This window comes from Streptomyces sp. NPDC002088 (assembly GCF_040296605.1).
Classification (GTDB): Bacteria; Actinomycetota; Actinomycetes; order Streptomycetales; family Streptomycetaceae; genus Streptomyces.
The window spans coordinates 1-195401 of record NZ_JBEOXO010000021.1; the positions used below are offsets into that span (position 1 = coordinate 1).

Genomic DNA, 195401 nt, shown 5'->3' on the forward strand with positions numbered 1-195401 from the left:
ATCTTCCCGCCGAAGCCCTCTCTGCGTCTGATCGCGGACATCTTCAAGTACTGCCGGGCCGAGATCCCGAAGTGGAACACGATCTCGATCTCCGGTTACCACATGGCCGAGGCGGGTGCGTCTCCGGCGCAGGAGATCGCGTTCACGCTCGCGGACGGCATCGAGTACGTCCGTACGGCGGTCGCGGCCGGCATGGACGTCGACGACTTCGCACCCCGGCTGTCCTTCTTCTTCGTGGCCCGTACGACGATCCTGGAGGAGGTGGCGAAGTTCCGCGCCGCGCGCCGGATCTGGGCGAGGGTGATGCGGGAGGAGTTCGGCGCGAAGAACCCGAAGTCGCTGATGCTGCGCTTCCACACGCAGACGGCCGGGGTGCAGCTGACCGCGCAGCAACCGGAGGTGAACCTGGTCCGCGTCGCCGTCCAGGGCCTCGCGGCCGTGCTGGGCGGCACGCAGTCCCTGCACACGAACTCCTTCGACGAGGCCATCGCGCTGCCCACGGACAAGAGCGCGCGGCTGGCGCTGCGGACGCAGCAGGTGCTGGCCTACGAGACGGATGTGACCGCGACCGTCGACCCCTTCGCGGGCTCGTACGTCATCGAGAAGATGACCGACGACGTGGAGGCGGCGGCGGTCGAGCTCATGGGCAAGGTCGAGGACCTCGGGGGCGCCGTGTCGGCCATCGAGCACGGCTTCCAGAAGAATGAGATCGAGCGCAGCGCGTACCGCATCGCGCAGGAGACGGACGCGGGCGACCGTGTGGTCGTCGGCGTCAACCGCTTCCAGCTCGACGAGGAGGAGCCGTACGAGCCGCTGCGCGTCGACCCGGCCATCGAGGCCCAGCAGGCCGAACGCCTCGCGAAGCTGCGCGCCGAACGCGACCAGACAGCGGTGGACTCGGCCCTGGCCGACCTGAAGAAGGCCGCCGAGGGCACGGACAACGTTCTGTACCCGATGAAGGACGCCCTGCGGGCCCGGGCGACGGTGGGCGAGGTGTGCAATGCCCTCCGGGAAGTTTGGGGGACTTACGTGCCCAGTGACGCGTTCTGAGCTGGGCGATTCGTCCGAATGGGTGATCAGGGCCGGAGTTCACCCGCCCCCGGTTACGCTCATGGAGAGTGACCCCTGAAAAGGAGGATGCCGTGGCTGTACTGCAACACGAGCTGACGTTGGGCGAAGCCGCCGACCTGCTCTCCCGTGCACTGCCTGGGCACCGCGTGGAGATTCTCCAGGGGAGGCTCACTGTGACACCGCCGCCGGACGGCTCGCATGCGCTGTCGTTGACTTGGTTGGTCGAAGCATTCGCAGGGGCGGGTGCCCGGAAAGCTGGGCTCAGGTATGTCCAGGGCATCGGCCTGTGGCTGCCCACGCTGGCCGACGACTTCTCGATCCCCGACTTCTCCGTCGTCGACGAGGACTTCCGCGACGCCCTCGTCCAGAAGAACTGCTACGCCCCGAACGTCTTCCGCCTTGTAGTGGAAGTGACCTCCTCGAATTGGTCCGACGACCTCGGCCCCAAGGTCGAGTGCTACGCCGAAGCAGGCGTCCCCGTCTACATCGTGGCCGACCGCAAGCACGACGAGGTGCTGCTCTACCAGGACCCGGTCAAGGGAAAGTACGACGCCCCCGAGCGCTACAAGCGGGGCCAGAGCATCCCGGTACCGGAATCCGTCGGCGTCACGCTCGACCTCTCCGTGGACACCCTCCTCGACGGTGACTGATCGCGATACCCGCAGGTGGGGTGTCGTACCCGCATGCGACACTCCCTTTCATGCTCGGCATCATCGATCTCCCCACCTACCTGGCAGGCCTCGTCCTGATCGTCCTGCTCCCCGGACCGAACTCCCTGTACGTCCTCTCCGTTGCCGCTCGCCGCGGGATCCGCGCCGGGTACACCGCCGCGGCCGGGGTCTGGTGCGGGGACACCGTGTTGATGACGCTGTCCGCGGCCGGCGTCGCCTCGCTGCTGCAGGCCAACGCCGTGCTGTTCGGGATCGTGAAGTACGCCGGTGCCGGATACCTGACCTGGCTGGCGGTCGGGATGCTGCGGGCCGCGTGGGGGCTGTGGCGGACGCGGCGGGAGCGGACCGTGGACGAAGCCCCGGGTGCCGCCGCCGCCGGTGTCGAGGAACGGCCGTACCGCCGCGCCTTCGTGGTCAGCCTCTTCAACCCGAAGGCGATCCTCTTCTTCGTCGCCTTCTTCGTGCAGTTCGTCGACCCGGGGTACGCCTACCCGGCGCTCTCCTTCGTCGTGCTCGGTGCCTTCGCCCAGCTGGCCAGCTTCCTCTACCTCAGCGCGCTGATATTCAGCGGCACGAAGCTGGCCGCCGCCTTCCGCCGCCGCAAGCGACTGTCGGCGTGGGCGACCTCCGCGGCGGGCGTGCTGTTCCTCGGCTTCGCGGTGAAGTTGACGCTGGCCAGCGCGTAGACGCTCCGGCGCACCGCCGCGAGCGCGGCACACCTCACCTCGTCCGGATCGCGTACCGCGCCGCGTATTCCGCCAGCCCCTCCCCGGTCTGACCCGCCCAGCCCACGTAGCCGTCGGGGCGGACCAGATAGACGCCGTCCTCCAGGCTCAGCAGCGTCCAGTCGGGGCCCCGCAGCCTGTCGAAGAGGCGGACTCCGTCCACCGTCAGGTCCGGGACTCGGTCGCCCGGGCGGAGGGGGCCCGGGGTTTCGCGGGTTTCCGCGCTGAGGGAGGAATGGCGGTAGTTCAGACCCAGTTGGCGGGTCGCCGCGCCCCGCCTCGCCTCGTCGCGGTGGATGGCCGTGGAGAGGCCGAGTACGTCCGCAGCGACCGGACGCCGTTCCTCCTCGTACGTGTCCAGTAGCCCCTCGGGAGCCTGGCCGCCCAGTACCGCGCCCAGCTTCCAGCCCAGGTTGTAGGCGTCCTGGACGCTGGTGTTCAGGCCCTGGCCGCCGGCGGGGGAATGGATGTGCGCCGCGTCCCCGGCCAGGAAGACCCGTCCCTCGCGGAAGCGGTCCGCCAAGGCGGCGCGCGGGCGGAAGTCGGACGCCCAGCCGACCTCCGTGACCTCCTCGGGGGCGAGGTGGGTGCGGTCGCCGACCAGCTTGCGGATGCCCTCCGGCGACAGATCCGGATCCGTCCCCGCCGGGAAGCGTGCCACCAGCTGGAAGTCCTCCGTCCCTGCCAGCGGGCAGAGGGCCAGGAAGTCCGAGCCCTCGCCGCTCGGCGGGAAGACATGCCACCACGTCCGCTCCAGGCCCGCGATCCGGATGTCCGCCACCAGCATCGGGTTCGGGTCGAGCAGCTCGCCCGTCATCCCGATGCCCAGCGCCCGACGTACCGCCGAGCGGCCCCCGTCGGCGGCCACGGCGTACCGGGCGCGGACCGTCTCGCCGGAGGTGAAGTGCGCCGTCACCCCCGCCGCGTCCTGTTCGATCCGCGCCACCTCGCGGCCGAAGGCCACCGACCCGCCCAGCTGCTCCAGCCGGGCCCGCAGGATCTCCTGGTTGCGCCACTGCGGGACCATCCAGGGGCCGGTGAACCGGGAGCCCTCCTCGCCGTCCTCCGCCGGGTCGAACATCGGGTACTCACCGGTCTGCCTGCCGTCCGTCCAGATCATGCCCACCGGGTACGCGCCCCCGGCGGCGAGGATCTCGTCGAGGACGCCGAGGTCCTCGTAGACCTCCATCGTGCGCGGCTGCAGGCCCTTGCCGCGGGAGCCGGGGGCGAGGGTCTCGCCCCGCTCCACCACCAGCGCGTCCACTCCGCGCCGGGCCAGGTCGATGCCGAGGGCCAGGCCGGTGGGGCCCGCGCCGACGATCAGTACGTCCAGTACGTCTGTGTGCTGCACAACCGCTCTCCTTAACGTTGTTAAGTTCCCTTCTCCGGGAGAGTGGCCTTAACGGCGTTAAACTGTCAAGTGTGAGTACCGGACGACGAGCCCCCCTCGACCGCAAGCGAGTCGCGGACACCGCACTCAGGCTCCTGAACGAGGTGGGCCTCGACGGGCTGACCCTGCGTGCCATCGCCAAGGAGTTGGACGTCAAGGCGCCCGCCCTGTACTGGCACTTCAAGGACAAGCAGGCGCTGCTGGACGAGATGGCGACCGAGATGTACCGGCGGATGGTCGCCGGCACCGCCCTCGATCCCGCCGACACCTGGCAGGAGCGGCTGCGCAAGTCCAACCACGGGCTGCGCGGGGCGCTGCGCGGCTACCGCGACGGCGCGAAGGTCTTCAGCGGCTCACGCTTCACCGGCATCGAGCACGCCGAGCAGATGGAGGACAGCCTGCGTCTGTTCACGGCCGCCGGCTTCACCCTCGCCGAGGCGGTCCGCGCGACCTCGACGACGTACCTGTACACGATCGGCTTCGTCACCGAGGAGCAGGGCGTCGAGCCGCTGCCCGACGAGAGGCGCGAGGGATTCGACGTCGAGGAGCGAGCCCGGCTGATGAGCGCGTTTCCCTTGACGGCGAAGGCGGGCGCGGAGATATTCGCCGACTATGACCGGCATTTCGCGGAGGGGCTGGAGTTGGTGATCGCGGGGATTGAGGCGCGGTACGGGCGGGCATAGGTCGCCTCGGCGGTTATTCGGCCAGGCGTGCGTATGTCAACTCACCACCCCCCAACGCTAATTGCACGTTCACAGATGGTTCATATCGTGCCCCTACTTTCGCCGAATGCCAGACATAGTCAGACGGGTGCAGGGGGCACACGTGCCCCGCCAGCGCGGCGGCGCCGCGCTCGTCTCATATGTATTGCCCGTCTTCAACGAGCAGGACGGGATCCGCCACTTCCACGAGGAACTCGTGACGGCACTGGGTGGACGCCCCGAGTTCACCTATGAGTTGGTGTACGTCAACGACGGATCCGCCGATGGCACGCTGCCCATCCTGGAAGACATCGCGAAGAACGACCGGCGCGTCCGGATCGTCGACTTCGCGCGCAACTTCGGGCACCAGATGGCCATCACGGCCGGTATCGACGAGGCACGCGGCGACGCCGTGATCGTCATGGACACCGACCTCCAGGATCCGCCGAAGGTCAGCCTTCAGCTGATCGACGCCTGGCGGGAGGGCGCGGAGATCGTGCACGCCCGTCGGCGCAGTCGGCAGGACACGCTCTTCAAGCGGACCACCGCGCACGCCTTCTACCGTCTGCTGCGGTCCTCCACCGAGGTGGACATCCCGGTGGACACCGGCGACTTCCGGCTCATGGACCGACGCGCCGCCGACGAGCTGCGGCGCTTCCGAGAGCGGAGCCGGTTCGTGCGCGGCATGGTCGCCTCGATGGGCTTCCGGCAGAGCGAGGTGCACTTCGACCGCGACGAGCGGTTCGCCGGAGAGACCAAGTACCCGCTGCGCAAGATGGCGCGCCTCGCCATCGACGGGCTGACCGGCTTCTCCACCGCACCCCTGCGGATGATCACCAAGCTGGGCTTCGCGGTGCTCGTGCTCTCACTCATCGGCATCTGCTACGCGCTCGCCATGAAGGTGCTGCGGCCGGAGATCACGGTCTCCGGCTGGACGATGCTGATGGTGGTCGTCCTGTTCCTCGGCGGTGTGCAGATGCTGTCGCTCGGCGTGCTGGGCAGCTACATCGGGCGTACCTACAACGAGGTGCAGGGCCGGCCCCTGTACACCGTGCGGGAGGTCATCGCGCACGACGCGGAAGCCGGTGCCGACGGCACCGACGGCACCCGCCATGGCGACTGACACCTTGGAGGGCACGCGGACCCGCACCCGTGACCTCCGGCAGCTGATCGCGTACGCGCTGGTCGGCGGCAGCGGAGTCCTGCTCGACATGGGTGCGTTCCTGCTGCTCTACAACGTGGCCGGGATGAACGAGCAGGTGGCCAACGTGCTCTCCACCAGCCTCGGCATCACCAACAACTTCGTCCTGAACGCCCTGTTCACCTTCGACAAGCGTGATCGTCTGCTGATGCGCTATCTGCGCTTCTACGCCGTCGGTCTGACCGGTATCGCCCTGACGTTCGTGCTGCTCGCGGGGTTCTCCCGAGGGCTCGGCATCGACCCGAACCTTGTGAAGGCCGGCTCGCTGCCGCTGGTGCTGGCCCTCCAGTTCGCGCTCAACAGAAAGTGGAGTTTCGCATGAATCTCGGCGTCATCGGCGCGGGCGCGACCGGCCTCACCGCCGCGTACGACGCGGTCAAGCAGGGCCACGCGGTCACTGTCCTGGAGGGCGCCGACGAACTGGGCGGGCTCGCCGCGTCGATCCCCGTCGGGGGAGTGCCGCTGGAGCGCTACTACCACCACATCTTCCGCAGCGACCGCCAGATGATCGAGCTCATCGAGGAGCTGGGCCTGGGCGGCGACCTGCGCTTCCACAAGACCACCACCGGTGTGTTCCGGGGCGGGCGGATGCACCCCTTCAGCACGCCGCTGGAGATGCTGAGCTCCCCGCTGTACGGCCTGCCCGCCGGGATCCGCTTCGGGCTGTCGTCGGCGTGGCTGAAGGTGGTGCGCGACGGGGAGAAGTTCAACGACCGCACCGCCCTGAGCTGGGTGCGCAAATGGGCCGGGCGGCGGGCCACCGAGGCCGTCTGGGAGCCGCTGCTGCGCGGGAAGTTCGGCGACCGCGCCGACCAGGTGTCCATGGCCTGGCTGTGGGCGCGGGTGCACTGCCGCACCTTCGAACTGGGCTATCTGGACGGCGGGTTCGAGCGCGTGTACGCGACGCTGCGCGACCGGATCGCCGAGCGCGGCGGCAAGGTCGAGTTCGGCAAGCGGATGGAGACGATACGCCAGGACGGCGAGGACGGGCCGGTCACCGTGCGCACCGCCGACGGCGCCTCGTACACCTTCGACCAGCTGATCGTCACCACTCCGCAGCCCGCCTTCGCCAAGGCCGCCGACGTGCCGGCCGACGACGCCGTCTGGCGCAACCAGTACCTGGGCGCGACCTGCTTCGTCCTGGAGCTGGACCGCAGCGCGATCCCGTACTACTGGCTCAACATCAACGAGCCCGACTTCCCGTTCCTCGCGGTCGTCGAGCACACGCAGATGATCGACCGCGCCCAGTACGGCGGCCGTCACATCCTCTACGTGGGCAACTACGTCGAGCGGGACGACTGGCGCTTCACCACCGACCCGGCCGAGCTGCTGGAGCGGTACCTGCCGTATCTCCGGCGGCTGAACCCGGAGTTCGACCGCTCCTGGATCCAGGACTGGCACTTCTCCCGGGCGCCCTTCGCCCAGCCCGTGGTCACGCCCGAGTACAAGGCGCTGATCCCTGGTCACCGGACCCACCTCAGCCGGGTGACGCTCGCGACGATGTCGCAGATCTACCCGCAGGACCGTGGGCAGAGCTACTCGGTGGAGCTGGGCCACAAGGCGGCCCGGATCGCGGGCGCGGTCTGACCGACGCAGAGACGAGTCGGCCCCGGCGGAATTCACCGCCGGGGCCTTCGCATGAGCCGTGAGCCGTGAGCCGTGAGCCGTGAGCCGTCGCACGAGCCGTACGCGTCTCAGCGCAGCGTGCACACCACGAGCTGCCGCCCCTCCGGCTTGGGGCAGTCGTACGTACGGCGGATGTCGGCGGCGATACGCGGGTCGATCACGCCCAGCGACAGCCAGCTGGGCTGGTACACGGCGTACGCGGCCGGGTGGTCCTGCGTGATGCAGCGCACGTTCTCCCGGGTCGACGTGAGCGAGGGGACGTCGGTGAGCTGCTTGGGCACGTTGAAGAAGGTGGGGAAGGGGTACCGGCAGGCAGTCGGGTGGTCGATGTAGTACGCCTGCTGGCCGAAGGTCAGGTACAGGACCGGTACCCCGTCCGGGAGTTCGGCCTTCACCTGCTCGGCGGCGGCCTCCGCCGCCTGCGCCTGCACCTTGAGCTCGGCGTTGGTCGTGACGATGCGCCCGAGGATCACCCGGACCCCGGACGTGGGCCACACGGTCGCGGCCAGGCACACCACGAGCGCGAGGACGGGCAGCGCCACCGGAATGCGCGCGGCGCGCGGACGCGGTGCCCGCACCCGCAGCAGGTCCACCGCGCCGGCGAGAAGGGCCGCGGCCGAGGCGAGCCACGCGAGCACGTCCACGTCGACGTCCGCGCGGACGTGGGCGAGCAGCGGGGTCCCCACCCCGTACAGCACGGCGAGCACGGTGAGACACAGCGGGGGCCTGCCGTGCCGTCCGTACCAGCGGCCGATCGCGAGGCCGGTCAGGGCCGCGGCCACCGCCACCAGGCTCTCGCCGTGGTACGCGAACCAGTTGCCCTGGTAGATCACGACGGCCAGGCCGATGACGAGGAGCAGCAGGGTGCCGAGCACGGCCTCGACGCGCTGCCGGCGCGACGGGAGGGTGGCGGCGAACAGCAGCAGCGCCCCGGGCAGCAGCGCGAGGACCGGCGTGAGCGCGATCCGGTCGCCCAGGTAGTCGGCGGTCCGCTGCGCCAGGTCGGAGACGACGAGCGGATCCTTGCCCCATGCGTGCGCGTTGATGTGCGGCATGTCGCGCAGCCACTGCAGCTCGCGCGAGCCCGACCAGGCGCTGACCGCGAACAGCAGGCCGGTGGCGACGGCGGACGCGGCGGCCAGCAGCAGGGCGCGTACGCGGTCCACGGCGAAGACGACGACGAGCGCCATCGCGGCGGTGCCCGCGGTGGAGTACTTCATCAGAACGGTGAGACCGAGCGGCAGCGCGCCGAGCGCGGCGGCCTGCCAGCGGTTGCCAAGGCCGAGCGCGGCGGCGACGGCGAGCGTCGCGAAGACGATCGCGAACCACTCCGGCTGCAAGTAGTCGATGACGGGCGCGAAGGCCAGCGCGAGGGCGGTCAGGCCCGCGACGAGCAGCGCGTCCCGCTCGGGCATACGGCGGCGCAGGGCCCGGTGCAGCAGAACACCGAGGGCCGCGCACAGGGCGACGCCGATGAGCCGCAGGGTGGCTTCACGCACCGCGTTCGATCCGACGGTGACGGAGTCCAGGGCGGCGATCAACCAGCGGTAGAAGAAAGGCCGGTGGACGAAGACCTCGGAGGGGGACAGGCCGCTTTTCCCCGTCGTGCGCAGGGCGGCGAGCACATAGCGGAGGTCGAGAAAGACGCCGGCGGTGAGCGTCGTGTAGATCAGCAGCCCGGCGGCGGTGATGGCGGTGGTCCACCCCGCGGGAGAGGTGAGGCGCAGTCGGCGGGAGGCCGGTCTTCGCGGACTCGGCCCGCGCTGTGCGGCGGGTGGAGTCGAGGTGGATATATCGGTCACGTGCGCGAACCTAGCACCGTGTTCTGCCGGAATACGGGGCTGTCGAATGAGGCGGGGGGTTGTCACATCGAGTTCACCTGAATGTTGATGACGGGACACGCGAATGTAGATCTTCATTTCTTACGATCGCTTGACTTTCCGCTGAGAATCCAGGTGTGCACACGTGGCCAACCAACCCACCCTGTCCGTCATCGTCCCCTGCTTCAATATCGAGACGTACGTCCCAGAAACCGTGGCCGGCCTGGCCAACAACGCGCGGGACGATTTCGAGTTCATCTTCGTCGAGGACCGGTCGACCAAGGACCAGACCTATGAAGCCCTCCTCGCGCTGACGAAGAGATTCAAACGGAGCAGGGTGATCCGGCACGAAAAGAACGGCGGACTGGCCACCGCGCGCAACACCGGCATCGACGCGTCCGAGGGCCGCTACCTCACTTTCCTGGACGGCGACGACTGGCTGGCCCCCGGCTATCTGGCCGACCTGGTGGACCACATCGAACGCCACGACGTCGACTTCGTGCGCACCGACCACGTCCAGGTCTTCGGCCTCGAACGCCAGATCCACCGGGCCCCCGAAGGCCGCCGGCACACCCCGCTCGACCCCCGTACGTCCATCCTCCCCGTCGACGACACGACGATGGTCGACTACCCGTACGCCTGGGCAGGCATCTACCACCGCCGACTGCTCGACCGCGGTCTGCTGCGCTTCCACGACGGACTGCGCACCGCCGAGGACCGCCCCTGGATCTGGGAACTGCACCGCAGAGCCGAGTCCTACGCCGTCGCCAGCCTGCGCGGAGTCTTCTACCGGCGTGGCATCTCGAGTTCGCTGACCCAGATCGGTGACGTGCGTCAGCTGGACTTCTTCCGCTCCTTCGACCTCGTCCTCGCCGAACTCGACGGCGACCCCGAGGCGGCCGGGCTGCGCAAGAAGGCGCTGCGCAACTACTGCGTCGTCATCGCCCACCAACTCCTCGACCGCGGCCGGTTCGAGCGCCGCGTGCACGCCAAGCTGCGGCAACTCGCGGCCGAGGCACTCGGCCGGATGACGGAGGACGAACTCAACGAGGCACTCGTCGGGATGGGCGAGGAGCGCGTGCACACGCTGCGACGCATACGCGGCGGCATGAAGGGAATCGCGGCATGAGCGGCACGACACAGATCTTCTTCTCGGCCACGCAGTACGCCGCCGCCACCGTCACCGCGGCCATCCGCGCCGGTCTCTTCGGCCCGCGCGCCGCCCACCGCCGCATCCTCGTCGTCAGCAACACCGCCGCCGTGCCCGAGGTCGGCACCCCGCTGGACCGGATGGCCGGATTCGAGAAGCTGCGCCCCGAGTTCGACGAGGTGCGCTCGTGGAACGAGTTCATCTCCCCGCACCACCCGGCCGGCTGGTCGCCCCGCGCCCAGGACGCCCAGCTGTGGGAGAAGGCCGTACGCCTCGCCTGGGACCTCGGCGACGAAACCGTCGAGATCGCCTGCGAGTCCATCCAGGCCAACCCCTCCCGGGCGGTCGCCGAGATCTTCGCGGACAGCCCCATCCACGTGTACGCGGACGGCCTGATGAGCTACGGCCCCACCCGCAACCGCATCCCGCACGGCATGAACAGCCGCATCGCCCGGGTGCTCCACCTCGACCTCATACCCGGACTGCGCCCGATGCTCCTGTCCGAGTACGGCGTCGAGCCCGAGCCGATACCCAACGCGGCCATCGTCGACGTACTCGCCCAGATAGGTGAGGACGGCGCCGGGATCCTCGCCGAGCGGCTGCCCGACGGTGACCGGCCCACGGCCGTGCTGCTCGGCCAGTACCTCTCCGCGATCGACCTCATCACCCAGGACGAGGAAGAGCAGCTGCACATCCGCATGCTGCGCGCCGCCGCCCGGGCCGGCCACGACAGCGTCCTGTTCAAGCCGCACCCCAGCGCGCCCGCCGTCTACAGCAGGTCCCTGGAGGCGGTGGCCGGGGAGCTCGGAGTGCGGCTCGCCGTCCTCAGCGACCCCGTCCTCGCCGAGACCGTCTTCGCGAACCTGAAGCCGGACCTCGTCATCGGCTGCTTCTCCACGGCCCTGATGACGGCCGCCGCCTTCTACGGCATCCCCGTCGCCCGCGTCGGCACGGACCTCCTCCTCGAACGCATCACGCCGTACGAGAACAGCAACCGCATCCCGCTCACCATCATCGACGCGGCCCTGCCCGACGCGGAGCACGAGACCCTCGGCGTCCCGCTCGAGCCGGCCGCGCTGAGCGAGCGCCTCGCGCCCCTGGTGCGCACCGTCGGGTACTGCATGCAGTTCCGCAAGTACCCGGCCCTGCACGACGAGGCGGCCGCCTGGCTCACCGCCCATCTCGCCGAGCACGACCGCTACTTCAAGAAGCGCCGCCTGACCACGCTCCGCCTCCCCGGCGGCAGCCCGGTCCGCGCGGAGGCTCTGCGCCGCAACCCGACGGTGCGCAGGGTCGTACGGCGGATCCGGGCCGCCCAGTCCTGACACGGCAGAAAGGGCCGGACCCCGTCCTCCAGGGACGGGGCCCGGCCCTTTCCGCAGCCCGTCGGGCGGGGGCGGGGAACTCGCCCTTACCCACCCAGCTGCGGCCGCCGTACCGCCAGTGCCCGCTTCAGCCGCGGTCCGAACGGCTTCTCCACGAGCCGGTGGATCAGCCAGGCGATCAGCAGCAGGCTGAGCACGCTGACGACGATCGTCGCGTAGGGGGGCAGGCCGTAGCCCCGGTACAGCACCCGGATGAAGAACCAGCCCAGGTGTTCGTGCACCAGGTAGAAGGGGTACGTCAGCGCCCCCGCGACCGTCAGCCAGCGCCAGTTCGCCCAGCGGGTCCACCCCAGCGCCACCACCGCGACCGTGGCGAAGGCGAGGAAGACGATCACCTGGATGACCTGCGGGTTGCGGTGGAAGTCGCCCTGCGGGCCCGGGTGCCACAGGGCGGTCACCGAGTAGCGCTGGCCCAGCAGGAACGACATGACGACCAAGCCCCACAGCAGCATGTTGCTGCCGAAGCGGTGGATCAGGTACAGCGCCAGTCCGCCGATGAAGAAGGGCGCGTGGTCGCGCATCACCAGCTCGTCGGTCAGCGGGGTGTCGGCGACCCGGGCGAAGACGCCGGCCGTGGTCCACAGGCAGCAGAAGAGCACCACCCGCTGGTAGGTGACGCCCCGCCAGACCACACACAGGGCGAACAGCGCGTAGAAGCGCACCTCGACCCAGAGCGTCCAGTCCACGCCCAGGACCCGGTGCGCGCCCATCGGCTGCTGGAGCATGGTGAGGTTGAGCAGAAGCTCGTCGGACCGCAGCGGTCGCACGACGACGGGCATGATGTACGCCGCCGCCGTGATCAGGACGATCGCCACCCAGTACGCCGGATACAGGCGGGAGACCCGGGAGCGGAAGAAGGCGCCCATCGTGCGGCCCCAGCTGCTCATGCAGATCACGAAGCCGCTGATGACGAAGAAGAACTGCACGCCCAGACTGCCGTAGGTCGCGACCCGGGACAGCGTCGGAAACATGTCCCCGGGCGACTGGTGCCAGGACTCGGCGACCTCGCCGTTCTTCCCGGCGAAGTGGTACATGCAGACCATCAGCGCGGCCAGCAACCGCAGTCCGTCCAGGGCGCGCAGCCGGTCCGCGGCGCGCGGACGGGGTGCGGAGGCGGCAGGCTTCTCGGAGACCTGTACCCGCACGGTGGGCGCCGGGGCCGGGCTCGTCGGTGCCAGGGCCTGGTCAGCCGCGTTCATCCAGGGGCCTTTCTCGGCGGAGTCGTGATCAGTCGTTTGTCAACGACGGGACGTTACGAACCTCCGACGGATGACAGGGGATTCAGCGTTGACACCCAGGCGTCGCACAAATGTCGCTCAGATGAATGAGTTTGCGTCAGGTTGACGCCAGGGTTACGGGAAACGCGCGCCGCCCCCGGCCCTGTGGGGGAACGGGGGTGACGCGCGGGGCTGTGTCGATATGCGGCTCCGCCGCGTGGGCGCGACCAGCCCCCACCGGCCCGCAGGATCGTCACCGCGCTTCCAGCGGAGCGCTCAGCGGCGTGACAGCGCCCTGGCCCGCCGTGCGAGACGGCGCACGGTCGCGTTGCGCGGGATGAAGGAGAGCTGCGCGGGTACGGCGCCCGGCAGCGCCAGCGCGGTCAGGCGGCGGCGCTTGAAGTAGCGCCAGGTGTGCGGGTTCAGATGGCGGGAGAGGTAGTCCTCGGCCGCGCCGCGCAGCCCGGGGTAGATCTTGGGCTGCATGGCGAATCCCACCGCCTTGAGCAGCGCCGCCAGTTGCTCCACCTGCTCCCGCGTCGGCATCGCCCACCCCTCCACCGCCGCCCGGTCGGCGAGGTCGGGCAGCAGCGCCGCGACGATGGTCACCGGCACGCGGTTGCTGTTCTGGTAGGGCGTGAGCCGGGCCAGCACGGTGTCGGTCCCGACGCGGGCGACCGGGATGCCGTAGAGGCCGGCCGCCGTGAGCAGCGCGGTGGAGAAGCAGCCCACGGCGAGCGCGGGCCGCATCCGCTGGAACACCACCTCGGCGAGCACGGGCCGGTCAAGCAGGGTGAGTTCGGCGCCGAGCCGGGCCGCCTCGTCCTCCAGCAGCCGCGACCAGCGCGCGGGCGCGACCGGGTGCGGCTTGAAGACGAGCCGGCGGTGCCCGAGCGCCACGGCGCCGCGCACCATGCTCAGGTGCAGCTCCTCCTCCTCGGCGTCGCTGAGGATGTCGAGCGCGGAGAGGTACTGGCCCAGGAGCAGCGCCGGTTGCTCATCGAACACCGGCAACTCGCTCTCGGCCTCGCTCTCGGCGAGTTCGCCCAGCACCTTCAGGAACGCCTCGCCCGGCACCAGTTCGGGCGTGACGTCGAACTCGGTGAGCAGCAGCGGGGTCAGGCCCGGTACGAGATCGAGGTGCAGCAGCCGCCCGATACGGGTGCCGACCAGCGGATCGATCTTGTCGCGAGTGGGGCCATAGCTTATGAGGCCGTCCGCGTAGACATCGACGGGAGCGCCGGTGAACAGCTGGCACAGTGCCAGCGACGGATTGACCTGCACGGACTCGACGGCCAGGTGGACCTCGTCGTCGCCGAGTCCCCACAGCAGCCGTACGTACCGCTCCCACATGGGGATGTCGTCGCCCCGCGGGCTCCAGCCGCTTGGATGGAACGGCGCGATGGTCTCGTTCCAGGACAGCACCTCGTCGAAGCGCTCACCGATCCGCGCGAAACCCGGCATCGCGTCGACGGCGGGCGTCGTCTCGGGATTGGCCGCGTTGTTGGTGACGAGCAGCAGCCGCCGGTCGGTCGGCTCGAACAGTCCGGCGTCCAGTGCGGCGGCCAGGGTCGCGGCACCGTACAGGGTGGACGCGCAGAAGATCCGGGTGGTGCGGGGCATCAGGCGGCCACCGTCCGGGCGGACACGGGCCTGCGGCGCAGCCGCCGCAGCCGGCTCGCCCGCTGCGAGTCCATCGTGTCCATCACTTCCGCGAGCACGTCCTGCGGCATTCGCTTCAGGGCGGCGGAGCTCAGGGAGCGCAATTTTCGAGCCACGGCGGGTTCGAACCTCTCGATTGATCCGAGATGATGAGCCATGATCGCGCAGTAGGTGCGCACTGCTTTCGGCAGCAGCTTGTCCGCATCGGGGTCAAGCGCCGTTTCCTCGATTACCTGATCGAACGCGCGAATGAAATCCAGTTGCCGGACATCCCCGATCTGCGTGAGCGAGGAAGCCACCCCGCGCCGGTAGAAGACGCCCAGCAGACTCACGGCGGCGAAGGACTCCGCCTCCCGGTGCAGTTTCCAGATCCACGGCCGGTCCTCGGCCGTGCGCAGCCCGTGGGTGAAGTGCAGCAGTCCCTGGTCGACGAGCCGGCGGTGGTAGATGCCCGCCCATGCGTACGCGTAGTCGACCGACGTGGACCGGTCCGCGGGCAGGATCGCCTCGCGTGGCTTCATCACCACGCCCCGCCGGCCGTGCGGGACCCGGTGCACCGCGCGCGCCCGCCCGGTGCACTGCACATGGTCGGTACGCAGGAAGTCGCAGCCCAACTCGTCCATGGCGCCGACCAGCTGGTCGTAGTAGCCGGGGGCGAGCCAGTCGTCGCCGTCCAGGAACGTCAGGTATTCGCCGCGTGCGCGGTCGATCCCGGTGTTGCGCGCGGTCGCCAGGCCTCCGTTCTGCTCGTGTCTGACGAGCACCGCGCCGGGCAACTCGCGCTCCGCGCGCGCGAGAATGTCCGGGGTCCCGTCGCGCGAACAGTCGTCGACGAGAATGAATTCGAAGTCGTCACGAGTGTTCGCCCGCAGGCTTTTGAGAGTGTCCGGCGCGTATTGCTGCACGTTGTAGAACGGCACGATGACGGAGAGCTTGACCACCCGACCGACGTTAGAGGGCCGTCCGTCACCCGTCTTTACCGTTGGTTTGATGTCAGGTGAACTGCGCGTGGCGAACTCGTGAATCAGGTCTTCTCAAGTGCTGCCGGTGCCCTGAAACCCCATTCGGCGATGTGCTGTTAACCCTTTGTTGCTTTGGGGTTGGGTGGAACCTAGGAATGCCTTCCTACGGTCGAAGACGTGCCAGCAAGTGCAACGAAGGCCCTGCGAGTCGCCGTTCTCGCGGATTCCGACACCCGGTGGAAATGGGGTGCGCTCACCGCGAAGCGCACCATTTCCACGGAAAAGAGTGAATCGGACATCCGCCTCGACGGCTACCTTCTGCGGGGCCGAGCCACCCCCACCGCCCGCCAGCTCCAGGAGGTCGGCGTCCACGCCGACTCGCTCCGCGAGGTGACCGCCGTCGAGTTCCTGCGCGCGATGGGCGAGGAGTCGTACGACGTCCTCGTCCTCGCCCTGGTCGGCGGCGGCGTCCAGGCGATGCTGCACGGCCTGCGGCGCGTCTGGGCCGACAGTGCCACGCGGCCCGTCGTCGTCACCGGCTACGTCGGCGTCGTCTACGAGAAGCTCGCCGACGGATTGCTGCTGCGGCACGGCGCCGACCTCGTCCTCGCCAACTCCCGACAGGACGCGGACCGTTTCCGCGCCGTCTACGAGGGGGTCGGCGCCGACGCCTCGGCCGTCACGGAGGTCGCGCTGCCGTTCCTCGGCGGAGACCCGTATGCCGGTGAGCACGACCCGTACACGGTCGTCTTCGCCGCGCAGCCGTCCGTCCCGGCGAGCCGCACGGAACGTACGTACCTGCTGGAGCGCCTGATCCGGCACGCACGCACGCACCCCGAACGCGAGGTGCTGCTGAAACTGCGCTCCAGGCCGGGTGAACACACCACGCACATCGAGGAGTTGCCCTACCAGAAGCTGGCGCAGAAGGCCGACCCGCCGCCCAACTTCCGTCTGGTGTACGGGCACATGGGTGAGGTCCTCGACCGCACCGACCTGCTGGTCACGGTCAGCTCGACGGCCGCCCTGGAGGCCCTGCACCGCCGTATCCCGACCGTCGTCCTGACGGACCTGGGCGTGCGCGAGGTGCTCGGCAACCACCACTTCGTCGGCTCCGGCTGCCTCGCCTCCTGGGAGCAGCTCGACGCCGGACACCGTCCGGTGCCCGACGAGGAGTGGGTGGCCCGGCAGGGCGTCGCGGCCGACGGCTCCTACGCCACCGCCTTCGACGCGGCCCGCGAGCGGATCACCAAGCTCCTCGACCGCCCCGGCGGACTGCCGCCGCTGGCTCCGTACTACACGCCCGAGACCGCGCCCGGATACCTGCCGGGCATCCTCGCCCGCCACCACCTCGCCCCCGACGGCGCCCCGCTGCCCGGCGCGCCGGCCGCCGACAAGGAACCGGGAGCGGTTCGGCAGATCGTGCGCCGGGCGGCGCGCGGCGCCTACCGGCACGGCGTGCAGCGCGTGGCGCCCGTGATCCGGCGGATGGGCGAGCTGTGAGCGCCGCCCGGATACCTGCCCAAGGAGTAGATCCCATGTCCAACCCGGAAGCGGGCCAAGGCGTTTCGGTGCGCCGGGTGCTCGCGGTGATTCCCGCGCGCGGCGGCTCCAAGGGCGTGCCCGCGAAGAACCTCGCCCCCGTCGGCGGTGTCCCGCTCGTGGCCCGCGCCGTGCGCGAGTGCCGGGCCTCCCGGCTGGTGACCGACGTCGTCGTCTCCACCGACGACCAGGCCATCGCCGCCGCCGCCCGCCAGTCCGGCGCCGAGGTCGTGCTGCGCCCCGCCGCCATCGCCGGCGACACCGCCACCTCCGAGGCCGCCGTCCTGCACGCCATGGACGCCCACGAGGCCCTGCACGGCTCCCCGGTCGACGTGGTGCTGCTCGTGCAGTGCACCAGCCCGTTCATCGTCCGCGAGGACATCGACGGGGTCGCGGGCGCGGTCGTCGAGAACGGCGCCGACACGGCGGTGACCGTGGCGCCCTTCCACGGCTTCATCTGGCGGGACGCGGCCGACGATCCGACGGTCGTGGAGGCCGGGAGCGCGGACGAGGTGGGCGGCGGCACGAAGGCCGCCGACCCGGCGGTCACCGAGGGCGGTTACGGCGTCAACCACGACAAGTCCTTCCGCCCGCGCCGCCAGGACCGCCCGCAGGACCTGCTGGAGACCGGCGCCGCCTACGCGATGGACGCGGCCGGCTTCCGCAAGCACCAGCACCGCTTCTTCGGCCGCACGGAACTCGTGCGCACGGACCCGGCGCGGGTGCTGGAGATCGACGACCCGCACGACCTGGCCCGCGCCCGCGCGCTGGCCCCGCTCTTCGACGCGGACCGGCCCGGTTCGCTGCCGACCGCCGACGACATCGACGCGGTCGTACTCGACTTCGACGGCACCCAGACCGATGACCGGGTGCTGATCGACTCCGACGGACGGGAGTTCGTCTCCGTGCACCGCGGGGACGGCCTCGGCATCGCTGCCCTGCGCCGCAGCGGCCTGAAGATGCTGATCCTGTCCACGGAACAGAACCCGGTCGTCGCCGCCCGGGCCCGGAAGCTCAAGCTCCCGGTGCTGCACGGCATCGACCGGAAGGACCTCGCACTGAAGCAGTGGTGCGAGGAGCAGGGCATCGCGCCGGAGCGCGTGCTCTACGTCGGCAACGACGTCAATGACCTCCCGTGCTTCGCCCTCGTCGGCTGGCCCGTGGCGGTCGCGAGCGCCCACGACGTCGTGCGCGGCGCCGCACGCGCGGTCACCACCGTCCCCGGTGGCGACGGCGCGATCCGGGAGATCGCCAGCTGGATCCTCGGCCCCTCTCTCGACACCCTCACCAAGTAAGTAAGGACATCTCTGTCATGAGCACCAACTCCCGTCTGCGCACGTTCGGTTCGAAGACCGCCGGCCCGGGGCAGCCCGTCTACGTCGTCGGTGAGATCGGCATCAACCACAACGGCGAGCTCGAGAACGCCTTCAAGCTGATCGACGCGGCCGCCGAGGCCGGCTGTGACGCCGTGAAGTTCCAGAAGCGCACCCCGGAGATCTGCACCCCGCGCGACCAGTGGGACATCGAGCGCGACACCCCCTGGGGCCGGATGACCTACATCGACTACCGCCACCGCGTGGAGTTCGGTGAGGACGAGTACCGCCAGATCGACGAGTACTCCAAGGAGAAGGGCATCGACTGGTTCGCCTCCCCGTGGGACACCGAGGCCGTCGCCTTCCTGGAGAAGTTCGATGTTCCCGCCCACAAGGTCGCGTCCGCGTCGCTGACCGACGACGAGCTGCTGCGCGCCCTGCGCGCCACCGGCCGCACGGTCATCCTTTCCACCGGTATGTCCACCCCGAAGCAGATCCGCCACGCGGTCGAGGTCCTGGGCAGCGACAACATCCTGCTCTGCCACGCCACCTCGACGTACCCGGCCAAGGCCGAGGAGCTCAACCTCCGCGTCATCAACACCCTCCAGGCGGAGTACCCGAACGTCCCGATCGGCTACTCCGGCCACGAGACCGGCCTGCAGACCACGCTGGCCGCGGTCGCGCTCGGCGCGACCTTCGTCGAGCGCCACATCACCCTCGACCGCGCCATGTGGGGTTCGGACCAGGCCGCTTCCGTGGAGCCGCAGGGCCTCACGCGCCTCGTCCGCGACATCCGCACCATCGAGGCCTCGCTCGGCGACGGCGTGAAGAAGGTCTACGACTCCGAGCTCGGCCCGATGAAGAAGCTGCGCCGCGTCACCGGCGTCGTCGCCGAGGCGGAGATCGCCGCGGCCGCGGGCGAGCCGGTCGCGGTCTGAGTCCGGGTCCGGCTTCGAGTCCGACTTCGCATCCGACTTCGAGTGGCTTACGGGACGGTCGTACGTCGATGAACCCTCGCGCCGGGACCACCGGCACCACCCCCCACACCCTCGCCTTCGTCGAGAGCCCGGTGCAGCTCCTGAACGTGCTCGAATGGGCGCACGCGCACGGACTCGGTGGCCAGGAAACGCCCGGCGCGGGGTTCACCCTCGTCGTCCTCTCCCCGATGGACCCGATGACCCGGGGCCAGCTGCGCCGCATGGCGGAGCTGGCCCGCGAGGAGGGGCACGCGGTCCGCTGGGAGGAGGCGCGGGGCGGTACGACCGCGCCCTTCCGGACGATCGGCGGCCTGTCCCGGCTGTTGCGCCGGGCGGAACGCGTGGTGATGGGAGACCCCTTCTCCCGCTACGTACAACTGCTGCTGACCATCACCCGGGCCCGCGACCTGGTCGTCGTCGACGACGGCACGGCGACGATGGAGTTCGTCGCCCAGCTGGCCCGGGGCGAGCGGCTGGTGCGCTGGCACCGGAAGGGCGGCCGCCTGGGCCCTCGTGACGTCCTGTTCGCTCCCGTGTCGTCGTCGGCCCGGCGGCGGCTGACGCCGGGCGAGAAGCGCCGGGTCGAGATCTTCTCCTCGATGCCGATCGAGGAGGCGCCGGAGGGCGTGACGATCACGCCGAACGGCTTCGCCTGGACCCGCGCCCGCTTCGGCCCGCCCCGGGTCGCCAAGGGCGCGGACCTGGTCGGCACCTCGCTGGTGGAGACCGGCGTGGTGGACGTGGAGCGGTATCTGGAGGCCGTACGGGCTCTGGCCAAGGCGCACGGGGCGACGCGGTACTTCGCCCACCGCCGGGAGAGCACGGACAAACTCCACCGGCTGGCGGGGGAGACGGGACTGGAGATCGTCCGCCCCGAACTCCCGCTCGAGCTGATCGCCCGGCGGGGTCCGATCGGGCGGATGATCCTCAGCTTCCCGTCGACGGTCGTCCACACACTGCCGCTCGCGCTCGCCGGTACGGAGGTACGGGTGGCGGTGTGCGACATCGATCCCGCCTGGCTGACGGAGGACGCCTCGCCCAGGGCGCAGGGGTTCCTGTCGGGGGTCACGGGCACGGCGCGGGACGTCACACGGTTGTCGGCGGTGAGCGCGGTGTAGCCAGGCCCGTGCAGCCAGGCCCGGCTACTGCCCGGCTACCGCTCGGGCTTGCGGGCGAGGACGAAGGCCCGTGGGCGCTTCTCGTCGTCCAGGGGTTCACGCACGAGGCGCGCCTGGAGCCGGAAACCGGCCTCCGTGAGGAGTCCGGCCACGGTCTCCGGGGTGCGCCAGTGGTAGTCGAGCGAGATCTCGTGGCCGAAGCGCTCCGAGAGATGCAGCCCACCCTCGTCGTCGCCCCACTGGAACCCCAGGAGCACGTGGCCGCCGGGTTCCAGCACGCGGTGGAACTCCGCGAAGGCCGCCGGCAGGTGATCATCCGGGATGTGGATGATCGAGTAGAGGGCGAGGACTCCGCCGAGGGTCCCGTCCGGGAGGTCCAGCGACGTCATCGACCCCACGTGGAAACGGAGCGCGGGGTGCGCCTCGCGGGCCAGCGCCACCATCCTGGGGGACAGGTCGACCCCGAAGACCGGGACGCCGAGGGCGTGCAGTCTGGCGGTGACGTAACCGGGCCCGCTGCCGAGATCGGCGACGGGGGCCGCGCCCCGCTCCTGCACGAGCTCGGCGAAGGCGGTGACGAGAGACCGTTCGAGGGGGAGCTCGGCGAGGTGGTCCGCGAAGCGGGCGGTGTAGTCGTGGGCGATGGTGTCGTACGAGGTGCGCGTGGCCTCGATGAAGGGCGCGTCGGGGTTGGTCACGTGGCCGGAGGTTACCGAGGGCACCGCCGGGCCGCCCGCTCTTTTGCCAAGCTCAGGGTTCGTCCTCCGCTCGCCAGGTGAAGGCCGCCAGGCCCGAGGGCGGGTCGGCGCCGGCGGGCCCGGCCGGGGGCGGGCTCATGGCCCTCCTCGCGTTCGCTCTCGTCGGCCCGCGGCGCAGCAGCCACACCGCCGCCACCAGCAGCGAGCCTGTCGCGAGCATCAGGAGCAGCGTGGTCAGGGCCAGCGCGGCCGTGCCCAGGAAGCCGTACTTCGTCAGCATCCAGGGGATCTGGTCCTCGCCGCAGCCGCATGCCTCCAGGGGAGTCGTCATGGGAGCAGGCTGCCCGCTGTGGAGGCGTGGGGTGCCCAGCGTGCTGGGAACGCCGCTCGGAGGTGATGGTTCCGCAACCGGACGGGGTGCTCGCCGCGCTTCTGCGACCGTGCCGTTCCGACAGGCGAACAAGAACGGTATGGGTGTGGCGGGGCGTGGTATGTGTGGAGAGTGGGCGGATGCGACGCTCGACCGAAAAGCGGGCGAGTCTACCCATCCGAGTCGATGCCTATGCGTCTGGCGGCCAGGTTTTCTTCCCCTAACGGGCTGAACTTTTGTTGATCGAGGGTCAGTTGGCCGTCCCCGAGTCCTACCCTTCAGAGGGTGAAGCAATTGATGTCCCGAGAGTCCGAGGCCGATCTCCCCGGGGACGCCGTGCTCCCCGGCGCGCTGCCCGAGGCGCTGCGCGCCGAACTCGTCGCCTTCCGGCGCGACCTGCACATGCATCCCGAGCTCGGCAACCAGGAGTTCCGTACCACGGCGGCGATCAAGGAGCGCCTCGAGAAGGCCGGCCTGAAGCCTCGTGTGCTGGCTGTCGGGACCGGGCTCGTCTGTGACATCGGCGTGGACGGGGAGGAGTGGAACGGCGGGCCCGGCATGCTCGCCCTGCGCGCCGACATCGACGGCCTGCCCATTCCGGACACGAAGACCGAGTGCCCGTACCGGTCCACCGTGCCCGACCGGGCGCACGCCTGTGGGCATGACGTGCATACGACCGTCGTGCTGGGCGCCGGGCTCGTCCTCGCCGACCTGCACGAGAAGGGCCTGCTGCCGCGGCCCGTACGGCTGATCTTCCAGCCCGCCGAGGAAGTGCTCCCGGGCGGCGCCGCCGACGTCATCGAGTGCGGGGCGCTGGACGGCGTGCGGCAGATCATCGCCGTGCACTGCGACCCCAGGGTCGACGCCGGGCGGGTCGGGCTGCGGCCGGGAGCCATCACCTCGGCGTGCGACCGGCTCGAGATCGCCCTGGACGGGCCCGGCGGGCACACCGCGCGGCCCCATCTGACCACCGACCTCGTCACCGCCGCCGCCCGTGTCGCGACCGACGTGCCGGCGATCATCGCCCGGCGGGTCGACGCGCGCAGTGGGCTGGTCGTGACCTGGGGGCGGATCGAGTCCGGGCACGCTCCGAACGTCATTCCGCAGCACGCCGAGCTCTCGGGCACCGTGCGGTGCCTGGACATCGAGGCGTGGCGGCAGGCGCCCGACGTCGTGGTCGCCGCGATCGACGAGGTCGCCAACACCTACCGGGCGAAGTCCGAGATCAACTACGTGCGTGGTGTGCCGCCCGTGGTGAACAACCCGGTGGTCACCGAACTGCTGCGGGATGCCATGACCGTGCGGCGGGGCGCGGAGTCCGTCGAGACCACCGAGCAGAGCCTCGGCGGGGAGGACTTCTCCTGGTACCTCGAGCATGTGCCGGGGGCCCTGGCGCGGCTGGGTGTCCGTACGCCGGGGGAGCGCACGGTGCGCGACCTGCACCAAGGAGATTTCGACGCCGACGAGTCCGCGATCACGGTCGGCGTGGAGCTGTTCACGGCCGCCGCCCTGCTGGATGCCGCAAGCTGAGGCACGGGAGCGAAGGGGTGCCTGATAGGCGCCCCTTCGTCCGCTTGTGTCACTCGGACGTAACCGACGGCGGGGGAATGTAACCCGCCGTCGGCACGAATCGATAACGGCCGCGAGAAACCCCGTTCCTCTCCCCTTCTACGCGCGTTACTGTGCGCCGGAATCGCCACCGAGGCGGCACAAGGGGAAGCGGGCCGGCGACGGTGCCGTGGGGATGAAGGGTGCTTGCTGTGCGTCTGATATCTCGGAGGACCAAGTTCTCCCAAGCAGCGGTGACCGTCGCGGTCGTCGCACTCGCGGCCGCCGGTTGCGGCAAGTCCAGCACCGACTCGACCAGCACCGACTCGACCAGCAGCGGCTCCGAGTCCGGTAAGTACTCGGGCAAGGGCATCGGCCTCGCGTACGACATCGGCGGCAAGGGCGACCAGTCCTTCAACGACGCCGCGTACGCCGGTTTCGAGAAGGCCAAGACGGAGTTCAAGATCGGCGGCCAGGACGTCGAGCCGCAGGCCGACGAGTCCGACGCGGACAAGGTGCAGCGCCTGGAGACCCTCGCCAAGGCCGGCTACAACCCGATCATCGGCGTCGGCTACGCCTACGCGCCGGCCGTCAAGGAGGCCGCCGCGAAGTACCCGAAGATCACCTTCGGCATCATCGACGACGCGACCATCAAGGCCGACAATGTCGCCGACATGGTCTTCCACGAGGAGCAGTCCTCGTACCTGGCGGGCGTGGCCGCGGCCAAGGCCACCAAGAAGAACCACATCGGGTTCATCGGCGGCGTGGACATCCCGCTGATCCACAAGTTCGAGGCCGGGTTCGACCAGGGCGCCAAGTCCGTCAACCCGGACATCAAGATCGAGTCGCAGTACCTCACCCAGACGGCCCAGGAGGGCGGCTTCTCCAGCCCCGACAAGGGCGAGAACGCGGCCAACGGCCAGATCGAGGCCGGCGCCGACGTCGTCTACCAGGCGGCCGGTCTGTCCGGCCAGGGCGTGATCAAGGCTGCCGCCGCGCACAAGGTGTGGGCCATCGGTGTCGACTCCGACCAGTACGCGCAGGCGGCGCTCGCCCAGTACAAGGACTACATCCTCGGCTCGGCCCTGAAGAACGTCGGCGGCGCGGTCTACGACCTGGCCAAGTCCGTCGTCGACGGCAAGCCCCTGAAGGGTGAGGTGCGTGGCGACCTCAAGTCCGGCGGCGTCGGCTTCGCCGACTCCAACCCGAAGTACAAGGCCCTGACCGATGTCGTCTCCGCCGTCGACAAGGCCAAGGCGGACATCATCGCCGGTACGGTCACCGTCAAGACGGAGTAGCGGCGTCCCGGTCAAGACGGAGTAGCGGCGTCCCGGCCCCGTAAACAGGGGCCTGAAGGCCTTCCCGGGCATCCGTGCAGCCCGTGCGCCCCTTGCCTTCCGCAAGGGGCGCACTGCTGTCCGTATTCTGGGTTACATCTGTGGCCACAGCTCGATAACGGACGGGACAGAAGGGGTGTTCCGTCTGGTCTACGCGCGTTACGCTGCCGCGGAACCAGCGCCTGGTTGAGGCGCTTGCACGAAGGAGTCTCGTTCCATGCGCCGGGTGTCCCGTATCGCGGTTGCAGGCGTTGCAACCGCAGCTCTTGCCGTCACTGTTTCCGCCTGCGGAAGCTCGTCCACCTCGTCCTCCTCCTCCAGCAGCGGCAAGAACCTGGGCCTCGCCCTGGCGTACGACGTCGGCGGCAAGGGCGACCAGTCCTTCAACGACGCGGCCACCGCCGGCCTGGACAAGGCCGACAAGGAGTTCGGTTACAAGAGCACGGCCGTCGAGCCGCAGGACGGCGAGTCGGACGCGGACAAGGTGCAGCGCCTGGAGACGCTGGCCAAGCAGGGCTACAACCCGGTGATCGGCGTCGGCTTCGCCTACGCGCCGGCCGTCAAGGAGGTCGCCGCGAAGTACCCGAAGATCACCTTCGGCATCGTCGACGACGAGACCATCAAGGCCGACAACGTCGCCGACCTGGTCTTCCACGAGGAGCAGGCCTCCTACCTCGCCGGTGTCGCCGCCGCCAAGGCCACCAAGACCAACACCGTCGGCTTCGTCGGCGGCGTGGACGTCCCGCTGATCCACAAGTTCGGGGCCGGCTTCAAGCAGGGCGTCGAGGACACCAAGAAGGGCGTCACGGTCAAGGAGCAGTACCTGACCGAGACCGCCGCCGAGGGTGGCTTCTCCAGCCCGGACAAGGGTGAGAGCGCCGCCGAGGGTCAGATCGACGACGGCGCCGACGTGGTCTACGCCGCCGCCGGCCTGTCCGGCCAGGGCGTCATCAAGGCCGCGAACGCGCACAAGGTCTGGGCGATCGGCGTCGACTCCGACCAGTACAACCAGGACGCGCTGAAGACGTACAAGGACTCGATCCTCACCTCGGCCATGAAGAACGTCGAGGGCGCGGTCTACGACCTGGCCAAGTCCGTCAAGGACGGCAAGCCGGAGACCGGCGTGGTCCGCGGCAGCCTGGAGAACGGCGGCGTGAGCCTGTCGAACTCCAACCCGGACTTCGCGAGCAACACCGCGATCCAGGACGCCGTGAAGAAGGCCGAGGAAGGCATCAAGAACGGCACCATCACGGTGAAGACCTCCTGAACTGGCGCTGGTAGGCCTGTCGTAGACATGGCCAAAAGGACGCTGTAATGGCAGCGTTACGGCCGCGGAACGGGGTGCGGAGAGGATGTCTCCCTGCGCCCCGTTCGCGCGGCAGAATGCTCGGAACGGATCGAAAGCTAAACAAGATCGATCAGGTCCGGGCACTATTTAAAGCAGGGGCGCTACGCGCGTAGAGAGGCCCCTTTCCCAAGGAGAGTGCGCCATCGACGCGTCCAGCAGCCCTCCGCTCACCGCTCCGTCGACAGTCGCGGTCGAGCTGGCGGGGATCACCAAGCGATTTCCCGGTGTCGTCGCCAACCACGACATCCACCTGACGGTCCGCAAGGGCACCGTCCACGCCCTCGTCGGCGAGAACGGCGCCGGCAAGTCGACGCTGATGAAGATCCTCTACGGCATGCAGAAGCCGGACGAGGGCACCATCGCGGTCGACGGCGAGCAGGTCGCCTTCGGCAGCCCCGCCGACGCCATCGCCCGTGGCATCGGCATGGTCCACCAGCACTTCATGCTGGCCGACAACCTGACCGTCCTGGAGAACGTGGTGCTGGGCAGCGAGAAGCTGTACGGCATCGGCGGCAACGCCCGTAAGAAGATCAAGGCGATCTCCGACCGGTACGGACTGGGCGTCCGCCCGGACGCCCTGGTCGAGGACCTCGGCGTCGCCGACCGTCAGCGCGTGGAGATCCTCAAGGTCCTCTACCGCGGCGCCACGACCCTCATCCTCGACGAGCCGACCGCCGTGCTCGTGCCGCAGGAGGTCGACGCGCTCTTCGACAACCTGCGTGAGCTGAAGTCCGAGGGCCTGTCCGTCATCTTCATCTCGCACAAGCTGGGCGAGGTGCTGTCGGTCGCCGACGAGATCACGGTCATCCGGCGCGGTACGACAGTGGGGACCGCCGTTCCCTCCGAGACCACCCCCCGCCAGCTCGCCGAGATGATGGTCGGCAGCGAGCTGCCCACCCCGGAGACGGCCGAGTCGACGGTCACGGACAAGCCGGTGATCGAGGTCAGGAACCTCACCGTCTACGCCAGCGGCGGCGCCTCCCTCGGCGAGCTGGGCGAGCCCACGGGCGAGGGGCTCACCGAGTTCGCGGGTGGCGGAGACATAAAGCGCGTCCTCGACGACGTCACCTTCACCATCCACGCCGGCGAGGTCATGGGCATCGCGGGCGTCGAGGGCAACGGCCAGACGGAACTGATCGACGCCCTGATCGGCACCAAGCACGCCGACTCCGGCACCATCGCCTTCCTCGGCCAGGACATCACCCCCTGGCCCACCCGCAAGCGCCGCGAGAGCGGCGTCGGCTACATCCCCGAGGACCGCCACCGCCAGGGCCTGCTCCTGGAGGCCCCCCTCTGGGAGAACCGCATACTCGGCCACGTCACCGAGAAGCCCAATGCGAAGGGCTTCTGGCTGGACCCGAAGGGCGCCCAGGCCGACACGCGCCGCATCGTCGAGGAGTACGACGTCCGCACCCCCGGTATCGACGTCACCGCGGCCTCGCTCTCCGGCGGCAACCAGCAGAAGCTGATCGTCGGCCGCGAGATGAGCCACAACCCCAAGTTCCTGATCGCCGCCCATCCCACCCGCGGCGTGGACGTCGGCGCCCAGGCGCAGATCTGGGACCGCATCCGCGAGGCCCGCCGCGAGGGCCTGGCCGTGCTGCTGATCTCCGCCGACCTGGACGAGCTGATCGGCCTGTCCGACACCCTGCGCGTGATCTACGACGGCAGGCTCGTCGCCGACGCCGATCCGGCGACGATCACCCCGGAGGAGCTCGGCTCGGCCATGACCGGCGCCGCCTCCGGGCACCTGGAGCACGTCGAGGAAGAGACCGCCCCGGAGGACGAGGCCCGATGAAGAAGTTCGACAAGGAGCGCGCGCTCCTCGCGGTGGCCGGCCCGGTCATCGCGCTCGTCGCGGCGATCCTGCTGACCTCGGTCGTGCTGGTCGCCTCCGGCAAGAACCCGTTCGAGCCGTACCGGCTGATGCTGGAGCAGATTCCCTACTCCGACGTCCAGGTACTGATCATCAACCAGGCTTCGCTGTACTACATCGCAGCCCTCGCGGTCGCCCTCGGCTTCCGTATGAACCTCTTCAACATCGGCGTGGACGGCCAGTACCGGCTCGCCGCCATGATGACCGCCGTCGTCGGCGCCCACGTGGCGCTGCCGTCGTTCCTGCAGATTCCGTTCCTGCTGATCGTCGGCGCGCTCACCGGTGCCTTCTGGGCCGGTATCGCGGGTGTCCTGAAGGTGACCCGCGGCGTCAGCGAGGTCGTCGCGACGATCATGCTCAACGCGATCGCCACCAGTCTCATCGGCTACCTCACCACCCAGGACATCTGGGGTGTGCAGGTCGGCAACAACAACACGACCGGCGTGATGAAGGAGTCCGGCTGGGTTCCCGGCATCAACCTGGGCTCGGACGTCGGCGAGATCTACGGCCTGGTCTTCCTCGCGATCGCCCTGGGCATCGCGTACTGGGTCGTCCTCAACCGCACCCGCTTCGGTTTCGACCTTCGCGCCACCGGCGAGTCGGAGACCGCCGCGGCGGCCTCCGGCGTCAACGCCAAGCGCATGGTGCTCACCGCGATGCTGATCTCCGGCGCGGTGGCGGGTCTGTCCGGGCTGCCGCTCCTGCTCGGCGACTCCCACACCTACAGCCTGAGCTTCCCGGCCGGGCTCGGCTTCACGGCCATCGGCATCGCCCTGCTCGGTCGCAACAACCCCGGCGGCATCGCCCTCGCCGCGCTGCTGTGGGCCTTCCTCGACAAGGCCTCTCCGGCTCTCGACTACGCAACCCCCGTGGCGTACGAGAAGGAGATCGCCACGATCATGCAGGGCCTGATCGTCTTCGCGGTCGTCATCTCCTACGAGGCCGTACGGCAGTGGGGTCTGCGCCGCCAGCAGAAGCAGGTCGGCGCGGAGCTCGCCGCGGCCGCCGCTCAGAACACCAAGAAGGAGGTGGCGGCCTGATGTCCACCGCGACCATCGCCAAGAAGCCGCAGGCGACGCCCGGCAAGGGCGGCCGCCGCATGTCGCTCCCCGTACTCCTGCTGGTCATCGCGGGCGTACTGGTCCTGACCTCGATCGTCCGGCTGATCAGCGGCGCGGACGGCATCACCTCCACCGGCCAGATGTCCACCGCCCTGCGCCTGGCCGTGCCGATCGGCCTCGCCGGTCTCGGCGGTCTGTGGGCCGAGCGCGCGGGCGTCGTCAACATCGGCCTCGAGGGCATGATGATCCTCGGCACCTGGTTCGGCGCCTGGGCCGGCTACCAGTGGGGCCCGTGGACCGGTGTCGTCTTCGGCATCATCGGCGGCGCGCTCGGTGCCGTCCTGCACGCCATCGCCACCGTGACCTTCAACGTCAACCACATCGTCTCCGGTGTGGCCATCAACATCCTGGCGCTGGGCACCACCCGCTACCTGTCGAAGTTCACCTTCGAGGACGCCCCGCAGGGCTCCGCCAAGCAGTCCCCGCCGATCGACTCGCTGGGCACCTTCGACATCCCCGGTCTGTCCAGCGCGCTGGACACCCTCAACCAGAAGCACTGGTTCCTGGTCTCGGACCTGGCCGGCCTGGTCGGCGGTCTGATCACCGACCTGTCGCCGCTCACCGTCGTGGCCGTCGCCCTCGTACCGGTCAGTTGGTACGTGCTGTGGCGCACTGCCTTCGGTCTGCGTCTGCGCTCCTGCGGCGAGAACCCGGTGGCGGCCGAGTCCCTCGGCGTCAACGTCTACAAGTACAAGTACATCGCCGTGATCATCTCGGGCGGCTTCGCCGGTCTCGGCGGCGCCTTCCTGTCGATCGTCGCGTCGAACGTGTACCTGGACGGCCAGACCGCCGGCCGCGGCTACATCGGTCTCGCGGCGATGATCTTCGGCAACTGGATGCCGGGCGGCCTCGCCCTCGGCGCGGGCCTGTTCGGCTACACCGACAGCCTCAACCTGCGCGGCGGCACGACCAACGTCCACGCGCTGATCCTGCTGCTGGCGATCCTGCTGGTGTTCGGCGCGGCCTACCTCGCCTGGCAGAAGAAGTACGTCGCCACCGCGATCACAGCCGTCATCTCGGCCCTGATGTTCGTCTGGTACACCAGCACGGGCGAGGTCCCGCGCCAGCTCGTGACGGCGGCTCCGTACATCGTCACCCTGCTGGTGCTCTCCCTGTCCGCCCAGCGTCTTCGGATGCCGAAGGCGGACGGCCTCCCGTACCGCAAGGGGCAAGGCAAGTGACCCCGGCCGTCACCGTCGACTGGGACGCCCTGCGCGTGCTGGCCCGCGAGGCCATGACCCGCGCGTACGCCCCCTACTCGGGCTACCCGGTCGGGGTCGCCGCCCTGGTCGACGACGGCCGCACGGTCTCCGGCTGCAACGTCGAGAACGCCTCGTACGGGCTCGGGCTGTGCGCCGAGTGCGGGCTGGTCTCGGAGCTGCAGCGGACCGGCGGAGGCCGCCTCACGCACTTCACGTGCGTGGACGGCAAGGGCGACATCCTCGTCCCGTGCGGCCGCTGCCGGCAGCTGCTGTACGAGTTCGGCGGACCGGATCTCCTCCTGGAGACCCCGAAGGGGATCCTGCCGCTGGCGGAGATGCTGCCGCAGGCCTTCGGCCCGGATCACCTCACCAAGTGAGTCCCGTGCGGCCCCTCTGACTCGCGCAGAGGGGCCGCGCTCTTCGCAATACCCGGAAGGAAAGCCATGGCCATGGACGCCATCTCCGTCATCCGTACCAAGCGGGACCGCGGTGAGCTCAGCGACGAGCAGATCGACTGGGTCATCGACGCGTACACGCGCGGCGAGGTCGCCGACGAGCAGATGTCGGCCCTCGCGATGGCCATCCTGCTCAACGGCATGAACCGCCGCGAGATCGCCCGCTGGACCGCCGCGATGATCGCCTCGGGCGAGCGCATGGACTTCTCGTCCCTGTCCCGCCCGACCGCCGACAAGCACTCCACGGGCGGCGTCGGCGACAAGATCACCCTGCCGCTGGCCCCGCTGGTGGCGGCGTGCGGTGCCGCCGTACCCCAGCTGTCGGGCCGCGGTCTCGGCCACACCGGCGGCACGCTCGACAAGCTGGAGTCGATCCCCGGCTGGCGGGCCCTGCTCTCCAACGAGGAGATGCTGCACGTCCTCGACACCACCGGCGCGGTGATCTGCGCGGCGGGCGACGGCCTGGCCCCCGCCGACAAGAAGCTGTACGCCCTGCGCGACGTGACCGGCACGGTAGAGGCGATCCCGCTGATCGCCTCCTCGATCATGTCGAAGAAGATCGCCGAGGGCACGGGCTCCCTGGTCCTTGACGTGAAGGTCGGCACGGGCGCCTTCATGAAGACGATCGAGGACGCGCGGGAACTCGCGTCCACGATGGTGGGCCTGGGCACGGACCACGGGGTGAAGACCGTCGCACTCCTGACGGACATGTCGACCCCCCTCGGCCTGACCGCCGGCAACGCGCTGGAGGTCCGCGAGTCGCTGGAGGTCCTGGCGGGCGGCGGCCCGGCGGACGTCGTCGAGCTCACGATCGCCCTGGCCCGCGAAATGCTGGACGCGGCGGGCGTGAAGGACGCCGACCCGGCGAAGGCCCTGGCCGACGGCTCCGCGATGGACGTCTGGCGCCGCATGATCGCGGCCCAGGGCGGCGACCCGGACGCCCCCCTGCCCACGTCGAAGGAACAGCACGTCGTCAAGGCCGCGTCCTCGGGCGTCCTGACCCGCCTCGACGCCTACGACATCGGCATCGCCGCCTGGCGCCTCGGCGCCGGACGCGCCCGCAAGGAGGACCCGGTGCAGGCCGGCGCGGGCGTCGAACTGCACGCCAAGCCGGGCGACACGGTGACCGAGGGCCAGCCCCTGCTGACGCTGCACACCGACACGCCCGACCGCCTCGAGTACGCCCTTCAGGCGATCGAGGGTTCGTACGACGTCGCGGCCGCCGGTACGGAGTTCACGGCGGCGCCGGTCGTGCTGGAACGCATCGCCTGACCTGCGGTTCCTTCATTCGGGTGAACGGGATCGGTGGACCTCCACCGGTCCCGTTCGGCATGCTGGGATCGGTGACGCACCGATTGGAGACCGCCATGAGCGCACTCACCGTCGACCACTCGACGGCCAGCGGCCGTGAGTGGGACGACCTCGTCCGGATCTGGCAGGAGACGGACGCACCCGAGGGCTGCAAGGTGGAGATCATCGAGGGGATCGTCACCGTGGCACCACCGCCGTCCAAGGCCCACAACGACATTGCCGACCTCGTGCAGCGCAGCCTGTACGAGGTGATCCCCAAGGTGTGGGGCATCTACCAGACGCTGGGCACGGTCGTCCCATCCCGCGACGGGCTCTACATTCCCGACATCGCTGTGGCACCGAAAGAGGTGCTCCGTGCAGACGCGGGCAACTACATCCCGGCGGCCGCAGCCGAACTCATCGTAGAGATCACCTCCAAGTCCAATGCGAGCAGTGACCGGATCAAGAAGGCTGCGGGGTATGCGCAGGCGGGGGTGCCGCTGTATCTCCTCATCGACAGTTGGGCTCCCGGAGGACCGACGATCACGCTGTACGGCGAACCACAGGGTGCGGTTTACCGTGTCCTGCGTGCCGGCAAGTTCGGTGCCACGATCTCGTTGCCGGAGCCGTTCGACCTTGAGCTCGACACCAGCGAGTTTCCCGTCGGCTGAAGCCGTTACCCCAGCAACGCCGCCGTCACCACCAACACCGGCACCGACAGCACCGTCGACAGCAGGATCGAGTCCCGGGCCAGGCGCTCGCCCACGCCGTAGCTGGAAGCGTAGGTGAAGAGGTTCTGGGCGGCCGGGAGGGCCGAGGTCACCACCACGTCGAGCAGTTGTGGCCCGTGCAGGCCGAAGACGCCCGACGCCAGGGCCCAGGCCGCCGCCGGCTGGCCCACGGACTTCAGCGCCACCGACAGCAGGACCGGGTGCCGGTCGGCGCCCCGGCCCGGCATCGTGCTGCCGCACAGGGAGATGCCGAAGGCGAGCAGGACCGCCGGCACCGACATGTTGCCGATCAGGGTGAGCGGGTCCAGGACCGGGCCGGGTATGCGCAGGCCGCTCGCCGAGACGGTGACCCCGGCGAGCGAGCCGACCGCGATCGGATTGCGCAGGGGCGTGAGCAGCCGCCGCCACAGGGGGCGCTTCGCGTCCTCGCCCGACAGGCCCAGGATCGTCAGCGCGACGGGGGTGAGGACGATGAGCTGGAACAGCAGCACCGGAGCCACCAGCGAGGCGTCACCCAGCACGTACACGGCGATCGGGATGCCGAGGTTGCCGGAGTTGACGTAACTGGAGCACAGCGCGCCGATCGTCGTCCGGCCCACACCCCAGCGGCGTACCACGCCCACCGCGACGAAGACTCCCGCCGCCGCTGCCGTGCTCATCGCGGTGACCAGCAGCCGGCTGGAGAAGATCACCGACAGGTCGGCCCGCGCGAGGGTGGTGAACAGCAGCGCGGGGGAGGCGACATGGAAGGCCAGTTTGGTGAGGACCTCACGGCCCTGGTCGCCGAGGTATCCGCGCCGCCCGATGGCGTAGCCGACGCCGATGACGATCGCGATGACCGCGAAGCCGCTCAACACGCCCTGCACGGGGCCTCCTCGATGGCCTCCTCGGCGGGGAACGGCTGTGGTGCGGGTGCGGACGCGGGTGGTGTCGGCAGTGCGGGCGGAGACGATCTGTGGTGCATACAGCCAACCCTCCGGGGGCGGCCTCGGCCGGGTCAATGTGATCTTCGCGGCGGTGCGGGACGGGCACGCCGAGCCGCCTCCGATGAGTTACGGTCCGCTGCCCCGTCTACCGCACGTGGACGCCATGACACCCGCCGTGCTCACCCTGGCCGGCCCCGTCACCCGGGACGAGATGACGGGGCTGTGCGACGGTGTGCGGGCGCTGCTGGAGGCAACGGGGGGCGGGGTCGTCGTATGCGATGTGGGCGGGCTGGGGCCGCCGGGGCTCGGGGCGGTCGATCTGCTGGCGCGGCTGGAGCTGGCGGCCCGGCGGGCCGGGGGCCGCATCCGGCTGCGGGACCCCGATCCGGCGCTACGCGCCCTCCTCCACCTGGTCGGTCTCCGTTTCGAGCTGGAGGGGCAGCCCGAACAGCGGGAACCACCGCTTCGTGTCGAGGAAGAAGTGGAACCCGGTGAGCCGGCCGCCTGAGATCTCCAGGACCTGGATCGCCCACGGCGTGAAGCCGCCCGCCTCCGGGTCCGGCTTGTAGTGGGCGAAGCCCGGCAGCCCGTTCACCTCGACCGGCAGCAGGCGTGAACCCGCGCAGGCCGCGCCCAGCGTCGTCATGAAGCCCGTGATGTCGGCGTGGCCGGTCAGCCACAGGTCGAACGGCGGCATCGTCATGATGGCGTCCTCGTGCAGCAGGGCCGTCAGCGCCGTCATGTCATAGCCCTCGAACGCCGCCACATAGCGCTCCAGGAGCTTCTGCTGCTCCTCGTCCAGCGGGTCGGAGACAGCCGCGTCCGCGCCCGAGTCGTCCCGCTCGGAGAGGGTCGCGCGGGCCCGCTGCAGCGCGCTGTTGACCGACGCGACCGACGTGCCGAGCAACTCGGCGACCTCGCTCGCCTTCCAGGCCAGCACCTCGCGCAGGATCAGCACCGCCCGCTGCTTGGGCGGAAGCTGTTGGAGGGCGGCCATGAAGGCGAGCCGCACCGACTCCTTGGCCACCGCCGCCTCCGCCGGGTCCTCCACCGTCGGCAGCACCCGGGCGTCCGGCACGGGCTCCAGCCAGGTGTGGTCCGGGCGGGGGGAGAGGGCGGCCTGGGTGAGCGGGGTCGACTCGGTCAGGTCCATGGGGCGGGCGCGCTTGTTGCCGGCGGTCAGCATGTCCAGGCACACGTTCGTCGCGATGCGGTAGAGCCAGGAGCGGAGGCTGGAACGCCCCTCGAACTTCTCATAGCTGCGCCAGGCGCGGACCATCGTGTCCTGTACCGCGTCCTCGGCCTCGAAGGAGGAGCCGAGCATGCGGTAGCAGTAGCCGGTCAGCTCGACCCGGTGCTTCTCCAGCCTGATGTCGAGGTCGTCAGCCGTCGCCGTACCGTCACTCATGGTCCACCCACCCCTGTGGCCGTTCTGTCACGCGTCTGTGCGCCCAGTACTCCGGAAGCTACCGCACCCCACCGACAACGGCCCCGGGAGTGCGTAAAAGCCCAGGTCAGACCAGTTACATAACGAGCATGGCCATGGCCGGACGCGCCGGTGCGATCCGTCCGGCCCATATGGGGCACGGGGTCGAGGCGGCCCCAGCCGCCTCGACCCCGTGCCCACCGTGCGGGGCGGCTCAAGCCGCCGCCAGTCGCCTCTCCACCCGCGCCGCGCGCGACCCGAACACCGTGATCGTCACGACGCCGAGCACCGCCAGGACGCCGACCCCCACGGTCCCGGCCCAGCCGCCGGAGTGGAAGGCCATGGCCCCGACCGTGCTGCCGACACTGGAACCGATGTAGTACGCGGACTGGTAGAGCGCCGAGGCCTGGGCGCGGCCGGTCGTGGCCGTCTTGCTGACCGCCGAGGACGCCACCGCGTGGCCCGCGAAGAAGCCCGCCGTGATCAGGACCAGGCCCAGCAGGACCAGGGGCAGCGAGTCGGCCAGGGACAGCAGCAGGCCCGTCGCCGTCGTGCCGCCGGCCAGGTACAGGGCCCCGCGCCGGCCCAGGCGGCCGACCAGCCGGCCCGCCGTCGACGCGGACACCGTACCGACCAGGTAGACCAGGAAGATCGAGCCGACGATGCCCTGCGGGAGCGAGAAGGGCGCCTCCGTCAGGCGGTAGCCGATGACCGTGTACACACCGCCGAACACCGTCATGAACAGCGCGCCGATCGCGTACAGACGGCACAGCAGCGGGTTGGCGAGGTGCTCGCGGACCGTGCGGGCCAGGACCCGCGGCCGCAGCGAACCCGCCGTGAAGTGCCTCGGGGCCGGCAGCAGCAGCCGGAAGGCCACCGCGCACCCCACCGCGATCACGCCGACCGCGCCGACGGCCACCCGCCAGCCCCACTCCTGCGCGATCCAGCCGGTGATGACCCGGCCACTCATCCCGCCGACGCTGTTGCCCGCGACGAACAGACCGATCGCCGTGATCAGGGCCTTGGGGCGGACCTCCTCCGCCAGGTACGCCGTCGCCGACGCCGGCAGCCCGGCCAGCGCCGCGCCTTGGAGCCCGCGCAGCACCACCAGCCACCCCAGCGACGGGGCGAAGGGGACCACCATCCCGACCGTCACCGCGACCGCCAGCGACCCCGTCATCACCGTACGGCGGCCGAACCGTTCCGAGAGCGCGCTCATCGGCAGCACGAACAGCGCGAGTCCGCCGGTCGCCGCCGCCACCGTCCAGCTCGCCTCGCTCGCCGCCACCCCGAACTCACCGGAGATCAACGGCAGCAGGGCCTGGGTGGAGTAGAGGAGCGCGAAGGTGGCGACACCCGCGAGGAAGAGCGCGAAACTCATCCGGCGGTAGCCGGGGCCACCGGGGGCCATACGGGAGTCGGGAGCGGAATCCGGAGCGGAATCCGGAGCGGAGACGGACGGGACGGCGCCCACGACGGTGGACGCCCCGGTACTGGCGGGAGACATGCTTCGACGCTATGCACCCCTCCTTCATCCGTCCAATGCATGGAATCGCCATAATCGTTCCCATGGCGCATCAGCAGAGGTCACAGGCTCGACTGTCACCGACCGGTGACACAAAAGACATGGACGACATCGTCGCGCTGCTCGCCCCGCGCCTGGCCTACTTCGCCGGCGTGGCCCGCACCGAGCACGTCACGCGCGCCGCCCAGGAGATGCAGGTCCCGCAGTCCACCCTGTCCCGGGCCATGGTCCGGCTGGAACAGGATCTGGGCGTCGACCTGTTCGCCCGCCGCGGCCGTACGGTATCCCTCACCCCCGCCGGACGCACCTTCCTCGCCTCCGTCGAACGTGCCCTCGCCGAGGTCGAGCGCGCCGCCGACGAGGTCCGTGCCGACGCCGACCCCACCACCGGCAAGGTCGCCTTCGGCTTCCTGCACACCATGGGCGCGGAGACCGTCCCGGGACTGCTGCACGCCTTCCGCGCCGACCACCCCCGCGTCCGCTTCAGCCTCGTCCAGAACTACGGCGAGGCGATGCTCGAACGGCTACGCGCCGGCGAACTGGACCTCTGCCTGACCTCCCCCGTCCCGGACGCCCCCGACCTCGTCGCCCGTCGCCTCGACGAACAGAAGCTGCGTCTCGTCGTCCCTGCCGACCACGCCCTGGCGTCCCGCCGCCGCATCCGCCTCGCCGAAGCCGCCGACGAAACCTTCGTCACCCTCGAACCCGGCTACGGCCTCCGCCGCATCACTGACGACCTCTGCCAGGAGGCCGGCTTCAAGCCGCGCGTCGCCTTCGAGGGCGAGGAGGCGGAAACCCTGCGGGGCCTGGTCGCGGCGGGCCTGGGGGTCGCCCTGCTGCCGCCACCGGCAGTGGCCCGCCCGGGAGTGGTGGAACTGACGGTGACGGCTCCGCGCGCGGCGAGAGAGATCGGCGTGGCGTGGCTGGACGGCCACCCGGACACACCCCCCGTGGCAGCCTTCAAGAAGTTCCTGCTCTCGAAACGAGGCAACCTCCTGCCCACCTGAGGGGCGTGAGGCCGTGTCACCGTGCGGCTCCGCCGCGTGGGCACGACCAGCCACACGCAACCCGCACCCGAAAGCCGGACCGCTATCTCCTGCTCCTGAGCGACTTACCGAACCCCGCAGCCAACGGCATCCGCAACCCCAAAGGAGGCGGAGCCGCCAGCGCGTCCGCCACCGGCCGCGCAAACGCCCGCCCGAACAGCGCCCCCATCACGAAGTCCTCGGCCAACGCATGCACTTCGTCCCGGTACTGATGCAACGAGTGACCATCCGCGTGCACTTCGAACCGGCACACATCCCGGTTCGCCTTCTTCGCCCGCGCCGCCAGCCGGAAGGACAGTTCGGGATAGGTGCGTTCGTCGTTCGTGCCGTGCACGATCAGCACCCGGCGCCCGACGAGCTGCTTCACCGGTTCGGGTGTCGCGGCCGCGTCCTCCTCGGGCAGCCAAGGCGCGATCGCCAGCACGGAGTTGACGGCCTCGTGGCCGCCCGCGCGGAGTGCGGCCCGGCCGCCCATGTCGACTCCGGCGAGGCAGACGGAGACGTCCCCGTAGCGTCGTACGGCCTCGTCGGCGGCCCAGGACGCGTCGCGCGCCAGGTGTGCCTCGCTGCCGTTCCAGCCGCGCCAGCGGTAGTGGACGACATGCGTGGCCAGGCCCTCCTCCCGGCCCGCGCGCGCGAGGCGGCGCCCCAACGCCCGTACGGAGGCGGCCGCGAGCATGGGTGCGGGTCTGCGGGAGGAGGTCTCCTCACCGCCGGGGAGCAGCAGCACCACCCCGCTCACCGACGTCGGCTCCGGACCGAGCGCCCGACCCAGCCGGGCTGTGCGAACCGGTGTCGCTTGCTGTGCCATGACAGAACAGTGTCAGAAGTCATGGTGTACACCACCCGTCTGTGGGGTCACCGTTACGTATCGGCGGCTGTGTACATCCGGCGATCTACGCGCGTAGGAGTTAGAGTGCGGAAATGACGAGCCAGACTGACCGGACCGGCACCACCCCGAGCTCTGACCAGATCCGCCGGGCGCCCAAGGTTGTGCTGCACGACCATCTCGACGGCGGCCTCCGCCCGGGGACCATCGTCGACCTCGCCCGGGCCACGGGCTATTCCCAACTCCCCGAGACCGACCCCGACAAGCTCGGCATCTGGTTCCGGGAGGCCGCCGACTCCGGTTCGCTGGAGCGGTACTTGGAGACGTTCTCCCACACTGTGGGCGTGATGCAGACCCGCGAGGCGCTCGTCAGGGTGGCCGCGGAGTGCGCCGAGGACCTCGCCGAGGACGGCGTCGTCTACGCCGAGGTGCGCTTCGCCCCCGAGCAGCACCTCGAGGGCGGGCTGAGCCTCGAAGAGGTCGTCGAGGCCGTCAACGAGGGCTTCCGGGAGGGGGAGCGGATCGCCCGGGGCAACGGTCACCGCATCCGCGTCGGCGCCCTGCTCACCGCCATGCGGCACGCGGCCCGCGCCCTGGAGATCGCCGAACTCGCCAACCGCTACCGCGACCTGGGCGTCGTCGGCTTCGACATCGCGGGTGCCGAGGCCGGTTACCCGCCCACCCGGCACCTCGACGCGTTCGAGTACCTCAAGCGCGAGAACAACCACTTCACCATCCATGCCGGCGAGGCCTTCGGCCTGCCGTCCATCTGGCAGGCCCTCCAGTGGTGCGGCGCCGACCGGCTGGGCCACGGCGTGCGCATCATCGACGACATCGAGGTCAAGGACGACGGGAGCGTCCGGCTCGGACGGCTCGCCTCCTATGTGCGGGACAAGCGCATCCCGCTCGAAATGTGCCCCAGCTCCAACCTCCAGACCGGGGCGGCGGCCTCGTACGCCGAGCACCCGATCGGGCTGCTGCGAAGGCTGCACTTCCGCACGACGGTGAACACGGACAACCGGCTGATGTCCCACACCAGCATGAGCCGGGAATTCGAGCACCTTGTCGAGGCGTTCGGTTATACGCTCGACGACATGCAGTGGTTCTCCGTCAATGCGATGAAATCAGCGTTCATTCCTTTCGATGAACGACTGGCGATGATCAATGACGTCGTCAAGCCCGGATATGCAGAGTTGAAGTCCGAATGGCTGTTCCAGCAGACCGCTTCCACCAGCGGCTCTGTGGCTACGGAGGGCTGATCTGGCGCTGTCGGGGTACGCGAAATGCGGACGGGCATTCACAATCCGTCCGCATTTCCGTGTTTGCGGCGGGCGGCGTGGCATGTTTACGGTCGTGGACCGCTCATATCCCCGTCATCCCATTTCGAGGACGCATTTACGATGAAGCAGTCTGCTGCCAAGACCCTCGGCGTCGCCGCCCTCGGTGCCGCCTTCGCCGCTGTCGGCGCGGGCGCCGCGAACGCCGCTCCGGCCGTTCCGGACGCCTCTCAGGCCCTGGACACCGTTACCAAGACGCTGCCGGCGGAGAGCACTGCCAAGGCGCTGCCGGGTGCCGGTGAGGCGCTGACGCAGGCGAAGCCGGCGCTCGACGCGGGCCTGGCCGCCGCCCCGGCCGCCACGGAGACGCTTGCCGGCGGCCCGGCCGACCAGGCCTCCACGCTGCTCGGCGGTCTGCCGCTGAAGGGGAAGCCCACTCAGGGCATCGGTGTGAACGGGATCCCGCTGGGCTGAGCAAGGCGCACACGCCGTTGGGGCGCACCCGGAAGCACCGGGTGCGCCCCAACGGCGTTCGCACGAAAGCCCCTCACCGGCGGCTGCTGCCTACCAGGCCACCTTCTGGGCCTTGTCCTCCGACGGCAGCAGGAACCACAGCGCGAGATAGAGCAGGAACTGCGGGCCCGGCAGCAGGCAGGAGGCCAGGAAGACCACACGCATCGTCGTCGCGGAGGTGCCGAAGCGCCGTGCCAGCGCTGCGCACACTCCGCCGATCATGCGGCCTTCGGTGGGGCGGGCAAGGGCGGTCATGTCGGCTCCTTCGTGAGCGTCGGTCCGAGGCCTCCCCGTGTGGCTGCCTCATCTGCCTACAACGCTACGGAGACGAAGCGGACCAAGCGTCGCTCTATGGTGCGATCCCGACCCTGGGAATCGTCGGGGTCCGACCCTGAGCCGCCTCCTGCCTGCGGACGGCCGCCCGGCGCCGGTGCTCCGTCCTGCGGCGGAGCCAGGAGCGTGCCGCGGGCACGACCGCGACATGCGCGAGGGCCACCCCCACGGTGTTCAGGAACAGTGAGTCGACGTCCACGACCTGCCCCGGCACGCCGGTCTGCAACAGCTCGATGCCCAGCGACAGCAGGGCCCCGGCGGTGACCGTACGCAGCAGGGACGCCGGCGGGGAGACGGCGAGGCGGCCGTGCGCCAGCGGCAGCAGCACGCCCAGCGGCGCGAGCAGCGCGAGCCCCTCACCGACAGGCCGGGCCGCCTCCGGCCAGCCCAGCGCCAGGTCGGCGCGGAGGCCGGCGAACGGCCGCAGGTTGGCGGGCATCACCCAGGGAACGTCCAGGGGCCGCAGCGTGAACCAGGCGACGAACGCGAGGTGCGCGACGAGGAGGACACCCCCTGCCACACGGATGCGGAACGCGGCGCTGCCGCCGCCCGAGCCTTGACGCTGCACGCCCCCCTAGACGCGCCCCTCGGCACGAACGGTTCCGGGATACCGCCCAGCACCCGGATGAGGCATCCGCCACACCCGTGGCTCAGCCGCCCGTGACCTCCGACGACGGCGGCTCCTGGCTCCCGGGCCGGGAACGGACCTCGTCCGTGCACTCGTAGCGGCGCAGCGGCTCGCCGCCGGTGGCCGGCCCGCCGAGGATCACCGAGCCGTCGCCCTCGGCCGCCGCCGAGTCGGAGAACGTACAGACGAGCTGTGCGAGGGCGTACGAGGTGAGGTCGCGAGGCGCGGTGCTCAGCCGCAGCGTGTCGTCCGGGTCCTTAGGGGCGGGGCCGCGCACCGACATGCCGCCGCGCACGTCCGTGGTGTACCCGGCCGCCTTCTCGGCGGACGACGGCGTCTCGGCGAGCTGGTCGAGCAGCCCCTGCGCCACCAGCACCCGGCGCTGCGAGTCGGCCGTACCGTCCGGAACGCGCACGGACCGGTCGACGGCCACCAGCGACGAGCCGCACAGCAGGAACACCTGCACCGGGACGCCGGGCGAGGTCTGCGTCGACGTGTCCGGCTCGGACAGCGTGCAGCGCACCCGCGAGGGCGCGGGACCGAAGTCGGTCGGCACCTCGGTGGACCGGATCCCGCACCCGGCGAGCAGCACGGCGAGCCCGGACAGCGCGAGCAGCCGGCCTACGGGGCGGGCGGTCGTGCGTACGGTCATGAGGCGTCCCCCTTCGAGCCCGAGCCGTCCTCCTCGGGCTCCTCGGCCTTCTCGGCCTCCGGCACCGGCTCGGACGTGTCCCGCGGCAGCCGCAGCGTGAACACCGCGCCGCCCTCGGGGGAGTTGGCGGCGGTGATCCCGCCGCCGTGGATGTGCGCGTTCTCCAGGGCGATGGACAGCCCGAGCCCGCTGCCCTCGGAGCGCGGCCGGGAGGCGCTGGCCTTGTAGAACCGGTCGAAGACGTGCGGCAGGACGTCCTCGGGGATGCCGGGCCCATGGTCGCGCACGCTGATCACGAGCTCGCCGCCGTTCCCGTCCGCGCCCCCGTCCTCGTTCCCGTCCGCGCCCTCGTCCCCGCTCCCGCCGGCCACCCGCACCGACACCCGCACCGGCGAACCGCCGTGCTTGAGCGCGTTGCCGATGAGGTTGGCCAGGATCACGTCCAGGCGGCGCGGGTCGATCCGGGCGTGGATGCCGCGCTCGGCGTCCAGCTCCACCGCGTCCAGCCAGGCACGGGCGTCGATGCAGGCGGTGATCTGGTCGGCGATGTCGACGTAGTCGACGACGAGCCGGGCGGTGCCCGCGTCGAAGCGGGTGACCTCCATCAGGTTCTCGACGAGATCGTTGAGCCGCCGCGTCTCGCTGACGACGAGCCGCACCGCCGGCTCGATCATCGGATCCATGCTCCCGGTCTCCGCCTCCAGCTCCTCCTCCAGCACCTCCGTCACGGCGGTGATGGCGGTCAGCGGCGTACGCAGCTCATGGCTCATGTCCGCCACGAACCGCCGCGACGCGTCGTCCCGCGCGGCCATGTCGGCGACCCGTTTCTCCAGGGCCTCGGCGGCCCGGTTGAACGTCCGTGAGAGATCGGCGAGTTCATCCGTCCCCGACACCCGCAGCCGCGTGTCCAGCTTGCCCTCGCCGAGCCGGCGCGCGGCGACTCCGAGCCGGTGCACGGGCTTCAGTACGGTCGTGGCGGCGGCCTGCGCGAGCAGCGCGGCGCCGATCAGCGCGAGACCGGTGGCGATGCCCAGCGACCAGGCCAGCGAGTTGAGGTCCTTGGCCTCCGGTTCCAGCGACTTCAGCATGTAGCCGGTCGGACCACCGCCGATCACCTTCGTCCCGGCGACCAGATACGGCGTGCCGTCGTCGACGACCCGCTGCCAGTACAGGTGGTACGGAGACTTGTTGCCTGCCGTGACGTCCTGCTCCTTGTTCACGGCGGTGCGCAGCGAGGCGGGCACCTCCTGGAGCGAGAAGCCGTTCAGGCCGCCGGAGTTGCCGTAGACGGCCTTGCCGCTCGCGTCCTCGCCGACGAGCAGCACGCTGAAGCGCTGGCTGCTGTTGGCCATCTGGCCCGCGATGTGCTGCAGTTCGTCCTGCGTCGGGTGTTCCGGCAGCGTACCCGCGCGGTTCTGCATCTCCTGCTGGAAGTCGCGCAGCACCGCGTCCTGGGTGCGGGTCAGCACCGCCTCGCGGTTGAGCCAGTAGGCGATTCCGGACGCGGACACGGCGGCGGTCAGCGCCACCAGCCCGAAGACCACGACTAGCCGTAGCCGCAGACTGGTGAAGCGCAGCCGCGACCAGGCTCCCTTGCGAGCCGCGACCCAGCCGCGGACCCCCCCTTGCGCACTCGTCATTACTGAGGCGCGTCCAGGCGGTATCCGACACCACGCACGGTACGGATCAGCGTCGGGGACGACGGCACGTCCTCGACCTTGGCGCGCAGCCGCTGCACACAGGCGTCCACGAGCCGCGAGTCACCGAGGTAGTCGTGCTCCCACACCAGCCGCAGCAGCTGCTGCCGCGACAGCGCCTGCCCCGGCCGCCGGCTCAGCTCGAGCAGCAGTCGCAGCTCGGTCGGGGTCAGCTGGAGGTCCTCGCCGTTCTTCGTCACGGTCATCGCCGCGCGGTCGATGACGAGGGACCCGTAGGTCGCCGCGTCGTTCGCCTCGCGCTCGCCGCGTCGCAGCACGGCCCGGATCCGGGCGTCGAGCACCCGCCCCTGGACCGGCTTGACGACGTAGTCGTCGGCACCGGACTCCAGCCCGACCACCACGTCGATGTCATCGCTGCGCGCGGTCAGCAGAATGATCGGCAACTGGTCCGTGCGCCGGATGCGCCGGCACACCTCGAACCCGTCGATGCCGGGCAGCATCACGTCCAGCACGATCAGGTCCGGCCGCTGCTCGCGCAACAGCTTCAGACCGTCCTCACCGCTGGCAGCGGTCGCCACACGGTGTCCCTGGCGCGTCAGTGAGAGCTCCAGGGCCGTACGGATGGCGTCGTCGTCCTCGATCAGCAACAGGGAAGGCACGGGGCTCATTCTGGCCCATGGTGGGGTGGGGTTTCGACACCTGGAGCGCTCGCACACATCTCCCGCAAGTGATCAAGGGCGCGCGTGCGCCCGCGGAGCCCTACCGCGCGCCTCTGTGGCAGCGCTGTGTCGTACACACGAGGGACCCCTGTGACAGGTCTGTGACAGTCGGCGGACACGGCCATGAAGTGGCCCGGGCAAGCTTTTCGGCACAGGCAAGAAAGCAAGACGCGACAAGCCGAACACCGGAAGTCCACGACGGGGGGCGCGAGATGAACAAGCTGCACAGCACCAGCACCAGCGCAGTGATCACGCGTCTGCACGACGTCACCCGGGGTTCCGAGAAGTCCGGCGCCGTGAGCGGGCGGGGGTGCGCTCGCGGCGCCGGGCGTCAGCACACCGGGTTCATGACGGTGGTCGACGCACACACGGGGGAAGCGGCTCACGGGGGAGCCGCGTACAGGGAGGACACGGGGGAGCGTCGTTCGCTGTCGGAGGCGGAGTTCACCGCCTACGTCCAGGAGCGCCGCGCCTCCCTGTACGCAACCGCGTACCACCTCACCGGCGACCGCTTCGAGGCCGAGGACCTGCTGCAGAGCGCGCTGTTCTCGACGTATCGGGCGTGGGACCGGATCAGTGACAAGGCCGCGGTCGGCGGATACCTCCGCCGCACCATGACCAATCTGCACATCAGCGCGTGGCGCCGCCGCAAGCTGAACGAGTACCCGACCGAGGAACTGCCGGAGACGGCCGGTGACACGGACGCGATGCGCGGCACCGAGCTGCGCGCGGTCCTGTGGCAGGCGCTGGCCCGGCTGCCCGAGCTTCAGCGGACGATGCTGGTCCTGCGTTACTACGAGGGCCGGACCGACCCGGAGATCGCGGAGATCCTCGACATCAGTGTCGGCACGGTGAAGTCCAGCATCTGGCGGTCGCTCCGCCGGCTGCGCGAGGACGAGGTCCTCAGCTTCGGCCGTGACGAGGAGGACGCCTTCGGGGAGCTTGTCGCCTGAGGGTTATGGGGGAGAAGTACCGGGGGGCCCGTACCGGGGGGTGCGGGGAGCGGTACCGGGGGGATCCGGGGGGGATCAGCGGGGAAATCACGGGGGAGCTCTGCCGCGCGGGTAACGGGGGACGCGGGGGAGCGACAAGGGAAGCGGGACTGGAGGGCCGGGGGGTCCGTCCAGTCCCGCTTTTGTTCTGTCCTACGGTGCTGAGGTCGCCGGTTTCGCCTGCACGTTCCGGCCCACGGCTGCGGCGGCCATCCTGCTCAGGGCCTCGTCCCGGTCGCAGGCGTACGCACCCAGGGCGGTCTGGCGGGCGATGATCGAGCGTTCCGCGCGCATCAGGCGCCAGCCGCGACGCAGCAGGAACGGCACCGACTTGCGGCCCTCCTTGAGGTCGCGCAGGAAGCGGCGGCGGAACGTGGTGAGCGGCCCGCGGGTCAGGCACAGGGCGTCCGCCAGGACGCCCAGTTCCCGGCAGCGCTCCACGATCTCGGCCGCGAAGATGCCCTCGGCGATGAACAGCGGGGTCCGGCCGATGCTCAGCGTCTCCGCGCCGGTGCGGGCGCTCAGCGAGATGTCGTACACCGGCACGCTCGTCGAGCCGGTGGCGCACAGCCGGGTGATGGCCTCGATCGCGACGTCCGCGTCCCACGATCCGGGGTGGTCCCAGTCGATGTCGGAACTCCCCGCCACCAGAGGCAGTGTCGGGTCGTCGCCCTCCTTGTAGAAGTCGTCGAGGCGCAGCACGGGCAGCCCGGAGCGGGCGGCGACAAGGGACTTGCCCGAGCCCGAGGGGCCGCAGAGCAGGACGACGCGGGCGGGTGACGGGGGATGAGGGCTCACGGAACACCAGTTTGAGGCATGGTGCGCCCTGCTGCCGACCCCGCGGGTCGGCTTTGAAGCACGCGTCACACCTCAACTACCCTTCGTGTTGTTCGCATTACCTTGCGCAGCGAGAAGGTGGCACCAGCGATGGCACTGCACGACTTCCCCCACTCCCCGACCGGCCGGCGCGTCCTGGTCGCCCTCGCGACCGCGGGGGTGGCCCTCGGGGCGGGCGCGGCAACGGCCGCCGCGGCCGCCGACCCGGTGGCCGACGGGGCAGGCGCGAAGCCCACGTCGGCCGGCCGGCTCGACCCCCAGGCGGGCCTGCAGGGTGTCCGCGGCTCGGTGCGGTACGTCACCGGCCCGGTTCAGGAGCTCAAGCCCAACCCCCTTGCGGACACCGGCGTCGACCCTCTCGACAACGGCGTCGGCACCCAGGTCGCCGACTTCCAGCCGGTGACCTCGCAGGCGGTCACCCGGCCGGTGGCGCAGGCGAAGTCGGTCCGCAGCGTTCCGGTGGCGGGTCAGGCGATGGGGCTGCTGCTCGGCGGCTGACCACGGCAGGCAGAGCCGCAGACAGAGAGCCGCAGGCAGAGAGCCGCGCCTCCCCCGGACGGAGGGGAGGCGCGGCTCTCCGGTCTCTGGCGGCGGGCAGGTCAGTAGGAGGACCCGGACGCGCCCAGCGAACCCGTCGGGTGCCAGACCGTCTTCGTCTCCAGGAAGGCCGTCATGCGGTCGGTGCCGGGGGTCGCCGAGTAATCCACAGGCTGTGGACGGAGTGCCCGCTTCAGGTTGTCCGCCGCCGCGATCTCCAGCTCCTTCGCCAGTACGTCGTCGGCGCCCGCGAGGTCGATCGCGTTGACGTCCTGGTGTGCCGCGAGGGACGGCGCGATCTCCGCCGTACGGCCCGAGAGGACGTTGACGACACCGCCGGGGAGGTCGGAGGTGGCCAGTACCTCGCCCAGCGACAGCGCCGGGAGCGGGGACTTCTCGGACGCGATCACGACCGCCGTGTTGCCGGTCGCGATGACCGGGGCGACGACGGACACCAGGCCCAGGAAGGACGACTCCTGCGGGGCCAGGACGGCGACCACGCCGGTCGGCTCCGGGGAGGAGAGGTTGAAGTACGGGCCCGCGACCGGGTTCCCGCCGCCGACCACCTGGGCGATCTTGTCGGTCCAGCCCGCGTACCAGACCCAGCGGTCGATCGTCGCCTCCACCTGGTCGGCGGCCTTCGACTTCGACAGGCCCTCGGCGTCGGCGACCTCGTGGACGAACTGTCCCTTGCGGCCCTCCAGCATCTCCGCGACGCGGTAGAGGATCTGGCCGCGGTTGTACGCGGTCGCGCCCGACCAGGCGCCGAACGCCTTGCGGGCCGCGACCACCGCGTCACGGGCGTCCTTGCGTGAGGACTGGGGTGCGTTGGCCAGCCACTTGCCCTTTGAGTCCGTCACCTCGTACACCCGGCCGCTCTCGGAACGCGGGAACTTCCCGCCCACGTACAGCTTGTAGGTCTTGAAGACACTGAGCCGATCAGACATCGAGGTACGCCTCCAGGCCGTGGCGACCGCCCTCGCGGCCGAAGCCCGACTCCTTGTAGCCGCCGAAGGGCGAGGTCGGGTCGAACTTGTTGAACGTGTTGGACCAGACGACACCGGCGCGCAGCTTGTTCGCGACGGCCAGGATCCGGGAGCCCTTCTCCGTCCAGATGCCGGCGGAGAGGCCGTACTGCGTGTTGTTGGCCTTGGCGACAGCCTCGTCGGGCGTACGGAAGGTGAGGACCGACAGCACCGGGCCGAAGATCTCGTCGCGGGCGATGGTGTGCGCCTGGGTGACGTTCGTGAAGAGCGTCGGGGCGAACCAGTAGCCGGAGGAGGGGAGTTCGCAGGCGGGGGACCAGCGCTCGGCGCCCTCCGCCTCGCCCTGCTCGACGAGCGAGGTGATGCGCGAGAGCTGCTCGGCGGAGTTGATCGCGCCGATGTCCGTGTTCTTGTCCAGCGGGTCGCCCAGGCGCAGGGTCGACAGGCGGCGCTTGAGCGAGTCCAGCAGCTCGTCGTGGATCGACTCCTGGACCAGGAGACGGGAGCCCGCGCAGCAGACCTGGCCCTGGTTGAAGAAGATGCCGCTGACGATGCCCTCGACGGCCTGGTCGATCGGGGCGTCGTCGAAGACGATGTTGGCGCCCTTGCCGCCCAGTTCGAGGGTGAGCTTCTTGCGGGAGCCGGCGACCGTGCGGGCGATCTCCTTGCCGACGGCCGTGGAGCCGGTGAAGGCGACCTTGTCGACGTCCGGATGGGCGACGAGCGCGGCGCCCGTGTCGCCGTAGCCCGGAAGGATGTTGACGACGCCCTTGGGCAGGCCGGCCTGGCGGCAGATGTCCGCGAAGAAGAGCGCGGACAGCGGGGTCGTCTCGGCGGGCTTGAGCACCACCGTGTTGCCGGTGGCGAGGGCGGGCGCGATCTTCCACGCCAGCATCAGCAGCGGGAAGTTCCAGGGGATGACCTGGCCCGCGACACCCAGCGGGCGCGGAGCGGCGCCGAAGCCGGCGTGGTCGAGCTTGTCCGCCCAGCCCGCGTAGTAGAAGAAGTGCGCGGCGACCAGCGGGAGGTCGGCGTCGCGGGTCTCCTTGATGGGCTTGCCGTTGTCCAGGGTTTCCAGGACGGCCAGTTCGCGGCTGCGCTCCTGGATGAGGCGGGCGATGCGGAACAGGTACTTGGCGCGCTCGGTACCGGGCAGCGCCGACCACTTCTCGAAGGCCTTGCGGGCGGCCCGCACGGCGCGGTCGACGTCCTCGGTGCCGGCCTGGGCGACCTCGGAGAGGACCTCTTCGGTGGAGGGGGAGACGGTCTTGAAGACCTTGCCGTCGGCGGCCTCGGTGAACTCGCCGTCGATGAAGAGCCCGTAGGAGGGGGCGATGTCGACGACGGAGCGGGACTCGGGCGCCGGTGCGTACTCAAATGCGGAAGCCATGATGGATCAGTCCACCGTCACGTAGTCGGGGCCGGAGTAGCGGCCGGTGGCCAGCTTCTGGCGCTGCATCAGCAGGTCGTTCAGAAGCGAGGAGGCGCCGAAGCGGAACCAGTGGTTGTCCAGCCAGTCCTCGCCGACGGTCTCGTTGACCAGGACGAGGAACTTGATCGCGTCCTTGCTGGTGCGGATGCCGCCGGCCGGCTTCACGCCGACCTGGACGCCGGTCTGGGCGCGGAAGTCGCGCACGGCCTCCAGCATCAGCAGGGTGTTCGCGGGGGTCGCGTTCACGGCGACCTTGCCGGTCGAGGTCTTGATGAAGTCGGCCCCGGCCAGCATGCCGAGCCAGCTGGCGCGGCGGATGTTGTCGTACGTCGACAGCTCGCCGGTCTCGAAGATGACCTTGAGGCGGGCGTTCGTCCCGCAGGCCTCCTTCACGGCGGTGATCTCGTCGTACACCTTGAGGTACTTGCCCGCGAGGAACGCCCCGCGGTCGATGACCATGTCGATCTCGTCGGCGCCCGCGGCGACGGCGTCGCGCACGTCGGCCAGCTTCACGTCGAGGGCGGCGCGGCCCGCCGGGAAGGCGGTGGCGACCGAGGCGACCTTGACGGACGAGCCGGCGACGGCCTCCTTCGCGACGGTCACCATGTCGGGGTAGACGCAGACGGCGGCCGTGGCGGGGGTCGTCCGGTCCGTCGGATCCGGGTGGACCGCCTTGGCGCCGAGCGCCCGGACCTTGCCCGAGGTGTCCGCGCCTTCCAGCGTCGTCAGGTCGACCATCGAGATGGCGAGGTCGATGGCGTACGCCTTCGCGGTGGTCTTGATGGATCGAGTGCCGAGCGAGGCGGCGCGCGCCTCCAGGCCGACCGCGTCGACGCCGGGCAGCCCGTGGAGGAAGCGGCGCAGCGAGCTGTCGGACGCGGTGGCGTCAGCGAGAGCGTGTGCTGTGGGTGCAGTGATGGGCATGGTCACCAGACGAGCATATCTACGCGCGTAGCAGCTGTACACCCCCGGATGCTCGTCTCGAGCGGAGGCACCGCGGACGAGCGCCGTCGCGGGCGTCGGGCAGAATCGGGACCATGACGACCCCCGAGCATCAGTCACCAGCGCCGCAGCCCTCGGTACCCGGGTCCAGGGACCGCATCTACCGGTCGGCCCAGGGCCTGGTCGGCGGGGTCCTGCTGCTCGCCCTCGGCGGCTGGCTCGGCATCGACGCCCTCTTCAGCGGGCACGGCAGCACTCCGTGGCTGGCGCTCGCCGCGATGATCCTCTTCGTGCCGCTGGTGGTCGCCTTCACGCTGCGGCCTGCCGTCTTCGCCAACAACGACCGGCTGCGCGTCCGCAACCCCTTCCGGGTCGTCGTGGTGCCCTGGGGCGAGGTCGCCTCGCTGCGCTCCGCGTACTCCAACGAGGTGGTCACCAAGTCCGGGACCAAGTACCAGCTGTGGGCGGTGCCCGTGTCGCTGCGGGCGCGGAAGCGGGCGGTGCGGCAGCAGACGCGGGCGGAGTCCGGCGGACGCCGGGGCGGGCTGTTCGGCGGTGGCGGTGTGGCGGGCGGTCTGGGCGGTATGGACCTCACGGGCGGCGCGGGGAGCGGGCCGGCGGCTGACGTGGGTCCGGTGCGCGCCGAGACCGACAAGATCATGGACGAGCTGCGCGAGATGCTGAAGGCGCGGGAGAAGGCCACGGCCTCGCAGGGGGAAGTGACCGTGCGCTGGGCGTACGAGGTCATGGGGCCGATGGTGGTCGGAGCGGTGCTGCTGGCGGTTCTGCTCGCGGTCAAGTGAGCGCGGGTCATCCGCGAGGCATCCGGGAGTGAGCCCCGACTGAGGCGGGGCCGCCCGGGTCGGTGAACTCACAGGTTCCTCGGCCATGATCTGCTCCCCGCCTCGGCCGCGACCGCCATTCCCCCACCCGGAGACGGAACCGAGGGCCGCTGCACAACCACCCTCGTGGTCCGAGTGTCTGGGAAGCGATGAGTACGAACGTCCGGCGGTCGCTGCCCGCCACCGCGATACCCGACGGCTGTCTCCCCTGGAACGGGGAACAGGCACGCCGGTGGATACAGGTATTGCCGCCGAGGTGGGTGCCGGTGCGATGGGTCGGCTTGCCGGTCCTCAAGGTGGTGCTGCTGACGGGCGCGCTGGCCGCCCTGGGCCTGACCGAGGCCGGACTGCCGGAGTACCTCGCGGCGCTCGCCGCGCTCCACCTCGTCTGGTTGCCGCTGCGGCCCGAGATCGTACGGGTGTCGGCGCCGGCCTTGGCCCTCGTGGCCGTCGTCCAGCGTCCCGCGCCGGTGCTTGCCGTGGTCGCCGGTGCGCTCCTGCTGGCAGGGGGCTCCTGGACGATCGCCGCACTGCGGCTGCGGGCGCGGGCGGCGCAGCGGGAGGCGGCGCTGGCCGCGGCCGGCGGCGTGACCGCCCCGCTGCCGGACGCGGATCGGCCCCTCGGGCGCGGCCGGCTCCTCTCCGGGCTCGGGATCGCCCTGATCCTGGCGGGCGCCCCGCTGATCGCGACCGCCGGGATGTGGAACGTGTCGGAGCAACGACAGGCGGCGGCTGTCGCCGGCTTCTTCGTGGCCGGGCTGGGCGCCACCACGCTGCTCTCCGGGGTGCTGGGCCGGCGGCGGGCCACCGCACTGCGCGCCGCGCCGGCGCCCGTCCTGCGCGTCCTGATGCGCGAGGACGAGCACGCCGACGCGGAGGTCTTCGCGGCGGACGACGTGGCGGGTCTGCGACCGCTGTTCACCGTCGCCACGACCGAGCTGGACGACGACACGGATGACGACGAGGACGAGGCGGACGACAGGGCGAAGCTGGAGGAGGTTCTCGACCGGCTCGACGACGACCAGCCCGGGCCACTGCGTGAGGCCGTCCTGTACGGGGCGCCGTACGAGGGCGCCGAGGTCGTACTCGTCAGCGCCGCGGTGAAGCCGGGCGACCCGCCGGTGGCGGAACGGTCGTCCGGGCCCGTACGACCGCTGTCGGAGGGCGGCGTACGGCGCCGGCTCAAGCGGGAGAAGCGAACAGCCGCCCGGGCCGCGGCGGACGACGAACAGCACCTCGGCCTGGTGGCGGCCGCGCGCTTGACGAAGACGGTGCCGGTACGGCGCTGGCGTGCGGGCGCGGTGGACTGGCTGGCCGCTTTTCTGATGGTGCAGTGGGGCGTCTGGGGCTGCTGGGGGACGTTCACCGACGCGGACACCAGCCTGTGGCACTGGCAGCAGATCGCCACCGCCATCCTGGGCCTGTTCGGCGCGGCCCGCGTCCCCGTGAAGCTGTGCTGGCGCATCACCGCCGACCGCACCGGGCTCTGGCTGAACGGCCTGCGCGGGACCACCCACATCCCGTGGGACGACGTTCGCTCGGTCCGCCGGGAGTCCTTCGAGCTGAAGTTGCGCCGGCGCGGGGGCGAGTCCTGGGCGGTCTCCGCGCCCCGCTGGGCCCGGTTCCAGCGCATGCGCGGCCTGACCCACCCGTACGACGCCCTGGCCGCCGAAGTCACCGCCATGCACGCCGACCCCGCCCTGCGCCCCACCGGCGACAGCGAGGAACGCGAGCGGGGGCGCCCCCTGTGGCCGCTGGCCGTGCTGTTCGCCCTGCTGTGGATGACGGCGGTAGTGGGCAGCGAGTTGTGGTTCTAGGCCAGTTCCAGGCTGGGCGAGCGGGAGCGCCCCGGCGCGTAGGGATCAGATGCCGGCCGCCGCCGACAGGTCCCGCTTGATGTCCGCCAGCAGGGCGTCGGCCCGGGCGCGGGCCGCCGGGAGGTCGGCGTGAGTGCCGACGGGGACGACGACCTCCAGGTAGCACTTCAGTTTGGGCTCGGTGCCGCTGGGGCGGACGACGACGCGGGCGCCGTCGAGCGTGTAGCGCAGGCCGTCGGTGGGCGGGAGCGTGTCGGTGCCCCGGGTGAGGTCCTCGGCGCGGGTGATGGGCAGGCCGGCCAGTTCGGTCGGCGGCTGCTCGCGGAGCCGTCGCATGGCGTCGGCGATCACCGAGAGGTCCTCCACGCGGGCCGAGAGCTGGTCCGTGGCGTGCAGGCCGTGTTCCACGGCGAGGTCGTCGAGGAGGTCGAGAAGCGTGCGGCCCTCCTCCTTGAGCTCGGCGGCCAGTTCGGTGATGAGGAGGGCGGCGGTGATGCCGTCCTTGTCGCGTACGCCGTCGGGGTCGACGCAGTAGCCGAGGGCCTCCTCGTAGCCGTAGCGCAGGCCCTCCACCCGGGCGATCCACTTGAAGCCGGTGAGGGTCTCCTCGTACGGCAGACCGGCCTTCTCGGCGATCCGGCCGAGGAGCGAGGAGGAGACGATGGACTCGGCGAAGGTGCCGGTGGCTCCGCGCTGGACGAGGTGCGCCGCGAGGAGCGAGCCGACCTCGTCGCCGCGGAGCATGCGCCAGGCCCCGTTCTCCTTGACGGCCACGGCGCAGCGGTCGGCGTCGGGGTCGTTGGCGATGACCAGGTCGGGGTCGGTCTCGCGGGCCTTGGCGAAGGCCAGGTCCATGGCGCCGGGCTCTTCCGGGTTGGGGAAGGCGATGGTCGGGAAGTCCGGGTCGGGCTCGGCCTGCTCGGCGACGAGGACGGGCTCGGGGAAGCCGGCCCGGGCGAAGGCGGCGAGGAGGACGTCCTTGCCGACGCCGTGCATCGCCGTGTAGACGGTGCGGGCGGTGCGGGGGGAAGTGGGGGACAGGACGGCGTCCGTGCGGGCCAGGTAGGCGTTCAGGACGCTGTCGTCGAGGGATTCCCAGCCGGCCTCCGGGCGCGGGACGTCGTTCAGGGAGGCGATCGCGTCGATCTCGGCGGCGATCTCCGCGTCGGCGGGCGGAACGATCTGCGAACCGTCGCCGAGGTAGACCTTGTAGCCGTTGTCGCGGGGCGGGTTGTGGCTGGCGGTGACCTCGACTCCGGCGACCGCGCCGAGGTGCCTTATGGCGTAGGCGAGGACGGGGGTGGGGAGCGGGCGGGGGAGTACGGCGGCGCGGAGTCCCGCGCCCGTCATCACGGCCGCCGTGTCGCGGGCGAAGTCGGCGGACTTGTGGCGGGCGTCGTAGCCGATGACGACGAGGCCGTCGGTGCTGCCGTTCTTCTTCAGGTACGCGGCGAGGCCGGCCGCTGCACGGATGACGACCGAGCGGTTCATACGCATGGGGCCGGCGCCGAGTTCGCCGCGCAGGCCCGCCGTGCCGAACTGGAGGGTGCCGCTGAAGCGTGCGGCGAGCTCGGCGTGGTCCCCCGCGTCGATGAGCTCGGCGAGTTCCGCGCGGGTGTCCGCGTCGGGGTCCTCGGCCAGCCATGACGTGGCCCGTGCGATGAGATCGTCGTGCACGTTCGGTCCAACCTCTCGTCTTCTTCGTGCGAGTGCGTGCGGGTGCATGGGCGGTCGCGGCCCTGGGGGCCCTGCCCCCGGACCCCCGGCCCATGCCCGCCCACCACCCGACTCGACTCGGTTGGGTGAGAGGCGGAGGCCGAGGGGTACGTCGGGTTCCCTACAGGCGGCCCAGGACCTGGGCCAGCAGGGAGCCCATCCGGGCGGCGCTGTCGCGGCCGGCCTGGAGGACCTCCTCGTGGTTGAGAGGCTCGCCCGTCATGCCCGCCGCGAGGTTGGTCACGAGCGAGATGCCGAGCACCTCGGCGCCCGCCTCACGCGCCGCGATCGCCTCCAGGACCGTCGACATGCCGACGAGGTCCGCGCCGATGACGCGGGCCATGCGGATCTCGGCCGGAGTCTCGTAGTGCGGGCCGGGGAACTGCGCGTAGACGCCCTCCTCCAGGCTGGCGTCGATCTCCTTGCACAGGGCGCGCAGGCGCGGGGAGTAGAGGTCCGTGAGGTCCACGAAGTTCGCGCCGACGATCGGCGACGTCGCCGTGAGGTTGATGTGGTCGCTGATCAGGACCGGCTGCCCGGGACGCATGCCCTCGCGCAGACCTCCGCAGCCGTTGGTCAGGACCACGGTCTTGCAGCCCGCGGCCACCGCGGTGCGGACGCCGTGCGCGACGGAGGCGACGCCGCGGCCCTCGTAGTAGTGCGTGCGGCCCAGGAAGACGAGTGCGCGCTTCTCGCCGATCTTGTACGAGCGGATCTTGCCGCCGTGCCCCTCGACCGCCGGCGGCGGGAATCCGGGCAGCTCGGTGACCTGGAACTCGGCGTCGGGAGCCCCCAGGGCGTCGACGGCCGGTGCCCAGCCGGAGCCCATCACGAGGGCGACGTCGTGGGTCTCGGCGCCCGTGAGCTCGCGCAGGCGCGAGGCGGCCGCGTCGGCGGCGGCGTGGGGGTCGCCCTGGATGTCGTCCGGAAGAAGAGATGCGTTCACGCGATGAGGGTAGCCGGTTCAGGCCTACGCGCGTAGATGACGGAGCTCACCGGATGGCGATCGTTGTCTTGTCGTTTCCAACGAACAGCCCCGTGGGGGCGTTTTGGGCGAGGGTTCGGGAGAACGGTTCCGGAGCGAGGCTCGGCAGGGCTCAGCAGGGCCGCTTCCGCAGCTCCATCACATAGTCGTGCGGCGCCCCCGCCGACTCCGCCGCGTCCGCCACCTCACCCAGGTAGCGGGCGGAGGGCAGTCCGCCCTCGTAGCCGTTCAGTACGTACGCCCACGCCGACTCCTGCCCGTCCAGCGTGTGCACGCGCACCCGCACCCGGCGGTAGATGCCGAGGCCCACGCCCTCCCAGCGGTCCAGCGACTCCTCGTCCATGGGGGCGATGTCGTACAGCGCGACGAAGACCTGCGCGCCGGGGGACTCGACGACCGTGGCCAGCGCGCCCTCCCAGCCCAGCTGCTCGCCGCCGAACGTCAGTCGCCAGTTGTTCAGCCAGCCCGTCGCGCGCAGCGGCGAGTGCGGGGCGCGGCGGGACATCAGCCGCGCGTCGAGGTTGCCGGCGTACGCGGTGTAGAGCGACATGGGTCGAGAGTACGGCAGCCGCCACGCGCGTCACTCCCGTCCCGGCCGTACCCCTCGGTACCCCGCGCCCGGGCCCCCGGGCAGTAGCACCTCGAACCGTGCGGGAGAATGGAGTACGTGACTCGGATCGTGATCATCGGTGGCGGACCCGGCGGCTACGAAGCGGCGCTGGTGGCAGCGCAGCTCGGCGCGGAGGTGACCGTCGTCGACTGCGACGGTCTGGGCGGAGCGTCGGTGCTGACCGACTGCGTGCCGTCGAAGACTCTTATCGCTACGGCCGAGGTGATGACCACCTTCGACTCGTCGTACGAAGAGCTGGGGATCATCGTCGCCGACGACACCCCCCACATCGAGCAGTCCGCCCGGGTGGTCGGCGTGGACCTCGGCAAGGTCAACCGGCGTGTGAAGCGGCTCGCGCTCGCGCAGTCGCACGACATCACGGCCTCCGTGACGCGTGCCGGTGCGCGGGTCATGCGCGGGCGCGGCCGGCTGGAGGGCATGCAGGCTCTCGACGGCTCGCGCAAGGTCGTCGTCGCGGCCGCCGACGGCACCGAGGAGACCCTTGTCGCCGACGCCGTCCTCATCGCGACCGGCGGTCACCCGCGCGAGCTGCCGGACGCCCAGCCCGACGGCGAGCGCATCCTCAACTGGACCCAGGTCTACGACCTCACCGAGCTCCCCGAGGAGCTCATCGTGGTGGGTTCGGGTGTCACCGGTGCCGAGTTCGCCGGTGCCTACCAGGCGCTCGGCTCGAAGGTGACCCTCGTGTCGTCCCGCGACCGCGTGCTGCCCGGCGAGGACCCGGACGCCGCCGCCGTCCTCGAGGACGTCTTCCGCCGCCGCGGCATGAACGTCATGGCCCGCTCCCGCGCCTCCGCCGCCAAGCGCGTCGGCGACCGCGTCGAGGTCACGCTCGCCGACGGCCGGGTCATCACCGGCTCGCACTGCCTCATGGCCGTCGGCGCCATCCCCAACAGTGAGGGCATGGGTCTGGAGGAGGCCGGGGTCAAGCTCCGCGACTCCGGGCACATCTGGACCGACAAGGTCTCCAGGACCACCGCCCCCGGCGTGTACGCGGCCGGTGACGTGACGGGCGTCTTCGCCCTCGCCTCCGTCGCCGCCATGCAGGGACGTATCGCCATGTACCACTTCCTCGGCGACGCGGTGGCCCCGCTCAACCTCAAGACGGTCTCCTCGAACGTCTTCACCGACCCCGAGATCGCCACCGTCGGCTACAGCCAGGCCGACGTCGACGCCGGCAAGATCGAAGCCCGGGTCGTGAAGCTTCCGCTGCTGCGCAACCCGCGGGCCAAGATGCAGGGCATCCGGGACGGCTTCGTCAAGATCTTCTGCCGTCCGGGCACGGGCATCGTCGTCGGCGGTGTGGTCGTGGCGCCGCGCGCCTCGGAACTGATCCACCCCATCTCGATCGCCGTCGACAACAATCTGACGGTCGAACAGATCGCGAACGCGTTCACCGTGTACCCCTCCCTTTCGGGGTCGATCGCCGAGGTGGCACGGCAGCTGCACACCCGGAAGTCGGGCGACGAGGGCTGACGGCCGAAAGCGACTCCCCGCTGGTCACGGGGAGTTGTCGAGCATTCGTACGGCATAGTCGGCGCGACTAGGCCCTATACCACTCCGTGCCCTGCCATGCGAACAACTTCTGTTATTCGGCGCAAACTGCTGAAAGCAGACGGTCGTTGGGGTTACTGTCAGTTTCGTGTTCGCTGCAGAACGTCGCCAATTGATCCTCGAAATGGTGCGAGCGAACGGGGCCGTGTCGCTCCGTGAGCTCGCCCGCGTCGTCCAGACCTCCGAAGTGACCGTACGGCGGGACGTGCGCGCACTGGAGGCAGAAGGACTCCTCGACCGCCGGCACGGCGGTGCGGTACTGCCGGGCGGATTCACGCGGGAGTCCGGCTTTCCGCAGAAGTCTCATCTCGCGACCGCCGAGAAAACGGCCATCGCCGACCTCGCCGCCAACTTCGTGGAAGAGGGCGAGGCCATCGTGGTCGGGGCGGGAACCACCACACAGGAGCTGGCGCGCCGGCTCGCCCGGGTCCCCGGGCTGACCGTCGTCACCAACTCCCTCCTCGTCGCCCAGGCGTTGGCCCACGCCAACCGGGTGGAGGTCGTGATGACCGGCGGCACCCTGCGCGGTTCCAACTACGCCCTGGTCGGGAGTGGTGCCGAGCAGTCCCTGCAGGGGCTGCGGGTCTCGCGGGCCTTCCTCTCCGGCAGTGGTCTGACCGCCGAGCGCGGGCTGTCCACGTCCAACATGCTGTCGGCGTCCGTCGACCGGGCGCTCGTCCAGGCCGCAGCGGAGGTCGTCGTCCTCGCCGACCACACCAAGCTGGGTACGGACACCATGTTCCAGACCGTCCCCACCGACCTGATCACCCGCCTGATCACCGACGAACCCCCCGGCCACGACGACCGTGCCGCCACCGAGCTCCAGGCCCTCGCAGACCAGGGGGTGCAGATCGCCGTGGCCGGGGCGTCGGGAAGCCCGGGGGGTGATGCGGTCCCGGCGCGCCAGCAGCGCCGGGACGTGCCCCTCCCCGCCCCCCGCCGCGGCCAGGTCCCGGGTGCGGGCCCCGGCCTGAGGACCGCCGCGGTCCTGGGCGACCAGACACCGGCCACGGAACGGGCCCGCGTGGCGGACCTGCGACGCCGCTGAGACCTGCGGCGCCGGAGGGGGGCGCGGCGCTCCGCCTCTGCGGCCTCCGCCTCCGCGTGTGCGGCCATCGGCTCCGCCCTGCGGCCCTCCGTCCCCGCCCTGCCGTCCCCTGTCTCCGCTCTGTGGACCTTCATCCCCGCCCTGCCGTCCTCCATCTCCGCTCTGCGGTCCTCCGTGTCTGCTCTGCCGTCCCCCGTCTCTGTCCTGTGGACCTTCATCCCCGCCCTGCCGTCCCCCGCCCCCGCCCCCGCCCCCGCCCTGCGGATCTCCGTGCCTGCCCTGCCGTCACCGCCCCCGCAGCCTCCCCTGTGCCGCCGCCCCCACTGCTCCCACCTGCGCTTCTCTCGTGTCTCACCCTCCCGGTGAGCTCGCGCAAGAAGGCTTCCCGGGGCGCTCGGACGCCGTACCGTCGTCTCAGGGCTTCGGGCGGGAGCGGCGCCGGGAGAGTGTGATGGAGATCAGCGGGGCTGACGCGCGGCGCGTGCTGGAGCTGAGCCGTGAACTGGAGGACGCCACCAGTACGGAGGAGATGTGGGGGCGGGCCCTGTCCGCGGTGATGGAACTGGTGCCCGCCGACTCCGGACAGCGCTACTCCTTCTCCCTCGAGCCGCCGACCGCGTCCCTCTTCGCGGTCCCGTACGAAACCTTCCACCCGGACCCGAACGCCATCCACGAGCACCCCGAGGACCATCCGCTCACCGACGCCCTGCTGCTGACGACCGAGCCGCAGGCCTGGCGGGTGAGCGACGTCGCCAGTGACCGCCAGTGGTACGGCACCCACTGCTACAACCTCGACTTCCGCCCCTTCGGCATGCGCCGCCAGATCATCGCCAACGCCGCCGCCCGGCCAGGCCTCGCCGACGGCTACGCCCTCAACCGCAGCGGCAGCGACTTCTCCGAACGGGAACGCGATCTGCTGAGCTTCGCCCAGCTCCAGTTCGCCGGCCTGGAACGGCAACTGACCGCCCGGCAGCGCCTGCTCGCGCTCTCCGCCGCCGCCCTCGAACTCGCCGGCAGTCAGGGCTGCGGCCTCGCCCTGATCGACGAATCCGGCCGCCCCCAGCCCCTGAACGCCGTCGCCGCCGACCTCCTGTCCGCCGTGCACGACGACCCCCGGCTCACCGGAGGCACCTCCTTCACCACCCGCGACGTCGAGGTGCACCACATCCCCCCGGCCGCACCCGGACGCCCCGCCCTGCTCGTCCTGCGCGACCTCGCCCGCGGCCGCGCCGTGGCCCGGCTGTTCGGCGTCACCGAGCAGGAGCACCGCACCCTCCGCCACCTCCACAGCGGCCGTACGGCGACGGAGACGGCCCACCGGATGGGGCTCTCGCCGACCACCGTGCGGGGCTACATCGCCTCCCTGCACCGCAAACTGGAGGTCGGCCACACCGCCGCGCTGCTGCGCCGGGGACGCGACCTCGGGCTGCTCACGGACTGACCCGACACGACATGTCGCGACCCGTCAGAATTGACGGATGGTCATCGGCCACACCCCGCCGCTTCACTGACGGAAGGCGCCCCCGCACGGGGGCAGGCCGCAAGGGGGACTCCCATGACCACCACGCCGCCACGCGCACAGTCAGCAGCCACCACGGACCCCGGCCCGGCACCGGGCGTCGGCCGTATCGTCCTGGGGCTCACCGCGGTCCTCGGCCCGCTGCTGCTGGCCATCGCCACCGGCATCGTCCCGTACGGCACCGGCGACTCCGACGAGGACATCGTCAAGGACATCGCCGCCCACCGCACCCTCACCGAAGTCAGCGCCTGGGGCTGGATGCTCGGCGGGCTCGCCCTGGTGGTCGGCATCCTCGTGGTCGGCCTGCTCGCGATGCGGTACTCCCCGAAACTCGGCCTGTGGGGCCTGCTGCTGTTCGGCACCGGGCTGCTGGCGATCTCCTTCACCCCGTCGATGGACGTGGTGGCCCTCGGCGGCCTGGACAAGGGCGTGAGCCAGGACGCCCTGGTGAAGATCACGGACGGCACGTACGCGCTGCCGGTCGTGGGTGTCCCGACCCTGTACTTCGTCGCGGCGCACGTCGTCGGCGCGATCCTGCTCGGCACCGCCCTGCTGCGCGGCCGGGTGATCCCCGCCTGGGCCGCCTGGTCGCTGATCCTGGCCATGCCGATCAACGTGGCCGGATACGCGGGCAGCCTGATGCCCGTCACCGTCCTGTCGTTCCTGCTGCTGGCGACCGGCTTCGGCGCCGCCGGCCTCGTCGTCGTACGGCACGGCACCGGCTGGACACGCACCCCCTGAACCACCGGCACGGGGGACGGGGGAAACGAAACGCCCCGCGGACCGACTGCTCCGGTCCGCGGGGCGTTTCGACGTACGAGGGCGTCAGTCCTTGATCTCGCAGATCGCGGCGCCGGACGTGACGGACGCGCCGACGTCGGCGGTCAGGCCCTTGATGGTGCCGGAGCGGTGCGCGTTGAGCGGCTGCTCCATCTTCATCGCCTCGAGTACGACGACCAGGTCGCCCTCCTTGACCTCCTGGCCCTCCTCGACGGCGACCTTGACGATCGTGCCCTGCATCGGGGAGGCGAGGGTGTCGCCGGAGGCGACGGGGCCGGACTTCTTGGCCGCGCGGCGCTTGGGCTTGGCGCCCGCCGCGAGCCCGGTGCGGGCCAGGGTCATGCCGAGTGAGGACGGGAGGGAGACCTCGAGACGCTTGCCGCCGACCTCGACGACGATCGTCTCGCGGTCCCCGTCCTCCTCGGCCTCGCCGTCGGCGAGGGCCGCGAAGGGCTTGATCTCGTTGACGAACTCGGTCTCGATCCAGCGGGTGTGGACCGTGAAGGGGTCGTCGGAGCCGGTCAGCTCGGGGGCGAACGCCGGGTCCTTGACCACCGCGCGGTGGAACGGGATAGCCGTGGCCATGCCCTCGACCTGGAACTCCTCCAGAGCGCGGGACGCACGCTGGAGCGCCTGCTCGCGGGTGGCGCCGGTCACGATCAGCTTCGCCAGCAGGGAGTCCCAGGCCGGGCCGATGACGCTGCCGGACTCCACGCCCGCGTCCAGGCGGACGCCCGGGCCGGAAGGCGCGTCGAAGACGGTGACCGTGCCGGGGGCCGGGAGGAAGTTGCGGCCGGGGTCCTCGCCGTTGATGCGGAACTCGAAGGAGTGGCCGCGCAGGACGGGGTCGCCGTAGCCGAGTTCCTCGCCGTCGGCGATGCGGAACATCTCGCGCACGAGGTCGATGCCGGCGACCTCCTCGGTGACCGGGTGCTCGACCTGGAGGCGGGTGTTGACCTCGAGGAAGGAGATCGTGCCGTCGAGGCCGACGAGGAACTCGACGGTGCCCGCGCCGACGTAGCCGGCCTCCTTGAGGATGGCCTTGGAGGCGGTGTACAGCTGGTCGACCTGCTCGTCGGACAGGAACGGCGCGGGCGCCTCCTCGACCAGCTTCTGGTGGCGGCGCTGGAGCGAGCAGTCACGGGTCGACACGACGACCACGTTGCCGTGGCTGTCGGCGAGGCACTGCGTCTCCACGTGCCGCGGCTTGTCGAGGTAGCGCTCGACGAAGCACTCGCCGCGGCCGAAGGCGGCGACGGCCTCGCGGACCGCGGACTCGTACAGCTCGGGCACCTCTTCGAGGGTCCGGGCGACCTTCAGGCCACGCCCGCCACCGCCGAAGGCGGCCTTGATGGCGATGGGCAGCCCGTGCTCCTTGGCGAAGGCGACGACCTCGTCGGCGCCGGAGACCGGGTCGGGCGTGCCGGCCACCAGCGGCGCACCGGCGCGCTGGGCGATGTGCCGGGCGGCGACCTTGTCACCGAGGTCACGGATGGCCTGCGGCGGCGGACCGATCCAGATCAGGTCGGCGTCGAGGACGGCCTGGGCGAACTCGGCGTTCTCCGAGAGGAAGCCGTACCCGGGGTGGATGGCGTCCGCGCCCGACTCGCGCGCCGCGTTCAACACCTTGTCGATGTCGAGGTAGCTGGTCGCCGGCGTGTCACCGCCCAGGGCGAACGCCTCATCCGCGGCGCGGACATGCAGAGCGTCCCGGTCCGGGTCGGCGTACACGGCCACGCTCGCGATACCGGCATCCCGGCAGGCCCGGGCAACGCGGACAGCGATTTCGCCACGGTTGGCGATGAGCACCTTGCGCACGATTGAGGCTCCCTCCTTGAAACAAGCCGAGTTTAGGGACTGCCGACACGGCACTTCGACCCATCCCCAATGGTGAGCTTGCCCACACGGAGCGTGATGCGAGGCTCGCTCGACCCATGAAATCCCTTGTCGCACCTCGGTACGCAGGACTCCTCCCGGAAACCCTAGCCCTCCGGTGTGGTCAAGGTCTCTGTGAGAGCGTGCTGCGGCCCACTCCGTTTCTTTGTGGAGTCCCTACGAATGGCCCAATGATTCTTTGCCCTCGCCCGAACCCTTGTCCCGGGGTTTACCCGTTAGTAGCGTTCGCTCCCGAACGTACTAGGGGTAACAGCAGTCCTGCTCGGACGGCGGTCGAAAGTGGGTGGGCCGGTGGTGCGAAGACCGGTGGCGTGGGTGTTGGCGGTCGTGCTGTTCGTGGAGGCCCTGGGCATCGCGGCGGTCAACTGGTTCATGGGGGTCGTCGTGGACCGGCAGAACATGTCCCTGGCGGGCCTGGACCCCGACGTGATGTCGATGTCCTCGAAGATCGGCGGGATCGTCTTCGGGCTGTATTTCGCACTGTGTGGCCTGGTCGCGCTGCTCGTCGCCCTGCGGAACCGGGCGCCCGCCGGCTTCGGGCGGGTCCTGCTGATCAGCGCGGCCGTGGTGCACGGCCTGCTGGGCGCGTTCGCGTGGGGGCTGCTCGGCGTGACCCCCTTCGTGTTCATGCTGGTCGTGCTCGCGCTGATCGTGCTGCTGCTGATGACGTACGACCGTCAGGAGGGACCCGCGGCCGAGGAGCCCGGGAAGCCCGAGGAACCCCAGGACGGCTCCCCGCTCACCCCGCCGCCCGCGCCCAGCGCGACCTGATCAGCCTTCCCGGGACGTCCACAACTCCGTGATGCCGATGCCCAGTTCGGCCAGCAGCCGCCGCACGAGGGGCAGGCTGATGCCGATCACGTTGCCGTGGTCGCCGTCGATGCCCTCGATGAACGGCGCCGAGCGGCCGTCGAGGGTGAACGCCCCGGCGACGTGGAGGGGCTCGCCCGAGGCGACGTACGCGGCGATCTCGTCGTCGGTGGGGTCGCCGAAGCGGACGACGGTGGACGCGACGCCGGCCACGTACCGCTTGGCCGTCGTGTCCCAGACGCAGTGGCCCGTCTGAAGGGTTCCGGCCCGGCCGCGCATCGCCTTCCAGCGGGCGGTGGCCTCCTCGGCGTCGGCGGGCTTGCCGAGCGCCTGGCCGTCCAGTTCGAGCACTGAGTCGCAGCCGATCACCAGCGCGCCCTGGACGTCCGGCCTGGCCGCCACGACGGAGGCTTTCGCCTCGGCGAGGGCGAGCGCCAGCTCGGCGGGGGTGGGCGCGGTGACGGCGTCCTCGTCGACGCCGCTCACGAGTACCTCGGGGTCGAGTCCGGCCTGCCGCAGCAGTCCGAGCCGGGCGGGGGACTGGGAGGCGAGGACGAGTCGGCGGCGCGGCTGATCAGTCATGCGACCAGCGTATCGGCGGGGCCGCCCGCACGGCCGACCTGTTCACCTCGGTCCGGTTCAACTCAGCCCGATCACGATCATCGCGAGCACCATGGCCAGCGCCATGAGCACGCCGAGCCGCCGCAACATGACCTGCGTCTCGCGCAGTTCCTCCGGCGGCTCGTTCTCGGGGTCGGACCACAGCATGTGTCCCAGCCTGCGGCGATTCGGCACGGAGCGCCTGAGTACGCGTACTCAAACTTGCCCGCGACCTGTCCGTACGGCTGCCCGTACGGCGGCGGCCACCACCGGGGGTCCGGTGGTGGCCGCCGCCGTTGTGGCTGCTCCGTGGGCTAGCCGGGCCAGTACGTGCGGGCCCACGCCGACGGGCCCGGCCGGGGGACCGGGTGGCCGGCGATGCGGGCCGGGTCGGACCAGGAGTCCCGCGGGCCGGGCGCGCCGGGCGGCGTGGCTGCCGCCGCCGCGGCGCGCGCCCGGACCACCGCCAGTGCGGCGGCCAGCTCCTCCGGGGTCGGATTGCCCCGTACGACCTTGATCGTCACAACCGCTCCAGGGTCTAGAGGGGGATGTTGCCGTGCTTCTTCGGAGGCAGGGATTCCCGCTTGGTGCGCAGTTGACGCAGGCCGCGCACGATGTGCCGGCGGGTGTCCGACGGCATGATCACCGAGTCGATGTAGCCGCGCTCGGCCGCGATGTAGGGGTTGAGGAGGGTGTCCTCGTACTCCTGGATCAGCCGGGCCCGGGTCGCCTCCAGGTCACCGGTGGCCTCCGCGTCGGCGATCGTGCGGCGGTGCAGGATGTTGACCGCGCCCTGCGCGCCCATGACGGCGATCTGGGCGGTCGGCCAGGCGAGGTTGATGTCGGCGCCCAGGTGCTTGGAGCCCATGACGTCGTAGGCGCCGCCGAAGGCCTTGCGGGTGATCACCGTGATGAGCGGGACGGTGGCCTCGGCGTAGGCGTAGATCAGCTTGGCGCCGCGGCGGATGATGCCGTCGTGCTCCTGGTCGACGCCGGGCAGGAAGCCGGGCACGTCCACGAAGGTGAGGACCGGGATGTTGAAGGCGTCGCAGGTCCGCACGAAGCGGGCGGCCTTCTCGGACGCCTTGATGTCCAGGCAGCCGGCGAACTGCATCGGCTGGTTGGCGACGATGCCCACCGGGTGGCCCTCGACCCGGCCGTAGCCGGTGACGATGTTCGGCGCGAACAGCGGCTGCGTCTCGAAGAACTCGCCGTCGTCCAGAACGTGTTCGAGCACCGTGTGCATGTCGTACGGCTGGTTCGCGCTGTCCGGGACGAGCGTGTCCAGTTCGAGGTCCTCCGCGGTGACGGACAGGTCCGCCTCCTCCGGGAAGACCGGGGGCTCGGAGAGGTTGTTGGACGGCAGGTACGACAGCAGCTGCTTGATGTACTCGACGGCGTCCTTCTCGTCCCCGGCCATGTGGTGCGCCACGCCCGACACGGAGTTGTGGGTGCGGGCACCGCCCAGCTCCTCGAAGCCGACGTCCTCGCCGGTGACGGTCTTGATGACGTCCGGGCCGGTGATGAACATGTGCGAGGTCTGGTCGACCATGACCGTGAAGTCGGTGATGGCGGGCGAGTAGACGGCGCCGCCGGCACACGGGCCCACGACCAGGCTGATCTGCGGGATCACGCCCGACGCGTGCGTGTTGCGGCGGAAGATCTCGCCGTACGCGCCCAGCGAGGCGACGCCCTCCTGGATCCGGGCGCCACCGGAGTCGTTGATGCCGATGACCGGACAGCCGGTCTTCAGGGCGAAGTCCATGACCTTGACGATCTTCTGCCCGTAGACCTCGCCCAGGGCGCCGCCGAAGACGGTGAAGTCCTGGGAGAAGACGGCCACGGGGCGCCCGTCGACGGTGCCGTAGCCGGTGACGACGCCATCGCCGTACGGGCGTTTCTTCTCCAGGCCGAAGTCCGTCGAGCGGTGGCGCGTGAACTCGTCGAACTCGACGAAGGAGCCCTCGTCGAGCAGCAGCTCGATCCGCTCACGGGCCGTCAGTTTGCCCTTGGCGTGCTGCTTTTCGACGGCACGTTCCGAACCGGCGTGCGTCGCTTCCTGGATACGGCGCTGGAGATCCGCCAGCTTGCCCGCGGTGGTGTGGATGTCGATCTCTTCCGGCTCGGACATCGGGATGCGGCTCCCTGCCTGCTCAAAAGGGGGGACGGTTACTCATCCGTAGCGTAGTGGCGTGCCTACCAATCGGCAGTGCGGCGTTTACCACACCTAGGGTGGCTTGCATGACGCCGCGAGATGCCTCAGACGGAAATGACAGCCGCTGGTCCGATCTGGACCGTCCGCCCCTCAATGCGGCCGCGTTGCGCCGCGCGCTGGTGCGCGAGGGAGGCCTGTGGACAGAGGTGGAGGTGGTGCAGCAGACCGGTTCCACGAACTCCGATCTGGTGGCCCGGGCCGTCGGGGACAAGGCGGCCGAGGGTGCGGTCCTTGTCGCGGAGGAGCAGAGCGCCGGGCGCGGCCGCCTGGACCGCCAGTGGACGGCGCCGGCCCGTTCCGGCCTGTTCTTCTCCGTGCTGCTGCGGCCCAGCGACGTGCCGGTGGCCCGCTGGGGCTGGCTGCCGCTGCTCACCGGAGTGGCCGTGGCTACGGGGCTGGCCCGCGCGGCCGGCGTGGACACGGCCCTGAAGTGGCCCAACGACCTGCTGGTCACGATCGGGGGCGAGGAGCGCAAGGCGGGCGGGATCCTCGCGGAACGCGCCGGGGACGACGGGGTCGTCGTCGGGGTCGGCATCAACGTCACCCTCCGAGCGGAGGAGCTGCCCGTGCCGCAGGCGGGTTCGCTGGCCCTGGCCGGGGCAGTGACCACCGACCGGGATCCGCTGCTGCGGGCCGTGCTGCGGTCCCTGGAGGACTGGTACGGGCGCTGGCGGGCCGCCGGGGGCGATCCGGCGGCCAGCGGCCTCCAGGAGGCGTACGCGGCGGGCTGCGCGACGCTCGGCCGGACCGTACGGGCCGAGCTGCCGGGCGACCGCTCGATTGTCGGCGAGGCGGTGGCGGTCGACGGGGACGGACGGCTGGTGCTGGCCACGGGCGAAGGGGTACAGGAGCCGGTGGGCGCGGGCGACATCGTCCACCTCCGGCCGGCTTAGGGCGCGTGGGGCTCCGCCCCGGGCTTCTTCGGTGGGCTCGGGGCGCGGGGGGCTTCGCCTGGGCTTCTTCGGTGGGCTCGGGGCGCGGGGGGCTTCGCCCGGGGCTTCTTCGGTGGGCTCAGGAGGCTGGGGGCTCTGCTCCGGGCTTCTCCGGTCGGGTCTGGGGGCCGGGGGCTTCGCCCCGGACTCCTCCGGTCGGCCTAAGCAGCCTTGACGAAGACGGGTGCGGTATCGCGCCCCGTAAGGGGCGCGGGGCTGTGTCGATATGCGGCTCCGCCGCGTGGGCGCGACCAGCCTCCACCGGCCCGCGGGTTCGTCATCGCGCTTCCAGCGGAGCGCTCAGCCGCCGGGGGCTTCGCGCCGGGCTCCGGTCTTCGCCCGTCCGCCGCCCGACTCGCTCGGCCGGGAGGCCCAGCTCGTAGGGCTGTCGGTGACTGACGGAGTGAGCTGGCGCACACCTGCCGTAGAGTAAAGGCCGGTCGATACCTGACCGTGACAGATCGGAAGGGCAGCAGGCGTGACCGTCGACGACACGGGCTCCGGCACGGGCGCGCACGGCCGGGTGGACCCTCCCCCACTCTCGACTTCGCACGAGCGGGGGGACACCCACGCCGCGGACGCCGACGCCGAATCCGGCGAGGACCCGCTCGCCCTGCGCCTGGAGCAGCTCATCCTCGGCGCCGAGCGGCGCTACACCCCCTTTCAGGCGGCCCGCAGCGCCGGCGTCTCCGTGGAGCTGGCCACGCGCTTCTGGCGGGCCATGGGGTTCGCCGACATCGGCCAGGCCAAGGCGCTCACCGAGGCGGACGTACTCGCGCTGCGGCGGCTGTCCGGTCTCGTCGAGGCGGGGCTGTTGAGCGAGGCGATGGCGGTGCAGGTGGCGCGCTCCACCGGGCAGACCACCGCCCGGTTGGCGGAGTGGCAGATCGACTCCTTCCTGGAGGGCCTGACCGAGCCGCCCGAGCCGGGGATGACCCGCACCGAGGTGACGTACCCCATCGTCGAGCTGCTGCTGCCCGAGCTGGAGGAGTTCCTCGTCTACGTCTGGCGGCGGCAGCTCGCCGCGTCGGCCGGGCGGGTCGTGCAGGCCACCGACGACGAGGAGATGGTCGACCGGCGGCTCGCCGTCGGCTTCGCCGATCTCGTCGGGTTCACGCGGCTGACCCGCCGTATGGAGGAGGAGGAGCTCGGCGAACTCGTCGAGGCCTTCGAGACGACCGCCGCCGACCTGGTGGCCGCACGTGGTGGCCGGCTCATCAAGACGCTCGGCGACGAGGTGCTGTTCGCCGCCGACGACGCGGGTGTCGCCGCCGAGATCGCGCTGCGGCTCATCGAGACCATGGCCAACGACGAGACGATGCCCGAGCTGCGTGTCGGCATGGCCTTCGGCACGGTGACGACCCGGATGGGCGACGTCTTCGGTACGACGGTCAACCTGGCCTCGCGGCTGACGTCGATAGCTCCGCGCGACGCCGTCCTCGTCGACGGCGCCTTCGCCCAGGAGCTGATCCGCACCGGTGAGGCGCCGGTCTCCGAGGCGGAGGCGGCGGAGGCCGCGGCCGCCGCCGAGAAGGAGGGCGAGGAGCCGCCCACGTACCACTGCGCGCTGCGGCCGATGTGGCAGCGGCCGGTGCGCGGACTCGGCGTGGTCGAGCCGTGGCTGCTCACGCGCCGGGACGACGGCCGGCAGTAGACGACCAGCGGTGGCGGCCCGGGCCCGGGTCAGTGGGCGGCCGTGGTCAGCGGGTCCACACACAGGCCGATGATCGGGACACACAGGCCCGGACCGCCCGGCTGCTCCGGCTGCGGGGCCGGGGAGGCCGTGGTCGATGACGGCGCGGGGGCCGGAAGCGTCGGCTGCGGGGCGGCGCTCGTGGCGGGAGAACGGGGTGCGGTCGTGGGCGTCGGTGCGGTCGGGGTGCCGGCGGCGGGAGCCGCGGCCGAGGGCACGGCGGTCGCCGACGCCGACGAGGCGGGGGTGAAGCTGACACCGGGGGGCGGGGTCGTGCTCACCGCGCCCAGGACGGAGGTCGACGAAGGACTCACCCCGGGAACGGCCGCGACGGTGGCGGCCGCGCCGGTCGACCGGTCCCCGCCGGCGTCCGGGCCGGGGTCCGCCTCCGCCGTGCCGACTCCGCCGACACCGGAATCGGGCGCCATCCGTACGAGGCTCAGCACACCGGCGGCCAGCGCGAGCCCGCCGGCCGCGAGCAGTACCTTGCGGGGGCGGGGCCTGCGGTGACGGCCGCGTCCGCGGGGGGCCGGGGTGTACGGCTCCGCGGCTTCCGCGCCCGGGGCTTCCCTGTCCGTGATCTTCTCGACCGCTGTGTCCGTCATGGTGATCCCCTCCCCGATGCGCTCGTGCCCCCGATGCGCCGTGGCGGAGCGCACGTTATGCGCTCCCGTGGGCGGTGGGGTCGTAGTTGGGCGGGATGTCACTCGAACGGGGAATCGGTAGGTGACACGGGAACCGGTCTCGTGGGCGCTCGCCCTTTCCCGCGCGGGGCCCGGCTGCGATGATCGGGGCGATGTCGGCTGTTAACCCGCGTTAACCGGAGGGTGTTATGAGCGAGGAGCGGTTCGGGGAGTTCGTGCTGGTGAAGCGGCACGGTGACGGGCACGTCGCCGAGCTCGCCCTCGACCGGCCCAAGGCCATGAACGCCGTCTCGACCGAGATGGCCCGGTCGATCGCCGGGGCGTGCGCCGCGCTGGGCGCCGACCGGGATGTACGGGTGGTCGTGCTGACCTCGACGCACGAGCGGGCGTTCTGCGTCGGCGCCGACCTGAAGGAGCGCAACTCCTTCAGCGACGCCGAGCTGGTGCGGCAGCGGCCGGTGGCGCGGGGTGCGTACACCGGGGTGCTGGAGCTGCCGGTGCCGACGGTCGCGTCGGTGCACGGGTTCGCGCTCGGCGGGGGCTTCGAGCTCGCGCTGTCCTGCGATGTGATCGTGGCCGACCGTACGGCGGTGGTGGGGCTGCCGGAGGTGTCCGTGGGCGTGATTCCGGGCGGTGGAGGTACGCAGCTGCTGCCCCGCCGGATCGGGGCCGCGCGGGCGGCCGAGCTGATCTTCACGGCGCGGCGGGTCGAGGCCGTCGAGGCGCGGGAGCTGGGCCTGGTGGACGTGCTGGTGGAGGAGGGGCGGGACCGGGAGGAGGCGCTGGCCCTGGCGTCCCGGATCGCGGCCAACTCGCCGGTGGGGCTGCGGGCGGCGAAGCGGGCGCTGCGGCTCGGGCACGGGCTGGATCTGCGGGCGGGGCTGGAGGTCGAGGACGCGGCGTGGCGGTCGGTGGCGTTCTCGGGGGACCGGGCGGAGGGCGTGGCGGCGTTCAACGAGAAGCGGAAGCCGGAGTGGCCGGGGGAGTGAGCCGGAGGAGCGGGACGGGGGAGCGGGACGGCTGATCATCCATGCTGGGTCGGGGTCGGGGTCGGGGTCGGGGTCGGGGTCGGGGCTGGGGCTGGGTCCGGGGTCGGGTCCGGGGCGTGGCAGGGGCTCGTTTCCGCGTTTCGGCCGTCCGCGTTTCGGTCTCCGTGTTCCGGCGGCCCACCTGTTCTCGACCGTCCACCTGTTCGCCGTATCAATGTCCCGATTGGCATCAAACCTCCCTAACCTGGAGTGATGGGTGAGGACAGGCGGCTCGCGGCCGTAGTGGCGTTGGCGCAGGGCATGGCGGCGGCCCACGACCCGCGTGAGTCATGGCGGGCGGCGGCCCTCGGGGCGTGCCGGGCGCTGTCCGGGAACTTCGCCGCGCTGTCGACGTGGGAGCGGGAGCTCGGCCGGCTGCGGGTTCTCGTGAACGTGGGGGACCGGGCGCCGGACGAGGAGGAGTTCCCCGAGGGGGAGGCCTATCCGGTGCACCAGTTCCCGGAGATCACCGAGTTCCTGCACGAGCGCTGGGCCGCGGGCGGTGAGCCCGACGCCTGGGTCGAGACGGCCTTCGGCCCCGCCTCCGGTGGTTTCGGTTACTGCCATCAGCGGGTCGCTGCCTTGCGTCGGCGGGGGCGTGGGTGTTGTGTCGTTGCGCCCATCGTGCTGCACGGGCGTGCCTGGGGTGAGCTCTATGTCGCCCGCTCCGCCGACGATCCCGTCTTCGACCGCGCTGACGCCGACTTCGCCACCGTCCTGGCCTCCGTCGTCGCCGCCGGGATCGCCCAGATCGAGCAGCTGGAGGAGGCCCGCAGGCTCGCGTTCACCGACGCGCTCACCGGGCTCGCCAACCGCCGTGCCGTCGACGCACACCTCGACGAGGCGATCGAACGGCACCGGCGGGACGGTGCGCCGGTCAGCCTCGTCGTCTGCGACATCAACGGCCTCAAGCGCGTCAACGACACCCGCGGGCACGCCGTCGGCGACCGGCTCCTCGAACGGTTCGGGTCCGTCCTGTCACTGTGCGGAGCGATGCTGCCCGGCGCCCTCGCCGCCCGGCTCGGCGGGGACGAGTTCTGTCTCCTCGCCGTCGGCCCGCCCGCCGACGACGTGGTGAAGATCGCCGGCGAGCTGTGCCGCCGCGCGGCCGAGCTGGAGCTCGGCGACGGGGTCGCCTGCGGGGTCGCGTCCACCGAGAACGCCATCGGGCCCGTCCACTCGGCCCGTCGGCTGTTCCGGCTGGCCGACGCGGCCCAGTACCAGGCCAAGGCCGTCCGGGCGGCCAAGCCGGTCGTCGCCGGGCGGGAGGGCCCCGACGATCCCGTCGTACGACTGGCGGACGAGCCCTCGCGGGAGACGACCCCGGAGCGCCGCCGCTTCCGTGGGCGCCGCTGACGCCCCGGGCGTGTGACCGAATCGGTAAGGGGTGAACCGGCCATCCACTGGTGACATCCTGGAATTCAGTGCGTACGCTCCTGAATATGGATATGCACACTGTGGTGGTGGGGACGTCCGGGGTCACCGCGTCCGACGTTCTCGCCGTGGCGCGCGACGGCGCCCGGATCGAGCTCTCCGGCGAGGCGGTGGCGGCCCTCGCCGCGGCCCGCGAGATCGTGGACGCGCTGGCGGCCAAGCCTGAGCCCGTCTACGGCGTCTCCACCGGCTTCGGCGCGCTGGCGACCCGGCACATCAGCCCGGAACTGCGCGCCCAGCTCCAGCGCAACATCGTCCGCTCGCACGCCGCGGGTCTGGGACCCCGGGTGGAGCGGGAGGTCGTACGGGCCCTGATGTTCCTGCGGCTGAAGACCGTCTGCTCCGGGCACACCGGTGTGCGGCCCGAGGTCGCGCAGACCATGGCGGACGTGCTGAACGCCGGCATCACCCCGGTCGTGCACGAGTACGGCTCCCTCGGCTGCTCCGGCGACCTGGCACCGCTGTCCCACTGCGCCCTGACGCTCATGGGTGAGGGCGACGCCGAGGGGCGGGACGGGGTCGTCCGTCCCGCCGCCGAGCTTCTCGCGGAGCATGGCATCGCGCCCGTCGAGCTGCGCGAGAAGGAGGGCCTCGCCCTCCTCAACGGCACCGACGGCATGCTCGGCATGCTGATCATGGCCCTCGCCGACCTCGACACCCTCTACAAGTCCGCCGACGTCACCGCGGCGCTGTCGATGGAAGCCCTCCTCGGCACCGACAAGGTCCTCGCCCCCGAGCTGCACGCCATCCGCCCGCACCCGGGTCAGGGAGCCGCCGCCGCCAACATGCTGGCCGTGCTGAAGGGTTCGGGCCTGACCGGGCACCACCAGGACGACGCCCCGCGCGTCCAGGACGCCTACTCGGTGCGCTGTGCCCCGCAGGTCGCGGGCGCCGGCCGGGACACCATGGCGCACGCCCGGCTGGTCGCCGAGCGCGAGCTGGCGTCGGCCGTGGACAACCCGGTGGTCCTGCCCGACGGCCGGGTCGAGTCCAACGGCAACTTCCACGGCGCCCCGGTGGCCTACGTCCTCGACTTCCTCGCCATCGCCGCCGCCGACCTGGCCTCCATCGCCGAGCGCCGCACCGACCGGCTGCTGGACAAGAACCGCAGCCACGGTCTGCCGCCGTTCCTGGCGGACGACGCCGGCGTCGACTCCGGGCTCATGATCGCCCAGTACACGCAGGCCGCGCTGGTGAGCGAGCTGAAGCGGCTCGCGGTGCCCGCCTCGGCGGACTCGATCCCGTCCTCCGCCATGCAGGAGGACCACGTCTCCATGGGCTGGTCGGCGGCCCGCAAGCTGCGCACGGCCGTGGACAACCTCGCGCGCGTGCTCGCCGTGGAGCTGTACGCGGCCACCCGCGCCATCGAGCTGCGCGAGGGCCTCGCCCCGGCGCCGGCCTCGCAGGCGGCCATCGACGCCGTACGGGCGGCGGGTGTGCAGGGTCCCGGTCCGGACCGGTTCCTCGCGCCCGACCTCGCCGCCGCGGACGCGTTCGTGCGCGCGGGCCGGCTGGTGGAGGCCGTGGAGACGGTCACCGGGCCCTTGCAGTAGGACAGTTCGGGGCCCCGCCGTCGTACGGCGGGGCCCCGAAGGTCACTTGAGCTTGGCCGCCTGGGCGTCGACCACGACGGACGAGACGGTGTACGGCTTGCCGGACGTCAGCTTGCCGAGGTTGAGCGTGTAGTACGTGGCGATGGTGTTGCCGTGCCGCACCACTTCGGTGTGCACGTCGCCCGTTCCGCCCTCCTCCATCGCGCCGGACGCGGCGAACGCCACCGACTCGTCGCCGGTGCCGGAAGCCTTCTCCGGAGCGATCTTGGCGAGCTTCTGGTCCTCGCCCTGCGCCGAGATGGTGAACCCGCCGGCGCAGCTCGCGACCGCGTCGGAAACGGACTTGAAGGTCTTCTCGGCGCCGTCACCTTCGTAGGAGGAGAGGCTCACGAGGGTCGTGTCGGCGTCGAAGGCGCTGGCGAGGTCGTCCTCGGTCATGTCCTCCAGGGACGTGGAGTTGCCCGTGGGCAACTTCTCCTCGGTGGCGGTGATGCTCACGCTCGCGTCGGTGTCACCCGGCGCGAGGCCGCCCATGGTGTAGGCGAGCGGCTGGCACTCGGCCTTGTCGACCTTCACCGCGCTCTTGGAGGTCGGGTACGACTCGTCGGTCGCCTCGACCTTGTATCCCTTGACGTCGCCCTGGGCGATGAGCAGCTTCTTCAACTCGGCCGTGGTGAGCGCCTTCGCGGCCTGGGCGGTGGGCGACGAGGAGGAGGAACCCGATCCCTTGGAGTCGTCCGACCCCTCGTCAGAACAGCCCGTGATGAGGGCGAGCGACAACACGCTCACGGCAGCCGTGGCGCCGATACGCGCCCCCGATGATCTCTTCATGAGCGGACTATGAAGGTTGAGTCAAAGAAACGTCAAGCTGCTTAAAAGCCCAGGCGTTCGCGGCGTACCGAATACACCACAAAACCCGCTCCCAGGGCGAGGAAGAGGCTTCCGCCCACCACGTAAGGGGTGGTGTCGAAGCTTCCGGTGTCGGCGAGTTGGGTCTCGCTCCCCAGCTCGGTCGTGGCCGCGGACGCGGCCCGCGCCTGCGTGGTGGCCTGGGCGGGCGCGGTCACCGAGGGCTGCGTTCTCGCCGGGCTGTCCTGGGACGCGTTCGCGGACGGGACGAACCAGAGGGCACCCAGGAGGGTCCCCGCGGCGGTGGCGGTCAGCAACGGACGGCGAACGGATGGCACGGAATATCGATCCCCTTGTGGCGCTGGTGAATTGGCCGTGTAGGGCGATGCTAATGAAAGTCGCGGGTCGCGGGAAAGCTACGGGAGGACGGAGCCGTACGCTCCGGGCATGAGCAATGAAGAGACATCACGTTTTGTACGGCTTCGCGTGGAACTTGTTGTGGAAGTGGACGACGCGGACGCCGTGACGGAGGCGGCGCTGCGGCGGATCGCGGATGACGTCGAACTGCCGGGCGACGAGCGGGCGCACGCCGAGAGCGCTGTGACGGAAGACACCGCGGAGGCCCTCGCGTATCTCGTGGACCCGTTCGACCTGGTCAGCGGGGTGCCCGGAGTGGAGCTCCAGCAGGCCTCCTGGTCGAGCGAGCAGATCGACTACGACCCGGATTCGCCTGATTGGGATCTCGACGAGGATGATGTGGTCGAGGACGACGATGACGACCGCGTGTCCGGCATCGGCTGAGCGGCTTGGGGAATTCATGACCCCGGGCGGCAACCGCCGCCCGGGGTTTCGTCGTCTCAAGGGGCGCACTGGTCCCTCAAGGGGCGCACTGACCGACACCCGCACCACGGGCCCCGGCGGGCGACCGCCTGGCGGACGTGGTGCGACCCACACATGAGAACTATGTGAAATGGGACGAACCGGTCGTAGCGTTGGGTGTTCTAACGGGGTTCTCGGGGATTTGGATAATCGGCAACGATGGAGAAGCGTGTGATGACGGACAGTAAGCGGCGCAGGCTGATGACCGCGTCCGCACTGCTCGGCGGTGTGCTTGTGCTCACGGCGTGTTCCGGCGACGCGGACGCGTCCGGGGGTGGCGACACCTCGCAGGCCAAGGTCGACGAGGCGGCGGCCCAGAAGACGTCAGTGGCACAGATCACGATCACACCAAAGGACGGCTCGTCCAACGCCTCCATCAACAACTCGGCGGCCGTCACCGTGAGCAAGGGCACGCTCACGGATGTGTCGATGACGACCGCCGACGGCACCGCCGTCGCCGGCCAGCTCTCCGCGGACAAGACGAGCTGGAAGCCCAGCGCCCAGCTGGAGCGCTCCACCACCTACAAGGTGGCGGCCAGCGCGAAGGACTCCGACGGCCGCGCGGCCCACGAGAACGCCTCGTTCACCACGGTCTCCCCGGCCAACAGCTTCATAGGGAACTTCACGCCGGAGAACGGTTCCACCGTCGGCGTGGGCATGCCGGTGTCGATCAACTTCAACAAGGCGATCGAGAACAAGGCCGCCGTCCAGAAGGGCATCACGGTCACCTCCAGCAGCGGTCAGGAGGTCGTCGGTCACTGGTTCAACGCCAACCGCATCGACTTCCGCCCCGAGGACTACTGGAAGGAGAACTCCACCATCACGCTGAAGCTCGCGCTCGACGGTGTCGAGGGCGCCTCCGGTGTCTACGGTGTGCAGCAGAAGACGGTTACCTTCCACATCGGCCGCAACCAGGTCACCTACGTCGACGCGAAGACCAAGCAGATGAAGGTCACGCAGGACGGCCAGACGGTCAAGACCATCCCGATCTCGGCCGGCTCGCCCGAGAACAAGACGTACGAGGGCCAGATGGTGATCTCCGAGAAGTTCAAGGAGACCCGGATGAACGGCGCGACGGTCGGCTTCACCGACGACGACGGCAAGGGCGAGTACGACATCAAGGACGTACCGCACGCCATGCGCCTGACCAACTCCGGCACCTTCGTGCACGGCAACTACTGGGGCGCGAAGTCCATCTTCGGCAGCGTGAACACCAGCCACGGCTGCGTGGGCCTGTCCGACACCAAGGGCGCCAACGACGCGAGCACCCCGGCGGCCTGGTTCTACAACAGCTCCATCATCGGTGACGTCGTGGTCGTCCAGAACACCGGCGACAAGACCGTCTCCCCGGACAACGGCCTCAACGGCTGGAACATGGACTGGGCGCAGTGGAAGGCGGGTTCGGCCGCCTGACGCGTCCGACACCGCCCGCTCACAGCTCTCCGATGCCGCCCCACAGGGCGGCATCGGTGTTTTCACAGCTCTTCTGGGGCCGGGCAAAGGATTTTTGGGGTCTGGACACAGCCTTCTCATCGTTCTCTTATTTCGGCCTTATCCAGTCATCACGCGCCGTACCTAGCTTGCGGCCATGTTCTTCACCTACCTGAGGCGCGAACTGCGCCGCCGCAGAAAAGCGGCCCTCGTCGTCGCCTCCGGACTCGCGCTGGGCATCGCGCTGGTCATCGTGGTCAACTCCGTGTCCTCCGGCATGGGGAAGGCCCAGGACAAGGTCCTCCAGTCGCTCTACGGGCTGGGCACCGACATGACGGTCACCAAGGCCGCCGCGCCCGCCACCAGTACCTCGGAGCGTCCGCGCTTCCAGTTCGACGCGCAGGACAACGACTCCGACGAGGAGCAGAGCACCGACCGCGTCATGGTCCAGGGCTTCCAGACCCTGGCCACCTCGACCGTGACCAAGGTCGGCAAGCAGAGCGGCGTCTCGGACGCGGTCGGCGGGCTGAGCCTCCAGGTCATCAAGGTCAGCGGCCAGTTCACCCGCGGCCAGTTCCAGCAGAACGACAGTGGCGGCAACCAGCAGGGCGGCCCCGGCGGCGGCGAGGGCAACGGCCAGCCGCAGGGCGAGGTCCAGGGCGGCGGCGCCAACTTCGACGTCAACAACTACTCCGTCTACGGCACCGACGTCACCAAGCCGGCGCTCGGCCCGCTGACCTCCTCCAAGATCAGCAGCGGTCGTACGTTCAAGACCTCGGAGTCCAACGCCAAGGTCGCCGTCCTCGACTCGGCGTACGCCAAGGAGAAGAAGCTCAAGGTCGGCTCCACCGTCACCATCAAGAGCGTCAAGTTCAAGGCGATCGGCGTCGCCACGGCCGACAGCGGTGACTCCGCGGCCAACGTCTACATCCCGCTGACGCAGGCTCAGACGATCAGCGACTCGAAGAACAAGGTCACCACGATCTACGTCAAGGCGACCGACTCGCAGAAGATCGACAGCGTCAAGTCGACGATCCAGAAGAACGTCTCCGGTACGACCGTCACGACCTCCGCGGACCTCGCGGACACCGTCTCCGGCTCCCTGTCCACCGCCTCCAGCCTCGCCACCAACGTCGGCAAGTGGCTGTCCATCGCGGTGCTCGTGGCCGCGTTCCTGGTCGCCGGTCTGCTGACCTCCTCGGCCGTCTCCCGCCGCGTGCGCGAGTTCGGCACGCTCAAGGCGCTGGGCTGGAAGTCCGGCCGCGTCACCCGGCAGGTCATCGGCGAGGCCATGGTCAACGGCCTGCTCGGCGGCGCCCTCGGTATCGCGCTCGGCCTGGCGGGCGCGTATGTCGTCACCGCGATCAGCCCGACGCTCGAGGCCCAGACGGGCGGCGGCGGAGGCGGCGGCAACGCGGGCGGCCCCGGCGGCGCTGGTGGTTTCGGCGGCGGTGGCCGGCAGGCCGCGGCCAAGACCCTCGACGTCGCGCTCACCGCACCCGTCAGCGTCACCACCGTCGTCCTCGCGGTCGGCCTGGCCGTCGCCGGCGGCCTGGTCGCCGGCGCCTTCGGCGGCTGGCGCGCCTCCCGCCTGCGCCCGGCGGACGCCCTGCGCCGCGTCGAGTAGCCGACACCCCGCACGGTTCCCGCGGCCCTGGGGCCCGCCCTCTGTGAGGCGGGCCCCAATCCCCATCCTTCACCCAGGAGTTGCCCACCATGTACGAACTCAAAAGCGTCACCAAGCGCTACACGCGGGGCAAGGACACCGTCCACGCGCTCGACGGCATCGACCTGACCATCGCCGACGGCGACCGGCTCGTCATCCAGGGCCCCACCGGCGGCGGCAAGTCCACGCTGCTGCAGATGCTCGGCGGACTCGACCGGCCGACCTCCGGCGAGGTCGTCCTCGACGGCACGGATCTGGCCAAGCTGTCCGAGGCCAAGCTCACCAAGGTGCGCAGCGAAAACATCGGCTTCGTCTTCCAGTCGTTCAACCTCATCCCGACGCTGACCGCGCAGGAGAACGTCGAGACCGCCCTCGTACCGCTCGGCGTGAAGGTGAAGGACCGGCGTGAACGGGCCGCCGAGGCACTGAAGTCGGTCGGACTCGGCGAGCGGCTGGGGCACCTGCCCAGCGAGATGTCCGGCGGTCAGCAGCAGCGCGTCGCCATCGCCCGCGCGCTGGTGAAGCAGCCGAAGGTGCTGCTCGCCGACGAGCCCACCGGCAACCTCGACGAGAGCATGCGCGACGAGATCATGGAGGTGCTCGAGCGCATGTGGAAGGAGCACGGGCTGACCTTCATCATGGTCACCCACGACTCCGCGATCGCGAAGAAGGCGCCGCGCCTGGCGACCATCCGCAAGGGCAAGATCACAATCAAGGAGAACGCGAACTCGTAGCGGAGGCCGCCGAATTCGCACAGGAGACCGCGCCTCACAACAGGCCGAATCTGTGAGGTACCTGTCTATTGAGGTGCCTGATCGCCCCCCGGCATACTGCGTATTCCGGGGGGTGTGCGCGTATGCGTACGGGAATGCCCCCTGGCCGGGGGAGAGGGGAAATCACCCGGCACTCCAGTACCAGGGGGAGTTTTGCGCAGACAAGTGAAAAAGGCGTGCGCGGCAACCGTCGCCACGGCGGCCGCAGTTGCTCTCGCCGCGGGTATGACCAGCCCGGCGTCGGCGAAGCCCGAGCAGCGCGCGAGCACCGCGACCCAGCTTTCGGCCAGGCACCACATCACCCTGATCACCGGCGACCGGGTCGCCGTCGACACCCAGGGCCGGGTCGTCGGCCTGGAGCGGGCGAAGGGCCGCCAGAACATACCCGTACAGATCCGCAAGGCCGACGGGCACACGCTCGTCATCCCGGCCGACGCGGTCCGTCTGGTCGCCACCGGCAAGCTGGACCAGCGGCTGTTCGACATCTCCGAGCTGAACAAGTCCGCGACCCGCAAGTCCCAGCAGCACGGCCTGAAGGTCATCGTCGGCTACACCGGCGCCGCCACCGCGGCCAAGGCCGACGTCCGCGACGCGGGCACGCTCCGCCGGACCCTCAAGTCCCTGAACGCGGACGCGCTACAGACCCCGCAGGCGGACACGCCCGAACTGTGGGACGCCGTCACCAACGGCGACAAGACCGCCTCCGGCGTCGCGCACGTCTGGCTCGACGGCGTCCGCAAGGCCAGCCTCGACAAGTCCGTACCGCAGATCGGCGCCCCCAAGGCGTGGGCGGCCGGCTACAACGGCAAGGGCGTCAAGATCGCCGTACTCGACACCGGGGTCGACGCGACCCATCCCGACCTCAAGGACCAGGTGATCGAGGCCAAGAACTTCTCCACGGCCGCCGACGCCACCGACAAGGTCGGCCACGGCACGCACGTCGCGTCCATCGCCGCGGGCACCGGCGCCAAGTCGGGCGGCAAGTACAAGGGCGTCGCACCCGGCGCCAAGATCCTCAGCGGCAAGGTCCTGGACGACACCGGCTCCGGTGACGACTCCGGCATCCTCGCCGGCATGGAGTGGGCGGCCGAGCAGGGCGCCGACGTCGTCAACCTCAGCCTCGGCGGCCAGGACACACCCGAGCTCGACCCGTTGGAGGCGGAGGTCAACAAGCTCTCCGCCGAGAAGGGCATCCTCTTCGCGATCGCCGCGGGCAACGAGGGGCCGGAGTCGGTCGGTTCGCCGGGCAGCGCGGACGCGGCGATCACCGTCGGCGCGGTCGACGACAAGGACGTCCTCGCTCCCTGGTCCAGCACCGGCCCGCGGGCCGGTGACGGCGCCGTCAAGCCGGACGTGACCGCGCCCGGCGTGGACATCACGGCCGCCGCGGCCAAGGGCAGCGCCATCGACCAGGAGGTCGGTGAGAAGCCCCCGGGCTACCTGACCATCTCCGGTACGTCGATGGCGACGCCGCATGTCGCGGGCGCGGCGGCGATCCTGAAGCAGGAGCACCCGGACTGGGGCTACGCCGAGCTGAAGGGCGCGCTGACCGGCTCCGCGAAGGGCGGCAAGTACACGCCGTTCCAGCAGGGTTCGGGCCGTATCCAGGTCGACAAGGCCATCAAGCAGACCGTCGTCGCCGACCCGGTGTCGGTGGGCTTCGGGGTGCAGCAGTGGCCGCACACCGACGACAAGCCGGTCACCAAGCAGTTGACCTACCGCAACCTCGGCACGACCGACATCACCCTGAAGCTGTCGGCGACCGCCACCAACCCCAAGGGCCAGGCGGCTCCGGCCGGCTTCTTCAAGCTCGGCGCCACCACGGTCAAGGTCCCGGCCGGCGGCAAGACCTCCGTCGACGTCACCGTCAACACCAAGCTCGGCGGCACCGTCGACGGCGCGTACTCCGCGTACGTGACGGCGACGGGCGGCGGCCAGACGGTCCGTACGGCCGCGGCGGTGCAGCGTGAGGTGCAGTCGTACAACGTCACCGTCAAGCACATCGGCGAGGACGGCCGGCCGACCAACAGCTACAACACGGTCCTGCTGGGCTACTCGGGCCTCGGCAAGGACCGCGGCTACCAGGTCCCGGTCGTCGACTCCGGTACGACGACCCTGCGCCTGCCCAAGGGCACGTACCTGCTGGACGCCTGGATCGCCAAGGACTTCGTGAAGCTGGAGGGCGGCCTCGACTGGCTGGTCCAGCCGAAGCTGAGCGTCACCAAGAACACCACGGTGACGATCGACGCCCGTACCGCCAAGCCGGCCGACATCACGGTCCCGGACGCAACTGCCACACCGGTGTCCGCGGCGATCGACTACATGTACGAGCCCGCGGGCGTCGCTATCGGCGTGGGCCTGACCTCCTTCGCCGACCTGCGCATGGCACACCTGGGCCCGGCCGTCTCCAGCGGCCTCGTCCAGACCTGGAGCGGCCAGTGGACCAAGGGGGCGGGCACCGAGTACGACGTGGCCACCAGCGCCAAGGCCACCAAGATCCAGGGCGCCAAAGTCCACCACTTCAAGGCGGCCGAGCTCGCCACGGTGAAGAACGACCTCGGTGCGTCCGCCCCCGGCAAGACCGGCGGCCTCACCACCTGGGGCTTCCTCCCCGATGACCTCGTCATCAACTTCCCCGTCGAGCAGCAGCTGCCGGGCATCCGCACGCTGTACCTGTCGACGGTGGACAAGATCCAGTGGTCGTTCGACTTCGAGCAGTACGCCGGCAAGGACGCCGAAGGCTTCCCGGTCGCGGACGCCTACTACACCCTCGGCGACCCGCAGACGTTCAAGGCGGGCCAGAAGTACACGAAGACCTTCAACACGGCGGTCTTCGGCCCGCATCTGAACCCGTACTACGGCCTCTTCCGCGACGGCAACAGCATCTACGGCTACCTGCCGCTGTTCGCCGACTCGAGCAAGCACGCGGGTTCGTCGGACTTCACCTCGGCGACCACGACCCTGTACCGCAACGGCACCAAGGTCGGCTCCAACAAGGACCCGCTGTTCGGCGAGGAGGCGTTCACGGTCCCGTCCGGCGATGCCGCGTACCGGCTGACCACCTCGGTCAGGCGCAGCACCGAGGTCGCCGACGCCTCCACCCGGATCGACGCGAGCTGGACCTTCCGCTCCAAGAAGACCACCTCCGACCTGCCGGTCACCCTCCCGGCCGCCACGGTCCGCTTCGACGCGAAGACGGGCCTGGACAGCAGGGTGACAGCGGGCAAGACGGTCACCTACCCGGTCACCGTCGAGGGCGCGGCCAAGGGCGGCAACCTCAAGTCGCTGACCGTGTGGGTGGCGTACGACGGCAAGACCTGGAAGAAGGTCCAGGTCAAGAACGGCACGATCACCGTGAAGAACCCAGCGGCGGGCAAGGGCATCGCCCTGCGCGCCAAGGTCGTCGACAAGAAGGGGAACACGTCCACGGTGACGATCTACAACGCGTACTACGGCAAGTAGCCCTCCAGCTCGCACCAGACGGCCGTGAGGGCGTCGAGGAGGGCGAGGCCGCGGCCGGATTCGTCCGCTGCGGCTGTCTGAAGCAGCACGGGGAGCGCGCGCGGGTCGGGGTCGGCGACCTCGACCCGCGTGTTGTGCGGCCGCGGTCCGTGAGACGGACGTCGAAGTCGTGGCGGCGGAGATGGTGGCGTAGCTGACGATCAGCGTCTCCCGGAAGCGAACAGATCAGCTACTTAGTGCAACGCGTATGATACCGAGAGTAGTTGGCGGAGGGGTTGAGGAGGGGGGCGAGAAGGGATGCCGATGGAGCAGCAGGAAGTCCTGGACAAGTTGCGCGGGTTGTGCGCCAGGGTGATGTCCGTGCCGGAGGAGTCGGTGGTGCCGCAGGCGCGTCTTGTGGGGGATCTGGGGGCCGACAGCCTGGACTTCACCGAGCTGGAGGCGATCGTCCGGGATGTTTTCGGGATTGACCCCGAGCCCTCCCGGATCCAGGGGGCGGTCACGGTCGGGGACGTGGCCGAACTCATCGTGGCGCTCCGGGCGGGCACCCCCGCCGGAGAAGCCCTCGCATGAGCAAGGACCGACGGGTCGCAGTCACCGGCCTGGGGGTGCGGAGCGCCGCCGGGACCACGCCGGAGGCTCTGTGGAAGGCGCTGCTGGAGCCACGGCCCGCGGCGGCAGCCATCCGCTCCTTCGACGCGAGCGCACTACCGGTCGACGTGGCCTGCGAGATCCCTGGCTTCGACCCGGCGGGCTACCTGACACCGAAACAGGTCGCCCGCACCGACCGGTCGGTGCAGTTCGCGCTCTGCGCCGCCACGGACGCCGTCCGGGACGCGGGTGGCCTGGCTGCCGTGCCGGAGCGCCGAGCGGTGGTCACCGGCACCGCGTACGGCGGCGTCCTCACGCAGGAGGAGGGGATCGGGCGGCCCCGCGCACTGTACGTGCCGAAAATGATGTCCAACGCGGGGGCCTTCTGGATCACGACGGAGCACGGCATCGGCGGCCCCAGCCTGACGATCTCCACCGCGTGTGCCTCGGGTGGGCACGCGGTGGGCGAGGGCATGCAGCTGATCCGGGCCGGGAGCGCCGATGTGGTGGTGGCCGGAGGGCACGAAGCCTCGCTGACGCCCACGAACCTGCTGGCCTTCTGCCGGGCGGGCACCCTGGCTACCGGGTTCGCCGATCCGGCTGGGGCCTCGCGGCCGTTCGACGCGGGGCGGCGGGGGTTCGTCCTGGCCGAGGGGGCCGCCTTCGTGGTGCTGGAGCGGCTGGAAGCGGCCCGGGCCCGAGGGGCACGGATCTACGCGGAGCTGACCGGCTACGGGCGCAACTCCGACGCTTACCATCTCACCTCGCCCCATCCCGAGGGGGCAGGGGCGCGGGCCTGTATGGAGCTGGCGCTGGCTGATGCGAGCGTGGCGGCGCAAGAAGTGGTGCATGTGAACGCGCATGGCACGGGGACGGAGCTGAACGACCTGGCCGAGGCGCGGGCGATCACCGCTGTCTTCGGTGCGGGCGCGGTCCCGGTGACCGCGCCCAAGGCGGTTACCGGGCATGCGATCGGCGCGGCCGGGGCGCTGGAGGCGGTGATCGCCGCACTGTCCGTCGCCGAGGGGCTGGCGCCGCCGACCGCGAACCTTGCGCAGCTCGACCCCCGATGTGAGTTGGACCTGGTCAGCGGGGCTCCGCGCAAGCTCCCCGCGGGGCCGGTGATCAGCAACAGCTTCGCCTTCGGCGGGCACAACGCATGCCTCGTGCTGGCCCCGGTGCAGCGCTGAAAAGGCGCTGAGAAAGGTACAAGGGGACCGAGAAGGGTTCAGGGGTCGGCCAGAGCGGCGCGGAACTCCCGGTCGAGCGCCGTTCGCACGGGCACGAAGCCCAGCTCGGCCCGGGCCTGGTCACTGGTGCAGGTCCAGGACGCCTGGACCAGCTCGCGGGCCTTGTCCCGGTTGAGCAGCGCCTGTCCGCCGCGCGAGCGCGCGGCGGCCTCGGCGACCGCCGCGGCGGCCATGACGGCGGCCCGGGGAAGCGACAGCAGCAGTGGCGGTTTCCGATCGAGCGCGCGGGCGGCCGACCGGCAGATCTCCTGCCAGCTCCGGGGCGTGCCGTCGCACACCTGGTACACCCCCGCGCCGGGCTCCTCCGGTCCAAGGCGCCGTCCTGCGGTGAGGGCGGTGAGCAGGGCCGCGCACAGGTCGTCCACGTGGACCAGGCAGTAGTGCGCGCCGCTGGGCGCCGGTCGTACGCCGACGCCTGCCCGGACCATCCCCGCCAGAGTGGGGAACAGGCCCGGGTCCCCGGGGCCGTAGACCACAGGGGGGCGCACGATGGTCGCGGGAACACGGTCGGCATGGCCACGTACGACGGCCTCGGCGGCGAGTTTGCTGCGGCCGTAGTGCGACACGGGGGCGGGGGCGTCCGTCTCGGTGCGGGGCCGGCCGGGGGTCGAGGGGCCGGCGGCGGCGATCGAGGAGCAGAACACCACTGTCGGCGGCGTGTCGAGGGCGGCGGCGGTCCGCAGCACAGCGCGGGTGCCCCCGGCGTTGACCCGGTGGTAGTCCCGGGCATCGGCGGCCCTGGTGACGGCGGCCAGGTGCATCACCGCGTCCGCCGCTCCCAGGGCGCAGCTCAGGGTGCGGCTCTCCTGGAGCTCGGTGACGGTGCAGCTCACGCCCAGGGAACGCAGCCGCTGGAGGGCGGGCGGTGAGGAGACGGCCCGGACCAGGGCGGTCACGGTGTGCCCCTGCCCGATCAGGTGCCGGGCCAGACGCTGCCCGACGAACCCGGTCGCCCCGGTGAGGAGGATGTGCATGTCTACCGCCTCACAGAGGGCGCTCGTAGAGGCGGTGGGTGACGCCGCGGACCCCGCCCATGGCGGCGATCCCCCGGTTGGCGGAGGTGTTGTTCTCCAGCGTCCAGGAGGCGTCGACGGTGCGCATGCCGAGCGCGCGGGCCTCCTCCAGTCCGGCCACCCGCAGCAGCACGTCGACACCCTGGTTCCGGTACTCCTCCAGGACCCCGATGAGCAGGGCCCGTCCGCCGGTCGTCCGGCGCAGGGCGCGGGCCATCCGCACGGCGCCGAGGGGCAGCCCGTACCGCCACAGCCGCCCGCCCGCGGCGCGCAGCGCGGGGGCGGCGTCCCGCAGGATCATGCCGAAGCCGACAGGCCGCCCGTCGATCTCGACGATCTTGGTGACACTGTGGCGCAGCAGCGGTGTGAAATCCCGCGCCGCGTACAGGAATTCGCGCTCGGTCATGGGGGCGAACCCCCAGTTGTCCGACCAGGCGTCGTTGTACATCTGCTGCAGGACAGCGGCCTCGCTGTCCAGGCGGTCGAGGTCGAGGGAGCGCAGCGTGTGGTCGTGGCGCTCGGCGATGCGGTCACGCAGCCGGGTGAGCCGGGCGGGGATCGGGGCGGTCAGGTCGATCGTCCAGCTCCACAGGTCCTTGGCCCCCTTCAGCCCGTATGCCTCGAACAACCCTGGGTAGTAGGGCGGGTTGTATGGCATCTGCATGACCGGCGGGGTGTCGAATCCGTCGACCAGCAGCCCGCATTCGTGGTTGGTGGACAGGTTCAGCGGCCCCAGCAGGGTGTCGCGCCCGCGCGAGCGCAGCCACTCGGACGCTGTGTCGAACAGGGCGGCGGCGGTTTCGCTGTCGTCCACGCACTCGAACAGCCCGAAGACGCCTTGGGTGAGGCGGGGATCGTCCACGGCCGCGATCCGGCCGACCGTCTCGCGGCCCCGGCGGGCCAGGAACAGCTGCACGTCGGCGATGTCGTGGAAGGGGTGGCGGCGGCGCGGGTCGAGGAAGGCGCGGTGCTCGCTCTCCAGCGGCGGGGTCCAGTGCGGGACGGCCGCGTAGAGACCGTACGGCAGCCGGATGAAGGCGGTGAGGTCGGCACGGCCGACGACGGGGGAGACGGTGAGCGGCACGGTACCGCCAGGGAACGGGCGGGTTCCCGGGCGATGCGGGTTTGACAGGGACAGGGACACGGGGTGGCCTTTCGGGAGACGGTCAGCGGATCGGTACGGTCGCGACCGGGGCCTGGCGCTGGGGGGCGATTCCGGCGCTGGGCCTCGGGCCCGGCTCGGGCCCCGTGTCGGGTCCGGCGGTCGGACGGGCGATGCGCACCGGTGTCCAGGAGGCAGGCGGGGTCCGGGGGATGACGCCGGCGGCACGGCCCGCGGTGGCGAACGCCTCCAGTGCCCGGTCCAGTTGGGCGTCGGTGTGTGCCGGGGTGAAGGAGGCCCGGATGATCTCCTCCCCGGCCGGCCTGCCGGGAGCGACGATCGGATTGGCGTACACGCCGCCGTCCAGGAGCCGCTGCCACAGCAACAGGCAGGTCTCCCGGTCTCCGACGGTCACCGGGATGATCGGGCTGACCGAGTGACCGGTGTCGAAGCCCAGTGCCCGCAGGCCGTTGTGCATCCGTTCCGCCACATCCAGCGCGTGGGCCCGGCGGGCCGGCTCTGCCTGGACGATCTCCAGAGCCGCCAGCGCCGCTGCTGCGGCGGGCGGGGCCATGGCCGCGGTGAACACACTCGCCCGGGCGGTGTACTTGACGAAGTCGATCACCTGGGCCGGACCGGCCAGCACCCCCCCGATCGAGCCCAGGCTCTTGGAGAAGGTCGCGGTGACCAGGTCGACCTGGTCCTCAAGGCCGAAGTGCTCCGGCACGCCCTGGCCCGAGGCGCCCAGCACACCCAGGTCGTGTGCGCAGTCGACCACCACACGAGCCCGGTGGCGGCGGGCGAGTGCGACGATCCCCGGCAGGTCGCAGAGGTCTCCTTCCATGGAGAACAGACCGTCGGTGACGATGACCTTCCCGGCGTTCGGACCGGCCTCCGCCAGTAGCTGTTCCATCTGGTCCACGCCGCCGCGCCGATACCGGTGGTAGCGCGCGCCGGAGAGCCGTACCGCGTCGACGAGGGATGCGTGGTTCTGCCGGTCGCCCAGCACCACGTCGCCCCGGCCGAGCAACCCGGCCAGCATCAAGTTGGTCTGGAAGCCGGAGGGTGCGATGACGGCGGCTTCCCGCCCCAGGAACGCCGCACAGGCGTGCTCCAGTTGTTCGTGCAGGTCACGCGTTCCGCTGAGCGGACGGGATCCCGAGCAGCCGCTGCCCAGTCGGCGTACGGCGCGCACCACGGCCTCCGTCAGCCGGGGGTCCTGGGCCAACCCGAGGTAGTCGTTCGACCCGGCCATCACCACCGAGCGGCCGTCGATCTCCACTTCGCCCGGACGGTCGGCGGGCTGGACGGGACGGAAGTAGGCCGGGACGCCGTCCACGCCATATGCGCGGATGAAATCGAATTCACGGCACTGATCGAAGATGTCCATGGGGCGAACTCCGGTGGAGAGTGGGAGGCGGGGGACACGGCTCGAACCGACGGCCGACCGTGGTGGCGACAAATGCCACGGCCAGCCCGGCGAGTGCGTCGCTGAGATAGTGGTAGCGGTTGTAGACCACGGCCACGGTGATGCCGCAAACCAGGGGGAGGAACGTGTAAAAGGCGGTCGGCGAGATGATTCGACGCATGGCCAGCAGCCCGGCCCAGGCAGTGGCCACATGAGCGGACGGAAAACAGGCGCCGACCGGGTCCTGGGTCATGATGAGAGTCTGCAGGGTGGTCATGCCGTAGCCCGAAAGGTGCGAGGTGCTGAATTCGCCGCTCAGTGCGCTGGCCGGGCCACGCAAGGGTACGAGCAGAAAGCCCAGGTAGCAGAGATAGACGGCCAGCATCTGGCTGTACAGATAGCGCTCCGCGTCGCGGGGGCGAGCACGGGCCACGAGCCACAACGGCGGCAGAAGGGCGAACAGGTAGAAGGAGAAGTAGCAGGCCATCATGGCCTCGGTGAGTGGCGGCGAGGCGACGCTGTCCAGCAGGACATTGGGAGGGCCGCCGAAGGCCCATGACTCCCAGGTGTTGATGTCATCGTCCATGAACCGGCCGCGCAGCACCAGCGCGTACCGCTCGACGGCCGGATAAAGGAAGAGTGTCAGGGCCGGGAAAATGCCCACTCTCACATAGACGACCAGACGGTTCTCCGGCAGGCGGCGCGCCAGCGCCGCACTCGCCACCACCAGCGCCCCGCAGGCCCCGAAGCCGAGCAGCAGCCCGAGCGCACCGTCCACTCGGGCCGGTGACGTCGCGACGAGGACGGCGACCACCGCGAGGTAGCCGAGGGTCAGACGGTCGACGGGGCGCACGGTGCGTAGACCCGCTTGACGAACGGCCGCTCGGCGACGGCGTAGAAGAGGTAGATGCTGCACTGGAAGAGTGCTGCGACAGCCAGGCCCTCAAGCGAACGGCACCAGATGGCGCCGCCGTATGCGTGCACGGTCCCGATGCCGTACATCGGGTTCTTGAACCAGCGGTACGGGCCGTCGGTCACCAGGCCGCTCTGGTCCGGGTGGTCGATGCGCCGGTCGAGGAACATGTCACGGCAGTAGAAGGTGTCAAGACCTGCCCGATGGGCGGCCCACAACTTGAACACGACCCCGACGGCGACGAGCACGGCGCCGATCGCACAGCTCGCCCACACGGGCACGGCATCGGGAAAGCTGCTGCCGAAGGCGAACATGAGCACAGCCTGTGAAAACCCCTGGTTGAGAAAGACGATGCCGAGGATCACCTCGTAGACCAAATAGGCACGCTCTTCCCCGAAGCGGGTGGTAAGCCGTCGCTTCAGGAGCGTCCCCAGCGTCAGGATGATGCCTCCGTAATACACCACCCACACGGTCAGGGCGTACCAGACAGCCAGTTCTCGTAATGCCGCCTCAGGGGTCCCGTTCGATCTGATCCACAAGAGATCGACGAGGTAATAGACGGTGACCATTCCGAGCCAGGAGGAGACTCTCCAGCGTCGCCCCTCGGGCTTGTCGAGTCGCACCCCGAGAGTTCCGGCGAGGGTCAGGCTGAATTTTTGCCACGGAAAAACCTGCATGATGGGGCGCTATGGTACTCGCCACGGCAGAAAGTGCATAACCCCAGCACGCAAGGATATTGATGGATCATCGTATTGAAGCATTGTCTCTTGCGGATGAATTGCTTGCCCTCAATGGCCTGCCGGAAACCATTGGGGTGGCCGCGACCTTCTCCGGGGAACCGCCCGGGATCGAGGAAATGCGGACTCGGGTCGCCGAGCGGTGGGGCGCGCTGCTCCGGTTGAGCCATGTGCTGAAGTCACCGCCCGACGGAGTTCCCAGGGGTTACCGGCGCCTCATCGCGCGCCACCAGTGGGTGGCCGCCGGCGGATTCGATCCGGCAGCCCACATCGTCCCCGCCTCCCAGGAGCTGGAAGACCTGCTGGCCGACAACGTCTGCCGCTCGCTTCCCCTCGACCTGCCGCCCTGGCGGCTCCACGTCGTACGACACGGGCCGGAAAGCGGCGGCTTCACCCTGGCGCTGCTGGCGCATCACTCCCTCCTTGACGGCAGTTCCCTGATGACACTGTTCCGGCTGCTGATGGACGACGCTCCGGCGATACGGCTGCCCGTCTCGGGGCGACGGCAGCCGGCTGTCCGGAAGCGGGAGCAGAACCGGAAGGTGAGGGACGAACTCCGTGCGCAACTGGTGGACGGCCAGGCCATCCCCCTTCCCCCTACCGGGGAGGCGCATCCGTCGGTGGCATTGACCGACCTTCGCCCACAGGCCGTGCGAGCCGCCCGCCGCCTCCCGGCCGAGGGCCGGGGGGCGACCCTCACCGAACTGCTCCTCAGCTCGGTCGCCGGGGCCCTACGCGACTGCTACGGCCCGCTGTCCCGCCGGCCGAAGGGCTCGGCGCCGGTCCACGCCTCGGTGCCGGTGGACCTGCGCATTCCCGAGACCGCACAGGAACTGGGCAACCTCGCCTTGGCCGTCCGCCTTCCTCTTCCGGTCGACCTGGACGCTCCGGCGGCCCGACTGGTGGCGTGCCAGGAGCTGGCCGCCACCATCCCCTCCCGGAGCAGGGCCCAACAGGCGTGCATCCCCGTCCTCCAGGCAGCGGCACGACTGGGGCCATGGACACTGAAAGCGCTCGCTGCACACGGCTACTCACCCGCTTACGCGGCATCCGCCTGCACCGCTCTCAAGTGGCGGCATGTGCCCTGCTCCCTGGCCGGCCGGCCCCTGCTCCGGATCGCCGCGCTCCCGCCGCTGCACCGGCCGGGGACCGCGAACTTCGTTCTCTTCCAGACCGCTGATGCCTTCACCCTCAGCGTGGTCAGTCACACCCGGCCCGGCGACGCCCGCCTGCTGGCAGACGCCGTCGCCCGTGAGCTGGACACCCTGGCAGACCTCGCCGGTCAGCCCTTCCCGCCGCTAGCCAGTCCCTTTCCGGCCGGTAGAACGAACGGCACCTGCTCTGTGCCAAGCCACTGATGGCAGAGAAGATCGTTTTCGCCGTGCGCTGACATGAGCGATCCGCCCGCCGGAACAGCAGCTTCCGGCGGGTCGTCCGTGTTTCCGTGAGGCCATGACGGTCCACACAGCCGAATACATCCGGTACCGCATCCCCGAAGACCGCTCGGCGGAGTTCCTGGCCGCCTACACCCGTGCCGCGCCCTACCTCGCGGCGTCCCCGCACTGCGTCGACTACGAGCTGAGCCGCTGCGAGGAGGACTTCGAGCACTACATTCTGCGCATCACCTGGACCTCGACCGAGGACCACCTCGAAGGCTTCCGCACGTCCGACCTGTTCCCCGCGTTCTTCGCCGAGATCGGCCCGTACGTCGAGAACATCGACGAGATGCGCCACTACCGGCCGACCGCGGTGCACGGCCCGGGCTCCGCGGTGCCGAGCCTGTACGACTGGGCGGGCGGCGCCGAGGCATTCTCCCGGCTGACGGATGCCTTCTACGCGAGGGTGGTGAAGGACGACCGCCTGGCGCCGCTGTTCGAGGGACTGGCTCCCGAGCACGCGGAGCACGTGGCCCTGTGGCTGGCCGAGGTCTTCGGCGGCCCGAAGACCTACTCCGCCACCCAGGGCGGCCACGGCCACATGGTCGCCAAGCACCTGGGTCGCCACATCACCGAGCCGCAGCGCCGCCGCTGGGTCAACCTCATCCAGGACGCGGCGGACGAGGCCGGCCTGCCGACGGACGCGGAGTTCCGTTCGGCCTTCCTCGCCTACGTGGAGTGGGGCACGAGGCTGGCCCTGTACTTCTCGGGCCCCGACGCCAAGCCGCCGGCGGAGCAGCCGGTGCCGAAGTGGAACTGGGGGGCGGCGCCGCCGTATCAGGGCTGAGCGCTTCCCCGCCGGGTCAGGCCTGCGGGACGCGCGTCGCGTCCGTGCCCCAGCTGGCCAGCAGGCGCAGGGCCTCCGCCGACGGTGAGCCCGGTTCCGCGTGGTAGGTGATCAGGTTCTGTTCGCTGTCGTCGATCAGGTTGAACGACTCGAAGGAGAGAGTGAGGTCGCCGACGAGCGGATGGCGCAGGCGCTTGGTGCCGTGGCTCTTCTCCTTGACGTCGTGCGTGGCCCACAACCGCCTGAACTCCGCGCTCTTCACGGAGAGTTCGCCGACCAGCGCCGACAGTCGCGGATCGTCCGGGTGGCAGCCGGCGTCCATGCGCAGATAGCTCACGATGTCGGTCGCCTTCTGGTCCCAGTCCACGAACAGCTCGCGGTAGTCGGGCCTGAGGAACACCAGCCGCGCCCAGTTCCGCTCCTGCGCGGGCAGCTCCGACCAGTCGCCGAACACGGCCGCCGCCATCCGGTTCCACACGAGGATGTCCGATCGTCGGCCCGTGACGTAAGCCGGGATGCCTTCCATGCTGTCCAGCAGCTGCCGCAGCGCGCCCCGCACCTGCTGCTGCCGCGCCGCCGGCTTCTTCTTGTGCTGTTTCGGCTTCGCCAGATGCGTGAGATGCGCGTTCTCGGCGTCGGTCAGCCGCAGCGCCCGGGCGATCGAGTCCAGCACCTCCGCCGACACGTTCCGCCCGTTGCCCTGCTCCAGGCGCGTGTAGTACGCCACGGACACCCCGGCCAGCTGCGCCAGCTCCTCGCGCCGCAGCCCGGGCACCCTGCGGTGCCGCCCGAAGGCGGGCAGGCCCACGTCCTCCGGCTTCAGCCGGGCCCGCCGCGTGCGCAGAAACTCACTGAGCTCGGCCCGCCGGTCCAGGGCACCGCCCGCCTCGGCGGGCTGCCGCACGGCAGCGCCCGCCTCGGCCTCCTGCTGTACGGGCTCGGGCTGTACGTCCATACGTCCAGTATTCACGGCCGGTCCGTGGTCCTACGTCCCCGAGCCTGACCCCGCCAGTAGTAGGAACACCGGTCGTAGGCAGAAGCGTGGTCTGGGTGGATGTCCGCGCGTCGGGCACGCTGGGTACCGTGCCCGGCCGAACAGGGCCGGCACAGAATCATCAGCTAGGAGACCCCCCGCATGACCACCGTTGCTGCTTACGCCGCACCCGCCGCCAAGGCGCCGCTGGAGCGCACCACGATCGAGCGCCGCGCGGTCCGCGAGTTCGACGTGCTGATCGACATCAAGTTCGCCGGCATCTGCCACTCGGACATCCACCAGGCCCGCGAGGGCTGGGGTGAGGCCATCTTCCCGATGGTGCCCGGCCACGAGATCGCCGGCGTCGTCTCCGAGGTCGGCCCCGGCGTCACCAAGTTCGCCGTCGGCGACCGCGTGGGCGTCGGCTGCATGGTCGACTCCTGCCGCGAGTGCGACAACTGCAAGGCCGGCCTGGAGCAGTACTGCACCGGCGGCAACGTGATGACGTACAACGGCGTCGGCAAGGACGGGCAGCCCACCTACGGCGGCTACTCGGAGAAGGTCGTCGTCGACGAGAACTTCGTCGTCCGCATCCCCGACGGCCTGAAGCTCGACGAGGCCGCGCCGCTGCTGTGCGCCGGCATCACCCTGTACTCCCCGCTCAAGCACTGGAACGCCGGCCCCGGCAAGAAGGTCGCGATCCTCGGCATGGGCGGCCTCGGCCACATGGGCGTCAAGATCGCGCACGCGCTCGGCGCCGAGGTGACCGTGCTGTCGCAGTCCCTGCGCAAGAAGGACGACGGCCTGAAGCTGGGCGCCGACCACTACTACGCCACCAGCGACCCGAAGACCTTCGAGGAGCTGCGCGGCACCTTCGACCTGATCGTCTCGACGGTGTCGGCACCGCTGGACTTCGGCGCGTTCCTGTCCCTGCTGAAGTCCGACGGCGCGCTGGTGAACGTGGGCGCCCCCGAGGAGCCGATCTCCCTGAACCTCTTCTCGGTGATCGGCGGCCGCAAGACGCTGGCCGGCTCCAGCATCGGCGGCATCCGCGAGACCCAGGAGATGCTGGACTTCTGCGCCGAGCACGGTTTCGGCGCCGAGATCGAGCTGATCGCCGCGTCCGAGATCAACGAGGCGTACGAGCGGGTGCTCGCCAGCGATGTGCGCTACCGGTTCGTGATCGACACCGCGACGATCTGAGAGCCGGCTCACCTCACCGGGCAGCCCGGTCGACTCACCTCACCGCGCTGCCCGGCCCCCGCCCGTGTCCCGCCCCAGCTGCACGACGGCCGACAGCGCGCCCCCGATGCCGACGCCGGTCAGCACGAACCGGCTGGGCTGCATGCCCCGCCGCCACGCCAGTACGTACACCAGCGCCGCCGCGCCGAGCCCGCCCACGACGGAGACGGCGGGCATCGCGCCCGGCGACCTCACGGTCCCGGTGGCCGGCGCGAGCACCGTCGCCGCCGCGGCCCCGTGCCCCACGCCGATCACGTCCGGACTCGCCGGCGGATTGCGGGTCACCGTCTGCACGAGAGCCCCGGCCGGCCCCAGCGCGGCGCCCACCAGCGCCCCGAGCACGATCCGCGGCACCCGCAACTCCATGACGACGAGGTCGTACGGCGTCGGAGTCCCGCGCAGCGAGCGCCACACGTCGGCCGGCGCCACGAACGTCTGGCCCACGCACGCCGACAGCAGCATCACGGCGAGGAGTTGACCGCACGCACGACTACTCCGATCGTTAACTAAGGCAAGGCTTACCTTAACTTTCCGTCGGAGTATGTTGGGTCATGAGGAGGTTCACACGATGACCGTGCAGTTGAACCACACCATCGTCGCCGCACACGACAAAGAGGCCTCGGCCCGGTTCCTCGCCCGCATCCTCGGCCTTGAAGTGAGCCCGCAATACGGCCCCTTCGCTCCGGTCGCGATACCCAACGGCGTGACCCTCGACTACATGGACACCGACGGGGACGTCACGCCGCAGCACTACGCCTTCCTGGTGTCGGAGGACGACTTCGACACGATCTTCGCCCGCGTCCGCGAGGCCGGCCTGACCTACTGGGCGGACCCGTTCCACAGCCGCCCCGGCGAGATCAACCACAACGACGGCGGCCGGGGCGCGTACTTCGACGACCCGAACGGCCACCGTCTGGAGATCCTCACGAGGCCGTACGGGAGCGGAGGATGACGGGGGTGAGGGGGCGTCAGGAGGGGTGACGGCGAGTCAGAAGGCGCCGATCAGTCAGGAATTTGCCGTGCCGGACGGCTCCTGCAACCGGGACCGCATCAGCGCGAGACCGCCCTGGGCGTATGTGCGGATCTGCTGTTCCGAGCCCTTCTGGCCGTTGACGTACACGCTCATCACGGTGTTGCGCAGGCGGCCGGTCAGGACGACATAGGGAAAGTCCGTCTTGAGGCCTCGCATATCCGCGACCTGCCGGCCTTCCTCCGACAGAAGCACGTCGAAGCCGGTCAGCCGAGGAGGCGTGGCCTCGCGCACACCGCTCCAGCGCAGTTTTCCGTCGGTCTGGGACGGGCAGCGGTGGATGTTGTCCGCGACGTCGTCCACATATCGCTGGGCGGTGGCCGCGTCCCTGTACACACGGGCTTCCGAATTCCCGATGACACCGTCATCCGTGTTCGTGACGGAGCGCCTCAGGGTGGTAAGCGTGCCGGGCCGACCGAGCTTCCCCGTCAAACGGCAGTCGCTCCCCGCCTCGGTCTCGTTCACGGGGCTGAGCTCGTACAGCGTGCTGTCCTTCATGAATCCGGAGCCCCAGTCCGCGGGGCTCAGAGGCAGACGTTCGGCCACCGCGCGAGCCTCCGCGAAGGCGAAGGCGGAGGCGGAGTTCACGGCAAACGGCGGCGAATGCACCGTCCGGTCGCCGCCACCACCCTCCACCAGCGATGCGACGACCGTCCCGACGAGCCCCACCACCACGACCGCACCACCGATGATCAGAAGCATCGTCTTCCGCTGCGGCTTCCGAGTCTGCTCCGGCTCGCTTCCAGGGGGCGGGGGCGGGGGCGGAAGAAGCGGGCCGGGCGGAGGCCCCGAGGGTGATTGTGTATCCATACGGATCCATTACCACCCAAGGCCGCGCTCTCCCTCCGCCGACAGGGTGCGGTCGAGGCCAGGGCCTGCGGCGGAGTGCGCCAGCCCGCTCAGTACGTTGTGGCCGGACCAGGCTATCGCGGTGGAACGCAACGCCCGCGGGAGAGGCCGACTGCCGCCCCCCGGCAGCCGGCCTGCTGTGCGGCCGAGCACCTGATGCCGGGGCGGCATGCCGGGGTCGGGCGGGGGTGGGGTTCTTTCAGGTGCAGACCTTGCCGACGGGTGGCAACTGGCCTTGCGTCAGATAGCGGTCGACGGTGGTGTCGATGCAGGTGCTGCCGTGGATGAGGTAGGCGGCGTGCCCGTCGCCGTCGTAGGTGAGCAGGCGGCCGGAGGAGAGCTGGCGGGCGAGCGCCTGGGCCCAGGGGTAGGGGGTGGCAGGGTCGCGAGTGGTGCCGACGACCAGGATCGGAGCGGCACCTGGCGCGGTGATGGGGCGCGCGGGCTGCGTCGGCCGGACCGGCCAATGGGTGCACTGCATCAGATCTTTCACCATCAACTCGCCGAACTCGGGCGAGGCCCGCAGGAACTGGGGCTGCGCCGCCCGGGTCTGCGCGGGGTTGAGCCGCGGGGCGAACGGGTCGCTCAGACACCCGACCGCGTAGAACGCGTCGCCGACACTGGCGGAGGTGTCTTCGGCGGCTCCAAGGAGGCGCTGCAGCGCGGTGGTGTCACCGGTCAGCACTCCCCGGAACGCGGCGCGCAGTTGCTCCCATGCGGCAGTCCCAGCACTCAGCGCCGTCGTGACCGCGCTGAGGAGGTCGTCCCCGCTGACGGTGATGTCCTTGCCCTGCTTCAGGGGGGTGCGATCCAGGGCGCGCCGCAGTGTGTCCAGTCTGCGGCTGATCTCGTCGACGAAGCGGCCCAGCGGGCAGTCGGTGCGGGCGGCGCAGTCGGCGGCGAAGGACTTCCAGGCCACCTGGAAGCCGGCTGCGGTCTGCAGGAACTGCCGGTACCCGTCGAGAGCGGGATCGACGGCGCCGTCCAGCACCATCCGGCCTACCCGGTCCGGGAAGAGTCCGGCGTAGGTCGCGCCCAGGTAGGTGCCGTAGGAGTAGCCGAGGTAGTGCAGCCGGTCATCGCCCAGGAGCGCACGAAGCACGTCCGTGTCCCGAGCCGTGTCCAGGGTGCCGACATGGGACAGCAGCCACCCGGCATGCTGTGCGCACGCGTCGGCGACCTGCCTGAAGTACGCGTCATAGGCTTGGACAGTGGCGTCGGTCTCCGCTTGGCCGGCCGAGAGGCGCCGGCCGGACCCCATGGGCGTCGTGGGCGTGTCGGTCTTGCAGTCCACGGGGGTGCTGTGCCCCACGCCGCGGGGGTCCACCGCGACCAGGTCGTAGGAGGCGCGCACGGACGAGGGGAAGTTGTCGGCGGTGGTCACCAGGCTGTCGATCGCGGATGCGCCGGGGCCGCCGGGGTTGACCAGCAGCGCGCCGATCCGGGCGCCGTTCCCGGTGGCCTTCTTCCGGAGGGCCTTCAGGAGAAGGTCGCCCGCGTTCGGATGGGCATAGTCCAAGGGCACCTTCATGGTGCCGCACTGGAACGAAGGGGTGTCAGGGCAGGGCTCCCAGCGGAGCTCTTGCTGGTAGTAGCGCAGCAGTTCCGGCGGTACGGCCGCGTCGGTGGCGGCGCCGTCCGCCCCGGCCGACCGCGTCACGACGCGGGTTGCGGCAGGCGAGCCGGCATACAGGGCGGTCAGCAGCAGCCCGCAGACACCCAGCATCGCCACCCTGCCGCGCAGCCTCCGTCTGGGTATTCGGCCCATGCCGGGTGTTCGGTCAGCGTCTCGGACAGGGACCATCGCCACGCCTCCTCGTACGGCCATGCGATCCGGGGGCCTGCCGGATGGGACTTCACGACGGGCCCGAGGTCACCCGGCGCCCAGACGGTGTCGGGCGGCCTCCCGACCGCCGAGCCGTAAGCCGGGCCCTCTCGCGCAGCGGCTGTGCCACCCCTCCCTGCGCTCTGTGTCATCAGTCCATCACACGCTGTGCTCAATGGGTGGTTCGAGTAGGCCGAATGCGCGACCGCGCCGAGCGGGCGAGGGACGGGGCTGATCAGTGGTTCCGTTCGACCACCTTGCCCGCACCGTCGGCGTGACATAGGACCGCAGCCTGAAGATGCCCCAAGCGCGTCGGGGTCAAATACTGAAACGCATGCGCATTGAATTCGATCCTGAAACGATGGGCAGAACCGCCTTTTACAGGTTCCTGACATCAGCCGTTGTTCCCCGGCCTATCGCCTGGGTCTCCACGATCACCTCGGATGGAAGCACCGAGAACCTCGCCCCGCACTCTTTCTTCAGCATCGCCAGCACCGATCCCCCGATCGTCCAGTTCACCTCGATCGGACGCAAGGACTCCCTCCGTAACGTCGAGGACACCGGGGAATTCGTCGTCAACTTCTCGTCCGAACCACTGCTGGAGCTGATCAACGCCACCGCCATCGACTTCCCTCGGTCGGTCAGCGAATTCGACACCGCGGGTGTCGAGCGCGAAGCCAGCAAATGCGTACGGCCTCCCAGAGTGGCCTCCTCCCATGTGGTTCTGGAGTGCCGTTCACACACCACCCTCCGCATGGGCAACTCCACCTTGGTCTTCGGACGAGTGGTCCGTGCCGCTGCGCACGAGGAATACCTCGTCGACGATCGTCCCAACAGCGAGCTGCTGCGCCCGCTCACCAAGCTCGGCGGCGATGAATGGGGCACTCTGGGCGCGGTCCTGCACTTGAGCCGCATCCCCTACGAGGAGCCTGGCGCCGACTGATCGCGGTCCGGGCAGAGGCCGGCGCCCGCTCGTGCAGGCTTTCCGCGGTCCGGCAGAGGGCAGAAGGTCACACCGTCGAAGCGGGCGCAGGTGCCTGTTCCTCGATCGGAACAGGGGCGATGCCTGTCGGGCAGGACGCTCCCGAGTCAGTCCCGAACAGGTCACTTGGCTTGACGCCCGTCCCGGCGAGCCCGTGCTGCCATGTGACGCATGGGCCGGAGCCGGCTGCCGGGTGGAGCAGCCCGTCATCCGCGTAGGTGGGCAAGAAGCTCGTCTCCAACGGGATAGGGGCGTTCCTGGGGCAGCAGCCGGGCGGCGGAGTCCAGGTCCCCACTGCTGATGAGGGCTTGGATCTCGTGGGCGAGTGAGGTCACATCGCGGATGGCGACCGTCCACTCGTCCGCGTAGCGTCGTGCGGCCTCACTGGAAAGGCCGAGTTGCAGGGACCGGTAGGGCAGGGGCTGCAGGCGCAGATCCCGCTCCGGGTCCCACTGCACACGGGTGGGCGCGCGCTTCAACTGACGCTGCCAGGTTGCGCGGTCGGGGTGGACCCCTCGGGTGTAGCTCGACAGACAGGCGTGGCGCAGCGCCCACTCGAAACCGTCTCGGGTGATCTCGACAGCGAGAACGGTCTCCTGCCCTGCCTTGGCGCCCCAGCCGCAGCGGTACATCATCCACAGGAACGACGGTTTGATCCACGTCATCCTGTCCCGCTTCCACACGGCGGGGAAACGGCCCTCTCGGGCGGCGGGCAGGCCGATCTCCGGGGAGTACGCCTGGTAGACGGTGATCGTGGATTCCGAGTGGGCCGCACGGATCCTGCGTTGCGGTTCTTCCATGGCGTACAGCGTGGAGTCGGCCGGTTCAGGCGGCCACTGATTTTCGACTGCCGTTCGCTGCGACGGAGAGCGCCGGCCGCAGGGCGGGTTGGACGGGCACGGAATCGCTTGGAACCCTCGCGCGTTGAGCCCAGTGGGAATGGGATGCCGGTGGTGTGCGAGCCGAGCAGCCCGAGTGAACGAGCTGACAGACATTGGAGGGGCCGTAATGGCGGCGCAGACGCAGAGGGCCGTGCTGGCTGGGGGATGCTTCTGGGGGATGGAGGAGCTGATCCGCCGACTCCCGGGCGTGACGGCGACCCGGGTCGGATACACGGGGGGTGACGTGCCGAACGCGACGTACCGTAACCATGGCACGCACGCGGAGGCCATTGAGATCCTTTTCGACCCCGCGAAGACCGACTTCCGCGCGATCCTGGAGTTCTTCTTCCAGATCCACGACCCGAGCACCAAGAACCGCCAGGGCAACGACATCGGCCTCAGCTACCGCTCAGCGATCTACTACGTGGATGACGAGCAGAAGCGGATCGCCGAGGACACGATCGCGGATGTGGACGCCTCCGGGCTGTGGCCCGGCAAGGTCGTCACCGAGGTGGAGCCGGTCGGGCCCTTCTGGCAGGCTGAGCCCGAGCACCAGGACTACCTGCAGCGTTACCCGGACGGCTACACCTGCCACTTCCCGCGCCCCGGATGGCGGCTGCCCGCCCGCGCGGAGGGCTGACCGCGAGGCGGCCCGGCGGAAGGCGGAGTCCGGCCGAGGCTTCGCCGACGGTCTCCCGGTCTCCTCCTACGGCGAAAGCGGATGCGGCCCGCAAAAAAAAGGGGGCTGCCGACGCGGGGTCCGGTCCGGTCATGTCCACCTGTGCGGCCTTCGGTGAATTCCGGTGCCGGCGCTCAGTGCGGCAGTGTCGCCGGGTTGCCGCCGTTCGCCTCGTAGCCCGCCACCGCCAGTGCCCGGTACACCGCGAACTCGGCGGCCGGATCGCCGGACAGGGTCCACGGGAGGGCGCCCACATGGCCGTCGACGTGTATCAGCTGGTTCATGGCCTCCGACCAGCGCTCGGCGCGGACCAGGAAGAAGATGAGCAGGTGACGGACGTGCGCCAGCATCGGGTCGTCGGGGCGGGCCGAATGCACCGCGAACAGCGCGCCGTGCATCGCCTTCGTCACGACCTCGCTCTGGTAGAAGCTGCTGACCAGGTTCACCTCGGGGAGGTGCTCGAAGACCGCGAAGAGGGGCATGGCGGCCAGGAGCGAACCCCGGGGGGCCCGGGCTGCCGCGGCCTCCGCGAAGGAGTACGCCAGCTCGCGCGAGCCGTGCCACTTCTCGCACCAGTAGTGCAGTGCCGCCAGGTGGGCGCCCATGTGCGCCGGGGCGCGGTCCAGGATCTTCAGCCACAACTGCTCGAACTCCGGCTGCGCATACGCCAGTCCGCGGGCCACCGACAGTTCGATGATGTACGGGATGGGGTCGCCGGGAGCCAGAAGCGCCGCCTGTCCGCAGGCGTCCTTCGCTTCCTCCATGATGATCCGGAACTCGTCCGTCCCGGGCGTCGACGTCCGCCACGCCTGCTGCACCAGGAACTCGGCGTGCACCGCCGCGCCGCCCGCGTCCTTGAGCTGCTCGGCCCGCCACACCCGCAGCCACTGTCCGCCCGGCGTCTCGCTGACCCCGCCGGGGCGCTGCTGGAGCTCCAGTGACGCCGCACCCGCGAAGGCCTGCACGCGCTGCCAGCGCAGCTCGCCCTCCGACTCCGTGCCGGCCAGCAGTTGCTGCGCCGCCCGGTAGTCCTGCGTGCGCTGCACCAGGTCCAGGACGTCCAGGAGGTCGTGGTCGGGGCCGGGCATGCGGATGTCCAGCTCCTCCTCCCGCACGAAGCCGTAGTTCGCGGGGTCGGCGGCGTCGGGGTGGCCGGCCGGGACCTGCTCGATCATGCCCCGCCTGCGCCGCACGACCGGGAGCAGTACGAAGCCGAGCATGACCAGCGCGATCAGGACCCAGAGAAATTCCATGCCTCAAGCGTTCCAGACGCCACCGACAATTGGCCAACCCGATCGGCGGATCTGTGGACAACCCGGCGGCGGGCCCTCCCGGAACTGAGGGAAAACCCGGCAGTACGGCCTCCCGCGCCCCGCCGTCCGGCACCCGCCCCGCGAGCGCACTACGCTCGGTGCACATGAGCGACAGGCACATCAGTCAGCACTTCGAGACCCTCGCGATCCATGCGGGCAACACCGCCGATCCCCTCACCGGCGCCGTCGTCCCGCCGATCTACCAGGTCTCGACCTACAAGCAGGACGGCGTCGGCGGCCTGCGCGGCGGCTACGAGTACAGCCGCAGCGCCAACCCGACCCGCACCGCCCTCGAAGAGAACCTCGCCGCCCTGGAGGGCGGCCGCCGCGGCCTCGCGTTCGCGTCCGGACTGGCGGCCGAGGACTGCCTGTTGCGTACGCTGCTCAGCCCCGGCGACCACGTGGTCATCCCGAACGACGCGTACGGCGGCACGTTCCGTCTCTTCGCGAAGGTCGTCTCCCGGTGGGGGGTGGAATGGTCGGTCGCCGACACCAGTGATCCCGCCGCCGTACGGGCCGCCATCACGCCGAGGACCAAGGCCGTGTGGGTGGAGACCCCCTCCAACCCGCTGCTCGGCATCACCGACATCGCCGCCGTCGCCCAGATCGCCCGTGACGCGGGTGCCAGGCTGGTCGTCGACAACACCTTCGCCACGCCGTACCTGCAGCAGCCGCTGTCGCTCGGCGCGGATGTCGTGGTGCACTCCCTGACCAAGTACATGGGCGGCCACTCGGACGTCGTCGGCGGCGCGCTGATCGTCAGCGACCCGGCGCTGGGCGAGGAGCTCGCGTACCACCAGAACGCGATGGGCGCGGTCGCCGGGCCGTTCGACTCCTGGCTGGTGCTGCGCGGCACCAAGACGCTGTCGGTGCGCATGGACCGGCACAGCGAGAACGCCACGAAGATCGCTGACATGCTCACCCGGCACGCGCGCGTGACGCGCGTCCTGTACCCGGGGCTGCCGGAGCACGCCGGTCACGAGGTCGCCGCGAAGCAGATGAAGGCGTTCGGTGGCATGGTCTCGTTCCAGGTCGAGGGCGGCGAGGAGGCGGCGGTCGAGGTCTGCAACCGCGCCAAGGTGTTCACGCTCGGCGAGTCCCTGGGCGGCGTCGAGTCGCTGATCGAGCACCCCGGGCGCATGACGCACGCCTCCGCGGCCGGCTCGGCCCTCGAGGTGCCCGGCGACCTCGTCCGCCTCTCCGTGGGCATCGAGAACGTCGAGGACCTGCTGGAGGACCTCCAGCAGGCCCTGGGCTAGTTCCAGGGGTGAGCTCCCCCGGAGGGGGAGCTCACCACCCGGTCAGCGGTGGAGTCGTGTCCGAGGGTGGCTCCACCCAGGGCCGGGCCGTCAGCGCCCAGACGGCGAACGCCAGGGCCGCGGCGGACAGCAGCAGCCAGCCCAGGCGGCGGGCGAGCGTCCTGCGGCGCAGCATGCGGCCGCCGAGACGTATGGCGTCGACGTAGAGGTCCGGTGGCATCTGGGCCGGCGTTTGTTCCATGATCCGCCGCGCCGCCGCCTCCCGCTCGGGCCGGTTCACCCGCACCTCCCACGACTCGGCCGCCGTGTCTCCATGCCCGTCACGACTCCACGTCCGTCACGACTCCACGTCCGTCACGACGGCGCCACCTTCGCTCCCGCCACCGCCGGAGCCGGGTCCCGCGGCGGGTGCAGGAGGGTGGCCGTAGCCCGGTCGCAGATCGCGTGGACGCGTTCGACGGGCAGACCCAGCAGGGCGGCGGCCTGCTCCTCCGCGACCCCCTCGTACAACCGCAGGACGAGGATCAGGCGCTCCTGCGGAGTGAGGACGGCCAGGGCACCCGCGGGGTGCCGGCGGGCGCGGCGGCCGCTGCCGATACCGCCGTACTGGTGCCACGCTCCATGCGCGAAGCGGGTGGCCAGATACTGGCGGGCGCGGTCGTAGGGGTCCTCGCCGCGCAGCCGGTCCCAGCACGCGTACGTGTGGGCCAGGGCCAGCGTCAGCAGGCGTCGCGCGCGTGGGTTGTCGTCCGGTGTCTCCGCCGTGAGCAGCGTGGCGGTCTGCAGCAGCCGCCCGCCCGCGCCCGCGACGAACGCCTCGAACTCGCGGGTGCGGCGGGCGCCTTGGGACGCATGCCGTTCTCGCACCGCGCCTCCCGCCTGACAGTCACCCTGGGGAAACGGGCCGCCGCTGTGTGCGACGGAGGCCCGATCTCATCTGAGGCCAGGGGCGGCCTTTCGGTCAAGAGCCGCGCACGGTCGGGAAACGCGAGCCGCGCACGGTCGGGAAACGCGAGCCGCGCACCGTCGGGAAACGCGGCCCACGCGCCGTGGCTCAGGAGGCCGACGGCGGCTCCGCGCCCGGCATCCCCTGGGTGCCCATCCGGGCGGACAGCGCGCCGTTGAAGCGCGTGAGGAGCGTGCAGAACGCCTCGCGCTCCTCCGGCGCCCAGTCGTGGGTCAGCTCGGCCATCAACTGACGCCTCGACGAACGCACTTCCGTCAGCCGCGACAGCCCGCGCGGCGACAGCTGGAGCACCACCGCGCGCCCGTCCTCCGGGTGTGAGGTGCGCTTGACCAGGCCGCTGTCGACCAGCGGAGCCACCTGCCGGGTGACGGTCGAGGAGTCGATGCCCATGCTCGCGGCGAGCGCCTTGACGCCCATCGGGCCCTCCTTGTCGAGCCGGTTGAGCAGGAGGTACGCGGCGCGGTCCATGGAGTTGCGCACCTGCCCGACGCCGCCGAGCCGGGTCTGTTCGGCACGGCGGGCGAACACCGCCACCTCGTGCTGGAGGGTGTCGAGAAGACCGGTGTCACCGCTGGTCGTCATGTCCATCGACATTTCAGGTGTAGTGGGCATGGCCGGGGGCTCACTTCATGAAGGGTGCTGGATGTGGGGGACAGGGTACGCGGCCGGGACGCGGGCCGTACCGGCGCTGCGGAAACCCGTCTCGGTGGTTGATCACAAGCGGCGCGCCCCGCATGTGAACTGCGAGACTTGAGTCATGAACTACCGCAAGGCCGACCCCTTGCCGCCGGTCACCCTGGATGACGTACGCGGGGCCCAGAAGATGCTCACGGGCGTGGCCCGGGCGACCGCCATGGAGGGCAGCAGGCACCTGTCGCACCTGGTGGGCGCGCCGGTGCACCTCAAGTGCGAGAACCTCCAGCGGACCGGGTCGTTCAAGCTGCGCGGCGCGTACGTCCGTATCGCCGGGCTGCTGCCCGAGGAGCGGGCCGCCGGGGTCGTCGCCGCCAGTGCGGGCAACCACGCGCAGGGCGTCGCCCTGGCGTCTTCGCTGCTCGGCGTGCGTTCCACCGTGTTCATGCCCAAGGGTGCTCCGCTGCCGAAGATCAGCGCGACGCAGCACTACGGCGCCGAGGTGCGCCTGCACGGGCAGGTGGTCGACGAGACGCTGGCCGCCGCGCAGGAGTACGCGGCCGAGACCGGCGCGGTGTTCATCCACCCCTTCGATCACCCCGACATCATCGCGGGCCAGGGCACGGTGGGCCTGGAGATCCTGGACCAGTGCCCGGAGGTGCGCACGATCGTCGTCGGGATCGGCGGCGGCGGGCTGGCGGCGGGCATCGCGGTCGCGGTGAAGGCGCTGCGGCCGGACGTGCGGATCGTGGGTGTGCAGGCGGAGGGCGCGGCGGCGTACCCGCCCTCGCTGGCGGCCGGGCACCCGGTGTCGATCGCGAACCCGGCGACCATGGCCGACGGCATCAAGGTGGGGCGGCCCGGTGACGTGCCGTTCGGGATCATCGGCGAGCTGGTGGACGAGGTGCGCACGGTCAGCGAGGACGCGCTGTCCACCGCGCTGCTGCTGTGTCTGGAGCGGGCCAAGCTGGTCGTCGAGCCGGCCGGGGCGAGCCCGGTCGCGGCGCTGCTGAGCGAGCCGGGGGCCTTCGAGGGCCCGGTGGTGGCGCTGCTGTCCGGCGGTAACGTCGACCCGCTGCTGCTCCAGCGCATCCTGCGGCACGGCATGGCCGCGCAGGGCCGCTACCTGGCGGTACGGGTGCGCCTGACGGACCGGCCGGGCGCCCTCGCGGCGCTGCTCGGGGTGTTGTCGGTGGTTGACGCCAATGTCCTCGACGTGAGCCACGTCCGGACCGACCCTCGGCTCGGGCTCGCGGAGGCGGAGGTCGAGCTGCACCTGGAGACGAAGGGTACGGAGCACTGCGCCGAGGTCGGCCGGGCCCTGCGTGAGGCGGGGTACACGGTCATCGGCTGAGGTCACGGGCACCGCGTTCACCCGATCGTGGCGGGGTCGGCCCTCGTCGTGCTGAGGACGCCGGCGGTACGGAAGTACCGCTCGGCGGCCGCATGACAAAGCCCCCGGCGTCACGGGGACGCCGGGGGCCCGTCCAGGATGTGTGTGGGGTCAGCCGCTGTACGGCTCGGCCTTCAGGATGCGCACGGAGGCCTTCTTGCCGTTGGGCAGCTCGTAGGCCGCGTCGTCGCCGACCTTGTTGCCGATCACGCCGGAACCCAGCGGGGACTGCGGCGAGTAGGTCTCGATGTCGGCGCTCGCGTACTCGCGTGAGGCGAGCAGGAACGTCATCGTGTCGTCCTCGTCACCGTCGAAGGCGATCGTGACGACCATGCCGGGCGCGACCGTACCGTCCGTCGAGGCGGGGGCCTCGCCGACCTTCGCGTTCTCCAGGAGCTGGGTCAGCTGGCGCACACGGAGCTCCTGCTTGCCCTGCTCCTCCTTGGCCGCGTGGTACCCGCCGTTCTCGCGCAGGTCGCCCTCCTCGCGCGCGGCCGCGATCTTGGCGGCGATCTCCGTGCGCGCAGGACCAGTAAGGTACTCAAGCTCGTCCTTGAGCTTGTTGTACGCCTCCTGGGTCAGCCAGGTGACGTTCTCGCTGGTCTGGGTCACAGGGTGCTCCTCGTCGGTACAGGGAATACAAAGCATCGCCCTACCAAGAAGAATGGTCCCTCACGGATGGGCGAAACCACGAGCCTAACAATTCAGTGGCCGTAGGGGGAGGACATAAGCCATCAGAATCACGTCAACGCAGGTCAGCGGCTACGCATTCCGGACGATGTTCACGTCGTCAGCCAGTATCGGCCGATATCAGCCGGCGTGACAGCCGAGCAGTTCGGCAGTCGTGCCACGGGATGTCGTACGGAGCGTGACGACCTTGTCGATGCGGGTGGCGGAGCCGGTGAAGCGGAAGTCCGCCCGGCCCACCTCGGAGCCGTCGGCGGCCTGTGAGCGCACGGTGCAGTAGCCCTCGGTGCCGGAGTCCTTGTGGACCTCGAGATGGATCTTCACCGCGTCGTCCGAGGCGTCGAAGGTGATCACCTGGGCGCTGATGTCGTTCTGGACGACGTAGTGGTAGCCGAGGAAGCCGATCAGGGCGAGCAGGGCGGCGCCGAGCACAGCCCCGATGACCTTGAGCGTGCGGTCGGCGCGCTCGTCCGAGGAACGGCCGTAACGGCCCTCGGGCAGTCGCGTACTCGCCGTACTCATGATCGTCCTCTCGGCAAGGCCTCGGCAGCGTCGGATGAAGCTCCGAAAGTGGGCTCCGGGGCGGGGCCCCGGAATTATTCGCCCCCCGATTCCGTCACTATAGAAGCCGCCCGCCCGCCGCCCGACCGCCACCCCTCGACGTCGTCCCTGCGGGGCGACAACCGCTGAATTGCACCCGTTCACACCGGGCGCCGACTTACTGAGGATTGAGTCTTGACTGACCAGCTGCGACTGATGGCCGTTCACGCGCACCCCGACGACGAGTCGAGCAAGGGCGCGGCCACCATGGCGAAGTACGTGTCCGAGGGGGTGGACGTGCTGGTCGTGACCTGCACCGGCGGGGAACGCGGCTCCATCCTCAACCCGAAGCTCCAGGGCGACACGTACATCGAGGAGCACATCCACGAGGTACGCAAGAAGGAGATGGACGAGGCCCGCGAGATCCTCGGCGTCAAGCAGGAGTGGCTGGGCTTCGTCGACTCCGGCCTCCCCGAGGGTGACCCGCTGCCGCCGCTTCCCGAGGGCTGCTTCGCCCTGGAGGACGTCGACAAGGCGGCCGGCGAGCTGGTGCGGCAGATCCGCTCCTTCCGTCCCCAGGTGATCACCACCTACGACGAGAACGGCGGCTACCCGCACCCCGACCACATCATGACCCACAAGATCTCGATGGTGGCGTTCGAGGGCGCGGCGGACGCCGAGAAGTACCCGGAGAGCGAGTACGGCCCGGCCTACCAGCCGCTGAAGCTGTACTACAACCAGGGCTTCAACCGTCCGCGCACCGAGGCGCTGCACCGGGCGATGCTGGACCGGGGCCTGGAGTCGCCGTACGGGGACTGGCTCAAGCGGTGGAGTGAGATCGAGCGCACCGAGCGCACGCTCACCACGCACATCCCGTGCGCCGACTTCTTCGAGGTCCGCGACAAGGCGCTGATCGCGCACGCCACGCAGATCGACCCCGACGGTGGCTGGTTCCGCGTTCCGATGGAGCTCCAGAAGGAGGTCTGGCCCACGGAGGAGTACGAGCTCGCGAAGTCCCTCGTGGACACGACCCTCCCCGAGGACGACCTCTTTGCGGGCATCCGCGACAATGCCTGATATGAGCGCAAGCGTGAGCCTGGCAATGACGCATCTCGTTCCCCTCGCCAAGGAGGTCGACGAGAACAAGGTCACCCCCGGCGTCCTCGGCTTCATCGTCTTCGCGGCGATGGCGCTGGCGGTGTGGGCCCTGATGAAGTCCATGAGCAAGCACATGGGCAAGGTCGACTTCAAGGAGTCCCCGGACGCGAAGGCCTCCGACGAGGGAGCCCCGGGGGCCGGGAAGGCTTCGCCCGCGAAGGGCTGAGCCGCGGGCGCGGCAGCGGTCGCCGGAGACCGGGATCGCGGCGGACCCGGCGGACGCCCGCACCGGCTCCCCGGGTCACCTGGAGTGATCGGCCAGCGACAGCAGTAGATGTGCCGACTCCGGCCGCACATGGTCGGAGTGGGCGCCCGACCAGCCGCGTCTGTCCACGAACACGTCGCCGGCGTCGACGCTGACGAAGCGATGGTCGAGGTCGGTGTGCGGATATGGGTCGGCGACGCCTCGCATCCTGATGCCGGAGACCGGTGAGGGCGTGGCACCGATGCCCGCGCGGCCGACGCCCACGCGCTGCTCGGCCCCCCAGTGCCAGATCCCGGTGGCGAGGTCGTGCCGGGAGTACGTCGCCACGACGGGGCCGTGCAGCGGCGCCTCGGCCAGCGCGGTGAACAGGCCCGTGAAGGCGTCACGTGGCGCCGCCATCTGGAAGAGCAGCATGGAGTCGACGGTGAACGGCCGGTCCGGTGGCCGGGGCGTGCTCCAGCCGAGGGTGACCGGCTCGTCGGCCGCCCACTGCACCGCCTCGCACAGGACACGGCAGCCGAAGGAGTGTCCGACCAGGTGCAGGTACTGCCCGTCGCGGTTGGCGAGGACCGGCGGTGCGGCCGGATCGCCGCGCCGGGAGTCCAGGTATCCCAGCAGCCGCCCGACGACGCGGGCCGCGTGCCCTCGCGTACTCAGGATGTGGGCGCTGTCGCGCACGCGGCGGTACGCGCCGGGCGTCCGCCGTGTCAGAGAGGGCCAGCAGACCACCACCGTCCACGGTTGCCACTCCGGCAGCTCGGGATAGACCTCCCGGTGCTGCTCGTACTGGACGGCCGCCAGCGTCAGCAGGCCGTCGGCCATGGCGCGGGCGGACTCCGCGTCCGTCCGCCAGCCGTGGGCGTAGACCACCAGGTCGGTGGCCCAGTCGGGTGGGGTGAGCTCCTCGGCGAAGTGGTCGAGCAGCCGGTCGGCAGGCACGGGGCGGGGGCCGGTCGCAGTGTCCTCCAGGAGTCGGCCGTCTCCGTCCAGAGTCACCGTCGCCACAGGACTGCTCCCAGCGCTCATACGGTGAGTTCCTGGTTGTCCGTGTCGAGAGGGGCCTCCGCGCGTCCCAGGCTCGTGTCCATGCCGCAGTGCAGGGCGTATGCGAAGCCCAGCGGGTTGTGCAGCTCGTCCGCGAAGCGGCGGGCGATGTCGTATGCGATGGCGCCGGCGGTCTCCGTTCCGCCCAGATAGCGGGTCACGAACTCCAGGGCGTACTCGGCGGCGAAGGCCTGCGGCATCTCGATCTGCGGCCCGAGGACCCCTCGCGCCCCCGCGTGGATCAGCGCGCCGCCGAGGAACGCCAGGTCGCCCCCGCCCTGGGGAACTCCGGCGTGACAGGCGTTGAGCATGACGAACGGCTGGAATCGGCTGTTGTTCCCGAAGCGCCGCCGGCCGTCGCGCACGGTCCGTGCGTCGATGGCCGTGACGTCGGTCAGTCGCAACGCCAGACGGGCAGGCCGGGTGCCGTTCGGCACGAAGTGACCGTGGCACCAGAAGTACATCAGGTGCTCGCACAGTTCGGGGTTCGCCAGCGCCTGGACGAACTGCGCCCGGTCGGTGCGCTCCACGAAGTGGGTGTCCTTGGCGAGCACCGCGGCCACCTCCGCGGCCCGGGTGCGGCCCTTGCGGTCCATCCGCTTGTCGTGGTTCAGGCTGACGGTCGGTATGTCGAACTGTTCCTGACGACTGTCGAGCCAGGGGTAGGCACCGCCCGTCTGCTCGATCTGATGCCGGTGTCCGAGGAACCGGCGGAAGAGCACGGCCGGGCCTTCGTCCGGCTCCGGCATCGGCAGATCCTCGGGACGCAAGCACACCATCGGCCACGGAACGTACAGCTCCGAGTCGAAACGGACACGAAGGCCCTCGTTCTCGGACAACGCCCGTGCCAGATACGTGCGAAAGCGGTCGACCCGCGGGTCCGTGCTGCCCAGCAGTGTGCCGAACAGCAACTCCGAACCGGCGAGCGTGAGTTCGTCGACGATTCCGCGCAGCTCTCCGGGCGGGCGGGAGCGCAGGTCGACGAGCGAGGCGTACGGATACTCGGGCTCGCCCGGCGGGAGGTCGCCGTCCACGGTCAAGGGACGGAAGTCGACCAGGAGTTCCTTCCACAACCGGCACAGGTCCGCCGAGGCGTCCCAGATGTCCGAGGCGTGCACCAAGAGGTCCACTCGGTGTTCGGAGCCCGGGGCCGAGGTCACGGCGGGCCCGTACAGCCTTGCCCTGATCCGTCCGTCTCCGAGCACGTCCAGGCACACGGTGACGTCCGGGGCCGGCGCCGACTCGTCGGGGAACCGGGTGAAACCGTGACTCGGATCCTGGACGACACGGAAGGGCAGCTCGGTGTTCATCCTTGCTATCGCCTCCGGGCCGTCGTCGCGTGCGGAGCCGCGAGGGTGGAAGCGGCGTGCGTCTCGAGGATGTCGATCTCCGTCTCGATCTGCTGCAGGACCGTGCCCGTGCGTTCGAGTGCGATGGTGAACCGGATGCGGTGCAGACCGGGGCGGTTCGGGGTGAAGGCGAACTCGGCGCCTTCGGAGCTCTTCGCGGAGGGACGGAGCAGCGCGGTGGCCGGCTCGATGGTGGCATGGGTGAGGGGCACCGCGACGGCGGTGAGCCAGGGGCGTTCGTCGATGCCGGTCGCCCACGGGTGGTCGGGTTCGGGGACCACGCGGAGCAGGATGTGCCTTCTGCCGTGGACGTCGGGGCTCTCGTCCAGGAGGGTCAGCCGGACGTGGGAGGCGGGGACGGGGGGCGCCAGGGCATCGGACGGGTCGGGCGCCATCGGGGCGACGACCTCCCGAGCCCGCAAGGGGATCCTCGCGTGCGACGTCCCGTCGGGAGACGGACGCCAGGAGCGGTCGAACTCCGCCTCGTCCTCCCTCAGCCGGTGCAGGAGCGACTCCGCGGGCTCCCACGCCGAAGCCGCGGCCGACCGAGGGCGCAACCGGTACTTCGCGCGGATCGTCGCGGCCCACGCCAGACCGACCCGGTCGCCCAGCTCGAGGAAGCGCTTCTCGGCCGTGCTCACCATGTCCCCCGCGAACAGCGGTCCCCGCGAACGCAGGGCCAGTTCCAGCAGCGTCCAGGCCACACCGAGGGCGCAGCCCGTCCTGCCGAACGCGGCGAGAACGGCGCCGAGTTCCTCGGTGACGTCATGGTCCGGGGCGAGTACGACCAGCCGGTGCCGCGCCCAGGCCGCTCCCAGCTCGTCCTCGCAGTCCTTGAAGTGCTGTCCCGCGGTCCACTGCGCGACCTGGGCCTCGTCGACGTGGCCGGCCTGGATGTCGACGAGCGTGAGGTAGTGGCAGGTCCACCCCATCCCGCGAATGTCCCCGGCCTCGTGGTGGGCGGTGAGCGCACGCTGGGCGAGGGACAGCGCCTTCTCGTTGTCGCCGCGCAGCAGGTGGACCCGGACCTCTTCGGTGGCCACCCAGTTGCGGCCGCGGGCGTCCCCGACCGTGTTGAAGACCTGGTCCGCCTGCCGCAGGGCGTGCCCCGCGTGCTGGTGCTCGCCGAGCAGCAGATGCGCGCGCGCCAGGTGGAACAGGGACCAGCCGCGTCCGCGCGGAAAGCCGGCGGATCGGTGCGCTTCGACGGCGGCACCCAACAGATCAAGGGCTTCACGCGGTCTGCCCAGGTCGCAGGTGACCGCACCGCGGAGCATCAGGTGCCGCGCCGCGTCGACGGCGGCGGCCACGGGAACCTCGTCCAGCACCGCCATCGCCTCGCTCAGTCGTCCGGACTGATACCAGGCGGCGGCTCGGTCGAGCCCGGTCTCCGGGGTGTTGTGCTCCTCGGTGAGGAGGCGCGCCGTGCGCAGCGGGCTGCCGAGTGCGCAGGCCGTCTCGGCCAGCGCCCGCCAGGTCGCGGGAGTGTTCAGCGACCAGTGGAGTGCGACCAGGCGGTGGGCGTCTCCACGCACGGAAAGGAGCGTGCCGAGCGCCCGGCCGAGCGACTGCGCCTGCCGCGGGGGCGCGCCGACGGCGAGTTCCATGAACGTGTCGATGTCCTGGAGCAGTTCGCCGGTCCCGAATACGACAGGGGGAGCGGATCCGGTAGGGGCCGTTTTCCCGGAGAGCGGGGCTGTGGCGAGTTCCAGGCTGTACTCGGCGGCCGTACGGAGACGGGCGGTCGCCTCGGCGGCCGACGCGGCACCATCGGGTGTCAGGCGCCGTGCGATGTCGCCGGTCGGTGACGGTACCTCGAAGACCTCATCGCGGGTCTCCCGCACGAGCTCGCGCGCCGCCAGAGTGCGCAGAGTGGCCAGCATCTCGCCCGGGGCACGGGCGGCCGGAACCATCGCCTCGACCATGCGCGTGGTGAGGGCGACCTGCGGCTGGGCGACGACCGTGCTCAGTACCTGCGTGTCGACGGGGACGGTCGCGAGAGCGAGCGAGACCAGTTCGTCCGGGTCGGTGACCTGCTGCCCGGGGCCCTTGACCACCTCGGGCGGCATCGCGCCGGCGATCCGCAGCAGCGCGGGGATCCCCCCGGCGGCGCGGACGAGTCCCCGACGGCGTCGGGCGTCGGTGTCGGTGTCGCGGCCCGGCCGTTGCCGAGTCGCGACGGCCGTGGCCAGTTGTTCGGCTGCCTTCCGTCCCAGTGGGCGGACCTCATGGAGCTGTACCTGGCCGGACTCCCAGCCGTCCTTCTCCCGGGACGTGATGAGCACCGAGGTTCCCGCCTCGCGCAACACCGGCAGCAACCGCAGCCCCACATCGGGCTGAACGGCGTCGAGGACGATCACGCCACGCCGCCAGGTCTGGGGGGCGAGCTGGGACAGCATCCGCTGAACAAGTCTCTGTTCGTCGCGGTCCAGTGCCGCCGTGACGATCTCCCGACGTTCCAGTGCGGTCTGGGCCAGCAGCCTCAGCAACGCCGTCCGTGCGTCGGAGGTCTCGCCCACGGGCACCCATCTCAGGCCCGCCCGCGTGAACAACCTGGCGAACCTGGCGGCCAGCGCCGACTTGCCGACCCCGGCCGGACCGTGCAGGACGATCGCGTCGGGTGTTCCGACTCGTGCCGACCGGAGGTACCGGGCAGGCCCATCGTCGAAGGCGTAGCGCCGTTCCATCATCCCGAGGTGTCCCTCGAGAGCCGCGAGATCCCTCGTGCGTCCGACGAACGGTTCCGGTGTGCCCGGCAGTGGTGTGGGTGTGCGCAGTAAGTCGTCCACGATCCCCCCAGTTCCCCGGTCCGCCTGGCCTTGCCGGAGCCGTCATGCGCCCGAGGAACCAGCATCCCAGCCCGCGACGCACATGGGGAGGGGAACACGTGTCCTCACCCGTGGCCCGCCGGCACCGCCACCCCCATCACCTCCCGGGCATGCCGGCTCGGCACCATCCCCAGGCGCCAGGCCTGCCAGCCCGTCTCCAGGGTGACGCCTCGCTCCAGCAGGAGCCGGTACGCCTCCACGTAGTCGGTCAGCTTCTCGTCCCGCAGGGGATGGCCGGAGCGGGTCAGCTGGGCCAGTTCCTCCTGGGCCACCGCGGTGCCGATCTCGACGCCGCCGGGGGCGGCGTACGGCAGCAGGGTGCAGCGCAGGAAGCCGGCCCAGTCGGCGCCGCGGCGGTCGCCGTACGAGGCGAACAGAGCCGCGGCCTCGTCGCACAGGGCCAGGGCCTGCTGGGTACGGGTGTTGCCCGCGTCGACGACCGCCAGCTCCAGACAGGTCCAGGCCTCGCCGTGGACGACGCCGATGCGCTGGAAGTCGGCGCGGGCGTCCATCAGCAGCTGGCGGGCGAAGCCGGAGTTGCGCAGCGAGCCCGTCTGGGCGGCGCGCTGGTCCCGGGTCACGCGCGCCGAGTGGTGGCGGGCGCACGCCAGGCCGTAGACGTCGCGCATGCGGGAGAACATCGTGCGGGAGCGTTCCAGTTCGCGGACCGCGCGGTCCAGGTCGCCCGTCTCCTCCAGGGCCTGGCCCAGGTAGTAGAGGGTCCAGGCCTCGCCGCGCGCGTCCTCGTTGTCGCGGTGCCGGGCCGCCGCCCCGCGCAGGCCGTCCACCGCCGGCGACGGGTCGCCGGCCACCAGCCGGGCCCGGGCCAGCTGGGTCAGCGCCCAGGCCTCGCCCCGGGCGTCGCGGGTACGGCCGTACAGGTCGAGGGCCTCGCGCAACTCCGCCTCCGCACGCGCCGGATCGCCCATGCGCAGGCTCAGCTGGCCGAGCTGGAAGTGGGCCCACGCCTCGCCGTGCACCGAACCGCCCTCGCGGTGCAGTACCAGGGAGCGGGACAGCAGGTCCAGGGCCTCGGCGACGCGGCCGCGGTCCCGTTGGACGGCGGCCAGCGCGTGCATCGTCCAGGCGCGGTCCGTCGCCAGTTGGGGGGCAGCCTGGAGGTCCAGGGCCTCCCTCAGCTTCGCTTCCGCCTCCGTCAGGTTGCCCTGGTGGTGCAGCGTGATGCCCAGCGAGCACAGGGCGCGGGCGGCGCCCGCGTCGTGGTGGGCCTCCATATAGAGGTCGACCACGGAGGCGAGCGTCGTGCGTGCCTTGTCGAGCTCGCCCAGATGGCGGGCCGCGATGCCCGTGCGCCACTGCACCGAGCGGACCAGCAGGCCCTGGTCGACGGCCTGGGCCAGTTCGCTGATCTCGCCGAGGCGGTAGAGGTCGCCGCGCAGCAGGCAGTAGTCGCACAGCGCGCCGAGCAGGTTCAGCACGGCCGCCTGGTCCACGCCCTCCGCCTGCCGCAGGGTCGCCGTGATGAAGCTCGACTCGTCGTCCAGCCAGCGCAGCGCCTCGTCGAGGGAGGTGAAGCCGTGCGGGCTGAACCGGTCCGAGCGGGTCGACATGTTGCCGTCGACCAGCCGCAGCACCGAGTCGGCGAGGTCGGCGTAGCTCGCGATCAGTCGTTCCTGCGCGGCCGTGCGCTCGGCCGGCTCCTCCTCGTCGAGGAGGCGGGCCTGCGCGAAGGCGCGGACCAGGTCGTGCAGGCGGTAGCGGTCGCCCCGCACGTGGTCGATCAGGCCCGCCCGGGCCAGTGCGGCCAGGTGCCGGGTCGCCTCCTGCTGGTCGGTGGCCAGCAGCGCGGCGGCGGCCGCCGCGCCGAGCGAGGCCCGGCCCGCCAGGGCGAGCCTTCTCAGCAGCCGCCGGGCCGGGTCCGCCTGGTCGGTGTAGCGCAGCCAGAGCACCCGCTCGACCGGCTCGACCGGGCCGTACGCGTCCAGATCGGTGGCGAGCTGCCGGGGCGAACGCGGGCCGAGCGCGGAGCCCGCGATGCGCAGCGCCAGCGGCAACGCACCGCACAACTCCCGTATCCGATCCGCCGATTCGGCGTCGTACGGCCCCGAACTGTCCTGCGCGGCCGCGTCCAGCAGCTCCTCCGCGCCCGCCGCCTCCAGGGCCCGCACCGGAAGCTGGTGCACCCAGGCCGGGAGGTCGGCCGGCAGGTCGAGGGGCTCCCGCGCGGTGACCAGGACCAGGCTGTCGGAGCGCTCGGGGACGAGGGTGCGGACCTGCTCGGGGTCCGAGGCGTCGTCCAGGACCACGGTGACCGGCAGCCCGGTCAGGTGCTGGTGGTACAGCTCGCTCAACCGCTTGACCTGCTGCTCGGCGGAGGAGCGCTCCCGGAACAGCAGCTGCTCGCGGGGCGCGCCGAGCCGGTTCAGCAGGTGCAGCAGCGCGTCGCGGGTGGGCAGCGGCGGCTCCTCCGGGCTGGCGCCGCGCAGATCGACCACGCACGCACCCCGGAACTGGTCTCGCAGGTCGTGGGCGGCACGGACCGCGAGGGTCGTACGACCGCTGCCGGGCGCTCCGTGCAGGACGACGACCGCCGGCCGGGTCTCCGTGCTCGCGCGGGCCGCCTGCACCCACTGCCGGATCCGCGCCATTTCCGCCCGCCGCCCCGCGAACGGCCCCACAGGCTCCGGGAGTTGCCCGAAGGACTGCTCCAGCACACTCCGCCCCCGCGCGGCCGCGCTCTTGTCCGCGCCGCGCAGCTGCGGCCCCGTCGCCTTCGGACCGGTGGACGCGCTCAGCACCCGCTGCTGGTCCAGGAACGGGCGGATCCCGCGCACCTCCAGCGCCGTCAGCCACTGCAACCGCAGCTGCTCCGGGCCACCGGGCTGGCCTACGGCTCCCGCCCGGTGATGCGCGGCGGGCAGATGAGAGCCGGCCACCTTCACGACCGTGGCCGCCGCGCCGACGACTCCCACGGCGACCCCCGCGCCCAGCGCCGTGCCCGCATCGGTGCCGAGGGCCAGGTCGGCGACGGCGGCGGCGACCGCGGCGACGGCGGCCACCAACAGGGGAGTTTTGCCACCCTCCCGTGCGTAGCGCTGGCCGAAGCTGAGCGTGCCGGCCTCCGCCTCGTCGAGCGCGCGCGTATACGCCCCGTACTCCTCGGCGGCCGTCTGCGCCATGGCGTCCAGCGCGGCGAGCGCCCGCGTCCCGAGCGCCTGCCCGTCGGTACGGCCGCCCGACCGCCGCACCTCCTCCTCGACGGCCCGAGCGATCAACCGCTCGGCCTCCGCCCTGTGACTGTCCCGCATGCCAGGTCCCCCTCCGGCGGCGACGGTGTTCCTCTTGGCCAAGTGTGCGGCGGATGCGGAGTGGAGGGGAGAGGGCGGACAGCCGGGCCGCGCCGTACCCGCGCTGTCTGGAGTTCCGGGGGTACTGGGGCAGGATGGAGGCATGCCGAACCGACTGGCTCATGAAACGTCCCCGTATCTGCTTCAGCATGCCGACAACCCCGTCGACTGGTGGCCCTGGTCGGAAGGGGCGTTCGAGGAGGCGCGGCAGCGGGGCGTTCCGGTGCTGCTCAGCGTCGGCTATTCGAGCTGCCACTGGTGCCATGTCATGGCCAGGGAAAGCTTCGAGGACGAAGCGGCCGCCGCCTACATGAATGATCACTTCGTCAACATCAAGGTCGACCGCGAGGAACGCCCCGACGTCGACGCCGTCTACATGGAGGCCGTGCAGGCGGCGACCGGGCAGGGCGGCTGGCCCATGACCGTGTTCCTCACCCCGGACGCCGAGCCGTTCTACTTCGGCACCTACTTCCCGCCCGCGCCCCGGCACGGCATGCCCTCCTTCCAGCAGGTACTGGAAGGCGTGCGCAGCGCCTGGACCGACCGGCGCGACGAGGTCGCCGAGGTCGCCGGGAAGATCGTGCGGGACCTGGCGGCTCGCGAGATCTCCTACGGCGACACGCAGGCCCCGGGCGAGGAGGAGCTCGCGCGGGCACTGCTCGGGCTCACCCGGGAGTACGACGCCCAGCGCGGCGGGTTCGGCGGGGCGCCCAAGTTCCCGCCGTCCATGGTCGTCGAGTTCCTGCTGCGGCACCACGCCCGCACCGGCTCCGAGGGCGCGCTCCAGATGGCGCAGGACACCTGCGAGCGCATGGCCCGCGGCGGCATCTACGACCAGCTGGGCGGCGGCTTCGCCCGCTATTCCGTCGACCGGGACTGGGTTGTGCCGCACTTTGAGAAGATGTTGTACGATAATGCGCTGCTTTGTCGGGTTTATGCGCACCTCTGGCGGGCCACAGGCTCCGAGCTCGCCCGCCGGGTCGCCCTCGAAACCGCCGACTTCATGGTGCGTGAACTCCGTACGAACGAGGGCGGGTTCGCCTCCGCGCTCGACGCCGACAGTGACGACGGGACGGGCGAGCACGTCGAGGGCGCGTACTACGTGTGGACGCCCGGGCAGCTCGCCGAGGTCCTCGGTGCCGAGGACGCCGAACTCGCCGCCGCCCACTTCGGCGTGACTGCGGAGGGCACGTTCGAGGAGGGTCGGTCGGTCCTCCAGCTTCCGCAGCAGGAAGGTGTGTTCGACGCCGAGCGGATCGCGTCCGTCCGGGAGCGGCTGCTGGCTGCACGCGCGGAGCGCCCCGCTCCCGGCCGGGATGAAAAGGTGGTCGCCGCCTGGAACGGCCTCGCGATCGCCGCCCTCGCCGAGACCGGCGCCTACTTCGACCGCCCCGACCTGGTCGAGGCCGCCGTCTCCGCCGCCGATCTCCTCGTACGGCTGCACCTGGACGACCACGCGCGGCTGGCCCGCACGAGCAAGGACGGCCGGGCCGGCGCGAACGCGGGGGTGCTGGAGGACTACGCCGACGTCGCCGAGGGCTTCCTCGCGCTCGCGTCCGTGACCGGGGAGGGGGTGTGGCTCGAATTCGCCGGGTTCCTCCTCGACCATGTGCTGACCGGCTTCGTCGATCCGAAGTCGGGCTCGCTGTACGACACCGCCGCCGACGCCGAGAAGCTGATCCGCCGGCCGCAGGACCCGACCGACAATGCCGCCCCCTCCGGCTGGACCGCCGCGGCCGGCGCCCTGCTGAGCTATGCGGCGCACACCGGTGCCGAGCCTCATCGCGCCGCCGCCGAGCGGGCGTTGGGCGTGGTGAAGGCGCTCGGGCCGCGCGTCCCGCGGTTCATCGGCTGGGGGCTCGCCGCCGCCGAGGCGCTGCTCGACGGGCCACGGGAGGTCGCGGTCGTCGGGCCGTCGCTCGACGATCCGGCCACAAGGACCTTGCACCGTACGGCACTTCTCGGCACCGCCCCCGGTGCCGTCGTCGCGGTCGGCGCTCCGGAGAGTGACGAGTTTCCGTTGCTCGCGGACCGCCCGCTCGTCGGCGGTGAACCGGCCGCGTACGTCTGCCGTAACTTCACATGTGACGCTCCGACCACCGATCCGGAGCGGCTGCGCGGGGCGCTGAACGGCTGAAACCAGAGGTGGGGCGGCTGTTTCGGCGTGGCTGCAAGCGGGTCCACCTCCAGGGCCCAGCGGCCCTGAGCGCCACGGACGCCTCCGCGCACGTGCACTCCTTCGCCGACTCCCCGGGCGCGGGGCTGTGTCGCTATGCGGCTCCGCCGCGTGGGCGCGACCAGCCTCCACCGGCCCGCGGGTTCGTCACCGCGCTTCCGGCGGAGCGCTCAGCGGTCGCCCGCGAACTCCGCCAGGGCGCGCTCCACGATGGCCTCCAGCTGCTCGTGGTGCGCGCCCTTCCAGTACGCGCGCCCGCACTCCCGGCACTGCGCGAAGACGTCGTACGACCGGTGCGTGCCGTGTTTCAGCTGGTCGGCGACCTCGTCCTTGGTGGCCTCCTTCAGCACGCCGTTGCAGGCGGTGCAGCGGGTCCAGGGGCGCAGTTCGGGGGCGAAGCGGTGCAGGACGTCGCGGAGCTGGTCGTCGGGGTTGGTGCTGTAGACGAAGCCTCCGGCCCACAGTTCGCGGCGGCGCAGCAGGCCCCGGTCGCGGCTGAGCATGACCCGCTGCTCGGCTGCCGAGCGGGCGGCGAGGGCCGGGTCGCCGATGTCGGTCGACTCGTACGCGGTGTCCACACCGAGCAGGCGCAGACGGCGGGCGAGGGTGCCGAGGTGGACGTCGAGGAGGAAGCGGAGGGGGGCCCCGGGTACCTGCTGGGGGCGGGCGACCGGGCGGACGGTCACCGACTCGCCGTCCGCCGGGATGTGCGACACCGGGACCTCACGGCCGTCGACGACGAGGGCGCCGACCTCCGTCAGGGGGACTCCGAGGGACTCGACGACATGGCCGAGAGTCGAGACGCCGTCGACGGCGAGGGCGGTGACGGCCCCGCGTCGGGCGTGCGGGACGAACAGAGCCAGCTCGGCGGCGACTTCGACGCGGATCTCGGGTGCGTTCACCTGGTCAGGATGGCACGGGGGAGGGACGGGGTCTCAGGGGTTTTCCTTTCCGATGCTGTGCTCCAGGACGTCCAGTGTGCGGTCGAGGAGGCCCTCGAAGTCGTCCTTGTGGCCGCGCTCGGCCCAGTACAGGGACGTCTCCATCAGGCCGCCGAGGAAGGACATCGCGTAGACGCGGACCTCCAGGCTGTCGGGGTCGCGGCCGGTACGCTCGCCGATCGCGGTGCAGAGCATGCGGCCGGTGACCGACATGCTCTCCATCATTCGTGAGCGCATCGCCGGAACCGTGACCATGAGGTGGGTACGCAGCCGCGCCACCTCCATGTCCTCCTCGATACCCACGCGGGCGCCTTCCCGGATCACGTACCGCATGGTCTCCGGCAACGGCTCGTCCGCCGGGCGGGCCCGCAGCAGCTCCAGGAGGATCGGGTCGTACTCGTCCGTGAGGACGATGTCCTCCTTGGTCGGGAAGTAGCGGAAGACGGTCGACGGAGACACCTCGGCGCGTTCGGCGATCTGGTCGATCGTCGTGGCGTCGTACCCCTGCTCCTTGATCAGCGCGTAGGTCGCGGTGCGGATCGCCTCGCGGGTCTTGATCTTCTTCCGCTCACGAAGGCTCAGCTGGGGGCGATCGGCGGGGGAGGTGGGGTGTGCGGCCGTCATGGGGTTCATTGTCGGGCATCCTCCGTGACGGCGGCCATGTCGGTGCTGCCGCTCCCCGTACGCCCTGCCGCGGGCACCCCCGGCAGGAACGCCGCCGCCAGCAGCGCCGAGACCAGGGCCGAGGCGCCGCACACCAGCAGGATCAGGGTCATGCCGTGGACGTACGCGCCGTTCGCGGAGGCGGCGAGGTGCGCCGAACCGGCCTTCTCGGCGATCAGGTGCGCGGCGACCACCGAGTCCCCGGCGGTGTCCGCGGCCCCGGCGGGCAGGCCGGTCACGTCGAGGCGGTCGCGGAAGACGTTGGAGAGCAGGCTGCCGAGCAGCGCGATGCCGACGGCGGAGCCGACCTGGCGGAATGTCAGCAGCAGCCCGGAGCCGCTGCCCGCGCGGTCGGCGGGCAGGGTGGCCAGCGCCCCGGTCATGGCCGGCACGAGCGCGAAGCCGAAGCCCAGGCCGGCGACGGTGAGCCACAGCGCGGTGAAGCCGTAGCCGGAGTCGATCGTCGTACGGCTGCCGAGGAGGGCGGCGAAGGCGAGGACCACCAGTCCCGCGCTGACCGAGGCGCGCGCCCCGAAGCGGGCTACGACCGGTGTGGCGAGTTTCGCGGCGACGGACAGGCCGAGAATCATCGGCAGCAGCCGGACGCCGGTGGCGAGGGTGTCGTTGCCGAGGACGGCCTGGAGGTAGGGCGGCAGCACGAACAGCAGACCGGACAGCACGAACATGACCAGGGTCGCGGCGATGGTGTTGAGCAGGAAGCCGCGGTCGGCGAGCAGCGTCATGTCGAGCATGGGGCGCTCCACCCGGCGCTCGCGCAGCACCAGCCCGGCGATCAGGACCGCGGACCCGGCGAACATGCCCAGGAGCAGCGGGTCGCCCCAGCCGCGCTCGGGGGCCTCGATGATCGCGTAGATGAGCGCGCCGAGCCCCGTGGCGGTGAACGCGGTGGAGAGGGTGTCGACCTTGGGGGAGGCGGGGTCGCGGGTTTCGGGGAGCAGGAAGACGCAGGCGGCGATGCCGATCGCGACCATCGGGACGTTCAGCACGAACACCGAGCCCCACCAGAAGTGCTCCAGCAGCCAGCCGCCGATGATCGGGCCCAGCGGCAGGCCGAGCGCGGATCCGGTGGAGACCAGGCCGATGGCCTTGCCGCGCTCGTCGGGGGTGAACAGCGACGGCAGCACGGACATGGCGAGTGGCGTGATCAGCGCCGCGCCGACGCCCATGACCGCCCGGGCGACGATCACCCACGTCACGTCTTCGGCCAGCGCGCCGACAACGGAACCGGCGAGGAAGATCCCGAGCCCGGAGATCAGCATCCGCCGCCGCCCGAACCGGTCGCCGAGGAGGCCCGCCGGGAGCATCAGGGACGCGAAGACGACGACGTACGCGTCCGCCATCCACTGCTGCTCGCCGGTGGTGGCACCCAGGTCGCTCGCCATCGTCGGCAGCGCCACGTTGAGGATCGTCGTGTCGAAGCCGAGCACCAGCATGCTCGCGACCAGGGCGCCTAGGGCCCACCAGCGGCGCGGGTCGCGCCGTTCGTCTTCTAACTGAGTGACAGTGACCATGAAATGAGAGTAACTCTCAAAAGGGTGAGGCTGTCAATGGTGGCCTGTCGGCATAGAGAAATGGCCACGGCTCGCAAGCCGTGGCCATCAGGGGGGAGCGGGGTTACGCGTGCTGGTACGCCACCAGCGAGATGCCGACGTAGTGGACGACGAATGCGGCGAGGGTGAGCGAGTGGAACACCTCGTGGAAGCCGAACCAGCGTGGTGACGGGTTGGGTCGCTTGATCCCGTAGATCACACCGCCCGCGCTGTAGAGGAGGCCGCCGACGATCACCAGGACGAGGACCGCGATGCCGCCCGTGCGCATGAAGTCCGGCAGGAAGAAGACGGCCGCCCAGCCCATCGCGATGTAGCAGGGGGTGTAGAGCCAGCGCGGGGCGCCGACCCAGAAGACGCGGAAGATGATGCCCGCGGCGGCCGCGCCCCAGATGCCCCACAGCAGCCACTGCCCCTTGGCTTCCGGCAGCAGCAGCATGGTCAGCGGGGTGTAGGTGCCCGCGATGATCAGGAAGATGTTCGCGTGGTCGAGACGGCGCAGGACGCCGTCCATTCTCGGGCTCCAGTTGCCCCGGTGGTACAGCGCGCTCACGCCGAACAGCAGGCACGCCGTCAGTGCGAAGATCCCGCAGGCGATGCGGCCCCGGGGTGAGTCGGCGAGGGCGGTGAGGACCAGGCCCGAGATCAGTGCGGCCGGGAACATGCCCAGATGCAGCCAGCCGCGCAGCTTGGGCTTGACCGGGTGCGGCAGGGAGAGCCCGACGGGGCCGCGGCCTGCGGCCGGCGTGTCCGTGGGCGCGTCGGGGACGGGCGCAGTCATGCGGGGCATCGTACCTACGGAACCGTAAGTTACGTATCAGTACGACGCCCCGAGTGGCCATGATCTCACGCGATTTGCGCAACGCAAAAAGACCTTCAGTCGAACCTCATGTGGACGCAAAGAAGCGCGGTTACACGTGGCGATGGTCACTCCGCTCACTTGTGGCGTCCTCTGGACATATGGGCGGACTCGTCGGATGATCAAATGAGTGCGGTCGGCACCGGATGAGCGGACGTGGTTCCGCGGTGCAGCATCCGGGTCGCAGCCCCCACGGGGCCTCCAACAAAAAATCCCCTCTTTTTAGGAGCAATCGTGGCGCTCGACATCGCGGCTCCCGTCATTCCCACCAACCATCAGGAACTGATCTCGTGGGTCAACGAGATCGCCGAACTGACGCAGCCGGACAACGTGGTCTGGTGTGACGGATCCGAGGCTGAGTACGACAGGCTGTCCGAGGAGCTGGTAGCCAAGGGCACCTTCAAGAAACTCGACCCGATCAAGCGCCCGAACTCCTACTACGCGGCCTCCGACCCGACTGACGTCGCCCGGGTCGAGGACCGGACCTTCATCTGCTCGGAGAAGGAGGAGGACGCCGGCCCGACCAACCACTGGAAGGCGCCCTCCGAGATGCGGGAGATCTTCCAGGGGGAGAAGGGCATCTTCCGCGGCTCGATGCGCGGCCGCACGATGTACGTCGTCCCGTTCTGCATGGGCCCGCTGGGCTCGGACCTCTCCGCGATCGGCGTCGAGATAACCGACTCCGCCTACGTCGCCGTGTCCATGCGCACCATGACCCGCATGGGTCGGCCGGTCCTGGACGAGCTGGGCTCCGACGGCTTCTTCGTGAAGGCCGTGCACACCCTCGGTGCTCCCCTCGCGAAGGGCGAGGCGGACGTCCCGTGGCCGTGCAACAGCACGAAGTACATCTCCCACTTCCCGGAGTCCCGCGAGATCTGGTCCTACGGCTCCGGCTACGGCGGCAACGCGCTGCTCGGCAAGAAGTGCTACGCCCTGCGCATCGCCTCCGTCATGGCCCGTGACGAGGGCTGGCTGGCCGAGCACATGCTGATCCTCAAGCTGACCCCGCCGCAGGGCGAGTCCAGGTACGTCGCCGCCGCCTTCCCGAGCGCCTGCGGCAAGACGAACCTCGCCATGCTGGAGCCCACGATCTCCGGCTGGACGGTCGAGACGATCGGCGACGACATCGCCTGGATGCGCTTCGGCGAGGACGGCCGCCTCTACGCGATCAACCCCGAGGCCGGTTTCTTCGGCGTCGCGCCCGGCACCGGTGAGCACACCAACGCCAACGCGATGAAGACCCTGTGGGGCAACTCCGTCTTCACCAATGTCGCCCTCACCGACGACAACGACATCTGGTGGGAGGGCATGACGGAGGAGACTCCGGCCCACCTGACGGACTGGAAGGGCAACGACTGGACGCCCGAGTCCGACGTCCCGGCGGCCCACCCGAACGCCCGCTTCACCGTCCCCGCCGCGCAGTGCCCGATCATCGCGCCGGAGTGGGAGGACCCGAAGGGCGTGCCGATCTCGGCAATTCTTTTCGGCGGCCGCCGCGCGACAGCGGTGCCGCTGGTGACGGAGTCATTCGACTGGAACCACGGTGTGTTCCTCGGCGCCAACGTGGCGAGCGAGAAGACCGCCGCCGCCGAGGGCAAGGTCGGCGAGCTGCGCCGCGACCCCTTCGCCATGCTGCCGTTCTGCGGCTACAACATGGGCGACTACATGGGCCACTGGGTCGACGTCGCCAAGGACAAGGACCAGGCGAAGCTCCCGAAGATCTACTACGTCAACTGGTTCCGCAAGAACGACGAGGGCAAGTTCGTCTGGCCCGGCTTCGGCGAGAACAGCCGCGTCCTGAAGTGGATCGTCGACCGCCTCGACGGCAAGGCCGAGGGCGTCGAGACCCCGATCGGCATCCTGCCGGCCAAGGGCGCCCTGGACACCAAGGGCCTGGACCTGTCCGACTCCGACCTGGACTTCCTGCTCACGGTCGACAAGGAGGTCTGGCGCGAGGAGGCCGCCCTGGTCCCCGAGCACCTCAACACCTTCGGCGACCACACGCCCAAGGAGCTGTGGGACGAGTACCGCGCTCTGGTGCAGCGCCTGGGCTGACCGCCCCCGAAGACGCCGCGGCCGGCTCCGATCGTGCCCTGACCAGCAGTATCGTCACGGCCGGCCGCGGTGAAAGCACCACAGACCGGCGAGGCTGCGCACAACGGCGTGCTCAGCCCTGGGCCTGTCGCCACGTCCCCGTCCGCCCCGACGGGGAACCCGGCGACAGGCCTTCGCCTGTTTCGCCCACCTTGTCCTCGTGTTCCCGGCCCGCGACGACGGCAGCCACCACTCCGCCGATCAGCGGCACCGCGAGGACGATTCCCGCGATTCGGTCATACCGGTCCCGGATCGACACGGGCCCTGCAACACCGTAAGGGGCGCGGGGAACGGCGCGACAAGCCACAACGAACCAGCAGCCGCAGAACTACAAGAACCCGAACGGCGAACAGGCACCGCGGCTCAAGCCAACGCAGTGTGTGGCGCCCGGTCCGCGCGTCGCTGCGGGTGCACGCGGACCGGGGCCGTTCGAGGTGCCCCGGTGAGGGGGCGTCAGCCGGCGGCGCTGAACTCCTGCCGCTCCGCCAGGGCGGCGGCATGCGCGTCCATGCGCTCCGCCGCCAGGATCGCCGCCGCCGTGTCGGCGCGGGAGGCCGCGACGACGAGGGCGCGGCCCGCGAGGGCGTGGGCCCGCTCGTGCAGCGCCGTCTGCCGCGGCTCGCCGCCGACGGGGGTCACTGACGCGCGAACCGGCGCGCGGCCTCCGCGCAGCCGGGCGACCTGCCGCGCGAGCCGTTCGGCCGCGCCGTCCAGGTCGGCCGACGGGGCGGAGCCCCGCAGTTCGTCCGTGACAGCGAGCAGCGCCGCGAGATGGCCCGCGAGCTGGATGTCCAGCTCCTCCTCGCGGGAGCGGTGCGGGAAGTCGGAAGTGGCGCCGGCCATCGTGCTGTGGACCGACTTGGTGCGGATCGGTTCGTACATGGGATGGCCTCCTGTGCTCTGACAGGAAACCATCCTAGCTTGGATTTCGTCTAAAGTTGAGTGGTTCGCAGAGGGGGAGTGCGCTGTACGCGCAGCGTGAGCGTCAGGGCTGGCTGTAGCCGTCCAGGAAGTTGCCGATCCGGCCCACCGCGTCCCGCAGGTCCCCGACCGACGGGAGGGTCACCACGCGGAAGTGGTCCGGTTCGGGCCAGTTGAAGCCGGTGCCGTGGACGACCATGATCTTCTCGCTGCGCAGCAGGTCGAGGACCATCCGCCGGTCGTCCTTGATCTTGAAGACCTTGGGGTCGAGGCGCGGGAAGAGATACAGCGCCCCCTTCGGCCGCACGCACGTCACGCCCGGGATCTGGGTCAGCAGCTCGTAGGCGGTGTCCAGCTGTTCCTTCAAGCGCCCGCCCGGCAGCACAAGGTCGTTGATGGTCTGGCGCCCGCTGAGCGCGGCGACGACACCGTGCTGGCCCGGCATGTTGGCGCACAGGCGCATGTTCGCCAGGATCGTCAGACCCTCGATGTAGGAGTCGGCGTGGGCACGCGGGCCGGAGATCGACATCCAGCCGACGCGGTAGCCGGCGACCCGGTACGCCTTCGACATGCCGTTGAAGGTGAGGGTGAGCAGGTCGGGCGCGATCGCGGCGGTCGAGGTGTGCGTGGCGCCGTCGTAGAGGATCTTGTCGTAGATCTCGTCCGAGCAGACCAGCAGGTTGTGGCGGCGGGCGATGTCGGTCAGCCCCTTGAGCATCGCCTCGTCGTACACCGCGCCCGTCGGGTTGTTCGGGTTGATGATGACGATCGCCTTGGTGCGGTCGGTGACCTTCCGCTCCACGTCCGCGAGGTCGGGCATCCAGTCGGACTGCTCGTCGCAGCGGTAGTGGACGGCGGTGCCGCCGGACAGGGACACGGCGGCGGTCCACAGGGGGTAGTCGGGCGCCGGTACGAGGACCTCGTCGCCGTCGTCCAGCAGTCCCTGCATCGCCATCACGATCAGCTCGGAGACGCCGTTGCCGACGAAGACGTGCTCGACGTCCGTCTCGATCCCGAGGGTCTGGTTATGCATGACGACGGCCCGGCGGGCGGCCAGCAGACCCTTCGCGTCCCCGTACCCATGGGCCGACGACACGTTGCGGAGGATGTCCTCCAGGATCTCGGGCGGGCACTCGAAGCCGAACGCGGCCGGGTTGCCGGTGTTCAGCTTGAGGATGCGGTGCCCTGCCGCCTCGAGCCGCATCGCCTCCTCGAGTACCGGGCCCCGGATCTCGTAACAGACGTTGGCGAGCTTGGTCGACTGGATCACCTGCATGTCCGTGAGCTTACGGCCCGGTAACGACTCATGGGCCGTGTTTTCCGCCACGTGAGACGCGGCGGTTTGTGCGGTTATCGCCGGTAGCTGTCTCAGGAGCCCCACCCGTCTCTAGAATTCGCGGTCATGTCCACCCCATCTCAGCGCCAGAGCGGGGCATACGGCGCGAATGCCGCAAGCGGTCCGATCGATGCTCCCGGCGCCCACCCTGGCGCGGGGTCCCCGGCGCACCCGAACGTGTACCACCCGCAGGCGGCGGCGACCCCCGCGTACGAGGAGTACGTCGATCCCGCGGCCGCGCACGGGTGGACGGACGCGTACGACGAGACGCGCGAGCTGCCGGCCGTGGTCGCCGGGGAGCCTGGGGGGCCTGGGGGGCCTGTGGCGCCCGGGACGCCTTCCGGTCCCGGCCGGCGCGCCCGGCGGAAGCAGGGGACGGCGCGGAAGCGTCGTGCGGCGGTCGTCGCCGGTGCGGTGGGGGTGGTGTCCGTGGCGGCGGTGATAGCCGGGTTCTCCTTCTCCGGGTCGTCCTCCGGGTCGTCGTCGGGTGGCGGGCGGGGCGGGCAGGACCGTACGACCGGGGAGTCCGTGGCGCCCACGGAGGACACCGACGGGGTGACTGCCTCGGCCGGGGCGTCGGGCAACCCGGCCGAGGCCGCGCCCTCCGCTTCCCTCACGCCCTCCGCGGGCGCGTCGAACAGCTCCACGGCGTCCCCGGACAGCACCGCGCCGTCCTCGCCCACGCCCTCCGTCACCAGCGCGTCGGCCGCCGCCACTACGCCGACCTCCACCGCGAGTACCTCCGCCCCGGGCAACTCCGGCAGTGGCCGCGGGCGCGGCCACGGCGGCAAGTCCGGTTAGGAGCCCGGCGCATCTGCCGGATCCGGCCAACCCCCGGCCGGAAACGACTCTTTGCTCACCCACCCCTCTGCGATCACAATGCGCATGACAAAACAGCGGGCGGCCGGAAGATCTCCGGTCGCCCTGTCGCAAGAGGGGACCCCCACATGAGAAAGCCTCTCGTCGCCGCACTCTTCGCTCTGGTGATCGCCGGGGCGGGCGCGGCACCCGCGGTCGCGGCCCCAGCGCCCGAGGCGCCCGCGTCTGCGCCCTCGTCCGCATCCGTGTCCGTGTCCGTGTCCGTGTCGGCGAAGATCGCCGACAGTTCGGCACAGGCCGCCGCCCCCACGCTCCAGGCCGTCACCTTCGCCGGCACCGTCTCGCTCAGCAACTGCTCCGGCTCCGTGATCCGCTTCCCGAACTCCGCGAGCACGGACCCCGCGCTGGTGCTCTCCAACGGCCACTGCCTGGAGACCGGCTTCCCGGAGCCCGGCGAGGTGATCGTCGACCAGGCGTCCAGCCGCACCTTCGGGCTGCTCAACTCCGCGGGTACGCGGGTGGCGACGCTGCGGGCGAGCAAGGTCGCCTACTCGACGATGACGGACACGGACGTCACGATCTACCAGCTCACCAGCACCTACGCGCAGATCCAGAGCTCGTATGGCATCAGCCCGCTCACCGTCGCCGACACGCACCCGGTCGCCGGCACCGCCATCACCGTCGCCTCCGGGTACTGGAAGCGGTACTACAGCTGCAACATCGACGGGTTCGTGTACCGCCTGAAGGAGGGCGACTGGACCTGGAAGGACTCGGTCCGCTACACCTCCGCCTGCCAGACCATCGGCGGCACCTCCGGCTCCCCGGTGATCGACAACGCGACCGGCAAGGTCGTCGCCGTCAACAACACGGGCAACGAGGACGGCGAGACCTGCACGGAGAACAACCCCTGCGAGGTCGACGCGAGCGGCAACGTGACCGTCCGCGAGGGCATCAACTACGCCCAGGAGATCTACCAGATCCCGGCCTGCTTCACGACCGGCAACAAGCTCAACCTGAGCGCGAGCGGGTGCACCCTGCCCAAGCCGTAGCGGCGGCCGGTGCGCTGACGGCGGGCGGTCACAGGGGAGTTCTGCGGACCGCCCGCCCCGCCAGCACGTCCGTCCGGCGCCCGTCCTCGACGACGAAGCGGCCGTCGACCAGGACGTACGGGATGCCGGTCGGCAGCGTGCGCGGGGCGTCGTACGTCGAGCCCGCCGCCACCGTGGCCGGGTCGAACAGCACCAGGTCGGCCCGGTACCCCTCGCGGACCAGTCCGCGGTCCGGCAGGCGCAGCCGGGCCGCCGGGCGTCCGGTGAGATGAGCGACGCACTCCTCCAGCGACAGCACGCCCAACTCCCTCACGTACCGCCCGAGATAGTGCGGGAAGGTGCCGTACGCGCGCGGGTGCGGCTTGGTGCCCTGGAGGATGCCGTCCGAGCCGCCCGTGTGGACGCGGTGCCGCATGATCGCCCGGACGTTCTCCTCGTGGCCCACGTGCTGGAGGATCGTCGAGCCCAGCCGGTCCGCGAGCAGGAGGTGGCGGGCGGTGGCCCAGGGGGTCTCGCCGCGCAGCTGGGCCGACTGCCGGATCGTACGGCCGACGAAGTCGCCCAGCGTCGGGTCGGTCACGCCCGAGATCTCGATCGTGTCCCACTCCACCGGAACCCCGTGGCAGCCGTCCGCGCCGGTGACCTCCAGGTCGTGGCGGATGCGCTCGGCGGTCGTGTCGTCCGTCAGCCGCCGCAGGATCTCCTGCGGGCCGCCCTCGCTCGCCCAGCTCGGCAGGAGGGCCACGAGGGTCGTGCTGCCGGGGGTGTAGGGGTAGGTGTCGAGGGAGATGTCCGCGCCGGCGGCCAGCGCGTCGTCGAGGAGCGACAGCAGCTCGGGTGCCCGGCCCTTGTTCTCGCCGAAGTTCATGGTGGCGTGGGCGAGGTGGAGCGCGCAGCCGGCCTCCCGGGTCAGCTCGACCATCTCCGCGTACGCCGCCAGGGCGCCCGCGCCGTACGAGCGGTGGTGCGGGCAGTAGTAGCCGCCGTACCGCGCCACCACCCGGCACAGCTCGGTGAGTTCGGCGTCCTTGGCGTACATGCCGGGGGTGTACGTGAGCCCGGACGACAGGCCGACCGCGCCCTGCTCCAGCCCCTCCGCGACCAGCTGCCGCATCCGGTCCAGCTCCGCGGGCGTCGCCTCGCGGTCCTCCCAGCCGACGGCGAGCGCGCGGACCGTGCCCTGGGGGATGAGGTAGGCCGCGTTCACGGCGATCCCCCGGTCCAGCCGGTCGAGGTACTCGCCCACCGACCGCCAGTCGAAGTCGATGTCGTCGCCGTACCCGTTCCAGCCGGTGATCGCGCGGCGCACCTCGGCGAGCGTGCGGTCGTCGACGGGGGCGTACGACAGCCCGTCCTGGCCGAGGACCTCGAGCGTGACGCCCTGCGCGGCCTTCGCGGTGTGCTCGGGGTCGCGCAGCAGCGCCAGGTCGCTGTGGGCGTGCATGTCGATGAAGCCGGGGGAGAGGACGAGGCCCTCGGCGTCCAGTTCCCTGCTCGCGCGGGGGCGCTGGCAGCCCGCTGCCGCGGCCTCCTTGACGATCGAGACGATTCTGCCGTCGTCCACGACCACATCGGCGCGGTACGTGTCCGCGCCGGTGCCGTCCACGACGTCCGCGTCCCGGATGACGAGGTTCTCCATGCCGGCCCCCCTCCTCAGAAGAACGTACGGATGTAGTCGACGACCGTGCCGTCCGCCTCGGCGACCGGGATCAGCTGCCACTTGTCGAAGGACGTGCACGGATGGGACAGGCCCAGGCCCACCCAGTCGCCGACCTCCAGATCCGCATCCGGGGCCGTCCGCAGCCAGGCGTGCTGGTCGGACAGGGCGGTGACCTCGATGCCGGTGGCCGGCCGTTCGACGCCGTGCCTCCGGACCACCTGCGCGAAGGGCAGGTCGAGGTCGTAGGCCGCGTCCCGCTTGCCCGCGTTGACGAAGGCCTGCTCGGCGGACGGGCGGGAGACCACCTGGGTCCACAGACGGAAAGCGGGCTCCAGGGCGCCCTCCTCGGGGACGCGGTTGAACGGCGTCAGCTTGCGGTAGTGGCCGTCGTCGTGCGAGACGTACGCGCCCGAGCGCAGCAACTTCAGTACGGGGGAGGACAGGCCGGGGATCTCGGCGAACACGTCGGCCACCGCGTCGAACCAGGCGCTGCCGCCCGCGCTGACGACGATCTCGTCCACTGCGGAGAAGCGCCCCGCCTTGTCGAAGTCGACGGCCAGCGCGACCAGGCGCCGCAGCCAGGCGTGCACCCGCTCCGGGCTCGCCTGCGGGACCTCGCCCTCGTAGCCCGCCACACCCACCAGCCGCAGCGTCTCCGTGCCCGCCACCGCGTCGGCTACGGCCGCGCACTCCGCCTCCGTACGGACGCCGGTACGCGCGCCCTCGCCGGCGGCCAGCTCCACCACGACGTCCACCGGACGCGCGGCCCCCGTCAGCGCCGCGTCCATCAGCTCCACCCCGCGCACGGAGTCGACGTAGCAGATGAACCGGAAGTCGGGGTCGGCGGCCAGTTCGGCGGCGATCCAACGCAGGGCCGCCGGGTCCACCAGCTCGTTGGCGAGGAAGACCCGCTCGACACCGAAGGCTCGCGCCACCCGCGCCTGGTGCGGCACGGCGAGGGTGATGCCCCAGGCGCCGTGCTCGATCTGGCGCTGGAAGAGCTGGGGCGCCATGGAGGTCTTGCCGTGCGGGGCGAAGGCGAGTCCGTGCCGGGCCGCGTACGTCTCCATGAGCTTCAGGTTGTGCTCCAGGCGCTCGGCGGAGAGAGCCAGGACCGGCGTGGCGAATCCGCCGGTGAAGAGGTTGCGGCGCTGGGCGGCCAGCTCGGCGACGGTCAGCCCGTCGGCGTCCGGCGGGAGGCCCTTGAAGCGGTGGTCGACGCGTTCCTCGGCCAGGCGGGCGAGTGCCTCGCTGCTCATGGAGCCTCCTGATCTGGTCTGTTGCATCATGTGCAACACCCATTGCGTATATCGCTCACTGCTGTCTAACATCTCGGCCGACGCGGGGTCAACGGAGCCGCTGCGCCCCCCGAGCCGAGGAGTTACGACGATCGTGGCCGCCACCGGACCCCGCAATGCCCCCGACGTCGTGGACGTCGTAGCGCTCGGCGAGTCCATGGTGACCTTCCTGCCGGCCCGGCCCGGCCGCCTCGCCGACGTCCCCTCCTTCGACCGCGCCATCGGCGGCGCCGAGTCGAACGTGGCCTGCGTGCTGGCGGCCGCCGGGCACTCCGCGCGCTGGGTCAGCCGGGTCGGCGCGGACGCCTTCGGCGATCACCTGGTCGAGGCGATCGGGGCGTACGGCGTCGACGTCGCGTCCGTACGGCGTGACCCGGCCCGCCCGACCGGCATCTACTTCCGCACGGCCGGGGACCGGGCGACCGACGCACACGAGGTCGCGTACTACCGGGCCGGTTCGGCGGCCTCGGCGATGGGCGTCGGCTCGGTGGACCTGGCGGCGGTGCGCGCGGGGCGCGTCCTGCATCTGTCCGGGATCACGGCGGCGTTGTCCGGCGACTGCCTCGGCCTCCTGCGGGAACTCCTGCGCCCCCGTCCCGGCCGCCCGCTCGTCTCCTTCGACGTCAACCACCGGCCCGGGCTGTGGCACGACACGGACGAGGCCCGGGTACTGCTGGAGCTGGCCCGCGGGGCGGACATCGTGTTCGTGGGCGAGGACGAGGCGGAGCAGGCCTGGGGCATCGAGGGCGGCCCGGCGGCCGTCCGGGAGGCGTTGCCGCAGCCGTCGGTGCTGGTGGTCAAGCAGGGAGAACGGGGGGCGACGGTCTTCGACCGGGAGGGCGTCACCGCCGTCCCCGCCCTCGATGTCACCGTCGTCGCCCCCGTCGGCGCCGGAGACGCCTTCGCGGCCGGCTTCCTCTCCGCCACCCTGCGCGGGCTGCCCGTCCGCGACCGCCTGCGCCACGGCCACCTCATGGCCGCCGCCGCCCTCACCGTCCCCGGCGACCTCGCCACGCCCCCTTCCCGCGACCACGCCGACCGTCTCGCCGCCCTCGACGACGAGACGTGGGGGAGACTTCGACTCGGACCCGGCTGGACCACCCAGGACGTGCACCGGGCCCCGGAGGAGGTACGCACCCCATGAGCCAGACCGTCGACCGTGCGCTGAGCATCCTGCCGCTGCTCGCCGAGGGCCCCGCCGACCTCGGGCAGGTCGCCGACCGGCTCGGCGTCCACAAGTCCACCGCCCTGCGCCTGCTGCGCACCCTCCACGAGCACGGCCTCGTCTTCCGCCAGTCCGACCAGCGCTACCGCCTCGGCGCCCGCCTCTTCGCCCTCGCCCAGGAGGCGATGGAGAACCTCGACATCCGCGAGATCGCCCACCCCCACCTCGTACGGCTGAACGAGCAGTGCGGGCACACCGTGCACCTCGCCGTGCACGAGGAGAACGAGGTCCTCTACATCGACAAGGTGGAGAGCCGGTACCCCGTGCGCATGTACTCGCGGATCGGCAAGCCCGTCGCCCTCACCGTCGCCGCCGTGGCGAAGCTGCTGCTCGCCGACCTCCCCGAAGCCGAGCGCCGCGCCCTCGCCGAGAAGCTCGACTACCCCCTGTACACGGCCCGTTCGACACCCAACGCCCCCGCGTTCCTGCGGGAGCTGGAGAAGGTGCGCGAACAGGGCTGGGCCACCGACCTCGGTGGTCACGAGGAGTCCATCAACTGCGTCGCCGCGCCCATCCGCGGCGCCGACGGCCGGGTGGTCGCGGCGATGTCGGTCTCCGCGCCGAACGTCGTCGTCACCGCCGACGAACTCCTCACCCTGCTCCCACTCGTGCGCCGTACGGCGGACGCCATCAGCGGCGAGTACTCCGGCAGGACGCCCGTACGCGACCCAGGCAAGGACCCCGCATGACCGACAAGATCGCCCTCACCCCGAAGACCCACACCACCCCGCCCGCGAAGTTCTCGCACGGCGTCCGCAAGGGCAACATCCTCCAGGTCGCCGGCCAGGTGGGCTTCCTCCCCGCCGAGGAGGGCAAGTCCCCCACGCCCGCCGGCCCCACCCTGCGCGAACAGACCCTCCAGACCCTCGCCAACGTCAAGGCGATCCTGGAGGAGGGCGGCGCGAGCTGGGACGACGCGATGATGATCCGCGTCTATCTGACGGACGTCGACCACTTCGCCGAGATGAACCAGATCTACAACACGTACTTCGAGGAGCAGGGCCTCACCCAGCCCCCCGCGGCCCGCACGACGGTCTACGTCGGTCTGCCGGCGGGACTCCTCATCGAGATCGACGTCCTGGCCGTACTGGGCTGACGCTCCCTCAACTCCCGCACCCCGTATACGGCGCGGCGCCCGTCACCTCCTGGGCGCCGCGCCGCGATCCCCCCTGCCCGAAAGCTGTATGTACTTCTTACGCAGAGGACCCCCGAATGTCCTATCCGCTCGCGGCATCCACCCCCACCGAGACCCCGCCCCACACCGGCGGTCTGCTCCTCCTGCTCGACGGCACCGCCGGACTGCTGACGGTCGCCGCCATCGGCATCGCGCTCCTGCTCTTCCTGATCATCAAGGCGAGACTCCAGCCCTTCGTCGCCCTCCTCGCCGTCTCCATAGCCGTCGGCCTGCTGTCCGGCCTGTCCGTCACCGAACTGTTCGGCACCGTCCAGCGCTCGGACGCCGTCTCGACCATCGAGTCCGGGATGGGCGGCATCCTCGGCCATATCGCGATCATCATCGGCCTGGGCACCATGCTCGGCGCGATCCTCGAAGTCAGCGGCGGTGCCGAGGTGTTGGCGTCGCGGCTGCTGAAGCTGTTCGGCGAGCGGCGAGCTCCCCTCGCGATGGGCCTCACCGGCCTGATCTTCGGCATCCCGATCTTCTTCGACGTCGGCATCTTCGTCCTCGCGCCGATCGTCTACGCGGCCGCCAAGCGCTCCGGCAAGTCGATCCTGCTCTACTGCCTGCCCCTGCTCGCGGGCCTGTCGATGACCCACGCCTTCCTGCCGCCGCACCCCGGCCCGGTCGCCGCCGCCGGTCTGCTGCACGTCGAACTCGGCTGGGTCATCCTCATGGGCATCGTCTGCGGCATCCCCGCCGTACTCGCCGCCTGGGCCTACTCCGCCTGGATCGGCCGCCGCATCTTCGTCGCCGTACCGCAGGACATGGTCGAGGCGGCGGCGGAGGCCAAGCTCGCGGTCGTCAACGAGCAGCGGGCGGCGGGCGTCGAGCCGCGGGAGAAGCCGGTGCCGCTGGGCACGGTCCTCGGCATCATCGGTACGCCGCTGATCCTGATCCTCGCGGCCACCTTCTCCTCGATCGCGCTCGACCCCTCCACGGGCCGCTCGGTCATCGAGTTCTTCGGCCACCCGTTCGTGGCCCTCACCATCGCCCTGCTCCTCGCCTACTACCTCCTCGGCATCCGGCGCGGCTGGTCCCGCAAGTCCCTGGAGACCGTCTCGACCGCGTCCCTCAAGCCGGTCGGCAACATCCTGCTGGTCGTCGGCGCGGGCGGTGTCTTCGGCGCCGTACTGAAGGCGAGCGGAGTGGCCCAGGCCCTGTCGGACACCTTCAACGACGTCGGCCTGCCGGTGCTCGTCCTGTCCTACCTGATCTCGGTGGTCCTGCGGGTCGCCCAGGGCTCGGCGACGGTCGCCATCGTGACGACGGCCGGCATCGTCGCCCCGCTCCTCGCCGAGGGCCACCACTCCCAGGCCTTCGTCGCCCTCGTCATCATGGCCATCTCGGCGGGCTCGATCTTCGCCTCGCACGTCAACGACGGCGGCTTCTGGATGGTCGCCAAGTACTTCGGGATCAGTGAGCGGGACACGTTGAAGACGTGGACCGTGCTGGAGTCGGTGCTTTCGGTGGTGGGGTTCGTGGTGGCCGCCGTCTTGAGCATCTTCGTATAACGAAGTTGGGGGCTGGCTGTGTCCGGCACAGGATCGTCGACCATACTGCCCGCTGTGGAGCAGCGCATAGGTTCGAGCAGCCAGCCCCTGGAGGGCGAGCCCTTGAAGGGCGCCGGATTCGACCCGGCCTTCATCCCCGGGCTCACGTCACCCGTGTCCACCGAGCCGGAGGACGCCGATCCGGAGGACGCCGATCCGGAGGGCGCCGTAGAGGCCGAGGTGGTCTCCAAGGGGGAACCCGCCTCGGAGGAGACCGCCTCCGCGGAGTCCGCCGCGGACGAGGAGGAGACCTCCGAAGACGAACAGGCCTCCGAGGGCCCCGTCTTCGAGGCGTCCGACCGCCGGGCGAAGATCGTCGCCGACGCCAAGGGCGTACGCCTGAGCCTCGACGACCAGGAGTGCGAGTTCCGTTGGGACGAGATCGGCGCGGTCGAGACCGAGACCCCTCGCTTCGGCAAGCGGTTCACCATCACGGTGCACACGCCTGACCGCCGCTGGTTCCCCATCGAGATCGAGGCGACGGCCAGGGCGCGCTTCAAGGAGTGGGAGTCCGAGCTGGACGCGGTCCTCGACGCCTACTTCGAAGAGGACGCCGAGGACGACGCCGAAGCCGACACCAAGGACGACGCCGTGGCCGACACCAAGGACGACACCGAGGCCGACACCGAGGCCGACACCGAGGCCGACGCCGAGGACAACACCGAGGCCGACGCCAAGTAACCAGCCGCAGTACCGTGCTTCCTTCCCGGTCGCCCGGTAGTGGCGTAAACCCGTGCCGGGCAACGGCCGCGCAGTGTACGCGTGGCCGGCCCCCGGGGCTCGGACCCCGGAAAAGTGCACCCAGTGGTGTGATCCGGGCGTGCATATATGTGAGGCGCGGGGGAGAGTGAGGGTCCGCGCGCGGCCCGACAGGGCCTCAGAGGAGTCGTACCTCCGGCTCCGCGGACCCCCCACCCCCCAGAGGACTGGCTGATCATGGGCGGATCAGCGCCACGGCGGGACTGCCATCTGCCGGTGGAGACGACCAGCTTCGTCGACCGGCGCGGTGAACTGGCCGACGGTCGCGAGCTGTTGACCAGAGCACGGCTGGTGACGCTGACCGGACCGGGCGGCGTCGGCAAGACACGCCTGGCCGGACGGGTCGCGGCCCGTGTCGCCCGCGCCTTCCCGGACGGCGTGCGCTTCGTACACCTCTCCGGCCTGCACGACCCGGCGCTCGTCCCGCTCGCCGCCGCCGACGCCCTGGGCCTGCACGACCACTCCGTACAGCCGCCGCTGGACGCACTGGTGGAGCAGGTACGGGACCGCCGGGTACTCCTCGTCGTCGACAACTGCGAACACCTGCTGCCCGCCTGCGCCGAACTGGCCGCCGCCCTGCTGCGCGGCACGACGGGGGTGCGCGTCCTCGCCACCAGCCGCCACCGCCTGGGCCTCACCGAGGAACACCTCATGGAGGTGCGCCCCCTGCCGGTACCCGACCCGGACGGCGACCTGTCCGCCGCCGACGGCAGTCCGGCCCTCGCCCTGTTCGCCGACCGCGCCGCCGCCGTGGTCCCCGGCTTCCGCCTGACCCCCGCCAACCGCGCCGCCGTCGCCCGCCTCTGCCGGCGCCTCGACGGCCTCCCGCTCGCCATCGAACTCGCCGCGGTCCGCATGCGTGTCCTCACCGTCGAGCAGCTCCTCGAACGCCTCGACGACCGCTACCGCCTGCTGTCCGCCGGCAGCCCGGCCGTCCCGCCCCGCCACCGGACCCTGCGGGCCGCCGTCGACTGGAGCCACGACCTGTGCACCGACCGCGAACAGACGGTGTGGGCAAGGCTGTCCGTCCTCGCCGGCAGCTTCGACCTGGAGACGGCGGAGGCGGTGTGCGCGGACGGCGAACACGTCCACTCCGGCGACGTCCTCGAAGCCGTCGCCGGACTCGTCGACAAGTCCGTGCTGTGCCGCGAGACGGCCGGCGGCGCGCTGCGCTACCGCCTCCTGGACACCCTGCGCCACTACGGCCTCGGCCGGCTGCGCGACCTGCGCGGCGAGGAGACCGCCGCGCGCCGGCGCCAGCGGGACTGGATGCAGCAGCGGGCCGAGGGCTGCGAACGGGCCTGGTTCGGGCCGGGCCAGCGGGAGATCGTCGCCCGGCTGCGCGCCGACCGGGACAACCTGCGCGCCGCCCTCGACTTCAGCCTCACCACCCCCGGCGAAGCCCGCGCCGCGCTCCGCCTCGCGGGCACCCTGTGGTTCTACTGGCACGCCTGCGGAGCCCCCCGCGAAGGCCGCTACTGGCTCGAACGCGCCCTGGAGGCCGACGCCGAGCCCACCCGTGAACGGGCCCGCGCCCTGTGGACCGCCGGACTGCTCGCCGGCTGCCCGGAGGACGTCACCCGGGGCCGCAGACGCGCCGAGGAGGCCCGCGACCTGGCCCGCAGTCTGGGCGACGAGGCCGAGGCCGCCCACGCCGAGTACGTCATCGGCGTCGCCACCCTCTTCGGCGACGACATGCCGGCCGCGCTGGAGCACTTCCGGGCCGCCGTCGCCCGCGGCCGTGTCCCCGGCCAGCACCTCAGCCTGGCCGGCCTCGACCGGGTCGAACTCTCCTGCGCCTTGAGCTTCCTGGGCGAGGCCGATCAGGCCATCGCGGTCTGCGAGGAGACCCTCCGCATGTGCGAGGAGCACGGCGAGGAGTGGGTGCTGTCGTACGTGCTGCGGATGCTCGCCCTCGCCCACACCGTGAAGAAAGACCTGCGGCAGGCGGAGCGGCACGCCCGCGACGCCCTGCGCCGCAAGCTCGTCGTCTCCGACGTCATCGGTATCGGTCTCACCCTCGACCTGCTGGCCCGGATCGCGTCCTACGCCGGCGTCCACGAGCGCGTCGCCGTCCTGCTCGGCGGCGGCGACCGGGTGTGGGCCGACGTCGACCGCGACCGCTGGGGCTCGGCGATCCTCGGCACGGCCCGCCGCGGCAGCGAGGCCGACGCCCGCGAGGCCGTGGGGGACGCCGCGTACCGGCGGGCGTACGAGCGTGGCGCCGCCCTCGGCCTCACGGAGATCGTCGGCTACGCACTGAGCGAGCGTCCCGAGCCCGAACCCCCCGCCGCCGAAAAGCCGTTGCCCGCGCCCGCCACCGGCGCCTCCCAGGGCGTCCACCTCACCCGCCGTGAGACCGAGGTCGCCGAACTGGTCGCCGAGGGCCTCGCCAACCAGCAGATCGCCGACCGTCTGGTGATCGCCCGCCGTACCGCCGAAGGCCATGTGGAACGCATCCTCAGCAAGCTCGGCTTCAGCAACCGCAGCCAGATCGCAGCCTGGGTGACCGCCCAGCGCTGACACCACCCGTCACCTCTCGACCATGGGGGACCCATGAACAGCACCCGATCCGGCACCGCCCCGACGCCGTTCGACCACCGCATGGCGGTCTTCGGCTCGGACGACGACTTCATCGCCGCCGCCCTGCCTTTCCTCGCCGAGGGCCTCGCCGCCCCGGACGAACCGCCGCCGGTGGCCATCGCCGCCCCAGGCAACCTGGACGTGCTGCGCGACGCCCTCGGCGGTGACGCGAAGGACGTCAACTTCATCGAGCACACCGACTGGTACAGCGGTTCCGCCGCCAACGCCGTCGCGCAGGGCGCCGGTTACCTCGCCGCCCACGCCGCGCCCGGCGGCCGCATCCACCTCCTGATGGAGCCCGTGTGGGGCGGCCGGGCCGGCCGCTCGGTGCGCGAGAGCGCCGAGTGGATCCGCTACGAGGCCCTCGCCAACCTCCTCTTCGCGCCGATGGCGACCACAGCTCTGTGCGTCTACGACGCCCGCACCGCCGGTTCCGCCGTGGTCGCCGCGGCCCGCCGCGCCCACCCCGACACCGAGGTCTACGAGGACCCCATCCGGCTGGCGGCCGAACTGGACGCCGTACCGCTGCCGCCGGCCCCGGCGGACGCACGACGGATCGCCGGAGGCGTGGCCAAGGATGCCGTACGCACCTGGGCGAACGCCCGCGGACTGCCCCTCGTGGACGCAGAGCTGTTCGCCGAGGCCGTCGCCGAGGCCACCGCCCTCGGCCCGGTCACCGGAGCCCTGCTGTGGGGCGAGGCACCCGGCTGCGTCGTCGAACTGAGCCTGGCCCGCCGCGTCGACGACCCGCTCGCCGGCTTCGTCCCGCCACCCGCCGGCGAACTGGAACCCGGCCAGGGCCTGTGGTTCGCCCGGCAGGTGTGCGCCTACGTCGACGTGCGCGACGACGGCGAGGGAGCGACCGTGCGCCTGCAATACGCGTGAGCCGTACCCGCGTGAGTGCGGCTGTGCAGGTATGGAATCGGGTAGTCCTCCCCGTGTGGGCCGCGGCCGGGGAGGGCACCTTGGATCACATGCTGCAACTCGACGGGGGACATCGCCCGGACCCGGATCCTCAGTTCGGCGCATCCCTCCAGCCGCCCATAGGAGCGGGCCATCTGAGTGTCGAGTACGACCCCTGCCCAGCGGTGGTCCGCGAGGCCCGTGCGGAGGTCCGCAGGCAGCTGGAGCGGTGGGGGCTCGCGGAGCGGGGTGACTTGGTGGACGCGGCCGAGCTCCTCGTCAGCGAGCTGGCCACCAACGCCGTGCTGCACTCGGCGAGCCGCTTCCGGCTCACCCTGTTCGCGGCGCACGGCATCCTGCGCTGCGAGGTCTCCGACTCCGGCCCCCGTACCCCGCGGGTGCTCGACGCGGGCACCTCGGAGAGCGGCCGTGGGATGTTCCTGGTGGAGGCGCTCGCGCGGCGCTGGGGCTGTCACCAGGACGGGCCGGGCAAGACCGTCTGGTTCGAGCTCGGCACCTGCGGATGCGACGGCTGCGGTCGGCGACAGCCGTAGCGCTCCGCCGGGTTGGGCCGTGGCGGTACGTTCGGATCGCTGCGGCCCGTCTCCCCGGCCCACTCTCCCACCACCACGAAACGAGTCCGGCCCCGCCGCTCATGCGGCGGGGCCATGACCCAGGATCTTCACGAGCCTTCTAGCCGAGCTTGAGCCACTGCGGGCTGAGCGCGATCTCACGGAGCTGCTTCATCGTCAGGGCGGGGGTCGAGCGGTTGGCGTCGGTGATCTGGCTGGCGGCGTTGAAGGCGCTGATCACCACCCGCCGTCCGTCGGCCCGCATGGTGTCCACGGTCCACATCACGACTCCCGAGCCGCCCTTCTCGCCCGGACCCTGGTGGGTCGCGATCCGTGTGCCGTCGGCCAGGGTCTCCGAGTCGGCGTCGAAGAGGTCGCCGGCCACGTCCGACATGTCGGGCTGCACGTTGATCTGGACGAAGCTGGGGCCCTTGCCGTCGTCGACGACGAGGTAGCCGTACTCGGTGTCCTCGCCGCTGTGGTCCACCACCTTCAATCCCTTGGGAAGCAGACTGGTGAAGGTCCGGACGAGCGCCTTGCCGTCGCCCGCCGGAGCGGTGGGCGTGGCCGCCGGCCGGGGCGCGGGGAGGGTGTCGGCGATCTCGCGCCACTCCTTCGCGGCGGCCAGCTGCTTCAACTGGTCCACGGACAGCGCGGGTTCCGGGCGGGTGACGGGCGCGTCCTTCTCGGCCGCCGCGTTCCACTCCTGCACCGACACGTGCTGCCCCGTGGGGGTGATCAGCTCGGCCCTCCACAACTTCGTGTCCACGCGCTTGTCGGGGTACTCGTATCCCCGGTGGACCATGACCCCGGATCCGTCCGCGAGCCGCGTCGTCGCGCAACCGTCGGACGGGATGAAGACCTTGTCCGGGCACTGGATCGTCTGCCGTGCCTCGTCGCTGCCCGGCTGGATCCTGCTCACACCGACGGAGATGGCCGAGGCGCCCTTGCCGTCGTCGTAGACGACAGTTGCGTACGGCGGCAGCTGGGAGTCGTCCGTGCCGCGCGCCTGCTGCTTGGTGAACTTGCCCTCGGGCAGCAGCGTTTCGAGCGTACGGATCATGTCGTCACCGGAGAAGGGACCGGGGGTGGCGGTGGCCTTCGTCGGACGCGGCTTGGCGGCCACCGACGTCGGCTGCGGGTCGGGCTTGCCGCCCCACGGCACGAGCAGCGCACCGCCCACGCCGACGAGCGCGATGCCGGCCGCGCCGCCCAGGACGGCGGTCCGGCGCAGCAGCTGCCGCCGCCGTCCGCGGACCGCACCGCCGGCGGCGAGCGCGGCGCGGTCGGTGTCGAAGGTGCCGCCGGCCTCGTGGAGGGCGGCGGAGAGCCGGTCCTCGAAGGGGTTGCCGGGGAGGTTGCCGGACGGGTCGCTGTGCTGGTCGACGGGCATGACGAATCACCGTTTCCGCGAGGTCTAGGAGTTGGAAGGGAGGTGACGGCCGGAGGGGTCAGGGGCGGGCGTACTCGCCGACGTCCTCACCGAGCAGCTCGCGCAGCCGGGCGAGGGCCCGCACACACCGCGTGCGCACCGCCGCCGAGCTGGCGTTCATCGCGTCGGCGGTCTCCTCGATGGAGCGGTCCTCCCAGTAGCGCAGGACGACCACGGCCCGGTCCTTGACGGGCAGCCGGCCGAGCGCCGACATCAGGGTGAGCCGCAGCGACGGGTCGGCGGCGCCGTCCGCTCTGTCGGGCAGGACGTCCGTGGCGCGCTCGCTGCTGCTGCGGCGCCGCTGATGGGCGAGGAACGTACGGGTGAGCACGGTCTGCGCGTAGGCCGCGGGGTTGCCCACCTTGGAGACCCGGCCCCACCGGACGTAGAGCCGCCCGAGGGTCTCCTGCACCAGGTCCTCGGCGAGGTGGGTGTCACCTGCGGTGAGCAGGCACGCGGACCGGTACAGATGTCCCGCGCGTGCCGCAGCGAACTCCGCGTACTCCTCCGCGCGGACCTGCCTCATGTACGCCCCCCTGTTTCCGTACTCGCCCGGGCTTTGCCGCCCTCACCTCATTGATGCGGTGGGGTACGCGGAATGTTTCAAGGGCGGCGCACCGCCTGCTGAGATCTGGCTCACAGTCGGGGCACAGGAGCGCGGTGGGGATCCCTTCACCCGCCCGGTAGGTTGCCGCCGGGAGCAAACCGACACGCGAGGACCGACGATGACGACAGACCCGATGAGCCAGCCGCCGCCCCAGGGCCCGCCGTCGGCGCCGCCTCCCCCACCCGTGCCACCGTACGCGCCGACGGGGTTCGGCCCACCGCCCCCGCAGTACGCGTACGCGCCTCCGCCGGCCCAGCCGGCCCCCGCCGGTCCGGAGTTCCTCGCCGTCGACAAGAACAACTCGGTCGTGGTCGACGAGTCGGGCGTCGCCTTCGAGGCATACGGCCTGAACGTCGACTTCCCCTGGCCCGAGATCCGCAGCGTCCACTACCAGGCCGGCCCCAACGGCAAGGTCCTCATGGTCGCCGTCATCCCGTACGACGGCCGGGTCTACGAGTGTGTGGTCGACGCGAAGAGCCGGGACCGGCTGCGCGAGTGGTTCGCGCAGCTGGCCCCGGTGCTGGGGTACTACCGGCCGATGGGATAGCCGGCGGCCGGTGGGACGGCCGGCGGCCCATGGGACGGCCGGCCGGACGTCGGGCACGCCGTTACGGCAGCGCGTGCACGTGCGGTCCCACCGCGTTCGACCACGCGTTGCCCGCCGCCGCGTCCCAGTTCGTCGACCAGGTCATCGCGCCCCGCAGGTCGGGATAGGTCTTCGACGGCGTGAAGGTGCCGCAGCCCGTCCCCTTGGCCAGGCAGTCCAGCGCGTTGTTCACCACGGTCGGCGACACGTACCCGCTGCCCGCGCCGCTTGTCGAGGCGGGCAGGCCGAGGCCCACCTGGGACGGGGAGAGGCCGCCCTCCAGCTGGATGCAGGCGAGGGCGGTCAGGAAGTCCACGGCCCCCTGGCTGTACACCTTGCCGTCGCAGCCCAGCATCGAACCGCTGTTGTAGTACTGCATGTTGACGACCGTGAGGATGTCCTTGATGTTCAGCGCGGTCTGGAAGTACGTGTTCGACGTCGACTGCATGTCGATGGTCTGCGGAGCCATCGTGATGACCAGCGACGAGCCCGCCTTCGTCGACAGCGAGCGCAGCGCCTGCGTCATGTAGGTCGCGTTGAGGCCGTTCTCCAGGTCGATGTCGACGCCGTCGAAGCCGTACGTCTGCATGAGGGAGTAGACCGAGTTGGCGAAGTTCGCCGCCGACGTCGAGTCGCTCACCGAGACGGTGCCGTTCTGGCCGCCGACGGAGACGATGACCTTCTTCCCGGCCGCCTGCTTCGCCTTGATGTCCGCCTTGAACTGGTCGACGGTGTAGCCGCCGAGGCCCGCCGAGTCCAGGTTGAAGGTCACCGCGCCCGGTGTCGTCGTCGCATCCGCGAACGCCACCGCGATGATGTCGTACTGGGCGGGGACGTCCGAGATCTTCTGGACCGTGGCCCCGTTGTTGAAGTTCTGCCAGTAGCCGGTGACGGCGTGCTTGGGGAGCGCGCTGCCGCCGCCGCTCGACGAGGAGGCCGTGGTACCCGTGACCGCCGTCGACTTCGCCGACTCGCCCGCCGCGTTGGTCGCGGTGACCTGGAAGGAGTACGAGGTGGCCGCCGCGAGTCCGGTCACGGTCGCCGAGGTGCCGGTCACCGCCGTGACCTTCGTACCGTCGCGGTAGACGTTGTAGCCCGTCGCGCCCGAGACGGTGTTCCAGGCCAGGGAGACGGACGAGGACGTCGTACCGGACACCGCCAGGCCTCCCGGCGCGGACGGGACCGTGGGGGCCGGGTCGCCGCCTCCGCCGCCGTCGGGGCCGTAGACCGAGATGTCGTCGGCGTAGTAGGCCGGCTGGCCGTACCAGCCGTGCGTGTAGACCGTGACCGAGGTCGTCGAGGCGCCCGTCGTGAACGTCGTCGACAGTTGTTTCCAGGACGTCGAGTCCGGCGTCCACGTCGACACGTCCGTCGTGCCCGTGCCGGTCGCGCCCAGGTAGGCGTAGCCGCCCTGCACCCAGGCGCTCAGTGTGTACGTCGAGTTGGGCTTCACGGCGACCGTCTGGGTGCACTGGGCGTTGTCCTGCCCGGCCGGCGTCGCCTTCAGCGCGGCCGAGCCGCCGTGCACCGGCGAGGAGACGGTCGTACCGCTGCTCGCGGAACAGGTCCAGTTGGTCAGGCCCGACTCGAAGCCGGCGTTCTTGGCGTTGTTGATCTCAGCGGCTGACGCCACGCTTGTGGTGGCCAGGGTCAGAGACAGGGCGGTCACGGCGGTGGCCGCCCAGAGGCGGGTGCGTCTGGGTGGGGCTGGTGCGCGGTCCACTGAGGCCTCCGGTGGGGAGAGAAGTGGGGGAGGGGGAGGACGGGAAGACGGTGGCCACCGCTGGGAATACAAGTTGGTCCAGACCAATTGGCTTGTCAAGAGGTCCAGACCAAATCCGCCGACGGGCCCGCCGTTGTCCGACGCGATGCACAACCTGCCCCGTTTTGGCGCGACTTGTGCAACAGCAGTTCCCTCTCAGCTACACAAACGCTGTTCTCCGGTCACAGGGCCGTGGATACAGTGCTCAGGTAGTCACGCAATGAAGTCGCCTCGGTGCACCGGAGTAACACCGGTGGACCGACAGGCGTGAGGGACGGGGAGCTGCGCGTGCCAACTGCCATTGCCGTGACCAGTGCCGACATGGCGCTGCCGGCGCAGGACGAGCGGACCCTGCCCGCCGCCGTGCTGCACGACCTGGACCGGCAGCCGCTCGACCAGGCCCTGTCGGGCGTGCAGACGCTGATCGAGCAGCACGGACACGTGATCGTCCTGAGCTCGCGGGCCGCCCCCGCCGCCGTGACGGAGCGGCTGCACACCATCCGATCCCTCCTGGAGAGCGACCGGATCGCCCTGTTCCGCCCGGAGCTGCCCCCGCTCGGAATCGCCGTCCTGGCCCGCCAGTTGCGGCAGCTGGCGTCCTGCGACCTCAGCCCCGGCGTACTCGCCTCCGCGGGCCGGCTCCTCACCCATTACATCCACACCGGCGCGCTCCTCGGCTCCGTCGCCAAGCTCGACCGCGTCCCCGTCGACCTGAAGGCGCACGCCAGGTCCTGGATGCCGGGCAGCCAGTTCGCCGTGCTCGCGCACCCCGCCCCGCAGCTGGTGCGGATCGGCCCCGGAGTCACGCTGGCGGGCCCCGAGTTCGCCACCTCGCTGCTGGTCGCCAAGGGGCAGCTCCCGTCCGACTGGGTCACCGGCACCCTCGCCCCGGCCTGGAACGCCCAAGGGCTGCGCGAAGCCCCGCTGCCGGCCGAGTCCGCCGAGTGGTGGGGTACGGGAAAGCTGGTCGAGTTCTGCGCCCACCTGCCCGATCTGTCGGTGCTCTATCAGCTGGTGACCTCGGTGCGGCAGACCGCCTGCCACTGGTGCGGCATCGACGTCATCGGCGACCGCTGCGTGTTCTGCTCCGCCACGCCCCCCGTCCACGACCTTCCGGTCCCGGCCGGGTGAGGCCCGCTCGCGACGGCCCAGCTCCCGACTGTCCTGCTCGCGACCGCCCAGCTCGCGACCGCCCAGTTCCCGACCGCCCAGTTCCCGACCGCCCTGCTCCCGCCGACTCCAGTAGCCCGCTCGACCGATTCCCCCAATGAGGTTGCACGGTTCATGAACTCCCGTCAGCGCCGCGGCGTGCTTCTCCTGCTCCTGTCGGCCGTCTGCGCCCTGGGCGCGTTCGCCGGCGTCCTGTCCGTCATCAGCGACGTGAAGTCCAAGGTCGGCCCAGAGGTAACGGCGTACGAGCTCAAGTCGAACGTGGCGCCCTACACCACCCTCAGCGCGGGCCAGTTCAAGAAGGTCAGGATGCCCGAGCGCTGGCTGTCGGCGAACGCGGTCACCGATCTCGCCGACATCCGGGGCAAGATCGCGGTCACCACGCTGCGCAAGGGTTCATTGCTGCAGAGCGACATGATTGTGGACCAGCCCGCCCTGCAGCCCGGGCAGCAGGAGGTCGCCATCATGATCGATGCGGCGACCGGTGTCGCCGGCAAGATCACGCCCGGCTCCACGGTCAACGTGTACGCCACCTTCGAGGGTGAGCGGGATGGTGACCCCGCCCAGTCCAAGATCATCGTAACAAACGCGAAGGTTCTCGACGTCGGCGAGCTGACCGCCCTGGAACCGGACGTCGACAACCGCACCCAGCAGCCCACCGACGCCGTCCCCATCACCTTCGCGCTGTCCACCATCGACGCCCAGCGCATCACCTACGCCGAGTCCTTCGCCAAGCGGGTCCGGCTCGCGCTCGTGGCGCCCGGCACCGACACCACGGTCCCCGACAAGGACCGGACCTACGAACTCGCGACCGACAAGTAGGAGGCCCCCCATGCCCACGAGGATCCTCCCGGCCGTCGGCGACGCGGACGCGGTCCGGTCGATCACGACCCTGCTCAGCCAGCTCCCGGACGCCGAACCGGTCGCCCCGGTCGTCGACTCCACGCAGCTCGTCGACACCCTCGCCCGGCTCGCCGCCGAGTCGGTCGACGAACTCCCCGAGGTCGTCGTCGTCCACGAACGCATAGGCCCGGTCCCCGCCCTGGAGCTCATCCGCGAAGTCGCCCTGCGCTTCCCGGCGGTCGGCGTCATCCTCGTCAGCACCGACGCCAGCCCCGGCCTGTTCTCCGCGGCCATGGACTCGGGCGCCCGCGGCCTGGTCGCCCTGCCGCTGAGCTATGAGGAACTCGCCAGCCGCGTCCAGGCGGTGGCTCAGTGGTCGGTGGGCGTACGACGCCATCTGGGCCGCGGCGCCGACGTGCTGCCCGGTGTGGGCGGCAGGGTCGTCACGGTCAGCGGGGCGAAGGGAGGCGTCGGGACCACCCTCACGGCCGTCCACCTGGCCCTGGCCGCCCAGGCGTCGGGCCGCGGCACCGCCCTGGTCGACATGGACCTCCAGGCCGGCGACATCGCCTCCTACCTCGACGTGCAGTTCCGCCGCTCGGTCGTCGACCTCGCCACCATCAGCGACATCTCGCCGCGCGTCCTGGCCGACGCTGTCTTCCGCCACGACACCGGAGTCGCCCTCCTCCTCGCCCCCGGCGAGGGCGAACGCGGCGAGGAGGTCACCGACCGCGCCGCCCGCCAGCTCATCAGCGCCCTGCGCTCCCGCTACGAGGTCGTCGTCATCGACTGCGGCGCCCAGCTCGGCGGGCCCGGCGCGGCCGCCGTCGAGATGGCCGACACCGCGCTGCTGGTCACCACCCCCGACGTGGTCGCGGTACGGGGCGCCAAGCGCATGGTCCGCATGTGGGACCGCCTCCAGATCCGCAAGGCCGAGGAGACGACGGTCGTCGTCAACCGCCACACCCGCGGTACGGAGATCCAGCCCCCGCTCATCCAGAAGATCACCGGCACGGCGATCGCCGCCACCGCGATCCCCGCCAACTTCAAGGAACTCCAGGCCGCCGTCGACGCGGGCCGTATCCACGCCCTCGACAACCGCAGCACGGTGAAACAGGCCCTGTGGACCCTCGCCGGCGAACTGGGCCTGGTCAAGGCCGCCGAGGGCACCCACCGCGCCGGCCGGCTGCGGGGCGGCGACCGGGGGTCGGCGAGTCTGCGGCGGCGGAGGGGCGGCGGGGGATGAGGAGGAGCCGAAGGGTCTTCGTGCGCGACCGGGGCCAGGTCACCATCGAGTTCCTCGGTATGACCCCGCTGATCATCGTGACGCTGGTGCTGCTGTGGCAGTTCGTGCTCGTGGGATACACGTTCACGCTCGCCGGGAATGCTGCGGACGAGGCGGTGCGGGCGGGCACGGCGGCGCACCCGGGGGAGCGGCAGGCGGCGTGCGAACAGGCCGGCCTGGACAAGCTGTCGGACGCGTGGAAGGGGGGCGCCCAGGTGAACTGCACCACCGGAGGCGGCTATGTGAGGTCCTCGGTCTCCCTCAAGGTGCCCGTTCTCTTCCCGGGCGCGGTCGCCTTCCCGTTCACCGTGCACGGCAGCGCGGGCGCGGTGGAGGAGGCGAAGGACTGAGATGCCGTACGACGTCAGGCCACGGGACCGCGGCCAGGTCGCCATCGAGTACCTCGGGTTCATCCCGATCCTGCTCCTGGTCGCCCTGGCCGGCATCCAGCTCGGCATGGTCGCCTACACCGCCCAGCAGGCCGGCACCGCGGCCCGCGCCGGTGCGCGCAGCGCCTCGCTCGACGGGGGCTACCAGGGTGCCTGCCAGAACGCGGTCAGCGACTGGCTGGCCGACGGCACGTCCTGTTCGAGCGCGGACCTGGGCGACTCCGTACGCGTCACCGCCGAGATCGACATCCCCTCCGTCGTCCCCGGCTGGGACTTCGGGCGGGCGAGCAGGACGGCGACGATGCCCAAGGACCACTGACCGACGACCGCGTAGGGACCGACTGACCGACGACCGCGTAGGGACCGCACGAGCGAGGACCGCACGAGCAAGGACCGTACGAGCAAGGACCGCACGAGCAAGGAGCAAGGGACGATGAGCCTGCGGGCACGTATCAACTCCCCCGAGGAGAACGGCAGCCGGGGCGAGGACGGCCACCTGGTCGCCTCGTACCGTGCCAAGCTCCTGGAGGAGATCGACCTCGCGGAGATGAGCTCGCTGGCCGCGGCCGAACGCAGGGCACGCCTGGAGCGGGTGCTCGGGCACATCATCAGCCGCGAGGGCCCGGTCCTGTCCACGGTCGAACGCTCGCAGCTGATCCGCCGGGTCGTCGACGAGGCCCTCGGGCTCGGCATCCTGGAACCGCTCCTCGAAGACGCGTCGATCACCGAGATCATGGTCAACGGACCGGACGCGATCTTCGTGGAACGCGGCGGCCGCGTCGAGCAGCTGCCCCTCCGCTTCGCCTCCGCCGACCAGCTGATGCAGACCATCGAACGCATCGTCTCCACCGTCAACCGCCGCGTGGACGAGTCCAACCCGATGGTCGACGCCCGCCTCCCGTCCGGCGAGCGCGTCAACGTCATCATCCCGCCGCTGTCCCTGACCGGCCCGACCCTCACCATCCGCCGCTTCCCGCGCTCCTACACCCTCCAGGAACTGGTCTCCTTCGGCTCCCTCGACGAGCACATGCTGTTCCTGCTCGCGGGGCTGGTGCAGGCGAAGTTCAACATCATCGTCTCGGGCGCGACCGGCACCGGAAAGACCACCCTGCTCAACGCCCTCTCCGGCCTGATCCCCGGCGGCGAACGCATCATCACCATCGAGGACTCGGCGGAACTCCAGCTCCAGCAGGCACACGTGATCCGCCTGGAGTCCCGGCCCCCGAACGTCGAGGGCAAGGGCCAGGTGACCATCCGCGACCTGGTCCGCAACTCGCTGCGCATGCGGCCCGACCGGATCGTCGTCGGTGAGGTCCGCGGCGGCGAGTCCCTCGACATGCTCCAGGCGATGTCGACCGGCCACGACGGGTCGCTCGCCACCGTCCACGCCAACAGCGCCGAGGACGCGCTGACCCGCCTCCAGACCCTGGCCTCCATGTCGGACGTCGAGGTCCCCTTCGTCGCGCTGCACGACCAGATCAACAGTGCCGTCGACGTCCTCATCCAGCTCACCCGGTTCGCCGACGGCGCCCGCCGCGTCACCGAGATCGCCCTCCTCGACAGTCACGGCGGCGAGCCCTACCGGCTGACCACCGCCGTCCGCTTCGACGCCCGGCCGATGGCCGCCGACGGCCGCGTCCACGGCGCCTTCCAGTACTTCCCGCTCCCGCGCCGCACCGCCGACCGCCTCTACATGGCGAGCCAGCCCATCCCCCAGGCCTTCGGCGTCGCCCACACGACGGACCAGCTGGCCATCCGAGAAGCCAGGTAACCAGGTAGACCGGTAGACGGTAGACAGGACGGACCCCCCGATGGATCTCCAGACGCGCATCACCCTCACCACCGGCGTCACCCTGCTGACCTGCGCCCTCGCCGTCCTCGGCCTGCACGCCTACGCCACCGGCCGGGCCCAGCGGGCGGCACTCGTCGAGCGTCTGTCGCACACCGGCCAGGTTCCCCTCACCGGCCGCCGGCGCCGCTTCCGCAACCTCGACCGCCGCCTGCGCCGTACGAAGGCGGGCCGGAAACTGGAACTGAGACTGGCCGCGACGGGCCTGGACGTCACCCCCGGCGAGTTCTTCGCCTACATGATGGCGACGGTGGCCGGCCTCTTCCTGGTCGGCCAGGCCTCCCTCGCCCCCTTCTTCGGCCCGATCGCGGGCGTCCTCGGCATCTGGGCGGCCCTGCAGTTCCTGAACTGGCAACGCCAGAAACGCATCGAGAAGTTCATCAACCAACTCCCCGAACTCGCCCGCATCCTCGCCAACGCCACCCAGGCCGGCCTCGCCCTGCGCACCGCGATCGGCATGGCGGCGGAGGAACTGGAGGCCCCGGCCGGCGAGGAACTCGGAAAGGTCGCCGACCAGTTGGCGCTCGGCCAGTCCATGGACGACGCCCTGGGCGAGCTCGCCGACCGGCTCCCGTCGCGCGAGCTGGTCGTCCTGGTCACCACCCTCGTGCTGTCCAACCGGGCGGGCGGCCAGGTGGTGGGCGCGCTGCGCAACCTCACCGAGACGCTGGAGGAACGCAAGGAGACCCGCCGCGAGATCCGCACCCAGCTCTCCCAGGTCAACATGACGTCGTACGCCGTCCCCGTCCTCGGCATCGGCTCCCTGTTCCTGATGAACGGCGTCAAGGACGGCGCCCTGGACCGCATGACCGGCTCGACCGCCGGGCAGGCCTGCGTGATCATCGCCTTTGCCCTGTACACGGTCGGGTTCGTCCTCATCCGTCGTATGTCCCGGATCGACGTCTGAGGCCGGGGAGGGGACGAACTCATGACCGGACAAGGAATGGCATTCGCTCTGGCCCTGCTCATGGGCCTGAGCGTCTGGGGCATCTTCGCGGGCATCCGCATGTACCGCGCGGACGTCAAACTGCCCAGCGACCTGGTGCTGGCCCTGGAGGTCGGCGCCACCCGGACCGGCGCGGTCGACTCCCTCGTCGACCGGCTCGGCATGCGGTACGCCCCCGCCGTACTGCGCCTGATGGGCCCCAGGATGGTCGCCCGCTACCGCCGCAAGATCGACCTGGCGGGCAACCCGGGCGGCCTGACGATCGACCGTTACGCGGCGCGCCGCGCGGTCTACGGTGCGCTCGGCGGCTTCGGAGCACTGGTGTTCGTTCTGCGGGGCCAGTACTTCGTGGCCCTCCTGCTGCTGGCCTTCGGCGCGTTCTGGACGGAGGTCGGCATCTGGGCGGCGATCCGTATCCGCAGGGACGTCATCGAACGGACGCTGCCGGACTTCCTGGACGTCCTCGCCGTCGTGGTCGGCGCGGGCCTCGGCTTCCGCCAGGCCCTGGACCGCGTGGCGACCCGGTACGAGGGCCCATGGGCGGACGAGATCCGCATCACCCTGCGCCAGATGGACCTCGGCATGAGCCGCCGCCAGGCCTTCGCCGAGTTGCGCCGCCGCAACGACTCCGAGCAGGTCGCCATGTTCGTGACGGCGCTCCAGCAGGGCGAGGAACTGGGCGCACCCATCGTCGACACGCTCGTCGCCATCGCCAAGGACATGCGCCGTACGGACGCGCAGAACGCCCGCCGCAAGGCCGCGCGCGCGGTACCCCGGGCCACGCTGGTGATCACCACGTTCATGGTCCCGGCCACGATGCTCCTGCTCGGCGCGGGCCTGCTGCTGGGCTCGGGCACGGACTTCGGCTCGATCACGGGGAAGTAGGCGGGCGGGTGACGGTGACGGAGATGACGAGGCGACGGGGTTTCCGGTGGCGGCGCCGGACGCAGCGGGCGGAAGCAGAGGCGGCGAAAGGGGTCTCGCCCCCGACGATCCCCATCCAGGTCAACGCCCTCCAGGCGATGTGCCGCCAGGTCTTCGGCTTCCGCCTGGCGATGATCGCCCTGGCCACCCCATCCGCCCTCCTCAACGCCCAACCGGGCCTGGGCGCCCGCCTGGTGGGAGCAGCGGTGGTCGTCACCTTCATGACGAGCTACGTCCTCTTCCGCGACTGGGAACGCTTCGGCCCCCTCCTCCTGCGCCACCCCACCCTCCTGGCCGTGGACACCCTCTTCGGCTCCCTGCTCCTGATCTCCGCGGGCCCGGACACGACCCTCGCCTACGTCAGCGTCTGCACCCCCCTCCTCGCGGGCATCGTCTACAGCTGGCGAGGCGCGGCCTGCTTCGCCTCCCTCCAGTCGCTGATCCTCCTGCTGGTCTACGCGTCGACGAAGGACCCGCACGCCGGCCTCTCCGAGTCCCTGCTCTTCCCCGGCCTCTGCGTCATCACCGGCGCCCTCGGCTCGACCCTGCGCGGCCTGCTGCTCCGCTTCGGCGCCGCCACCCACGCCCTGACCGCCGTGCAGTCCCGCCTGGCCGTGACGGAAGCGGTGGCCGCCGAACGGGCCCGCCTGGCACGCGAGATGCACGACTCGGTGGCGAAGACCCTGCACGGGGTGGCTTTGGCGGCGGAGGCCCTGGCCACCACGGCCGGCACGGAGCGGATGGACCCCGTTCTGGTGCGGCAGCAGGCGGAACTGGTGGCGCGCTCGGCCCGCCGTGCTGCGACCGAGTCCCGCGAACTCCTCACCGACCTGCGCGACAGGACCGCCCTCGACGCCACCGACGTACTGGGCGAACTGGCCACCAGGACAAGTGACTTCAGCACCCGAACCGGCCTCCCGGCCACGTACCACCCCACAGGTGACCCGGTGGCGGCCGCTCCGCCTCTCCCGCCCGCCGTGGCCCGCCAACTCCTCACCATCGCCGGCGAGGCCATGGAGAACGCCCACCGCCACGCGGCCCCGACCCGCGTGGACGTCCGTGCGGGCGTCCACGGCGACCTGCTGCGCATCAGCGTCTACGACGACGGCCGCGGCCTGCCCCCCGAAACGACTCTCGAACGACTCCGCCGCGAGGGCCACTTCGGCCTGCTCGGCATGGTCGAACGCGCGGCAGCGGTAGGCGCCCGCATCCACATCGGCCGCGGCGGCCACACCCGGGGTACCGAGGTCAGTCTGGAACTGGAGCTGACGGCGGCCCCGACCCGAGAGGAGGCCCCCCGATGACGATGACGGACCGACCACCTCGCGTGCCCGCGAAACCCCTGCGGGTCGTCGTGGCGGACGACAATCCCGTGGTCCGCGCGGGCCTCACGGCCCTCCTCTCCGGCCGCGAGGACATCACGGTCGTAGCGGAGGCAGCCGACGGCCACGAGGCCTGCGAGGCGGCCGACCGCCACCGCCCCGACGTGGTCCTCCTGGACGTCCGCATGCCCGGAGTGGACGGCATCTCGGCGCTCCCGTACCTGGTGCGGATCGCCCCGGTCATGATGCTGACGTACACCCGGGAGTCGGAGATCGTCCGTGAGGCCCTGCTGAGGGGAGCGGGCGGCTATCTGGTCCACGGCGAGTTCACGGTGGACCAACTGGTCGCGGCGGTACGGGACATCAGGGACGGGCGGGCCCACTTCACAGCGACGGCAGCGGACGCACTGCTGGCTCAGCTGCGTGGAGTGGATGCGATTGCACACGATGGGGCGGCGCCTCGTCCTTTGCCCCGTAAGACTTCTCCACAAAACCTTTCGCAAGTGCAACCAAGTATGGGACAGTCGTCCCAACTCAGTGTGAGGGAGGCGGAGATCATGGACCTGATCGCGTCGGGCATGAACAACCAGCAGATCGCCGCCACGTGCTTCATCAGCGAGAAGACGGTCAAGAACCACATCAACCGCATCTTCGCCAAGCTCCACAGCACAAGCCGCTCGGAGGCGGTCGCGAAGTGGCTGGGGGTGGCCTGAGTGACGGGGTGGGGGGGAAGTTGGGCCCGGATGTGGGCCCTCGGGCCCTTCGGCGGCCCGGACACGTCGGCATACGTTCCTCGTGACGCGACACCTGGAGGGGCACACCATGAGCGACCTCATGCTGAAGACGGCCGTCGCGGCCAAGGTCCGCGTGAACGGCTGGAAGAACACGACGGCGGAGGCGATGCGACGCCGGGCCGGCGACAAGGGGCAGACCGCGGTCGAGTATCTGGGCATCATCGCGGTGGTTGTGGCGATCGTGCTGGCTATTACGGGTACGGACATCGGGCAGACGATCCTCGACAAGATCAAGGCGAAGATCACCGAAATCACCTGATGCGTTCGCGCGGGCGCGGTGACGCAGGGCAGGCCTTCCCCATCTACATCACGGTGGTGGCGGGCCTGCTCTTTCTTGCGTTCGCCTACCTCGCGGTCGGCCAAGCGGCAGCGAACCGGAACGGAGCACAGACGGCAGCCGACGCGGCGGCGCTCGCGGCGGCCCAGGACACCCGAGACCAGCTTGCGGGCAAATGGCTCGATGACGTCCTCGACCCGACCAAGTGGCAGGACGTCTTCGACGGCAATGTGACGGTCGATCCTTCATGCTGGCGGGCCTATCAGTTGGCCGCGCAGAATGAGGCCCACGTGACCGGCTGCGGTCCCGATGGTCTTCTCGGCTACACGGTCGACGTCCAGACGGACAAGCCGGTCGGAGACTCCGTCGTTCCCGGTACGGAGGACACGTACGCGAAGGCGTCCGCCACTGCCGTGATCGAGCCGCTCTGCATGTTCGAGCTCCCGGGCGAGGACGCCGGTGACGACGTACTGCCGCAGCTCACCTGCAAGGACCGGAACTGGGACCTGGACCCGGACGACAGCGCGACGCTCCCGGAACCCGAGGATCTCTTCGACGTCCACCTGGCCGACTGACATGCGAACGACGAGTGAAGGAAGCAGAGCTATGAGCATTCGGTTCACTGCGAAGGCCCGCAGCGGGATGGTCGCGTTGACTGTTGTGGCCGGCCTGGCTCTTGGCGTGGCCGGCTGCGGCGGAGGTGGCGACGACGACAAGAAGCCGGAGACCTCGGCTTCCGCCACCAAGGGCAACGGATCCAACCCGAGTGCTCAAGAGGGGCAGTCTGAAGAGCCGCTGGCCGAGTTGAAGGGGCCACAGGGCCTGCTCCTGCAAATCACCTCAGCGGCGCGGGACTCGGGCGGTTTTGTCACAGTGAACGGAAACATGAAGAACGACGGATCCGGCACGGTCGTCATTCCGTCCAATCTGAGCGGCAACGAGACCGAGATCATCAGGAACGGCAGCTCACTGGGTGGCGCCACGCTGGTGGATTCCAAGGGGAAGAAGCGCTATTACGTCCTGCGTGACACCGAGGGGCGCCCGCTCACCACGACGGGCCTGCCGGCTTTGAAGGCCGGTGAGTCGATCCCGGTGTTCATGCAGTTCCCATCCCCTCCGACCAGTACCACTGAGGTCGGCTTCCAGCTGCCCGGCTTCCCCACCGCGACCATTCAGATCTCCGGGTGAGGCCCGTCATGCCGCGTCTGCTTCTCACCCTCACCGCTGCGTCGTGCATGGTCGCTGCGAACGTCGTCGGCGCAGCAACCGCGCACGCCGACGACAGCCCCAGCGTTCCGCCGGGCATCGAAGCGAGTGCCTCGGCCCCTGTCCAAGTCGATCCCAACGACCCCGACCTGAAGCTGCCGGACGGCGCCACCCTCGCCACCCCCAAAGTCCTGGACATCAAGTCGGTCGTAGAAGACCAGTCCGGAGACGAACGCCGAGAAGACACCAACTCGTCCGTGAAGTTCGCCCTCCAGGCCGAGGTCCTCTTCGGCAAGGACAGCGCGAAGCTGAGCGCCGACGCGAAGGCGCGCATCGCCGCGATCGCCGAGGAGATCAAGAAGCAGAACGCGACGAACATCCGCGTCTTCGGCTTCACCGACAACCTTGGCAGCTCGGCCCACGGCGACGTCCTATCGAAGCAGCGCGCCAACGCCGTACAGGACGTCCTCTCCCAGGACCTGAACGACCCGAACATCACCTTCGAGGTACGCGGCTACGGCGAGCAGTACCCGATCTCGTCGAACGCGACGGAGGAGGGCCGCAAGAAGAACCGACGGGTGGAGGTCTCGTTCCCGCGCTCGGGGAGCTGAGGGCGGGCGGGCCTACAGCAGGTGATCGGCCACCCCCGCCACACCCACCCCCGCCTCGCCGACGCCTGCGACACCCGGCGCCGCGCGGACCTGCGCGTGCTGGCCTGCGTAGTACGGGCCTGCGGCGGGGACTGGGGATTCGGCGAGGCCCGCGAACCGGGCGGGGCACGCGTATGTGGGCGGTACTGCCACGGACAGGCGCCTGCGCCTACCTCAGCGACGGGCAGCCTTGAGCACAACGTGACAGTTTCGAGTGAACTGTTACATCCGCCCGACGGTCACTGGTCAGCGGGCCGCACCTCGACCCGCGCCCCCACCCGCAGCCCCCACCCCGCCATCGCCCCGGCCTCCGCCTCCAGCACATGCCGGGAACGTAGCCGGGGCAGCCCCAGCCGCCCCGGCCTCATCGTGCGGACGGCGATGACGCGCAGGCGGCGGTCGACGTAGGCGACGTCGATGGGGATGCGCATGCCGAAGGTGTGCACGCTGCCTGCGGGGGAGAGCAAGACGGCCCCGTCGACGGAGTCCCGGCCCAGCAGGCCCTTCGTACGGGCGCGGTACGAGGTGGCGATCTCCAACGGGACGGTGATCGTGTCCCCCTCACGCCGTACCACCAGCACTCCCCGCCCGTCCCGCCAGCGCTGCCCCATGCCGGTCACCTCCCCCGTTCCGGTCCGACGGTAACCGCCTGCCGCCCACCCGCATGAGACCGTAAGTCCGTGGTCCCCTCACAACGACGTGACGGAAGCGAGCACCGCATGCGCAACATCGTCCTGATGATGTCCGTGTCCCTGGACGGCTACATGGAGGGCCCGGACCGCGACATCAGCTGGCACCGCGTCGACGACGCGGTGCACCAGCACTTCAACGACCTCCTCCGCCACATGGGCGCCTTCCTCAGCGGCCGCGTCGTCCACGAGCTGATGGCCGGTTACTGGCCCACGGCCGACGCGGACCCCGACGTCACCGCCCCGATGGCCGAGTTCGCCGGGATCTGGCGGGACAAGCCGAAGATCGTCTACTCGCGGACCCTGACGCACGCCGACTGGAACACCACGATCGTCCGTGACGTCGTCCCCGAGGAGGTCAGGACGCTCAAGGAGCAGCCGGGCGGCGACCTGGCGCTCAGCGGGGCAAACCTCGCCGCGGAGTTCCTGCGACACGACCTCGTCGACGAGTTCCGGGTGTACGTCCATCCGGTGCTCGTCGGCAGCGGCACGCCCATGTTCCCGCAGTCGCCGACGACCACGGCACTGCGGCACGTCGAGACCCGTACCTTCGGCAACGGCGTCGTACTTCTGAGGTATGAGCGCGCCGATCGGGCCGACGCGTAAAGGAGTTGTGGGGCGGGCCGGTGCCGGATAGGAAGCTTGCATGACTGGACTCGGTGCTGTCTTCCGTCCCCAACTTCCTCCCGAGCGACTGCGCGCGGTGGTCCGCCTCGCGGACGAGACGGGCCTCGAAGAGCTCTGGCTGTGGGAGGACTGTTTCCGCGAGGGCGGGATCTCGACGGCGGCGGCCGCGCTCGCGTGGACCGAGCGGGTGCGCGTCGGGGTCGGCCTTCTGCCCGTGCCGTTGCGGAACGTCGCCATTACCGCGATGGAGGCCGCCTCGCTCCACCGGATGTTCCCAGGCCGCGCCGTCCTCGCCGTCGGGCACGGCGTGCAGGACTGGATGGGGCAGGTCGGGGCGCGCGCCGAGTCCCCGCTGACCCTCCTGCGCGAGCATCTGCACGCGCTACGCGCCCTGTTGCGCGGGGAGCGGCTCACGACCGACGGACGGTACGTCAAGCTCGACGACGTCGGCCTCGACTGGCCGCCGGCGGGAGCCCCCGTCGAGGTGCTGGCCGGTGCCACCGGGCCGCGCACGCTGCGGCTGTCCGGCGAGGCCGCCGACGGCACGGTCCTTACGGCCGCCACCCCGCCCGACGGCGTCCGCCGGGCCCGCCGCCTCATCGACGAGGGCCGGGAGTCGGCCGGTCGCACCGACCCGCACAAGGTCGTCGTCTACCTTCTCGCCGCGACCGGCCCCGACGCCGCCGCCCGCCTGCGCGCCGAGCTGGAGTACGAGGGCCTCGCCGCCGTCCCCGACCTGGGCGTCGCCGGAGACGCGACCGCCGTCGCCAAGGCCGTCCAAAGCCTGGCCGACGCCGGCGCCGACACGGTGATCCTCCAGCCGACGGGGGACGAACCCGACCCCGAGGGCTTCGTACGGTTCACGGCGGAGGAGGTACGGCCGCTGCTCGGCTGACCGCCGCCCGCGCTCACTCCGGCCGACGATCCCCCGTGGCCCCGTCGATCAGCTCCCGCACGATGTCCATGTGCCCGGCGTGTCTCGCCGTCTCCTCGATCATGTGGACGAGGACCCAGCGGAGCGACACCGTATGGTCCCGCCACGACGGCCGGCCCAGGCCGTCCAGGGACAGCTCGGTGATCGTGCGGTCGGCGGCGGCGCGTGCGCGGGCGTAGAAGGAGACGATCTGCTCGGTCGTCTCGCCCTGGTCCGCGCGCATGTCCTCGTCCTCGCCCGGGTCGAACCACAGCGGTTCGACCTCGCGGCCGAAGGTCTCCATGAACCAGGCGTACTCCACCGCCCCGAGGTGCTTCACCAGGCCGAGCAGACTGGTCCCCGACGGTGTCATCGGCCGCCGCAGCTGCTCGTCGTCCAGCCCCTCCAGCTTCCACACCACAGCATCCCGGTGCCGGTCCAGGCTCGCGCGCAGTGTCTCCTTCTCCGAGCCCTGGTACGGCATTCCGGAGGCCCCACCAGAGACATCACCGGCAACATGAGGAGCGTCAGATTGCGTCATGCCGCCGAAACTAGCAGCGCCCACTGACAACGCCCTGCCACGATCACCACCACCGGGCATGCGGGCCCGCGACCCCGCCGTCATGAAGATGACGTCCGCCCGGCTGCGGGAAAAAGGTCGACGTCCACGACGGCCTGCGCGAAGTCGCGGGGCGCTTCCTGGGGCAGATTGTGACCGATCCCCTTCAGGGTTCGGTGCGCATAGTGACCGGTGAACTTATCGCGATAGGAAGAGCCGCCGCCCGCAGGCGTGAAGGGATCGGCCTCGCCGTCGAGGGTGATCGTGGGCACGGTGATGACGGGACTTGCGGCAAGCCGCTTTTCGAGGTCGTCGTAACGGGGGTCGCCCTTGGCCAGGCTCAGCCGCCAGCGATAATTGTCGATCACGATGCTGACGTAATCCGGATTGCGGAACGCTGCCGCGGTGCGATCGAACGTGGCGTCACTAAAATCCCATGTCGGGGAGTTGAACTTCCAGATCTGCTTCGCCAGATCATGCCGGTTCTGTTCGAGGCCGAGCCGGCCTCTCTCCGTGGCGAAGTAGAACTGATACCACCACGCCCACTCGAGCTTCGGCGGCAACGGCTTCTTGTTGGCTTCCAGGTTCGTGATCAGATAGCCGCTCACGGAGACCAAGCCCTTGACCCGCTCCGGCCAGAGCGCCGCAATGATGTCCGCCGTCCGCGATCCCCAGTCGTAGCCTGCGAGGATCGCCTTGTCGATCCGCAGCGCATCCATCAAAGCGATGATGTCGACAGCAAATACCGACTGCTGTGCGTTCCGGAACGTCCCGCTCGAAAGGAAGCGCGTCGTGCCATGGCCCCGCAGATACGGAACGATGACCCGGTACCCCTTTTCCGCCAGCAGCGGCGCGACAGCGACGTAACTGTGAATGTCGTAAGGCCAGCCGTGCAGGAGAACAACGACCGGCCCATGGGCCGGGCCCAATTCGGCGTATCCCACATTCAGGACGCCGGCCTTGACCTGCTTCAATGAGCCGAACCCCGAGTCTTCCTTCACCCTGCCGACGTCGCCCCCGCCGCCGAGCAGCTCGTCCGTCTGCGGAAACTGATTGTTTTCGCCGGACATGGCAGTCGAGCATGCCACGGAAAGGCTGGCCGTCGAGGCCGCAACCGCTCCCGTACCGACGACCTTTCCGAAGGCTCGTCTGCTGATCATCTCCATACTTCCCGTGAAATCGCGGCCGCCCGGTAGTCGAGTTGCATCGACGGTGAACGCCCGCATTCCCCTACCCGGTCCGGCAGCCGTCACCTCGCCGGTCACGGGAACGTCAGGCCATCGGCCGAAGCCTGCGCGACTGCGCAAGGGGTCGGCGGCGGTGGATCCGGGTGCCGCGCCCTGATCGTTCGATCCGAGCGTGGCCCGGCGGCGCCATCACGTGGTCGACCGATGGAGAGCAGCTGCTCCGGAGGCCGGGGGCGTGTGGCCGGTGTACGGTCGCAGTACGGCGTAGGCGCGTGGGCTTCGCGGCCGGCGGACAGGCCGGTGGGCGACACGCGCCCGAGGAGTGCCCATGTCCCAGCAGACAAACATCGCCGCGCAGACTGCTTTCGGAGAGGCGGTCGTCACCGGCAACCTCGACGCCCTCGACGAGATCGTCGCACCCGACTCGATCGACCATGACCCTGCCCCAGGACAGGCGTCGGGGCCCGAAGGATATAAGGCCATGTTCGGCGAGTTGCGAGCAGCCTTTCCCGACTTGCACGTCGAGGTGGAGCATCTGGTGGCTACTGACGACGAGTTGGCCTTCGCCTACACCATCACCGGGACGCATCTGGGACCGCTGATGGGGCAACCAGCGACCGGCAAGAAGGTGAGCTACCGAGGCATGCAGATCAGCCGCTTCGGCAGCGACGGCAAGCTCGTCGAACGCTGGGGCAGCAGCGACGAACTCGGCATGCTGCGTCAACTCGGCCTCGCCGAGGTGTGACCCTGTGAGCGGACGTTCCCAACGATCTCGATCCAGGCCCTAGATCTACACCAGACATTGAGCTTGTTCGGATTCTTGCATTTGAGGTCATCCTGAGCACTCAATCGCGGAGAAGGAAACAATCATTGTCATTGCTCAGCCCTGACACGCTGCCCTCTCCTATGCCGAAGGGAAACGATGGCAGTGGGTGGCAGAGGTCGGCGGAGTCTTGATGGCCGAGCCAAGGGCCTCTGCTGGGCCGCTGGTGCTGTTCAGGCGTCGCTGTCGGCGGCCTCTTCGAGCAGGTCCATGGCGTGGTTGTGGAAGCGGCGTTCGGCGTCGCGGCATGGGGCGTTGAAGAAGGCTCGTTGAGCTTCGGCAAGATCGCAGTTCAGCAGGTTCATGGTCACGAACACGGCTTCCACTCCGTGACAGCTGCGGGCCTCACCACAGCAGCCGCTGCACCTGCCCTCGCCGACCGCCCCTCAACTCCAGGCACTGTGCGAGATCCTGCGCGCCGATCCGGCCGACGACCGCACGCTGGCCGTGCTGGGCAGAGAGGTCGGGGCGAGCGAGCGCACCCTCTCCCGTCTCTTCAGCGTGATCTTGCGAGGAAGCCTGGGCGTTCACGCCCAGGAGGAATCGCATCCTGAGTGGAGCGGCGCGGAGCGCCGCAGCCTTTGTGGCCCGGGTTCGGCCGCGGAGCGGACGGGTTCGTGGCCTGGCGGAGCCGGGCCTTGGTGGTGCGGTCTGGTTCACCGGTTCGGGTGATGATCGGGGAACGTACGGTGGGCTGTCGCATGGGTGTGTAGGTTCGCTGGTCATGAAGCTGGTGGTGCAGGTGAAGCTGGTGCCGGAGGCCGGGCAGGCCGCCGCACTGCTTGCGACCCTGCGCACGGTCAATGAGGCCGCGAACCAGGTGTCGGCGGTGGCGTTCGAGCAGGGCGTGCCGCGTGAGTACGAGCTGCGCAAGCACACCTACGCCCAGCTGAGGGCGCGGGGGTTGGGGGCGCAAGCGGCCCAGCACACCATCAAGAAGGTCCGTGACGCCTATACGACGCTCAAGGCCAATATCAAGGCCGGAAACCTCGGCAAGCCGGGCTCGAAGCGGCGCCGGAAAGCCGAGTCCAAGCCCATCACCTTCCGGCCCGAGGCGGCCCACGCGTACGACGACCGGTGTCTGTCCTGGCAGTGGGACGCGCAGACGGTGTCGATCTGGACGACCGCCGGACGCGTCCGGGGTGTGCGGTTCTTCTGTTCCACCGACGGGCTGACGATGCTGCGCGAGCACCGGCAGGGCGAATCGGACCTGGTGGAACGTGACGGGGTGTTCTACCTGCTTGCCACCTGCGAGGTCCCTGAGGGCAAGCAGTATGAGCCCGAGTCCTTCATCGGTGTCGATCTCGGCATCGTCAACATCGCCACCACGTCCACCGGTTACCGGGCCGCCGGGCGTGGCCTGAACCGCTACCGTGCACGGCAGCAGAAGCTGCGGGCCAAGCTGCAGAAGAAGCAGACCCAGTCCGCCAAGCGCCGCCTGAAAGCACGTGCGCGCAAAGAAGCGCGGCATGTCAAGAACGCCAACCATGTGATCGCGAAACGCATCGTGACCGAGGCTGAACGCACCTCGGCCGGTATCGCCCTGGAAGACCTCACAGGGATCCGGCAGAGGGTACGGCTCCGTAAGCCCCAACGGGTCACGCTCCACTCCTGGGCCTTTGCCCAGCTGGGAGAGTTCATCGCGTACAAGGCGCGCCGATCCGGTGTGCCCGTGGTCCATGTCGATCCCGCCTACACCTCGCAGACCTGCAGTGCGTGCGGGCACCTCGACAAGAGAAACCGGGTCGACCAGGCCCTGTTCACCTGCCGGAACTGCGGGGTCGTTGCCCACGCGGACCGGAACGCTTCCCACAACATCCGCCAACGCGGCACTGCGGTGTGGAACGCGGGGCGTGAGTCACGCGTCCCTGCCACCCCGTAACCCGGGGTGTCTGGACGGAGGAGTCCACCCGGCAGCCAGCCAGGCACTACCTCCAAGCCCGGCCCTTCAGGGCCAGGTCAAGTTGACGAGCGACCTCGGTATGACCTCAGTGGCGCACCCAGCTACGCCTCCATCACGCCTTGGTCCTGCTGGCCGAGCACACGCCGGTGACCGCCGTGGCACACCTGTGCGGCTGGTCGTCGGTCAGCGCGTTCATCGACGTCTTCCGCCGTACCTTCGGGCACACCCCAGGCACTCACCAGCCATGACTCTTGACCTTGCCCAAAGGTGAAGGCCGACAGTGTCCGTGGCGACCAAGCCGGCGAGCTGAGCGCGCCTGGCTCTGACCGAACCCGGATGTGGGGAACCCGCATGGATGACGACGCTCTCCTGACAGAGCAGATGGCCTACTACAGGGCTGGCGCGGCCGAATACGACCGACCCTACGCAGAGTACGAAAACCTGCAGAAGCTACTGACTGTCGTCGATGACCTCCCGATTGCCGGGGATGTGCTGGAGTTGGCCTGCGGAACGGGCCAGTGGACCCCGAGGCTCGCCGCGCGGGCGCGTTCGGTGACGGCTGTCGACGCGGCAGCCGAAGTATTGGCCCTCGCTCGTGCGCGCACCGCGTCCCCCACGGTCCAGTTCCTTCAGGCCGACCTGTTCGAGTGGCAGCCGCCACGACGCTACGACACCGTGTTCTTCGCCTTCTGGCTCTCCCATGTCCCGCCGACGCGGTTGCCCGACTTCTGGGACACCGTCGCCGCCGCGCTCGCGCCCGGCGGCAAAGCGGTCTTCATCGACGACGGTCCTGCCGCAGCCGTACATGAGGAAGTCCTCGCGAACCAGCCTGCCCCGGCGGCCCTGCGCCGGCTCGATGACGGCAGCCAGTACCGCATCGTGAAGGTCTTCCACGATGCCCAGACCCTCACGGACGACCTCACAGCGCTGGGGTGGTCGGTGGGCATCCGGACCATGGCCGGAAACTACATCGGCATTGCGGCACCGCCGATCACCTGAGACGGGGGCCAGATCGACGCAAGGGGCGCGGGGCTGTCTCGATATGCGACTCCGCCGGGTGGGCGCGACCAGCCCCCACCGGCCCGCACGATCGTCACCGCGCTTCCAGCGGAGCGCTCAGGCATGCGGCCCCGTCGTCACCTCCCCGATCACCAGCTCCACCAACCCCGGGGCTGCCTCCAGCACCTCACCCACCCGCTCGGCCCGCTCGCCCAACTCCCGCTCCTGCCGCGCGGTCAGCCGCCCCAGCGGCTCCACGGTGACGGTCATGCGCCGGCCCCGGCGCCGCTGGTGCCAGACGCCCGACACCACGCCGTCGACCAGCAGGACCGGGTAGTTCCCCGCCTGGCCGCCGGCCAGTGCCCGCCGGTACGCGGCCCCCGGGAAGAGCAGCTCACGCGGTTGCGCGGCGATGGCGTACGCGTCGAAGTAGGGCAGCAGCCGCACGCCCCGTACGGGCTCGTCCGGGAACGCGGTGTCGCCCGCCGCCACCCACGCCGACGCGCCCTCGAACAGCACCTCCTCTACCTCCCCGTCCGCCGCCAGCGTCGCGAACAGCCCACCGGCCCAGCCGTCCGGCGCCGCGAGCCACTTGGCGAAGTGGGCGGGGGTGGCCGGCCCGTAGGCGTGGAGGTAGCGGCGTACGAGGGTCGCGAGCGCGTCCCGCGGCGGCAGCGGGGTGAAGTGGGGCGGGCGGGTGTACGTCACCTGGCGGCCCCGGTTCGGGCCGAAGCACAGGGCGCCCGACTGCCCGGCCCGGTGCGTCACCTGCCGCCAGCGCGGCCACAGGCCCTGGAAGGCGGGCATCACGAGGTCCCCGGCCCAGGGGCCGGTGCGCGCCACGACCTCCTCACTCAGCTCGTCGATCGTCAGACATGTGCCGTCCAGCGCCTCGCCGATCGCCGTCACGACCTGCCGGGCCTGCTCCTCGGTGAGCCGGACGTCCGGCCGGAAGGGGCTCGCGCCGGACGGTACGGCGGTCAGGGCTGCGCTCCAGAGGGGCAGGTCCCGGGTGGGCAGCAGATGGACGGTCCCCCGCGGGCCGTGCGTCTTCACCAGCGAACGGTCCTCCCACAGCGCCGCCCGCACATCCGCCCGCGTCACCCCTTCGGTCCGCACGCCCACCGACACCTCCGCGGCGGACAACACCTGCGCGTGCGCGCCGCACATCGCACTGACGACGTCGGCGAGCGCCGTATCGGACGCCCTACCGGGCGCCGTCCCGGGTCCCGCGCCAGAAGTGGCCAGGAACTGTCGTTCGAGCCGCCGCGCGCCGGCCTCGGCCCACGTGATCCTCAAGGTCATGCCGGCGACGCTAGGACGGAATGAGGTCAGCAGGTGTCCGCTTGGGCCGGGCCGGCCGAGCCGCGCGCACTCTCCACTGTGGAGCAAATCGGGTGATCCACCTGTCCGTGGACAGATCGCCATCGACTCTTCACAGGGTTTCCACATCGTTATCGGTGTGGCTCGCTTCGCCCCCCGGGCTCACGTAAATTCTGCGTAGGCAATTCGCGTGAGCAAAGCTGCGCGGCGGTACCGCGCAGTGGAGGGGGCTGCGCGGTGCCGCGCCCGTTCGGACGCGCGGCGCTCCGGCGTCAAGTGGGCGTTCGCGGTCGAGGTCGCCCGTCCAGTGGACCCAAGGCGACACGCCCGGGACTCCCCGGACGCACCAAACCCTTCAGATCTCTCCGCATCCCCTGCGAAACACCTGGCAATCCGCCCTGTTTCGGCCGTGCGCGGGTCCCGAACCCTGCCTTCCGAGGCCACCGAGGCGTCGCCATCCGACTTCGGAGAGTAGTTGTGGCACGCCGATGCACGCAGCATCCCTTACGAAGGGTTATGGTGGAAACCCCCCCTCGGGCCGGTCCGTCTCCCCCCCACGGACCGGCCCGTTTTTTGTGCCCGCCCGCCACAGCCCGTGCCGAACCACCCCCTGGCGTGGCAGCTGCGCACCTCCAACCCGCCGACGCGCACCCCAAACCCTCGCCCGAGCCGCGCAGCGATAGGCTTCGCCTGCGGGGACCGCCACCGTACGGAGGGGCTGACAATCACGTGAACCTGCGCGACAAGCTGCGCGGCCTTCTGGTCAGGCTGTACGCACGCCGGGTGGAAGGCCACCTGGACCACGCTCAGGTGCCCAAGCACATCGGCGTCATCATGGACGGCAACCGACGCTGGGCGAAGGCCGCGGGTTCCACCACCGAGCACGGCCACCGCGCCGGCGCCGAGAAGATCGAGGAGTTCCTCGGCTGGTGCACCGAGACGGACGTCGAGGTCGTCACCCTCTGGCTGCTGTCGACGGACAACTTCGACCGCCCCAAGGAAGAGCTCGTCCCGCTCCTCGGCATCATCGAGGGCGTCGTGCGCACCCTCGCCGCCGACGGCCGCTGGCGCCTCCACCACGTCGGCACGCGGGACATCCTCCCCTCCCACATCCAGACCGCGCTGAAGGAGGCCGAGGAGGCCACCGCCCATGTCGACGGGATACTGGTCAACGTCGCCATCGGCTACGGCGGCCGCCAGGAGATCGCCGACGCCGTGCGCTCCATGATCCTCGACGCGGCGGACAAGGGCACCTCGATCGAGGACCTCGCCGACTCCGTCAGCGTCGACCTGATCGGCCGGCACCTCTACACCGGCGCCCAGCCCGACCCCGACCTCGTGATCCGCACCAGCGGCGAGCAGCGGCTGTCCGGATTCATGCTGTGGCAGACCGCTCACGCGGAGTACTACTTCTGCGAGGTCTTCTGGCCGGCCTTCCGCAAGGTCGACTTCCTGCGCGCCCTGCGCGACTACGCGGCGCGCCACCGCCGCTACGGCGGCTGACCGCACGTACGCCCCCGTGGGGTCCCATGAGGTCCTGGGGATCCCGTCCGACGCGGACGTAAGCGGACGTAACGAGGAGTTCACCGGCGCGCCGTCATATGCCGTGGCATGGCCGTGCGTGTTCGAGGGCATAAGGCAAGCAGGTCGGCACCCGAACCACGGGTGCCGCATCTCAGCGGACGGCTCGGGGTCGTCCGCCCGGGAGGCCCTTTGCACCAGCCCGACCGTGCGTTCTCGGCACGGACGAAGCCGCGGAGGGCCGGTTCTCGGCCCGTGGTGCAACGGTGCCGTCAACCGGTCCAGCTCCTTCTCGTCGCTCCCCGACCTCATCCGAGGGGGTACGTCCTTCCGTGGTGACCAGCACAAAGCGCCACAAGCCAGACCGGCGCACCTACGTTCTCGACACCAGCGTCCTGCTGGCCGACCCGAACGCCCTGACCCGGTTCGACGAGCACGAGGTCGTGCTCCCGATCGTCGTGGTCACGGAACTGGAGGCCAAGCGGCACCATCCCGAACTCGGCTACTTCGCCCGGCAGGCCCTGCGTCTGCTCGACGACTACCGGGTCCGGTACGGCCGTCTTGATTCCCCCATCCCGATCGGGGACCTCGGCGGCACGGTTCGTGTCGAGCTCAACCACTCGGACCCCAGCGTGCTGCCTTCCGGCTACCGCCTGGGGGACAACGACTCCCGCATCCTCGCGGTGGCCCGCAACCTGCAGGCCGAGGGGTTCGACGTCACCGTCGTGTCGAAGGACCTGCCGCTCAGGATCAAGGCGTCGTCCGTGGGCCTCCTCGCCGAGGAGTACCGCGCCGAGCTCGCCATCACGGACTCCTCCGGCTGGACCGGAATGTCCGAACTGACCCTGTCCGGCGAGCAGGTGGACATCCTCTTCGAGGAAGGGCACGTGTATGCGCCGGAGGCCGCCGACCTCCCGGTGCACACCGGCCTGACCATCCAGTCGGAGCGCGGCAAGGCGCTCGGCCGGGTGTCTCCCGAGGGCAACATCCGTCTGGTGCGCGGGGATCGCGAGGCGTTCGGCATCAAGGGGCGCAGCGCCGAGCAGCGGATCGCGCTCGACGTGCTCCTCGACCCGGACATCGGGATCGTGTCGATGGGCGGCCGGGCCGGCACCGGCAAGTCGGCGCTGGCGCTGTGCGCGGGTCTGGAGGCGGTCCTGGAGCGCCGCCAGCACCAGAAGGTGATGGTCTTCCGTCCGCTGTACGCGGTGGGCGGGCAGGAGCTGGGCTATCTGCCCGGCTCCGAGGCCGAGAAGATGAGCCCCTGGGCCCAGGCGGTCTTCGACACCCTCTCCGCGGTCACCAGCCGCGAGGTCATCGAGGAGGTCACCGCGCGCGGAATGCTGGAGGTCCTCCCGCTCACCCACATCCGCGGCCGCTCACTCCATGACGCGTTCGTGATCGTGGACGAGGCGCAGTCGCTCGAACGGAACGTCCTGTTGACCGTTCTGTCCCGAATCGGCGCGAATTCGCGGGTGGTTCTGACCCACGACGTGGCCCAGCGCGACAATCTGCGTGTCGGTCGCTACGACGGTGTGGTCGCCGTCGTGGAGAAACTGAAGGGGCATCCGCTCTTCGCGCACGTGACGCTGACCAGGTCCGAGAGGTCACAGATCGCGGCACTTGTGACCGAAATGCTGGAGGACGTACAGATCTGAGAGACCGTTGCCCGGTTGTCCAATTGAGTCCGGTTAAGCGGTAGTTGGCGCCGTCCGACCAAGGCAGTGAGCCTAGTCGGGCGGCGCCTTCGCATGTGGCCGTTTCATGAAATCCCCGGGCTCAAACAGGATGTGAGCTTTCACACGCAACTCGGAATTGCCTTGCGGCGTCTGGTTGCGGCAGAGTCTCACTCCTGTCAGGCCCCGCATACGACACACCTGTACCCCTGGGGGTACCCCCACACTTTCGTAGTGGGGGAGGTACGGCACCACAGAAACATCAGCAAACTCCACAGCGTCGTCGTATGCCGCCCGAGCACCACGCGGCGCTCCCGTGCCGGGAGTTGCCCACCGGGCCCGCGCCTCCCGTGACCCCGTAGTTGGGAGGCCAGCGCCAGGGGCACGATTGCGTCCGCCAGGGTCACCGAAGCGGGCGATGCTGGAAGGAAACCGTGTGAGCCGGATCTCGGTCCGGGGATTCGCAGTGGCTTCGGCCACCGCGGTCACCGCCGTCGGAAGCGTCGTCGGCGTTGCTTCGGGCAGCACCGCGCAGCCCAACGACGCAGAGGCGACGGCAAGCGACTCGACGCTCCTCGCTGACATACCCGCGGGCCAGCTGGCCCAGGTGCAGACCGCGTCCCTGACGCAGCAGGCCGACACACAGGCCATCGCCGCGGACGCAAGCGCCAAGAAGGACGCCGAGGAGGCGGCCCGCAAGGCTGCCGCCGAGACCGCGGTCGCGAAGAAGGAGGCCGCCGAGAAGCTGGCCAAGGAGCGCGCCGAGGCGAAGGAAGCGGCCAGCCGCAGCACTCGCGACGCCTCCAGCTTCGCCGTGCAGAGCTCCTACACCACCGCGCAGATCCAGGCGATGGCGCGCCAGATGGTGCCGAGCGCCCAGTTCCAGTGCTTCAGCAACATCGTGGACCACGAGTCCAGCTGGAACTACCACGCCGTCAACGCCTCTTCCGGCGCCTACGGCCTCTTCCAGGCGCTGCCCGCCTCCAAGTACTCCTCCGCGGGCTCCGACTGGCAGACCAACCCGGCCACCCAGATCAAGTGGGGCCTCAGCTACATGAACGGCCGCTACGGCAGCCCTTGCGAGGCCTGGTCGTTCTGGCAGGCGAACAGCTGGTACTGAGACCGGCCCCGGCTGCCGACGCTCAACCTTGCGAAGCCCCTCCCCGTCCTAGGGGGAGGGGCTTTCGCCATGTACGGTCGGACGCAACGACTCCAGGGGGGAGTAGTGGGGAGAGACGGGGGAAAGGGACGGATCATGTCGCGAGTGCCAGGGTGGCTCAGCCGGGTCGGCGCCAGACTGACCGAGATGGGTGAGCGCCTCGACGAGCGCCGCGCCGAGTTCGAACGGGAGCACACCGACCCCGAACCGCCGCCCGCGCCATCCTCACTTTCCCCACCCACCCCGCCGTCCCCGTCACCCGCACCGGCCGAGTACGAGTCGGCGTCCGCCGACCACCCGCCCGTTGCCGTCGCCGTCCGCCCGGATCCCGCGCAGGCGGTGCCCTGGGGTGTACGGGTCGCGGCCGAGGCGGGCTGGCGGCTGCTGGTCCTCGCGGGGACCGTCTGGGTCCTGATGAGGGTCATCAGCGCCGTCCAGCTCGTGGTGCTCGCCTTCGTGCTGGCGCTGCTCATCACCGCCCTGCTCCAGCCGACGGTGGCGCGGCTACGGCGCCTCGGCGTGCCGCGGGGCCCGGCCACCGCGCTCACGGCGATCCTCGGCTTCGTCATCATGGGGCTCATCGGATGGTTCGTGACCTGGCAGGTCATGGAGAACATCGGCAATCTCTCCGACCAGGTCCAGGACGGCATCGACGAGCTGCGCAAGTGGCTGCTGAACAGCCCCTTCCACGTCACGGACAAACAGATCAACGAGATCGCCAAGAACCTGCGCGAGGCGATCGGCGCGAACACGGACCAGATCACGTCGGCGGGCCTGGAAGGTGTCACGGTCGTGGTCGAGGCCCTGACCGGCATCCTCCTGACCGTCTTCTCGACCCTGTTCCTCCTCTACGACGGCCGGCGCATCTGGGAGTGGTCGCTGAAGCTGGTGCCCGCGGCGGCTCGTCCGGGTGTCGCCGGGGCCGGACCGCGCGCCTGGCGCACCCTCACGGCCTACGTCCGCGGCACGGTGATAGTCGCGTTGATCGACGCGATCTTCATCGGCCTGGGCATCTACTTCCTCGACGTCCCGATGGCCGTCCCGCTGGCCGTGTTCATCTTCCTCTTCTCCTTCATCCCGCTGGTCGGCGCGGTGGCGTCGGGCGCGCTGGCGGTCGTCGTAGCCCTGGTCACCCAGGGAGTCTTCACCGCCGTCATGACCCTCGCCGTGGTCCTCGCGGTCCAGCAGATCGAGGGCCACATCCTCCAGCCGTTCATCCTGGGCCGCGCGGTCCGGGTCCACCCGCTGGCGGTGGTCCTCTCCGTCGCCGCGGGCGGCATGGTCGCGGGGATCGGCGGCGCGGTGGTCGCGGTACCGCTGGTGGCGGTCACGAACACGGTCGTCGGCTACCTGCGCTCGTACTCCCAGGGCCCGGCCCTGCGTACGGCCCCCGAACCGAGGGGCGCGACAGCGGTGGACACGGCTCCGGTGGACGCGCCGAAGCAGTAGCCGTTCACGGCGTTCTCGCACCTCCAGCCCCTCCGGCGCCCGCGGCGCCCCCGGGACGGGACGGGTAGCGGCGGCGGGGGCGGAAACGCCAGGGCCCCGCCCACCGCAAGGGTGAACGGGGCCCGGAAGCGAACCGTGGCCGGAGCTACTCCGCCAGCACCGCCTCCGCGTCCAGCGTGACGCCGACCGCCTGGATCACCGAGGCGATCTTGAATGCCTCCTGGACGACCTCACGGTCGACGCCCGCCTTGCGGAGCACCTGCTCGTGCGAGTCGAGGCACATACCGCAGCCGTTGATCGCGGAGACCGCGAAGGACCACAGCTCGAAGTCGACCTTGTCGACACCGGGGTTGCCGATGACGTTCATCCGCAGCCCCGCGCGCAGGGTGCCGTACTCGTGGTCCGACAGCAGGTGGCGCGTGCGGTAGAAGACGTTGTTCATCGCCATCACCGCGGCAGCGGCCTTCGCCGCCGTGTACGCCTCCGGCGAAAGGTTCGCCTTCGCCTCCGGCGCCAGCTCGCGCAGCACGATCGGCGAGCGCGAGGCGATCGCGGTCGCCAGGACCGTGCCCCACAGCTGCTGGGCGGACAGGTCGGAGTTGCCGATGACCGAACCCAGGTTGAGCTTCAGGTCCTTGGCGTAGTCCGGGACGCGGGACTTGAGGGAGTCGAGGGACATCTGCTCACTCACCGGCCAGCAGCTTGACCGGGTCGAGCGTCTCGTCGCCCTTGGACCAGTTGCACGGGCAGAGCTCGTCCGTCTGCAGCGCGTCCAGGACCCGCAGGACCTCCTTGGGGTTACGGCCGACGGAGCCGGCGGTCACCATGGAGAACTGGATCTCGTTGTTCTGGTCGACGATGAAGACCGCACGCTTGGCGAAGCCGTCCTCGCCCTCGATGCCGAGGTCGCGCATCAGCTCGTGCTTGGAGTCGGCCATCATCGGGAACGGCAGGTCGCGCAGGTCGTCGTGGTCCTTGCGCCAGGCGTGGTGGACGTACTCGGAGTCGCCGGAGAAGCCGAGGACCTGGGCGTCACGGTCGGCGAACTCCTCGTTCAGCTTGCCGAAGGCGGCGATCTCGGTCGGGCACACGAAGGTGAAGTCCTTGGGCCACGCAAAGACGATCTTCCACTTGCCCTCGTAGGTCTTGTGGTCGATCGTCTCGAACTCCTTGCCCTTCTCCAGCGAGACGCAGGCGTTCAGTTCGAACTGGGGGAACTTGTCACCGACAGTGAGCACACGCTCTCCTTGCAGCGAGGAAGCACCCCTTTTGAGGGTGTTTCCCATGGGTTGGACGCTGTCGATGTTGGCACAAGGTGCATTGATTAGGGAAATAGCTACACTCGGTGGTGTTGATCGGAGGCGGTTATTAGTGACCATTGGTAATGGGAGCAAGAGGAGGCAGCCCAGCCTCGCCCAGCTGCGGGCCTTCGCCGCCGTCGCCGAGCATCTCCACTTCCGCGACGCGGCCGCGGCGATCGGCATGAGCCAGCCCGCGCTCTCCGGTGCCGTCTCCGCGCTGGAGGAGACGCTCGGGGTGACGCTGCTGGAGCGTACGACCCGCAAGGTGCTGCTCTCGCCGGCCGGCGCCCGTCTCGCCGTACGCACGAAGGCGGTGCTGGAGGAGGTCGGCGCGCTGATGGAGGAGGCGGAGGCCGTGCGTGCCCCCTTCACCGGCGTACTGCGCCTCGGGGTCATCCCCACCGTCGCGCCCTACCTCCTGCCCACCGTCCTGCGTCTCGTCCACGACCGCTATCCGCAGCTCGACCTCCAGGTCCACGAGGAACAGACCGCGAACCTCCTCGACGGCCTGGGCACCGGCCGGCTCGACCTGCTGCTGCTCGCGGTGCCCCTCGGGGTGCCCGGTATGGTCGAACTCCCGCTCTTCGACGAGGACTTCGTGCTCGTCACCCCCCTCGACCACTGGCTCGGCGGCCGGGAGGGGATCCCGCGCGAGGCGCTCAAGGAGCTGAACCTGCTGCTCCTCGACGAGGGGCACTGCCTGCGCGACCAGGCCCTCGACATCTGCCGGGAGGCCGGGCGCGTGGACGCCCCGGTGACCACGACCGCCGCCGGCCTGTCCACGCTCGTCCAGCTCGTGGCCGGCGGCCTGGGCTGCACCCTGCTCCCGCGGACCGCCGTCAAGGTGGAGACGACCCGCAGCACCCAACTCCTCACCGGCTACTTCGCCGACCCCGCCCCGACCCGCCGGATCGCCCTCGCCATGCGGACGGGCACCGCGCGCGGCGCCGAGTACCAGGAACTGGCGGCCGCACTGCGGGAGGCGCTGCGACCGCTGCCGGTGCGAGTGCTCGACGAGAGCACCTGAAAACTACCTCTCCCAATCGTTCAAATGAGCGCCGAACAAAGCTCCTTGAACGGCCCCGCACGTCAACTTCCGTCACCTGAAGACAGGTAGGAAGACCCCGGCCGGAATATGCGCCCGGACTGATACACATACCCCCTCGGTGCTACGCATCAGCCGTATGTGCGAAATCCAGTGAAGGCCAAGGGGAGTGATGTCGGGTATTCGGGAGGGCACTCGGGATTCCCTCGGCCGGGTCGGTTACGACCTGTTGTCACGCGCGTTGGCGGACTGCGGGCGGGAGTGGTTCACGGGGGAACTGCGGGTGGCCGGATCACCCGGCGGCACCTTTCACCTGCGCAACGGACTCGTCGTCTGCGTCGAGAGTCCCGGCGCCCCCGGCCCCGGCGCACTGCTGCTGCGCTCCGGCCGGGTCAGCGGTGAGCAGTGGGCCGAGCTGGTGCGGGAGTCCGGTGGGTCGCGCTGGCCGGCCGGCGGGCTGATCGCGCACGGGTACGCCGGAGCCGCCCAGCTCAGGGTCGTCTGCGTGATGGCGCTGCAGGACGCGGCGTTCGCGGTCGTGGCGGGCCGGGTCGACGGCTGCGAACCCCTCGACGGCGCCGAGCCGCCCGCCGCCCCGGTCGCCGTGGGCGAGGCGTCGGCCCGGCTGTTGCAGGAAGCGACCCGCAAACTGGCGGCCCTCGCCGCGCTGCCGTATCCCGTACGGCCCGACCGGGAACGGCCCGTACCCGCGCTCGTCTCGCGCGCCGGAGCGCGGCTCACCGCGTTGCAGCGCGAGCTTCTCACCCATGCCGACGGCCGCCGTACCGCCCGTGACCTGGCCTTCCGTACCGGACGCGGGGTCTACACCGTCACCGTCGAGCTCGCCCGGATGCTCGGCGAGGGGCTCCTGGAGTGCGCGGACGCACCCGTACCCATTCCGGTCCGGCTACCGCCCGACTGCCCGGGAGTGCGCCCCCGCGAGGCACAGCCGCCCCCCGAACCGCCCCCGCGCCCCCTCTCTCTGCCCCGCAGGAAATCCCACCGCGAAATGAACCCCATGTCCCCCCACATGAAAAAGAAGAACAAATGCGATCGGAATTAGGGGAGTTGCATACATGGACCACAAGGCTCTCGCGCAGGAAATGCGCGGCCTGCGAGAGCAGGTGACCGGCATCACCGACACCGCGTTGGCGGCTGCCGACGGACTGCTCATCGCGGCCGACACCGCCGACTCCATCGACCCGGAGGGCCTCGCCGCCCTCGCCGCGGCCGGCCTCGGACTCGCCCGCCGCACCGCCGAGGCGACCGACCGCGGCGCCCTGCACCGGACGGTGACGTACGGCAGCCACGGCTGCGCCGCCTTCTACGCCGTCGGCGACACCGCGCTGATGGTCGTACTCGGCGACGAGGGAATGGACGTGGACCGCCTGCACACCGCGACCCAGCCGGCCCTGACCCGGATCGGCTCGATCCTCACGGCGCGGGACATCACATCGCAAGACACCAAAGCCTCCGAGGGAGTGTGAAGGGATGGCGACGAAGCGTATGTCCCCAGGTTTCTCCGACCAGGTGATGGGCCTGGTCAAGTCCCTGCGTACCGATGCCCCCGACTGTGTCGCCTCCGGCGCGGTCGACATGTCCACCGGGATGCTGCTGTCGTACGAGACCGTCGACAACCACCCGCCCGAGGTCCTGGACCTGCTGGCGGGCGCGACCCTCGACCTGTTCCAGGGCCGTACGGTCGTGATGATCGAGGACGTCTTCAAGGAGCGCCGCGGCATCGCCGGCGACAACCACTTCTTCCAGGAGATCCTGGTCAACAGCGAGAACCTCACACACCTGTTCGTGCGCATGAACGAGCAGCAGGACGTCGTCGCCGTGGTGGTGTGCCGCAAGTCCGTGAACGTGGGCATGCTGTTCGCCCAGGTCCGGCGGGTGGTGCGGGAGTACAGCCTCTGAAGCACGCGTGTGGCCCCTCCCCGTTGGTCGGGGAGGGGCCCACGACCCTCCCTACTCCGTACGGAGGCCGTCCGGCCGCATCAGCCGGATCAGCGGAGGCAGGCTCAGCAGCGTCACCAGCAGGACGACCGCCGCGCCGGAACCGGTCATGGACAGGACGCTCACCCAGTCCACGCCCACCGGAGTACCCGTCATCTTCAGCAGCACCGTGCCCAGCGTGAGCCCCACCGCCGAGGCCAGCAGCAGGCCCAGCGCGATCGGGATCGCCGTCTGCCACAGCACCGACAGGCTCAGCGTGCGCCGCCGGGTGCCGAAGGCGACCAGCGCCGACAGCAGCTTGCGGCGGTCGCGCAGCTGCTCCAGCTGGGAGACCAGCAGGCTCGCCCCGATCAGCGCCAGCACGCAGATCGCGCCGACGAGCAGCCCCGTGCGGATGGAGTCGAACTTGCCGGACGTCGTCGTGGCGGTCCAGGGCGTGGGGTCGGCCAGCGGGTTCACCGCGGCGGCGGTGTTGCGGGCGTATTCGTCGGCGTCGGGCACGGACGCGTCGAGGGAGAGGTACAGCTCGCCGGTGACCTCGCTCTCGAGGTTCTTCGGCAGCGCGGCCGGTGTCATCAGGAAGCCGTCGCGCAGGCTGCCGGTCGGGTCCTTGACCGAGTGGGCCGCGACGACGTCCGCCGGGACCGTCCAGGTGGCTTCCTTACCGGCCCCCGCCGACGAGGCGTCGAGGTACAGCTTCTTGCCGGGCTTGTTCAGCTGCGTTGTGTCGGCGGAGTAGTCCGTGCCGTCGAGGGCGAACAGGTCGCCGTCCGCGCAGGAGGGCAGCTTCGCCACCTCGCGCAGCGCCGCGCAGTCGCCGACGGTCAGCTGGGCGAGGTGGCTCGGGCCGTTCTCGCTGTTCCAGGAGGAGTCGCCGAAGTAGCCCTCCCACAGGGCGGTGACGTGCCGCACGCCCCTGGTCTCGGTGAACTTCCGGGCGGTCGCCTCCAGCGGGGCGCCCTTCGGCACGCCCACCTGCATCTGTGCCCGGGAGAGATCCTGGGAGGTGGACTTGGTGTACTGGTCGTCGACCCCGGCGAAGAGCATCTGCAGGGCGATCGCCGCGGCCACCGCGACCGCGATGCCGTTGACCATCCTGGCCGCCGTGCCGCTGCTCAACTGAAGCCGCCGTACCGCGAGTTGCCAGGCGACCCCGCCCGGGCCGAGCCGGGCGACGCACCGCTCCACCAGCCACGGCAGCAGCGCGGTGACGCCGATGAGGAGCAGCAGGACGCCGCCGGTCACCAGGTACTGGTTGAAGTCGCCGTTGGACCGCCCCTGCCCGATCATCGGGAAGAGCATGGCGAGGCCGGCCACCGGCAGCAGCAGCCGCCACCACAGGCGGCGCCGTGCGGGCTTCGCCGCGCGCACCACACCGAGCGGCTCGATCACCACGGAGCGCAGCGCGAAGAGGGTGACCAGCACGGCGGCCGCCGGGACCGCCACCGCGACCAGCGCGGCCAGCAGTGGTGAGGGGTTGAGGTAGCTGGGCCACACGCTGATGCCCATCACTTCCATGGAACCGGCCACCTGACGTCCGATCAGGAAGAACCCGGTGCCGAGGACCAGGCCGAGCAGTGCGCCGGCCATCGCCTCGCCCGCCGCGACGCGCCGGGCCATCCCGCCGTCGGCGCCGACCAGCCGCAGCGCCGCGAGCCGGCGGTCGCGCCGCTCGCCGCCGAAGCGCACGGCCGCCGCGACGAACACCGCGACCGGCATCAGCAGCATCACGATCACGACGAGGTTCAGCAGGGCCAGTACCGGGTCGGACTCCTGGGGCGTCGGGTTCGGGTTCCCGAAACTCGTCAGCCGGATCATGTTCGCGTCGTCCATGTGCGCGGCGAGCCCGGAGGCGCCCGCGAAGTAGACGAGTTCCTGCGAGCCGATCAGCCCGCTCTCCCCGATGGTCCCGGTGATCCGGTACGGCAGCCGTTCGCGCAGCAGCTTCGCCCCGTCCGAGGCGAGCAGCTTCCTCAGCGCGGGGGAGACCAGCATCTCGCCCTTCGCCGGCCACGCGTCCACCCCGGGCGCCAGCGGGGCGCGCGGCCCCTCCGGCTCCACCGTCCGCCCGCGCACGTCCTTGCCGCGGAACGTCGTGTTGGTGTTGGCGATCAACAAGGTGTTGTCGCCCTTGGGCGGGTCCTCGGCCAGGAACGAGTAGTCCAGGCGGGCCTCTTCGCGTTCGTGCCGCACCGACATCGCGTTCGGCAGCGCGGTCGACAGCAGCAGCAGCGCCACGCCGAGCCCGACGCCCACCGCCGTCAGCACGGCCCGGACCCACCCCTCCCGCCCGCCCGCGAAGGCGAACCGGACTCCCAGGACCAGGTCCTGGGCCCTCCCCCACGCTCGGCTCCGCTCGCGCGGGCGGTTCCCCCTGCGCACGTTCATACGACGCGCTCCATGTCCCGCGATTTCCCGTCCCGTACGACGATCTCGCGGTCGGAGTAGGCGGCCACCCGTGCCTCGTGCGTCACCAGCACGATGGCCGCGTTGGTCGACCGGGCTGCCTCGGTGAGCAGCTCCATCACCCGTTCGCCGTTGAGCGAGTCGAGCGCGCCGGTCGGCTCGTCGGCGAACAGCACCCGCGGGCTGGTGACCAGCGAGCGCGCCACGGCCACCCGCTGCCCCTGCCCGCCGGAGACCTCCCCGGGCCGCTTCTTCGCGAGGTCGTCGACCTCAAGGCGCTCCATCCAGGACAGCGCGGTCCTCTCGGCCTGCTTGCGCGAGGTGCCGTTCAGCCGGAGCGGCAGCGCCACGTTCTCCACACAGGTCAACTCCGGCACCAGCTGCCCGAACTGGAACACGAACCCGAAATCCGAGCGTCGCAGCCGGCTGCGCTCGGCGTCGCTCATCGTCGCCAGATCCCGCCCGTTGTACAGGATCGACCCGGAGTCGGGCGTGACGATCCCGGCGAGACAGTGCAGCAGCGTCGACTTGCCGGAACCGGAGGGTCCCATCACGGCGACGACCTCGCCGGGGTGGATGGAGAACTCGGCGCCGTCGAGCGCGGTGGTGGGCCCGTACGCCTTGCGCAGGTCCTGGGCGGTGAGCAGCGAGCCGGCGGGGGCGGTCACTCGGTCACCGCCGCGGCGAGCTTGTCGAGACGCGCGGCGGTCAGCTCCAGCCAGCGCAGGTCGGCCTCGAGGTGGAACAGCGCGTGGTCGCAGATCAGCTGGTCGGCGAGGTCGCCCTTGCGCTTGCGGTCGGTGAGGATCCGCATGCTGCGCAGGTGCTCGGACCGCTGCGTGTCGAGGATGTCGGCCGCGTCGCGGTGCGTGAGCAGCGCGAGGACGACCTTGGTGTAGAGGGCCGACTGGAGGTACGGCTCGGGCTTCTCCGGCGTAGCGAGCCACTGCTCGACGTCGGTGATCCCGGCGTCGGTGATCGCGTACCGCTTGCGCTCGGGGCCGCCGCCCGCCTCGATCCCGTCGACTTCGACGAGTCCGTTCTTCAGCAGGCGGGACATCGTCGAGTAGACCTGGCCGTAGTGCAGCGGCCGGTCGTGACCGAACTTCTCGTCGAAGGCCCGCTTGAGGTCGTAGCCGTGGCGGGGCCCGGACTCCAGGAGCCCTAGGAGGGTGTGACCGATGGACATGCCGATGACTCTACACACGGTGTATACGCCGCGTGTATACGCGGAGCGTGTAGATCGTGGCGGGGCGATACGAGGGCGCAGGTGGGGGGCGATTGTCACGGTTCTGCTACACGTGCGGGGGCTGCTCAGCTGGACGAGGGGCTGGGGCCGGAGCGCCCAGGGGGCCGCCCGCGGCGCGGGAGCGGCCCCGCCTCGCCGGGCAGCCGCCCGGCCTCCGCCAACGCCCTCCGCCAACGCCCTCCGCAGGAGGAGCTCGAGCTGCGCGTTGGCCGAGCGCAGCTCGTCCCCGGCCCACCGTGCGAGCGCCACCGCTAACACTTTAGGGCGGCACGGCAACCTTGGACCCCTCTCGTACGTCGGTTCCGTTGGGACGGGGTGCTGATTGTCACGTCCGTAAAAGACCGGATCGGGATCTCTTTGTCATAGAGAGCGGTGTTAGCTTTCTGAGCTGACCTGCCCTGGGCACCGGTGTGACAGCCGAGAACGAAGCGGAGCGAGCAGACTCATGGGACGAGCGGACGAGAGACGAGCGCGGCAGCGAGGCGGCCGCCGCGCTGCGCCCAGCAACCGCTCGTCGCAGGTGGCGGTCGACGAGGGGCCGACGGTCGTGGGCCAGGGCCGTGCGGCGGCCCGCAGGGGCGGCAAGGGGGGCAAGGGCGGGAAGGCCGCGAAGAAGAGCCTCATACGCCGGATGTTCACCTGGAAGAAGATCCTCGGCACCTTCCTCGGCCTGTGCCTGCTCGGCATAGGCGCCTTCATCGTGCTGTACATGATGATCGACATACCCGCGGGGAACGCCGACGCCAAGCTCGAGAGCAACGTCTACAAGTACAGCGACGGCTCGGTCATGACCCGCGACGGCGACGTCAACCGAGAGATCGTGGACCTCTCGCACGTCCCCAAGGACGTCCAGAAGACCTTCGTCGCCGCCGAGAACAAGTCCTTCTACAAGGACGCCGGCGTCGACCTCAAGGGCACCGCGCGCGGCCTGCTCAACACGCTGTCCGGCAAGGGCGCGCAGGGCGGTTCGACGATCACCCAGCAGTACGTCAAGAACTACTACCTGACCCAGGACCAGACCGTCACGCGCAAGCTGAACGAGCTGGTCATCTCCCTGAAGCTGGACCGGGAGAAGTCCAAGGACTACATCCTCGCCGGCTACATCAACACCAGCTACTACGGCCGCAACGCCTACGGCATCCAGGCCGCCGCGCAGGCGTACTACCGGCGCGACGCCGACAAGCTCACCGTCGCGCAGGGCGCGTACCTCGCGGCGCTGCTCCAGGCGCCCAGCCAGTACGACTGGGCGGTGGCCACCGACACCGGCAAGAAGCTGGTCCAGGCGCGCTGGAACTACGTCCTCGACAACATGGTCGAGGAGGGCTGGCTGGGCAAGACCGAGCGCGACGCCATGGTGTTCCCCAAGCCCCTGGCGCCCAAGCCCGCCCCTGGGCTGGGCGGCCAGAAGGGCTACCTGGTGAAGGCCGCCAACGCGGCCCTGGAGAAGCAGCTCGTCGCGCAGGGCGTCGCCGACAACGCCAAGCAGGCCGAGGACATGGTCGGCCGCGGCGGCTGGACCATCACGCTCAACATCGACAAGAAGAAGCAGGCGGCGCTGGAGAAGTCCGTCAAGGACCAGCTGACCAGCAAGCTGGACAAGAAGAAGCGCACGGTCGACGGCGACGTCCAGGCCGGTGCCGTCTCGGTCGACCCGAAGACGGGCGCGGTCGTCGCGATGTACGGCGGTGTCGACTACTACAAGCACTACTACAACAACGCCACGCGCACCGACTACCAGCCCGCCTCCACCTTCAAGCCGGTCATCCTCGCGGCCGCCCTGGACGAGAGCGCCCAGACGCAGGACGGCAAGGCGATCACGGCGAACACGCTCTACGACGGCACGAGCAAGCGGCCCGTCGTGGGCAGCGACATCGGCTTCGCCCCGGAGAACGAGGACGACCAGGACTACGGCAACATCACCGTGCAGACGGCGATGAACAAGTCGGTCAACTCCGTCTTCGCGCAGTTGGGCGTCGACGTGGGCATGGACAAGGTGCTCAAGGTGGCCGACGACCTGGGCATGGACACCGCGGACCTGAAGGCGGTGCCCGCGCAGACCCTGGGCACCATGGGCGCCAGCCCGCTCCAGATGGCCGGCGTCTACGCGACCCTCGACAACCACGGCAAGAAGGTCACCCCGGCCCTGGTCAAGTCCGTCGAGCACATCTCCCGCACGGTCACCATGCCGGACCCGGTCGGCGACCAGGTCATCAGCCGTGAGGCCGCGGACACGGTCACCTCGGTGCTCACCGGAGTGGTCGACGACGGTACGGCGAAGACGTCCGTGCGGGACAACCCCGAGCGCGACGGCCAGAAGGTCGCGGGCAAGACGGGTACGTCCGACAACAACAAGTCGGCCTGGTTCACCGGCTACACGCCGAGCCTCGTGACCTCGGTCGGCCTGTTCGGCGAGAGCGCCAAGGACGGCTCCCAGGTGACCCTGACCGGCGCGACCGGCCTCATCCCGGGCGTCGGCCGGATCAACGGTGGCGGTTATCCGGCGCAGATCTGGGCGGACTACACCTTCGGGGTGCAGACCAAGGTCACCAAGTTCGACCTGGAGACCGACCAGGGCGCGGCGGTCCAGCCGACCGCGACGCCGACCCCGTCGCAGACGGTGTCGGAGACCCCGTCCGAGACCCCGACGACCGAGGAGCCGTCGGAGACCCCGACGACGGAAGAGCCGTCGGAGACCCCGACGACGGAAGAGCCGACGGAGACACCCACGGAAACGCCGACGGAGACTCCGACGGAGACTCCGACGGACGACACCGGCGATCCGTTCGGCGGAGTGGTCGGCCAGTGACCGCAGGCCCGTGACCGCAGGAGAGGGGCGCCCGGAATCCACCGGGCGCCCCTCTCCGTGTGCGGAGTGCGTCAGCCGCCGTTGACGTTGTCGGCGATCCGGTCGCCGATCTCCTTGTCGATGTTCCGCCAGTACTGCACCGCGCGGTCCAGCACGGGCCGGGAGACACCGGCCTTCAGATGTCCGCTGACGTTCGACACCAGCCGGTCCCGGGCCGCGTCGTCCAGCACCTGCCGGACCATCGTGCCCGGCTGCCCCCAGTCGTCGTCCTCGCGGTGCAGCTTGGTCGCCTCGCGCACCAGCTCGCCCGCGGTCTCCCAGCTCGCCGGGTCGCCGAAGCGGCCGTAGTCGGCCGCGGGACCGCCGTAGGAATTGGGCGCGTACGGCCGGGCCGCGTTCGACGGCACGTACCGCATCGAGCCGTCCTTGGCGTACGAGTTCACCGGGGCGTGCGGCCGGTTCGGCGGCAGCTGGGCGTAGTTCGGGCCGATCCGGTACCGGTGGGTGTCCGGGTACGAGAACAGCCGGCCCAGCAGCATCTTGTCCGGCGAGGGCCCGATGCCGGGGACGAGGTTCGACGGCTCGAAGGCGGCCTGCTCGATGTGGATGAAGTAGTCCTCGGGGTTCTTGTTCAGGACCATCCGTCCCACGTCGATCAGCGGGTAGTCGCCGTGCGGCCAGACCTTGGTCAGGTCGAACGGGTTGAAGCGGTAGTCCGCCGCGTCCTCGAACGGCATGATCTGGACCTTCAGGCTCCAGCTCGGCGCGTTCCCGGACTCGATCGACTTGTACAGGTCGTTGCGGTGCAGATCCGGGTCCGTACCGGCCAGCTCGTCGGCCTCCGCCTGGGTGAGGAAGTCGATGCCCTGGTCGGTCTTGAAGTGGTACTTCACCCAGAACCGCTCACCGGCGCCGTTGATCCACATATAGGTGTGGGAGCCGTAGCCGTTCATGTGTCGGTACGACTTCGGAACACCCCGGTCGCCCATCAGATAGGTCACCTGGTGAGCCGACTCGGGCGAGAGCGTCCAGAAGTCCCACTGCATGTCGTTGTCGCGCAGTCCGTTGTCGGGGCGGCGCTTCTGTGAGCGGATGAAGTCCTGGAACTTGATCGTGTCACGGACGAAGAAGATCGGGGTGTTGTTGCCCACCAGGTCGTAGTTGCCGTGTTCGGTGTAGAACTTGAGCGCGAAGCCACGGGGGTCGCGCCAGGTGTCGGGCGAGCCCTGTTCGCCGGCCACCGTCGAGAAGCGGGCCAGCATCTCGGTGCGCTTGCCCGGCTGGAAGAGGTCGGCCTTGGTGAACTGGCTTACGTCGTTGGTGACTTCGAAGAATCCGTATGCGCCACTGCCCTTGGCGTGCACCACCCGCTCGGGGACCCGCTCCCGGTTGAACTGGGCCATCTTCTCGATCAGGTAGTGGTCCTGGAGAAGGATCGGGCCGTCGGGGCCGACGGTGAGCGAGTGCTCATCGCTCTCCACCGGTACACCGGCGTTGTTCGTGGTGTACGGAGCCTTCTGGGATTCCTGCGTCACGAGCGTCCTCCCGTCAAAGAGGGTGGTCAGGTCGCTTCGCTCACCCCAGCAGTCAACTCCGCCGACGGGATGTCGGCAACTTTTGGACGGGGTCTAATATTCGGTACGGTCCTGAGCGGCTGCCGGGGGTGCCCCGCATGGGTACCCCTCAGCCGCGGTTCAATTCGAACCAGACCACCTTTCCCGTGCTCAGCCGGGTCGCTCCCCACCGTCTGGCCAGTTTGTTCACCAGGTACAGCCCGCGCCCGCCCTCGTCCGTGGCCCGCGCCTGCCGCAGCCGCGGCAGCTGCGGCACGTCGTCGCCGACCTCGCAGCGCAGCACGTCGGTGCGCAGCAGACGGAGCGTGACCGGCCGGGACGCATAGCGCACGGCGTTGGTCACGACCTCGCTGACGAGCAGCTCCACGGAGTCACTCATCTCCTCCATGCCCCAGCGGGACAGCGCACGCCGGGCGAGCCGCCGGGCCCGGCCGGGGGCGGCGTCCTCCGGCTCCAGGAACCAGTACGCCACATCGCTCGGCGCGATCCCGTCGAAGCGGGCGGCGAGCAGCGCGATGTCGTCGTCCCGGTCGCCCGGGCCGAGCATGTCGAGCACCTCGTCGCACAGCGCCTCGAGCGGCGGCGGATGATCGGGCCCGGTGAGCTGGGCGGTCGCGGCGAGCTTCTCGCGCAGCTGCTCTATGCCGGTCCACACGTCCCGCAGCCGCGACTCCACGAGCCCGTCGGTGTACAGCAGCAGGGTCGCGCCGGCCGGGGCGTCCAGCTCCACGGCCTCGAAGTCGACACCGCCGACCCCGATGGGCGCGCCCGCCGGCACCCGCAGCACCTCGGCCCGGCCGCCCAGGTGCAGCAGCACCGGCGGCGGATGCCCGGCGTTGGCGATGGTGATCCGGTGCGAGACCGGGTCGTAGACGGCGTAGAGGCAGGTCGCCATGCGGTCGGTACCGAGCCGCTGGGCCTGCTCGTCGAGGTGGTGCAGCACCTCCTGCGGCGGCAGGTCGAGCCCGGCCAGGGTCTGCGCGGTGGTGCGCAGCTGCCCCATGATGGCCGCCGACGTCATGGAGTGCCCCATCACGTCACCGACGACGAGGGCGACCCGGCTCCCGGGCAGCGGAATGGCGTCGTACCAGTCGCCGCCGACCCGGGCGGTCTCGGCGGCGGGCAGATAGCGGGACGCCAGCCGCACACCCGTGGGCCGGGGCAGCGTCTCCGGCAGCATGGTGCGCTGCAGCTCGTCGGCGATGTACGCCTCGCGCCCGTACAGCACCGCCTTGTCGATGCCGAGCGCGCTGTGCGTGGCGAGCTGGGCGGCGACCAGCAGATCGTCGGCCTCGAAGGCGATGCGCTCAGGGCGGCGCAGGAACACCGCGGCACCGATCACGCGACGCCGGCCGCGCAGCGGGGCCAGGATCGCCCGCTGCCCACTGGGTACGACCAACTCACCGCCGTCACCCAGGAGCTCCGGCAGCGCGGCACGGGCGGCCGGAGCGTCGGCGAACACCGGACGCACCCCGCGCAGCACCTCGGCGAGCGCGCCACCGGGCCGCACCTCGCACAGCTCGGCGGTGACCGCCGACAGCTCGGTGAGCTCCGGCGGCTGCTCCGGCTGCGGCGCCGGCGCGAACCCGTTCTCGGTGTCCCGCTCCGGTGGGATCCGGTCGGTGCGGCGCAGCCGCAGCACCAGGGGGCCGGTGGGCCGCTCGTCGCCGACCGGCAGCGGATCACGCAGGTAGACGAGGATGGCGTCGCTGAAGGTCGGCACGGTGGCCCGGCACAGCCCCATCACGATCTCGTCCAGGTCGATGCCCCGGGCGATCCGCCGGGTCGCGGCCCCGACGAACCGCAGCCGGTCCCCGTCCCGCCGCATCGGCGTGGGCCGGCCGCGCGGCACCCCCTGCCCCGTACGCCGGTCCTGCTGGTCCCCGGCGTCCTTCTCGACGGCCCCCGGCCCGGCGCCGCCCGGCTGGGCCGGGATGCCCTCGGGCACGGGACGCGGACGGTGGGTGCCGGTCTCGGCGACGGCGGGCTGGGAGTGCTCGGGATCGCCCCCGGCCGGATCCTTGCCCTTCGCGCACGGAGTCGTCCTGCCGGGCGTGGTCGTATCAGGTGTCGTAGCACCGGGCGTTTCGCCGGTGCGGGCCTGGGCGGCCTGGGGGGCCTGGGCGGACTGGGGAGGTAAGGCGGCGGCTCCGGGAGTGCGGGCCGGTGCCGGGGTATGCAGGAGCGCCCCGCGGGGGTCCGTGGGGTCGACGCCCTGGGGGCGTTCGTAGGAGGTGGGGTGCTCCGTCACGCGTGTCGCATCCGTCCGTCCGGGGCTGCGCGCCGCGCGCGCAGTTCGTCCCGCAGGAAACCCGATACCCGGAATACATGCCCCAGGAACGGAATTCCCGCGCGACCAGAGGTTGTTCCTGCGCCACGGGCGGCCCGGGCGAACCCCGTTCCGGCATGGCCGGAGCTCGTGCCCGCACCGCCGGAGCCCACGGCGAAGCCGGTTCTGGTCTTGCCCTCGTACCCCTCGCTCACGTCCTGCCGCCCCTCGGTGACGTTCGGTCAGACTCGGTGCCTGCTCCGGGAGTTGCCGCTGTGCGCCCTTGCGGAGGACGATCCTACGTTTATTGCCCCGGGGCACATCAAGGGTCTCATGGGGACACGTGCACGGACGTGCGGTCCCAGTCCTCCGGCAGCAACGGTACGGCCCAGGAAGGATCAGGGCGCCAGTGCTGCCAGCCCTGGGAGTACGGCGGCCCCCAGGCCTTGATCACCTCCACCGCGTCCCGCCCCGCCGCCCGCACCCGCTCGGCGAGTTCGGCGCCCATCAGCCCGTCCCGCTGGGCCTGCGCGAACTCGTCCTCGTCGCGCCAGTCCCAAGTGCGGTCCGGGTTGACGGAGATGTCCAGAAAGTAGTCCTCGGAGTCGACGCCGCCCTCCCAACGGGTCAACGGCTCCTCCAGGTTCACGTACCAGTTCTTGAACTGCCAGCCCGGCTCCCAGAACAGCCACACCGACCAGGGTTCACCGGGCCGGGCCAGCTTCAGCACCCCGGTCCCGAACCACCGGTCGCGCTGCACGCTGCGCGGCTTGGTGTAGCGCGACTGGAGCGGCTCGACGTGCACGGGCGTACCGTCGGCGAGCACGGGCTTCACACACTCGGTACCGGGCGCCAGCCACACGGCCAGCACCTCTTCGTCGTCCCGCACGACGGTGACGGGCCGCGCGATGTGGAAGCGCTCGCCGGCGTTCTCCCGGTAGCGCCACAGGACCTGACTCCCGGGCGCCCAGAAGGCCGTCGAACCACCGTTCCCCACGCGTCTCACCACTCCACCGTCTGCCATGCACAGATATTAGGTGTCATAGGCATACGACGCTGCGGTGCGTGTCACGGTTCACGCCGTGGCCGTGATCGGTTCGCGATCGGTTACGGATGCGTCATACGCAGGACATCCAACGCCTCGTCGAGCTGCTCGACCGTCAGGTCCCCGCGCTCCACGTACCCACTCTCCAGGACGACCTGACGGATCGTCTTCCGCTCGGCCAGCGCCTTCTTGGCGACCTTGGCGGCCTCCTCGTACCCGATGTACTTGTTCAGCGGCGTGACGACGGACGGTGACGACTCGGCGTACTCCCGGGCCCGTTCGCGGTGCGCGACGATCCCGTCGACGGTCCGGTCGGCGAGCAGCCGGGAGACGTTGGCGAGCAGCCGGATCGACTCCAGTACGTTCTTGGCGATCACCGGGAGCATGACGTTGAGCTCGAAGTTGCCCGCCGCGCCCGCCGTCGCCACGGTCGCGTCGTTCCCGACGACCTGCGCGACGACCATCAGCACGGCTTCCGGGATCACCGGGTTGACCTTGCCGGGCATGATCGAGGAGCCGGGCTGGAGGTCGGGGAGGCTGATCTCGGCGAGGCCCGTGCGCGGCCCCGAGGCCATCCACCGCAGGTCGTTGGCGATCTTCGTGAGGCCCACGGCGATGGTCCGCAGCTGCCCGCTGGTCTCGACGATCCCGTCCCGCGCGCCCTGCGCCTCGAAGTGGTCGCGCGCCTCGGTCAGCGGCAGCCCGGTGGTGCGGGCGACCTCCTCGATGACGGCGGCGGAGAACCCGGGGGGTGTGTTGATGCCGGTGCCGACGGCGGTACCGCCCAGTGGCAGTTCGGCGAGCCGGGGGAGGGAGGCGTTCAGCCGCTCGACGCCGTACCGCACCTGGGCGGCGTACCCGCCGAACTCCTGGCCCAGGGTGACGGGCGTGGCGTCCATGAGGTGCGTCCGCCCCGACTTCACGACGTCGGCGAACTCCTCGGACTTGCGCTCCAGGGCCGCCGTCAGATGCTCCAGGGCGGGGATCAGGTCGCGCATAACGGCGGCCGTGGCCGCGATGTGGATGGACGAGGGGAAGACGTCGTTGGAGGACTGGGAGGCGTTGACGTGGTCGTTGGGGTGCACGTCCCGGCCCAGGCGCTCGGTCGCGAGGGTGGCGACGACCTCGTTGGTGTTCATGTTGGACGAGGTCCCGGACCCGGTCTGGAACACGTCGACGGGGAAGTGCTCGTCCCACTGACCCGCGGCGACCTCGGCGGCAGAGTCCTGGATCGCCTCGGCGATGTCCTTGTCGAGCACCCCGAGCTCGGCGTTCACCTTGGCGGCGGCCGCCTTGACGCGGGCGAGGGCCTCGATGTGGGCGCGCTCGATGCGCTGGCCCGAGATGGGGAAGTTCTCCACGGCCCGCTGCGTCTGGGCCCGCCACTTGGCGTCCGCCGGGACGCGTACCTCGCCCATGGAGTCGTGCTCGATGCGGTATTCGCTCATGCCCGTATAGCGATCGGGACGGTGGGGATGTTCCGGGCGCTCGGCCACCCGGGTGCCGCTCTCGTGTGACCCAGGTCTCATGGCGGCCGTGCAGCAGACGGAGGGGCGTTCGCGTCGAGGAGGGGTGACAGGAAGGGGGGAAGCGTGTGGAGACGGACTTCGACGGTTTCGTCGCCGCCCGGTCGGCCGCGCTGTTCCGGGGCGCACTCGTCCTGACGGGCAACCGCGACGCGGCCGAGGACCTGGTCCAGGAGACCCTGGAGCGGGCCTGCCGTAAGTGGCGCACGGTCGCCGTAAAGGACGCCCCGGACGCCTATGTGCGGCGGATCATGGTGAACCTGGCCAACGACCGCTGGCGCCGCTTCCGCCGTACGGTTCCGCAGCCGGACGGCCCGGACCGGGCCGCCCCCGGCGACGAGTACGGACAGGTCGACAGCAGGGACCAGTTGGTGCGCGCGCTGCAGCAACTGCCCATGCGGATGCGGACGGTCGTGGTGCTGCGGTACTTCCACGACCTCTCCGACGCCGAGATCGCGGCCGACCTGGACATCTCGCCGAGCACGGTGCGCTCCCAGCTCGCCCGGGGGATCGAGAAGCTCAGAAGCCAGTTCCCCGCACTCTCCGCCCCGACACCCCGACAGCAAACGGAAGGAATCCGATGACTTCGTACGGCGACGCACGGCCTTCCGGCTGCTCACCATTCGAAGAGGAACTGATGAACGCCATGAACCAGTACGCGGAGTCCGCAGAGGCGCCCGACTTCGACGCGCCCCAGATCCTGCGTCGCACCCGGCGCAGGAGGACCGTCGGCATCGCCGCCGTCGCCGCCGCCCTCATCGCGGCGGGCGGCGGGACGGCCCTGGCCACCTCGGTCGCGGGCGGCGACGGCTCGACCCCGGCGGCGAGCCCCACCAGCAGCAGCACGGCTGCGGCCAACAGCGACGCCACCACCCTGCTCTACGTCTTCAGCGACGGTACGAACGTGCCGATCGACCTCGCGGGCTACAACCTGGACATGGCGAAGGAGGTCCTCGCGAAGACGCAGACGAAGCTGGGCACCGTCACTGAGAAGGCCGTCAAGGGCTGCAAGCCGGGCTCGGTGATCGCGGTGACCCCGCACGCCCCGAAGATCGTCAAGCCGGGCGACACGGTCGGCATCACCCTCTGCGCCCGCTGACCGGACCCTGACCTGATACGAGGCCCGCCCCTGCGCCAATCAGGGGCGGGCCTCCGTCACAGGATCACACCAGGCCCGGCCCCCGCACCGGGATCGACGTGAACGTCGGCGCCGGCGCCGGGTCCTGGAAGAAGTCGTTGCCCTTGTCGTCTACGACGACGAACGCCGGGAAGTCCTCGACCTCGATCTTCCAGACGGCCTCCATGCCGAGCTCCTCGTACTCGACGACCTCGACCTTCTTGATGCAGTCCTGGGCGAGCCGGGCGGCGGGGCCGCCGATGGAGCCGAGGTAGAAGCCGCCGTGGGCCTCGCACGCGTTGGTGACCTGCGCGGACCGGTTGCCCTTGGCGAGCATCACCTTGGAGCCGCCCGCGGCCTGGAACTGCTCGACGTAGGAGTCCATGCGGCCGGCCGTGGTCGGCCCGAAGGAACCGGACGCGTAGCCCTCGGGGGTCTTGGCCGGGCCGGCGTAGTACACCGGGTGGTCCTTCAGGTACTGCGGCATCTCCTCGCCCGCGTCCAGCCGCTCCTTGATCTTGGCGTGCGCGATGTCACGGGCGACGACCAGCGGACCGGAGAGGGAGAGGCGGGTCTTGACCGGGTACTTCGTCAGCTCGGCGAGGATCTCGTCCATCGGCTGGTTCAGGTCGATCTTGACGACGTCGGAGGACTCGTCCAGGTGCTCGTCCGTGGTTTCTGGGAGGAACCGCGCCGGGTCCGTCTCCAGCTGCTCCAGGAAGACGCCCTCGGCGGTGATCTTCGCGACGGCCTGCCGGTCGGCGGAGCACGACACCGCGATGGCGACCGGGCAGGACGCCCCGTGCCGCGGCAGTCGCACCACGCGCACGTCGTGGCAGAAGTACTTGCCGCCGAACTGAGCGCCGATGCCGATCTTCTGCGTCAGCTCGAAGACCTTCTCCTCCAGCTCCTTGTCCCGGAAGCCGTGCCCCAGCTCCGAACCCTCGGCCGGGATCTCGTCCAGGTAGTGCGCGGAGGCGTACTTCGCGGTCTTCAGCGCGTACTCGGCGGACGTGCCGCCGACGACGATCGCCAGGTGGTACGGCGGGCAGGCGGCCGTACCGAGCGAACGGATCTTCTCCTCCAGGAACTTCATCATGGAGGCCTCGTTCAGGACGGCCTTCGTCTCCTGGTAGAGGAAGCTCTTGTTGGCGGAGCCGCCGCCCTTCGCCATGAACAGGAACTTGTACGCGCCGCCGTCCGTGGCGTACAGCTCGATCTGCGCCGGGAGGTTGGAGCCGGTGTTCTTCTCGTCCCACATGGTCAGCGGAGCCATCTGGGAGTAGCGCAGGTTGAGGTTCTTGTACGCGTCGTAGATACCGCGCGAGAGGGCTGCCTCGTCCCCGCCCTCAGTGAGGACGTTCTGGCCGCGCTTGCCCATGACGATCGCCGTGCCGGTGTCCTGGCACATCGGCAGCACGCCCGCCGCCGCGATGTTCGCGTTCTTCAGGAGGTCCAGGGCGACGAACTTGTCGTTGCTCGACGCCTCGGGGTCGTCGATGATGCGGCGCAGCTGGGCCAGGTGGGCCGGGCGCAGGTAGTGCTGGATGTCGTGGATGGCCTCCTCGGCGAGCTTGCGCAGCGCCTCCGGCTCCACCTTGAGGAACGTCCGCCCGTCGGCCTCGAAGGTGGACACACCCTCGGAGGTCACCAGCCGGTAGGGGGTGGCGTCCTCTCCCATCGGGAGCAGATCGGTGTACGCGAACTCAGGCATCTCGCCCATTCCTCACTCGACAGACAGCTGCTGGCCTCCATTGGCAGCGCTCACCAGCGTAGAACCTGTCGTTGGCGGCGAGCTTGTGAGGTAAGGCTCACTTCTAGGGTGTCGCGATCTATCGTGTTTCGCTACGCTGCTGTCGTGGACCTTCAGAAGCAGACCGAGCCGCGCGCCGCCGAACCCCCGGTCGCCGAATCCCGGGTCGCCGAACTGCGCGCCTCGGACGCCGACCGTGACCGCATCGCCGACATCCTGCGCGACGCCCTCGCCGAGGGCCGCCTGACCGCCGAGGAGCACGCCGAGCGTGTCGAGGGCGTGCTCGCCGCCAAGACGGTCGGCGGACTGGAGGTCTTCATACGGGACCTGCCGGCCGCCCACCACCGAGCCGCCCCGGCCTACGCGGCCGCCCCCAGCCGCCCGACGGCGGGCGCGATCCCGGCCGACCCCGACGAGAACGTGGTCGCGGTCTTCAGCAGCGCCGTCCGCAAGGGCCGTTGGCGCGCCGGACGCCGTATCCACGCGTACGCGATCTTCGGCAGCGTCGAGATCGACCTCAGCGAGGCGCTCTTCGAGTACCAGCAGGTCGTCGTCAAGGCACTCTCGGTCTTCGGCAACGTCGAGGTCCGGGTCCCGGAGAACGTCTCGCTGCGGGGCACCGGCGGTGGCGTGCTGGGCAACTTCGAGGTGGACACGCTGGACGCGGCCGACCCGGACGCCCCCGTCGTCTACCTCGACGGCTGGGCCGTGCTGGGCAACATCGAGGGCAAGCCGAAGCGCGGCAGGCTCGTCGCGGACATCCTCGATCGCGTTCAGCACAAGGTCGACAAGAGTTTGCGCAAACACCTGGACCGTTGACGGTTGTGAACGCGGACGCGCCGACGGCGGAACCGCCGGGGTGCGGGCGGGCGACGCGGGTGGGCTCAGGCCCCGAAACCCTGCGGTTCGGAACTGAGTGCATAGGCGCGCGTACAGCGGGTAGGCCTTGCTGCATCGTCTCTCGCTCGCGAAGCCGTCGTCAGGAGTAGACCGTGCTGCAACCGCCGCATTCGTCCCTGCAGGTAGCTGCCGTACCGGCCCAGCGGGTGCCAGTGCGGGACAGGGACCAAGACGCACCCTGGCACACCGAGGCGGTGTGCCGGCGCGACGAGGCCGGCCTGTTCTTCGCACCTTCCAAGGAACCCACCGCCGCCCGGCTCTCCCGCGAGGAGGCGGCCAAGCGCGTCTGCGCGCGCTGTCCCGTGATGGTCGAGTGCCGCGAGCACGCGCTGCTGCAGCCCGAGCCGTACGGCGTCTGGGGCGGCCTCACCGCCGCCGAGCGCCGTGTGGTCCTGGCCCGGCGCCGCCGCCGCGAACTCGAACTGAACAAGGCCCGCGCGGCGAACCGCATAGCGGCGGCGGGCTAGCCAACACGTGCATGAAGGGGGCGCTCCCTCCGCACCGGGAGCGCCCCCTTCATGCACGGCCGCGGCGCTGCGGCGTACGACCGCGGCGGTACGGCGTATGACCGCCCGTCCCCGCTACTTCGCGCGGTCGAAGTCGATCGCGCTGTACGCGCGCAGCTTGCTCAGCCGGTGCTCGGAGTCGATCCGGCGGACCGTGCCCGACTTCGAGCGCATGACGATGGAGTCGGTCGTGGCGGTCTCGGAGCGGTAGCGCACGCCGCGCAGCAGCTCGCCGTCGGTGATGCCGGTGGCGACGAAGAAGACGTTCTCGCCTGAGACCAGGTCGTCCGTGGTCAGAACGCGGTCGAGGTCATGCCCGGCGTCGATCGCCCGCTGCCGCTCCGCGTCGTCCTTCGGCCACAGCTTGCCCTGGATGGTGCCGCCGAGGCACTTCACGGCGCAGGCCGAGATGATGCCCTCGGGGGTACCGCCGACGCCGAGCAGCAGGTCGACACCCGTGCCCTCGCGCAGCGCGTAGATCGAGCCGGCGACATCGCCGTCGGAGATCAGCTTGATGCGCGCTCCGGCTTCCCGGACCTCCTTGATGAGGCCCTCGTGCCGCGGCCGGTCGAGGATGACGACGGTGACGTCCTCGGGCGTGGCCCGCTTGGCCTTGGCGACCCGGCGGATGTTCACAGCCACGGGCGCGTCGATGTCGACGAAGTCGGCGGCCTCGGGGCCCGTGACCAGCTTGTCCATGTAGAAGACGGCGGACGGGTCGAACATCGAACCGCGGTCGGCGGCGGCGAGGACCGCGATCGCGTTCGGCATGCCCTTGGCGGTCAGCGTGGTGCCGTCGATCGGGTCGACGGCGATGTCGCACTCGGGGCCGGTGCCGTCGCCGACACGCTCCCCGTTGAACAGCATCGGGGCCTCGTCCTTCTCGCCCTCGCCGATGACGACGACGCCGTTCATCGACACGGTGGAGACGAGGGTGCGCATGGCGCGTACCGCGGCACCGTCGGCGCCGTTCTTGTCACCGCGCCCGACCCAGCGGCCCGCCGCCATCGCCGCGGCTTCGGTCACCCGGACGAGTTCCAGGGCGAGGTTGCGATCAGGGGCCTCGGAGGGGACTTCGAGCTCGGACGGCAGCTGATGATTCTCGGTCATCGGAGCGCACCTTTCTGATACGACGACGGCCGGATGAGGGTGTTCGTCCCGACTCTATCGTCAGGTTAACAAAATGAGCAGGGCCCCCTACGGATGAGCGGACCGGGCACCTGCGACGATAGGGGCGTGGCAGGTTCGAACGGTAAGCAGAAGTCGGCCCGGGACATGATTCTTTCCCTGGGCCTGATCATGATCGCGGCGGGCGTCATCTACCTCTTCATCCCGCACGACGACCATGCTCCCGACATCAAGCGGGTCGACTACCGCGTCGAGTTGCTCACGGCGCGCCGTGCGGCGTCGTACCCGGTGGCCGCGCCCGAGGGCCTGCCTGAGAGCTGGAAGGCGACCTCCGTGCGTTTCCAGGGCGACAAGTTCGACGCCTGGCACCTCGGCTTCCAGGACCCCGACGGTGAGTACGTGGCGGTCGAGCAGTCGACTCAGAAGCGTTCCACGTTCATCGACGAGGCGAGCCAGGGCGCGACGGCGACGAAGGCCACCGAGGAGATCGGCGGCCGGACGTGGACCCGCTACACCGGCGGCCGCTACGACGCCCTCGTGCTCCAGGACGCCGACGGCTCCACGACGGTGGTGACGGGCACGGCGTCGTTCGACCGGCTGACGAAGCTGGCCGGAGCGCTGAAGACGGCGTGAGTGCCCCGCAGGCAATGACGTGAATGCCCCGCAGGCATGACGTGAATGCCCGCAGGTATGACGTGAATGCCCGCAGGTATGACGTGAATGCCCGCAGGTATGACGAGAGGGGCCCCCGGGCCTCGCCTCGCGCTTCACCCCTCGGAAACGAGCTCGGAACAGCCCTCGCGGAGCTTACTCGACCTCGCTCCTCGATTGGGTCTAATACTACCGATTCGCCTTTCCCTCGCCCTTTACCCCATCACAGACAGCAACCA

At 70.5% G+C, this 195401-nt stretch carries 180 protein-coding genes and 5 pseudogenes; 105 read left to right on the top strand and 80 right to left on the bottom strand.

Features of this window, described 5'->3' with window-relative positions:
- The 3 genes from ABT114_RS34740 to leuE form a co-directional block, all read left to right on the top strand.
- The coding region (locus tag ABT114_RS34740; RefSeq protein WP_351146918.1) for an acyl-CoA mutase large subunit family protein at positions 1-1050 on the top strand (1050 nt) is incomplete at its 5' end.
- A 92-nt stretch (positions 1051-1142) separates the two neighbouring features.
- Positions 1143-1721 carry a Uma2 family endonuclease gene (locus tag ABT114_RS34745; protein ID WP_351146919.1) on the top strand — a complete coding sequence of 193 codons (579 nt, stop codon included), beginning with the start codon at positions 1143-1145 and terminating at the stop codon, positions 1719-1721.
- Positions 1722-1771: 50 nt separating this feature from the next.
- A complete protein-coding gene (gene leuE / locus ABT114_RS34750; protein ID WP_351146920.1) occupies positions 1772-2428 on the top strand; it encodes a leucine efflux protein LeuE in 657 nt (218 codons plus the stop codon).
- 34 nt (positions 2429-2462) lie between these two features.
- Here the strand turns inward: leuE and ABT114_RS34755 are convergent, their stop codons facing one another.
- Positions 2463-3818, bottom strand: a complete 1356-nt coding sequence (locus ABT114_RS34755; protein ID WP_351146921.1) for an FAD-dependent monooxygenase — start codon at positions 3816-3818, stop codon at positions 2463-2465.
- A gap of 71 nt (positions 3819-3889) precedes the next feature.
- Here ABT114_RS34755 and ABT114_RS34760 point away from each other — a divergent pair, with 71 nt between their 5' ends.
- The 4 genes from ABT114_RS34760 (at position 3890) to ABT114_RS34775 (ending at position 7346) form a co-directional block, all read left to right on the top strand.
- On the top strand, positions 3890-4540 hold the full coding sequence (locus ABT114_RS34760) for a TetR/AcrR family transcriptional regulator C-terminal domain-containing protein (RefSeq protein WP_351146922.1): 651 nt from the start codon (positions 3890-3892) through the stop codon (positions 4538-4540).
- Positions 4541-4682: 142 nt separating this feature from the next.
- Entirely contained in the window at positions 4683-5681 is a 999-nt protein-coding gene (locus tag ABT114_RS34765) for a glycosyltransferase family 2 protein (RefSeq protein WP_351146923.1), read from the top strand.
- Positions 5671-6081 carry a GtrA family protein gene (locus ABT114_RS34770; RefSeq protein WP_351146924.1) on the top strand — a complete coding sequence of 137 codons (411 nt, stop codon included), beginning with the start codon at positions 5671-5673 and terminating at the stop codon, positions 6079-6081. The genes ABT114_RS34765 and ABT114_RS34770 overlap by 11 nt, the downstream gene beginning before the upstream one ends.
- Positions 6078-7346, top strand: a complete 1269-nt coding sequence (locus ABT114_RS34775) for an NAD(P)/FAD-dependent oxidoreductase (protein WP_351146925.1) — start codon at positions 6078-6080, stop codon at positions 7344-7346. The genes ABT114_RS34770 and ABT114_RS34775 overlap by 4 nt, the downstream gene beginning before the upstream one ends.
- A gap of 107 nt (positions 7347-7453) precedes the next feature.
- On the opposite strand, the gene ABT114_RS34780 is transcribed toward ABT114_RS34775, so the two are convergent.
- Positions 7454-9187 carry a hypothetical protein gene (locus ABT114_RS34780; RefSeq protein ID WP_351146926.1) on the bottom strand — a complete coding sequence of 578 codons (1734 nt, stop codon included), beginning with the start codon at positions 9185-9187 and terminating at the stop codon, positions 7454-7456.
- Between the two features lie 163 nt (positions 9188-9350).
- On the opposite strand from ABT114_RS34780, the gene ABT114_RS34785 reads away from it, so the two are divergent.
- Both ABT114_RS34785 and ABT114_RS34790 read left to right on the top strand, forming a co-directional pair.
- A complete protein-coding gene (locus ABT114_RS34785; RefSeq protein ID WP_351146927.1) occupies positions 9351-10334 on the top strand; it encodes a glycosyltransferase family 2 protein in 984 nt (327 codons plus the stop codon).
- Positions 10331-11680 carry a polysialyltransferase family glycosyltransferase gene (locus ABT114_RS34790; RefSeq protein ID WP_351146928.1) on the top strand — a complete coding sequence of 450 codons (1350 nt, stop codon included), beginning with the start codon at positions 10331-10333 and terminating at the stop codon, positions 11678-11680. The genes ABT114_RS34785 and ABT114_RS34790 overlap by 4 nt, the downstream gene beginning before the upstream one ends.
- An 86-nt stretch (positions 11681-11766) precedes the next feature.
- Here ABT114_RS34790 and ABT114_RS34795 read toward each other — a convergent pair whose 3' ends face one another.
- The 3 genes from ABT114_RS34795 to ABT114_RS34805 form a co-directional block, all read right to left on the bottom strand.
- The gene (locus tag ABT114_RS34795) at positions 11767-12939 is read right to left on the bottom strand and encodes an acyltransferase family protein (RefSeq protein ID WP_351146929.1); all 1173 of its coding nucleotides are present in this window, start codon (positions 12937-12939) and stop codon (positions 11767-11769) included.
- A gap of 294 nt (positions 12940-13233) precedes the next feature.
- A complete protein-coding gene (locus ABT114_RS34800; protein ID WP_351146930.1) occupies positions 13234-14580 on the bottom strand; it encodes a polysialyltransferase family glycosyltransferase in 1347 nt (448 codons plus the stop codon).
- Positions 14580-15560: a glycosyltransferase family 2 protein gene (locus ABT114_RS34805; RefSeq protein WP_351146931.1), complete on the bottom strand. Its 981-nt coding sequence runs from the start codon at positions 15558-15560 to the stop codon at positions 14580-14582. Before ABT114_RS34805 ends, ABT114_RS34800 begins: the two co-directional genes overlap by 1 nt.
- Before the next feature lie 198 nt (positions 15561-15758).
- On the opposite strand from ABT114_RS34805, the gene ABT114_RS34810 reads away from it, so the two are divergent.
- From ABT114_RS34810 to ABT114_RS34825, 4 genes are all read left to right on the top strand, one after another.
- Positions 15759-17081 carry a DUF6716 putative glycosyltransferase gene (locus ABT114_RS34810; RefSeq protein ID WP_351146932.1) on the top strand — a complete coding sequence of 441 codons (1323 nt, stop codon included), beginning with the start codon at positions 15759-15761 and terminating at the stop codon, positions 17079-17081.
- A 35-nt stretch (positions 17082-17116) separates the two neighbouring features.
- Positions 17117-18415: a cytidylyltransferase domain-containing protein gene (locus ABT114_RS34815; protein ID WP_351146933.1), complete on the top strand. Its 1299-nt coding sequence runs from the start codon at positions 17117-17119 to the stop codon at positions 18413-18415.
- Positions 18416-18432: 17 nt separating this feature from the next.
- On the top strand, positions 18433-19371 hold the full coding sequence (locus ABT114_RS34820; RefSeq protein ID WP_351146934.1) for an N-acetylneuraminate synthase family protein: 939 nt from the start codon (positions 18433-18435) through the stop codon (positions 19369-19371).
- A 68-nt stretch (positions 19372-19439) separates the two neighbouring features.
- Complete coding sequence (locus ABT114_RS34825) at positions 19440-20528, top strand: hypothetical protein (RefSeq protein WP_351146935.1); 1089 nt, start codon at positions 19440-19442, stop codon at positions 20526-20528.
- Between the two features lie 35 nt (positions 20529-20563).
- On the opposite strand, the gene ABT114_RS34830 is transcribed toward ABT114_RS34825, so the two are convergent.
- Both ABT114_RS34830 and ABT114_RS34835 read right to left on the bottom strand, forming a co-directional pair.
- Complete coding sequence (locus tag ABT114_RS34830; RefSeq protein ID WP_351146936.1) at positions 20564-21226, bottom strand: class I SAM-dependent DNA methyltransferase; 663 nt, start codon at positions 21224-21226, stop codon at positions 20564-20566.
- Positions 21227-21278: 52 nt separating this feature from the next.
- On the bottom strand, positions 21279-21557 hold the full coding sequence (locus ABT114_RS34835; protein ID WP_351146937.1) for a hypothetical protein: 279 nt from the start codon (positions 21555-21557) through the stop codon (positions 21279-21281).
- A gap of 336 nt (positions 21558-21893) precedes the next feature.
- Between ABT114_RS34835 and ABT114_RS34840 the strand changes: the two genes are divergently transcribed.
- The 9 genes from ABT114_RS34840 (at position 21894) to ABT114_RS34880 (ending at position 32444) form a co-directional block, all read left to right on the top strand.
- Positions 21894-23126 (top strand): amidohydrolase, encoded by a 1233-nt coding sequence (locus ABT114_RS34840; protein ID WP_351146938.1) that lies wholly within the window; start codon positions 21894-21896, stop codon positions 23124-23126.
- A gap of 272 nt (positions 23127-23398) precedes the next feature.
- Complete coding sequence (locus ABT114_RS34845) at positions 23399-24442, top strand: BMP family lipoprotein (protein ID WP_502988445.1); 1044 nt, start codon at positions 23399-23401, stop codon at positions 24440-24442.
- Positions 24443-24698: 256 nt separating this feature from the next.
- A complete protein-coding gene (locus ABT114_RS34850; protein WP_351146939.1) occupies positions 24699-25748 on the top strand; it encodes a BMP family lipoprotein in 1050 nt (349 codons plus the stop codon).
- Between the two features lie 223 nt (positions 25749-25971).
- Positions 25972-27627 carry an ABC transporter ATP-binding protein gene (locus tag ABT114_RS34855; RefSeq protein WP_351147158.1) on the top strand — a complete coding sequence of 552 codons (1656 nt, stop codon included), beginning with the start codon at positions 25972-25974 and terminating at the stop codon, positions 27625-27627.
- The gene (locus ABT114_RS34860; RefSeq protein WP_351146940.1) at positions 27624-28745 is read left to right on the top strand and encodes an ABC transporter permease; all 1122 of its coding nucleotides are present in this window, start codon (positions 27624-27626) and stop codon (positions 28743-28745) included. The genes ABT114_RS34855 and ABT114_RS34860 overlap by 4 nt, the downstream gene beginning before the upstream one ends.
- Entirely contained in the window at positions 28745-30007 is a 1263-nt protein-coding gene (locus ABT114_RS34865) for an ABC transporter permease (RefSeq protein ID WP_351146941.1), read from the top strand. Before ABT114_RS34860 ends, ABT114_RS34865 begins: the two co-directional genes overlap by 1 nt.
- Entirely contained in the window at positions 30004-30405 is a 402-nt protein-coding gene (locus ABT114_RS34870) for a cytidine deaminase (protein WP_351146942.1), read from the top strand. Before ABT114_RS34865 ends, ABT114_RS34870 begins: the two co-directional genes overlap by 4 nt.
- A gap of 72 nt (positions 30406-30477) precedes the next feature.
- Positions 30478-31755: a thymidine phosphorylase gene (locus ABT114_RS34875; protein ID WP_351146943.1), complete on the top strand. Its 1278-nt coding sequence runs from the start codon at positions 30478-30480 to the stop codon at positions 31753-31755.
- Between the two features lie 95 nt (positions 31756-31850).
- On the top strand, positions 31851-32444 hold the full coding sequence (locus ABT114_RS34880) for a Uma2 family endonuclease (RefSeq protein ID WP_351146944.1): 594 nt from the start codon (positions 31851-31853) through the stop codon (positions 32442-32444).
- A 5-nt stretch (positions 32445-32449) separates the two neighbouring features.
- Here ABT114_RS34880 and ABT114_RS34885 read toward each other — a convergent pair whose 3' ends face one another.
- Positions 32450-33370, bottom strand: a complete 921-nt coding sequence (locus tag ABT114_RS34885; RefSeq protein ID WP_351146945.1) for an AEC family transporter — start codon at positions 33368-33370, stop codon at positions 32450-32452.
- A 181-nt stretch (positions 33371-33551) separates the two neighbouring features.
- Between ABT114_RS34885 and ABT114_RS34890 the strand changes: the two genes are divergently transcribed.
- On the top strand, positions 33552-33938 hold the full coding sequence (locus tag ABT114_RS34890) for an STAS domain-containing protein (RefSeq protein WP_351147160.1): 387 nt from the start codon (positions 33552-33554) through the stop codon (positions 33936-33938).
- On the opposite strand, the gene ABT114_RS34895 is transcribed toward ABT114_RS34890, so the two are convergent.
- Entirely contained in the window at positions 33822-34838 is a 1017-nt protein-coding gene (locus ABT114_RS34895; RefSeq protein WP_351146946.1) for a sigma-70 family RNA polymerase sigma factor, read from the bottom strand. The genes ABT114_RS34890 and ABT114_RS34895 overlap by 117 nt on opposite strands.
- A gap of 232 nt (positions 34839-35070) precedes the next feature.
- Positions 35071-36363: an MFS transporter gene (locus ABT114_RS34900; RefSeq protein ID WP_351146947.1), complete on the bottom strand. Its 1293-nt coding sequence runs from the start codon at positions 36361-36363 to the stop codon at positions 35071-35073.
- A gap of 62 nt (positions 36364-36425) precedes the next feature.
- Between ABT114_RS34900 and ABT114_RS34905 the strand changes: the two genes are divergently transcribed.
- Positions 36426-37388 carry a LysR family transcriptional regulator gene (locus ABT114_RS34905; protein ID WP_351146948.1) on the top strand — a complete coding sequence of 321 codons (963 nt, stop codon included), beginning with the start codon at positions 36426-36428 and terminating at the stop codon, positions 37386-37388.
- An 82-nt stretch (positions 37389-37470) separates the two neighbouring features.
- Here ABT114_RS34905 and ABT114_RS34910 read toward each other — a convergent pair whose 3' ends face one another.
- Complete coding sequence (locus tag ABT114_RS34910; RefSeq protein ID WP_351146949.1) at positions 37471-38238, bottom strand: alpha/beta hydrolase; 768 nt, start codon at positions 38236-38238, stop codon at positions 37471-37473.
- A 113-nt stretch (positions 38239-38351) separates the two neighbouring features.
- Here ABT114_RS34910 and ABT114_RS34915 point away from each other — a divergent pair, with 113 nt between their 5' ends.
- Both ABT114_RS34915 and ABT114_RS34920 read left to right on the top strand, forming a co-directional pair.
- Positions 38352-39515 (top strand): adenosine deaminase, encoded by a 1164-nt coding sequence (locus ABT114_RS34915; RefSeq protein ID WP_351146950.1) that lies wholly within the window; start codon positions 38352-38354, stop codon positions 39513-39515.
- A gap of 141 nt (positions 39516-39656) precedes the next feature.
- Entirely contained in the window at positions 39657-40007 is a 351-nt protein-coding gene (locus tag ABT114_RS34920; RefSeq protein WP_351146951.1) for an ATP-binding protein, read from the top strand.
- Between the two features lie 90 nt (positions 40008-40097).
- On the opposite strand, the gene ABT114_RS34925 is transcribed toward ABT114_RS34920, so the two are convergent.
- The 5 genes from ABT114_RS34925 to afsQ1 form a co-directional block, all read right to left on the bottom strand.
- Complete coding sequence (locus ABT114_RS34925) at positions 40098-40301, bottom strand: PspC domain-containing protein (RefSeq protein WP_351146952.1); 204 nt, start codon at positions 40299-40301, stop codon at positions 40098-40100.
- 94 nt (positions 40302-40395) lie between these two features.
- Positions 40396-40947, bottom strand: coding sequence for a VanZ family protein (locus ABT114_RS34930; protein WP_351146953.1), 552 nt, complete (start codon positions 40945-40947; stop codon positions 40396-40398).
- Between the two features lie 82 nt (positions 40948-41029).
- Positions 41030-41659 carry a hypothetical protein gene (locus ABT114_RS34935; RefSeq protein WP_351146954.1) on the bottom strand — a complete coding sequence of 210 codons (630 nt, stop codon included), beginning with the start codon at positions 41657-41659 and terminating at the stop codon, positions 41030-41032.
- Positions 41656-43299 (bottom strand): ATP-binding protein, encoded by a 1644-nt coding sequence (locus ABT114_RS34940; protein WP_351146955.1) that lies wholly within the window; start codon positions 43297-43299, stop codon positions 41656-41658. Before ABT114_RS34940 ends, ABT114_RS34935 begins: the two co-directional genes overlap by 4 nt.
- Positions 43299-43976 carry a two-component system response regulator AfsQ1 gene (gene afsQ1, locus ABT114_RS34945; RefSeq protein WP_338017866.1) on the bottom strand — a complete coding sequence of 226 codons (678 nt, stop codon included), beginning with the start codon at positions 43974-43976 and terminating at the stop codon, positions 43299-43301. Before afsQ1 ends, ABT114_RS34940 begins: the two co-directional genes overlap by 1 nt.
- A gap of 272 nt (positions 43977-44248) precedes the next feature.
- On the opposite strand from afsQ1, the gene ABT114_RS34950 reads away from it, so the two are divergent.
- Positions 44249-44989 carry a SigE family RNA polymerase sigma factor gene (locus ABT114_RS34950; protein WP_351146956.1) on the top strand — a complete coding sequence of 247 codons (741 nt, stop codon included), beginning with the start codon at positions 44249-44251 and terminating at the stop codon, positions 44987-44989.
- A gap of 192 nt (positions 44990-45181) precedes the next feature.
- Here the strand turns inward: ABT114_RS34950 and ABT114_RS34955 are convergent, their stop codons facing one another.
- Positions 45182-45895, bottom strand: coding sequence for a uridine kinase family protein (locus ABT114_RS34955; protein ID WP_351146957.1), 714 nt, complete (start codon positions 45893-45895; stop codon positions 45182-45184).
- Positions 45896-45955: 60 nt separating this feature from the next.
- On the opposite strand from ABT114_RS34955, the gene ABT114_RS34960 reads away from it, so the two are divergent.
- Positions 45956-46363, top strand: a complete 408-nt coding sequence (locus ABT114_RS34960) for a hypothetical protein (RefSeq protein ID WP_351146958.1) — start codon at positions 45956-45958, stop codon at positions 46361-46363.
- A gap of 101 nt (positions 46364-46464) precedes the next feature.
- Here the strand turns inward: ABT114_RS34960 and ABT114_RS34965 are convergent, their stop codons facing one another.
- Genes ABT114_RS34965 through deoC form a run of 3 tightly spaced genes read right to left on the bottom strand, consistent with a single transcriptional unit; the run spans position 46465 to position 49744 of the window.
- Positions 46465-47349 carry an aldehyde dehydrogenase family protein gene (locus ABT114_RS34965; RefSeq protein ID WP_351146959.1) on the bottom strand — a complete coding sequence of 295 codons (885 nt, stop codon included), beginning with the start codon at positions 47347-47349 and terminating at the stop codon, positions 46465-46467.
- Positions 47342-48778 (bottom strand): aldehyde dehydrogenase family protein, encoded by a 1437-nt coding sequence (locus ABT114_RS34970; RefSeq protein ID WP_351146960.1) that lies wholly within the window; start codon positions 48776-48778, stop codon positions 47342-47344. Before ABT114_RS34970 ends, ABT114_RS34965 begins: the two co-directional genes overlap by 8 nt.
- 6 nt (positions 48779-48784) lie before the next feature.
- Positions 48785-49744 (bottom strand): deoxyribose-phosphate aldolase, encoded by a 960-nt coding sequence (gene deoC / locus ABT114_RS34975; RefSeq protein ID WP_351147162.1) that lies wholly within the window; start codon positions 49742-49744, stop codon positions 48785-48787.
- Positions 49745-49857: 113 nt separating this feature from the next.
- On the opposite strand from deoC, the gene ABT114_RS34980 reads away from it, so the two are divergent.
- Together ABT114_RS34980 and ABT114_RS34985 are read left to right on the top strand one after the other, a co-directional pair.
- Positions 49858-50565: a PH domain-containing protein gene (locus ABT114_RS34980; protein WP_351146961.1), complete on the top strand. Its 708-nt coding sequence runs from the start codon at positions 49858-49860 to the stop codon at positions 50563-50565.
- A gap of 188 nt (positions 50566-50753) precedes the next feature.
- Complete coding sequence (locus tag ABT114_RS34985) at positions 50754-52421, top strand: hypothetical protein (protein WP_351146962.1); 1668 nt, start codon at positions 50754-50756, stop codon at positions 52419-52421.
- 45 nt (positions 52422-52466) lie between these two features.
- On the opposite strand, the gene ABT114_RS34990 is transcribed toward ABT114_RS34985, so the two are convergent.
- The 3 genes from ABT114_RS34990 to ABT114_RS35000 form a co-directional block, all read right to left on the bottom strand.
- Complete coding sequence (locus ABT114_RS34990; RefSeq protein WP_351146963.1) at positions 52467-54098, bottom strand: phospho-sugar mutase; 1632 nt, start codon at positions 54096-54098, stop codon at positions 52467-52469.
- A gap of 160 nt (positions 54099-54258) precedes the next feature.
- Positions 54259-55083, bottom strand: a complete 825-nt coding sequence (locus ABT114_RS34995; RefSeq protein ID WP_351146964.1) for a purine-nucleoside phosphorylase — start codon at positions 55081-55083, stop codon at positions 54259-54261.
- 151 nt (positions 55084-55234) lie between these two features.
- Positions 55235-55672, bottom strand: a complete 438-nt coding sequence (locus ABT114_RS35000) for a gamma-glutamylcyclotransferase family protein (RefSeq protein WP_351146965.1) — start codon at positions 55670-55672, stop codon at positions 55235-55237.
- Between the two features lie 108 nt (positions 55673-55780).
- Between ABT114_RS35000 and ABT114_RS35005 the strand changes: the two genes are divergently transcribed.
- From ABT114_RS35005 to ABT114_RS35020, 4 genes are all read left to right on the top strand, one after another.
- Positions 55781-57229 (top strand): NAD(P)H-quinone dehydrogenase, encoded by a 1449-nt coding sequence (locus ABT114_RS35005; protein WP_351146966.1) that lies wholly within the window; start codon positions 55781-55783, stop codon positions 57227-57229.
- Positions 57230-57395: 166 nt separating this feature from the next.
- Positions 57396-58355 carry a DeoR/GlpR family DNA-binding transcription regulator gene (locus ABT114_RS35010; RefSeq protein WP_351146967.1) on the top strand — a complete coding sequence of 320 codons (960 nt, stop codon included), beginning with the start codon at positions 57396-57398 and terminating at the stop codon, positions 58353-58355.
- Between the two features lie 451 nt (positions 58356-58806).
- On the top strand, positions 58807-59796 hold the full coding sequence (locus ABT114_RS35015; RefSeq protein WP_351146968.1) for a response regulator transcription factor: 990 nt from the start codon (positions 58807-58809) through the stop codon (positions 59794-59796).
- A gap of 114 nt (positions 59797-59910) precedes the next feature.
- The gene (locus ABT114_RS35020) at positions 59911-60615 is read left to right on the top strand and encodes a hypothetical protein (RefSeq protein ID WP_351146969.1); all 705 of its coding nucleotides are present in this window, start codon (positions 59911-59913) and stop codon (positions 60613-60615) included.
- An 84-nt stretch (positions 60616-60699) separates the two neighbouring features.
- On the opposite strand, the gene ABT114_RS35025 is transcribed toward ABT114_RS35020, so the two are convergent.
- Entirely contained in the window at positions 60700-62472 is a 1773-nt protein-coding gene (locus ABT114_RS35025) for an acetyl/propionyl/methylcrotonyl-CoA carboxylase subunit alpha (protein WP_351146970.1), read from the bottom strand.
- Positions 62473-62856: 384 nt separating this feature from the next.
- Here ABT114_RS35025 and ABT114_RS35030 point away from each other — a divergent pair, with 384 nt between their 5' ends.
- On the top strand, positions 62857-63321 hold the full coding sequence (locus ABT114_RS35030) for a hypothetical protein (RefSeq protein ID WP_351146971.1): 465 nt from the start codon (positions 62857-62859) through the stop codon (positions 63319-63321).
- Here the strand turns inward: ABT114_RS35030 and ABT114_RS35035 are convergent, their stop codons facing one another.
- The 4 genes from ABT114_RS35035 to ABT114_RS35050 form a co-directional block, all read right to left on the bottom strand.
- Positions 63322-63942: a Maf family protein gene (locus ABT114_RS35035; RefSeq protein ID WP_351146972.1), complete on the bottom strand. Its 621-nt coding sequence runs from the start codon at positions 63940-63942 to the stop codon at positions 63322-63324.
- 57 nt (positions 63943-63999) lie between these two features.
- Positions 64000-64128, bottom strand: a complete 129-nt coding sequence (mmpB, locus tag ABT114_RS35040) for a morphogenic membrane protein MmpB (RefSeq protein WP_351146973.1) — start codon at positions 64126-64128, stop codon at positions 64000-64002.
- 146 nt (positions 64129-64274) lie between these two features.
- Positions 64275-64484 carry an acyl-CoA carboxylase epsilon subunit gene (locus tag ABT114_RS35045; protein WP_351146974.1) on the bottom strand — a complete coding sequence of 70 codons (210 nt, stop codon included), beginning with the start codon at positions 64482-64484 and terminating at the stop codon, positions 64275-64277.
- A gap of 14 nt (positions 64485-64498) precedes the next feature.
- Positions 64499-66091 carry an acyl-CoA carboxylase subunit beta gene (locus tag ABT114_RS35050; RefSeq protein WP_351146975.1) on the bottom strand — a complete coding sequence of 531 codons (1593 nt, stop codon included), beginning with the start codon at positions 66089-66091 and terminating at the stop codon, positions 64499-64501.
- A 110-nt stretch (positions 66092-66201) separates the two neighbouring features.
- On the opposite strand from ABT114_RS35050, the gene ABT114_RS35055 reads away from it, so the two are divergent.
- Both ABT114_RS35055 and ABT114_RS35060 read left to right on the top strand, forming a co-directional pair.
- Positions 66202-67068, top strand: a complete 867-nt coding sequence (locus ABT114_RS35055; protein ID WP_351146976.1) for a biotin--[acetyl-CoA-carboxylase] ligase — start codon at positions 66202-66204, stop codon at positions 67066-67068.
- A 517-nt stretch (positions 67069-67585) separates the two neighbouring features.
- Positions 67586-68761, top strand: a complete 1176-nt coding sequence (locus ABT114_RS35060; protein ID WP_351146977.1) for an adenylate/guanylate cyclase domain-containing protein — start codon at positions 67586-67588, stop codon at positions 68759-68761.
- A gap of 29 nt (positions 68762-68790) precedes the next feature.
- On the opposite strand, the gene ABT114_RS35065 is transcribed toward ABT114_RS35060, so the two are convergent.
- On the bottom strand, positions 68791-69405 hold the full coding sequence (locus tag ABT114_RS35065; protein ID WP_351146978.1) for a hypothetical protein: 615 nt from the start codon (positions 69403-69405) through the stop codon (positions 68791-68793).
- Positions 69406-69632: 227 nt separating this feature from the next.
- Here ABT114_RS35065 and ABT114_RS35070 point away from each other — a divergent pair, with 227 nt between their 5' ends.
- The 3 genes from ABT114_RS35070 (at position 69633) to hutH (ending at position 73459) form a co-directional block, all read left to right on the top strand.
- On the top strand, positions 69633-70433 hold the full coding sequence (locus ABT114_RS35070) for an enoyl-CoA hydratase/isomerase family protein (protein ID WP_351146979.1): 801 nt from the start codon (positions 69633-69635) through the stop codon (positions 70431-70433).
- A gap of 252 nt (positions 70434-70685) precedes the next feature.
- Positions 70686-71828, top strand: coding sequence for a GGDEF domain-containing protein (locus ABT114_RS35075; protein ID WP_351146980.1), 1143 nt, complete (start codon positions 70686-70688; stop codon positions 71826-71828).
- Between the two features lie 92 nt (positions 71829-71920).
- Positions 71921-73459: a histidine ammonia-lyase gene (hutH, locus tag ABT114_RS35080; RefSeq protein WP_351147164.1), complete on the top strand. Its 1539-nt coding sequence runs from the start codon at positions 71921-71923 to the stop codon at positions 73457-73459.
- 42 nt (positions 73460-73501) lie between these two features.
- Here hutH and ABT114_RS35085 read toward each other — a convergent pair whose 3' ends face one another.
- Complete coding sequence (locus ABT114_RS35085; protein WP_351146981.1) at positions 73502-74290, bottom strand: hypothetical protein; 789 nt, start codon at positions 74288-74290, stop codon at positions 73502-73504.
- A 41-nt stretch (positions 74291-74331) separates the two neighbouring features.
- The gene (locus ABT114_RS35090; RefSeq protein WP_351146982.1) at positions 74332-74646 is read right to left on the bottom strand and encodes an LAETG motif-containing sortase-dependent surface protein; all 315 of its coding nucleotides are present in this window, start codon (positions 74644-74646) and stop codon (positions 74332-74334) included.
- A 109-nt stretch (positions 74647-74755) separates the two neighbouring features.
- On the opposite strand from ABT114_RS35090, the gene ABT114_RS35095 reads away from it, so the two are divergent.
- From ABT114_RS35095 to ABT114_RS35130, 7 genes are all read left to right on the top strand, one after another.
- A complete protein-coding gene (locus ABT114_RS35095) occupies positions 74756-75109 on the top strand; it encodes a hypothetical protein (protein ID WP_351146983.1) in 354 nt (117 codons plus the stop codon).
- Between the two features lie 252 nt (positions 75110-75361).
- On the top strand, positions 75362-76600 hold the full coding sequence (locus ABT114_RS35100; RefSeq protein WP_351146984.1) for a L,D-transpeptidase: 1239 nt from the start codon (positions 75362-75364) through the stop codon (positions 76598-76600).
- A 175-nt stretch (positions 76601-76775) separates the two neighbouring features.
- Positions 76776-78245, top strand: a complete 1470-nt coding sequence (locus ABT114_RS35105) for an ABC transporter permease (RefSeq protein WP_351146985.1) — start codon at positions 76776-76778, stop codon at positions 78243-78245.
- An 89-nt stretch (positions 78246-78334) separates the two neighbouring features.
- On the top strand, positions 78335-79018 hold the full coding sequence (locus ABT114_RS35110; RefSeq protein ID WP_351146986.1) for an ABC transporter ATP-binding protein: 684 nt from the start codon (positions 78335-78337) through the stop codon (positions 79016-79018).
- A 264-nt stretch (positions 79019-79282) separates the two neighbouring features.
- Positions 79283-82519: a S8 family peptidase gene (locus ABT114_RS35115; protein WP_351146987.1), complete on the top strand. Its 3237-nt coding sequence runs from the start codon at positions 79283-79285 to the stop codon at positions 82517-82519.
- Between the two features lie 303 nt (positions 82520-82822).
- Positions 82823-83092, top strand: coding sequence for an acyl carrier protein (locus tag ABT114_RS35125; protein ID WP_351146988.1), 270 nt, complete (start codon positions 82823-82825; stop codon positions 83090-83092).
- On the top strand, positions 83089-84300 hold the full coding sequence (locus ABT114_RS35130; protein ID WP_351146989.1) for a beta-ketoacyl-[acyl-carrier-protein] synthase family protein: 1212 nt from the start codon (positions 83089-83091) through the stop codon (positions 84298-84300). Before ABT114_RS35125 ends, ABT114_RS35130 begins: the two co-directional genes overlap by 4 nt.
- Before the next feature lie 38 nt (positions 84301-84338).
- Here the strand turns inward: ABT114_RS35130 and ABT114_RS35135 are convergent, their stop codons facing one another.
- The 5 genes from ABT114_RS35135 to ABT114_RS35155 form a co-directional block, all read right to left on the bottom strand.
- Entirely contained in the window at positions 84339-85334 is a 996-nt protein-coding gene (locus ABT114_RS35135; RefSeq protein WP_351146990.1) for an NAD-dependent epimerase/dehydratase family protein, read from the bottom strand.
- A gap of 10 nt (positions 85335-85344) precedes the next feature.
- Complete coding sequence (locus ABT114_RS35140) at positions 85345-86457, bottom strand: hypothetical protein (RefSeq protein ID WP_351146991.1); 1113 nt, start codon at positions 86455-86457, stop codon at positions 85345-85347.
- Positions 86458-86539: 82 nt separating this feature from the next.
- Positions 86540-87865 carry an aminotransferase class I/II-fold pyridoxal phosphate-dependent enzyme gene (locus tag ABT114_RS35145; protein WP_351146992.1) on the bottom strand — a complete coding sequence of 442 codons (1326 nt, stop codon included), beginning with the start codon at positions 87863-87865 and terminating at the stop codon, positions 86540-86542.
- Positions 87840-88736, bottom strand: a complete 897-nt coding sequence (locus ABT114_RS35150) for a phosphatase PAP2 family protein (RefSeq protein ID WP_351146993.1) — start codon at positions 88734-88736, stop codon at positions 87840-87842. The genes ABT114_RS35145 and ABT114_RS35150 overlap by 26 nt, the downstream gene beginning before the upstream one ends.
- Positions 88715-89473, bottom strand: a complete 759-nt coding sequence (locus ABT114_RS35155) for a methyltransferase (protein WP_351146994.1) — start codon at positions 89471-89473, stop codon at positions 88715-88717. The genes ABT114_RS35150 and ABT114_RS35155 overlap by 22 nt, the downstream gene beginning before the upstream one ends.
- Before the next feature lie 179 nt (positions 89474-89652).
- On the opposite strand from ABT114_RS35155, the gene ABT114_RS35160 reads away from it, so the two are divergent.
- Together ABT114_RS35160 and ABT114_RS35165 are read left to right on the top strand one after the other, a co-directional pair.
- Positions 89653-90891 (top strand): wax ester/triacylglycerol synthase domain-containing protein, encoded by a 1239-nt coding sequence (locus ABT114_RS35160; protein ID WP_351146995.1) that lies wholly within the window; start codon positions 89653-89655, stop codon positions 90889-90891.
- 94 nt (positions 90892-90985) lie between these two features.
- Entirely contained in the window at positions 90986-91756 is a 771-nt protein-coding gene (locus ABT114_RS35165; RefSeq protein WP_351146996.1) for a group II truncated hemoglobin, read from the top strand.
- Positions 91757-91772: 16 nt separating this feature from the next.
- Here the strand turns inward: ABT114_RS35165 and ABT114_RS35170 are convergent, their stop codons facing one another.
- On the bottom strand, positions 91773-92711 hold the full coding sequence (locus tag ABT114_RS35170) for an MmyB family transcriptional regulator (protein WP_351146997.1): 939 nt from the start codon (positions 92709-92711) through the stop codon (positions 91773-91775).
- Positions 92712-92891: 180 nt separating this feature from the next.
- On the opposite strand from ABT114_RS35170, the gene ABT114_RS35175 reads away from it, so the two are divergent.
- Positions 92892-93932: an NAD(P)-dependent alcohol dehydrogenase gene (locus ABT114_RS35175; RefSeq protein WP_351146999.1), complete on the top strand. Its 1041-nt coding sequence runs from the start codon at positions 92892-92894 to the stop codon at positions 93930-93932.
- Positions 93933-93971: 39 nt separating this feature from the next.
- Here ABT114_RS35175 and ABT114_RS35180 read toward each other — a convergent pair whose 3' ends face one another.
- Positions 93972-94433: an iron chelate uptake ABC transporter family permease subunit gene (locus tag ABT114_RS35180; protein WP_351147166.1), complete on the bottom strand. Its 462-nt coding sequence runs from the start codon at positions 94431-94433 to the stop codon at positions 93972-93974.
- A 106-nt stretch (positions 94434-94539) separates the two neighbouring features.
- Here ABT114_RS35180 and ABT114_RS35185 point away from each other — a divergent pair, with 106 nt between their 5' ends.
- Complete coding sequence (locus ABT114_RS35185) at positions 94540-94923, top strand: VOC family protein (protein WP_351147001.1); 384 nt, start codon at positions 94540-94542, stop codon at positions 94921-94923.
- A 54-nt stretch (positions 94924-94977) separates the two neighbouring features.
- Here the strand turns inward: ABT114_RS35185 and ABT114_RS35190 are convergent, their stop codons facing one another.
- Entirely contained in the window at positions 94978-95703 is a 726-nt protein-coding gene (locus ABT114_RS35190; protein ID WP_351147003.1) for a hypothetical protein, read from the bottom strand.
- Between the two features lie 346 nt (positions 95704-96049).
- Positions 96050-97576: an alpha/beta hydrolase gene (locus ABT114_RS35195; RefSeq protein WP_351147168.1), complete on the bottom strand. Its 1527-nt coding sequence runs from the start codon at positions 97574-97576 to the stop codon at positions 96050-96052.
- 433 nt (positions 97577-98009) lie between these two features.
- Here ABT114_RS35195 and ABT114_RS35200 point away from each other — a divergent pair, with 433 nt between their 5' ends.
- On the top strand, positions 98010-98618 hold the full coding sequence (locus ABT114_RS35200; RefSeq protein ID WP_351147005.1) for a flavin reductase family protein: 609 nt from the start codon (positions 98010-98012) through the stop codon (positions 98616-98618).
- 245 nt (positions 98619-98863) lie between these two features.
- Here the strand turns inward: ABT114_RS35200 and ABT114_RS35205 are convergent, their stop codons facing one another.
- Entirely contained in the window at positions 98864-99457 is a 594-nt protein-coding gene (locus tag ABT114_RS35205) for a DUF4291 domain-containing protein (protein ID WP_351147007.1), read from the bottom strand.
- A gap of 208 nt (positions 99458-99665) precedes the next feature.
- On the opposite strand from ABT114_RS35205, the gene msrA reads away from it, so the two are divergent.
- Positions 99666-100178, top strand: a complete 513-nt coding sequence (gene msrA, locus ABT114_RS35210) for a peptide-methionine (S)-S-oxide reductase MsrA (RefSeq protein WP_351147008.1) — start codon at positions 99666-99668, stop codon at positions 100176-100178.
- A 173-nt stretch (positions 100179-100351) separates the two neighbouring features.
- Here the strand turns inward: msrA and ABT114_RS35215 are convergent, their stop codons facing one another.
- Positions 100352-101470 carry a hypothetical protein gene (locus ABT114_RS35215; RefSeq protein ID WP_351147010.1) on the bottom strand — a complete coding sequence of 373 codons (1119 nt, stop codon included), beginning with the start codon at positions 101468-101470 and terminating at the stop codon, positions 100352-100354.
- A gap of 164 nt (positions 101471-101634) precedes the next feature.
- On the opposite strand from ABT114_RS35215, the gene ABT114_RS35220 reads away from it, so the two are divergent.
- Positions 101635-102789 (top strand): cystathionine gamma-synthase, encoded by a 1155-nt coding sequence (locus tag ABT114_RS35220; RefSeq protein WP_351147012.1) that lies wholly within the window; start codon positions 101635-101637, stop codon positions 102787-102789.
- 31 nt (positions 102790-102820) lie between these two features.
- Here ABT114_RS35220 and ABT114_RS35225 read toward each other — a convergent pair whose 3' ends face one another.
- From ABT114_RS35225 to ABT114_RS35235, 3 genes are all read right to left on the bottom strand, one after another.
- A complete protein-coding gene (locus ABT114_RS35225) occupies positions 102821-103069 on the bottom strand; it encodes a hypothetical protein (protein WP_351147014.1) in 249 nt (82 codons plus the stop codon).
- Between the two features lie 74 nt (positions 103070-103143).
- Positions 103144-103656 (bottom strand): sigma factor-like helix-turn-helix DNA-binding protein, encoded by a 513-nt coding sequence (locus ABT114_RS35230; RefSeq protein ID WP_351147016.1) that lies wholly within the window; start codon positions 103654-103656, stop codon positions 103144-103146.
- A 187-nt stretch (positions 103657-103843) separates the two neighbouring features.
- Positions 103844-104350 (bottom strand): MarR family winged helix-turn-helix transcriptional regulator, encoded by a 507-nt coding sequence (locus ABT114_RS35235; protein WP_351147170.1) that lies wholly within the window; start codon positions 104348-104350, stop codon positions 103844-103846.
- Positions 104351-104513: 163 nt separating this feature from the next.
- On the opposite strand from ABT114_RS35235, the gene ilvA reads away from it, so the two are divergent.
- On the top strand, positions 104514-105743 hold the full coding sequence (gene ilvA / locus ABT114_RS35240; RefSeq protein WP_351147018.1) for a threonine ammonia-lyase: 1230 nt from the start codon (positions 104514-104516) through the stop codon (positions 105741-105743).
- A gap of 150 nt (positions 105744-105893) precedes the next feature.
- On the opposite strand, the gene greA is transcribed toward ilvA, so the two are convergent.
- Both greA and ABT114_RS35250 read right to left on the bottom strand, forming a co-directional pair.
- A complete protein-coding gene (gene greA / locus ABT114_RS35245; protein WP_351147020.1) occupies positions 105894-106394 on the bottom strand; it encodes a transcription elongation factor GreA in 501 nt (166 codons plus the stop codon).
- Between the two features lie 198 nt (positions 106395-106592).
- Positions 106593-106991: a DUF4307 domain-containing protein gene (locus ABT114_RS35250; RefSeq protein WP_351147022.1), complete on the bottom strand. Its 399-nt coding sequence runs from the start codon at positions 106989-106991 to the stop codon at positions 106593-106595.
- Between the two features lie 234 nt (positions 106992-107225).
- Here ABT114_RS35250 and mca point away from each other — a divergent pair, with 234 nt between their 5' ends.
- Together mca and ABT114_RS35260 are read left to right on the top strand one after the other, a co-directional pair.
- Positions 107226-108086: a mycothiol conjugate amidase Mca gene (gene mca / locus ABT114_RS35255; RefSeq protein WP_351147172.1), complete on the top strand. Its 861-nt coding sequence runs from the start codon at positions 107226-107228 to the stop codon at positions 108084-108086.
- Positions 108079-108333, top strand: a complete 255-nt coding sequence (locus ABT114_RS35260) for a hypothetical protein (protein ID WP_351147023.1) — start codon at positions 108079-108081, stop codon at positions 108331-108333. Before mca ends, ABT114_RS35260 begins: the two co-directional genes overlap by 8 nt.
- Before the next feature lie 75 nt (positions 108334-108408).
- On the opposite strand, the gene ABT114_RS35265 is transcribed toward ABT114_RS35260, so the two are convergent.
- The 4 genes from ABT114_RS35265 to ABT114_RS35280 all read right to left on the bottom strand — a co-directional run bounded on the left by ABT114_RS35265 (position 108409) and on the right by ABT114_RS35280 (position 116862).
- Positions 108409-109377: a hypothetical protein gene (locus ABT114_RS35265; protein ID WP_351147025.1), complete on the bottom strand. Its 969-nt coding sequence runs from the start codon at positions 109375-109377 to the stop codon at positions 108409-108411.
- 17 nt (positions 109378-109394) lie between these two features.
- Positions 109395-110726 carry a CHAT domain-containing protein gene (locus tag ABT114_RS35270; protein WP_351147027.1) on the bottom strand — a complete coding sequence of 444 codons (1332 nt, stop codon included), beginning with the start codon at positions 110724-110726 and terminating at the stop codon, positions 109395-109397.
- A 5-nt stretch (positions 110727-110731) separates the two neighbouring features.
- A complete protein-coding gene (locus ABT114_RS35275; RefSeq protein WP_351147029.1) occupies positions 110732-113455 on the bottom strand; it encodes an AAA family ATPase in 2724 nt (907 codons plus the stop codon).
- Between the two features lie 203 nt (positions 113456-113658).
- On the bottom strand, positions 113659-116862 hold the full coding sequence (locus ABT114_RS35280) for a tetratricopeptide repeat protein (RefSeq protein ID WP_351147030.1): 3204 nt from the start codon (positions 116860-116862) through the stop codon (positions 113659-113661).
- Positions 116863-117004: 142 nt separating this feature from the next.
- Here ABT114_RS35280 and ABT114_RS35285 point away from each other — a divergent pair, with 142 nt between their 5' ends.
- Entirely contained in the window at positions 117005-119038 is a 2034-nt protein-coding gene (locus tag ABT114_RS35285; RefSeq protein WP_351147032.1) for a thioredoxin domain-containing protein, read from the top strand.
- Positions 119039-119247: 209 nt separating this feature from the next.
- Here ABT114_RS35285 and ABT114_RS35290 read toward each other — a convergent pair whose 3' ends face one another.
- The 4 genes from ABT114_RS35290 to trhA all read right to left on the bottom strand — a co-directional run bounded on the left by ABT114_RS35290 (position 119248) and on the right by trhA (position 123030).
- The gene (locus ABT114_RS35290) at positions 119248-119979 is read right to left on the bottom strand and encodes a Mut7-C RNAse domain-containing protein (RefSeq protein ID WP_351147033.1); all 732 of its coding nucleotides are present in this window, start codon (positions 119977-119979) and stop codon (positions 119248-119250) included.
- A gap of 33 nt (positions 119980-120012) precedes the next feature.
- Positions 120013-120642 carry a TetR/AcrR family transcriptional regulator gene (locus ABT114_RS35295; protein ID WP_502988443.1) on the bottom strand — a complete coding sequence of 210 codons (630 nt, stop codon included), beginning with the start codon at positions 120640-120642 and terminating at the stop codon, positions 120013-120015.
- A 5-nt stretch (positions 120643-120647) separates the two neighbouring features.
- Positions 120648-122213: a DHA2 family efflux MFS transporter permease subunit gene (locus tag ABT114_RS35300; RefSeq protein ID WP_351147037.1), complete on the bottom strand. Its 1566-nt coding sequence runs from the start codon at positions 122211-122213 to the stop codon at positions 120648-120650.
- Between the two features lie 103 nt (positions 122214-122316).
- On the bottom strand, positions 122317-123030 hold the full coding sequence (gene trhA / locus ABT114_RS35305; RefSeq protein WP_351147039.1) for a PAQR family membrane homeostasis protein TrhA: 714 nt from the start codon (positions 123028-123030) through the stop codon (positions 122317-122319).
- A 312-nt stretch (positions 123031-123342) separates the two neighbouring features.
- Between trhA and ABT114_RS35310 the strand changes: the two genes are divergently transcribed.
- Entirely contained in the window at positions 123343-125163 is a 1821-nt protein-coding gene (locus ABT114_RS35310) for a phosphoenolpyruvate carboxykinase (GTP) (protein ID WP_351147041.1), read from the top strand.
- A 492-nt stretch (positions 125164-125655) separates the two neighbouring features.
- Here the strand turns inward: ABT114_RS35310 and ABT114_RS35315 are convergent, their stop codons facing one another.
- The 3 genes from ABT114_RS35315 to ABT114_RS35325 all read right to left on the bottom strand — a co-directional run bounded on the left by ABT114_RS35315 (position 125656) and on the right by ABT114_RS35325 (position 128190).
- Complete coding sequence (locus tag ABT114_RS35315; protein WP_351147043.1) at positions 125656-126084, bottom strand: SCO4983 family protein; 429 nt, start codon at positions 126082-126084, stop codon at positions 125656-125658.
- Positions 126085-126187: 103 nt separating this feature from the next.
- Positions 126188-127399, bottom strand: coding sequence for a pyridoxal phosphate-dependent aminotransferase (locus tag ABT114_RS35320; protein WP_351147045.1), 1212 nt, complete (start codon positions 127397-127399; stop codon positions 126188-126190).
- A gap of 140 nt (positions 127400-127539) precedes the next feature.
- A complete protein-coding gene (locus ABT114_RS35325; RefSeq protein WP_351147047.1) occupies positions 127540-128190 on the bottom strand; it encodes a hypothetical protein in 651 nt (216 codons plus the stop codon).
- A gap of 216 nt (positions 128191-128406) precedes the next feature.
- On the opposite strand from ABT114_RS35325, the gene ABT114_RS35330 reads away from it, so the two are divergent.
- A complete protein-coding gene (locus ABT114_RS35330) occupies positions 128407-129327 on the top strand; it encodes a S1 family peptidase (RefSeq protein WP_351147049.1) in 921 nt (306 codons plus the stop codon).
- Positions 129328-129355: 28 nt separating this feature from the next.
- Here the strand turns inward: ABT114_RS35330 and ABT114_RS35335 are convergent, their stop codons facing one another.
- Together ABT114_RS35335 and ABT114_RS35340 are read right to left on the bottom strand one after the other, a co-directional pair.
- Positions 129356-130966, bottom strand: coding sequence for an N-acyl-D-amino-acid deacylase family protein (locus ABT114_RS35335; protein ID WP_351147051.1), 1611 nt, complete (start codon positions 130964-130966; stop codon positions 129356-129358).
- A gap of 14 nt (positions 130967-130980) precedes the next feature.
- Positions 130981-132246 carry an amino acid deaminase gene (locus ABT114_RS35340; protein ID WP_351147053.1) on the bottom strand — a complete coding sequence of 422 codons (1266 nt, stop codon included), beginning with the start codon at positions 132244-132246 and terminating at the stop codon, positions 130981-130983.
- A 133-nt stretch (positions 132247-132379) separates the two neighbouring features.
- Here ABT114_RS35340 and ABT114_RS35345 point away from each other — a divergent pair, with 133 nt between their 5' ends.
- The 8 genes from ABT114_RS35345 (at position 132380) to ABT114_RS35380 (ending at position 141039) form a co-directional block, all read left to right on the top strand.
- Positions 132380-133429, top strand: a complete 1050-nt coding sequence (locus ABT114_RS35345) for a sugar kinase (RefSeq protein ID WP_351147054.1) — start codon at positions 132380-132382, stop codon at positions 133427-133429.
- The gene (locus tag ABT114_RS35350) at positions 133426-134199 is read left to right on the top strand and encodes an IclR family transcriptional regulator (protein WP_351147056.1); all 774 of its coding nucleotides are present in this window, start codon (positions 133426-133428) and stop codon (positions 134197-134199) included. The genes ABT114_RS35345 and ABT114_RS35350 overlap by 4 nt, the downstream gene beginning before the upstream one ends.
- On the top strand, positions 134196-134606 hold the full coding sequence (locus tag ABT114_RS35355; RefSeq protein ID WP_351147058.1) for a RidA family protein: 411 nt from the start codon (positions 134196-134198) through the stop codon (positions 134604-134606). The genes ABT114_RS35350 and ABT114_RS35355 overlap by 4 nt, the downstream gene beginning before the upstream one ends.
- A 116-nt stretch (positions 134607-134722) precedes the next feature.
- Positions 134723-136201 carry a GntP family permease gene (locus ABT114_RS35360; protein ID WP_351147060.1) on the top strand — a complete coding sequence of 493 codons (1479 nt, stop codon included), beginning with the start codon at positions 134723-134725 and terminating at the stop codon, positions 136199-136201.
- A 54-nt stretch (positions 136202-136255) separates the two neighbouring features.
- Positions 136256-136921: a hypothetical protein gene (locus ABT114_RS35365; RefSeq protein WP_351147062.1), complete on the top strand. Its 666-nt coding sequence runs from the start codon at positions 136256-136258 to the stop codon at positions 136919-136921.
- A 255-nt stretch (positions 136922-137176) separates the two neighbouring features.
- Positions 137177-139522 carry an ATP-binding protein gene (locus ABT114_RS35370; RefSeq protein WP_351147064.1) on the top strand — a complete coding sequence of 782 codons (2346 nt, stop codon included), beginning with the start codon at positions 137177-137179 and terminating at the stop codon, positions 139520-139522.
- Between the two features lie 33 nt (positions 139523-139555).
- A complete protein-coding gene (locus tag ABT114_RS35375) occupies positions 139556-140467 on the top strand; it encodes an anti-sigma factor RsbA family regulatory protein (RefSeq protein ID WP_351147066.1) in 912 nt (303 codons plus the stop codon).
- 89 nt (positions 140468-140556) lie between these two features.
- Positions 140557-141039 (top strand): ATP-binding protein, encoded by a 483-nt coding sequence (locus ABT114_RS35380; protein WP_351147068.1) that lies wholly within the window; start codon positions 140557-140559, stop codon positions 141037-141039.
- Positions 141040-141178: 139 nt separating this feature from the next.
- Here the strand turns inward: ABT114_RS35380 and ABT114_RS35385 are convergent, their stop codons facing one another.
- Together ABT114_RS35385 and ABT114_RS35390 are read right to left on the bottom strand one after the other, a co-directional pair.
- Entirely contained in the window at positions 141179-142450 is a 1272-nt protein-coding gene (locus ABT114_RS35385; RefSeq protein ID WP_351147070.1) for a hypothetical protein, read from the bottom strand.
- Between the two features lie 58 nt (positions 142451-142508).
- Positions 142509-143015 (bottom strand): SigE family RNA polymerase sigma factor, encoded by a 507-nt coding sequence (locus tag ABT114_RS35390; RefSeq protein ID WP_351147072.1) that lies wholly within the window; start codon positions 143013-143015, stop codon positions 142509-142511.
- 199 nt (positions 143016-143214) lie between these two features.
- Here ABT114_RS35390 and ABT114_RS35395 point away from each other — a divergent pair, with 199 nt between their 5' ends.
- Positions 143215-143643 carry a hypothetical protein gene (locus ABT114_RS35395; RefSeq protein WP_351147074.1) on the top strand — a complete coding sequence of 143 codons (429 nt, stop codon included), beginning with the start codon at positions 143215-143217 and terminating at the stop codon, positions 143641-143643.
- A gap of 61 nt (positions 143644-143704) precedes the next feature.
- On the opposite strand, the gene ABT114_RS35400 is transcribed toward ABT114_RS35395, so the two are convergent.
- Complete coding sequence (locus tag ABT114_RS35400; RefSeq protein WP_351147075.1) at positions 143705-145405, bottom strand: chitinase; 1701 nt, start codon at positions 145403-145405, stop codon at positions 143705-143707.
- Positions 145406-145765: 360 nt separating this feature from the next.
- On the opposite strand from ABT114_RS35400, the gene ABT114_RS35405 reads away from it, so the two are divergent.
- The 15 genes and pseudogenes from ABT114_RS35405 to ABT114_RS35475 all read left to right on the top strand — a co-directional run.
- Positions 145766-146575 carry a hypothetical protein gene (locus ABT114_RS35405; protein WP_351147174.1) on the top strand — a complete coding sequence of 270 codons (810 nt, stop codon included), beginning with the start codon at positions 145766-145768 and terminating at the stop codon, positions 146573-146575.
- A gap of 153 nt (positions 146576-146728) precedes the next feature.
- Positions 146729-147436, top strand: a complete 708-nt coding sequence (gene cpaB / locus ABT114_RS35410; RefSeq protein ID WP_351147077.1) for a Flp pilus assembly protein CpaB — start codon at positions 146729-146731, stop codon at positions 147434-147436.
- A gap of 10 nt (positions 147437-147446) precedes the next feature.
- On the top strand, positions 147447-148703 hold the full coding sequence (locus ABT114_RS35415) for a CpaE/TadZ family protein (protein ID WP_351147079.1): 1257 nt from the start codon (positions 147447-147449) through the stop codon (positions 148701-148703).
- Positions 148700-149092, top strand: a complete 393-nt coding sequence (locus ABT114_RS35420; RefSeq protein WP_502988444.1) for a TadE/TadG family type IV pilus assembly protein — start codon at positions 148700-148702, stop codon at positions 149090-149092. The genes ABT114_RS35415 and ABT114_RS35420 overlap by 4 nt, the downstream gene beginning before the upstream one ends.
- A 1-nt stretch (position 149093) precedes the next feature.
- Entirely contained in the window at positions 149094-149450 is a 357-nt protein-coding gene (locus ABT114_RS35425) for a TadE/TadG family type IV pilus assembly protein (protein ID WP_351147081.1), read from the top strand.
- A 114-nt stretch (positions 149451-149564) separates the two neighbouring features.
- The gene (locus ABT114_RS35430; protein ID WP_351147083.1) at positions 149565-150902 is read left to right on the top strand and encodes a TadA family conjugal transfer-associated ATPase; all 1338 of its coding nucleotides are present in this window, start codon (positions 149565-149567) and stop codon (positions 150900-150902) included.
- 40 nt (positions 150903-150942) lie between these two features.
- Positions 150943-151887 carry a type II secretion system F family protein gene (locus tag ABT114_RS35435; RefSeq protein ID WP_351147085.1) on the top strand — a complete coding sequence of 315 codons (945 nt, stop codon included), beginning with the start codon at positions 150943-150945 and terminating at the stop codon, positions 151885-151887.
- 36 nt (positions 151888-151923) lie between these two features.
- Complete coding sequence (locus ABT114_RS35440; protein ID WP_351147178.1) at positions 151924-152811, top strand: DUF5936 domain-containing protein; 888 nt, start codon at positions 151924-151926, stop codon at positions 152809-152811.
- Positions 152812-152834: 23 nt separating this feature from the next.
- Positions 152835-154154, top strand: a complete 1320-nt coding sequence (locus ABT114_RS35445; protein WP_351147087.1) for a sensor histidine kinase — start codon at positions 152835-152837, stop codon at positions 154152-154154.
- On the top strand, positions 154151-154885 hold the full coding sequence (locus ABT114_RS35450; RefSeq protein ID WP_351147089.1) for a response regulator: 735 nt from the start codon (positions 154151-154153) through the stop codon (positions 154883-154885). Before ABT114_RS35445 ends, ABT114_RS35450 begins: the two co-directional genes overlap by 4 nt.
- A gap of 109 nt (positions 154886-154994) precedes the next feature.
- Entirely contained in the window at positions 154995-155225 is a 231-nt protein-coding gene (locus ABT114_RS35455) for a hypothetical protein (protein ID WP_351147090.1), read from the top strand.
- Positions 155225-155818, top strand: coding sequence for a pilus assembly protein TadG-related protein (locus tag ABT114_RS35460; RefSeq protein ID WP_351147092.1), 594 nt, complete (start codon positions 155225-155227; stop codon positions 155816-155818). The genes ABT114_RS35455 and ABT114_RS35460 overlap by 1 nt, the downstream gene beginning before the upstream one ends.
- Positions 155819-155849: 31 nt before the next feature.
- Positions 155850-156431 (top strand): hypothetical protein, encoded by a 582-nt coding sequence (locus tag ABT114_RS35465; RefSeq protein WP_351147094.1) that lies wholly within the window; start codon positions 155850-155852, stop codon positions 156429-156431.
- An 8-nt stretch (positions 156432-156439) separates the two neighbouring features.
- Positions 156440-157060: an OmpA family protein gene (locus ABT114_RS35470; RefSeq protein ID WP_351147095.1), complete on the top strand. Its 621-nt coding sequence runs from the start codon at positions 156440-156442 to the stop codon at positions 157058-157060.
- Positions 157061-157087: 27 nt separating this feature from the next.
- Positions 157088-157293: pseudogene (locus tag ABT114_RS35475) on the top strand (ATP-binding protein); the annotation flags it as partial.
- Between the two features lie 45 nt (positions 157294-157338).
- On the opposite strand, the gene ABT114_RS35480 reads toward ABT114_RS35475, so the two are convergent.
- Positions 157339-157710: a DUF192 domain-containing protein gene (locus ABT114_RS35480; RefSeq protein WP_351147097.1), complete on the bottom strand. Its 372-nt coding sequence runs from the start codon at positions 157708-157710 to the stop codon at positions 157339-157341.
- 108 nt (positions 157711-157818) lie between these two features.
- Here ABT114_RS35480 and ABT114_RS35485 point away from each other — a divergent pair, with 108 nt between their 5' ends.
- Together ABT114_RS35485 and ABT114_RS35490 are read left to right on the top strand one after the other, a co-directional pair.
- The gene (locus ABT114_RS35485) at positions 157819-158394 is read left to right on the top strand and encodes a dihydrofolate reductase family protein (protein WP_351147099.1); all 576 of its coding nucleotides are present in this window, start codon (positions 157819-157821) and stop codon (positions 158392-158394) included.
- A gap of 40 nt (positions 158395-158434) precedes the next feature.
- A complete protein-coding gene (locus ABT114_RS35490; RefSeq protein ID WP_351147100.1) occupies positions 158435-159310 on the top strand; it encodes an LLM class flavin-dependent oxidoreductase in 876 nt (291 codons plus the stop codon).
- A 13-nt stretch (positions 159311-159323) separates the two neighbouring features.
- On the opposite strand, the gene ABT114_RS35495 is transcribed toward ABT114_RS35490, so the two are convergent.
- Together ABT114_RS35495 and ABT114_RS35500 are read right to left on the bottom strand one after the other, a co-directional pair.
- Positions 159324-159812: a DinB family protein gene (locus ABT114_RS35495; protein ID WP_351147102.1), complete on the bottom strand. Its 489-nt coding sequence runs from the start codon at positions 159810-159812 to the stop codon at positions 159324-159326.
- Positions 159813-159949: 137 nt separating this feature from the next.
- Positions 159950-161047: an alpha/beta fold hydrolase gene (locus ABT114_RS35500; protein WP_351147180.1), complete on the bottom strand. Its 1098-nt coding sequence runs from the start codon at positions 161045-161047 to the stop codon at positions 159950-159952.
- Positions 161048-161402: 355 nt separating this feature from the next.
- On the opposite strand from ABT114_RS35500, the gene ABT114_RS35505 reads away from it, so the two are divergent.
- Positions 161403-161819 carry an ester cyclase gene (locus ABT114_RS35505; RefSeq protein WP_351147103.1) on the top strand — a complete coding sequence of 139 codons (417 nt, stop codon included), beginning with the start codon at positions 161403-161405 and terminating at the stop codon, positions 161817-161819.
- 251 nt (positions 161820-162070) lie between these two features.
- Here the strand turns inward: ABT114_RS35505 and ABT114_RS35510 are convergent, their stop codons facing one another.
- The gene (locus ABT114_RS35510; protein WP_351147104.1) at positions 162071-162214 is read right to left on the bottom strand and encodes a hypothetical protein; all 144 of its coding nucleotides are present in this window, start codon (positions 162212-162214) and stop codon (positions 162071-162073) included.
- A 16-nt stretch (positions 162215-162230) separates the two neighbouring features.
- On the opposite strand from ABT114_RS35510, the pseudogene ABT114_RS35515 reads away from it, so the two are divergent.
- The 4 genes and pseudogenes from ABT114_RS35515 to ABT114_RS35530 form a co-directional block, all read left to right on the top strand.
- A pseudogene (locus ABT114_RS35515) lies at positions 162231-162455 on the top strand (hypothetical protein); the annotation flags it as partial.
- Between the two features lie 166 nt (positions 162456-162621).
- On the top strand, positions 162622-163779 hold the full coding sequence (locus tag ABT114_RS35520; protein WP_351147105.1) for an RNA-guided endonuclease InsQ/TnpB family protein: 1158 nt from the start codon (positions 162622-162624) through the stop codon (positions 163777-163779).
- Positions 163780-163883: 104 nt separating this feature from the next.
- Positions 163884-164048 (top strand): annotated as a pseudogene (locus ABT114_RS35525) (helix-turn-helix domain-containing protein); the annotation flags it as partial.
- A gap of 103 nt (positions 164049-164151) precedes the next feature.
- The gene (locus tag ABT114_RS35530; protein WP_351147107.1) at positions 164152-164799 is read left to right on the top strand and encodes a class I SAM-dependent methyltransferase; all 648 of its coding nucleotides are present in this window, start codon (positions 164152-164154) and stop codon (positions 164797-164799) included.
- 117 nt (positions 164800-164916) lie between these two features.
- Here ABT114_RS35530 and ABT114_RS35535 read toward each other — a convergent pair whose 3' ends face one another.
- Positions 164917-166104 (bottom strand): winged helix DNA-binding domain-containing protein, encoded by a 1188-nt coding sequence (locus ABT114_RS35535; protein WP_351147109.1) that lies wholly within the window; start codon positions 166102-166104, stop codon positions 164917-164919.
- Positions 166105-166851: 747 nt separating this feature from the next.
- On the opposite strand from ABT114_RS35535, the gene ABT114_RS35540 reads away from it, so the two are divergent.
- The 4 genes and pseudogenes from ABT114_RS35540 to ABT114_RS35555 all read left to right on the top strand — a co-directional run.
- Complete coding sequence (locus ABT114_RS35540; protein WP_351147110.1) at positions 166852-167625, top strand: isoprenyl transferase; 774 nt, start codon at positions 166852-166854, stop codon at positions 167623-167625.
- A 350-nt stretch (positions 167626-167975) separates the two neighbouring features.
- Entirely contained in the window at positions 167976-169301 is a 1326-nt protein-coding gene (phoH2, locus tag ABT114_RS35545; protein ID WP_351147111.1) for an RNA 5'-3' helicase PhoH2, read from the top strand.
- Between the two features lie 436 nt (positions 169302-169737).
- Positions 169738-170439: an aggregation-promoting factor C-terminal-like domain-containing protein gene (locus ABT114_RS35550; protein ID WP_351147113.1), complete on the top strand. Its 702-nt coding sequence runs from the start codon at positions 169738-169740 to the stop codon at positions 170437-170439.
- Between the two features lie 135 nt (positions 170440-170574).
- Positions 170575-171918 (top strand): annotated as a pseudogene (locus tag ABT114_RS35555) (AI-2E family transporter); the annotation flags it as partial.
- 154 nt (positions 171919-172072) lie between these two features.
- Here the strand turns inward: ABT114_RS35555 and ABT114_RS35560 are convergent.
- Together ABT114_RS35560 and ABT114_RS35565 are read right to left on the bottom strand one after the other, a co-directional pair.
- On the bottom strand, positions 172073-172606 hold the full coding sequence (locus ABT114_RS35560) for an alkyl hydroperoxide reductase (protein ID WP_351147182.1): 534 nt from the start codon (positions 172604-172606) through the stop codon (positions 172073-172075).
- A gap of 4 nt (positions 172607-172610) precedes the next feature.
- The gene (locus ABT114_RS35565; RefSeq protein WP_351147117.1) at positions 172611-173165 is read right to left on the bottom strand and encodes a peroxiredoxin; all 555 of its coding nucleotides are present in this window, start codon (positions 173163-173165) and stop codon (positions 172611-172613) included.
- Positions 173166-173298: 133 nt separating this feature from the next.
- Here ABT114_RS35565 and ABT114_RS35570 point away from each other — a divergent pair, with 133 nt between their 5' ends.
- The 4 genes from ABT114_RS35570 (at position 173299) to ABT114_RS35585 (ending at position 176193) form a co-directional block, all read left to right on the top strand.
- On the top strand, positions 173299-174255 hold the full coding sequence (locus tag ABT114_RS35570; protein ID WP_351147119.1) for a hydrogen peroxide-inducible genes activator: 957 nt from the start codon (positions 173299-173301) through the stop codon (positions 174253-174255).
- Between the two features lie 190 nt (positions 174256-174445).
- Positions 174446-175336, top strand: coding sequence for a MarR family transcriptional regulator (locus ABT114_RS35575; RefSeq protein WP_351147121.1), 891 nt, complete (start codon positions 174446-174448; stop codon positions 175334-175336).
- A gap of 13 nt (positions 175337-175349) precedes the next feature.
- Positions 175350-175760, top strand: coding sequence for a roadblock/LC7 domain-containing protein (locus ABT114_RS35580; RefSeq protein ID WP_351147123.1), 411 nt, complete (start codon positions 175350-175352; stop codon positions 175758-175760).
- Positions 175761-175764: 4 nt separating this feature from the next.
- Positions 175765-176193: a hypothetical protein gene (locus ABT114_RS35585; RefSeq protein WP_351147125.1), complete on the top strand. Its 429-nt coding sequence runs from the start codon at positions 175765-175767 to the stop codon at positions 176191-176193.
- Between the two features lie 51 nt (positions 176194-176244).
- On the opposite strand, the gene ABT114_RS35590 is transcribed toward ABT114_RS35585, so the two are convergent.
- The 4 genes and pseudogenes from ABT114_RS35590 to ABT114_RS35605 all read right to left on the bottom strand — a co-directional run bounded on the left by ABT114_RS35590 (position 176245) and on the right by ABT114_RS35605 (position 180163).
- Entirely contained in the window at positions 176245-178620 is a 2376-nt protein-coding gene (locus ABT114_RS35590) for an ABC transporter permease (RefSeq protein WP_351147127.1), read from the bottom strand.
- A complete protein-coding gene (locus ABT114_RS35595) occupies positions 178617-179306 on the bottom strand; it encodes an ABC transporter ATP-binding protein (RefSeq protein WP_351147129.1) in 690 nt (229 codons plus the stop codon). Before ABT114_RS35595 ends, ABT114_RS35590 begins: the two co-directional genes overlap by 4 nt.
- Complete coding sequence (locus tag ABT114_RS35600; RefSeq protein ID WP_351147131.1) at positions 179303-179827, bottom strand: PadR family transcriptional regulator; 525 nt, start codon at positions 179825-179827, stop codon at positions 179303-179305. The genes ABT114_RS35595 and ABT114_RS35600 overlap by 4 nt, the downstream gene beginning before the upstream one ends.
- Positions 179828-179952: 125 nt before the next feature.
- Positions 179953-180163, bottom strand: a pseudogene (locus ABT114_RS35605) (hypothetical protein).
- A gap of 169 nt (positions 180164-180332) precedes the next feature.
- Between ABT114_RS35605 and ABT114_RS35610 the strand changes: the two are divergent.
- Entirely contained in the window at positions 180333-182693 is a 2361-nt protein-coding gene (locus ABT114_RS35610; protein ID WP_351147133.1) for a transglycosylase domain-containing protein, read from the top strand.
- Between the two features lie 71 nt (positions 182694-182764).
- On the opposite strand, the gene ABT114_RS35615 is transcribed toward ABT114_RS35610, so the two are convergent.
- The 4 genes from ABT114_RS35615 to ABT114_RS35630 all read right to left on the bottom strand — a co-directional run bounded on the left by ABT114_RS35615 (position 182765) and on the right by ABT114_RS35630 (position 189029).
- Positions 182765-184228, bottom strand: a complete 1464-nt coding sequence (locus ABT114_RS35615) for a catalase (RefSeq protein ID WP_351147135.1) — start codon at positions 184226-184228, stop codon at positions 182765-182767.
- A 148-nt stretch (positions 184229-184376) separates the two neighbouring features.
- The gene (locus tag ABT114_RS35620) at positions 184377-186518 is read right to left on the bottom strand and encodes a SpoIIE family protein phosphatase (protein ID WP_351147137.1); all 2142 of its coding nucleotides are present in this window, start codon (positions 186516-186518) and stop codon (positions 184377-184379) included.
- Positions 186519-186867: 349 nt separating this feature from the next.
- Positions 186868-187560, bottom strand: coding sequence for a cytidylyl-2-hydroxypropylphosphonate hydrolase (gene fomD, locus ABT114_RS35625; protein ID WP_351147139.1), 693 nt, complete (start codon positions 187558-187560; stop codon positions 186868-186870).
- A gap of 83 nt (positions 187561-187643) precedes the next feature.
- Positions 187644-189029, bottom strand: coding sequence for a class II fumarate hydratase (locus ABT114_RS35630; protein WP_351147141.1), 1386 nt, complete (start codon positions 189027-189029; stop codon positions 187644-187646).
- Between the two features lie 146 nt (positions 189030-189175).
- On the opposite strand from ABT114_RS35630, the gene ABT114_RS35635 reads away from it, so the two are divergent.
- Positions 189176-189691 (top strand): SigE family RNA polymerase sigma factor, encoded by a 516-nt coding sequence (locus tag ABT114_RS35635; RefSeq protein ID WP_351147143.1) that lies wholly within the window; start codon positions 189176-189178, stop codon positions 189689-189691.
- 53 nt (positions 189692-189744) lie between these two features.
- Positions 189745-190206, top strand: coding sequence for a PASTA domain-containing protein (locus ABT114_RS35640; RefSeq protein WP_351147145.1), 462 nt, complete (start codon positions 189745-189747; stop codon positions 190204-190206).
- A gap of 64 nt (positions 190207-190270) precedes the next feature.
- Here ABT114_RS35640 and ABT114_RS35645 read toward each other — a convergent pair whose 3' ends face one another.
- Positions 190271-191938, bottom strand: a complete 1668-nt coding sequence (locus ABT114_RS35645) for a fumarate hydratase (protein WP_351147147.1) — start codon at positions 191936-191938, stop codon at positions 190271-190273.
- Between the two features lie 144 nt (positions 191939-192082).
- Between ABT114_RS35645 and ABT114_RS35650 the strand changes: the two genes are divergently transcribed.
- Both ABT114_RS35650 and ABT114_RS35655 read left to right on the top strand, forming a co-directional pair.
- Positions 192083-192796, top strand: coding sequence for a DUF1707 SHOCT-like domain-containing protein (locus ABT114_RS35650; RefSeq protein ID WP_351147149.1), 714 nt, complete (start codon positions 192083-192085; stop codon positions 192794-192796).
- Between the two features lie 173 nt (positions 192797-192969).
- Positions 192970-193344, top strand: a complete 375-nt coding sequence (locus ABT114_RS35655) for a WhiB family transcriptional regulator (RefSeq protein ID WP_351147150.1) — start codon at positions 192970-192972, stop codon at positions 193342-193344.
- A 114-nt stretch (positions 193345-193458) separates the two neighbouring features.
- Here ABT114_RS35655 and glpX read toward each other — a convergent pair whose 3' ends face one another.
- Positions 193459-194493: a class II fructose-bisphosphatase gene (gene glpX, locus ABT114_RS35660; RefSeq protein ID WP_351147152.1), complete on the bottom strand. Its 1035-nt coding sequence runs from the start codon at positions 194491-194493 to the stop codon at positions 193459-193461.
- Between the two features lie 126 nt (positions 194494-194619).
- On the opposite strand from glpX, the gene ABT114_RS35665 reads away from it, so the two are divergent.
- Positions 194620-195144 carry a DUF4245 domain-containing protein gene (locus ABT114_RS35665; protein ID WP_351147154.1) on the top strand — a complete coding sequence of 175 codons (525 nt, stop codon included), beginning with the start codon at positions 194620-194622 and terminating at the stop codon, positions 195142-195144.
- Positions 195145-195401: the final 257 nt, after the last annotated feature.

Bases quoted from the DNA above. Each gene is read 5' to 3' on its own strand.
- leuE (WP_351146920.1), top strand. From the start codon at position 1,772: ATGCTCGGCATCATCGATCTCCCCACCTACCTGGCAGGCCTCGTCCTG.
- ABT114_RS34770 (WP_351146924.1), top strand. From the start codon at position 5,671: ATGGCGACTGACACCTTGGAGGGCACGCGGACCCGCACCCGTGACCTC.
- ABT114_RS34775 (WP_351146925.1), top strand. From the start codon at position 6,078: ATGAATCTCGGCGTCATCGGCGCGGGCGCGACCGGCCTCACCGCCGCG.
- ABT114_RS34790 (WP_351146928.1), top strand. From the start codon at position 10,331: ATGAGCGGCACGACACAGATCTTCTTCTCGGCCACGCAGTACGCCGCC.
- ABT114_RS34795 (WP_351146929.1), bottom strand. From the start codon at position 12,939: ATGAACGCGGCTGACCAGGCCCTGGCACCGACGAGCCCGGCCCCGGCG.
- ABT114_RS34800 (WP_351146930.1), bottom strand. From the start codon at position 14,580: ATGCCCCGCACCACCCGGATCTTCTGCGCGTCCACCCTGTACGGTGCC.
- ABT114_RS34815 (WP_351146933.1), top strand. From the start codon at position 17,117: ATGTCCAACCCGGAAGCGGGCCAAGGCGTTTCGGTGCGCCGGGTGCTC.
- ABT114_RS34820 (WP_351146934.1), top strand. From the start codon at position 18,433: ATGAGCACCAACTCCCGTCTGCGCACGTTCGGTTCGAAGACCGCCGGC.
- ABT114_RS34825 (WP_351146935.1), top strand. From the start codon at position 19,440: ATGAACCCTCGCGCCGGGACCACCGGCACCACCCCCCACACCCTCGCC.
- ABT114_RS34835 (WP_351146937.1), bottom strand. From the start codon at position 21,557: ATGACGACTCCCCTGGAGGCATGCGGCTGCGGCGAGGACCAGATCCCC.
- ABT114_RS34840 (WP_351146938.1), top strand. From the start codon at position 21,894: ATGTCCCGAGAGTCCGAGGCCGATCTCCCCGGGGACGCCGTGCTCCCC.
- ABT114_RS34850 (WP_351146939.1), top strand. From the start codon at position 24,699: ATGCGCCGGGTGTCCCGTATCGCGGTTGCAGGCGTTGCAACCGCAGCT.
- ABT114_RS34860 (WP_351146940.1), top strand. From the start codon at position 27,624: ATGAAGAAGTTCGACAAGGAGCGCGCGCTCCTCGCGGTGGCCGGCCCG.
- ABT114_RS34865 (WP_351146941.1), top strand. From the start codon at position 28,745: ATGTCCACCGCGACCATCGCCAAGAAGCCGCAGGCGACGCCCGGCAAG.
- ABT114_RS34875 (WP_351146943.1), top strand. From the start codon at position 30,478: ATGGACGCCATCTCCGTCATCCGTACCAAGCGGGACCGCGGTGAGCTC.
- ABT114_RS34880 (WP_351146944.1), top strand. From the start codon at position 31,851: ATGAGCGCACTCACCGTCGACCACTCGACGGCCAGCGGCCGTGAGTGG.
- ABT114_RS34890 (WP_351147160.1), top strand. From the start codon at position 33,552: ATGAGTTACGGTCCGCTGCCCCGTCTACCGCACGTGGACGCCATGACA.
- ABT114_RS34895 (WP_351146946.1), bottom strand. From the start codon at position 34,838: ATGAGTGACGGTACGGCGACGGCTGACGACCTCGACATCAGGCTGGAG.
- ABT114_RS34900 (WP_351146947.1), bottom strand. From the start codon at position 36,363: ATGTCTCCCGCCAGTACCGGGGCGTCCACCGTCGTGGGCGCCGTCCCG.
- ABT114_RS34905 (WP_351146948.1), top strand. From the start codon at position 36,426: ATGGCGCATCAGCAGAGGTCACAGGCTCGACTGTCACCGACCGGTGAC.
- ABT114_RS34910 (WP_351146949.1), bottom strand. From the start codon at position 38,238: ATGGCACAGCAAGCGACACCGGTTCGCACAGCCCGGCTGGGTCGGGCG.
- ABT114_RS34915 (WP_351146950.1), top strand. From the start codon at position 38,352: ATGACGAGCCAGACTGACCGGACCGGCACCACCCCGAGCTCTGACCAG.
- ABT114_RS34920 (WP_351146951.1), top strand. From the start codon at position 39,657: ATGAAGCAGTCTGCTGCCAAGACCCTCGGCGTCGCCGCCCTCGGTGCC.
- ABT114_RS34925 (WP_351146952.1), bottom strand. From the start codon at position 40,301: ATGACCGCCCTTGCCCGCCCCACCGAAGGCCGCATGATCGGCGGAGTG.
- ABT114_RS34935 (WP_351146954.1), bottom strand. From the start codon at position 41,659: ATGACCGTACGCACGACCGCCCGCCCCGTAGGCCGGCTGCTCGCGCTG.
- ABT114_RS34940 (WP_351146955.1), bottom strand. From the start codon at position 43,299: ATGACGAGTGCGCAAGGGGGGGTCCGCGGCTGGGTCGCGGCTCGCAAG.
- ABT114_RS34950 (WP_351146956.1), top strand. From the start codon at position 44,249: ATGAACAAGCTGCACAGCACCAGCACCAGCGCAGTGATCACGCGTCTG.
- ABT114_RS34960 (WP_351146958.1), top strand. From the start codon at position 45,956: ATGGCACTGCACGACTTCCCCCACTCCCCGACCGGCCGGCGCGTCCTG.
- ABT114_RS34965 (WP_351146959.1), bottom strand. From the start codon at position 47,349: ATGTCTGATCGGCTCAGTGTCTTCAAGACCTACAAGCTGTACGTGGGC.
- ABT114_RS34970 (WP_351146960.1), bottom strand. From the start codon at position 48,778: ATGGCTTCCGCATTTGAGTACGCACCGGCGCCCGAGTCCCGCTCCGTC.
- deoC (WP_351147162.1), bottom strand. From the start codon at position 49,744: ATGCCCATCACTGCACCCACAGCACACGCTCTCGCTGACGCCACCGCG.
- ABT114_RS34980 (WP_351146961.1), top strand. From the start codon at position 49,858: ATGACGACCCCCGAGCATCAGTCACCAGCGCCGCAGCCCTCGGTACCC.
- ABT114_RS34985 (WP_351146962.1), top strand. From the start codon at position 50,754: ATGAGTACGAACGTCCGGCGGTCGCTGCCCGCCACCGCGATACCCGAC.
- ABT114_RS35000 (WP_351146965.1), bottom strand. From the start codon at position 55,672: ATGTCGCTCTACACCGCGTACGCCGGCAACCTCGACGCGCGGCTGATG.
- ABT114_RS35005 (WP_351146966.1), top strand. From the start codon at position 55,781: ATGGAGTACGTGACTCGGATCGTGATCATCGGTGGCGGACCCGGCGGC.
- ABT114_RS35015 (WP_351146968.1), top strand. From the start codon at position 58,807: ATGGAGATCAGCGGGGCTGACGCGCGGCGCGTGCTGGAGCTGAGCCGT.
- ABT114_RS35020 (WP_351146969.1), top strand. From the start codon at position 59,911: ATGACCACCACGCCGCCACGCGCACAGTCAGCAGCCACCACGGACCCC.
- ABT114_RS35035 (WP_351146972.1), bottom strand. From the start codon at position 63,942: ATGACTGATCAGCCGCGCCGCCGACTCGTCCTCGCCTCCCAGTCCCCC.
- mmpB (WP_351146973.1), bottom strand. From the start codon at position 64,128: ATGCTGTGGTCCGACCCCGAGAACGAGCCGCCGGAGGAACTGCGCGAG.
- ABT114_RS35050 (WP_351146975.1), bottom strand. From the start codon at position 66,091: ATGTCCGAGCCGGAAGAGATCGACATCCACACCACCGCGGGCAAGCTG.
- ABT114_RS35055 (WP_351146976.1), top strand. From the start codon at position 66,202: ATGACGCCGCGAGATGCCTCAGACGGAAATGACAGCCGCTGGTCCGAT.
- ABT114_RS35065 (WP_351146978.1), bottom strand. From the start codon at position 69,405: ATGACGGACACAGCGGTCGAGAAGATCACGGACAGGGAAGCCCCGGGC.
- ABT114_RS35070 (WP_351146979.1), top strand. From the start codon at position 69,633: ATGAGCGAGGAGCGGTTCGGGGAGTTCGTGCTGGTGAAGCGGCACGGT.
- ABT114_RS35075 (WP_351146980.1), top strand. From the start codon at position 70,686: ATGGGTGAGGACAGGCGGCTCGCGGCCGTAGTGGCGTTGGCGCAGGGC.
- hutH (WP_351147164.1), top strand. From the start codon at position 71,921: ATGCACACTGTGGTGGTGGGGACGTCCGGGGTCACCGCGTCCGACGTT.
- ABT114_RS35085 (WP_351146981.1), bottom strand. From the start codon at position 74,290: ATGAAGAGATCATCGGGGGCGCGTATCGGCGCCACGGCTGCCGTGAGC.
- ABT114_RS35095 (WP_351146983.1), top strand. From the start codon at position 74,756: ATGAGCAATGAAGAGACATCACGTTTTGTACGGCTTCGCGTGGAACTT.
- ABT114_RS35100 (WP_351146984.1), top strand. From the start codon at position 75,362: ATGACGGACAGTAAGCGGCGCAGGCTGATGACCGCGTCCGCACTGCTC.
- ABT114_RS35105 (WP_351146985.1), top strand. From the start codon at position 76,776: ATGTTCTTCACCTACCTGAGGCGCGAACTGCGCCGCCGCAGAAAAGCG.
- ABT114_RS35110 (WP_351146986.1), top strand. From the start codon at position 78,335: ATGTACGAACTCAAAAGCGTCACCAAGCGCTACACGCGGGGCAAGGAC.
- ABT114_RS35115 (WP_351146987.1), top strand. From the start codon at position 79,283: ATGACCAGCCCGGCGTCGGCGAAGCCCGAGCAGCGCGCGAGCACCGCG.
- ABT114_RS35125 (WP_351146988.1), top strand. From the start codon at position 82,823: ATGGAGCAGCAGGAAGTCCTGGACAAGTTGCGCGGGTTGTGCGCCAGG.
- ABT114_RS35130 (WP_351146989.1), top strand. From the start codon at position 83,089: ATGAGCAAGGACCGACGGGTCGCAGTCACCGGCCTGGGGGTGCGGAGC.
- ABT114_RS35135 (WP_351146990.1), bottom strand. From the start codon at position 85,334: ATGCACATCCTCCTCACCGGGGCGACCGGGTTCGTCGGGCAGCGTCTG.
- ABT114_RS35145 (WP_351146992.1), bottom strand. From the start codon at position 87,865: ATGGACATCTTCGATCAGTGCCGTGAATTCGATTTCATCCGCGCATAT.
- ABT114_RS35155 (WP_351146994.1), bottom strand. From the start codon at position 89,473: ATGCAGGTTTTTCCGTGGCAAAAATTCAGCCTGACCCTCGCCGGAACT.
- ABT114_RS35160 (WP_351146995.1), top strand. From the start codon at position 89,653: ATGCGGACTCGGGTCGCCGAGCGGTGGGGCGCGCTGCTCCGGTTGAGC.
- ABT114_RS35165 (WP_351146996.1), top strand. From the start codon at position 90,986: ATGACGGTCCACACAGCCGAATACATCCGGTACCGCATCCCCGAAGAC.
- ABT114_RS35170 (WP_351146997.1), bottom strand. From the start codon at position 92,711: ATGGACGTACAGCCCGAGCCCGTACAGCAGGAGGCCGAGGCGGGCGCT.
- ABT114_RS35175 (WP_351146999.1), top strand. From the start codon at position 92,892: ATGACCACCGTTGCTGCTTACGCCGCACCCGCCGCCAAGGCGCCGCTG.
- ABT114_RS35180 (WP_351147166.1), bottom strand. From the start codon at position 94,433: ATGCTGCTGTCGGCGTGCGTGGGCCAGACGTTCGTGGCGCCGGCCGAC.
- ABT114_RS35185 (WP_351147001.1), top strand. From the start codon at position 94,540: ATGACCGTGCAGTTGAACCACACCATCGTCGCCGCACACGACAAAGAG.
- ABT114_RS35190 (WP_351147003.1), bottom strand. From the start codon at position 95,703: ATGCTTCTGATCATCGGTGGTGCGGTCGTGGTGGTGGGGCTCGTCGGG.
- ABT114_RS35195 (WP_351147168.1), bottom strand. From the start codon at position 97,576: ATGCTGGGTGTCTGCGGGCTGCTGCTGACCGCCCTGTATGCCGGCTCG.
- ABT114_RS35200 (WP_351147005.1), top strand. From the start codon at position 98,010: ATGCGCATTGAATTCGATCCTGAAACGATGGGCAGAACCGCCTTTTAC.
- ABT114_RS35205 (WP_351147007.1), bottom strand. From the start codon at position 99,457: ATGGAAGAACCGCAACGCAGGATCCGTGCGGCCCACTCGGAATCCACG.
- msrA (WP_351147008.1), top strand. From the start codon at position 99,666: ATGGCGGCGCAGACGCAGAGGGCCGTGCTGGCTGGGGGATGCTTCTGG.
- ABT114_RS35215 (WP_351147010.1), bottom strand. From the start codon at position 101,470: ATGGAATTTCTCTGGGTCCTGATCGCGCTGGTCATGCTCGGCTTCGTA.
- ABT114_RS35220 (WP_351147012.1), top strand. From the start codon at position 101,635: ATGAGCGACAGGCACATCAGTCAGCACTTCGAGACCCTCGCGATCCAT.
- ABT114_RS35235 (WP_351147170.1), bottom strand. From the start codon at position 104,350: ATGTCGATGGACATGACGACCAGCGGTGACACCGGTCTTCTCGACACC.
- ilvA (WP_351147018.1), top strand. From the start codon at position 104,514: ATGAACTACCGCAAGGCCGACCCCTTGCCGCCGGTCACCCTGGATGAC.
- ABT114_RS35250 (WP_351147022.1), bottom strand. From the start codon at position 106,991: ATGAGTACGGCGAGTACGCGACTGCCCGAGGGCCGTTACGGCCGTTCC.
- mca (WP_351147172.1), top strand. From the start codon at position 107,226: ATGGCCGTTCACGCGCACCCCGACGACGAGTCGAGCAAGGGCGCGGCC.
- ABT114_RS35260 (WP_351147023.1), top strand. From the start codon at position 108,079: ATGCCTGATATGAGCGCAAGCGTGAGCCTGGCAATGACGCATCTCGTT.
- ABT114_RS35270 (WP_351147027.1), bottom strand. From the start codon at position 110,726: ATGAACACCGAGCTGCCCTTCCGTGTCGTCCAGGATCCGAGTCACGGT.
- ABT114_RS35275 (WP_351147029.1), bottom strand. From the start codon at position 113,455: ATGATGGAACGGCGCTACGCCTTCGACGATGGGCCTGCCCGGTACCTC.
- ABT114_RS35280 (WP_351147030.1), bottom strand. From the start codon at position 116,862: ATGCGGGACAGTCACAGGGCGGAGGCCGAGCGGTTGATCGCTCGGGCC.
- ABT114_RS35285 (WP_351147032.1), top strand. From the start codon at position 117,005: ATGCCGAACCGACTGGCTCATGAAACGTCCCCGTATCTGCTTCAGCAT.
- ABT114_RS35295 (WP_502988443.1), bottom strand. From the start codon at position 120,642: ATGACGGCCGCACACCCCACCTCCCCCGCCGATCGCCCCCAGCTGAGC.
- ABT114_RS35300 (WP_351147037.1), bottom strand. From the start codon at position 122,213: ATGGTCACTGTCACTCAGTTAGAAGACGAACGGCGCGACCCGCGCCGC.
- trhA (WP_351147039.1), bottom strand. From the start codon at position 123,030: ATGACTGCGCCCGTCCCCGACGCGCCCACGGACACGCCGGCCGCAGGC.
- ABT114_RS35315 (WP_351147043.1), bottom strand. From the start codon at position 126,084: ATGTACGAACCGATCCGCACCAAGTCGGTCCACAGCACGATGGCCGGC.
- ABT114_RS35320 (WP_351147045.1), bottom strand. From the start codon at position 127,399: ATGCAGGTGATCCAGTCGACCAAGCTCGCCAACGTCTGTTACGAGATC.
- ABT114_RS35330 (WP_351147049.1), top strand. From the start codon at position 128,407: ATGAGAAAGCCTCTCGTCGCCGCACTCTTCGCTCTGGTGATCGCCGGG.
- ABT114_RS35335 (WP_351147051.1), bottom strand. From the start codon at position 130,966: ATGGAGAACCTCGTCATCCGGGACGCGGACGTCGTGGACGGCACCGGC.
- ABT114_RS35340 (WP_351147053.1), bottom strand. From the start codon at position 132,246: ATGAGCAGCGAGGCACTCGCCCGCCTGGCCGAGGAACGCGTCGACCAC.
- ABT114_RS35350 (WP_351147056.1), top strand. From the start codon at position 133,426: ATGAGCCAGACCGTCGACCGTGCGCTGAGCATCCTGCCGCTGCTCGCC.
- ABT114_RS35355 (WP_351147058.1), top strand. From the start codon at position 134,196: ATGACCGACAAGATCGCCCTCACCCCGAAGACCCACACCACCCCGCCC.
- ABT114_RS35360 (WP_351147060.1), top strand. From the start codon at position 134,723: ATGTCCTATCCGCTCGCGGCATCCACCCCCACCGAGACCCCGCCCCAC.
- ABT114_RS35370 (WP_351147064.1), top strand. From the start codon at position 137,177: ATGGGCGGATCAGCGCCACGGCGGGACTGCCATCTGCCGGTGGAGACG.
- ABT114_RS35375 (WP_351147066.1), top strand. From the start codon at position 139,556: ATGAACAGCACCCGATCCGGCACCGCCCCGACGCCGTTCGACCACCGC.
- ABT114_RS35380 (WP_351147068.1), top strand. From the start codon at position 140,557: ATGCTGCAACTCGACGGGGGACATCGCCCGGACCCGGATCCTCAGTTC.
- ABT114_RS35385 (WP_351147070.1), bottom strand. From the start codon at position 142,450: ATGCCCGTCGACCAGCACAGCGACCCGTCCGGCAACCTCCCCGGCAAC.
- ABT114_RS35390 (WP_351147072.1), bottom strand. From the start codon at position 143,015: ATGAGGCAGGTCCGCGCGGAGGAGTACGCGGAGTTCGCTGCGGCACGC.
- ABT114_RS35395 (WP_351147074.1), top strand. From the start codon at position 143,215: ATGACGACAGACCCGATGAGCCAGCCGCCGCCCCAGGGCCCGCCGTCG.
- ABT114_RS35405 (WP_351147174.1), top strand. From the start codon at position 145,766: ATGGCGCTGCCGGCGCAGGACGAGCGGACCCTGCCCGCCGCCGTGCTG.
- cpaB (WP_351147077.1), top strand. From the start codon at position 146,729: ATGAACTCCCGTCAGCGCCGCGGCGTGCTTCTCCTGCTCCTGTCGGCC.
- ABT114_RS35415 (WP_351147079.1), top strand. From the start codon at position 147,447: ATGCCCACGAGGATCCTCCCGGCCGTCGGCGACGCGGACGCGGTCCGG.
- ABT114_RS35420 (WP_502988444.1), top strand. From the start codon at position 148,700: ATGAGGAGGAGCCGAAGGGTCTTCGTGCGCGACCGGGGCCAGGTCACC.
- ABT114_RS35425 (WP_351147081.1), top strand. From the start codon at position 149,094: ATGCCGTACGACGTCAGGCCACGGGACCGCGGCCAGGTCGCCATCGAG.
- ABT114_RS35430 (WP_351147083.1), top strand. From the start codon at position 149,565: ATGAGCCTGCGGGCACGTATCAACTCCCCCGAGGAGAACGGCAGCCGG.
- ABT114_RS35435 (WP_351147085.1), top strand. From the start codon at position 150,943: ATGGATCTCCAGACGCGCATCACCCTCACCACCGGCGTCACCCTGCTG.
- ABT114_RS35440 (WP_351147178.1), top strand. From the start codon at position 151,924: ATGGCATTCGCTCTGGCCCTGCTCATGGGCCTGAGCGTCTGGGGCATC.
- ABT114_RS35445 (WP_351147087.1), top strand. From the start codon at position 152,835: ATGACGAGGCGACGGGGTTTCCGGTGGCGGCGCCGGACGCAGCGGGCG.
- ABT114_RS35450 (WP_351147089.1), top strand. From the start codon at position 154,151: ATGACGATGACGGACCGACCACCTCGCGTGCCCGCGAAACCCCTGCGG.
- ABT114_RS35455 (WP_351147090.1), top strand. From the start codon at position 154,995: ATGAGCGACCTCATGCTGAAGACGGCCGTCGCGGCCAAGGTCCGCGTG.
- ABT114_RS35460 (WP_351147092.1), top strand. From the start codon at position 155,225: ATGCGTTCGCGCGGGCGCGGTGACGCAGGGCAGGCCTTCCCCATCTAC.
- ABT114_RS35465 (WP_351147094.1), top strand. From the start codon at position 155,850: ATGAGCATTCGGTTCACTGCGAAGGCCCGCAGCGGGATGGTCGCGTTG.
- ABT114_RS35470 (WP_351147095.1), top strand. From the start codon at position 156,440: ATGCCGCGTCTGCTTCTCACCCTCACCGCTGCGTCGTGCATGGTCGCT.
- ABT114_RS35480 (WP_351147097.1), bottom strand. From the start codon at position 157,710: ATGGGGCAGCGCTGGCGGGACGGGCGGGGAGTGCTGGTGGTACGGCGT.
- ABT114_RS35485 (WP_351147099.1), top strand. From the start codon at position 157,819: ATGCGCAACATCGTCCTGATGATGTCCGTGTCCCTGGACGGCTACATG.
- ABT114_RS35490 (WP_351147100.1), top strand. From the start codon at position 158,435: ATGACTGGACTCGGTGCTGTCTTCCGTCCCCAACTTCCTCCCGAGCGA.
- ABT114_RS35495 (WP_351147102.1), bottom strand. From the start codon at position 159,812: ATGCCGTACCAGGGCTCGGAGAAGGAGACACTGCGCGCGAGCCTGGAC.
- ABT114_RS35500 (WP_351147180.1), bottom strand. From the start codon at position 161,047: ATGATCAGCAGACGAGCCTTCGGAAAGGTCGTCGGTACGGGAGCGGTT.
- ABT114_RS35505 (WP_351147103.1), top strand. From the start codon at position 161,403: ATGTCCCAGCAGACAAACATCGCCGCGCAGACTGCTTTCGGAGAGGCG.
- ABT114_RS35520 (WP_351147105.1), top strand. From the start codon at position 162,622: ATGAAGCTGGTGGTGCAGGTGAAGCTGGTGCCGGAGGCCGGGCAGGCC.
- ABT114_RS35530 (WP_351147107.1), top strand. From the start codon at position 164,152: ATGGATGACGACGCTCTCCTGACAGAGCAGATGGCCTACTACAGGGCT.
- ABT114_RS35535 (WP_351147109.1), bottom strand. From the start codon at position 166,104: ATGACCTTGAGGATCACGTGGGCCGAGGCCGGCGCGCGGCGGCTCGAA.
- ABT114_RS35550 (WP_351147113.1), top strand. From the start codon at position 169,738: ATGCTGGAAGGAAACCGTGTGAGCCGGATCTCGGTCCGGGGATTCGCA.
- ABT114_RS35560 (WP_351147182.1), bottom strand. From the start codon at position 172,606: ATGTCCCTCGACTCCCTCAAGTCCCGCGTCCCGGACTACGCCAAGGAC.
- ABT114_RS35575 (WP_351147121.1), top strand. From the start codon at position 174,446: ATGTCGGGTATTCGGGAGGGCACTCGGGATTCCCTCGGCCGGGTCGGT.
- ABT114_RS35580 (WP_351147123.1), top strand. From the start codon at position 175,350: ATGGACCACAAGGCTCTCGCGCAGGAAATGCGCGGCCTGCGAGAGCAG.
- ABT114_RS35585 (WP_351147125.1), top strand. From the start codon at position 175,765: ATGGCGACGAAGCGTATGTCCCCAGGTTTCTCCGACCAGGTGATGGGC.
- ABT114_RS35590 (WP_351147127.1), bottom strand. From the start codon at position 178,620: ATGAACGTGCGCAGGGGGAACCGCCCGCGCGAGCGGAGCCGAGCGTGG.
- ABT114_RS35600 (WP_351147131.1), bottom strand. From the start codon at position 179,827: ATGTCCATCGGTCACACCCTCCTAGGGCTCCTGGAGTCCGGGCCCCGC.
- ABT114_RS35610 (WP_351147133.1), top strand. From the start codon at position 180,333: ATGGGACGAGCGGACGAGAGACGAGCGCGGCAGCGAGGCGGCCGCCGC.
- fomD (WP_351147139.1), bottom strand. From the start codon at position 187,560: ATGGCAGACGGTGGAGTGGTGAGACGCGTGGGGAACGGTGGTTCGACG.
- ABT114_RS35630 (WP_351147141.1), bottom strand. From the start codon at position 189,029: ATGAGCGAATACCGCATCGAGCACGACTCCATGGGCGAGGTACGCGTC.
- ABT114_RS35640 (WP_351147145.1), top strand. From the start codon at position 189,745: ATGAACGCCATGAACCAGTACGCGGAGTCCGCAGAGGCGCCCGACTTC.
- ABT114_RS35645 (WP_351147147.1), bottom strand. From the start codon at position 191,938: ATGCCTGAGTTCGCGTACACCGATCTGCTCCCGATGGGAGAGGACGCC.
- glpX (WP_351147152.1), bottom strand. From the start codon at position 194,493: ATGACCGAGAATCATCAGCTGCCGTCCGAGCTCGAAGTCCCCTCCGAG.